The sequence below is a fragment of the Salinibacter pepae genome, from assembly GCF_947077775.1.
GTDB classification, from domain to species: Bacteria; Bacteroidota; Rhodothermia; order Rhodothermales; family Salinibacteraceae; genus Salinibacter; species Salinibacter pepae.
Window position 1 is genome coordinate 517687 of sequence record NZ_CAMTTE010000001.1, and the last position, 230686, is coordinate 748372.

Consider the following 230686-nt stretch of genomic DNA (forward strand, 5'->3'; position numbering starts at 1 on the left):
ACGAGGCCATCGCGCTGCCCAGCGAGTTCGCCGCCCGCATCGCCCGCAACACGCAGCTGTACCTGCAAGACGAGACCGACATCACGGAGGCGGTCGACCCGTGGGCCGGCTCCTACTACGTCGAGCACCTTACCGGCGCGCTGGCCCGGCGCGCGTGGACACTGATCCAGGAAGTGGAGGAAAAGGGCGGCATGACGCGCGCCATCGAGCAGGGCCTCCCCAAACGCAAGATCGAGGAGGCCGCCGCCCGCAAGCAGGCCCGCATCGATACCGGCGCCGAGACGATCGTAGGCGTCAACGCCCATCAGACGGAAGCCGACGAGCCCATCGAACGGCTGGAGGTGGACAACGAGGCGGTCCGGCGCGCACAGCTCGAGCGCCTCGATCGCATCAAGGACGAGCGGGACGACGCTGCGGTCCGACACGCGCTGAACGCCCTGACCGAAAGCGCCGAGACGGGCGACGGCAACCTGCTGGCTCGTGCCGTGGACGCGGCGCGCAAGCGGGCCACCCTGGGCGAAATCTCGTCGGCCCTCGAAGACGTGTTCGGGCGGCACGCGGCGCGGACGGAGACCATCTCGGGGGTGTACGCCTCGGAAGCCGACCACAACGACCACTTCCACGCGGCCCGCGACCGGGCCGACCGCTTCGCACGGGCCGCCGGCCGACGCCCCCGCATCATGGTGGCCAAGATGGGCCAGGACGGGCACGACCGCGGGGCGAAGGTCATCGCGACCTCGTTTGCCGACGTGGGCTTCGACGTGGACGTCGGCCCGCTCTTCCAAACCCCGGACGAGGTGGCCCGCCAGGCCGTCGAGAACGACGTCCACATCCTCGGGATCTCCAGCCTCGCCGGCGGCCACAAGACGCTCGTGCCGGAGGTCATCGACGCCCTGCAGCAGTACGGCCGGGACGATATTCTCGTGGTCGTGGGGGGCGTCATTCCGCACGACGACTACGAGACGCTCTACGACCAGGGCGTGGCCGCCATCTTCGGCCCCGGCACCAACATCGCGGAGGCCGCCACCCAGATCCTCGACGTGCTCCTCGACCGGTACGACGAGGAGGCACCGATCGGGGCGTAACCGACCGCACTTCTCCGCCGCAGGCACCTGCAGTTCCCTAAGTTGTGGCCCCCCTCAATCCCAACCTCGACCACCAGTCCCGGCCGTCCCGCTCAGACGCACGGTCGGCCGCCGACTACGTGACCGGCATCCTCGACGGAAACCGGGTCACCTTGAGCCAGGCCATTACCCTGCTGGAGAGCACCCGCCCGGACCACCGCGACACCGCCCGGACGGTCGTGGAGGACTGCCTGCCCCACAGCGGCGACTCGATTCGGGTGGCCGTCACCGGCGTCCCCGGCGTCGGCAAGAGCACGTTCATCGAAGCCCTCGGGCAGCGGCTCGTGGCGGCGGGCCGCCGGCTCGCCGTCCTGACGGTCGACCCCAGCAGCGAGCGGTCGAAGGGCAGCATTCTCGGGGACAAGACCCGGATGGGAACCCTGGCCTCCGAGGAGGACGCGTTTATTCGCCCGTCCCCCACCGCGGGCACCCTCGGGGGGGTGGCCCCCCGAACCCGCGAGGCCATTCTGTTGTGCGAGGCGGCCGGGTACGACACCGTGTTCGTCGAGACGGTGGGGGTCGGCCAGTCGGAGATCAGCGTGCGCTCGATGGTCGACTTTTTCCTGCTCCTCGCCCTGGCCGGCGCCGGCGACGAGCTGCAAGGCATCAAGCGAGGCATCGTGGAGGTCGCCGACGCCATCGCCATCACGAAGGCGGACGGGGACAACCGGGCCCCCGCCAAGGCGGCGCGCGCCGAGTACGAAAAGGCCCTGCGCCTCCTGTCGGCCCCCGACTCCGGGTGGACGCCCCCCGTGCTCACGTGTTCGTCGCAGACCGGCGCGGGCGTCGACGAGGTGTGGGGCGCCGTGGAGCGCTACTGCGCCTACACGCAGGAGACCGGCTTCTTTGAGGAGCAGCGCCGCCGACAGGCGCAGCACTGGATGGAGCAGGCCATTGAGCAGCGACTGCACGAGGAGTTCTTTTCCGATCCCGACGTTCAGGCGGCACGGGGGAACGTGGAGGAGGCACTCCAGGACGGACGCCTCAGCTCGTTGGCCGCCGCCGAACGGCTCCTGTCCATCTACCGCGATTCAGCGAGCTAGGCTGCGTCTGATAATTATCGCTTCAGGTATTCCTCGACGAACGCCCAGAGCACCATGGCTTTGTAGTGGCTTGCTTTCTTCTCATATCGGACGACGAGGCGCCGCCGCTCCTTCAGGTGACCAACGCAGCGCTCAACCGTATTTCGGTCGCGGTACCTCTGGTCATCGCAGGTTGGTGGGCGCCCAGGGCCTTCTCGAACACCCTTGCGAGCCGGGATGGCCGACTCGATGCCTCGTTCGGCGAGCCAGCGGCGGATCCAGGCAGCGTCGTAGCCACGGTCTCCAGCGACTGCCTCGGGGCGTTTGCGGGGCCGTCCTCTTTGGCGGGGGACCGATACTTCGTTCATTAGGTCGGTGAAGAAGGCCGACTCGTGGCGCTGCCCGGCCGACAGGACGGCTCCCAGAGGGAGGCCTCGTCGGTCTGTAAGCAAGTGTATCTTTGTAGAGAACCCACCTCGGCTGTAGCCGAGCGCCGGGCCTACGCCTTCGTCCCGCCTGCTTCGGGCCCCTTTTTATCATCGTTTGGTCCGCCAGCGGCGGCTCGGGCGGCCTGTACGATGGTGCTATCCACATTGAACTGGCTCCAATCGATACGGCCCTCTGCGTCGAGTTCCCCTTGAAGATGCCGTACGATCGACTCAAGAGTACCATCTTCGGCCCAGCGTCGGAATCGGTCGTACACCGTTTTCCAGTTTCCATACCGCTTGGGCATATCCCGCCAAGGTGCTCCCGATCGGAGGATCCAGAAGATTCCGTTGATGACCTGCCGGTGATCGTTGTACGGACAACCACGTCCCTCAACTTCCGGCAGGAGGTGTTCGATGCGTTCATACTGCTCGTCAGTGAGTTCATAGCGGCGTCTCGGCATGACAGAAAGGCCCAACCAGTCTAATAGACAGTGCGGGCCGTTCATACAGCCTTTTTATCAGACAGTGCCTAGCGCCTCGCGTCCCGGAACGCTCGACTCACTAAATTTTAACAATACTGCTTGATTTCCCAGACCGCCCGAACACGCTGTTTCCGTTTGCCATGCTCCCTCCCCATTGCATTCGGCTCCTCCTTCTGCTCGTTCTGGGGGCGGGGCTCGTGGGAGGATGCGCCTCCTCCCGATCGGCGCAGGACGAAGCCGCGGCCCGGGCCGCGGCGGTGGGCACGTGGTCGTACGAGGTCGAGGACGTCGCCCCCCTCGATCAGGGCCGCTTCCGTATCACCGTCCAGGACGGAGACCTGCGGGGCATCGTCCAGGATCGGCGACTCGGTCGGTTGCGCGCCAGTGTGAGGGTGCGCGACTCTCGTTTGGAGATTGACCTCCGCGACCTCCGCATCGCCGGGTACATCGAAGACGACCAGTTTACGGGGTTGCTCCGTCGGTCCCAATGGGAGGTCACGACCCGGCGCCAGTCCCGTGCCCGGTCGCGGTTCCGCTCGGCCTCGCTGTTCGCCCGTCGCATTCGGAGTGCCACCGCGGTGGACAAACCAGGGATTCTGGAGTGCCGCTCTCTTCTGCGGGAGGCTGGCGACTGCGAGTGACCTGCGAGGATGGGCGGATCTTTCGGGAAGCCGCGGACTTTCAATGGTCTGACTGTCTTCAAAAAACGCCTCCACTCAAGCCTTTCCCCTTTGTGAGCACGTCGGACCCTTCGGCCGAGCGCCCGCGCGACAACTTTATTTATGACATCATCGACGAGGACCTGGAGCACGGAACGCACGACGGCCGGGTCGTCACCCGGTTCCCGCCCGAGCCAAACGGCTACCTCCACATCGGGCACGCGAAGTCCATCGTCCTCAACTTTGGCATCAAGCACGACTACGCCGACCGGGCCGACACCCGCTGTCACCTCCGTTTCGACGACACAAACCCGGACACCGAGAGCACCGAGTACGTCGAGTCGATCAAGGAGGCGGTGCAGTGGTTGGGGTACGACTGGGAGGAGCACGAGTACCACGCCTCCGACTACTTCGAGCAGTTCTACCAGTACGCGGTGACGCTCATCGAACAGGGCGACGCGTACGTCGACAGCCTCAGCGAGGAGGAGATTCGGGAGTACCGCGGGACGGTGGACGAGCCCGGCACCCCGTCGCCGTACCGCGACCGGTCCGTCGAGGAAAACCTGGAGCTGTTCCGCAAGATGAAGGCGGGCGAGTTCGACGACGGGGAGCACGTGCTGCGGGCGAAGATCGACATGAGCTCCCCGCACATGATCATGCGGGACCCCCTTCTCTTCCGCATCAAGCACGCCCCCCACTACCGACGGGGGGACGAGTGGTGCATCTACCCGATGTACGACTACGCCCACCCCCTGGAGGACGCCATCGAGGACGTCACCCACTCGCTCTGTACGCTGGAGTTCGACAACAACCGCCGCGTGTACGACTGGGTGATGGAGCACTGCCTGGACGAGGACGAACTCCCATCCCGCCCCCGGCAGTACGAGTTCAACCGGCTCAACCTCGGCTACACGGTGATGAGCAAGACGAAGCTCCGTCACCTGATCGAGGACGACCTCGTAGGGGGGTGGGACGACCCGCGCCTCCCCACGATCTCGGGCCTCCGCCGCCGGGGCGTGCCCCCGAGCGCCATCCGCTCGTTTTGCCGAACGGTGGGCGTCACCCGCTCGCAGAGCCGGGTCCAAATCGGCCACTTCGAGCACGCGCTCCGCGACGACCTGAACGCGAAGGCCCCCCGGGTCATGGCCGTACTCGACCCGCTGAAGGTGGTGGCCACGAACGTAGACGCGGACACGGTGGACTGGATCGACGCGAACCACTGGCCGCGCGACATCGAGAAGGACGCGACGCGGCCGGTGCCCTTCACCCGCGAGTTCTACATTGAGCGGGACGACTTCCGGGAGGACCCGCCCGAGGACTTCATCCGGCTCGCCCCGGGGCGGGAGGTGCGCCTGCGCCACGCCTACTTCTTTACCTGTGAAGAGGTCGTGCGGGACGAGGACGGCGTCGTGACGGAGCTTCGCGGCACCATCGACCCTGAGACGCGCGACAGCACCGCCCCGGACGGGCGCTCCCCGGCGGGCACGCTGCATTGGGTCTCCGCCGCCCGCGGCCTTCCGTTCGAGGCGCGGCTCTACGACCGCCTCTTCGAGGTGCCCGCCCCCGACGCCCGGGAGGCGCACTTCACCGAGTTCCTGAACGCCGATTCGCTGAACGTGCGCACAGGCGTGCTGGAGCCGGCCGTGCGCGACCTGGCGGCTGACCAGCGGGTGCAGTTCGAACGGCAGGGCTACTTCTGGCCCGACCCCGAGGACTCGACGCCGGACGCGCTCGTGTACAACCAAATCGTGCCGCTCCGCGACACGTGGGGCGAGGACGAAGACCGACTTACACAGGCGGAACTGGAGCGCCGGCGGCGCGAGAAGGAGGCCCGGAAGCAAAAGCAGCGCGAGCGCTCGCTCAAAGGAAAGACCGATCCCGCCGAGTACCTCGACGACGATCAGCGGGACCGGTTTGAGCAGTATAACGAGGCCCTCGGGCTCTCCCGCAACGACGCCGCCATCATTGCCGGGGACGACGCCCTCGCCAACTTCTTCGATGTGGCGCGGGAGCACTACGATGCCCCGTCGGCACTTGCCAACTGGACCGTCAACGAACTCCTCGGGGCGTTGAAGGACGACCGGACGGTCGAGGACCTCCCGTTCGCGCCCGACGCCTTCGCGACCCTGGTGCGACTCGTCGACACGGACGAGATCACCACCCGCGGGGCCGACGCGGTGTTCAACGCGCTTCTCGAAGGCGGTGGCGACCCCGAAGCCATCGTCGACGCGCACGACCTCCGCCAGGTCGACGACACCGACGCCCTCCGCCCCACCGTTCAGTCCGTTCTCGACGCCCACCCCGACGAGGTGGCCCGCTACCGCGACGGCAAGAAAGGACTGATCGGCTTCTTCATGGGGCAGGTGATGGACGCCACCGACGGCGCCGCCAGTCCCGAGCTTGCCCGCGAGCTTCTGCAGGAGGAACTTGACCCCTCCGCTTGAGGCTGATTGGGGCCACGCGCCTCCCGACCGCTCCCTACCCGAGCGTCTCCACCGCCCGGTGCATCCGGCGAATGCAGGCCTCCTTCCCCACCGCGGCGAGCAGGCCGAACACGCCCGGCCCGTAGGATCGCCCACTCACGGCAAGGCGGGACGGGTGGATGATGGCGCCGGCCCCCACATCCTTCTCGTCGGCCAGGGCCCGAAGCTCCGTTTCCACCGTGTCCGTGTCGAAGGCATCGACCCCCTCCAGCCGATCGGCGTAGGCCAATAGCAGGTCGGCGGACTCCTCGTTCCAGCGCTTCTCCACGCCCGCCTTCTCGTACTCGTCCGGATCCTCGAAGAAGTAGCGGTTGTCGGTCACGACCTCCGGCACCACCTGGATGCGATCCTGGACCAGCCCGCAGATGGTCTGGAGGCGATCGTCACTGACGTCGTAGCCGGCCGCCTCCACGTGGGAACGGGCCTTGTCCGCGAGCGCGTCAACCGAGAGGGCGCGGACGTAGTGCTCGTTGACCCAGCGCAGCTTGTCGAGATCGAACTGCACGCCACTGGCCCCCACGCGATCGAGACTGAATGCCTCGACCATCTCGTCGAGGGCGAAGAGCTCCTCCTCCGTCCCGGGGCTCCAGCCCAGGAGCGCGAGGAAGTTGAGGAGCGCCTCGGGCTCGTAGCCGGCCTCCCGGTAGTCCGTGACGTAGACCGGAATGCCCAACTCGTTGGCGTCCCGCTTCGAGAGCTTCCCGCCGTTCGGGCTCAGAATCAGCGGCAGGTGCGCAAAGGCGGGCGGCTCCCAGCCGAGGGCATTGTACATGAGCACGTGCTTCGGGGTCGACGAGAGCCACTCCTCGCCCCGAATCACGTGGGAGATGTTCATGAGGTGGTCGTCGACGATGTTGGCCAGGTGGTAGGTGGGCATGCCGTCGGACTTTACCAACACCTGGTCGTCGATCTCCGAGGTGTCGAAGGACACGGTGCCGCGAATTTCGTCCTCGACCTGCACCGACTCCTGGCGCGGCACCTTGAGCCGAATGACGTAGTCGTCGCCCTCATCGATGCGCTGTTCGACCTTCTCGTCGGACAGGGTCAGCGAATTGCGCATCTGGCGACGCGTCGAGCCGTCGTATGCCCCATGCTCTTCCCGTAGCTCTTCGAGCTCCTCTTCCGTGTCGAAGGCGTAGTACGCCCGGCCGGCCGCGACGAGCGTCTGGGCGTACTCGTGGTAGTGCTCCGAGCGCTCGGACTGCCGGTACGGGGCGTAGTCCCCGCCCTGCTCGGGGCCCTCGTCGTGCTCCAGCCCCGTCCAGGCGAGGGCGTCCCGAATGTCGTCTTCGGCCCCGGGTTCGTAGCGGGCCTGGTCGGTGTCCTCGATTCGCAGCACGAAGTCGCCGTCGTGCTTGCGGGCGAAGAGATAGTTATACAGGGCCGTTCGCAGCCCGCCGATGTGGAGGCGGCCGGTCGGGCTTGGTGCGAAGCGAACACGAACAGGGGCGTCGGAAGCCATCGTGGACGAGGTCGGTGCGTCAGAGAAAGAAGTCGAGATAGGGCACGGGCCCATCCGCCCTGGCGTGTTTGATCGACCAGCTCTGATCAAACAGCACACGGTGCGGAATTGTCAGACGGCATTTTGTAAAAGGGGGGTCGCCCCCCGGTTCCCCCACACACTGGAATTGGCGGGGGATTTGCGAAGCACAATTCCCACTGTCGCCGAGACCCGTCGAGCATGGCGGCACGGCTTCGTATCAATCCCTGGTGCAGACGAGGGCTTTCGGTTGGAATCTGCGAGTCCGGATCGGTAGCATGTAAATGTTTCTCCAAGCCTCTCGTCAAACCGGTGCCCCATTCGTGCGGCCTCTCCCCATGATCCGTCTCGGACGTACGGTCGGCGTGTTCTTCCTCGCCGTCCTCGGCATGGCCTGCAGTGGCGGCCCCGAGGCCACCAAAATCGCCTCCAGCGCTCCGCCCCCCGACGACACGGTCGTCGCCCGCTACGCCGATACGACCCTCACGCTGGCTGAGTTGGACTCGGCCTTCGTCGACGCCGCGGGTGGCCCCCAGGCTGCGGCCGACAGCTCCCTCCGGGCCTACCGGGCCTTCCTCGATCGGTACCTCCACTTCCGCCTGAAGGTGCGCGCCGCCCGTGACGCCGGGCTGGACACCCTTCCACGCATCCGCCGGGAGGTCCACGACTACCGGCAGGAGCGGGCCCGGCCCCAACTTCTGCGGACGGAAGTGTACGCGCCCCTCGCGCGCACCCTGTACGAGCGCCGGACCCAGGCCGTGGACGTGAGCCACATCTTAATCCGCCCCGCCTCGTCCTCGGACACCCTCGCGGCCTACCGCGAAGCCCGGGCCATTGCCGACTCGGTCGGGCGGGGCGTCCCGTTCGGGGACCTGGCGCTACGAAACTCCGACGCCCCCGCGGCCCGCACGGAGGGGCGCCGCGGATACCGAGGGCGGCTCGGCTATCTCCAGGCCGGAGACATCGTGGAGCCGTTCGAGGATCGCATGTACGCGGTTCCACCCGGCGGGACGAGCGACATCTTTCGGACCAAGTTTGGCTACCACATTCTCAAGGTCCACGACCGACGGCCCGTGGCGCAACCCGTCGAGCTGGCCCACATCCTGCGCCGCCCGCAGGGCGATAGCGCCGCCTCCCGCCGCCGGCTCGACTCCCTCCGGACGGAAATTCGGGAGGGCCCTCTGTCGTTCGCCGCGGCGGCCCGAGAGTACTCCCAGGACCGGCAGTCGGCCTCGAAGGGCGGGGCCCTCGGGGAGGTCACGCCCCGGGCGCTCCCACCGCCCCTCCGCAAAACCGTAGCGACACTCGACTCGGCCGGTGCGGTGTCGGGAATCGTTCAGACCCGCTTTGGATATCACCTTCTGAAGCTCATCGACCGGTCGGAGCGGCCCTCCTTCGACGAGGCGTACAGCGACCTGAAGAACCGCCTCGTCGGCCGGCCGCGGGCCGAGCAGCGCACGGCCGCCTTCGCCCGCACGGTGCGTGCGGAGGTGGGGGCCACCGCGGACACCGCACGGCTTCTCACAATCGCACGGGCCGGCTCGGTGGATTCGCTCGCTCGCCCCCTTCTCACGCATGCCGATACCTTGTCGGGCGCTGCGCGCCCGGCGGCCACCCTGGGCGACTCGGTCTACACCGTCGACCAGATGGCCCGCCACCTCATGCAGACCGACGGGGGCGCCCAAACGACCGTCGCGGGGCTGATTGAGTCGTTTTTAAATGAGAAGGCCCTCCAGTACGCCGCGACCCGCCGCGCCCAGACCGACCCGGCCCTCCGTCGTGAGGTGCAAGAGTACCGCAACGGCACGCTTCTTTTCCACTACATGCAGGACTCGGTCTGGACGGCCGCGGCCCGGGACACGGCCGGCCTCCGCAAAACCTACCGGCAAAACCGCACACAGTATCAGTTTCCAGAGCGGGTCCGGACCCTCGTGCTCCGCACCCCCGCAGACTCGGTGCTCCGCCCCTACGCCACGCGTTACGAACGCGATTCGTCGATCACGGCCGTCCTCGATGCGGCCGCGACCGATTCCCTGGTCTCGACCGACACCGTATACGTCACCAACCGCTCCGCGGACGTCTACCGGTCGGTCCGTGCTGCTGTCGACGGGGAGGCCATAGGCCCGCTGCCCCACGGCGAGGAGTGGCTGTTCTTGATCCGGGACGCCCGCCTTCCGCCCCGTCCCATGCGGTTCGAGGAGGCCCGACGCCGCGTCGTCCAGGATCACCAGGACCGCCTTGAACGGCGGGTGCTGCGTCGGCTGCGAGCGCGCTACGCCGCGGAGGCATTCCCGGAACGCCTCCGCCCGCCAGTCAGTGACGCCCCCACCGCCCCTTGATCGCACGGCTTTCTCTGCGCCCATGACCGTCACCGCCCTCCATGCCACGCGCCTCCGTGTCCTCCTTGTGCTTCTTCTCAGCGCAGGGCTGGCCGGCTGCCAGACCGAGGCCCCGCCCGACTCGTACGTGGCCCGCGTGGGGACCCACTACTTGACCGGGGCCGACCTGGACCGGATGCTCGCCGGCATGGGCCCTGTTCGCGACTCCACCGAAGCCCGGAAACAGGCAGTCGACCAGTGGGTGACCCGCACGCTCCTGTACCGGGAGGCCGAGCGGCTGAACCTGAGTTCCAACGACGAGGTCCAGCAGCGGTTGCGGCGCCAGCGGCGCGCCGTTCTCGTGTCGGCCCTGCGCAGCCGGTTCGAAGAGGAGGCCGACGTGCGCCCCACCCCGGAGGAAGTGCGCACCTACTTTGAGCGCCACAAGGAGCAACTGCGTCTCCGGGAGCCGTACGTGCGGGTCCAGTACCTGGCCGCCCCGGACCGCCCCACGGCCCAGGCCGCCCGGCAGGCCCTGCGCACGCCCCCCGCGCCGCCCGATACCACCTGGGCCCGCCTTGTTACCGAGTACGCCACGGACACGACCCGGGCCCGCCGGCTGTCCCGCCGCTTCGTTCCGCAGAGTCGACTTGGGCAGCAGGTGCCCGCCCTCGCGGACCGGCTCGCGGATCTTCAGGAGGGGGAGACCACCCCGATCGTCCAGGCCAACCGGCGCTACCACGTGCTCCGTCTCGACCGACGGCTCCCGGAGGGCACGCCCCCGGAGCTCGACTGGGTTGAGCCCAAAATCCGCCGGCGCCTCCGCATTCGCGCCCGGAAACAGATCCACGCAACCGAGGTTCAACGCCTGCGCAACAGAGCCCAGGCCGACGGGACCCTCGACCTGCCGTAGCATTTCCCCACTGCGCCCCGTCGTTCACCCCCTTCGAATACGAGCTGTACTTGCATGCGTCACGTGTGCCGCGTTTTCTCATCTTCTTTCCGATACGGTGGAGGCATGCTGCTCGGGGCCGCCCTGCTCCTCGCCAGCCTGTCGCCCGCTCCCGCCCACGGCCAGAACGCTCAGGTGGTGGACCGCATCGCCGCCGTCGTGGGGAATGAGATCGTCCTGAAATCCGAGGTCGACCAGCTCGTCCGCCGCCAAACCCGACAACAAAACGTCTCGTACTCCAACTCCCTCTGGATGGAGGCCCTTCGGCAACTGGTCGACCAGAAGCTTCTGGCGGAACAGGCGCGGCGCGACACGACCGTCACGGTCTCGGACCAGCAACTGAGCGATCAGCTCGACCGCCGGATTAGTCAGTACGTCGAGCGCGCGGGAGGCGAGGAGCGCCTGGAGCAGGCGTACGGCAAGAGCATCCTCGAAATCAAAGAACAGTTCCGGGAGGACCTCCGGGGTCAGATTTTGTCCCAGCAGCTGCGGCGGCGGCGCATGCAGAGCATCGACATCACCCCCAGTGAGGTGCGCCAGTGGTTCGAGCAGATCCCACAGGACTCACTGCCGCGGCTGCCCAAGACCGTCCGCCTCTCGCACATCGTCCGGTACCCGAAGCCGACGGAGGCGTCTCGCCAGCAGGCGAAGTCGCTGATCACGTCCGTTCGGGACTCCATCGTCAACGGCGGCGCGTCCCTGGAGGCCATGGCCCGCCAGTTTTCCGCGCCGGACGCCGCCGGCACCGCGTCCGGGGCCCTCACGGACGTCAACCTCAACGACCTTGTGCCCGAATTTGCCGCGGTCGCGTCCCGAACCCCTGTCGGCCAGATCTCGCAGCCCTTCTACAACGAGAGTCAGAACGGCTTTCACATTCTCCGGATCGACGCCAAGGACGGAAGCACCGTGGACCTTCACCACGTGCTCATCAAGCCCAACGCCCCCACCGGCAAGCGTGCGAAGGAGTACCTGAGCGCCGTGCGCGACACCCTCGTCAACAACGCGGATGTCTCCTTCGAGCGCATGGCGCGGCGGCACTCCGAGGAGGACCGTACGGCCCAAAATGGCGGCCGCGTGACCGACCCGGAGTCTGGGGCGCGCGACCTGGTTCTGGATGCCCTCGGGCCCTCCTGGACCCGGACGATTCGGCCCCTGGAGGCCGGCGACATTAGCGAGCCCTCGCGCGTGCAGCTCCTAAACGACGACGAGGCCTACCACATCGTCCGCCTTGACCGCCGCGTGCCCGCCCACCGGGCCAGCCTCGAAACCGACTACGCGCAAATTCGCCAGCGGGCCCTTCAGGACAAGCGCAGTCGAAAGATGCGGGAATGGACCGATCAGCTCCGAGAGAAAATCTACGTAGACGTTCGCATTACGGAGTCGGAGCTGACGGCCATGCGCCGCCGCTAAACGGCCCCCGTCTGTCGCCGCTGTTCGTCCGGTCCGGTTGATGGGCCTTGCTCTGCTTCCGAGTCGATTTTCCTATGCCTCCTTCCTCGTCCTCTCCTCCGCAGGACCCCGAGACGCTCGACGACCTCAGCACGGCCTACGACCGCCTTCGGCAGGAGATCGGAAAGGTGATCGTGGGGCAGGAAGACATCATCGAGATGGTGGTGGTCTGCCTCATGGCCCGCGGGCACACCCTCCTGATCGGGGTGCCCGGCCTCGCCAAGACCCTCCTCGTGCGCACCCTCGCCGGGGCACTCGACCTGGACTTCAGCCGAATCCAGTTCACGCCCGACCTCATGCCCAGTGACATCACGGGCACGGAGATCATTCAGGACACCCAGGACGGGCGCCACTTCGAGTTTGCGGCCGGGCCCGTCTTTGCAAACGTGATCCTCGCGGACGAGATCAACCGCACCCCGCCCAAGACCCAGGCGGCCCTCCTGGAGGCCATGCAGGAGCAGCACGTCACCGCCGCGGGCGAGACACACACGCTGGACGATCCGTTCTTCGTTCTCGCCACGCAAAACCCCATCGAGCAGGAGGGCACCTATCCCCTGCCCGAGGCTCAGCTGGACCGGTTCATGCTCAACCTCTGGCTCGACTATCCCTCGTTCGACGAAGAGACCGAGGTGGTTCGGAGCACCACCGCCGGCCCCCAATCGGAGGTGTCCCCCGTCATGAGTGCCGACGAGCTGCAGTCCTACCAGGAGTTTGTCCGGCAGATTCCGGTCGCCGACAACGTCATCGAGTACGCCGTACAGCTCGTGACCCGCACCCGGCCCGACTCCGGAGAGGCCCCCGAGTTCATTCAGGACTACCTGAGCTACGGCGCCGGGCCCCGGGCCTCCCAGTACCTCGTCCTGGGGGCGAAGACCCTCTCCGCCCTGGACGGGCGAATGACCCCGGTGGAGGACGATGTTCGCCGGATGGCCGTGCCCGTTCTGCGGCACCGCATCGTTCCGAGCTTCAACGCGGAGGCGGACGACGTATCGTCGGTCGACCTGATCGACCAGCTCCTCGACGAGATGTAACGGCATTTTGAGGACGCGGGTCGGGGGAGCGAAAACTCGACCCTCAACCGGCAGTAGCACTTCTATGGCGGAAGGGGAGGTGCTCTCTTGCGAACGAGCGGGCCCGTCCCTGCCTGCCCCCGATGGTTTCTTCACGACGCTGCCGAACGCAGAATGGATGCCTCCCGGTACAGCCGGTTGACCTTTGTGGAACGGGTCGACTTTTCCGAAGAGCTTGCGGTGTTTCGTCTCCGTGCAGACACGCCCGTTGACTTCACGCCGGGACAGTACGCCACCCTCGGGCTGATGAACGACGACCGCGACCGCCCGCTGCTTCGCCCCTACTCGGTCGCCTCGGCCCCCGGAGAGACGGAGCTCGAGTTCTTCATTGAGCGGGTGGACGACGGGGCGCTTACGCCGAAGCTCTGGGACCTCAACCGGGGGGCAGACGTGTGGATGCGGAACAAAATCGTCGGCCGGTTCACCCTGGATCCGGACCGCACCCACCACCTCATGGCGGCGACGGTGACCGGCGTGGGGCCCTACGTCAGCATCATCCGGGATCAGCTCCAGAAACTTCGGGCCGGGGCCCTGGACACGCCGGCCCCGATGCTCGTCCTGCACGGGGCGAGTCGATCCTGGGAATTGGGCACGTACCTCGACGAACTTCAGGCGCTCTCCAATCAGGTGGGGTGGTTCGAGTACGTTCCCACCGTCAGTCGTCCCTGGGAGGATCCGGAGTGGGACGGCGAGTACGGGCGGGTCGAGGATGTCCTGCGGAAGCACCTGGACGCCACCTCGTTCGTCCCGTCCGACAGCGCCGCCTACACCTGTGGGCACCCAAAAATGATTGACAAGGCCCAGGGCATTCTCCAGCGGGCCGGCTTTGAGGAAGACGCAATCCACGAAGAGAAATACTTCGTGGAGCGCGACGGGGACGGATAGTCCCCGCAACCGCGAGCAGAGGGCCCCGGCAGGGAACCGTACACCAGACGGTAGATTTGCCTGTGGTCCACCGAGGACGGAGGAAGAGTCCCTGCCTGCCCCTCACCAGCCCCCTCACGGGATTGCCCCATGCTTGGTCGCCTGATTCTGCTCTTCTTGCTCACGCCCGCAGTGGAGTTGGCCCTCCTCATCCAGGTAGACCAGCTGATCGGGTTCTGGGCCACAATCGCGCTGATCATCGTAACCGGCGTCGTGGGGAGTCACCTCGCCCGCCGAGAGGGACTGTCGACCTGGGGCCGCCTCAACCGCCGACTGCAGGCCGGAGACCTACCCGGGGAAGAACTCGCCGACGGCGTCATCATCCTGGTAGCGGGCGCCCTGCTCATCACGCCCGGCATCCTGACCGATGTGATTGGGTTCTCGGGCCTGATTCCCATCACCCGCACCCGCTTCCGCAACGTGCTGATGCGCTGGTTCCAGGGCAAGGTGGACCAAGGGACCATGCAGGTGCAGTTTGGCATGTTCGGGGGCCCCACCGCCTCCGATTCCAAGGGGGCGAATGTTCCCCCTCATTCTCCCGGCGGCCCCCGCCGGTCCGCCCCGGACGACACGTGGGAGGGGCGGCCTCAGGACCGACCCAACCACGCGGACGAACCGCAGGGAGACGGGAACGGAACGGCCTCGTCCTCCCCCTAGTCCTGAGGCACTCAGACCGCCCAACGACGCTCACCCGCCGTGCCCGTTCATTCGCACGTTCACGTCCCAGGCCTGTGCCAGGGACGAGATGAGATCACGCTCGGTCCGGGTGAGGGGGCCGTCGGCCCGAGCCACGGTGTAGAGGTCGTCGAGGGCCGTCAGGCGGTGCGTGCTTGACAGCGCCTCTTTCAGCGCCTCCACCGAGTCGTAAATAAGGTCTTCTCGGGGCTGCTCCGCGTACACCTGCAGCGCCCGCCGCACCACGTCGCGCAACGCCTCCGGCGACCGCTCGGGTTGCCACTCCTGCAGCCGCTCCACCATCACATCTACCGTGCTCCCCGACAGATTCTCGTCGGCAGCGTGCCCCACGAGGATGTAGAGAAAGGCCAGCTCGTGAATGAGCCCCCAGTCCTCCCCCCTTCGCTGCACGACGGCCGACGTATTTTCCAGAAGGTCCTCGCTGAGTGCCTTGAGCGACCACGCGTCCGCCAGTGTGTGGATGAGCCCCTGTTCCCGCTCCAGGAGCACCCCGTCGGCCTCCGCAATGCGTATCAAGTGCCGAATTGTGTCGCGCCGCTCTTCGGGAGAAAGGGCCGACCTGAGGTCCTGAACGGCCCGTCGGAACTCCGCCTCGGCCTCCCGCTCGGTGAACACCGTAGCGGCCTCCACGATCAGATCCTGGACGGCAGGCTCGTCCATCGACTCCCACGCCTGAAGGGCATTTTTGAGGACCCGGAGCTCCTCGTCGCTGAGCTCGTGGTCGGTGCCGTAGGCCAGGGCAATGTATACGACCGCCAGGTCGTGGGTCGTCGTCCAGTCGTCGGAAGCGTTCATAGGAGCAGGGGCTGAATTCACAGGACGCCACGTCGCAAGTATACAGAACGACGGCCCCGAAACGCAACGGGGCCGGGACGGCCGTCCTGAAGTGGGAGGGCCGGCGCCGTCAAAGACAGCCAGGCCTCCGACGGTTTCCCTGTGAAACTGGTCGTGATCTATTCCCATCGGGGTTGCATTCGTCCAGATGTACCACCGATGTTGAATATGCTGATGCGCTCAGTTCCTGATGTGCTCTTCATCCGTCCCTTCTGCGATGCCCGCCATTGACCCTGACGCCCTGGAGTCTCAGGTTGCCCAGCGGCTTGATCCTCACGGCAGCGACGGCGTCCAGTCGGCCCTCTCCGGGGTTGTGGACCTGGAGGCCCTGGAGGAACGCCGCTACGGCGAGGTGCTTGGCGCCATCGACCAGCGCCTGACTCAAAGTCGGTACTCACTGCTGTCGATGGTCGTTGCCGGGATTTATTTTGGGCTCCTCGTGGGGTTGTGGCTGGTCGATGGGTCCACCTGGAGCCGCATCGCCCTCTGGCTCGCCCCCACACTCCTCGTGGCGGTGTATGGGCTGTACGCCACCCACCAGACCGTGCGCCAGATCCGCCACCTATCGGAAACGCGGGCCCTTCTCCAGATTCTGATGCACGGCCCGTCCGCAGACGGATGACTGGCTTTCCCACCACGCGTTAGCTGGGGGAGAAAGGAGCCTGAGCGCCTCTCCTACTCCACTCAGTGCCCCCGCCCAACGCCTTTCTCCTGAATTTCTCCTGGTTGATGTTCGCCCCCGCCACCTATCGTTCGCGGCGTCGCACACTCGTTGAACACGAGCGCCCGGACTCCGGCCTCGTCCTGCTGCTCGGAAATCGGCGGTCGCCGCGCAACTACGTCGACAACCCCCACCCTTTCCGCCAGGACGGCACCTTTCTCTATTACTTTGGGCTCGACCGCCCCGACCTGTACGGCCTCATTGATCTCGACGCGGGCGCCTCAACCCTGTACGGCGAAGAGGCAACCCTCGACGACGTCGTGTGGGAAGGCGAGCAGACCGCCCTCCGGGAAGACGCCGCCGCGGTCGGCATCGACACGGTCGATCCGCCTTCTGCACTCGATGCTCGAATCGCGCAGGCCCGCCAGCAGGGCCGCCCCGTTCACGTCCTTCCCCCGTACCGCGACGGGCACCGGCTCCGCCTGGAGGCGCTGTTGGGCCGTCCCCACACCCAACTCGACGACGCCGTTTCGGAGCCCCTGATTCGGGCTGTGGTCCGGCAGCGGTCGGTCAAGTCCTCGGAGGAGGTGGCCGAGATCGAAACGGCCCTCGAACGCACCGCCCAGGCCCACGCCTGTGCCCAGAAGCACGCGGTTCCCGGCGCGTCCGAGCAGGAAATCGTGGGCGCCATGACCGGCCTCCTGACGGCCGAGGGGAGCACCTTCTCGTTCACGCCGACCTGTTCGGTGCGGGGCGAGGTGCTACACAACCATTCGTATCCGAACACCCTTAAGGAGGGCGACCTTCTTCTGGTGGACGCCGGGGCCACCTCCCCACGCCACTACGCCGGCGACATCACCCGCGTAACGCCGGTCGGAGGGGGCTTCACGCCGCAACAGCGAGCCATCTACGACGCCGTGCTGTCGGCTCAGACCGCCGCCATCAACGCCGTTGCCCCCGGCGTCCCCTTCATCGAGATCCACAAGCACGCCGCCCGCACCCTCACGGAGCACCTCATCGAACTGGGGCTCATGCAGGGCGCCGCCGACGAGGCGGTCGCGGCGGGCGCCCACGCCCTCTTCTTCCCGCACGGCCTGGGGCACATGATGGGCCTCGACGTCCACGACATGGAAAGCCTGGGGGAGACGTATGTGGGATACGATGAGGACCAGCCGCGGCCGGACCAGTTCGGCCTCCACACCTTGCGCCTGGGGCGTCCCCTCCAGCCCGGATTTGTGATCACCGTGGAGCCGGGGTGTTACTTCATCCCCCCGCTCATCAAGCAGTGGCGGGAAGAGCAACGGTACGAGCGGTTCATCAACTACGAGCGGGTGGAGGACTTCCTCGGATTCGGTGGGATCCGCATTGAGGACGACATGCTGGTGACCGACGATGGAGCCCGGATCCTGGGGCCCGACATTCCGAAGGCGCCGGGCGAGGTGGCCGATCGGGCCGGTTCGTCCCGTGCCGCCTAGCGTCGAGGGGAGGACGTGCCCGCGAGCACGGCCGATCAGTCCGCAGCGCGACGGCCCAGGGACAGGGATTGCTCCTCCCCCGTGGGGTCTCCGACCAGGTGCGTCCCGGCGTCCGCAAGCCAGAGCCCCACCTCCGCGACGGGCTCGTTGACCACGGCGGCCCAGGCCCGCGCGTACGCCTGAAGCTGTCGGACATAGGTATGGTCGGGGGGCAGCGTCTCCGGCGGGCGTCCCTGGACACGATCGGTCTTGTGGTCGACGAGCATCCAGCGGCCGTCCGCCCGCCAGGCCAGGTCGATCACCCCCCGACGCACCACGGGGGGCTCGCGCTGAACGGTTTGGGCGATCGGGTACTCGGCGTACACACGATCGGCGCCCTGCACCCGCCCCCACACACGGCTGTCCAGGAACCGCTGGACCATCGTCGTAGCCCGCCCGACGGCGTCGGGCGTGGTCGCAGCCCCCGTCCGTTCGAGAACGGACGCCGCCACCGACTCGTCGGTCCACGGGGTGGGGCGGCCCGTGCGGACACACTGCTCCAGGAGCTGGTGGATTGCTGAGCCAAACGCCTCCCCGTAGCCCTCCGACGCCGGAGACGAGCGCACGGGGGAGGCGCGGTCGCCGTCGGTGACGGACTCCGTCCGGTACGAGGGACGGGACTGCACCTCAAGCTGAGCGTCCCGTTCAGTCCGTTTTGTTGTTAGGGCAGGGGCGGGCGCCTCCGGCCGGTCGCTGGAGGGCTCCGCGCCCGGGCGCCCCAGCTCGGGAACGTCCGCCGCGTCCAGGTGCGGGTAGAGGGGCGCCCAGGGGCCGTCGTCCGGCTTTTCCGGGTAGGTCGACACGACCAATAGATTCTGCGCCCGGGTGGCCGCCACGTACAGGAGGCGCCGCTCCTCGGCCGCCTCGTGGCGCTCTTCGCTCTCGCGGAAGCTCTCGTCCCGCCCGTCTACGGGCCTCTCCCACCCCAGCGGCGGGTGCGTCACCCGTTCGCGGTAGCCGCTTCCCTGCACGATTGGGGCGACGAGCTCGCCGGCCTCCCGGCGAAGGTGACGCCGCACCGACGGCCCGCTGCTCCGGCTGTACGGATCGGCCAGGAAGACGACCGGCGCCTCCAGCCCCTTGGCCTGGTGCACGTTCATCACGCGCACCGCATCGTCGCCGCCCGTCTCCAGGGTCATGCCGTCCACCTCTTCCTCCCCGTCGACCACCCGCTGCAGCTCGTCCAGCACCTCGGCCCACCCGAGTCCCTGGGCGGCAAGATCCTGCACGTAGGTCATCGTGCGGAGCACGCGCCCGGCCCGGAGCGACCCCTCGGCCGCGTCCGGCGGGTGGGCCGCCCCCGCGAGCAGTCCCAGGTCGTCGATGAGTTGTTCGATTGCGACGCCCGGACGCTGCGCGTGGAGCCGGCGCCGCGCCGCACGCAGGTGCCCGAAGGCCTCCTCGAACCGTTGCGCGGTCTCGGCCGGAAGGGCCCCCAGCACAGACGCCGGCACCGGCTCGTGCATGCGACCAAACGCGCCACCAGCCCGCGAAAACCGGTACAGGTCGTCGTCGCTCGCCCCCACGAGGGGCCCTTTCAGGTACGCCACACACGCCACCTCGTCGTCCGGTCGGAGGGCGCAGGTAAGCAGGTCCACGAGGGCTTTCAGCTCGGCCGCCTCGCCCAGGTCTTCACTCCCGGTCACGGTGTACGGGATGCCGCGCTCGGCCAGGGCCTCGGCGTAGACGGAAAGGCGCGACTTGGTCCGCGTCAGAATGAGGAAGTCGGAATAGTCCGCCCCGCCGGCGAAGATCGCGCCGTGCCGGTCGTCCCCCCCTCCGCTGCGCTCTTCGTCCCGAGCGCCTTGAATGAAGCGGGCAATGCGCCCGGCGTCCTGCGCGGCGATATCGGTTCCCCAGTTCCCCCGCACCTTGTCGAGGTTGATCCGCCGCACCCCGTCCACGTCCCGCTCTGTCGTGCGCTGGGGATCGAACGGGGTGTACGTGGCCTGACGGTCCATCAGGTCCGCGTCGTCGAAGAGGGCCCCGAATGCCGCGTCGCACCAGTCACAGATGACGTCAAGCGAGCGGAAGTTCTTGGTCAGTGTCACGGCCTCGCCCCCCGTGTCCTCGATGCGCTCGCCAACGGCCTCGAACACCTCCATGTCCGCCCGCCGGAATCGGTAGATGGACTGCTTGTCGTCCCCGACGATGAACAGGCTGCCGGGAAGCGGGCGGCAGTCGGTCCAGGTCGTCTCGGTCGGATTGCGGCTGGTGAGGTAGAAGAGCAGCTCCGCCTGCAGCGGATCGGTGTCCTGAAACTCGTCGACCAGCAGGCGGGGGTGGCGCTCCTGAATGGTCGTTCGGAGGCCGGGGTGGTCGCGCAGCAGGTCTCGGGTGCAGGCGAGCAGGTCGTGAAAGGTAAGCCGCCCCTCCGCCTGACGGAGAGACGCGAACCGCTCCACGGCCGGGCGGACGAACGCCACCACCTCCTGGTGGACGTAGGCCCGCCACCGGCGCAGGGCCGGCTGCACCACGTCGCGCACCAGCGCGGGCAGGTGCTCGTCTCGCAGGGTCCGCGCCCAGTCGTAGGCGTCCGTGTGGGGGCCGCGCCAGCACTTTAGCGTCACGTCCGCCGACTCCTCGTCGGCCACGCCGGCGAACAGCTCAAGGAGCTCCGCGCGCTGTGCCGGGGTCTCCATCCCGGTCTGCGCAATCAGCTTCTCCGCCCTGTCGAACGCCTGCATTGCGTCGTCGCGGCCTTCGGGCAGTGCATCCGGACGGCGGGCCTGCCACGCGTCGAGCTCGGCCCGCACCGCCGCGGCGGCCTGCTTCAGGGCGGGGGCGGTGTCCGGGGCGTTGACGTACGGGTCCAGCTCGGGGTGGTCGCACAGCCGTTCAAAGTAGGCGTCCAGGTCCTCCGGCTCCAGCCCCAGGCTCGTGAGCGCCTCCATGCGGGCCGGCCGGTCGGCCCGTACGGTCTGGAGGTAGTTCTGCCAGGCGCGGTCACGGAGCTCCCGTTCCTCGCGGTCCTCTAGGCCCGCGACGAAGCCGGGGGGCAGGTCTGCGGCGATCGGGCGCTCCCGCAGGAGGCGCGCGCAGAAGGCATGGATGGTGCCAATGAAGGCCTGCTGCGCATCCCGGAGGGCGGCCGTGACCCGTCGTCGCTGCGGGCCTTCCGCTGGCAGTGCAGTCTGGGCGCGCCGGAGCTCCTCGTAGAACCGTTTGCTCATCTCCCCGGCGGCCTTCCGGGTGAAGGTGATGGCCGTAAGGTCTTCCACCGGCACCCCCGAGCGCACGAGGGCCACCATGCGGGCCACGAGGGCCGTCGTTTTGCCGGAGCCAGCCGCCGCCCGGACGAAGAAGTTCGTATCCGGCTCGAAGGCCGAGAGGCTCGGCACGCCGTCTTCCTGCCACGGACCAATCCGCCGGCGGACGGCGGCGTCGTCGTACGTTGAGGAGGCCGAGTGGGGGGCGGACATGGGCGCGGTTCAGTGTGGGGGGAAACGACAGGTAAAACGGCCGGCGACTACCCGAAGGACGGTGGGGTGGGGCGCTCGTCGGGATACGCCTTCGCCTGAAGGGCCGTGCTCCGGGCCGCTAGATCGCGGAAGAGGCGGTCGTAGCCCCGGTACCGCCACGCGTTGAGGTACCGGGCACGAGGGTGCATCGGGAAGCTCCCCGAGGCGGCGAGGGAGCTCAGCCGGTCGAGAAGCCGCTCCACCTCAGTCCGGTACCGGCCCGGGTCGAAGGCGAGCCGCGTGCCCCGTTCTCGGGTCGTTGGGAAGTAGTAGCCGGACGTCCCCACTGTCTCGTCCGTGAGTGTGGAGAGTGCGTAGGCGTAGAGCGCCCACTGCAGTTGGGCGCCGTCGGCGACGGGGTCGCCCTCCTCGAATGAAGACGCACGCCCCGTCTTGTAGTCCCAGACCGCCAGGGTCCCATCCGGCCGGCGGTCCACCCGGTCGATCCGTCCTCGGAGCGCCATCTCGCGCCCCTCAACCGGGATTGTAACGGCCCCGAAGTCTTCCTCCTGGCGTCGATACGGGCCGTAGCCGAACCCGACCTCGTGGTACAACGGCGCGTGGGTGCGACAGTGCGCCGTCTCGGCCCGCAAAAACACGAGCGCATCCGCCCAGAGCCGACGAAACGCCGCCTCTTCGACGACATCGCTCGGGGGCGCGATCTTTTCGGTTTCCGCTTCGAACGCGGCCTGGAGCGTGTCTTCGAGAAGCGGTTCGTGCTCGGCCGCGGGCCGCTCGTCCCGCCCCCGGAGGGTCGTCATAAACGCCTCAAAGGTGGCGTGGAGAATGCTGCCGCGGCGACGGGCGTTGAGCCAGGGCTCGTCGTCCAGCGCGGGCTCGTCCAGGGGCTCAACGCCCAGGACGTATTTCAGAAAGTACAGATACGGGGTCTCGGCAAAAGTCTCCAGTCGACCCGCCGACATCGGCCCGCCGTTTTCGCGGTCCCGAAGAAAATCGAGCTCCGGATACGTGCCCGCCTCCAGCAGTCCGTCGTGTGCCGTGTACGCGTCGCTCTGGCGGGCCTGTCGCGCGTCCTCCCCACGCCGGAGCCAGGGATAGCAGTCGGAGAGCGCGTCGCGGGCAGTGCCCGTCCCTGCGCCCTCGCCGCCCCGATTCCGAGCGACCGTCAGCCACGCCTCCATGTCGTTGAGGCAGGTGCGCTCGCCGGTCGGCACGATGCCTTCGGTGCGCTCCGACTCGACCGTGGGGGCCTCCGCCAGCCGGAGAAAGAGCGGAGAGGGATACCGCTCCTCCCCACTGTCGAGGTCGAAGATGCGGGTGTACAGGGACAGGACCCCGGTGTGTCGCGCAAGGGCCTGTTCGTGGTGCCACTGCGCCTCGTCCGAGGCCGAGCGCCGCTCGGGGAGCTCGCCGTCCATCGAGTCGCTGAGCGCACGGCGGTCCGGGTCGCGGAGCATGGCCCCCGCCACCGCTGTCGTGGAGAGCGTGTCGCTATCCATCCCGACGACGTACAGGTGCGAGCGGGCGCCGTACCCCGCACTTTCGAGCGGCACGACGTGCGCGGTGCCGGGCCGCGGATGCTCAGCCCGCACGTACTGTCCCTCGAGCCAGCGCCGGAGGAGCGCGGCGAGTTGCGGGCCGGACGCCTCGTAGTCTACCGGAACGCGTGCGAGGCGGTCGAGGCGTTGCCAAAGCACGGTACGGCCCGCCTCGTCGAGCGTCCGCTCCGCCTCCGGTTTGTCCTCGGGGGGCGGGTCGACGGGCCCGAACCGCTCGACGAACCGCTGTGCCCGCGCCGCCATCTCCTGCACGGAGGCCTCTCGCGGGACGAGGGCCAACAGGGCCTCCACGAGTCGGGCGACGAACCGGAGTGCCCGTCGCCGCTCCCGATCCCGCTCCGGCTCGAGCCCCTGCCCCTCCAGCTCCACGATGCGGTCCTCGAGTTCTCCAATTGCGGCCCCGAGGGCCTTGGCGTATCCGTCCCGCCCGGGCTCGTATCGGCGTGCGGCCAGCAGGGTGGCAACCTCGTGGGCTTCGAGGGAACCCGCCCCCATCTCATTCTCCATCTCGGAACGCATCCGGTCGATGCGGAGATGCCCACTCCGCAGCATCCGGATCAGGACCGCCGGGTCGAAGTCTTCGGTCACCCACTCCAAGAACGCGAGGAGGGCCGTGCCCGTGCGGGTCTGTCCCGCAAACACCCCGGTCGCGATGGACACCGGCAGGCCCACGCGCGCGGCCCGGTCGGCGACCAGGGAGACGTAGGGCTGCTCCCCCGCCACGGCAATCTCCACCTCGTCGAACGGCACGTCGGCGTCGAGGAGGTCGCGGACGAGCGCATCCACCTCCCTGGCACTCCCGACCGCCCGCCGCACATGGACCTCCTGCACCGTCCCATTTGCCGTTTCACCGGGCGGCGGCGGGGCGTCCACAAAGCGCGCAGCGGCCGTCTGCGGAGGCGGGGCCTCCGGCTGCGGGCGGCCGATCCGGTAGAATGCCTCGGCCCCGGCCCGGACGGCCCGCACAAACTGATGGGCCTCTTCCGGCAGGTCCACGGCGTCGCACACCGCCACCACGGAGGCCGCCACGGCCGGGGGCGGGGCCTCTCGCACAGATTCGGCGGCCCACCGGAGGACCTGCGCGTCGTCGTAGAGGCCGTGTGCGTCCAGCGCGTCCAGGTACCCCTCGTAGCAGTCCGCCACCACCCGAAACGTCGCCGACGCATCTTCCGTCCTGGCGCGCGCCTGCACGTCTGCTAGCGGGGCGCCATTCCGCCGGAGGGTCTCGATGGCCTCGGCCACCGTGTCGGCCAGTTGACGGGGGCCCGGCAACCCGTCGAGCCGCCCTCGACGCTGCAGCTGCTTCAACAGGCGCGCCGCCAGGAACGACCGCCCGCCGACCGGCAGCTCGCGCCGCCCCGACGCCAGGATTCGGGGCTGGGCCACCTGTTCGGCGTGGTGACGCACGATGCGGGTCGAGACCCCGGCCCATCCGTCTGCGTCCCGCGCGAGGGCATCCTCGAGGGCGCGCCCGATTTGCGTCCGGGGCACGAGAACGACCTTCGGCGCGTGGGGGTGGGCGCGGCAGAGGGCCCGGAGCTGGGCGCCCGGCGAGGCAGAAGAAGCAGACACAGCTGGCATGGACGAGGGAGACGAACGCAGAAAATGGAGGGGGCGTCCGGCGAATGCGATGCCACGTACAACCTGCCGGTTGCACGGCACAAAGCAAAGCGGACGGACGGGCAATTCGTGAAACGTGTGGACTCGCATCCAGCACTACCGGAAATCCCGTCCCCGCCACGTCCACGGCGGCACCGGGTCGGGCTGCGCCCAGAGCCCCCGCTCGTTCGCCCGGGCCCGTTGCTCCAGGCGGCGATACCGATCGGCGTGAGGGGCCTGCCGACGGTCCCACCACGCGAGTCCGCGTCGAAGCAGGTGCTCGTTCAGCACGCGATCGTCCACGCGCACGACGAAAAGGGAACGGCCGTCGGGGCCGTCCGTCTCCGCCCGGGCCCGCACGTCCGTCCGGAAAACGATCCGTCGCACGGCCCGGGCCGCCGCGTCGGCGAAGGGCTGCCCCCGCTCCGGCGCATCAATGCCGTACAGCTCAACCCGCACGATCTGTCCCGTCTCGCGGAGGAGGTAAATGGTGTCTCCGTCCAGCACCCTGTGCCCTGTGCCCACGTACGACTGCCCCCGAGCGAGGAGGGGGCCCCACAGAAGCAATGCGAGGCCCGCGAGCACGCCCCACCACGCCCACGCGGTCACGGGCCGGCGGCCTCCAGAACCCACAGCAACAGGAATACGGGTGTGCACGGCCATCGAGCGGCGGGCATTATCAGACCAACAGTCCCACGAGTCCGCCCAGGGCCGCCGCGAGCCACACCGCAAGGCTCAGTCGACGCAGCGTCTTCTCTCCCGGCCGGCTCCGGCGCGCCAGCCATCCCCCCACGGCCCGACACGCCATGCCCAATCCCACCCCTACGAGGACCCAGGTCTCGAACGCGCGGAATGGATCGGTCCAGTGGGGCGAAAGCGCAATCTCCAACGCAAGCGCCCCGAGCAGCAAGGCGATGATCACACTGAACACCCGCCACGACGCCAGGTCCGGGGGCCTCCAGCGGTTGGGCGTGTCCATTCGAGGGTGGGTTGTCAGGAAAATCGTCGGGACCGGAGGAGCACGGGAGGGACCCTCTCGCCTCCCCATCCCGGCGACGTTATGATCGCATCGGGCAGGTGTCTGACACACAAAGACGCCAAACGATCCCTGTCCCCGTTCAGCCTGCATCATGCCGACGCTCGATGCTCCCCATCCCGGCTCTGGAACGCTGCACGAACCCGCCCCGGAGGCCGCTACGGTGCCGGAGGCACTCGTGCAGGACCTCTGGGCCCAGCAGCGCTTCGACACCGAGGGCCTCGAAACGACCGACGGGGAGCCCATCGCCATTCGCGATCCGGGGCGCCTCAACACCGATGCCGGGCCGGATTTTCAAAACGCCCACGTTCGCATTGGAGGGATGGACTGGCGCGGACAGGTCGAGGTCCACACGACCTCCGGCGGGTGGTTTCGTCACGACCACCACACCGACCCACGCTTCAACAGCGTGGTGCTCCACGTAACCCTCCACGCAGACATGTGGACCGGGGGCCTTCTGCGGGCCGACGAGTCTGCGCTCCCCGAACTCGCGCTCTATCCGCACCTCGACACGCCCCTCCGCGAATTGCTCTACTCCTTTCGGACGCGGGCCGACGACGACACGCTGCCCTGTGCGTCGCGCTGGGACGAGGTGCCCTCCCCCCTTCGCACATCGTGGATCCGCCGGCTCGCCCAGGATCGACTCACCGAAAAACGCGACCAACTGCCGGATCCACCGGATTCGTCTCCCGCTGAGGTTCTCCACGAGCGCCTGTTCGCCGGGCTCGGCTACGCGAAGAACGACGCCCCGATGACGACGCTCGCCCGACGGACGCCGCCGGCCGTGCTCCGCCCCCTCGACACGCCTCAGGAACGCGAGGCGCTCCTCCTCGGAACGGCGGGCCTCCTTCCCGAGCCCGGTGACTTGCTGGAGGCCGACCGCCCCACGGCCGACTACACCATGGCCCTCCGGGACCACTTCCGGCGGCTCCAGGTCCGCCTCGACATCCGGCCGATGGCCTCGACGGCCTGGACCTTCTTCCGGCTCCGGCCCAACAACTTTCCGCCCCTTCGTATTGCACAGGCGGCGGCGTGGTACGCCGAGGGAGGGCTGCTGCACGAGGCTCCGGTCTCGACGCTCCGCACGGCCCTGGGGCAGGGCACCCCCGTCGCGACGCTCCGGGAGGCGCTTGCGGCCTCTCCCCCTGCCTTCTGGCGCACGCACTATCACCTCACGAAGCGGGCCGCCGAGCACAGCCCCAGTCTTGGTACGTCTCGCCGCGACACGCTCCTCGTCAACGCCGTGGTGCCGGTGCTCCTGCAGGACGCCGATCGGCGCGGGAACGCGGCACAGGCCGACGCGGCACTGGACGTGCTCCGCGCCCTTCCGGCCTCTCAAGACCGCGTGGTCCGTCGCTTTCAGGACCTCGGCACCGACCCCGGGTCGGCGTACGACGCCCAGGGCCTCCACGAACTCTACAAAAATTACTGTTCGGCGGGAGGGTGTCTCGACTGCCAGATTGGCCAGCATCTCCTCGGTGACTGAGACGCCTCCAACCTACTCTCCCCCGATCCATAGAAGGCGACGCGCAAATCCTTCCAAGACGTCCAGTCGCCCGTGCTCGTTCGCATCGTTCGGATGACGTTCGCGCCCGACAAGGTCGATCGGTTCCTGGCCCACTTCGACGAGGCCGCCCCACATATTCGATCGGTTTCGGGCTGTCGGCACCTTGAGCTCTGGCAGGGCGCGGAGGCCCCCACCGTATGCACCACCCATAGCCGGTGGGAGCGTGCGGAGGCGCTCGACGCGTACAGGGACAGCGACCTGTTCCGGCGTACCTGGTCGACGGTAAAGCCCCTGTTCGCCGAGCGCCCTCGTGCCCGAAGCTACACCGTCGCCCGCCCGTCGGACGCGATTGATGCGGCCGCTCGGGACGCCACGAATCCGGGAAAGCCCTGAGCGCTTACCTCGGATGGAGGCGCCGAGTCCACCAAATCGACCCAGGCGCGCGGTCAATTCAGTGTAGCAGGTCCCTCAACGGTCGCCGAGGGCCTGCTCCATGCTCAACCGCTCCTCGTCTTGGAGCGACGGGAAGTTGACGGGACGGATGGTATATCGCCGCTCCGCGTCCGGGGCTGTGGGCCCCACCTGCGCCCCCTGAACGGTCGCGTGCACGGACCGCACCAGGTGTCGGTACTTCTTCATCATGATGTTCTTTTCCTTGACGGTGGCCCCATACCCGCGCTGAAGCGATCTGTAGGCGCTGCTGGCCGATAGGCGCTCAACGCGGCTTCGTTGGGTCTCCAGTAGGGCCTCATGTTCGTCCAACAGGGCCTGGTAGTCCTCCGCCAATGCCTGGAGGGTATCGGACGCCTCCGCGGCGTCCGCGAGGGTGCGTAAATCGGCCTCGGCCCGGTCGAGCTCGTCGGCGAAGGCCTCCACCGACCGCTGCATCGCCTGATAGGTCTTCGGCTTGGTGTCGTACCCGCCGTACGTGCGGCACCCACTGGCCAACAGCCCCACGAGGGCGAGCAGGAGTACGAAACGATTTGCGCGTAGCATAACGGAGACGAAGAAAATGTAACAGCACGCAAAGGGATCTACTGTAGGACTGCACGAAGGTGTCCGGCAAAGACGCTCCTTTCGTCGCGCGAACGCCAATTTGCGGCCATTTTCACGTTGCTTTTCCCCAGGCGGGTGCAAACCTGGTGGACCGCCGGGGGACACTCAGGATGAACACTCCGAGAAACACCAAACGTCACGGGGAGGTACGCTGACACGGAACGATAGAACGAACGTCTCTTGCCACTTGACCGTCTCGCCCACATGGGGCTGCCCTTATCGTCCTGCCTCAGCGGCAGCGCCCGCAGGACAACCTTCTTTGTCCCACCGGACATGCGCTTTCCGATCAGCTTTTCCCGCCCATGAGCGAACAGACGGCCCGACTCGTCGAGCGCCTTCGCACCCGTCTTCGCCGGGCGACGCGACGCATGTCGTGGGCGCAACTCGCCTTTGGGGGCGCCCTTGCCGGGGGCGCGGCGGCCGCCCTCTGGCTTCTGGCCGCCACGCTGGAGGCGGCGCTGTGGCTCCAGCCCAGCCTCCGGACCGGCCTGCTTCTTCTTGCCGGCGCCGTTCTGCTGGGCATCGGCGCGGCGTTCATCGCCCGCCCGGTGGGCCGCCTGCTTGGACTGCTCGACGGCCCGTCTGAGAAGGACGTCGCCCGGACGGTCGGCAGGCATCACCCAGTGGTGGCCGATCGGCTGGTAAACCTGCTCCAGCTGGCAGAGGGCCAGCGGTCGCACGCCCCCGCCCCGTACGTGGACCAGGCCGTCCGGCACCTCGCCGACCACGTCGACGAGGTCCGGTTCGACGAGGTGGCCGACTTCCAGCCGGCCCGGCGGGCCGCCCGGTGGGCGTTGTTTCCGGGCCTGGCCGTCCTGACGTTCGTCCTCGCCGCCCCCTCCACGTTTCTCGACGCCTCGGAGCGCCTCCTCGCTCCCCGGACCGAATTCGAGCGGCCGGCCCCGTTTCAGTTTAACGTGCGCCCGGGGGACGCCCAGCTCGTCCGGGGCGACTCGCTCCGCGTCACCGTCCGGGCCACCGGCACCGTCCCCGAGACGGCCACCCTCCTCCTCCGCCCCGCCGAGAACGAGTCGCCCCGGCGCGTCGCCATTGAGGCCGACTCGATGGGCACCTACCGCCACACCGTCCCGAACGTCCGCCGTGCCCTGCGGTACCGCGTGGCCGCCTCGCCGGTCCGCACGGAGTGGTACACGGTGGAGGTGGCCCGGCGTCCCGTCGTCCGACGGCTGCAGCTCCGCGTGAGCCCCCCCGCCTACACCGACCGCCCGGCCCGGGAGCTCGCCCCCAACGTGGGCGCCGTGACGGCCCTTCCCGGCACGGAGGTTACGGTGTCGGCGGCCCTCGGCGGGGCCCCGGTCACGGACGCGACACTCGACTTCGAAAACGGCCCGGCGCAGTCGCTCACGGTCACCGACGACTCGGCCACCGGTCGCTTCCGCCTTCGCCGCGAGGACGCCTACGCCCTGCGCCTGGAGAGCACAGGCGGCATTCCGAACCGCGATCCGATCCGCTACGAGGTCGACCTTCAGACCGACGCCCGGCCGTCGGTGTCCTTCCTCACCCCCGGCGATCCCGCCGAGCTGACGCCGGACCTCACGCAGCCGCTCCGGGTCCAGCTCAGCGACGACTACGGATTTCAGCGGGCGGCCCTGTTCTACCGCCGCACCGACGGAGGGGGTGCAGATTCGTCGTTTGCTTCCATCGACCTCCCTCTCCCCGACGGCCAGGCCGCGGACCAGGTCCTCTCGCACACCTGGCTTCTCGCCCAGGAGAGTGGGCTCGACCTGGAGCGCGGGGACGAGGTGGCCTACTACGTCCAGGCCTGGGACAACGACACCGTGAACGGGCCTAAGGGCGGCCGCACCGCCACCCAGCGACTCCGCTTTCCCTCCCTCTCCGAACAGTACGAGGAGCTCGACACCCTGCAGCAGGAAACCGGCGAGCAGATGCAGGCGCTCAACCGGCGGTCCAGGGACGTACAGCAGCAGTTTCAAGACCTTCGCCGGGAGGTTCGCCGCACGCGAGAGGCGGACTGGGAGGACCAACGCCAGCTCGAACGGTTGCGGCAGAAGCAGAAGTCGCTCTCGCGGAGCAAGTCGAGCCTCTCGCGTCAGGTGGACTCCCTGAACCGCGAGATGCAGCGCAAGGACTTGTCGAGCCCAGAAACCAGCAAGAAATTTCAGGAGCTGAAGCAGACCATCGACGAGATGGAGTCGAAGGACCTGCAGAAGGCGCTCGAAAACATGCGCCGGTCGATGCAGGACCAGAGCTTCCGCCAGATGCAGTCGGCCATGGAGCAGGCCCAGTCGCGCCTCAAGCAGCAGGAACAGCAGCTGGAGCGCACGCTCAACCTGTTCAAGCGGCTGAAGGCGCGGCAGAAGATGGAGGAGCTGAGCCGACGGGCGGAGGACATCCGGAAGCGGGAGGACCAGGTCGCCCAGGAGACGTCCGAGCGCATGGACGCGTCTTCCGAGGCCGACTCAACCGGCCAGTCTCAGGGGGAGTCTCCTTCGTCGGAGTCGCCGTCCTCGGACTCTTCTGCGGCCCCCGCCTCGCCCTCCGACTCCTCCCGGGCCGATGCCTCCCCACCGGGCGCCTCGGACTCCACGGGCACGCCGCCATCCGACTCGCTCGGCTCACAGCGCTCCCCGCGCGCCGACTCGTCGGCCAACCCGGACCTCGCCCGCGAACAGAAAGAGCTGGCGAAGGAGATGGAGAAGCTCATGGAGGAAATGCAGGACGCCCAGCAGGACATGAAGGACGTCCCGTCGGCCCCGAAGAAGGACCTTCAGCGGATGCGGAAGCAGATGCGGAGACAGGACCTGCCGGAGCAGATGCGACAGAACAGCCAACAGCTCCGGAAAGACCAGCTCCGGAAGGCCCGTCAGCAGCAGCGACGGCTGCAGAAACGCCTCCAGAGCATGCAGTCTCGGATGTCCCAGATGCAGCAACAGATGAAGGGACAGCAGCGCCGGATGAACATGACGGGGCTCCGCAGCGTCCTGGCAAACACCCTGCGCCTGTCCAACGATCAGGAAGACCTGCGCACGACCCTTGAAGGACTGGAGGGGGAGGGCTCCGCCGTTCGTCGCTTTGCCCCTCAGCAGAAGGAACTGCAGGACGGCCTCAACCACGTCGCCGACTCCCTGCAGTCCATCGCGAACCGGCTTCCGCGAATGTCGAAGGCCGTTCAGGAGAAGACGGGCAACGCGCTGCGGGCCATGGAGGACGCCACCACCGCCCTGGACGCCCGTGAGGGAGACGAGGCCACCGGCTACCAGAAAACCTCCATGATGCACCTGAATGAGTTGGCCCGGCTGCTCTCCGATCTGTTGGACCAGATGAAGCAGCAGCAAAGCAGTGGCGGAAGCGGCAAGATGTCGATGCAGCAGGCCATGCAGCAGCTGCAGCAGACCTCCGGCCAGCAGCAGAAGCTCAACCAGCAGATCCAGAAGTTCCTGAACAAGGCTCAGGGCGAGCGCCTCTCGAAAGACATGCAGGCCCGGCGGAAGCAGCTCGCCAAGCAGCAGCGCCAGATCAAGCAGCAGCTTGACGAAATGAACATGGAGGAGGAGGCGAAGCAGAAGTTGATGGGCGACCTGCAAAAGATTGCCGACCAGATGGAGCAGTCCGCCGACGATCTGCGGGGCGGCCGCCACAGCCGAGACCTCATCAACCGCCAGCAGCAAATTCTCAGCCGTCTTCTCAACGCCCAGCAGTCGCTTCGTACGCAGGGCAAGAAACAGCAGCGACGGGGGCGCCAGGCGGACGACGACTTTGATCGGCAGCGTCCCGGCGACCGCCCCGACTCGGAAGCCCCCGACACGCTCCGGCGCGGCCTCATTCGCGCCCTGGAGATGGGATACGACTCGGAGTACGAGGCGCTCATCAAGAAGTACTTTGAGCTCCTTGAGCAGCGCGAAGGGGCGGCGAAATAGACGGCGGCCGTTCACCTCGGTCCCTTCCGGCAACTGAGACCTTCAGTTCGCCGACCTCCATCATGCTCGTCGCACCGGTGCCCCTGGTGGCTCAGCACCTAGCACCCGCCCCACGGGAGACAAAAACGACGTAGGAGAGGCGACCGAAAATCCACATCGGGGGGCCGCGGGGCTACAGCCCAACTCCCTTCGGTCGTTGGGCGCCAAATAGCTCCCCCGACCTCACGTCAGCGACGACGCCCATCCCCGTCGAACTACAAAAACGGCTCCGTCGACTGACGGAGCCGTTCAGAACAAGTGCTAAAATCAGTAGCGGGGGCGGGATTCGAACCCGCGACCTTCAGGATATGAGCCTGATGAGCTACCACTGCTCCACCCCGCGGTGTAAAGCACGGTCTGGTATTTGCCCGGCCCCCTTCAGGTTCCGCCGCTTTTCGGTTTCACGGCGATCTAAAATCAATTCCACCTCGTCTCGAAATCCGGCCGGCACCAGATGCTCAGAGCCGCCTCCCGGACTCGAACCGGGGACTTCATCCTTACCATGGATGTGCTCTACCACTGAGCTAAGGCGGCAACTACAACCTGTGGGAAGAGCGGGAGACGGGATTCGAACCCGCGACGTTCACCTTGGAAGGGTGATGCTCTACCCCTGAGCTACTCCCGCAGGGCATTCTCAAGCGGGTGCACCCAAGCGTGCCTCGCTCGGGGCGTTCCGCTCGCGGTCAAGGTGGGCCGGGGAGGATTCGAACCTCCGAAGGCATAAGCCGGCAGATTTACAGTCTGCTGCGTTTGGCCACTTCGCTACCGACCCGGGCAGGGCGTCCGGCGTTCATCCAGCCAGTTGGTCAGCCCGGCGTTGCGATTTCTCTTCTAGGTTTTGACGGCGGAAAAGTTGCCCGGGAGGGGGGCGAATTTCAAATGAAGAGGGGAGCCGGTTCATCGTACGGATCGTCAGGGCCAGTGCTCGCGATTCCTCTGCCGGTGAACTCCGACTCCAATGAGTGGTTGGAGGAGCCAACTTAGTACGTTGATGTTCTCGATCCGTCTCCCCCTCCACGCATGAGCGTCATCGCGACGATTCTGGCCTACGCGGGCCTCGCGATCGTATCCACCGTCGTCGTTTGGAAAGGCAGCGAGCTTCTCGAATCGTCGACCGAGAAGCTGTCGGCGTACTATCAGCTTCCCCCTCTCGTGCAGGGGTCCATCGTACTGGCGGTCGGGTCGAGCTTCCCTGAACTCTCGACCGCCGTATTGTCCGCCGCCCTGCATGGCGATTTTGAGCTCGGGGTGGCGGCCGTCGTGGGCTCTGCCCTCTTCAACATCCTGATGATTCCGGCCCTTGCCGGCCTGTGGGCGGAGGAGCAGCTGGAGTCGACCCGCGACCTGATCTACAAGGAGACCCAGTTCTACCTCATCTCGATCGTGGTGCTCCTGTTGATGTTCTCCTTCGCCGTCATCTACAACCCCCTCGCGGGTGGAACGGACGCCCAGGTTGGCGGCGTAACTCGGGGACTGGCCCTGCTCCCCCTCGCGCTCTATGCCGTCTACGTATACCTGCAGTACCAGGACACGCGAGACCATCGGCCCGAGGCCCCGCCCGAGGACATCCACCTTCCGAAGCAGGGGACACGCCTCGTGGGATCGCTACTGATCATCCTCATCGGGGTGGAGGGGCTCATCCGGTCGGCCGTGGCGTTCGGCGACATCTTCGGCACGCCGAGCTTCCTGTGGGGCATCACGGTGGTCGCGGCCGGCACCTCGGTCCCGGATGCCTTCGTGAGCATCCGTGCCTCCCGGGCCGGCAATCCCGTGACAAGCGTGGCGAACGTGTTGGGCAGCAACATCTTCGACCTTCTCGTCTGCATCCCTGCCGGGGCCCTCGTCGCCGGCACAGTCGCCATCAACTACTCTGTAGGAATGCCCATGATGGGAGTGCTTTCGCTCGCCACCCTGATTGTCCTCCTTACGATGCGATCGGAGATGGTTCTAACCACCCCTGAGGCCTGGGGGCTCATTGCCCTGTACCTGGCGTTCGTGGTGTGGATGGGGGCCGAGACGGTGGGGACGGTGGATCTCATTCCCCACCTTCCCCCGCCGGCCCACGCCCCGTGACGTCCCAGGCGAGCGATTGTGCCGGCGGGAACCGGCGCCTGCTACTCGTCCCCGTCAAAGGCGAGGGCCGCAGAGTTGATGCAGTACCGCTGTCCGGTGGGCTCCGGGCCGTCGTCGAAGAGGTGCCCCAGATGGGCCCCGCACTCGTCACACACCACTTCGGTCCGGCGCATTCCAAGGCTGTGGTCGGACGTCAGATGGACGTTTCCGTCCTCCACCACGTCGTAGAAGCTGGGCCAGCCGCTGCCGGATTCGAACTTGGTGTCGGAATCGAAGAGGGGCGTCTCGCAGACCACACAGCGATACAGCCCATCGCCCTTGTGGTCCCAGTACTGTCCACTAAAGGGCTTCTCCGTGCCCGCCTCCTGGGTCACGTGGTACTGCTCCTCGGTCAGCTCATCGCGGAGCGTGTCGTTCGACGGGCGGGATGAGTCAATTTCGGCCATATCGGCAATGCGGGTTTGAAGCGTGATCCATTCGATGCGGGACGGGCGGGGGCTACGATCCGGAGGCGTCGGCCGACCCGGATGCCCGGCCCTCCCCTGACTCTCCGTCCTCTTCGATCACCGTAGCCTCGTCCGGCTCGTGGTCGTCGGCAGATCCATTCTCCTCAGACGCGGCTGCGCCGTTGGTCGTGGGCATGTGGCCAATCTCGTCGGTGTCGCCGTTGACCAGGTTGAGCACGTCTTTGCCGGGGACCTCTTCCCGCTCAATGAGCATCTCGGCCAGCTGGTCGAAGGCCTCGCGGTGTTCGGTCAGGGTATCCACGGCCCGCTGGAAGGCATCCTCCGAGATGCGGCGGATTTCCTCATCCACCTCTCGGGCCGTGTCGTCACTGTACTCGCGTCCCTTCGCAATCTCGTCCCCGAGGAACACGTTTCCTTGATCCTCCCCTAGGGAGATGTGCTTGAACTGATCGCCCATTCCCCAGTCGAGGACCATCTTTCGTGCCATCTTGCGGACCTGCTTGAGGTCGTTCTCGGCGCCGCTGGTCGCGGTGTCGAAGATGAGTTCCTCCGCCGCCCGCCCGCCCATGATGACGGCCAGGCGGTCCAGGATGTAGTCGAGCCGGTAGAGGTACTTGTCCTTCTCGGGCAGTTGCTGGGTCACCCCCATGGCCTTCCCCCGGGGCACGATGGTCACCTTGTGCACCGGGTCGGCGTTGGGAAGCACCGCCCCGACGATGGCGTGGCCGGCCTCGTGGTAGGCCAGCAGCCGCTTCTCCTCGTCGTCCAGCACCATGCCGTCGCGCTTGAGGCCCATCATGACCTTGTCCCGTGCCTCCTCGATGTCGCTGTACTGAATGGCCTCGTGCTCGTAGCGGCCGGCCAGGAGGGCCGCCTCGTTGAGGAGGTTTTCGAGGTCCGCCCCACTGAACCCGGGGGTGCTCCGTGCAATCTCGTCCAGGTCCACGTCGTCGCTCAGCGGCTTATTCCGTGCGTGGATCTTCAGGATCTCGTGGCGGGACTGCTTCGTGGGCAGGTCCACCGTGATCTGACGGTCGAAGCGGCCGGGCCGCGTGAGGGCCGAGTCGAGGATGTCGGGCCGGTTGGTCGCCGCCATTACGATCACGCCTTCGTTCTCCTCGAAGCCGTCGAGCTCCGACAGCAGCTGGTTCAGGGTCTGTTCCCGCTCGTCGTTGCCGCCGCCGAGGCCGGCCCCCCGCTTGCGGCCGATGGAGTCGAGCTCGTCGATGAAAATGATGGCCGGAGACGTCTCCTTGGCCTCGCTGAACATGTCCCGGACCCGAGAGGCCCCTACGCCCACGAACATCTCCATGAAGTCGGATCCCGATACGCTAAAGAACGGGGCATTCGCCTCCCCCGCCACGGCGCGGGCGAGCAGGGTCTTGCCGGTGCCCGGCGGGCCCACCAGAAGGACCCCCTTCGGCACCTTGCCGCCCAGCCCCTCAAACCGCTTCGGGTTCTTCAGGAACTTGATGATCTCGCGCAGCTCCTCCTTCGCGCTGTCGGCCCCGGCCACGTCGTCGAACGTGGTGTCCTCCTCGTCCTTGTCGTAGAGCTCCGCCTTGCTCTGGCGGACGGAGAAAAGCCCCTGGCCCTGCGACTGCATGCGACGGAGGAAGATGTATCCCACCCCGAACAGAAGCAGGACGGGCAACAGCCCCATGATGACCAGTCCCCAAGGGAAGCTGCTCTCGGGCTTCGTCACCACGTTCACGCCCTGCGATTCGAGCAGGTCCATCAGCTGCTCGTCCCCGAACGAAGGGAGATAGGTCACAAAGTTTTGATACTCGACCGTATTGCCCTGCTCGGACCGGGTGGCTTGCGACTTGAGCGTGCCGTTAATGGCGTTGCCCTTCACCTCCACACGCTCCACGTTCTCCTGCTGCAGCTGCGTGCGGAACTCGCTGTAGCTAATGCGCTCGCCCCCCGACGCCCCCATGCCCCAGTAGCTGTACGCCCACAGGGCAAGCAACGTCCCGGCGATGACCCAGATGATGAGACGGCCCCGTCCGGTTCCCGAGGACCCTCCCCCGGGCAGCCCGGATCCGTTCTGATTGTCATTCTGAGAAGTTTGGTCAGCCACGTCGACTCAGTCAGTTAGGAATGATCATCGAGGGCTCTCCGGCACGAGGACGGTGTCCGAAGCGCGGAGGTAGACCCAGAACACTAAGCACACCCTCATACACCCGTGGACACGGATTGTGTCCCGCCACGAGCCTGTGGGGAATGTTCTTTCATACAAAGAATGTACGTTACACAGACGTTTCGGCGATGGGTCCGGAGATGTCGGTTGCTTCTATTCCTCGGTATGGATTATTGTGTAAGCCCTTCCACACCGCCTCTTTTCTGTTCACTGGTTGTCCCCCCCTGATGTCCACCGACATGTCGCCCGCCCCTGACTCTTTCCCATTCGGCCAAGACGTGGTATGGACCCCCGATCCGGAGGTCGTCGCCGACTCGAACCTGCGACGGTTCATGGACCGGCACGACCTGGCGGACCTCTCGGCCCTCCGCACACGGGCCGCCTCGGACGTGGCCTGGTTCTGGGAGGCGGTGCTCGACGACCTGGACATCGAGTTTTACGACCCGTACGACCAGATCGTCGATCTCTCGAAGGGCATCGAGCGACCCGCCTGGTGCGTGAACGGAAGCATGAACATCGTCCACAACCTGCTCGACAAGTGGCAGGGCACGCCCGCGGAGGACCGCGCGGCACTGCGCTGGGAGGGAGAGGACGGGGCCACGCGAACCCTGACGTACGGCGCGCTCCACCGGCGCGTTTGTCGCTGTGCAAACGCGCTGCGGGACCTGGGGCTCGGACGGGGCGACCGGGTTGGGCTCTTCATGCCCATGACCCCGGAGATCGTCATCGCGTTCCTGGCGATCGCAAAAATCGGAGGGGTGTTGCTGCCCCTCTTCAGTGGGTACGGGGTCGGCGCGCTGGTCACCCGGCTCCAGGGGGCCGAGGCGGACGCCCTCTTCACCGCCGACGGCTTTGCGCGCCGGGGGCGCCCCATCGACATGAAAGAGACCGCGGACGAGGCGGTCGCCCAGTGCCCGACGGTCGAACACGTCATTGTTCACCGGCATCTCGGGCGCGACGACACGCCCATGACGACCGGGCGCGATCGCTTCTGGGCGGATTTCGTAGCGGGGCACGACCCGGAGGCCCGCACGGCCCGCACCGGGGCCGACGACCCGGTCATGGTCATCTACACCAGTGGGACCACCGGGCCGCCGAAGGGGACCGTCCACACCCACTGCGGCTTCCCCATCAAGGGCGCACAGGACATGTACCACCCGATGGACCTGAAGCCCGGGGAGACGATGTACTGGATGAGCGACATGGGCTGGATGATGGGGCCGTGGCTCGTCTTCGGGACGCTCACCGTCGGCGCAACGATGGTGCTGTACGACGGGGCGCCGGACCACCCGGACCCCGGCCGCCTCTGGCGACTGGTGGACGACCACGAGGTGACGCACCTCGGCGTGTCCCCCACTCTCATCCGCGCCCTCAAGACGCACGGCGACGCCCCTGTGGAGGCCTCCGATCGGTCCAGCCTGCGCGCCATCGGGTCGACCGGCAGTCCCTGGGACCCCGAATCCTGGTCGTGGTGCTTCGAAACGGTCCTCGGCGGCGAGAAGCCGATTCTCAACTACTCCGGCGGCACCGAGATCGCCGGCGGCATCCTCTGTGGCAACGTCCTGGAGCCCCTCAAGCCCGCCGCGTTCTCCGGCCCGGTCCCCGGCATGGACGCCGACGTGGTGGACGAGGACGGCACGCCGGTTCGGGAGGAGGTCGGCGAGCTCGTCCTGCGGGCGCCCTGGATCGGCATGACGCGCGGCTTCTGGGGCGACGACGACCGTTACCACGACGCCTACTGGGACCGACTCGACGACGTGTGGGTGCACGGCGACTTCGCGGCCGTGGACGAGGACGGGCTCTGGTACATCCTGGGCCGCTCGGACGACACGATTAACGTGGCCGGCAAGCGCCTGGGCCCGGCGGAGATTGAGGCGCTCCTCAACGCCCACGAGGCAGTCGCCGAGAGCGCGGCCATTGGCGTGCCGCACGACGTGAAGGGCTCCGAGATCGTCGCGTTCGTGGTGCTGGAGCCGAACCACGACGAAACCGCGGCCCTCCGCGAGGCGCTGATGCAGGGGGTCGTGGACGAGATGGGCAAGCCCCTGAAACCGCGCGAGATTCTTTTCGCCGACGCCCTGCCCAAGACGCGCAACGCCAAGGTCATGCGGCGCGTCATCCGGGCGGCGTACCTCGGCGACGAGCTCGGCGATACGTCGAGCCTGGAAGACCCGAGCACCGTCGACGCCATCCAGGAGGCGCGGTAGAACGCCTCCCCCCGTTCAGTGCCTCACCGGGTCCAGAGGTGCCTCGCCGGGTCCAGAGACGAACATCCCCCCTTTCTCTCCCATATACTTGCGCAAACGTATTAAGCGTCGATGAACCAAACACGCCATGTGGGTGCGTTTCGTTGCGGTTCTGTTCGTCGTGGCGGGTGTGCCTGACCCCGCGACCGGGCAGTCCACCGGCGTCATTGAGGGGCGCGTGCTCGACGCCGACTCGAACGCGCCGCTGCCCCGCACCCACGTCTTTGTGGTGGAGTCGATGCACGGGACCGTGACCGATTCGAGCGGGTGGTTTCGGCTGGAGGGGGTCCGCCCGGGCTCGAAGCGGCTCTACGTATCGCGGGTCGGACATAAGCGGCGTGCGCTTGCCCTTCGCCCCGCCCCCAACCGTCTCCTGACGGTGACCGTGCGCCTCGATCCCAAGGTGCTCGACTCGCCGCCGGTTACGGTCTCCGCGGAACGCGACGAGGAGTGGTACGAGCGCCTGGACCACTTCAAGAGCCTGTTCATCGGGCGCTCGGACCTGGCCGAGGACTGCACGCTCGTGAACCCCGACGTCCTCCGCTTCGACGACAAGTGGTGGGGGCGGTTCGAGGCGTGGGCCGAAAAGCCGGTCGTCATCGAAAACCGGGCCCTGGGCTACCGCCTCACCTACTTCCTGAAGGAATTCGAGGAGCGCGGATCCGTGGTGCGGTGGGACGGGGAGCCGCTCTTCGCCCCCCTCACGCCGACGGACTCTGCGGAGGCCGCCCGGTGGCGACGGAACCGGCTGGAGGCCTACCGGGGGTCCCTCCGTCACTTCCTCCGTGCCCTCCTGGACGACCGGCTCGACGAGGCGCAATTCGACCTCTACCGCCTGCCTCGGGCCTCCGCCTTCCGCCACGCCGCACGCGCCGACCGCTTCCCCGCAGAGCGCGATAATATTCTGGAGGCCGGCCCCGACTCCACCTATCTCCTCACCGCTCACGACCGGCTCGAAGTGGTCTACCACGGCATGCCGGAACGGCAAGCGTACCTCGAGTGGGCCGACCTTCGTCGACGCACCCCCCGGGACCACCAGACCTCCCAGATCGAGCTCAACGAGCGGCCCCTCCACATCGACCCGTCCGGCGAAATTGTAGAGCCCTACGGGGCCACCCTCTACCAGTACTTTGCCTTTGCCGCCCGGATGGCCGAGCGCCTGCCCCGCGAGTATGAACCGCCGCGGTAGTCGGGCCCCTCAGCCGGCCCAGAAGGCATTTTCGTAGTGTTGCACCTCCGGGGCCCCGCCGGTGAGCATGACCGCCACGACGTCGAAACGGGCCGGAGCCCCCTCGGCCCCATGCTCGTGAAGGTAGCCTCGGGCCACATGTTGTAGGGCCGCTCGTTTCTTGGCGGTGATCGACGCTTCCGGCGCCCCAAATCCCGTCCCGCTGCGGGTCTTCACCTCCACAAAAACATACTCCTCCGCATCGGTCCCTCGACACACCAGGTCCACCTCATTGCGACCGTGGCGGTAGTTGCGGGCCAAAATCTCATAGCCCGCCTCGTCGAGATGAGCGGCGGCGATCTCTTCCCCACGGTCCCCGATGTCGTTGGTCGTTGCCATGGCGGCAGGGAGACGTTCCCTCAGGATGGGTCGGAAGAGGAGGGCGTACTCTCGGACTCGCCCCGCCGGAGCGCCACGGCGAGGAGCTGCTCGATCTGGTCGACGTCTCTGTTGCGGACAAGCGGAAGCAGGGCCTCGGAGACGCCTTCGAGCACCTTCAGAAGGTCGATGAGGCTGGTAAGGCGCTGGTGGAGGGTCCGTTCGGGCCCCGGATGGTCCGCCCCCGACGCGCCATCCTGGACCAGCAGATTGGCACACTCTTCGAGGCGGGACCGGACGGGATGGACCTCCCGGCGCTGACGTTCTTCGATGATGCGGGCGGTGATCTGCCACACATCGGTCTCTGCCCGGTAGTAGTCTTTGCGCGAACCGGAACGATGCGTTTTGTCTACAAGGGTCCAGTCGACGAGCGACCGGAGGTTCATGTTGGCGTTGCCCCGGCTCACGTCCAGGCACGCCATGACCTCGTCGGTGCTGAGGGGCCGCTCTGCGCAGTAGAGCAGCGCGTGAATTCTCGCCATGGTACGGTTGATCCCCCACGTCGATGCCATCTCCCCCCACAGGGAGACAAACCGGTCAACCGCGACCCGGGCCTGCGAGCCGCGGTCAAGGTTCAAGGGATCCAGTCCGGAAGGCTCAGGGGATGGCATGGGGGACTCGCGCTGTAGGCGGCCGGTCTCTTGGGAGGGAGCCCGCCGGGGCGGTAGGCCCAACTCCTAAATCCCTCCGAATTGTTTCTCTCAGGCGGAACGGGGCTACACATCGCGGTCCGCGGTTCGTATGCTCATATTCAATCGTATTCAATCGCTAGGGCAAACTGTCTCTGCCGTCGCCTTCCCGGAGCCCTCTTTTCACATCCTTCGAGGTCCATGCCCACTTCCGCCCCTTCTTCGCCCCCCATCGTCACCCTCACGACGGACTTCGGCACGGAGGATGCGTACGTGCCGGCGATGAAGGGAACGATGCTCTCCATCTGTTCGGACGCACGACTCGTGGACGTAACCCACGAGATCAGCCCCCAGGACGTGATGGAGGCGGCCTTCGTGTTGCAGTCGGCCCGCCCCTACTTTCCGGACGGCGCCGTGCACCTGGTGGTGGTGGATCCAGGGGTGGGCACCGAGCGGCGCGCCGTCGCCCTCCGCGCCGAGGGGCAGTGGTTTGTGGGGCCCGACAACGGCGTCTTTCCGCTCGTGCTGGACCAGGCGTCGCCGGACGCCATCGTGGAGCTCGACGACCCGACGTTCTGGCGGGACGACTCGCCAAGCACGACGTTTCACGGCCGCGACATTTTTGCCCCCGCCGCGGCCCACCTCGCCGACGGCCGGTCCGTGGAGGCCCTCGGCACGTCAATCGACACGCTCGAACCGCTCCGGTGGGCCCAGCCGTCGACCGGGGCCCAGACGGTGCAGGGCTGGGTGGTGCACGTGGATCACTTCGGCAACTGCATCACGAACATCCGGCGCCCGGCAATGGCCGAGGCCGCCGGCCTAGAGAGTCCGACCCCGCCCCTTGACGCCTTTCCGCCCCTCAAAACCTACGCGGGCAACACCACCCTGCAGGCCCTCCACCCGACGTATGGGGCCGTGCCCGAGGGCGACCCGCTCCTGCTGTTCGGAAGCACGGGCTACCTGGAGATCGCCGCCAACGGGGGGAACGGCGCCGAACTGCTGGACATACGAAAGGGCGATTCCGTAAAAATCGTCTTCGAGGAGCCGCCCGAATAGTCCTGGTCCTCGGCCGCGTCCTCAACGCTCCAGGTGCTCTTTCCCATGGCCCTCGCGTCCACGTCGCCCGACCCCCCCTCCCCCCTGAAGAACCTGGATGCCCTCTACCCGCTCGCCTGCACACTGGTGGGCGACGAGGCCGCCCCCTCCCTCCTCGTCCAGGTGTACGAACGGGTGGCCGATGCCCCCCCAAACGAACGCCCCGAGGCCCCGGAAGACTGGCTCGCCCTGCTCCTCCGGGAGGCCCCGGAGCAGGGACAAGCGCCAAGCGACCCGGGAGCCCCCGACGCCTCTTCCACGCCTGATGCGGGCTCCCTTCGACGCGATACCGCGGAGCGCCTCGCCCGCAACACCCTGCCCGTTGCTTTCGCAACCTGCTCGACCGCGGAGCGATTTGTTCTCGCCCTCAGCGCGTCCCGACTGTCTGAGCCCCCCCAACCTGCCCGGCTTGCCGACCTCTTCGAAGCCCCCCTTCCATCCTCCCCCTCCGCACTGTTGCGGGAGAAACTTCGGGCGGTGCTGTCGGCCCCCGAGGCCGACCTGATCGACGAGACCCTCTCCGACACGGAGCTCCACGGGGTGCTGCGCGACGTGCTCCGGGATCGATTTGCCCCGGTGCCCAGCTCGCTCCGCGCCCGCCTCCGGGCCGTCCGGCCGTCGTCGCCCCCCACGGCGGGCACGGACGCGGAGGACGAGAAGGATCCCGAGGGATCTGCGTCGGGCGACACGTCGGGCGGCCTGCTCGACCGGCTTCCATCACGACCGAAGCCCCGCACTCTGCTGTTCGTCCTGCTGCTGGGGGGCCTCGTCTTGGGGGGCGGGCTCGGGGTGTCGTACCTGACCGGGTCCTCGTCGTCGACCTCCGCCCCAAGCCCCCCACCCTTACGGCCTTCTCCGCCGAGCAGGCCGGGGCCGTAACGACCGAACGCGCGACCGCACAGCCGGCCGAGGCGGAGGCCTATCTGGACTCGACGTGGGGCCGCCGGGTGCGGCTGCCGTCCATCGAGGGCGCACAGCTGCGGGGCGTCGGGCGGCTCCAGGCGGCCGGCAATACCGAGATCCCCGTCGTGCTATACACCGGCGACGAGGGGGCCCGCATCGCGGCGTTTGTGTACAGCTACGCCCTCATCGACCGACTCGACGACACCGCCACCCTGAACACGCAGGTTCGATCTCAACTGGCCCAGCGCAACCAGCTCGTCGCCAACGGGCAGGCCGCCGGGCCCGGCCTCTTGTGGCGCAACCGGGCCAACATCTTTGTTGTCGTCTCCCCCTCTCTTTCCCCCGGCACACTCCGGGCGCGCGTGCAGCCGTAGGGCCTATTCCGCCCTCGCCGCCGGAATCTCGATGCGGAAGGTCGCCCCCTCCCCGACCGTCGACGACACGAGCTCGAGGCGTCCGCCGTGGTAGCTCTCGATCACGCGACGGGCAAGGCTCAGGCCGAGTCCCCAGCCGCGCTTCTTGGTGCTGTAGCCCGGCCGGAAAATGTTATTCCACTGCTGCCCCTCGATCCCGCGCCCGGTGTCCTCGACCTCGATGAAGACCTGCCCCTCTTCCTTCCAGGCCGTCACCGTGATGCGCCCCTCCTCGTCCTCGATCGCGTCAAGGGCGTTTTTGAGAAGGTTCTCGAGCACCCACGCGAACAGCTCCTCGTTGGCCTCGGCGTGGAGCCGCTCGGGCAGGTCCGCGGCCAGGGCAATGGACTGGCCCTGCTGCGGGATGCGCCGGCGGAGGTAGCGGGCCGTCTGCTCAATGATTGGCACCAAGTTACAGCGCTCCAGCTTCGGCTGTGAACCGATGTCCGAGAACCGATCCGCCACGCGCTGCAGCCGCTCCACGTCGTTCTCGATCTCCGTCAGGGCCCGCTCGCGCTTGTCCTCCGCCAGGTCGGGCGTGCGCAGCATCTGAATCCAGCCCATGAGGCTCGACAGGGGCGTCCCGAGCTGGTGGGCCGCCTCCCGGGCCATTCCCATCCAGAGGCTGCTCTGCTCGCTGCGGCGGATGTAGGAGAACCCGAAGTAGCCCACCATCACGAACAGCCCGACGAACACCAGCTGCACCCACGGAAACACGCGGAGCTCCGTAATGAGGGCCGACTCGTCGTAAAACACGTACTGGGTGAGCCGGTCCGACGACGCGCCGGGTTCCTGCCCCGGCGTCTCGGACACATCGATCCGCACCGGGATCGGCTCAAAGGCCGACCGCATGTTGTCCAGCTCGTCTCGGAGCCGTTCCCGAACCCCCGCGGCGTCCCCCATGGCGGGCACCGCAGCGGTGTCCGGCACCCCCACGTTCTGCCAGCTCAGCGGCCGGCGGCGCGTCGAGTCGGTGATGATGGCCGGCACCTCGAACTGATCCGGCTGCAGGATTTCGTTTAGGATGAAGTTAAACTCCCGTGTGGGCGGCATGGCCTGGGCCCAGTCGACCGCCTCCTGCAGGGCGGCCACCCGTTCGGCGGAGAGGGTGTCGCCGGCGGGGCGGGCCTCCAGGGCCTGCAGAAGCGAGTCGAGCCGGCGGAACTCCTCCCGATGCGGGTTCGACGCCTGCTGGGTCTGCACGACCTGCTCTAGCGCGTCGGCCCAGAGCTGGATGACCGCCTGCTCACGCTCCTGCAACCGATCGACGAGCCGCTGGGTGTACCAGAGCGACGCCAGGGCTATGCCGACGGCAAAGACGATGAGGCCGAGCTTGAGCTGGACCGACCACCGATAGGCGTCCATGGCACCGCGGGGTTGTACACATGTGGGGCCACCACGAGGAACAGGCGTACGAACCGAGCCTCCTACGACACGTGCGCCCCGCCCTCCGGCTCAGGCCGCGGCCATCGGCTGCACGTCCGTGATGATCTGGCTGCGGCGCGGCCCGTTCGAGACCAGTCCGATCTCTACGTCGAGGTAGTTCTCGATGAAGGCGAGGTAGTCTTGGGCCGCCCGGGGCAGGTCGTCGACGTGGCGGACCTCCGAAATGTCGGCCTCCCACCCGGGCAGGGTTTCGTACTGCGGCTCCACGCGGGTGAGATTCTGCGGCTCACTCGGGAAGCGCCGGGTCGTCTTGCCGTCGTACCGGTACTCCGTGCACACCTTCAGCTCGTCGATCCCGGAGAGGATGTCGAGCTTGGTCAGGGCCAGCTCATTGAAGCCGTTCACCATGCAGGTGTAGCGCAGGGCCACCAGGTCAAGCCAGCCGCACCGACGGGGGCGGCCCGTCGTGGCCCCAAATTCACCGCCCTTCTCCCGCAGCGCCTGCCCAACCTCGCCGTCGAGCTCCGTGGGGAAGGGCCCGTTGCCGACGCGCGTGCAGTACGCCTTCGCGATGCCCAGGACGCGATCGATCTCGGTGGGCGAGACGCCGAGCCCGGTGCAGCATCCGCCGGCCGTGGGGTGACTGGAGGTCACGTACGGATAGCTGCCAAAGTCGACGTCAAGGAGCGACCCCTGCGCGCCCTCGGCCAGCACGCGGGCCCCGTCGTCGAGGGCACGCGAGAGGTACGCCGAGGTGTCGGTGACGTAGTCGTCAATTTTCTGATCGAACTCGACGTACTCCTCCACGATGCGGTCGACGTCCAGCGCCTCCGCGTCGTAGACATCCCGGAGAATGGCGTTCTTCTCCTCGATGGAGCGGCGGAGCTTCCGGCGCAGCACGTCCTCGTCAAGCAGGTCCACCACCCGGATGCCGGTGCGGGCGAACTTGTCGGTGTACGCGGGCCCGATGCCGCGTCCCGTGGTCCCGATTTCGTCGTCGTCGGACGCGGAGGCCCGATCCTCCTCCTGTGCCGCCTCGATCGCCTTGTGGTACGGCATGATGAGGTGGGCGTTGTGGGAGATCTTCAGCCGCCCCTCCACGTCGATGCCCAGGGACTCGATCTTCTCGATCTCTTCCAGAATGGCCTTCGGGTCCAGCACCACCCCGTTCCCGATGACGCAGGTGACCCCTTCGTGAAAGATCCCGCTCGGCACGAGGTGGAGAACGAACTCTTCGGTCTCCCCCTCCTCGTCCCACACGATGGTGTGCCCGGCGTTGGCGCCGCCCTGGTAACGGGCCACGATGTCGACGTCCGGGCTGAGGAGGTCTACAATTTTCCCCTTCCCCTCATCGCCCCACTGGCTTCCAATTACGATAGAGACTGGCATGGCACACGGTATTGATTCAACAAGCAGGTCGGTGTCGTCGTCCGCGCCGCCCCTTAGGCCGCACTCTTTTCGAGACGACGGTTCAGTTCCACAATCGTGGGGGAGGCGACAAAGATCGACGAGTACGTTCCGATCACGACCCCGACGATGAGCGCAAACGAGAAGCCCCGCAGCACCTCGCCCCCGAAGACAAACAGAATCGTGACCACGATGAGGGTCGTCACCGAGGTCACGACGGTTCGGCTCAGCGTCGCGTTGATCGACCGGTTGACGATCTCGTCGAAGGCCTCGGTCTTGAACAGATTGACGTACTCCCGCACGCGGTCGAAGACCACGACCGTGTCGTTCAGCGAGTATCCCACGATCGTGAGGAACGCGGCGATGAGGGACTGGTCGATCTGGACGGAAAACGGCGCGATGCCGGCCAGGACCGAGAAGATGCCGAGCGTAATCGTCACGTCGTGCACCAGGGCCGCCACGGCCCCAAGGCTGTAGCGCCACTCAAAGCGCACCATGATGTAGAGGAACACGACGAGCAGGGCCCCCAGCACGGCGTAGATGGCCCCCCGCTTCAAGTCCTCCGCGAAGCGCGGCCCCACCACGTTGGTGCTCTCGATCGCAATGTTGCGCCCCGAGAACTGCGCATTGAGCGCCGACACCACCTGATTCTCCATCGTCGTGATGTCTCCCTTCTTCGAGATGCGGACCAGGTGGCCGACGTCCCCAAACCGCTTCACCTCCGGCTCCTCCTCAAACGATTCGGTGAGGGCGGACCGGACGTCGACGGTGTTCAGGTCCGTCGTGTTGCCCACGACGAACTCCATCCCCCCGCGGAAGTCGATGCCCAGGGCGAGCCCCTTCGTGAGCAACGAAAGGATGCTGATCGCAAGCAGCGTCCCCGAGATGATGTAGCCGATACGGCGGTTCGGGATGAGACTGTAGTCGGCGTTTTCGAAAAGACGCATGGTAATCCGTCGTTGAAGAAAAATCCCGTCGTGATGACAGCCTGGGGGGAGGGCGGCGCCCTACCCGTAGCTCACCTGCATTCGGCGGTCCTCGACCATGTAGTCGAAGAGGAGGCGGGTGACGATGATGGCCGTGAAGAGCGAGGCGAGAATGCCCGCCATGAGCGTGACGGCAAAGCCCTTAATTGGGCCGACGCCGAAGGAGTACAGAATGACGCCGACGAAGAAGGTCGTGATGTTGGCGTCGAGGATGGCGCTCAGGGACTGCTCGTAGCCGGCATTGATCGCGGCACGGAGGGTTTTGCCAGTGGCCTGCTCCTCGCGCACCCGGTCGTAGACCAGCACGTTGGCGTCCACGGCCATACCAATCGTGAGGACGATCCCGGCGATGCCGGGCAGGGTCAGGGTGGCGCCGAACCCGGCGAGGATGCCCATGATGAGAATCAGGTTCAGCAGCAGCGCAATGTCGGCCACGACCCCGGCCGTGCGGTAGTACATGATCATAAAGAGCACGACCAGCAGAAATCCAGCCACGACGGAGATGAAGCCGGCCCGCGTCGACTCCTCCCCGAGGCTCGGCCCCACCGTCCGCTCCGAAATGATGTTCAGGTCCGTCTGGAGCCGCCCGGACTGCAGGACCGTGACGATGTCCTGGGCCTCCTGCCGCGACTCAAGCCCCGTAATCTCGGTCCGCCCCCCAGAAATTCGGCTCTGGATGTTCGGGCTCGAGTAGACGATGTCGTCGAGAACGATCGACACCCGGTTTCCGATGTTCGCCGCGGTAATTCGGTCCCAGCGCCGCGCGCCGTCCGAGTTCATCGTGATGGAGACCTTCGGCTCGTTTGTCTGCCGGTCGAACTGGACCGACGCCTCCGTCACCACCTCGCCGGTGAGCTCCGGCTCCGCCCGGACGGCCAGCAGGTGAAATGCCTCCCGCCCGTCCTCGGTGGTCAACACGGGACTGGCCGTCCACATCGGCTCGATCCCCGGGGGCAGCATGTTCTGAACCGACGGGTCCTGAAGAAGCTCGTTCACCCGCGACGTGTCGGTCGCGAAGGCCCGCCCGATGATCGGCTGCTCCTGGCCCGGCATCGGCTGCATCGCGGCCAGAAGCGAATTCTGGGGCCCGGCCTGCATGCCCTCCCCAGGCTCCGTGAGGGCCGTTCCCTGCTGCTGGCCGCCGGACGCCTCCTGTCCCGACGACGCCGCGAGCTCGGTGCCCTCCGTCACTTCGGACGTGTCGGTCGAGGCCTCCATCGCGGCCGTGTCGGCGGCCTGGGCCTCCGCAATGCGGGCGGAGTCCTCCGCGGTCGGCTCGTAGTACTCAATCATGCGCTGTACGGACTCCCCCAGCTGTTGGGGGTTCGCCATCAGGTGAAAAGTGAGCTGCGACGCGCTCTCCAGCAGGTCGCGGACGCGCTCCCGGTCACTCACCCCTGGTAGCTCCACCACAATCCGCTCGTCGCCCTGCCGCTGGATGGACGGCTCCGTCACCCCGTACTGGTTGACGCGGTTGCGGACGACCTGAATGCCATTCTGAACGGCCGTGTCCGCCTGGCCCTGGAGGTACTCCTGCACCTCGTCGTTCGAGGAGCGTCGCGTGATGTCCTCGCCCTGGTTGCGGAAGTACCGGGAGAGGCGACCGTCCGGGTTTTCGGCCTCAAACTCTTCGACGAACGCCTCCACGACCGACACATTCTCTTGCTCCGCGCGCTGCTCCGCCGCCTGGAGGGTCTGTTGGAAGGCCTCGTCCTTGTTGACCGCCAGCTGGTCGAGGAGATTTCCGATTTCCACCTCCAGCGTCACGTGCATGCCGCCCTGCAGGTCAAGCCCCAGGTTGAGGGAGCTTGCGTCGACCTGCTCAAGCCACTGGCGGTTGTCCTCCCGGTATTCCACCCGCTCCTCCTCGGGCATGTTGTTCATTTTGTAGCTGACGTACAGGTTCTGCACCGAGGGAAAGAGGTAGAACCCGCACAGCCCGACGAAGAAGATCGTAAGTCCAACTTTAAAGCCGTTCCCCTGCATAGAAGACACTCGTTCAATTCAAGGTAGAACCAAATTCAGAGACGGGCCCGTTCGCCAAGCCGTTGCAACGGTCCACGGGAAGGGCCGACACGGGCCTCTCCCACGACGTCCCGTCGCGGCGGGCCCACGGGACGAGAGACGGAGGAACGACCCTACGGGCCCAGTGGGCGGGACGCAACCAGCACGCGGGCCAATCGCCGTGCCTGAAGGGGAAGGAGAACGGCCCGTTCCGCCGGTGGGTCTTTGAGGATCCGAGACTGGGGACGGAGCGTGTCCCAGATGGGCCGCTGCTCTCGTCGCACACTGCGGCCCTTGGACACCGCCCACTGTGAGAACTGCTGGACGAGGCGGACGAGCCTCCGGAACGGCAGCGCAACGAGCGCCGGGCAGGTCCAGAACAAAAGGAGGAGACGCATGAAGAGGGCTCGCCGTCCAGTTTAGAGTCGACGGTTACCAGAAATAACAGGGTCGACGTAATTGTTTCCCCGGCGGCGGCCCCGCCTTCTTCTCAACTCCAAATTGTTGGGGGTTTCACCCGCCGGAATCCCGCTTTTTTGTTGCTTCTCCGCCGGGCCTGTCCCTTTATGGAGCATCCCCATCCGGCTCTCTTTTCCGCCCCCTCGCCCCCCCATGCCTCCTTCCGTCGAAACGGGCACGTTCCGCACCCACGACGGCCTCTCGCTCGCGACGCGACGATGGACGCCGAGTGCGGCCCCCGACGCACACGTCCTTCTGGTGCACGGCTACGCCGAGCACTGTGGGCGGTACGCCCACGTCGCGACCGCCCTCGCGGAGCAGGGGGCCGCCGTCCACGCCTACGACCAGCGGGGCCACGGGCGCTCGGACGGACGGCGGGCCTACGTGGATCACTTCGAGCAGTACCTCGCAGACCTCGATGCGTTTCGGCTCCACGTCGCCCCCCCAAAGGACAAGCCGGTGTTTCTCTTCGGCCACAGCATGGGCGGGCTCGTCACGGTGCTCTATGTCCTGAACCGCCGTCCCGAGGTCCGCGGCCTCCTGCTCAGCGCCCCGGCCCTCGAGGTCAACCCCGACCTTGCCCCTCTTCTCCGTCGCATATCCCAAGTCCTGGGCCGCTTTGCCCCTACCCTGCCGACCGTGCGTTCTCCGCAGGGATCCATCTCTCGGGATCCGGCGGTCATAGAGGACGCCATGAACGACCCGCTCAACTACCACGGGCGCACCCTCGCCCGCACCGGCGCCGAGCTCCTGCGGGCCGGCACCGAGGCCCAGAAACGCCTCCACGAGCTGACGATCCCGTTTCTGGTGTTCCACGGCACGGCGGATCCCCTGGTCTCCCCCGCCGGAAGCCGGCACCTCCACGAGCGGGCCGCCGCCGCCGACAAGACGCTCAAGCTCTACGACGGCCTCTACCACGAGACCTTCAACGAACCGGAGCGGGAACGCGTCCTTGGTGACGTGAGCACCTGGCTCGCGGAGCGCTTGCCTACCGATCCGGCCCGGTGAGGAGATCAAACGTCACCTGCACCTGGGCCGACACCTCGATTTCTCCGGCGGCGTAGGCGTCCGGCTCCGCCTGTGCGGCGTCGCCGGCCTTGGCCATCTCCGTGCGCGCCAGCCGCGGCTGGGGGCGCACGAAGTCGAAGCTCTGTTCGTTGATGGTCCGTACGGAGCCGAGCTGCGCGTCGAGCGTCGCGGCCAGGAGACGGGCCTTCTCACTGGCTGCCTGCGCGGCCTTCCTCAAGGCGTCGTTGCGCAGCTGCGATCGATCGCTGAGCCGATAGTCGATGCCGTCGAGCTCGTTCGCCCCGCCCTCCACGACATCGGCCACGAGCTGCGGCACCACCTCCAGCCGGCCCAGCTCGACGATCACCTGGCGGGTGGCCTCGTATCCCACGAGCTCGCGCCGGTTTTCCTCGTCGTTGTATTCGTACCGGGGCTGGAGGCGCAGGCGCTCCATCCGCATTTTTTCCTCGGGGACGTCCAGACCGCGCACCGCATTCATTGCGGTCTTGGCCGCCCTCGCGTTCTGGGTCCGCGCCTCCCCGGCGGTCTCGGCGCGCGTGGCCACCCCGAACCGGACGACGGCCTGGTCGGGCGGGGCCGTGACGGTCCCCTCCCCGCTCACGGACACCGTCGACCGATTGTCATCTTGCGCGGCGGCGGGCACGACGGCGACGACTGCAAGCAGAAGCGAGAGGGCGGCGAGCGACAGGCCTTGGGAGCGTCGGGACATGGGCGCCGGGGAAAGTTGAGAAATGATCCGAGGGATCCGTGGCTCGACGAACGGTGGCCCTGCGTCGATTCGTATGCGTTGCTGCGAGGTCACCGGTCATTTCCGAGCAGCGCCGGCCAGAAGTTGCGGGAGCTGTCGGAGAGGGGAATGCGGACGGTGAGGCGGCCGTAGGAGAACTGCTGGAAGGGGTCCTCGTCTCCGAGCGTCCACGATGCATCGAGCGAGACGTAGTACGCGTCGAGCCCAAGCCCGAGGGCCGTGTACTGCCGGCTCCCGTTGTCCTCATTCTCATGAAAGCGGCCGAGTCGGATGGACAGAAGGTCCAGAGCGCTCATCTCCAGTCCGGCGTGCTTCGTGATTCGCCCCCACGGACTCACCTCCGCCCGCTCTCCCCGAGACTGCGAAACACCAGCCGTAGAGCCCCACCCCGTAAACAGCGCTTTGAAAGGCCCATCGGCCTCGAAATGTCCAGTGCTGTCTCTGAACGCTCCATTCACCAGCTGATTTGAAAGCGCCCCATAGAGTCCGATCCGCCACTCGGGACGCCCAAACTGCTTGGATCGGGAGACAATCTGAAGGGCACCCCCACCCCGGATCATCGTGGGAGCCGCCAGGTCGCCGGACCGATTCTCGTAGGAGACATTTCCCCCAAAATCCGTCAGGGATAGTCCAAGCGCCGGGCGAAGTGTTGCGAGGTCTTTCTCAACCTGAGTCTGGTACTGCACACCCAAGTCGAAGGTGAAATGATGTTGGATATCGCGTCCGAAGCGAAACGGGAGACGGCTACGGATGAGGTTTATGCCCGCACCGACAGTCACCTTCGGGTTCACCTCATACGCGGTCGCCCCCTTGATCGACTGCTGGTGGGCAGTGGTTCCTATGGTCTCTCCCTGAGAATTTTGGAATTCTCGATCCTTCCAGTCGAAGTGTTTGAGTTGGAGCCCAGCGGCCCAGCGGCCTACTTTCACCGTCGCTGAGGGGGCAGCAATCGAGTTGATAAGCGGGGACACGTTCCAGGGCGAGCTATACAGCGGGCCTCTACTCAGATTGAGGGTGCTGCCGATCCGTACGGCCCCGTCCGTCCCGATGGCCGCCGGGTTGATGCCTATCGCACCAGGGTAGCCGCGGGCAGCCACTGTAGCATTGCCCAGCGCGTGTATCTGGGGGTGAGGCTGAATCGTCTGGAAGCGGTAAGCGGTCTGTGCCACCTGGGCCGACGCCGGGCGCAGACTGCCGACCCCGAGAAAAACGAGCGCGAGCCCCGCGGCAGCGAGGGCAGCGTGGTGTGCGGAGCGCATTGTACGGAACGGAGGTGTTGCGGAGTCAATGCGCTTCCTTGGCCGCTCCGTTTTGCTCCTAAGTAACACACCACATCGCCGTTCCTCTATGGGTGCAGCCGCGCGATCGTGCGCGGGAAGGGAATCGTTTCGCGGACGTGGTCGCGGCCGGTGATCCAGGAGACGGTCCGCTCCAGTCCCAGGCCGAAGCCGCTGTGGGGGACCGAGCCGAAGGTGCGCAGGTCCAGGTACCAGTCGAAGACCTCCTCCGGCAGGTCGTGCGCCTCGATCTGTTCCTTTAGAAAGTCGAGATCGGTCGCCCGCTCGCCGCCGCCGATGATCTCGCCGTAGCCCTCCGGCGCGAGCACGTCGATCCCCATCGCCAGGCGGTCATCGTCCGGGTCCCGCTTCATGTAAAACGCCTTGATCTCGGCAGGGAAGCGGTGGACGATCACCGGGCGGTCGAAGTGCCAGGTGAGCACCGTCTCGTCGTCGCCGCCGAAGTCGGAGCCCCACTCGAACGTCTGGGCCGACTCCTTCCAGTCCGGCAGGTTGCGGAGCGCCTCCTCGATTTCGTCGACGCGCTTGTTGATCTCGATCTCGCGGGCGTCGATCTTGCGCTTCACGTGCTTCTTCGCCTGCCCGCGGCGTGTCTGGTTCTCCTCTTTTTCCTCCAGGAGTTCGGCCTTCTCTTCGTTCAGGGCCTCGATGCGCTCGTCAATCATGTCGGCCGTCTCGTCGCTGCGGAGCAGCTCCACCGCCTCGTCGTAGCTGATGCGGGGGAACGGCGTCTCCACCTGTTCGAGAACACTCGTGTCGCGCTCCAGCGCCTCCAGCTCCTCCTCGCAGTCCTCCAGGACGGCCTGGACGATGTGGGCCACGAAGTCCTCCGCGAGCTGGGCGTTCATCTTTAGGTCGTAGAACGCCATCTCCGGCTCGATCATCCAGAACTCGGTAAGGTGGCGCCGGGTGGCCGACTTTTCGGCGCGGAACGTGGGGCCGAACGTGTAGACCTTGCCGTAGGCCATCGCCATCGCCTCCCCGTGCAGCTGCCCACTCTGGGTGAGGTAGGCACTCTCGTCGTCGAAGTAGTCCAGGTCAAACAGCGTAGACGTCCCCTCCACGGCGTTCCCCGTCAGGATGGGCGCGTCGGTCTGGAGAAAGCCCCGCTCCTGGAAGAACTCGTGGATGGCCGTCTCGATGCGGTTGCGGATGCGCATGACCGCCCACTGGCTCTCGCTCCGGAGCCAGAGGTGGCGGTGCTCCATCAGAAAGTCGATGCCGTGCTCCTTCGGCGTGACGGGATAGTCGCCCGACTCCCCGATCCGCTCGATGGCGTCGACCTGTAGCTCATACCCCCCTGGTGCCCGCTCGTCCGCACTCACCGAGCCGGTAATCTCGAGCGCGGCCTCCTGCCGCACGTCATCGGCCACGGCCCAGCTGTCCGCGTCCACCGCGTCCTGCGGCACCACGCACTGCACGAAGCCGGAGCCGTCGCGCAGGATCAAAAACTTGATGCCCCCGGAGCCGCGCTGGTTGTGGAGCCAGCCCTTCAGGGTGACCGTCTCATCGACGTGATCGGCGAGGTCCTCGATGCGGGTAAAGTCCTCGATGGTCCCGTCCTCGCGGTTGGGACTGAGCATCGGGGCGGAGGAGTCGGCGTCGGACATGCGTCGAAGGGGACTGGGTGAGAACGAGTGACGGACGAAACAGGGTGCCGTGCGGACGTGCGCACCGTCCACGTGATACACCGGCGCGGGCTGAGGTTCCTCCCCGCGACGGCCTTCGTCAGACGATCATCCATGCCGCGAGCCCAGGGACCACGGGCCACGCCACGACCAGGTCGGCGAGGAAGGCGTCGCGGGGCCGCGTCGGGTCCATCCCCCAGACCGTTCCTCCCATGAGCAGGAGGCCCACGGCGTCGATCCCCACGAGTACCGGGGCCCTCGCAACAACGGCCCACCCCAGGGCCCCAAGGGCCGCAGCGGCGAGCCCCCCCGTTGCCGTCCAACGCACCCGTCGCAGCGTCCACCGCGGCGCCCAGGGCGCCAGGCCGGCCTTGATGTCGCCCCGGCGGTCCCCCCAGTCTGCAAGCAGCAGGTTGGGCAGGATGAACAGCGTACGGGCCCCGAAGAACAAGAGCGCCCCAATCCCGACCGGGGCCCCCGCCTCCACGAAGGGAAGCAGTGCCCCCCCGGCAGCCCAGGTCGTGGCGATGGCCCCCGGCTTCGCAAGCCCCACCAGAACGGGTCGCTCCCCTGCCCCCCACCGCACATGGAGGACCGCAACGCTCCCCAGCACCGCCGTCCACAGAAGGGTGGGCCACGCCAGGTACGGCAGCAGGGCCCCGCCCACCGCGAACAGGCCCATCGTCTCGACCGCCAGCCATCCCTGATGCGCCCGAACCCACGCCACCCGATCCGGGCGGTTGACCCGATCTTCGGGGGCGGGGCCCCACACCCGATCCGCCGCGTAGATCAGCGTGACGCCGCAAAAGCCCACGACCAGCAGCGGAAGGTCCACGGGCAGGCCGAAGAGCCCGTACGTGCCCGTCAACAACGCCACGGCGACGCCGCCCACCGGCGCCGGATCGTGGTATAGCGCATCGACCGGTCGGAATTTCGACGAACCGACGGGACGTGGTGATGACATACAGCGGGGAGCGCGTCGTGGATGCCGCCCTGTGCCCGGTGCGGGGTTTTTAACGAAAGCGTAAAGTCGTACTCCAATTTCCCCACACCCTTCCGCCCGGTCGGGGCCCCAACGAATTGTTCATGGCAATTCTCCGTCGAAACGATTAGGATAAATGCTGGCCAATACGGAAGCGCTTCCAAAAGCCGTCTCGTCTCCTGCCGACCCCTCCGGGGGGAGGCGCTTCTCGCATGGACTTCACGGACCAACCCGATGCCACGATGCCCCTCCCCAACCACGTGACGTCTCACCTCCGTTCCCTCCAGCTCGCCCCCGCCGCGGTGCACTACAACCTGAAGCGGCCCCGCCTCTACGAAGAGGCCCTCGATCGCAACGAGGGGCAGCTCGCCGCGGGCGGCCCGCTCGTGACCCGCACGGCCCCGTACACGGGCCGGAGCCCGAAAGACCGGTTCATCGTCCGGGACGCGTCGGTGGCCGACCGGATCAACTGGGGCGAGGTGAACCAGCCCACGGACCGGGCCACGTTCGATCATCTGCACGAGCGGATGGCCGAGCACGCCGAGGGGCGCGATCTTTTCGTGCAGGACCTCTACGCCGGCTGGGACGAATCGTACCGCCTTCCCGTCCGCATCATCACCGAAAAGGCGTGGCACAGCCTGTTCGCGCGCAACATGTTCGTGCGGCCCGACGGCCCTGTGCCCGACTCGTTCGAGCCCGGCTTTACCGTGGTGGACCTCTGCGAGTTCGAGGCCGACCCGGAGCGGGACGGGACCCACTCCGAGGCCGCCGTCTTCGTCGACATCGCCCAGAGCCTGATCCTGATCGGCGGCACCCACTACGGCGGCGAGATCAAGAAGTCCATCTTCTCGGTCCTCAACTACATGCTCCCCGAGGAGGGCGTACTGCCCATGCACTGCTCGGCGAACGAGGGCGAGGACGGGGACACCGCGGTCTTCTTTGGCCTGAGCGGCACCGGCAAGACGACCCTCTCGGCCGACGCGAGCCGCACGCTCATCGGGGACGACGAGCACGGCTGGAGCGACCGGGGCGTCTATAACTTTGAGGGCGGCTGCTACGCGAAGATGATCGACATCACCCCCGAGCGGGAGCCCGAGATCCACGGCACGACGGAGGAGTTCGGGACCATTCTGGAAAACGTCATCGTGGACCCCGATACCCGCGAGCCGGACTTTTCGGACGACACGATTACCCAAAACACGCGCGGCTCCTATCCCCTCCACTACATTCCCAACACCTCCTCGGACGGCCGGGGCGGGCATCCGGACCACGTTCTCTTCCTGACCTACGACGCGTTCGGCGTGCTGCCCCCGGTCTCGGAGCTCTCGCCGGCGCAGGCAATGTACCACTTTCTGAGCGGCTACACGGCCAAGGTCGCCGGCACCGAGGCAGGGGTGAACGAGCCGAAGGCCACCTTCAGCACCTGCTTTGGCGAGCCGTTCATGGTGCGCGACCCGTCGGTGTACGCTGAGCTTCTCGGCCAAAAGATCCGCCGCCACGACACCGACTGCTGGCTCGTGAACACGGGCATGACCGGTGGGCCCTACGGCGTGGGGCACCGAATCGAACTCGACCACACCCGGGCGATGGTCGACGCCATTCTGGACGGCACCCTAGGAAACGGTGCCCGCACCCGTGATCCGGTGTTCGGCCTCTCCATCCCGGACCGGGTGCCCGGCGTGCCCGATTCCGTTCTCACGCCGCGCCAGACGTGGGACGACCCGCAGGCCTACGACCAGCACGCCCGCGACCTGGTGAACGCCTTCGCCGACAACTTCGAGACCTACGTGGAACAGGTTGGGACCGAGGTCCGCACCGCCGGCCCGTCATTGGAAACCATCCGTGGCTGACGGCGCAGGGAGCATCCGCGGGGAAGGGGCGTATGCCTCAGGTCTACCAAAACCCAAAGACTCTTGGGACTTCTGTCACGCAATGAGTGGGTGCCCCATACATTCCAACGACGAGTCGCCCTCTTCCAACCGGCCCGTCTCCAACCGGCCCTCCTCTGTTCGGTGGGACCTCATCTTCCTGGGGCTGGCCGCGGGAATGTTGACGCTGGTTCTGGCCGTGGCCCTACAACTGCCCTAGCGGCGGACGCCCCTTGCCGGCCGACGGCCCACACCGGGGTGACTCTCTGTTCTCGGTGGATACAGGGACCGGCCTAGAGGCCGCAGCAAAAATAGAAAACGCCCCGCTCTCGATGAGAGGGCGGGGCGTTGCGACTTGTCTGTATGTGGAGCGGGCGATGGGATTCGAACCCACGACCTTCTGCATGGCAAGCAGATGCTCTAGCCGCTGAGCTACGCCCGCATGGTAATGCAATCCTTGAGACGAGGCTGTCTGGGGAGCGTTCCGCTAAAAGCCAATCTTTTTGGATCCTTCGTCGTCCGTCGCGTCCTCGGCGCCCTCGTGCTCAACCGCCAGCGTCACGGTGAGCGGACGCGCCTCCTGCGCGGCCCAGAAGGCGCGGGCCTCTTCATTCGCGGCAAGGACATTGAGGCGGAGGCGCTGCGCCCCAATTCGGCCCGTCCAGTCGCGCACCGCCTGCACGAGTTGGCTCCCCAGGCCCTGCCGCCGGTCGTCCGGCCGAACATACAGCTCGTCGATGAAAACCTCTGAGCTCTCCGCGTAGATGGGCGGCGGGCCCCACCGATGGGCCGTGGCGAAGCCCACGACCTCGCCGTCCACCTCCGCCACGTATATACGGTACGTCTCGTTGTCGAGCCACTGCGGGAAATCATTCTCCCACCGGTCCCGGGCGTCCTCCGCGACGCCGAAGCGCTCCTCCATCGCCTCCTGCTCGTCGAGAAGCTGTGCCCACAGGTCCCCCACCGCGGTTTGGTGGTCGGGCTGGGCGCGTCGCACGTCGGGGTAAGCCATGGGGATAGGGGGTGAGAGTGGAGGGTGCAAGAATGGGATGTGTAGGCGGAACGGCCACGGGCAACCCGACAGGCCCCGCTACCCTGCGGCGGGCTCTGTGGCGGCGTCGGCACGGGCGCGATCCAGGTAGCCCTCCGACGCCAGCAGCTCGGCGTTGAGCAGGGCCCCGCCGGCCGCCCCGCGCACGGTGTTGTGCGAGAGAAGAACGAACTTGACGTCGTTGACGGGACAGTCCTGCACCCGCCCCACGGACACGGTCATGCCGCCCCCGGCCTCCACGTGCCGCTGCGGCTGGGGCGCATCGGGCGCGTCCAGCACCTGCACGAATGGGTCGGGGCGGCTCGGGAGCGACTCGGTCACGGCGGGCGCCCGGAAGGTGCGGAGCACGTCGGCGACGGTCTCGGCCTCAATGTCATCGCGGAACCGCACGGAGGCACAGGCCAGGTGCCCGTTTCGGACCGGCACGCGCGTGCACTGCGCACTCAGGGTCAGGGCCGCCGGCTCGATGCGGTCGCCGTCGAGCGTACCCAGGATCTTGCGGGGCTCCGTCGCCAGCTTCTCCTCCTCCCCGCCGATGTGGGGGATGACGTTGCCCACCGCGTCGAGCGACGGCACGCCCGGATAGCCGGCCCCGGACAAGGCCTGCAGCATCGTCACCTGCACCGCCTCCAGGTCGAACGCGTCCATCAGGGGGTGGAGCCCGCAGATGAGCCCGGTGGTGGAGCAGTTCGGGTTGGTGACGATGAAGCCTTCGGAGTCCCACGACTGCTCATCGATCAGGGCAAGGTGGCCGGGGTTCACCTCCGGGATGAGAAGGGGCACCCGGTCGTGCTGCCGGTAGTTTTTGGCGTTGGAGACGACCGGGACGCCCGCCCTCGCAAAGGCTTCCTCAATCTCGCCCGCCACGGAGGAGTCGAGCGCAGAAAACACGAAGTCGCAGTCCATGGCCTCCGGCTCCGTCGACTGCACCTCGAGGGACGCGACGGACGGCGGAATCGGCTGTCCGCTCAGCCAGTTCGCCGCGTCGCGGTACGGACGCCCCGCCGAGCGCTCGGACGCCGCCACGGACGTGACCGTAAACCACGGGTGGTCGTCGAGCAGGCGGATGAACGTCTGCCCCACGGCGCCCGTCGCCCCCAAAATGCCAACCCGATAGTCGTGCTCGTGCATGATCATGCAGCCGGCTCGAAAGAGAGTACGAAGAATCGTCCCGCCCGGTGGGCCACTTGCAAGCCTCCGTTGCGAAATCAGTTGGCTGCAACCCCGCGGTTTTCGGGCATGTTCCTCTCCCCGAGACCGGCCCCGCAATCGTCCCCAATTCTTCGTGTGCGGCGGTTTGCGCGTGCCCGGTCGTTTTGTAGATTGAAAGTGCCATTCTGCCCTGTTCTCACGACCCGCCTCCCCGTTCTTCCATGCCCGACGCTTCCGACGCCGACCTGCTCGACGGACAAGCCCTCTCTCAGGCCGTTCGCGACGAGGTCAAGGCCGACATCCAGGCCTGGACCGACGACCACCGCCCCCCGTTTCTCTCCGCCGTCCTCGTTGGGGACAACCCGGCGTCGAAGGCCTACGTGCGCGGCAAGGAAAAAGACGCCGCGGAGGTGGGCATCGAGACCGACACGCATCACCTCGACGCCGACACGTCGCAGAGTGAGCTCCTCGACCTGGTGCACGACCTAAACGCCGACGCCTCGGTCGACGGCGTCCTCGTACAGCTTCCCCTCCCCGACCACGTCGACGAGCGAACCGTGATCGACGCCGTGGACCCGTCGAAGGACGTGGACGGCTTCCATCCCGAAAACCTGGGCCGCTTGATGCGCGGCACCCCGCGGTACGTCCCCGCCACGCCGTACGGCATCATGGAGATGCTGTCCCGCTCCGACATCGATCCGGAAAGCATGGACGCGGTGATCGTAGGGCGGTCCAACATCGTGGGCAAACCCCTCGCCAATTTGCTTCTGCGCCGCACGGCCAACGCCACGGTGACCGTTTGCCACAGCCGAACGAAGGACCTCGCCGCCCACACCCGCCGGGCCGACCTGCTGGTCGCCGCCGCCGGCCAGGCCGCCTTTATCGACGCCGACATGGTCAAGGAGTATGCCGTCGTGATCGACGTGGGCATCAACCGGGTCGACGACCCGTCCACCGACCGCGGCTACCGACTCGTCGGCGACGTTGACTTCAAAGGGGTCCGGCCGAAGGCCCGCCGGATCACGCCGGTGCCGGGGGGCGTCGGGCTCATGACCCGGGCGATGCTTCTGAAGAACACCCTCAAGGCGGCGCGACTGCGGGCCACGTCGGCGTAGCGCCCGCTGTTCTCTTCCATCCTGCCCTCCGGCGCCATGGTGGCTCCCCAGTCTATTCCCCAGCGGCTCCAAACACGGACGGACACCACGGCCCAGTCGGGGCCCGTCGGTGAGGCCGCCAACAGGTTCAACAACGCCTTTAGCGACGGCCTCCGGCTCTTTCTGGATGGCAACTGGGAGGGACTCTACGACCACCTCACGTCGGGGGCCTTGTACCTCCTGGGGCTGCTCACCGAGCGGGGCCTTCAGTCCCTCGCGGCGTTTCTGCTGTTGTACATCATCTACCGGGCGCTGTACCTCGCGTCCGAGCGCGCCCTGGATCGCAGCGACAGCATCGAGCCGGGCCTCCAGAGCCTCCTGCTGAAGACCTTCCGGGTGGCGTCGTTCTTCTTCATCGGCACGGTGGTCCTCGACCAGCTCGGCGTCAACGTCGCGGTGCTGGTCGGCGGTCTGGGCATTGCGGGAATCGTCGCCGGATTCGCGGCGCGGGACTCGCTGGAGAATTTCATCGCGGGCGTCACGGTCCTCGTCGACAAGCCGTTCCAGGTGGGCGACTACATCGAGATTGGCGACCAGTACGGGCAGGTCGACGAGATTACGCTCCGCTCCACGCGCCTCCGCACGGTCCGGAACCGGACCATGGTGCTGCCCAACACGCACATGATCACGCAGGAGCTGATGAACCACACCAAGCGGAATGTGCTGCGGATCGACGTCTCCTTCGGCATTGCCTACAAGGAGGTGCCCCACGAGGCCCGGGCGGCGCTCCTCTCTCTGTTCGAAGGCGACGACCGCGTCCTAACCGAGCCGGCCCCCAGCGTGGTCGTGACGGAGATGGCGGACTCCAGCGTCAACATGGCCCTCCGCTTCTACACCCGCAACCCGGATCAGGAGGTGCCGTTGCGCTGGGAGTACACGGAGAAGGTCCGCGAAAAACTGCGCGAGGCAGACATCGAGATCCCCTTTCCCCACCGTCAACTCTTTCTCGACGAGGCGAAGGCGCTCCAGGGGTCGGATCTTCTCGCCCCCGTGGACGACCCCGCAAACGGAGAGGACTCATCGGCAGAGTGAGGGGCGACTCAATCTCCCCGCACCGTTGCCACGACGGTCCGCTCGCGGGGCGTGACGTCGCATTCGAGGTGGAAGATCTGCTGCCACGTGCCGAGGATCGGCGCGCCGTCCCCGACCGGCACGGTGATCGACGGACTCAGCGTGGTGGCTTAGAGATGGGAGTGGCCGTTGCCGTCGTGCCGGCGCTGCTCGTGGGCGTAGGTCGCCTCCGGCGGAAACAGCGCGTCGAGTTTTTCGGGCAGGTCCTGCTGAAGGCCCGGCTCGAACTCGATGGTGCCGACGGCCCCGGTGCTGCCGACGTTGTGCACGTGCACGAGTCCTGCGTCAATGCCGGACGCGCGAACGATCTCCGTCACCGGGTCCGTCAGGTCGTGCATATCCCGGTGCCCGTCGGTCGACAGCTCGATGCGGTCCTGGTGGGTGGCCATGAACGGGCTGACGACTGTCTGCAGGAAACAGCACTACTCAGAGCCATCGGGGCCGGCCGACTCGTCCCAGTTCCACGTCCCGAAGGCCTCGAAGGCGTCGTGGGCCGTCATGTCGTGCTGGATCGGGGTGACGGACACATAGCCCTCTTCGATGGCCGAGAGGTCCGTTTCCTCTCCGTCGTCGAGGTTCACGAAGGTCCCGGCGAGCCAGTAGTAGGGCCGGTCCGCCGGGTCGGTCCGCTCCTCGAATCCCTCCTCCCATCGTGCCCGCGCCTGACGGGTGAGCGCAACCCCCTCGATCTCCTCCGCCGACAGTGCCGGCACGTTCACGTTCAGGAGCACGCCCTGCGGCAGCCCCCGATCGAGCGCCCACTCCACGATGCGGCGGGCCCACTGCCCCGCCACCTCGAACTGCGGCTTCGACCATTCGCACAACGAGATGGCCAGGGCATCCAGCCCCAGAATCGAGGCCTCGGTGGCGGCGCTCACGGTGCCCGAGTAGAGCACATTTACGGCCGTATTCGGGCCCTGGTTGATGCCACTTACCACCAGGTCGGGCGGCGCGTCGAGCAGTTCGTGGCAGGCAAGCTTAACGCTGTCGGCGGGCGTTCCGGTGACGCCCCAGGCGGGAATCGGGCCGGACGGCACCTCAAACTCCTCCCGGTGCGCACGAACCGGATCGCGGACCGTGATGGCGTGCCCCACGGCGCTCTGCTCGGTGGTGGGGGCCACGACGAACAGCTCGCCCAGCCCGTCGAGGGCCGACGCGAGCGACTGGATGCCGGGGGCGTGGATGCCGTCGTCGTTGCACAGAAGGATGCGGGGCTCGTCGCCCGACGCAGGACTGCTCATGGGGGGTGGGAAACTTCGACGTGAAGAAGAACAGACGCCCCGCCGTGAACGCAGTTCAGCGGCACGCACAGGGATCAGTAGCTTTCGCCCTCGTCGGGGAACGACCGGTCCCGCACGTCCGACACGTACGCGCCGATCGCGTCGATGATCGTCTCGTCGAGGCGGGCGTAGCGGCGCACGAACCGGGGCTCAAAGTCCGTCGACAGCCCGAGGGCGTCGTGGGACACCAGGACCTGCCCGTCCGTCTGGTCGCCGGCCCCGATTCCAATCGTCGGGATGGAAAGGGACGCGGTCACCTCCGCCGCCAGTTCGGCGGGGATCTTTTCCAGCACGACGGCGAAGCACCCGGCCTCTTCGAGCCGTTTGGCGTCGGCGCGAAGCGCATCGGCCTCTTCCTCCTCGCGGGCCCGCACCTGGTAGGTGCCATAGTCGTAGATGCTCTGCGGCGTCAGGCCCAGGTGGCCCATCACCGGGATGCCTGCCGTCACCATCCGCTCCACGGCCTCGACCACCGGCGCGCCCCCCTCCAGCTTCACCGCGTGGGCCCCGGCCTCCTTCATCACCCGGATGGCCGAGTCGAGGGCCTCCGTCGGGTCCCCCTGGTACGCGCCGAACGGAAGGTCGACGACCACGAGCGACCGGTCGATGCCCCGCACCACGCACTGCGCGTGGTAGATCATCTGATCGAGGGTCATCGGGAGGGTGGTCTCGTGCCCCGCCATCACGTTCGCCGCGGAGTCGCCGACCAGCAGCACGTCCGCGCCGGCCCGGTCCAGGAGCCGGGCCGAGGTGTAGTCGTACGCCGTCAGTGCGGCGATCGGCACCCCTTCCTCTTTCATCTCCTGAACGGTCTTGGTGGTCACGCGCGGCACGTCCGCAACGTCCGGGGGGGAAGAGTCGGCACCCATAAGGTCGTGGTGTCAAGTAGACGAGACGGTCCGCCCCGACGGCACAACGCGTCGGGGGGCCTCCGCCCGGGGCCAGACCGGTTCGCTTCACCGATCCGGCCCGCTCGGAGGGAGGGGCGCTTCGTTGAAGACCCGGGCCCTAGGGCTACTGGCCGCCCCCGCTCCCCCCAGCCGGCGGCGCGTTCTGATCCAGGGTCGGGGACGGCTCGCCGGGCGACTGCGTGAGCGAAATGCCAAGCTCCCCGGCGACATCGCGCGTGATGTCGGCCACACGCTCGCTGGTTTCGTCCTCGTAGAGAAGGACCTGTCGACGTAGAACCATGTCGAGCTCCTGCTGGGCCGCCACCTTGTCAATCGCTCCCTGGAGCTTCTCCAGAAGGGGCTGCATCATTTTGCGACGCTTCTTCTGCATCTGCTGCTGGCGCTGCTGGGCCGCTCGCCGGAGCTCCTGCGAACGCTTCTGCAGCTCGCGCTCGCGCTCGGCGCGCGCCGAATCGTCGAGCAGCGACTGCTGCTGCTGAAACTGCTTGACCCGCTTCTGAAACTGCTGCCGCTGCTGCTGGAGTTCGCGCTGCTGCTGCTTCATTTCCTGCTGCACCTGCTGCTGTACCTCCTGCATCTCCGGCATGCTCACCAGGACGGCCTGCTGGTCGACGTACCCGATCTTCTGGGCCTGTACCGGCATCGCGGCCATCGCCGCGAGGAGAAGAAGAAGGGAGAGGGACTTTGTAACTCGATTTGACATGGCCATAGGATCTGTTCCGAAAGCTGGTTTTCTGATGAATGCAACGTGTTCGTGCGAATGGGGGCTCGGTCATTGCCCCTCCGTCTGTTGCTCGGGGGTGATCCCGAGTGCCCGGAGCACCCGGCGGTTCAAGTTGTGGTCCTGCCGGGCGTACATGAAGAGCACCTTCTCGCTCTTGTCAAAGACGTAGTCGTACCCTTCCTCCGTGGCAACCTCCTCCGTAGCGTCGAGAATGCGCTCCTGAATGGGGCGCATGAGCTCCTGCTGCCGGGTGTAGAGCCGGCCGTCCGGCCCAAAGTATCGCTGGCGTAGCCGGTCGACCTTTTCCCGGGCCTTCCGAATGGCCGCCTGCTTCTGCCGACGCTCCTCGTCGGTGTAGAGCAGCTCCCACGCCCGGTACTCGTCCCGCAGGACTTGTACTTTTTCCTCCTGGGCCTCGATCTCGGCGCGCCACTCCTCCTCCAACTGGTCGAGCTTCTGCTCCACGCTCGCATATTCCGGAAGCTTCTCCAGAATGGCCTGCGAGTCGATGTACCCAATCTTCTGCTGGGCGCGTGCCTCGCCCCCCCACAGCACGCACAGCGCGGCGGCCATCACGATAACGCGGGCCAGATGTCGCGTAGGGGGACCGAAAACGTCCCGGACCGTGCCCCCTCCACCGCATCGCTGATCCTGCATGGCACTCGGGTCGGCAACCGGCTTTGTGTACGCGAGCGATCGTCCCTCCTCCCTCCACTAGCGTCCGCCCCCGCCGAAGCCCTGCCCCAGCGAGAACTGGAAGGACCAGCCCGGGGACTCGATGTTGCCCGTTTCGAGCGAGCGGTAGGATTCAAAGTTGTATCCGTAGTTAAACTCGATCATGCCCACGATGGGAAGGAACAGCTTCACGCCCACTCCGGCCGACCGGTACAGGTCGTTGGGGGTGTACGCGTTCAGGCTGTTCCACGCATTGGCCGCGTCGAGGAACAGGTACGGACGCGCCTGCAGCTGCTGCGACTCGACCGCCTTCCACCGAAACTCGGAGGTGTACTTGTTCATCACCTGGCCGCCCTGGGGCTGCAGGTTGCCCCCCCGGGTGCGGTTGAGCGGACCGATCACGCCGCGCGGGTATCCGCGCATGAAGACCGGGTCCGTCCCGAACGTGCCGCCCTGGTAGTCGAACGGCGTCCCGCCCACCTCGAAGGTCTCGAACCGGACCGGATCGCCGGTGATGGAGCCGATGTAGCCAAAGTTGGTCCCGACGCCGAACGAGAAGTTCTCCCCAATCGGGACGTTCCAGCTCGAATTGAGCCGCCACTTGTGGTACTGAACCAGGTCGCCGATCGGCGGGGCCACCTCCACCGAGAGCGACACCTTCGATCCGGTGCGGGGGAAGGTGGGGTTGTCGACAGAATTGCGGCTCAGCGACTGCCGGAACGTGATGGACTGGTTGGTGCCGTACGGGACGCTGCCGAAGAGGGGACGCCGATTTCCGGTACTCGCATCGCGGCCCCGGTTGTCGTAAAGCTGAAATCCCACGCGCGACCCGACCATAAACTTGTCGTCGGGCCAGTTTAGCCGCTGGCGGACGAACAGGTTGGCCGAGATGTTCTGAAACCGGCCGTCGCGGATGCCACGAGAGGCGCTGCGTCCCCCGAAGACCGAGCGGGTGTACTTCGAGTACGACACCGAGCCCCCGACCGGCGTCGGGCTGCCCCCGAACCAGGGCTCCGTGAAGGAGAGCGAATAGTTCTGGTAGTAGGTGCCGTTGGTCCGCACGTTCACGCTCAGCTTCTGGCCGTCGCCGGACGGAAGCGGGCGCCAGGCGTCGCCCTCGAACAGGTTCTGGGCCGAGAAATTGTTGAACTGAAATCCGAGCTGGAGGACGAGCCCGAACTGCCCGAACGTTCCGGAGAGCTGGAGCTGGTCGCTCCCCACCTCCTCAACGCTGTAGCTGACGTCCGCCTCTTTTTCCTCCTGATCGACACTGATGTCGGGCCCGCCGGACAGGGACTCCTGGCTGAAGTAGTCCAGCTGGTTGAGGCGGCGAATCGACTCCTGAATCGCGCTCCGGCTGAACCGATCGCCGGGCACCGTGTACAGCTCCCGGCGAATGACGTAGTCTTTGGTCTTCGTGTTGCCGGTGATGTTGATGTCGCCGAAGTTGTAGATCTCTCCCTCCCGCACGTCCATTGTGATGTCGAGCGAGTCCCCCGCTGCGACCCGCACCGTTGGCTGCACGTCCGCCCGCATGTAGCCGCGGTCCATGTAGAGGCCCAGCACCCCGCTCTGCCGCCCGCTGCCGTATAGGTTCTCGTCGAGGGCCTTGCCGTTGTACACCTCGCCCTCCGTGAGCCCCAACTGCTCGGACAAGACCCGGTCCGGGTAGACGCTGTTGCCCTCCCAGTCGACCTCGCGCACGTAGTACTGGTCGCCCTCCCGCACCTTCACGTCGATCCCGAGCCCGCCGTCTCCCATGTAGTATACCGAGTCCCGGACGATCTGGGCGTCGTAGTAGCCGTGCTCGCGGTACAGATCGATGACGAGATCAAGGTCGTCCTCGTAGGCGTCCCGCTTGAACTGCTCCCCCTTCCAGATGCGCCACCAGCGGTTTTCGCGCGTCTCCTCCATCGCCCCCCGCAGGTCCCCATCGTCAAATCGTTCGTTGCCGAGGAAGCGGATGCGCTCGACCTCGATCTCCTCCTTCCGGTCTACGTTGAAGACCAGTCGGACGCGGTTGTCCTGGGTGCTCGTGCGCTGCACGCTGACGTCCGTCCGCAGATAGCCCTCGTCCTTGTAAAAGTTTTTGATGATCTGCTTGGCCCGCTCCACGTCGGAGGGACGAGCGGGGCTTCCCTTCAGGAGGGGGATCTGCTTCTTCAGGTCCTCACGATCCCCATCGTCGATGCCCTGTAGCTTGTAGGCGGTAAGGGTGGGCTCGGGCGTCACGTCGATGACGAGCGTCACGTTGCCCCCCGATTGGTCGGTCCGGTGAATGGACACGTCCGAGAACGTTCGGAGGTCGTAGATGGCGCGGATGGCCTGGCTGATGGCCTGGCCGGACGGGAGCGTCACTTCCTGGCCCGCCGCCAGGCCGCTCGACTGGATAACGAACTGGCGCGTCTGCGCATCTTCCACCCCACGCACCTGGATGTCTTCAACCACGAACGTGGGGCGTGGCCCGGCCGCGCTGCCCGATCCGGACGCGGGACTCGTCGTCTGTGCAGTCCCGGCAAGGGGCGCACCGACAAAGAGCACAGCGAGAACAAAAGCGGGCAGCCGTAGGCGCATGCTGATTGGGCGCTCGTTGAAGAACGTCGTTGTATGGCAATCAGCCCGGTAAAACAGGAGTCCACGCGGGCAGTTTCGGGGGACCGGACGTGCGCACTTCCTTTAACGCACCTTCCCCGGGAATTATTCTCTCCCCCGACCAAAGACCGTCCAGGCCGATCGCCTCCCGCTACGTCCCATGGCCGGGATCGTCGGCGGAGGCGCGCTCGATGCGGCCGAACCGTCGGTCTCGGTCCTGGTAGCTGCGAATGGACGCGTACAGCTGGGGCCGCCGAAACGCCGGCCAGAACTCGTCGGTGATGTAGAACTCCGTGTAGGCGCTCTGCCAGAGCAGGAAATTGGAGAGACGAAACTCGCCCCCCGTCCGGACCAGAAGGTCCGGGTCCGGCATGCCCGACGTGTCGAGCTGCTCCTCGAACAGGGCCGCGTCGATGTCGTCCGGCGAACACTCTCCCTCTTCGACCTTGGTGGCAAGGTCCCGGGCGGCCCGCACGATCTCCCAGCGCCCGCTGTAGGAGAGCGCGAGGGTCAGCGTCATGCGGTCGTTCTCCGCCGTGTCCCGTCTGGTCTGACGGAGGGCGTCCTGGCACGACCCGGGAAGCTCGGACAGGTCGCCAATGGTCTGCAGCCGCACCCCATTCTCCATCAGCGTGTCCCGCTCCTCCTTCACGGTCTGTACCAGAAGTTCCATCAACGCATTGATCTCCGCGTCGGGCCGCTCCCAGTTTTCGGTGCTAAACGTGTAGAGGGTAAGGTAGTCGATGCCGAGCTCCGCGCAGGCCTCCGTCACGTCGCGGACGGACGTCACGCCCTCGTGGTGCCCCACGACCCGGGCCTCGCCCCGCTCCTGGGCCCAGCGGCCGTTCCCGTCCATGATACAGGCCACGTGGGCCGGGAGCTCTCCCCGGTCCCGGAGGGCACGCTGCCGCTGATCGTCACTGAGCTCGGCCGCTTCACACTGGGCGGATCCGTTCGCTGAGGGATGCCGAGACGATGCCATGGGACTACGTCGCTCCGTCCGAATGTACGCACGATGGGGGACGCACTCTCCCCGGTGTTGCGAAGTGCAACAGGATGGTAACCTACGAGGCGCCACCTCGAAGGTCAACGGCCCTGCCTACGCATTTTGTGTCAACCGCCCTTTGTGTCAACCGCCCTCCCGGAGAGCCCCCCGGCCCCTGGACTACAGCCGCAGAATGTCGTTAAAGATGAGGAACGCCATGAACCCAATCAGCAAAATCATCCCCACCTGCTGGGCCACGAGCCGCACCCGCACGGAGGGGCGGCGGCGCGTGACCGCCTCGTAGAGCAGAAACAACAGCTGCCCGCCGTCCAGCGCCGGGATGGGGAGGATGTTCATGATGGCCAGCGTGATCGAGAGCGCCGCGATGAGCCGCCAGTACGCAGTGGCCCCCGCCGCCGCTGCCTCGCTGGTGACGTCCGCGATCATCACCGGCCCGCCGAGGCTGTCGGTCAGGCTGTCGCGCCCCTCCGCAATCCGCTTCAGGGTAACGACGATGTTGCGGCCGTAGGTCCAGGTGTCCACGGCCCCTGCCTTCAGCGCGGCCAGGGGGCCGTACGTCACGGTCCGGATCCCAAACTCGTCGAACAGGGCCTGCCGCGTCACCGAGCTCGCCCTGGGACTTCGAACCCCGAGGAGGTACCGCTCCCGCTCCGAATCGTAGCGGGCGGCGACCGAGTCCGCAAGCACGACGCCTTGACCGGTGCGCCGAACGACTCGTGGCGACCGCGACCGGTCCGACTCCCCGACGAGAGAGTCTGGACGAACCCACCGCATCGCCACCCGCGCCCCCTCTGCCTGCTGCAGACGTGCACTCATTTCCCGCCAGAACCGCACCGTATCGCCCTGGAGGGCGTAAATCCGGTCTCCCGTCTGCAGCCCCACCGAGTCGGCCGGGCTGCCGGCCTCCACGGCCCCAATGAGCGCAGGCTGAAACCCGAGCCCAAAGCCCTGCTCGTTGCTCCGGGCGCGGCTCAGCCGCGAGATGAAGTTGGGGGGGCCGGTAATGGTCTGTCGCTCTCCGTCCCGGACGACGGTGATGGTCAGCGTGTCCGCCGCAATGAGCGACGACGGCTCCACCTGCCGGAAGCGCTCAAAATCGCTGCCGTTCACCTGGACGATGCGGTCCCCCGTTCGCAGCCCCAAATCGTGGGCGACCGATCCCGCTTCCACGTACACCTGCTCTACGTTCTCCGCGGGGATGTACGTCTCGCCCTCGCTCCAGCTTAGCCCGCCGAAGATCACGATCGCCAGGACGGCGTTGAATATCACCCCGGCACTGATCACGATGATGCGCTGCCAGACGGGCTTTCCCCGAAACTCCCACGGCTCGGGGTCGGCCTCCACGTGGTCGGTGTCGAGGCTCTCGTCGATCATGCCGCTAATTTTCACGTAGCCGCCCAGCGGCGTGGCCCCCACTGCGTACTCGGTGTCCCCGTACGTCCGCCCGAACAGCGTCGGCGGAAACCCGATCGAGAAGCGCTCGACCCGCATGTCGAAGTACTTGGCCGTCAGGAAGTGGCCCAGCTCGTGGACGAACACCAGGATGGTGAGTGCGAGGAGCACCCAGAGGGTGGACGTGAGAACGCTGACTACAAGCTCCATACAGCAGCAGTGAGGACCGGGAGGCCAGTACGCCTCAGTAGAAAGGCAGCGACAGATTCATCCTGTCGTTCAATTTGATGTCGGTAGGGGGAGTTCCTCGACCCGCCGGCGGGCCTCCGTGTCCGCCGCCACCAGATCGTCCAGGGTGGGACTGGGCTGCACGGGGAGCTGCTCAAGCACCCGTTCAACGGCACGGGGAATGTCCAGGAAGCCCAGTTGGCCCTCCAGAAAGCGCCCGACGGCCGCCTCGTTGGCGGCGTTCAGGAGGGCCGGGGCCGTGCCCCCTGCCTCCAGGGCGTCGTAGGCGAGCCGCAGGCACGGAAACTTCTCCAGGTCCGGCCGCTCGAAGTCGAGGCGCGAGAGTTCGTCCCAGTCCAGCCGCTCGTGGGCGGCGGGCCAGCGGGACGGGTAGCTCAGCGCGTACTGAATGGGCACCTTCATGTCCGGGACGCCGAGCTGCGCCTTCACGGCCCCGTCGGCAAACGACACCATCGAGTGCACAATGGACTGCGGGTGGACGAGCACCTGAATGCGCTCGACCGGCACGTCGAACAGCCACTTCGCCTCAATCACCTCCAGCCCCTTGTTCATCATGGTGGCGGAGTCGACCGTGATTTTCGCCCCCATCGACCAGTTCGGATGGTCGAGGGCCTCCTCCACCGTGATGTCGCCAAACGTCTCGGCCGGGCGGTCCCAAAACGGCCCGCCGGACGCGGTCAGCACGAGCTCCTCGACCGCCCGCTCGGACTCGCCCGCCAGGCACTGAAAAATCGCCGAGTGCTCGCTGTCGACGGGCAGTAGCTGCCCGCCTCCGTCCGCCGCGGCCTGCGTGACCAGCGCGCCCCCCACGACCAGCGTTTCCTTGTTGGCGAGGGCGACCTGCTTCCCCGCCCGCACCGCCCTCAGGATGGGCCGGAGCCCCGCAAAGCCGACCACCGCCCCCAGCACCACGTCCACGTCCGACCGCGTGGCCGCCTCGCTCAGCCCCTCCGTCCCCACGAGGACCCGCACGTCCGGCGCGTCCGCCGGCAGCGTTTTCTTGAACGCCTCGGCGCTCTCGGCGGACCCGACGGCCACGCACTCGGGACGAAACTCCTGCACCTGCTTGGCAAGGCGCTCCACATTCTGTCGGCAGGTGAGCACCCGCACGTCGAACCGGTCCGGAAAGAGCCGGACCACCTCGAGCGTTTGGGTGCCGATCGACCCGGTCGCCCCGAGGAGGGCGAGCCGGCGCGGCTCCGGGTCCGTCGTTCCGTTCTGAGAGAATGCGTCCATGAAGATGTGCCACACTAAACGAGGAAAAGTTGAACCTGCCGCGCCGCCGGTCGCCGCGTCGCGAGGTTGGCCCGGGCACGGAAACGTCCGTCTCGGGCGTGCCGTAGGGTACCACTGTCCACCACCGGGATGCCCCCGTCGCTGGACGTACCGGATTTCCCCGCACGCCTTCTCCCCCTGCCGTGCCCCGCCCCCGACTGCCACGGGTCCTTTCCGCCGAAGGCATGCGCTGCCTGCTGATCGTGCTCGCCCTCGGGCTCCTGCTCGGGCCCGTGGCCGGCCCCGCCCATGCCCAGCGGTCCGACAGCACGCAACTGAGGAAATTCCAGCGGGCCAACGAGTTCCTCCGTGCCGACCGGCCCGAACGCGCCCTTCCCCTGCTGGAGTCGCTTTACGCCAACGCCCCGGAGAATGCGGCGTTCTACCGAAAGCTGAAGCAGGCCTACGAGAGCCTCAAGCGCTACCGCGACGCCCTCCGGCTGGTGGAGGAGCGCATCGGCTCCCCCCCGACCGTTTCCCGCCTCGCCGAAAAAGCCCGTCTCCAGTACCAGAAGGGCGAGGGGGACGCCGCCGATGCCACGTGGGATCGGGCGCTCGCACTCGCCCCTAACGAGCCCCAGACGTACCGAACCGTCTACAACACCCTGGCCGAGCTGCGCCAGTTCCGCAAGGCCATCGCGGTCCTCCAGAAGGGGCGCGCCGCCCTCGACCAGCCCGACGCGTTCCGGACCGAGCTCGCCCACCTGTACGGCCTGGACGGCCAGTTTGAGGCCGCCATGCAGGAGTACGTCGCGTTTCTCGCCGAGGCCCCCAACCGCCTCAACTACGTTCGGAGCCGCCTTCGGACGTTTGTCGAACAGGGGCAGGGCATTGCGGCCAGCATCCAGGTGCTCCAGCAGACGGTTCGGGAGAACCCCCTGAACGAGGCCTACCGGACGCTCCTGGCGTGGCTGCACACGGAGCAAGACAACTACGCGGCGGCGTTCGACGAGTACCGGGCCCTGGACCGTCTCGGGGACCGCCAGGGGCAGATCCTCTTCGGGTTCGCCCGCCGGGCCGCCGACGCGCAGCGCTACGGCGTGGCCACTCGGGCCTGCGAGGCCATCCAGGAGCAGTATCCGCGGTCGGGCGTCGCCCCGGAGGCGCAGAAGCTCCGTGGCGACCTCTACCGCCGCTGGGCCAGTGAGGGGGCCGACTCCACCACGGCCGCCCAAGACTCTGTCCGGTACGCCCGAGCCCGGACGGCCTACAAAACGTTCCTTCGCCAGAACCCGGGGCACGCGGACTATCCGGCAGCCCTTCTCCGGCTCGGGACGCTCCAGATCGACGCCTACCGCAACCTGGACGGCGCCCAGGAGACCCTCAGCCAGCTCGTGTCGAATCACCCAGAAACCACGGCCGCCGAGAAGGGCCAGTATCAACGGGGCCGCATTGCGGTCCTTCGGGACTCGCTCGACCGCGCCCGCCTTCTTTTTTCCCGCCTGGCCGCCAACGCGCAGTCGAGCGACCTCGCCGACCAGGCCCAGTACGAACTGGCGCTCCTGCACTTTTACCAGGGGGAGTTCGACGCCACGGCGGCCCGGGCCTCCTCCATCAGCGAAAACCCATCGGCGGACGTGGCCAACGACGCCATCGCGCTGAAAACCCTCTTGCAGGAGGCCCGCGGCCCCGACTCGCTCGACACGCCCCTTCGCACCTTCGCTCGCGTTCGGCTCTACGATCGGCAGCAGGCCCACGGCCGTGCGCTCGACTCGCTCGATGCCCTCCTGCGGCGGCACCCGCGGCACCCGCTCGCCGACGACGCTCGGTTCCGGCGGGCCCACATCCACCTCGCCCGCCACGACACCTCGGCGGCCCTCGCGGCGTTTCGGGCCGTGCCGGAGCGGCATCCGCGCAGCCCCTACGCCGACCGCAGTCTGTTCCAGAGTGCGTCACTCCTGGAGGCAAATGGCCGCCCCGCGGCGGCCGTCGAGGCCTACGACCGCCTCTTGTCGGAATACCCCACGTCCCTCCTCGCAGGGGATGCCCGGAGCCGCCTTCGTGTCCTCCGCCGGTCTCAGGGCTGACGCCCGGTGCTCCCGAAACGCCTTTTCCCAACCCGCTGCCTCTACGATGCGCCTCCGGTCCGTTTGTGCTCTTGCCGCTGCGTTCGTGGTCTGCGTCGTCACCACGCCCCTGGCCGCGGCGCAGGACCTGCTCATCCCGATGGACGACCAGCAGGAGAACCACCTGAAGGCCTACGGGGCCGTCTACGCGGCGCTCCAGGACGGCCGGACGGTCGACTGGCTCCTCAATCACCGCGGCGGGGCGTTCCTCGCCGAGGCCAGCGATGCTGTTCGTCAGGAGCTGCAGGTCCGCGGCGTCACCTTCACGCCCGTGAGCGCCGGGCGGGCGTCGAAGATTATCGCGGAGGTGGAGGCCGACGGCAGCAACAAGTCCGTCGTGCCCCTCGAGAAGGCCCCTGAGATTGCCGTGTACGCGCCGGAAGGGGCCGTGCCGTGGGACGACGCCGTGCGCCTGGCCCTGGAGTACGCCGAGGTGCCCCACGACGTGATCTACGACGCGGAGGTGCTCAACGGCGACCTCGCGTCCTACGACTGGTTGCACCTGCACCACGAGGACTTCACCGGCCAGTTCGGCAAGTTCATCCGCTACCGCAACGAGCCCTGGTACATCCAAAAACAGAACAGGGCCGAAGCGGCGGCCGAAGAGTTTGGGTTCCGCAAGGTGAGCCAGCTGAAGCTGGCCGTGGCCGAGCGCCTCAAGCAGTACGTCGCGCAGGGCGGCTTCCTGTTCTCGATGTGCTCCGGCACCGAGACCTTCGACATCGCCCTCGCCGCCCACCAGACCGACATTGTGCCCGAGGAGTACGATGGGGACGCGGTGGACCCGAACGCGCTGGACCAGCTCGACTTCAGCAACACACTCGCCTTCCGCGATTTCACCCCCAACCTCAACGCCCGCGAGTACGAGCACTCCAACATTGACGTGGGCCCGCCGCCCCCGGAGATGCGGGACCCCTCGCTGGACTACTTTACCCTCTTTGAGTTCAGCGCCAAGTGGGACCCGGTCCCCAGCATGCTCACGCAGAATCACGTGGCGACCGTCAAGGGGTTCGTGGGGCAGGCCACGGCCTTCAACGAGGACGTGTTGAAGGAGGACGTGGTGGTGCTCGGGGAGGCCCCCGACCGTCCACAGGTGCGGTACATTCACGGCACGCACGGGCAGGGCACGTTCACCTTCTACAGCGGCCACGACCCGGAAGACTACCAGCACTTCGTGGGGGACCCGCCCACCGATCTGTCGCTGCACCCCAAGTCGCCCGGCTACCGGCTTATTCTGAACAACATCCTCTTCCCCGCCGCCAAGAAAAAGAAACAGAAGACCTGACGCCCGCGGCGCGCTGCCTCTGTTCGCTTCCCTTTCTTCATTCCCACTTCCATGAGCTCGTCCCGTCCCCCCAAACCGGTCTCGGCCTCCAAGTGCAAGATGACCGAGATCGTCCTCCCCAACGACACGAATGGCCTCGGCAACATGATGGGCGGCCGGCTGCTGCACCTCATGGACAAGTGTGCGGCCATCTCCGCCCAGCGGCACGCCAATCGCGTCTGCGTGACCGCCGCCGTGGATAGCGTCGAGTTTCAGTCGGCCATCCGGGAGGGGGAGGTGGTCGTGATTGAGAGCCATGTCAACCGCGCCTTCCGCACGTCGATGGAGGTGGAGCTCAACGTGTGGGCCGAAAACCCACTCGAAGAGACGCACCGGGCGTGCAACCGCGCCTTCTACACGTACGTGGCCCTGGACGAGGACGGCGGCACGGTGCCCGTCCCGGACGTGGCCCCCAGCACGGACCAGGAGCAGAACCGCTACGAGGCCGCCGCCAAGCGGCGCGACATTCGCCTCGTGCTCGCCGGGCGCAAGGAGCTCGAGGACGCGGCGAGCCTGAAAGAAGACATGCTGACGGCACTACAGCACTCGACGGATGCCCCTGCGTGAACCGACCGGCGCTGCGCCAGGGCATCGCCGAGCCCGGGTACCGGCCCCCATGCTGCTTGTTCTGGCCCTGTTGATTGCCGCCGCTTCTCCGGCCGTGGCCCAGCGACAGCCCGGGGCCCTGGGCGCCGGGTTCCAGGTCGGCCGCCCCGGCGGGCTGGCCCTCAAGTGGTACCGCTCGTCCCCCGTCGTGTACGACGGGATCGTCAGCACCGACGGCGACGACTTTGTCGTTGGTCACGTGCACCGGCTCTGGGAGCGCCCCCTTCCCGATTCCCCCCTTCACCTCTTCGCGGGCCCCGGCGTGGTCGTTGGCCCGTCCCGGCTCGCACAATCCCCCCGTCTGCGCCTCGGCCTGAGTGGGGAGGTTGGACTCAATTTTTACGCCGAACGCTTCGAGGTCTTCTTGCATGTGACGCCCGTCCTCCGGTTCTTGCCCAGTACTCAGGTGTCGGTTGACGCCAATGCCGGCCTCCGCTACTACCTCCGCTTCCCCTGACCCTTGCGCCCCTACTCCTGACGGGCGTCCCGCAACGGCCCCCTATGCTGTTCAACCGCGTTCTCCTTACCGGCGCCAACGGACTGCTCGGGCAGGCCCTGGTCCATCGCCTCAGCCAAAACCGCGAGTACGACGTGCTCGCGACCGCTCGGGACGACGCCCCCCGGTTCGAAAACGGGTCGTGCGGCTACGCCCCGCTCGACGTGACGCAGCCGGACGACGTGGCCCAAATCTTCGAGGACTTTACCCCCAACGTGGTCGTGAACTGCGCCGCGATGACCGACGTGGGCCGGTGCGACGAGCGCCGAAGCGAGGCGTGGGCCGTCAATGCCCGTGCCGTCAAAACACTGGCGAAGCACTGCCGCACCAGCGGGGCCCGCCTCGTGCAGGTCTCGACCGACTTCGTCTTCAACGGCAAACGCGGGCCCTACGACGAACAGGCCCGCCCCGACCCCGTCAACTACTACGGGCGCACCAAGCTGGCGGGCGAAAACGCCGTGCGGGAGGCCGGGCGCGCCAACTGGGCCATTGTGCGCACCGTCCTGCTCTACGGCACGGGCCGGGACCTCCGCCGCTCGAACATTGTCCTCTGGGTTGCCGACCAGCTGTCCCAGGGAGAGTCCCTCCACATCGTCGACGACCAGCATCGCACCCCTACGCACGTCGACGACCTGGCCGACGGCATCGAGCGCCTGCTTCACCACGAGGCGACCGGCATCTATCACGTGTCCGGGGCCGAGATGGTCTCGGTCTACGAGCTGGCCTGTGCGGTGGCGCAGGAATTTGGGCTCGACGCCTCCCTGGTCGAGCCCGTGCCGAGCAGCTTCTTCGAGGACGCCGTGGAGCGCCCCCCGCGCACCGGCTTCGTCATCGACAAGGCCCGGGAGGAACTCGACTACGCCCCACGCCCGCTCGACGCCGGCCTCCGCGACGTGCAGGAGTCCCTGCAGGGCTTCTCCGGCTCGTAACCTGTATCGTTTCCCTCGTCCGTTCCACTCTGGACCCCGCACTCTCATGCTCGACCTCGACACCGTCCGCAACGATCCCCGCCGCGTCAAGGAGGCCCTCCGGGCCAAAGGCATCGGCTCGCCCGACCTCGTCGACACGCTCCTCGAGGTCGACGAGACGCGCCGGTCTGCCATCACGGAGCTGCAGGACGTGCAGTCCCGTCAGAACGAGCTCTCGCAGCAAATCGGGGCCTTGAAGCGAGAGGGCAAGGACGAGGAGGCCGAGGCGATTATCGAAAAGACCGGCCGGATGAAGGAGAAGATCAATCGCCTGAAGGAGGAGGTTCAGGAGGCAGAGGCCCGGCAGGAGGAGCTCGTGCTGGAGCTCCCCAACATTCCGCACCCGAGCGTTCCGGTCGGGGCGGACGAGGACGACAACGAGGTCGAGGCGACGGTCGGCGAGATGCCCGCGTTCGACTTCGACCCGGCGCCGCACTGGGAGCTGGCCGACCGGCACAATCTCGTGGACCTGGAGCGGGGGGCAAAGGTGGCGGGAAGCGGGTTCCCGTTTTACCTCGGCAAGGGGGCTCGGCTCCAGCGGGCCCTCCTGAACTTCTTCTTGGACCGCGCCCGGGAGCGCGGATACACCGAAATGCAGGCCCCGCTCTTCGTCAATCCGGAGAGCGCAAGGGGCACCGGTCAGCTTCCGGACAAGGATGCCCTGATGTACGAGATTCCGCGCGACGACTTCTACCCCATCCCCACCGCCGAGGTGCCCGTCACCAACTTTCACCGGGACGAGATTCTCGCGGCCGACGACCTGCCCCGTCGGTACTGCACCTACTCGCCCTGCTGGCGGCGCGAGGCCGGAAGCTACGGCTCGGACGTGCGCGGCCTCAACCGCCTGCACCAGTTCGACAAGGTCGAGCTCGTGCGGATCGTGCCCCCCGACCAGAGCTACCGCGCGCTCGACGCGCTTCTGCAGGACGCCGAAAGCGCCCTCGACGCCCTCGACCTTCCCTACCGCCGCCTCCTCATGTGCACCGGCGACATGGGCTTCACACAGGCCAAAGTGTACGACCTAGAGGTGTGGAGCGCGGCACAGGAACGCTGGCTGGAAGTGTCCTCCGTCTCCAACTTCGAGGCCTTTCAGGCCCGCCGCGCACAGATCCGCTACCGGCCCGAGCCGGAGGCCAAGCCCGAACTCGTCCACACCCTCAACGGAAGCGGCCTCGCCTTTCCCCGCATCGTGGCGGCCCTCCTCGAAAACAATCAGCAGCCCGACGGCTCCATCGAACTGCCGGCGGCGCTCCACCCGTACACCGGGTTTGCCCGAATCGGGGCCGAAGCGTGATGCGGAACGCGTGTCTCGTGGCGTGATGCGTGACGGAATGCGTGACGGAGGCCCCGAGGATCCCCCACTCTCCGTTCACGCCCTCACCGTTTACGCTTTTCACGCATCATGCCGACAGCGCTCGCTCCGGCTCGCCCTGCAGGAACGCCTCGGCCCGACGAACCATCTCTTCGCTGCCGATGAAGAGCGGCGTGCGCTGGTGAAGCTTGTCCGGCTCCTTTTCCAGGATGCGCCGGTGCCCGTCCGACGCCGCCCCGCCGGCCTGCTCGGCAATGAAGCCCATCGGGTTGGCCTCGTACATCAGGCGAAGCTTCCCCGCCGGACTGCTCTCGGTGGCCGGGTACATGTAGATCCCTCCCTTCAAAAGATTCCGGTGGAAGTCCGACACGAACGAGCCGATGTACCGCGTCTTCGCGGGGCGGTTGGTCTCGGGGTCCTTCTGCTGGAGCCAGTCGAGATAGTCCCGCAGCCCCTCCTCGAAGGAGTGGTAGTAGCCGCTGTTGATCGAGGAGAGCCGCCCTCGGGACGGCGTCTGGATGTCGGGGTGCGACAGCAAAAACTCCCCGATCGACGGATCGAGCGTGAAGCCGTTCACGCCATTCCCGGTCGTGTAGACCAGCATCGTTGAGGAGCCGTAGACGACGTAGCCCGCGGCCACCTGCTCGGTCCCCGGCTGGAGGGCCGCCTCCGGATCCGGCTCCTCCTTTTCGTAGCCGTCCGGCAGCCGGTAGATGCTGAAGATGGTGCCCACCGACACGTTCACGTCAATGTTGGAGGAGCCGTCAAGGGGATCCAGAAGGACGATGTACTTTCCGTCGCCCTCCTTCGAAACGGTGCTCAGGGGGATCGCCTCCGCGTGCTCCTCGGAGCCGATGAGGCAGCACTCCCCGCCCCGCCGCAGCGCCTGCACGAACTCGCGGTGGGCAAGGGCGTCCATCTTCTGCTGGACCTCCCCCTGCACGTTGCGCTCGCCGGTGCTGCCGTACACGTCGAGAAGCCCGGCGCGGCGCATGTCGCGGTTCACGATCTTGGCCGCCAGGCTGATGTCGCGCAGCAGCCGCGAGAACGCCCCGGTGGAGTGTGGAAACGAGTCTTGTCGATCAAGAATGAATTGCTCCAGGGTCTGAAACGTGCCCAGGTCGTCCTCGGGCGCGCCGTCGCCGGCGTGGGATGTGCGATGGGATCCGGTCATGACGTGCGTCGATGGGATGTGAGAGGAAACGTTCGGGAAGCAGGGCTTCCGTGTCCGGAAGATACAAGATTTCGGAAGCGGTTCCAAATGGAAGCGGCCCCCCACTTCTCTTCCGCTAGGCGAGCGCCTCAAGCCCGAGCCGATCCGCGACGCGCCGGGTGTTCGGGGCGTCCGCGGGCCGGTCGTCCAGGTCCGTCAGCAGGCGGTCCAGATCGCGGGGCCGATCCACGTCGTACCACTGCGGGAGCACCGTCACGTCCGCCCCGGTGCCCTCTGCCCGCGACAGGGTCTCCGCAAACACCTGACCGTGACTGTAGCTCATCTCGTCAAACAGCTGCGGGAAGAAGGCGCTCATGCCTAGCAGGTAGAACCCGCCGTCCTCGGTGGGGCCGATGCAGAGCGATCCCGAACCCTGAAGGGCCTGGTCCGCCCGTTGCAGGAACGAACGAGGGAGGGTCGGATGGTCGCTCCCCATCACGAGGACCTGCCCGTAGCCGTCTCCCAGCGTCTCCCGGAAGGCCTGCTCCATGCGGGCCCCGAGCCCGTCCCCCGTCTGCACGTGCACGCCCACCCCGGACGGCACCGCGTCGGGCGCCTCGTCGGGCACCGGCGGGGCCAGGTAGAGCCGCACGTCGGCGTCCAGCCGCAGGACCTGCCGCAGCGTGTCCCGCAGGAAGGCCGTGTAGAGGCGGGCCGCCTCGGCGGCGCTGAGAGCCGGCGTAAGGCGTGTTTTGACCTCTCCCGGACGCGGGACCTTGGCAAAGACGAGAAGGGCAGTGTCCATGGAACGGGAAAATAAAGCGGGGCAACGGATCGTGGGACGCGACGGGAGGCCACACAGCGCCCGCCGTCAGCGCATGCGTTGCAGCGTAGAGTGGAGGGCGTCGAGGGCCTCATCGATGTCCTCCTCGGTCGTCTTCGCCCCCAGCGAGAACCGAACGGCGGCGGCGGCCGTCGGGCGGTCGAGGCCAAGGGCCGTCAGGACGTGACTCGGTTCCAGCGCGCCGCTGGTGCAGGCCGACCCGGCCGAGACGAGTATGCCCTGCATGTCCAGATTCAGAATCAACATCTCCCCGTCGAGGGGCTCGTCCCCGACCGGCGGAAAGGCCACGTTCACGACGTGAGGCGCAATGGGGGCCTCGTCCAGCGGCGTGTTACAGACGTACGGCCCGGGCACCGCGTCGTCGAGCCCCTCCACGAGCCGCCGCTGGAGCCGCGACAGCCGTGCCGCCCGTTCTTCCGCCTCCGCCGTGGCCCGCTCCAGCGCCTCCGCCAGCCCGATGGCCCCGGCCACGTTCTGGGTGCCGCCCCGGCGGTCGCGCTCCTGGGAGCCCCCCTCGACGAGCGGGCCGAGATCGACGCCGTTCCGGACGTACAACACGCCGATCCCCTTCGGCCCGTAGAACTTGTGACCGGAGAGGGAAAGCAGGTCCACGCCGAGCGCCCCCACGTCGAGCGGCTGCAGGCCTGCCGCCTGCACGGCATCGCAGTGCAGCAGCACGTCGTGCGCGTTGCAGACCGACGCCACGGCCGGAATGTCGGTCTGCACCCCAATTTCGTTGTTCGTGTGCATGAGGGACACGAGGGCGGTGTCCTCGTCGAGCGCCGCCTCCACCTGCTCGGGGGTGACGGCGCCGTGGGCGTCCGGCGACAGCAGGGTCACGGGCCGCCCCTGCTCCATCATGCGCCGGGCCGGCTCCAGGACGGCCTTGTGCTCGGCGGCGGAGGTGACCAGGCCGGCGTCCTCCCCATTGGTCGACGCTGCACTCAGCGCGCCCTTGAGGGCCAGGTTGTCGGCCTCGGTGCCGCCGCTGGTGAAGACAATCTCGCTCGACTCGGCCCCCAAACAGCCTGCGACGCGCTCTCGGGCCCCCTCCATCGCGACGCGGGCCTGCCGCCCCAGCTGATGCACCGACGACGCGTTCCCGTATTCCTCCAGCAGGTACGGTTTCATCACCTCGAAGACCTCGGGGTCGAGGGGCGTGGTGGCGGCGTGATCGAGGTAGACGCGCTCCATCAAACGGAGTAGATCGGTGCATCGAGGGACGATAGGGCCTGCGAAAGCACTCAGGAACCTGTTCAACGAGGCAGTGGGTCGGCTGATTCGGACGCGACAGGGACACGCTTTACGTAGTTCGTCGCCCCTGCCGACGAACAATTTCACGCATCGGCGTTTTCATCCGGCACCATTTTGACTTCACACTCGGTCCAGCCCCCTTCCTCCCACCAGCATTGCTGCCCCATGGACAAACTCGTCGTCCGCGGAGAGTCGTCTCTTCAAGGCCCCCTCACCGTGAGCGGATCGAAAAACACAGCCCTTCCGCTCATGGCCGCTACCCTTCTGGCAAAGGGCCCTTCGACCATCACCAACGTACCGGACCTGCGGGACGTGCGCACCTTTTCGAAGGTCATTCGGCACGGGGGCCCGGCGGTCGCCTTCGATGCCGACGCCCACACCCTCTCGGTGGACGCGACCACCATCGAGACGCCGGTGGCGCCCTACGAGCTGGTCAAGAAGATGCGGGCCTCCTTCTACATGCTCGGCGCGCTCCTGGGGCGCTGCGGGACGGCCAAGGTGTCCCTCCCCGGAGGCTGCGCGTGGGGGCCCCGACCGGTCGACCTGCACATTGAGGGCATGAAGCAGTTCGGGGCCGATATTGAGCTGGACGAGGGCTACGTGCACGCCTCCACCCCAAACGGCGGGCTCGCGGGCGGCACCGTCCGGCTGGAGCCCGTGAGCGTGGGGGCCACCATCAACCTTCTGCTCGCCGCCGTGACGGCCCAGGGCGGCTCCAAGATTGAGAACGCGGCCAAGGAGCCAGACGTGGTGGCCTTCGGGCGCGCCCTGCAGGAGATGGGGGCTCAGATCGACGGCCTCGGCACCCGGACGATCGAGGTGCAGGGCGTCGACGCGCTCAACGCGGGCGCCTTCCGCAACACGCCCGACCGCATCGAGCTGGGCACCTTCATCCTCATGGCCGCGACCGCCGCCGAGCCCGGCCGCCCCGTCGACATCCACGAGGGCACCCACGAGCACCTGGGCCCGGTCTTCAAGGAAAAGCTGGCCGAAACGGGGGTCGACGTGTCCTACGGCGACGAGACCGTCACCGTCACGCGCCCCGAGACGCTCCGTCCGGTTTCCGTCGAGACGTCCCCCTTCCCCGGCTTCGCGACCGACCTGCAGGCACAGTGGACCGTCTTGCTCAGCCGCACCGACGGCACGGCCACAGTGACGGACACGATCTACGACGACCGGTTCAAGCACGTGCCGGAACTGCAGCGCCTCGGCATGGAGATCGAGGTGGACGGAAACGCGGCGACAATCCATGGGGGCGCGCCGCTGAAGGGGGCCAAGGTCATGAGCACGGACCTGCGGGCCGGCGTTTCCCTCGTGATGGCCGGCATGCTCGCCGAGGGCCGCACGGACGTTCTCCGCGTCTACCACCTCGACCGCGGGTACGAAGACCTCGAAGACAAGCTCCGCGGCGCCGGAGTCTCCATCCACCGCGAGGCGTACGACGAGTTTGCGGAGCCGGACCGGGCCCCCGCTCAGGACGGGTAACTCGCGTTCGCGGCTTTTCCTTGGGGCCGCGAGGTGCGCCTACACAGGAGCGGGCGTCAAAACGAGGCGTTGACCTGCACGCGCACCGTATGGATCGGATCGGTCGTGGCCGGGGCGCGTCCGTCGTAGTTCAGCGTGGCACGGAGGCGGTCCGTAAACGCGTACTGCCCCTGCAGCCCCCAGAGCAGCGAGGTGCCGGGCCCGCGTCCATCGGTCAGTTCGAACTGCGCCCGCCCGACAGCCGTCCCGTTGAGGTCGACCCGCGCCACCTCGGCGTTCGCCGCAAGCCGCAGGCGCCCCGCGCGGCGCCACGTCAGCTCGAGCGGCACCGTGTACAGGTCGACGCGACGCCCCTTCGCCCGGTCCCGCTTTCGGGCATAGACCCCCGCCAGCGTCACGTCGAGCGCAGGACGGGGCTGGTACGAGACGCTGGGCCGCATTCGGAGCGTGCGGATGTCGAAACTACGGGCCTCGTCGAAGGCCTCGCTCTGCACCCGGTCGCGTTCCGCCGTGCCCGTCGCCCGGAGCTGCCAGGACGACGCCGGGCGGAGCCGTCCCTCCACCTTCCACCGGTTCAGGAACCGCCGCTCGCCCCCCGCGGCGCGCTCCGTAAGGCCCCGCACCTGCCGCCAGGAGGCATCCAGGCCGTATCCCCGCTGCGTCCGAAACACCTCCAGGCGCTGCTCAAGCCGCAGTGCGCCGTCGGTCGTGCGCCCCGGGCGCCGAAATTCATCCGGATCCAGCCGGTAGAGGGCCGTGGGAGTGTCGGTCCGGCTCTGCTCACGGACCTGGACGCGCGTCTCCGCGGTGACCCGGCGCAGTCCCTCCTTCCACCACGCGTCCCCGTCCGGCCACAAGCGCCGGGGGCGCAGCGCGAGGCGGGTGCGCAGTTGGAGATCAACGACGGACTCGAGCGTGTCGGACGGCACGAAGCGCTGCACGTACGTGCCCTCGTTGGGGGTTGTCTCCGGAACGAACTCGTCGACCTGCTGCACGCCATCGTCGTTGGCGTCGCGCCACACGTACTGCCCCCGCTCGGGCGAGGTCTGGACGTACACCTCGCGCTGAATGGGGGTGCGCTCGGTCGCCGCGTCGTAGAACAGCCGCGCGTCGACCGCCCGGTCCAGCGGCCGGGCGCGGCCGTCGATCCGCATGAGAACCGACTCGGTCTCGCGCCGCTGCTCGGTGCGGCGGAAGACATCGGTGACGTCGCGGCGTCGCAGCCCGCCCTCCACCGACACCCGGTAGGGCGCCTGCGGGTCGAGGGCGAGCTCTGTCTGGGCCGTCCACGTCCGCGACGCGTCGCGAAACGAACCGTCCACCACGCCCTGCTCGGTGCGGCGCTCCAGGCTGGCGGACGCCTCGACGGGCCCGTTGGCGTACGACAGCCCGGGCCGAACCTCCAGAAACCGAACCGACCCGGCCGTCAGGCTGTCCGTGCCTCGCGCTCGCTGGCGGCGGCGCTCCCGCCGTACGTCGAGCCGCGGCTCCAGGCGCCCGTCCCAGAGCGGCTGGCGCACCGTGGCCGCCTGCCGCCGCCAGGCCCCCTCGACCTCCGCGGAGCGATCGGTGCTGGTGATGGAGACGGCCTGGAGTGACAGGCGGGGCCATCCGGGCTCCTGGACGGAGAGCCTCCCCCGCCGCCGCCACGCCTCGAAGGCCGATCCGACCGTCAGCCGGCCGCCACCGGCCTCCAGGGACGAATCCCGTCCCCAATCGACGCTCACCTGCCCTTCGTCCACCGTTTCGTCGCCGCGATCTAGAAGGCGGTCCGGGAGCCCCGACCCGCCGCGCGAAAGATTCCACCGCCGCCCGTATTCGATGGGACGCGTCTGGTCGAACGTGACAAAGTTCTGGCCCCGCTCGCGGCGCCGCACCCGGCCCGATACCGTTCCGAGCGTCGTGCCTGCGACCTCCATCCTCATCGGGGCGACCCGCACCCCGGCCGTGTACGCCCGGCCCCGATCGTCGCCCGCATCGCGCCCCGAGAACCGATTTTGATCGTTTAGCGACCCGGCCCACTCCCCAAACACCTCGACACCAGCCACCGGCTCGACCGAGCCGGTCAGGTCGACGAGGCGCTGTCGGGTCGGGGCCGGAAGCGGTTGAACGGGGGCGTAGGCCCCGCCCCCCGGCCCTGCATACGCGTAGACAACCCCGTTCGTCTCGGCCCCGGCGCGCTGGTAGTCTCCCTCTCCGGCCCCCACTCGCGTGAAGCGGACCCGGAAGACCGGGGCCTCCGGGGGCGGCGCGTCCTCCACGGCCACGAAGATCGTGTCCTGCGTCCCGTCGGGCGACGCGATCGGCTCGCGGCGGTAATGGACGTAGGGCGCATCCGAATCGAACTCCACGCGGCGCGCCCCGCTCCGAACCGCCGACGCGTCCCCGGCCCGCGCGAGGCGGAGCGAGTCCTGGCGGGACAGGTCGAAGGCCGTCTGAAAGTCGCGGCCGTCGGCCTGCCGGACGACCGTGGCCCCCACGTTGACCCGGGCGTCGCCGTCGCGTCCCCGCCACGCCCCCGCCGTTGCCCGCCCGCCGACCAGCGTCCGCGTGAACTGCGTGGTCGAGTACTGAAACTCGACGGCAATGCGCCGGTCGTCCGTGATGAGGCGGTCGGCGGTAAATGTGATCTCGGCCTGCGTGTAGTCGATCACGTAGTCCTCGGTTCGGCCGCGCGTAAGGCGCTCGCCGTCCAGAAAGACGCGCTCCGACCCCGCGACGACGATGATGGCCTCCTCCCCATTCGCTCCCCGAAGGCGATACGGCCCCTGAACCCCGTCGGTCGGCGCGATGTCCTGCGTGCGGAACTGCCCCCGGCTCACCGCCCCGAAGGCGGTGACCTCCCCCTCCGCCAGCCCGGCGGCCGCGCCCAGCCCGTCGCTCTCGACAGAAACGCCCTGCACCTTCTGCGAAAACGGGCCGAACGTCCCACCGTCGAGATCCACGTCCACGTCCCCGAGGCGAGCCCTGCCCTGGGGGGCCTCCACCGATAGAAAGACACGGTCGAAGTCTTGAAGGCGCTGGGTCGTGCCCTCGGGCTGGATGGGCGTGTTCTCGTCGGTGAGCAGGGCCTGGACGAACACGCTGTCGGCCACCTCGCCCTGCAGTTGCATGCGGAGCCCCGACTCCACGCTCACGTCGCGCTGCGTGCCGCCCACCACGCCCCGCGAGATGGAGCCGCTCCGCTGAATGTCAATGCCGTCGAAGGGATCGAACCCAGTGGTGTCGGGCCGATTCTCCTCCACGACCACCGTCGCCGAGTCCGCCGCGGCACTCGTGTCCGGGGCCCGGCGGCGATACACCTCCTCGAAGGCGAACGGATACGTCCGGTAGCGGGCGAACAGGGTGTCGCGGGCCCCGAGGAGGTCGTCCCGACGCACCCACAACCGCCCGGTTCGCGCCTCGATCCGGTACTCGGACGTATCGAGGCGGGTCGGGCCGACCCGAATTGTCTCGCTGCCCGGCAGCACAAACCGGCGTAGCTGATACGGCTGCGGCTGAAAGGTGTCAATCGTGTCTCGGTGACGCCCAAGGTCCCTCAGCACCTGCGTCGTGTCCTGCGCCGCCGCCTCGCCCAGGAGCAGCCCCCCTACGCCACACAGCAGCAGCACCCGAACAATCGACGGAGCGTACGACACGAGCGGTACCGCGCCAGCGGAACGAAACGAGCATTAGTGATTCCCCGAGCGACGCTGCTTCCCGACGACGTTCGTCTTTCTGCCGCTACCAGGCCGGGCGCCGAAGCAGCCGCGTTTCGGTAAGCAGGTACGCGCGGTCCTGGTACACGGCCACGTCAACGAGCGGCTCGCCGAGGTCGACCGTGTGCTCCGCGACGACACCCACCGCCCGGTTCCACACGAGGACGCGGCGCGGGCAGACGATCCACAGCCGGCCGCGATGGACGGCGAGGGCCTGCACGGCGGCCGGGGCGAGTCCGGGCACGCGACGGCGAAACGTGCCGACGGCATCGTAGATGAGCACCGCTTCGCGACCGGCGTCGGCCACGTACAGGCGGCGGTCCGGCCCCAGGGCCAACGCAACCGGATCCTGCAGCCGCCCTCCTCGCCCAGACACGACGGCCTGCACCTGCCCTACGTCACTCCACTTCCAAACTTGGCGGTTGCGCGAATCGAGCACGAACACGGCCCCCTCGTCGTCCCGCGCCACCCCGATTGGCCGCCCATCGCCCTGGACCGAGGCCCCTCCTTGTCCGTCCCGAACGGTCCACTCCCCGGCCGTCCGCCGCCCGGCCTGCCCGACGGGCAGCGACTCGAGATACTGCCCCTCCGTCGACAACCGCTGGACGCGACCGTTGTAGGTGTCGGCCACGAGGAGAGTTTGTCCGTTCGTCGGATCGATGGCCGAGGGCGTGTCGAACGTGCCCGGTCGCGTGCCCGTCCCGCCCAGCACATCCCGGCGGGTGCCATCGGCCTCAAAAATGCCTACCACGTCACGCCCCGCGTCCGCAACGTAGAGACGCCCTCGCGGATCAACGGCGAGCGCCCGTGCTTCCTCAAACTGCGCGAGGACCGTTCCCGCTGCGCGGTCCGTCCCCTGCGCATGCGCCAGCCCTACGGTCCATACGCCTCCGCCCCCCCACAGAAGCAGGACCCCGAGCCCAGCACACAGCAGATGGCGGCAACGCATACACACAGGGGGACCTACGATGCATTTAGGTGAGCCAGCCCCTTCTCGCCAATATCGCGGCGGTAGGTCTTGCCCGCAAACTCGACGCGGTCGACACCGTCGTACGCCCGATCGAGGGCCGCCGGCAGGTCTCGTCCGGTGGCGGTGACGCCGAGCACGCGGCCCCCGCCGGTCACGAGCGTCCCCTCCGGCGTGAGCCGGGTGCCGGCGTGGATGACCGACACGTCCTCGAGGGCCTCCGCGTCCCCAACCCCGGCAATCTCAAAGCCCGTCTCGTAGTCGGTCGGGTATCCGTCCGAGGCGAGCACGACGCAGGCCGCCGCTCCGGGCGTGGTCCGGAGGTTGCCGCCCTGCAGGTCGCCCTCCGCGAGGTTCCGGAAGAGCGCGGCCAGGTCCGACTCCACGAGCGGAAGCACGACCTGGGCCTCGGGATCGCCGAGGCGGCAGTTGTACTCGACCACCTTCGGCCCCTCCTCCGTGATCATGAGGCCGCAGTAGAGCACCCCGCGGTACGGCGTGCCCTCCTCCTGCATGCCCTGAAGGGTCGGCTCGATGATCTCGCGGCAGATGCGGGAGAGCAGCGCTCCGTCCACGATCGGGGCCGGGGCAAACGCGCCCATGCCCCCTGTATTCGGGCCGGTGCCGCCCTCCCCGATGGGCTTGTGGTCCTGGGACGGCGGGAGAAGAACGTAGTGCGCCCCGTCGGTGAGGGCCAGGACGCTCACCTCCTCCCCGTCCATCTTTTCCTCGATCACGACCTGATCGCCCGCCGCCCCGAAGGCCCGCTGGTTTGCGATCTGGCCCAGCGCGTCGTGGGCCTCGTCCAGGGTGGAGCACACGAAGGCGCCCTTCCCGCCCGCCAGGCCGTCCGCCTTCACCACGACCGGGGCCCCCACCGCATCGAGGTGGGCCGCCGCGTCGTCGGCCTCTTCCGCGTCAAACACCCGGAACGATGCCGTTGGCACGTCGTGGCGCGCCATGAATTGATCGGCGAAGGCCTTGCTGCCCTCCAGCTGCGCGGCCGTCTTCGTGGGCCCCACGATGGGCAGCCCGGCCGCCTCAAACCGGTCGACGATGCCCGTCACGAGCGGCCGCTCGGGCCCCACCAGGGTCAGATCGATGGCCTCCGTCTCCGCAAAGTCGACCAGCCCGTCCAGGTCGGTCGCCTCCAGGCCCACGTTTGTGGCCTTCTGGGCCGTGCCGGGGTTGCCGGGCGCGGCGAACAGGGCGGACACCTGATCGCTCTGGGCCAGGGCCTTCACGAGCGCGTGCTCTCGTCCTCCACTTCCGACTATGAGGATTCGCATACGGTTTTTGATGACTGACCGGGAAGAACCAGTTACACTGAAACCTCCCCCCTCGCCGCGCCGTGCGGCAGGATCCATTTCAACATAGGTGACGGCTCCCACTGATGCACACGCTCCTGTCTCATTTTGCCTCCTGGGGATCCCAGACGCGTTTTCGCCAACGCGGTCTGCGGGCCGCCTTCGCCCTTCTCCTCGGCGGGATAGTGGGGCTGACGGCGGCGCCGGCGGCCGGGCAGGCGTTTCCAGGGGCCCTGGACGAGCCCGCCATCAACCTCCGGCTGTATCCCCTCGCCACGTGGAGCCCACGGGTCGGTGGGGGCGCCGGGGCCGGACTCGTCGTGCATCACCTGGGGCGTCGGCACGCACAGGCCCTCCTCACCGCAGCGCCCGCCCGGCACGAACAGGTGGCCACCGCGGCCTGGGCCAGTGCCAATCCCGAGCGGGCCCGCCAGTATGTGCTGGTGAATGCCCGGGGCCTCCACACGAACCGGGACTGGTTTTATGGACTCGGGCCTAGGTCGTCGTCCGACGCCCGGCAGCCCATCGAACGCTCCGCCGCCCGGGTCCGCATTCGGGCCGGACAGCACTTTCTCGACCGGCGACTGCTCCTCCAGCCCCACGTCGGCCTCTCGGCCCACCGGGTCGATCGCGTTCCATCCCCCGCGGATCCGAGCCTGGACGCGGCGTCCCGGCGGCACCTCCGGCAACTGGCGAGCAGTCGGATCGGCCCGTTGGCCCCGAGCCATACCGCCCTGCGCGTGGGGGTCGATGTGCAGTACGACACCCGTTCCCCTCGTCCTCGGCCCACGCGCGGCCTGCTCCTAGACGGCGGCTGGGAGCGATACGGGGCGGTCTCCTCCTTCGTGCAGTACGATCGCCTGGACCTCAGCGCCGAAGGATTGGTGCCCCTCGGCGGCGCGCATCACCTGGTGGGACGGCTGTCCCTAGCCCGCACTGTCACGCGCGGCGAGGCGTCGGTCCCCTACTACCTGCGCCCGATGCTCGACGGCACCCAGGTCCCCGGGTTGGCTCGGCACCGCTTCGTCGACTCCGACCGCCTGATCGGCAGCATGCTATACCGCTTTCCGCTCGCCCAGCCCCTACGTGTGCTTCGCCTTGGCGGCCACGTGGGCCTTCACGCCGCGAGCGTGTACGACGACGTGTTTGCCGACGCGGCGCTTGACCTCACGTTTGACGACGCCGCAGACGTGGGGGAGGCGTCCGTGCCCCTGCGGCCGGCCGCGTCCGTCGGGCTTCGGATGGGGCTCTCGTTTCGCGCGGTGCCTGCACTCGACCTGGCGCTCGGCGTCGGCCCGGAAGGGGTGACGGGCGTCCGGTTTGCCCTGCACCAGGACCTGCAGGCCCTGCGTCCGCCCCACCATCAGTTGCGCCAGCCGTAAGCCGGCGCTCCTCGTCCACTCGGCCGCCCCGTCGATCCTCCCGTTTTTCATGCCGCCCGTCCTCGTTGCTATTCTCTCCGGCCTCGTCGCAGCGTATGCGCTTCTGGCAGGGGCCGCGGCCCTGGGCTTTCTCGCCGCCCGGCGCGGGTCGCCGCCGAGCGCGCCTGCCGAGTGGCCGTCCGTCGCAATCGTCCCCGCCCGCGACGAGGATGCGGGACGCCTCCGGGACGCCGTGCAGTCCTGCGCGTACCCCACCGACCGCATTGCGGTCGCGCGGCCCGGTGGGCCGGTCCCGGGCGACGTCACCCTGACCCTTCCCGCCGGGGCCGACGCCCCGCCCACCTGGCCGCGGTCGATGGTGCGGCACAGCCGGGCCGACGCGCCCGTCGTGATGGGCCCCACGCTGGTGGAGCACGACGACCTGTTCCTGCCCCGCCTGGAGGCCCTCCAGCACCTGGGCCGCCTGACGCTCCTCGGCGGGGCCGCGCATCTGGGCCTTCCCCTGGGCCCCGGCACGGCCAACCGGGCCCTCGACGCCAAATCGCGGCCCCCCGGCTCGACGTCCCCCAAGGCCTCTGTGCCGCCCGCCCCTCTCGCCCCCGCTACGGCCGCCTTCAATCCCGAGCCGGAGGCCGCCGTGACGCGTCCCCCTGCGGATTCGTTCGTCGATCTTCTCCGGAACCAGGCCGAGTGGTTCCGCGAGGCGATCCGCGCGCCGTCCCGGGTCGTGCAGGCCCAGGCCGTGGGGCTCTGGCTGGTCCACGCCGCACTGCTTGCCTGTTGTGCCGCCGCCCTCGCGCTGCCCGCATGGCGCCAGCCCACCCTCCTCGCCCTCCTCGGCAAGATGGGCGCGGACGTGGTGCTCGCCCTTCCGGCCGCGTCCCACTTCGGGCAGCGCCAACTGCTCCGGTCCACCGTCGCGACCGTCCTGATGCTGGTGCTCTCTCTCCCCCTCGCAGGCGGATGGGCCCTGGTGGCGCCGTCACGAGGGCGGCAGGCCGGACGGAACGCCCATGATGAAATACGAGCGTCCTGACCCACCTGCTCGACTCGCGCACCAAATCCCGTCGCACGCCCCCCGCAATGCGCTTCCTCATTCCCTACCTGGCCACCCACGGCCCACGCCCGTTCCACCGCTTCGTTCCGGACCTCCTCTGGCGGGTCGAGGCGGGGGCTAAGACCGCGTACCTCACCTTCGACGACGGCCCGACCGAGGAGCTCACGGACGACCTGCTCGACCTGCTCGCGCAGTACGACGCGCAGGCCACCCACTTCCTCGTCGGCCAGAACGCGGACCGGCACCCAGGCCGTGCCCGCGCCATTGCTCGGGCCGGGCACCTCGTCGGCAACCACACCTATACCCACGTCGACCCCTGGTCCGTGCCCCACGAGCAGCTGCAGAGTGAGGTCGCCCGCACCACGCGGCGGCTGCAGTCCCTCACGCAAACCCGGCTCCGGGCGCTCCGCCCGCCCTACGGCCACCCCACGCAGGGGCTCCGCCGGTGGTGTGCGGCCCAGAACCAACGGATGGTGATGTGGGACGTGATGCCGGGCGACTACCTGAAGACCGCCCGGGCCCAGCGGGTGGCCCACTTCGTGGTGCGCCACGTGCGCCCCGGCTCCGTCATTGTCCTCCACGACAATCCCGTCTGCGAGGACGTCACCCTCCCGGCCCTGGCGACCATTCTCCGCACGCTTTCCGCCGAGGGCTGGACGTTTGACGCGCTCTGACGGCGTTCTCCCACACAGACGTAGGGACATGCCTGGCGGGACGACACGGGGTCGTCCCACGGATTCGGCGGAGCCTCAGCGGGCCCTTCGGAATTGAAGGGGGCCCGCGCAGCCTCCTCGCCTTCCCGTCCCTTTCGGCTTATGTCTGCCCCCGCTGATCTCGCCCCCGATCCCTTCGACGCCCTCGACACATTTGAGACCGGCACGGGGCCGGCGTACCTGTACCGCCTCTCCGCGCTGGACGGCGTCGATCTCGATCGGCTTCCCGTCTCCATCCGCATCCTCTTGGAGGGCTTGCTCCGGCAGTGGGACGGCGACCTGGTCACTGAGGAGCACGTCCGCCGGCTGGCGCAGTACGACCCCGCCGCCCCGACCGAGGCGGCCATTCCGTTCACGCCCTCCCGCGTGCTGCTGCAGGACTTCACCGGGGTCCCGTCCGTGGTGGACCTCGCGGCCCTGCGGTCGGCGATGGATCGGTTCGGCGCCGCCCCGGACGGCATCAGTCCGGAGGTGCCGGTCCACCTCATCATCGACCACTCCGTACAGGTGGACCACTTCGGCCTGCCGAACGCGGTCCAGCTCAACAGCGAGCTGGAGTTTCGCCGCAATCAGGAGCGGTACACGTTCCTGAAGTGGGGCCAGCAGGCCTTCGACGACTTCAGCGTGGTGCCGCCGGCCAGCGGCATCTGCCACCAGGTGAACCTGGAGTACGTGGGCCGCGGGGTGTGGACGCGCGACACGGCGAACGGGACGCCCCTCGCGTACCCGGATACGCTCGTGGGCACCGACAGCCACACCACCATGATCAACGGCCTGGGCGTGCTCGGCTGGGGCGTGGGCGGCATCGACGCGGAGGCCGCCCTGCTGGGGCAGCCCCTCTACATGCTGATGCCGGAGGTGGTCGGCGTCGAGCTAACCGGCGAGCTGTCGGAGGGGGCCACGGCGACCGACCTCGTGCTCACCATCACCCAGATGCTCCGCGAATACGGCGTCGTAGGGCGCTTCGTCGAGTTTTTCGGCGCGGGCCTGCACACCCTCACGGTGCCGGACCGCGCCACGATCGCCAACATGTCGCCCGAGTACGGGGCCACAATGGGCTTCTTCCCCATCGACGGCGAGACGCTCGACTACATGCGCCGCACAAACCGCTCCGACGAGCAGGTGGAGCTCGTGGAGCGCTACACGAAGGCGCAGGGCCTCTTTCACACCCCGGACACCCCGGCCCCCGACTACCTGGACGTGCTGGAGCTGGACCTCGGCACGGTGACCCCGAGCGTGGCCGGCCCCAAGCGCCCGCAGGACCGCATCCGCGTGCCGGAGCTGCCGGACGCCTTCGCGGACTCGCTGACCGCCCCGTCCGGCCCCACCGGCTTTGGGCTCGACGCGGACGACCTCGGCGCCACCGGCACGTACGACGACGGCACCCACACGCTCGACCTCACACACGGCGACGTGGTCATCGCGGCCATCACCAGCTGCACAAACACGTCGAACCCCTCCGTGATGTTGGGCGCGGGCCTGCTCGCCAAGAACGCCGTCGAGGCCGGGCTCACCGTCCCGCCCTACATCAAGACGAGCCTCGCGCCCGGGTCGAAGGTCGTGACCGACTACCTCCAGGAGAGCGACCTGCTGCCCTTCCTCGAAGAGCTCGGCTTCGCCACCGTCGGCTACGGCTGCACCACCTGCATTGGCAACAGCGGCCCCCTGCCCGACCCGGTGGCGGACGCCATCGAGGAGGGCACCCTGATCGTCTCCGGCGTGCTCAGCGGCAACCGCAACTTCGAGGGCCGCATCCACCCGCTCGTGCAGGCCAACTACCTCGGCTCGCCGCCGCTGGTGGTGGCCTACGCCCTCGCCGGCACCGTCGACATCGACCTCACCACGGACCCGATCGGCGAGACGGCCGGCGGCGAGGCGGTGTACCTGCGGGACCTCTGGCCGTCGAGCGAGGCGGTGAAGCGCCTGGTCGACGCGGCCGTGAAGCCCGACTTCTTCGCCGCGGAGTACGAGGGCATCGAGACCTCCAACGAGACGTGGAACGAGATCGAGATCCCGGAAGGGGCGGTCTACGACTGGGAGGAGAACTCCACCTACATCAAGGAGCCGCCCTTCTTCGTCGACCTGACGCCCGAGGTGCCGCCGGTGGACGCCATCGAGGACGCCCGCGTGCTGGTGAAGGTGGGCGACTCGACGACCACCGACCACATCTCGCCCGCCGGCGCCATCCCGCCGGACAGCCCCGCCGGGACGTACCTGATCGAGCGGGGCGTGGAGCCGCGCCAGTTCAACTCCTACGGCGCCCGCCGCGGCAACCACGAGGTGATGATGCGGGGCACGTTCGCCAACATCCGCATCAAGAACGAACTGGTGCCCGGCACGGAGGGCGGCGTTACGAAGAACTTTCTGCGGGACGGCGAGGTGACCAGCGTCTACGAGGCGGCGATGGACTATCAGGCACACGACGTGCCGCTGGTCGTGCTCGCGGGCGCAGACTACGGCATGGGCTCCAGCCGCGACTGGGCCGCGAAGGGCACCGACCTGCTCGGCGTGGAGGCCGTGATCGCCGCCAGCTACGAGCGCATCCACCGCTCCAATCTGATCGGGATGGGCGTGCTGCCGCTCCAGTTCGCCGACGGCGCGGACGCCGACAGCCTGGGGCTCGACGGCACAGAAACGTTCGACATTCCGCTCGACGAAGACCTGGCGCCCGGACAGGAGATTGCGGTGACGGCCACGGCCGCGGACGGCACGGCGACCACCTTTCCCACCATCGCCCGGTGCGACACGCCCGTCGAGGTGCGCTACTACCGCCACGGCGGCATTCTCCACTACGTCCTCCGCGAGACGCTGCGGGGGGCGCCGGTGACGGCGTAGCGGGAGGCCGTCCGAACGGCCCGGCGCACCGCTGGGGGCGGGCTACTCATCGAGCTGGTCGCGGAGTTCAACGAGGAACGCCCGGAGCGCTTTCAGGTCGTCCGCGATGTCATCGCCTGCCTCCGCCCCGGCGTCCTGGCGGGCAATGGCCTGCCGCGCCCCCTCGATCGTGTACTTTTCGTCCTTCAGGAGATGACGAATGCGTTCGACCGTTTCCACGTCGTCCTGGGTGTAGACCCGCCGCCCGGCCCGGTTCTTTCGGGGACTCAAGACCTCGAATTCCTGCTCCCAGTACCGGAGGACGTGGGGCTCCTGGTCGACGATCTCACCGACCTCCCCGATCGAGTAGTAGAGCGTCTCGATTTCGTCCTCGGGCATGGGGGTAGCTGACCGGCAGAAAGGGCGTGTGCGAAAGACGTGTGCATCCGTACGACGCTGGGCCGTCACCGTTCGGGAGACGCCCCGTCGGACTGGGTCTCGGCGGCGGGCTACGCCCCGACGAGCTCGAAGGTGGAGCCGACGGAGGGATCCTTCTCGACCTCGATGCGCACCGGAAAGGCCCGCTTGAGCCGTTCGAGGTGCGTGATGACGAGGATCTTAGCGAAGTCCTCGCGGATCGCCTGAATGGCCTCCACGAGCCGCTCGATGCCGGCTTCGTCCTGCGTGCCGAACCCCTCGTCAATCACGAGGGTGCGCACCCGTACACCGCTGCGCTCGGCCAGCAGCTGCGCCAGCGCGACACGGAGGGCAAAGTTGACCCGGAAGCTCTCGCCACCCGAGTACGTCTCGTAGGGGCGGGGTGCGCCGTGCTCGTCGGTGATGATGATTTCGAGCGTTTCTTTGGTCCCTCCGCTTTTCTTCTCTTTGAGGGTGTCGAGCCGCACGTGCATCCGGCCGTCGGTGAGCCGGTCCAGGATGCGATTTGCGCGCTCTTCGATGTCGGGAAGCGTCTCTTCGATGATGAGCGACGGGATGCCGTTCTTGCCGAAGGCGGCCCGGAGGTGCTTGTACCGCTGGCGGGCGGCGGCGGCATCTTGGCGCTCTTTTCGGGCCGCCTCCAGGGCCTCCCGGTCCGCCGCGGCCTGCTCCAGCTGCGCGTCCAGCTTGCCGAGGCGCTGCTGCAGGTCGGTGAGCGCCTCTTCTTCGGCCTCCACCTGCTCCGATACGCTCTCCTGCTCGGCGACCACCTCCGGCTTGTCCTCTAGCGCCGACTCGCACTCCGCAAGGCGCTCATCCAACCCCTGCTTCTCCTCCTGGGCCCCCTCCATCCGGTCTCGAATCCGGGTGCGCTGTTCCGCCCACTCGGTGCGGTTTTCCTGAGCGTTGACGAGGGCGTTGTGGCGGTCCGGCACGTCGCTCAACGCCTGCAGGCGCTCTCGGATTTCCTGAAAGCGGTCCGGGTCGAACTCCAGGGCGTCGATCTCCGCCCGCAGATCCTCCATGTCTTCTTGTAGGTCCTCGGCCACACGGTTCTCGTCCAAAGCCGTCCGGAGCTGCTCGATCTTCTCGTCCCGCTCGTCCCGTTTTTGCGCCAGCTCCTCCCGTCGTGCGGCTGCACGCTCAATCTCGGCCAGCCGATCCGCGTACCGGTCGAATTGGGCCGCCCGGTTCTGCAGCGCCTCGAAGGCGTCCGTGTCGACCTCCGTCTCCGCGAGGCGCTGCTTGCAGGCCTGCCACTGCCGCCGCGCGGACTCGGCGTAGCGCCCCTCTGTGAGGCGTTGGCCAAGGCGTTCGGCCTTTTCGCGGTGGGCCGCGAGCGCCTCCGCCGTCGCCTCCAGTGCCCGCTTCTGCTCCTGGGCCGTCGCGAGGGCCTCCCCGACGTCGTCCAGGGCCTCTCGTTTGTCCTGAAGCTGGCGGTACGTCCGCCGCAGTTCGGCCCGTCGCTCTTTTTCTTCATCGAGTTGTGCCCGGGCCGACTCGATGGCCGTGTCGAGCTCATCGATGTGGGACCGGAGCGTGGCCTCCGCCTCCTCCCGGTGGGCGTCGGTCAGCTCGGTGCCACAGGTCGGGCACACGTCCCCATCGGCTTCTCGAAACCGCCGCAGCTCCTCGGCCTCCCGCTCGCGTTCGTCTCGCAGCGCCTCCAGCTGCCCCGCCTGCTCCTGGACGGCCTGGGACCGGGCCGTCCCGTCGTCTTCGATCTCGGCCATGCGCTCGTCCAGGGCCGCCCGCGTCTCCTGCTTCGAGCGAAGCGCGTCGATCCGCGCCTCGATCTGCTCCCTCCGTTCCAGCGCCTCCGCCTCCTCTTCGATTTGGGCCCGGAGGGTCTCAATCTCGCCCCGAAGCTGCTGCCGCGCCCCCACGATCGCCTCCCGCGCCTCGGCCTTCCGCTGCTCCAGCCGATCCCGACGCCGGCGCACCCGCTTCCGCTCCGGCACCTGCTGCCGGGCCGCCTGGGCGCGCCGCAGGCGCGTCTCCACCTCCGCCCGCTGCGCGAGGGTCTCCCGGCAGTCGTCCAGCGACTCTTCGATCCCGGCCCGCTCGGCCCTCAGTCGCTCCAGGCGACGCTCGACGTCGTTGCGCCGCTCCTGGAGGGACGACGACAGGTCGTCCATCTTCTGTTTAAGGGTCCGGTGGCGTTCGCGCGTGTCTTCGAGGGCGTCCCGCTCCGCGACGAGGGACTGATGGTCGTCGTACGCCTCCTCGATGGCGGTGCGGTCCTCCAGGAGCGCCTCGGCCTCCTCGATGCGTGCCGTGAGGGCCTCGATCTCGTCGCGGTGCTCCTCGATCCGGTCGTCCAGGCTGGCCATCGACTCGCGAATCGACTCGGCCTCCCGGGCCGTTGCCTCCAGGGTGGCCCGCTTCTGGGTCAGCGCCTTCTCTCGGTCGCGAAGGCCGGAGAGGGCCTCCGTCTGCGCCTCAATGTCCGCCTGCACCGCCTCCCGCTCCTCCTCCCAGTCCGGTACGTCCTCCAGGGCCGTCTCCAGCCGCTCCACCTCCGCCGCGGCGCGCTGCTGCCGCTCCTTCGCCTCGCGCCAGTGGTCGCGCGCCTCGTCTTCGAGCGCCTCGTACCGGCCGAGGTTGAGGATGCGGGTGAGAATCTCCTTGCGCTGGCTGGGCCGTTTCTGGGTAAACTCGTCGGAGCGGCCCTGCAGCAAAAAGGCCGAGTTGATGAACGTGTCGTAGTCCAGCCCCAGCGTGTCCTCAATCCGGGCCTGCGTCTCGCGCTGGGTCGCCCCCGTGAGGGGACGGTAGTCCGTGCCGGCGGCGTCGTGGAGCTGAAACTCAAGGTCGGACGATGTGGTCTTGCCCGTCTCCGACCGGGAGAAGGAGCGGACCACCCGGTAGCGCGTGTCCTCAAGGTCGAAGGTGAACGCCACCCGCATGTGCCGGGTCCCGATCCGGATGAGCTCCTCGTCGGGCTTGCGGCGGCCGCTCGACTTGCGCGCCGCTCCCCAGACGGCCCACGTCATCGCGTCGAGGAGGGCGGACTTGCCCTCTCCATTGCCGCCGGACAGGCAGGCCACGTCAAAGTGATCGAACTCGAGGGGTGGGGCCTCCGTGCCGTAGCTCAGGAAGTTTTTCAGTTCCAAGCGGACCGGGACCATGCGGGGGACAAGCGCGGGGGAGAGGACGAAACGCCAGTGGGACTACGGGAAATTCCCGATGCGCCCGCGCTGTTTCCAGAACGCGCCGTCTCACCGAAATTCTACGGGCGTTACGATCACGGTCGCGTCCACCACGTCGGTCAGTTCCCGGTCTCGGAGGCGGTCGTTGAGCTGCGCCTCCGCGGCGGCGGCAATCCGCGCCCGCTCCGGGGCGTCCAGGGCATCGTCCGCCGCCGCCAGGGCGGAGCGGTCGGCCTCCACGTTCAGGTCGGCCTCCACCCGCTGGCGCGGCGCCCCCGGCACCCGCTCCCGAACAAGATTCAGGTCGACGCTGAGCGCGCAGTCTTCCGCGCCCGCCCCATCCAAAATCTCGCGGGCCGTGTCTTCGATCGCACGCTGCAGGTCCCCGGCAAGCTCCGGGCGCAGGCGCCCGTTCTCCTGCACGAGGCCGCGGATGGTGTCAAGCTCAACGTCCCCGACAATGTGAAGGTCGATTGAGATGTCGCTGCCAAGAACGGGCATAGGAACGAGCAAAGGTAGTGAGCCCACGCGGGTGAACGAACTGGTGCCGCCAAAAACACAACCCTCATTTCCTTCCTTCTCCAGGGCCCCCACGCGCCCCAGCGCACATCACTGAATTCCGGATTGGAGGCCCGAGCGGGGGGTCCCCGAATCGGACGACTCCGGAACCGCGTCCATGCGGGACCGCACCTGTCGGCCCAGCTGATCGGCCGCCCGTTTGGCCGCGGGAAACCAGGATTCGGTCGCCTCGATCGTCCTGGGCAGAAGCTGCGCAACCGGGCGGTAGAGGGCCGAGTCGGTTCGCGTCTCCTTCTCCGGGAGCTCCAGGCCGGCGAGGACCAGAAACAGCAGGCTCAGGAGCAACGCCGCCTTGGCCCCCCCAACCGCCCCCCCGGCCGCCCGGTTTAGAAACGAGAGGGATAGGGTGTCAAACAGCTGCTCCAGGAGCCGGGCCAGGACCAGAAACAGGAGGTAGACCCCCAAGAACAGCACCGTGAAACCAGCGAGCGGGGCGACCGACTCGGCGAGGCCCAGGCTCTTGACGATGAGTGCCCCCACCGCCCCCATAAACTCCACGGAAAAGAGAAGCGCGGCCACGAGCCCAAGGAGGCTCGCCGCCTGACGCACGGCCCCCACCAGGTACCCGCGGATGAGCCCCGCGAGGAGCATGACGAGGATAAACCAGTCGAGCACAGTCAGCATGGCAACACCGCCGGCGATCCGGAAACAGGGTCCTACCCGAAAAGATGAAGAAGAGATGCAATGATGTAAAGCGCCCCCCCGGAACAAGGTTCACGGCGGAGAGACGGCCTCGCGACGCAAAAAGAGGCCCCGACTGATTCCTCCGGAAGCCGTTTCAGTCCGAGAGGCGATCCTGTACCATCTCCCGCACCCGGTTGCCGTCCACCCGGCCGCGCAGCTCGTCCATGGCACGCCCCATGACCGGCCCCATGTCGGCCATCGAGGTGGCGCCCACGTCGTCGATGAGTGCGTCAAGCCGCTCGGCCAGCTCCTCGTCGCTCAGTCGGTCCGGCAGGTAGTCTTCGAGCACCTCAATCTCCTCCCGCTCCTTCTGTGCCAGGTCGTCGCGGTCCGCCTCCTCGTACTGTTCGATCGAGTCGCGGCGCTGCTTCACCTGTTTCTGGACGACAGCCAGCTCCTCCTGCTCTTCGAGGCTGGCGTCGGTCCCCGCCCGTCGCTTCGCAATCTCCTTGTTGGCGAGGGCCGCCCGGAGGGATCGGAGGGCGCGCCGGCGCACGTCGTCCTGCGCCTTCATGGCGTCGGTGAGGTCCTGCTTTACGCGGTCGAGAATGGAGTCGGACATGGTGTGCGGTAGGAAATGACGGGAAGGTGGTGAGAGTGAGGGGCGGTGACGCGCCGGGAACACACTCAACGCCGCCGCGGGTCATTGGTCCGGCGCGTCCGGCGTCGAACCAGCAGTGTCGGGGGACGGGAGATGCGTATCGACCCACGCCCGGGCCCGACGGCGCACCGCCGGCGCGTCGTCTGCCTGCAACACGTCACGGGCGAGGTCTTTGGCCGCCTCGTACCCAGTTGCCCGGACGATTCGGCGCACGGCGGGCAGCGACGGGGGCGCGACGCTCAGGGTATCGACGCCGAGGCCCAACAACACCGGCACCGCCTGCACGTCGCCCGCAATTTCCCCACAGACCTCCACCGGGCAGCCGGACATTCGGCCCGCCTCGACGACGCGCAGGATCAACCCGAGGACGGCGGGGTGCAGCGCGTCGTGCCGCGCCGCCACCTGTTCGTCGGCCCGGTCCACCGCCAGGACGTACTGGGTCAGGTCGTTCGTGCCGATGGAGAAAAAGTCCACCAACTCGGTGAAAGCGGGCGCCTGCAGGGCCATGGCGGGCACCTCCACCATGGCGCCGAGGGGGACGGTCGCATCGTGGGGCACGCCGTTCTCTGTGAGGCGGGTGCTCTCCTCGTCCAGAATCCGCCGCACGCGCCGCACCTCCGCCCCGTCCGTCACCATCGGCAGCAGGATCCGGAGGGGGCCCTCCCGGTTCGCCCGCAGGAGGGCCCGCAGTTGGGGGCGCAAGAGCTCGTCGGGCCGATCCAGGAGCACCCGGAGTCCCCGCCGGCCGAGGGCAGGGAGGCCGTCGTGCGCTCCGGCAGCCCCCTGGGAACGCCCGTCGTCGCCCCCCACGTCCAGGAGACGAATCGTGGCCCCTCCCTCACCGGCGGCCTCGATGGCCTGCCGGTACGCCTCCACCTGCCGCTCCTCATCGACCGAGCGCGGGTCGCCGTCGGGCCGCAGAAACAGTTCGGTGCGCAGAAGCCCAATGCCGTCCGGCGGGGCGGGCCGGAGCGGGTCGAGTTCGGCCTCCAGCCCCACGTTGGCCCGCAGGGTGACGGCATGGCCGTCGGTCGTCCGGAGGGGGCGCCCGGGCGCCTGCTCCCGTTCCGCCGTCGGGGACGGCGCGTCGGCCGCTCGCTTTCGATATTCCTCCTCGGTGGCCGGGGCAGGGCCGGCAATCAGACGCCCCTCGTCCCCGTCGACGACGACACGGTCTCCCGACGAGACGGCGCCCAGCGCCTCCCCGGCCCCGACGAGGAGAGGCACCCCGAGCGCCTGGGCGACGATGGCGGTGTGCGAGGTGGGCCCGCCGCGGGCCGTGACGCCCCCCAGAAGGTTGTGGCGTCGGAGGCGAAGCAGGTCGCTGGCGGTCAGGTCCTGGGCCACCACCACCGAGTGCCCGTCGATGGGGGCCGCGGCGGCCCCGCGCCGGAGCGCCCGCAGGAGGCGGCGCTCAAACGCCAGGAGGTCGTCGGCCCCAGTGCGCAGGTGCGCGTCCCCGTTGTCTTCGAGTCGTTCGCGGTGGGCCGAGAGCACCGCCTGCACCGCCGCCCCCGCCGGCTCGTTCGCGTCTCGAATGCGCTGCCGAATGGCCTGCAGGACGTCCTCGTCGCCCAGCATGAGGGCCTGCGCCTCAAAGATGGCGTCGGCATCCGGCACGAGGGCGTCCGGCGCCCACACGCGGTCGGCCTCCAGCTCCTGCTCGGCCCGCTGCACGGCGTTGGCCAGGCGCTCCAGTTCCGCGTCCACCGCGTCCGGCGCGATGGCGTCGCGCCGGGCGGTCGGGGCGGCGGCCGCGTACCGGTACGCGGTGCCCAGGACCACGCCGGGCGCCGCACCGGTGCCCTCAATGACCAGTTCGTCGTCGGATGTGGATTGCGGGGGCGGTTCTTCCATGGCGTAAATGGCTGGCAATGGCGGCCTACACTGCGTCCGGCCTGGCGTCTCGACCAGGCCGGGCTAAAGCTCTTCTCCAAATCCGTCCGCAAAAAGCGCCTCGATCGCGTCGGCGGCCTCGGCCTCGTCCGCCCCCTCCACCACGAGCGTGAGCGTCGCCCCCTGCTCGGCGGCCAGGGTCATGACCCCAATGACGCTCTTTCCGTTGATTTCGTAGTTGTCGCGCCGCAGGTAGACCTCCGCCTCAAACTGGGACGCGGTCTTGACGAGCATCGACGCCGGCCGCGTGTGCAGGCCGGCCCGGTTGCGGATGGTGACCTCGCGTTCAATCATGGGGGCGTGAGGGGCGGGACGACGGCGGACGATCCGCTTGTCGGGGTGCATTCCGGCCCCGCGGCACGACTTCGGGGCCCGGGGCGGCAGCAGGGGTCAATGCCCGCGCGCCTGCAGGCGGTCGAGGAGCCAGTGGAGCGTCTCCGCCGCGGCCGTCTCCGGCAGGAGGTGCAAGTAGTCGTGGGCCTTCTCCGTGTACGTGTGGACCGCCTCGCGGGCCTCTTCGAAGATGCCCAGGTCCGCCATTCGCTCACGGGCCTCCGGCACGTCGTCCCCCGGGAGCCCCCCGTCGGTCACGAGGCGGGCGAACCAGTCGTGCTCGGCCCCTTCGGCCCGCTCCAGGGCCCGCAGGGTGAGGAACGTCTTTTTGCCCTGCACGAGGTCCCCCCCCACGCCGCGTCCCCAGGCCTCATCGTCGGCGGTGAGGTCGAGCAGGTCGTCCTGGATCTGGAAGGCCCGCCCCACCAGCCGGCCGGCCGTGCCGAGGCGATTGCGCTCGGGCGCCGGGGCGCCTCCGATGACGCTTCCCAGCTCGAACGCGGCCGAGAGAAGCGCCCCGGTCTTGCGGTCGATCATGTCCAGGTACGCCTCCACCGTGACCGCATCGTCGGTCTCGAACGACGCGTCGAGGGCCTGGCCGGCACAGAGCCGCTCCACCATCGGGTGGTATACCGCGTAGAGGGCCTCCGCGTCCGTTCCCTCCACCTGGCCCAGCAGGTCGTAAGAAAGGCCCATCATGAGGTCCCCTGCCAGGATTGCCGTGCCGGGGTTCCACTTCGCATGCACGGTTGCGCCCCCGCGTCGCTCGTCGTCCTCGTCCATCAGGTCGTCGTGGACGAGCGTGAAGTTGTGAAACACCTCCACGGCGAGGGCGGCCGGCAGTGCCCGGTCGACGGGCGTGCCGTACGACTGGGCCACCAGAAGGAGCAGGACGGGACGCACGCGCTTCCCGCCGGCCCGCAGCACGTGCTCCACGGCGTCGTAGAGCGAGGCGGGCGACCGCCCGTCCACGACCGCCGGGAGGGCCTCATCGATGCGCGTCCGCAGCGCCGCTACACGCTCGTCGGACGACACGCTTTGGGTGGAGGAAGCCATCGGGAAGTTGGGATCGGCCAACGGACTCAACAATTGTGCTCGGTGCGGCCCCTAGCGTTCGAGGGCGTCCAGCGCCTCCTCGATGCGGCCGAAGACCTCGTCGATGCCTCCGGTCCCATCGACCGGGACGAGCAGGTCTCGCTCCTCATAGTATGTGGCCAGCGGCGCAGTTTCCTCGCGGTACACGTCGAGCCGGTTCTGAATGGTCTCGGGCTCGTCGTCGGAGCGTTGAACAATGAGGTCCGGGTCCACGTCCTCGGGGGGTGGGTCGTGGTCGAGGTGATACGTTTCCCCCGTTTCCGCGTGCACCCGGCGCCGGCTCAGCCGACGCACGAGCACGTCGTCGGGCACCTTCATGCTGAGGACGGCGTCGAGGGGCGTCTCGTTCGACGCCAAAAATTCGGTCAGCCACTCCGCCTGCTGGTCGGTGCGCGGGTAGCCGTCGAGCATGAAGTCGTCGTGGCCCTCGTCGGCAATGGCCTGCTCGGCGAGATCCCGGACCAGCGCGTCCGGCACCAGCTCCCCCGCGTCGATGTAGGACTTTGCCTTCTGGCCGAGCTCGGTCTCCTGCGCCATGGCCTCCCGGAGGATGTCTCCGGTCGAGATTTGGACAATTCCGTGGCGCTCTTCGAGCAGCCCGGCCTGCGTGCCTTTTCCGGCACCCGGCGGGCCAAAAATGATCAGTCGCATGTGTGTCGGTCGGTCGTACAAAAAAGAGTGGTCGGATGGGAGCTGCTGGCGCGGCCCCTATTCGAAGAGGTCGTCCCCCAGGCCCTCTACGTCGGTATCGTCGAGCCAGGAGAGGATTTGGTCGCGGATCACCTCGCGGGCCACGAGGCGCACCACGAACCCGAGGGTGTCGCCCCACACACTTCCGCCGGAGCGACTCGCCTCGGACGCGTCCGCCCCGTTGCCCCGGTACACCACGAGGGGGGCGCGCCCTCGCAGGGCCTTCTCCACCGCCTCCCCCGGCGTATCGCCCGTCGCCATCGCCTCCTCCACCTCCGTGCGGAGCGCGTCGATGTACTGATCAAGCAGCTCCGCGTGCTCGGGCCGCCGCGACCGGCCGCCGCCGACGAGGGCCCCCACCGCCACGCCGGCCGCCAGCATGCCGCCGACGCTTTTCAGCGGGTTCTGGACGACCCAGTCGCGCAGCGACGACCCGGTGGTCGACACCTCATCTTGAAGCGAGTCGAAGCGATCGGCCATGGCGTCCGCCGTCTCGCGGAGGCGTTCCTCCACGTCCGCTCTGGTTGAATCCGAGTCCATAGGGCAGAAGGGGTCGTAAAACAGAGTAACCGAAAGGGCCTGGGGGCCGGATCCCCGCTACGCCTTCACGTCGGGCGCGGACGCTTGCGCCTCGGCGCCGTCCGCCTCGTCGACCGCGGCCGAGGCGGGGCGGGACGACGGGCCCTCGTCCGGCACGGCCCGCTCTCCCCGGAGGGACGCGAACAGGTTGGAGGGCGGCACCAGGGCCGGCTTCGTCACGCGGAGGGTCACGATGATTAGGATGAGCGCCACCGAGACCGCGAGGAACCCCCAGAACGGGTGCCCGAGCAGCCACCCCACCCCCAGCGCTACGGTCGTCAACGAGAAGAACGCGGCGAAGAAGGCAAAAACGGCGACCGTGAGCCCGAGGGCCAGGTCGTTCTTGAACGCGTCGAGCCGCTCCTCCATCTCCAAGATCGCGAGGTCGACCCGCAGGTCAATCCACTCCCGGAGGTCCGCGAAGAGCCCCTGCGTGTGGGACGCGATGCGACTCACCTTGCCGCCGTCGGGGGACTCCTCCACGGGGCGTTCGGCGTTCGGGGCCGACGGGCGGTCGTCGAGGGACTCCATGGCCGGATGCGGAACGTGACGTTGGAAGGATGAAGAGTGGTAAGATACTATATTCTGCGGAGGACGCAAGTGAATTCACCGTACAACCCCGGCACTCGTTCCCCCGTGAACTCGTCCGTACGGTTCGCGTTTTGCGACGCCCGACGCGGCTCGCTCTCTCTTCCACCCCCCCGATCCCGAAGCGCCCATGGCCACCACGCAGGCGGAGTCGACCCCCAATCCGAACAGCCTCAAATTCACGACGGACGACGGCCCCTTTCTCAGCGGGGGCGTGGCCGCGTACGCCTCGGCGGACGAGGCCGCAGAGGATCCCCTGGCCCGTCGCCTCTTCGGCGTGTCGGGGGTGGACGACGTGTTCATCACCCCCCAGTTCGTTACCGTCTCGAAGGCCCCCGCCGTCGACTGGGGCAGCGTGAAGCCGGACGTGGAGGCGATCCTGGCCGAGCACCTGGAGGCGGCGTAGCGTCAGCGCAGGGCCCGCAAAAAGGTGGCGACGGCCTCCCCCTCTTCGTCCGCGAGGGGCGGCAGGTGAAGGTCGCCCGGCGTGCGGAGCGGCCAGGACTCGGGCAGCTGGTCGTGCAGCGGCTCACGGGCCACGACCGCGCCGAGCTCCGTCCGGTGGGCGTCGATCCAGTCGCCAACCGCGTTGAGGCCCCCGTACTCCGTCCACCGGAGGTGGCCCTCAGGGCTCGGCTCCGTCGGCTCGCCCCGGCTCACAAGAAACTCAAGGCCCTCGGCGAAGGCCCGCGGCTCGTCCCGGGCCTCGAGGAACGCCTTCTGCATCTGGAGGGCGCCCGGTGTATCCTCGTGGGCCGGAAAGACGCCGCGGAAGCGCGCCATCGCTTCGAGGTACGCGTCCGGCGACAGGTCGGTGGGGGCCCACAGGAGCGCGAGCCGCCGGTGCCCACCGCCCTCGTAGAGCAGCGCGTCCTCCGCCAGCCCGCCCTGGGCGTCGTCGCCCTCGTGCCCGTCGAGGACCGCCACGGCCCGCTGGGAGGGGCGCACGAGCCGACGATCCGCCGGAATGCGGTGGTCGGCGCACGCCTCGCGGATCGCGCCGGCGTCGGCTCGGGCCGGCTGCGCCGCGACCGCGGAGGCGTGGTCGAGGAGCGCCGCCGCCTCCACGAACGTCGCGTCGATGCCGTCGGCCCGGTCCGTCACGGCCCGCGCAAATGCGGGAAGCAGGGCGGGCGAGGCGTCGGGCACGTGCCCGAGGTACGTGTGCCCCTCGGCCCACACCGCCACGGCGTCCCGGAGCCCCACGAGGGGGCCGGACGGGCCGTGCAGAACGCCCACCGTCGCCTGCGCCGCCGGCCCCCCGTCGCCGAGCCAGTCGACAAGGGCCTCGGGCGTGAGGCGCTGCATCCACCGGTTGAGGGCGTAGTCGAGCGCCTCTTCGGTCCAGCGGTTGGGCGCCTCCAGGGTGTCGGCGACGGCCGTTTCGCGCGGCGGATGGTCCGGCTCCCGCCAGTCCGCGGCGGCGTCGGCAATGGCGTCGATGCGGGCTTGTTTTGAGCTCACGTACAGACAGGGGGGTCGGGAAGACATGAGGCGCGGTTTCCTGCGCCCTGCACGGGCACCCCGGCACGGGTTGTTCCTCCTTCACGGCCTCCACACGTCGCCCCCCATGCCCCGCCCCGAATCACCGGCGGCCCCCTTCCGTAGGACCGGACGGAGTGTCACTGTTCTCCCGCGACTTCCGACTGCCCATGCGCCAGTTCGACGTTCCCACATTCTACAAAAGCCCCATCATCTCGACGGTCACGGACGCGCGGCAGGCCACCGACCCGCGCAAGAAAGACCTGTCCCCGTCGGTGATCGACTTCGGGCCGGTGCGCTTTAAAATCGCGCGGCACTTTGGCTTCTGCTTCGGCGTGGAGCAGGCGATCGAGATCGCGTACGAGGCGCTGGAGGAGAACCCCGACAAACGGATCTTCCTTCTTTCGGAGATGATCCACAACCCGCACGTGAACGAGGACCTGCGGGACCGGGGGATCCAGTTCCTGCGCACCACGCAGGGGGAGCAGCTCATCCCGTTCGACGAGCTCACGCCCGACGACGTGGTCATCATTCCCGCCTTCGGCACCACGCTGGAGGTGGAGCAGAAACTCGAAGAGATTGGGGTGGACACGGAGGCCTACGACACCACCTGCCCGTTCGTCGAGAAGGTGTGGCGCAAGAGCTCCCAGATCGGGGACGACGACCACTCGATCGTGGTCCACGGCAAGCGGTACCACGAGGAGACGCGCGCCACGTTCTCCCACGCCAAGGAGGAAGGCCCCGTGGTCGTCGTGCGGGACATGGAGGAGGCCGAAGAACTGGCGAAGGTGATCCGGGGCGAGAAGGACGCCGACTTCTTCTACGACTACTTTGAGGACAAGTACTCGGCGGACTTTGACCCGGAGCGGGACCTGCAGAAGCTGGGCGTGGTCAACCAGACAACCATGCTGGCGGAGGAGACCGCCGCCATCGCCGACCTGATGCGCGACGCCATGCGGGAGCGCTACGGCGAGGCCCACGTCGAGGAGCGCTTCGCCGACACGAGCGACACGCTCTGCTACGCCACCAACGAAAACCAGAACGCCACGCAGGCGCTCATCGAGGACGGGGCCGACCTGGGCATCGTCGTCGGCGGCTACAACTCCTCGAACACGAGCCACCTCGTGGAGCTCTGCGAGGAGCACATGCCCACCTACTTTATCCGGGACGCGAGTGAGTTTGACGCCCCGTCGGAGATTCATCACTTCGACGTCCACGCGAAGGAGGAGGTCGCGACGGACGACTGGTTCCCCGCCGAGGACACGCCGGTCGACGTGCTGCTCACCTCCGGGGCCTCCTGCCCCGACGCCCTGCTCGACGAGGTCGTCCGCAAAATCATCAGCTGGTTCCCGGACGCCCGTCCCGTGGAGGAGGCCATCGCCCCCTTTAAGGAAGAACTGGAGGACGAGTAGTGCGTCCCCGTAACCGCCGCGCCGGATGACCGATGTCCCCGGGGGAGACCGCGGTCGCCCCTCCCCCCCTGCCCCTCCTTCCCTCTACACATGTCCTGGTACGAAGAATGGTTCTGGAGCGACGCGTACACCCGCGTCTACGATCACCGAGACGACGCGGAGGCTGAGCAGCTGGTCGACCTGATTGAGCACGAGATCGCCCCGGCCCCGGGGGCCCACATCCTGGACATCGGCTGCGGCCGGGGCCGACACGCCCGGGCCCTCGCCCGGCGCGGCTGGCAGGTCACCGGCCTCGACCTCTCGGAGGACGCCGTCGCCGCGGCGCGCTCGCGGGTGGCCGACGACGACCTGGACGTACGGGCGTCCTTCCGGGTGGGCGACATGCGCACCCCGGTGTGCGACGGGTGCGCGGACGGCGTCGTCAACCTGTTCACGTCCTTCGGCTACTTCGACGCGGACGCCGAGAACGAGCGTGCCCTCGCGGCCATGGCGACGGCCCTGCGGCCCGGCGGGTGGTTTCTTCAGGACTTCCTGAACGCCCCTCAGGTCGCCGAGTCGCTGGGAGCCTCCGTGTACGAGACCGAAGACGGACGCACCATCCACCAGGATCGCTGGATCGAGGACGGCCGGGTCAACAAGAAGATCACCGTCCGCCAGAACGGCCACACGGAGACCTTCCAGGAGAGCGTGCGCCTGTACACCCGGTCCGACCTGACGGCAATGTACGAACGGGTGGGCCTGGAGGTCGTGGCCCTGTTTGGGGACTACGACGGAGGAAGCTACGTGCCCGACGCGAGCCCGCGCCTTCTGCTCCACGCCGTGCGCCCGACGTGACCGGCCGAGTGGGGGCCGGGTCGGGGGACGCGGTGCCCGTTTCGTGAAACGTCCGGCCGGCGCCCCTGGACACGCGGTCTCTTTTCTTGTATTCTCTGATCCCCCGGCGCCGAAAATCATACGGAACACCCGCCTCGTTTTCTTTCAACCGTCGCCCATCGCAAGTTCACACCGCCCATGGACACTGCGCTCACCTACGCCGACAGCCACGCCGACCGGTTCGTCAGTGAGCTCGAGGAGCTTCTGCGCATCCCGTCGGTCAGCACCGACTCCGCCTACGACGACGAGGTGGAACGGGCCGCCGCGTGGCTCGCCGACCACTTCGACGGCATCGGGATGGAGCACACCGAGATCATCGAGACCGACGGCCATCCCCTCGTCTACGCCGAGCACATCACCGACCCGGCGAAGCCGACCGTCGTCGTGTACGGCCACTACGACGTGCAGCCGCCCGACCCGCTGGAGGAGTGGTCCACCGACCCGTTCGACCCAACCCGGCACGACGGCGCCCTGTACGCCCGCGGCGCGTGTGACGACAAGGGCCAGATGTTCATGCACGCCAAGGCCGCCGAGGCGTACCTGTCGGCCGAAGGCGACCTTCCGGTCAACCTCAAGTACATCATCGAGGGCGAAGAGGAAACCGGCTCGATGGCAATCGAGACGTACGTCCGCGAGCAGGGGGAGCGGCTCGACGGCGACGTCGTCCTCGTCTCGGACACGGCCATGTTCTCGCCGGAGACGCCGTCGATCACGTACGGCCTGCGCGGGCTGGCCTACGCCGAGATCACCCTGGAGGGCCCGAACCGCGACCTCCACTCCGGCAACTACGGCGGCGCCGTGGACAACCCGGCCAACGCGCTCAGTCGCCTCGTCGCCGGCCTGCACGACGACGACCATCGCATCGCCATCCCTGGGTTTTACGAGGACGTGCGCGACCTGACGGCGGCCGAGCGCGAGACCTACGCCGCCCTTCCGTTTGACGAGGCGGCCTGGCGGGATGCCATCGGCATCGACGACGTGCGGACCGAGGGCGACTACACGACGCTGGAATGCCTCTCGGCCCGCCCCACGCTCGACGTGAACGGCATCTGGGGCGGCTACACCGGCGAGGGCGCCAAGACGGTGCTTCCGGCGAAGGCCCACGCCAAGATTTCGATGCGCCTCGTGCCCGACCAGCAGCTGGGGGACATCTACGACAAGCTGGAGGCCCACCTGGCAGCGGAGGTGCCCGATACGATGACCCTCTCGGTGCGGCGGCTGCACGGGGGCGAGCCGGTGCTCGTCGACCCGTCCGCCCCGCCGATGCAGGCCGCCAAGGACGCCATGGGCGAGGTGCGCGGCACCGATCCGGTGTTCGTGCGCAACGGCGGCACGATCCCGGTGGTGGCGGACTTCCAAAACCACCTGGGCCTTGACAGTGTGCTCATGGGCTTTGGGCTCGACTCCGACGCCATCCACTCGCCCGACGAACACTTCGGCCTCGACCGCTTTCACCAGGGGATCCAGGCCCTTATCCGGTTTCACGACCACTACGCCGCGATGGCTTGAGTGCCCGTCCGGATGGCGCCGGTTGAGCCGGGGGCGCACTCGCGCGCCGCTCCGTCAACGGCACCGTGGGGACGGTGTGGGCCCCGCCTGCCGTCCGGGTGGCTTGTGCGCTCCGGAACCTGACGGCTGGGCTACGAATTGGGGCCTTTCGAAATTGACCGCTTCCCCACCGCTTTTCTTCGAACAGGCCCCGGCGGGGTCGGCCCCCCTCCTGCCCGAGTGGCGGAATTGGCAGACGCGACGGATTCAAAATCCGTTGTCCGCAAGGACGTGAGGGTTCAAGTCCCTCCTCGGGCACTGACATTTTTAGCCTCAAGATGCCCCTGAACGCCGTCAAACGGCGATGTCAGGGGCTTTCTAATTTCGAAGCCTCTCCCTCGAAAATGCAACTCCTTGCAAAGCGATGAAATAGAATGTGTAAGATGTGCGTAAGCTGAGTTTCTGGAAGGAGACTCATCTCAGTGCCATCCCGGAACCAGTTGCTCAGCTCTCCTCGAAGGCATCCTCCATGGCATCTGCTACCTCATCTACTCGGATATGACTGTACCGCTCTGTCGTCGTAATCGAGGAGTGGCCCATGATTTCTTGAATGATGCGAGTAGAAACACCCTTACGCGATAGCAGAGAGACACATGAATGCCGGAGGGTGTGGAAACTGATACGCTTATCTAGGCCAGCTTTGAGTGCAAAATCTTTGAACCGTCTTGTCATCCGGTCTGGCTTTATCGGTTCGCCTCGCTGATCGATAATGACGGCTTCGTCCTGTTCGACCCCCTCTCTCCTCTTCTTAATCTTATTCAGCCGGTCAAGGGCTCTCCCGCGAAGCGGCACGGATCGCTCGTCTCCAGTTTTCGTCCGAAAGTCCTCCCGGTTTCGAACCGATAGGACTCCAGATTCGAGATCCACGTCTGCCCAAATCATACTTGCGAGCTCTCCCCTCCGCAGGCCCGTGTACATGGCAATAACAATCGTATCTTTGAGCCACTGAACATCCGGCTGACGTCCAGCTACATCAGTTGTGGTTCCGCGATGCTTATCAATCGCGCTGAGTAGATCCTTGATGTCGCCAGGATCTAAGATCGGCGTCTCCCGATCTTCTTTGCGCGGTTTCTGAATTTGCTTTATTGGATTTTCCTCTAGATACCACTCGTCTTCACACCAACCGAGAAAGACGCTCAGGTGCCGGTATCGCTTCCGCTGAGTCGCGTTGGCAATTTCCGGATCATAGATGTAGCCTTTGACGTCCTGAGGCCTTAGGTCGAGAACGTGGTACGTAGCTGGCAGCTCCCCAGCCCATGCCTCAAGCTGCTGCCGATACGTGTCAATCGTGGACGGCTGAACTGTTTTTTCTTTGTCGCGCAAGAACTGCCTAATGGCATTTTGAATAACCACGGGTTCAACTCTTTCTTCTCCAATCCATGGATCTCTCTTCCACGGATCATACTGACCCTCAGCCTGAGCTTCCTCTAACTTCTTCAGCTTCTTCTTAGCGGTATCTTTCAGACGTACCCGCAGCGGCACGCTCTTTCGTTTCGGAGACCGGTTTGGGTCATAGAAGTATGCGTAGTAGTTGCCATTTATTTTTCTCAAATTGGCCATCGGGTAGACTTATCTGTTCAAGAATCACGGCCCCGTGAGAAACGCGCACGCATCTCTGCTCCCCCCAACAACGGGCTCTCTCAGTCTGGCTACGTTGTATTGCCCCCTTTTATGATCGAAAGCGTCACCTGCTGATAATCTCTTCGCCCGATAGCTACCAGGCGCTGTCGGGTGATTCATAGTAGCAGACGTTCTGCCTGGTTAGCTCCAGTCTTTTCAGACCATGGAGCCATCTTCAAAAACCTCCTCCCAGAAGGCAGAGATTCTCGAACGCTTCCACCAATCGGATAATCTAACCGAAGAAGATGCTAGACTAATCGAGGATTTAGTAGATTGGGCCATCGATGAAAAACAGGACACTCCAGATCCCCTCTGGACGATTGAAGACGTATTCACTCGTCTAGACGTCGGTAAGCGAACCGTCGAGAAAATTATTGACGCTGGGGAGATTACCCCTATCTGGGTTCGTGGACAGCGCCGGTTTGAGCCAGAAGCAATTGAGGCTTACTTGCGCAGAAACGTTGGCAAGAAATAGCCCTCCCTGCCCTGATTTAGGCCTTCTGGCGCAGAGTATGGACTATCCGAGACGGTGAGTCCACCATCCGCCCACGGCCGCAGCCAAGAGGTCTCGCGTCACGGGGTTTTCGAGCTCCGGCCTCCGCCCCGGCGGAAGCCCCCATAACCACCCGATTGCAGCACCACCCCTGGCCGCAGAGTTTTCATACTGGGAGTCTGCAAGTTCGAGGACGTCTCCCACCACCGTCAGTGCCTCCTGGTCGAGACGATCTCCCTCCGCTGCCCGATGGGCGTACAGCGCGGCCTCGTTCGGCGCGTCTATGATTTCGCGGAAAACCGTTTGCATTGGGTCCGTCGGCTGGGTCAGCTCGTAGAGCACCCCGATCTTGTTGGCCTCAAGCAGCAACGCTTCACTGGGCACACCTAACGCCCTTGCGATTGCCTCCACAACGCCTAGTCGAAGGCCTTTTCCTTTCTCGATTTTTAGCAGGGTCTGGCGCGTGATCGCGCCTGTCTTTTCAGCTAAGGCCGTCTTCGAGAGTCCGAAAAGCTTCCGGACCACCTGGACGTTCCGTCCCACGACGTAGTCGATCTTGCTTCCCGCATTGCGCCGCTGGCTAAGGGCATCTAGGGTCTCCTCGCGGCGCGCAACCTCCTGTTTTACAGCCTTGAGGCGACGTTTGGCCTCCACCGTGCCCATTTTCACCTTCGCTCGCAGGAGGTCGTGAAGCACGTTTCTCGCTTTCTCATCGTCGCCGTCCTGGTAAGCACTACTCAGGCGCCGGATCTGATCGTCACTGGCAACCTCGCGGAGGTCGCCTTCGATTTCAGTCCCGCGGTGTCGCATGTCCTGTTTGAGCTTCTCGAAGTACTCGACGGCGTCCTTAGGTATTTCCATGCCAGCTTGTGTTAATATAAATGTCGGTGCGTCGAATAGGTTAACGTCGTGCTCGGTGGTAGTCGTCCTCGGCCGTGGTGTTTCGGCAGGTAGAGCGCAGGGTCCTTCCATGCCCACCTATTCTCACCGGGTCTAGGTGGGCGTTGGAGATGTCTTGAGTTGTCCATCGGCCCTCAGCGCCGCTGGGAAGGGACAACAAAGCCCTTCGCTTTTCTCCGTTGGTTGTTATTAGAGAGGATCAAACCTCAAGGCGAGCAGGAAGCTCGTGCCTCTCTCGCTTGCCGCCTTTGTGCGGTTACTAAACGTCAAAGCCAATGAGAGTAGCTTTCACCAGTACACCGAGCACCCTGAAGACACTTTTCAAAGACGCACTTTCTGAGCGCACAGTCCTCTGGAAAATCGAGGACATCGACTTCGACGACGACCGCCGGGAGGAAGTGATCAATTACATCGGGGAGCGCTACGGAGAGGACCGGGTCACGGAGGTGATCACCTTCGACCGGTATAAGCTCAAGTCGTCCGTGAGGAATCTAGGCCGCGTCTTTGGCCTCAAGCCCACCGAGCAAGACGCGGTGGCTGATAAGATCGAGCAGGTCGAGGAGGAAGAAGGCATCGATACCGTGGAGGAGGCCCTAGACGCGAGCCCGGATCTGCGCAATCGCAGAGAGGAGGACGAACGCTTCGACCGCATCTGCAAGCGGGCCGACGACCTCCAGGGGCTTGCCCGCCACCCGGGCCGCCATCCGGCCGCCGTCATCGTGACGCCCGGGGAGATGACCGACTACGTCCCGACCCGCACGATGAAAAGCGGCGGGGAGGAGCACACCGTCACCCATTTCGATGGGGACCAGCTCGAGGACATTGGCCTGCTGAAGATTGACGTGCTCGGCCTGGCGGCCCTAAACGAGATCGACACGGCTCTAGAGATGGCCCAAGACTTGGGCCACGACATCACCGAGGAGGACCTGGATGGCCGGGACGATCCGGCGGTGTACGAGAACATCTTCGCGGAGGGGGATACTCGCGGCATCTTTCAGTTCGAGAGCGGCGGGATGCGCCAGTTTCTCGCGGAGATGGAGCCGACCGAATTCGTCCACATTGCGGCCATGAATGCCCTGTATAGGCCGGGCCCGATGGAGCAGATCCCGAGCTTCATCGACCGGATGCACGGAGAAGAAGAGGTCGTCTACATCGATCCCTCGATCCACGACGCGATCAAAGACGACGTGGCCGACATCCTGGACGACACCTACGGGATCATGGTCTTTCAGGAGCAGGTGATGCAGGTGTGCCGACGGCTGGCCGGGTTTGACCTCGGGGAGGCGGACATTATGCGGAGATGCGTGCCTGGGGATACGGAGGTTGTCGATGCTGAAACTGGGGAGCGGAAACGCATCGACTCGATCGAACCGGGCACGTCAGTTCTCACGATGAACGACGAATATGAGCTGGCAGAGACGACCGTCGCGAAGCGATTCGAGAACGGCACCAAGCCGACGTTTCGGGTCACCACGCGCAGCGGCCGTACCATCGAGATGACGAAAGACCACCCCCTTCGCACAATTGGGGGTTGGGAGCATCTGTCCGACTTGTCAGAGGGAGATCCCATTGCCGTTCCATCATCCCTACCGGCAAGCGGCACCGAAAGCCCGCCCGACGAGCGAATGCGCGTTGTTGCAAGTTTGATCGGAGACGGTCAGACGCTAAGAGGCAATGGAAGAGCTACGGCGCGGTTTTACAGCAGCGACCCTGACCTGCTTGACAGTTACTGCGATGCTGTGTCTAAACTGGGAGGGAATACGACTTCTTATGATCATCCCACCACTGACGTGAAGACCGTTACGGCTCGTGGTCCAACAGAGGGGCAAAACCCCATCATAAACCTCGTTCGGGAGACGGGAATTGACGAGAAAGCGGCGGACAAGCGCCTGCCCGAAGAGGTCTTCCGATACGACGCAGAGTCGCTCGCCCGATTTCTCGCGTATCTGTTCGACACAGACGGGGGGTTTGAAGAAACCCGCGTCTCGTACAGCTCGGCAAGCGAAGGCCTCATCGAGGATGTTGCTCACGCCCTCCTCCGCCTCGGTATCGTAACCATGCGGTTCCACCGCGAGATGTCAGACCATCAAGACAACTTTGAGCTCATAATCGGGGATCAGGAGGACATCGTACGGTTCGCGGATGTCGTTGGACCGCACCTCTGTCCCCGGAGGAAGAAGGCGCTTAAGCCCCTCAAGGCCGACGCTCTGGCCAAGTCTCGCAGCCACTCTATGTACAACCTTCCGGCCGAGATTACGCACAAAGTTCAGGAGGCAAAGTATGCGAGCGGACGGACGTGGAAGGAGGGCGGTGAGATTGTCGGAAGGGAAGGGCGCAATTTATCCTCCGGGCTCAACTTCACCAACCCAAACCAGAAGCTCAGTCGGCACCGGACGGAGGAATTGGGCCGTGCTTTCAATAGCGATGAGCTCGTCAACATCGCAGACGGAGAGGTGCTCTGGGACCCGATCGTCGACATTACGCCCGTCGGCGAGAAGAAGGTCTACGACTTAGCCGTGCCTCCACATCGTAATTTCGTAGCGTCGGATATCGTCATCCACAACTCGATCGGCAAGAAGAAAAAGAAGCTCCTGATGGAGCAGCGAAAGAAGTTCGTGCAGGGCTGCATCGATCAGGGCTACGGCCGGGAGCTGGGGGAAACCATCTTCCAAAAGATCGAGGAGTTTGCAGACTATGCGTTCAACCGCGCACATAGCTCGTCCTACGCCGCGCTGGCCTACAAGCAGGCCTACCTCAAATTCTACTGCCCGGCGGCCTTCTACGCCGCGGCGGTGCAGGCGGAGGGGAACGACGAGAAGCGAGCGGCGCTCATCCGGGACCTAAGCGAGCGGGGCGTCAAGGTGAAGCGCCCCTCGATCAACGAATCGAAAGCCGGCTTTGCGGCCACCAGCGACAACGTGGTTCGATTTGGCCTCTCCACCATCAAGAACGTCGGCAAGCAGGCGCAGGTGTTTCTTGAGGAGCGGGAGAGAGGCGGCCCGTTCGAGTCGTTCATGGAGTGCTTGTGTAGGTGCACGCCCAACGCCCGGGCGGTCAAAAGCCTGATCAAAGCGGGGGCCTTCGACGATTTCGACCTGTCGAGGGCGACGATGATGGAAAACCACGACAAGGTGCTTACCTACGCCCGGAAGCGCCGGGACTACAGGCAGGGCAGCCGGAAGTCGATGCCCGACGCCCCGAGCATCCATGAAGTGTCGGAGTTTCCCCGCAAGAGCCGCTTCCGGCAAGAGCGGGAGGTGGCGGTGACGTACACGTCCGGCGCCCCGACCGACGAGGTCGAGTGGCTCGCCCGGCACCTGAGCGGCCACGAGCACGTCCACAAGGGCACGAAGTACCGGCTGGAGCTGGCCACGATTTTGGAGGTGCGAGATGCCACCACGAGCACCGGGAACCGGATGTGGTGGGTGACCTACCGCACCGCCGATGGCGAGGTCCCCGACTCCGCCGCGATGTGGGACAGCACCTACGAGGCGATCAGCGAGCACCTGGAGCCGGACACGCCCGTGGTGCTTGTTCTTGAAACTGACGTGGCCGGGGACTACGCCGGGAGCTACACCGTCGAGAACGCGGTCCCTGCGCGGCAGATTCCGGCCCGCCTGGGGCAAGTCGCGTGCGTGGAGACCGATTCCCCGGAGGCGGCCCGAAGGGCTTTAGAGCGGCTCTCTCAGCTTCCGGAGGGGGAGATGCGGGCGTAGGTGAGGGGGCGGTTCTACTCGGATACGGGTCAGCGGAAGATCCTGACGCTCGGGCGCACTGTCAGCGCCGACGCAGAAGCGCTTGAGGAGCTCTCCCGGATCGGAAACTTGCATCTCGTCTAGTTTCGCCGGACCTGCGAGAACCTTTCCTGCGAGAGCCCTCCAGCCATCGCCCCAGTAGCAGCAAGCCGGGCAACAACGGGCTCAGAAGGACTGGCTACCTTGGCAGGTGTAACGGAAAAAAGCAGAGGATGAGCGGTGTTCAGCCGACGAGTCACGGCCGGCCCTTCTTTTTAGATGAAAAAAAAACTGAACATTTGAAATAATCCCAGCTGGGACAAACCTCACCACATTCGTTCTTCCTGGAATTAGCATCAACCTGATCTATGATCGAACGCACAGAGAACCGTATCAACAATGACGAGCTGGCGATCCCGTTTGTCGGGACTCGGAATCCGGAGAAAGCCCCGCACCAGTCATCACCCCGGAAATACGCCTACGGACACGGGAGCGGGGCTGGCTGGTCAAGCAGGCGTGGAGGAACAGAGTCCAGCGAGAGCGGCCGTCCCTTGAGCGAGGAGCCACAGATAAGCGAGCGGCTCGAGGACTTGGCCCGTCCGCTCGTGCGGATCTACGAGCGACAGCCCCCCGGGACAATACAGGCAAAGCCCCCCCTGCCCTCGCTGGACTGCCCGACTGGCCGGGCGTACCTGGAGACCGGGCTCGTCGTAAGCGAGCTCATCGGCCGCGACCAGAAGCAAGGCCAGATCCGTGCCGGGGCCATCTACGACCGCCTCTCCCGGCGCGCCTGCCGGGAGCTGCGCTCGTCCCATGGGCCGAATTTGATCAGTGCGGGAGGAGATGCGGAGGTCCTTCGTGTCGCCTGGACGCCGAGCCCTATCGACGCCACGACGTACCTCCACTTCTCACGGGGCCCTTTGCTAGCGCGGGCACACGCTACGTGCCGACAACTCCAGGCAGGGGCCGCCGAGATTGCCGAGGCGACCGCTACCCTCTTCGAAGACGGTGATCCCAAGTCCCTAGAGATACTGCTTTCCACTTTCTGGGAAACGAAGGCTTATGGGAACCCCCGCCGTCCCGTTAACTCCCCGCCGCCCACTTATCCTTCCGCCCCATCCCCTTCCACCTCCTCCTATGTCCTTGAAGCCCTTTCGGATCTATCCCCATCTCTCCATCCTCCCTCGGCTAATACACCCCACGTACGGGAAGTACTGAAGGAGGTCCAGAATAAGAAAAGCCTGCTTCTGACGCCGATTGAGCGGGAATGGGCGGCAGCTACAGAGGACGTATCGGATGTAAAGCTTGTACGGGCATGGAAGCACGAGTCCCTTCCCAGCGGCAGAAGCCCCAGTGGCGCGCAGGGCGTGTCCATCCCCCCGAACGTCTCCGAGGGGCTCTACTGGAAAATCGAGGACCATCTTCCCCGGGTTGCAGCGGATGCGGAGCTCCGGCGTGCTCTGGTGTACCTCAAGATGGTCGCCCGGCCGGACCCGCGATCCGGGTACCTGCCGTTCCACGAAACTGCCGTTGCCCACATCCGGGGCGCGCCCAGCCTCGCAGACCGGCACGAGGCGCGGGTATACGACCTGGCCGAGCGGCTCCAGGAGGCCGTCGCCAAGGACATGAAAATAGGGAACGCAGGTCCTCCTCCCTTTCGCGTCGTCGGGCACGCAAAGGGCCAAAACTGCGTGCAAATTACCCCATTCGCTCTCCCCGATCCTCTCGAAGAGGCATTTTCCGAGGAGGCCAGCCGGGCCCTCCTGGCGATCACCACCGGCGATCTCCGGGCAACGGTCAACCTCGAGTCCGGCAACAGGGGCCGCCCAGAGCGGCGGCAGAAGCGCAGGGAGCGGCGGCGAAGGAAAGCAGAACGGACCGGCAAGCGGCACGACGTACCCGACCGTGCCCAGTGCTTGCAGCAGGAACTCCACGACCTCCCTCAGAGTCGCTTTCGGAGCAACCTCAAAAGCGCGAAAGACAAGCTTCTCGCCTTAGCCGAGGAGCGAGCCGAAGAGCAGCCTGAAGCGGGGGCCGCCCCGAAAGTGCTCCCCTACCTCGGACAGCTGCGGGCCATCGCCGACGTGAGCGTTCCCCTGTATAAGTTTACGGGGAGCACCCTCCGGCTCACTCCGGCGGGCCCCTCGCTCGCGGCGCTCCCGAAGAAGATGCGGCGGGCGGTTTTCAGCGACTACCTCGAAGTAGACATGTCTTCCGCCCAGCTTGCGCTGGCGGGGTCCCTGTGGGACTTTCCCGCCCTGCGGGAATTCCTGAGAGAGTGCACAGGAAGTGACAGGAGCTGGTGGTCGGAGCTGGCTGGGCATCTGGCCGAGGAGCTCCCTGCCCCCCACTACGACCCGGGCAAGCACTTCGAGGCGGTCAAGGGCACGCTCAAAGCCTTCACATACGGCCTTTTTTTCGGGATGCAGCGGAAAAACCTGCGGCGACTCGGGAACCCCAAGGCCGCCTCCACCGACGAGGCCCAGTACCACGAGTCGGCCCGTAAGATGAACCTTCTCTTTCTCGGGAAAGCCCGTTTCCCGCACGAGAAGAGAGCCATCCAGGCGAGGGCCGGAAAGGTTGGGAGCGCGCTCCTCAGTCACCCCCTGATCGAAGGGCTCCTGCGGCGGCGCGAACAGCTGCTCTCCAAAATTCGGAAAGATGGGAGCATTACCGACTGCTTCGGCCGCTCTCTCGACACAGGCGGGGGCCGAGACGCGAAGAGCATCCTCGCCGAGTATATGCAGAACGCCGAGCTGAGGGTGATGCTGCCGGTCGGGGAGACGGTCTTGGGCGACCCGGAGCTGAGGTTCGGCCTCTGGCAGCACGACGGGGTGACGATCGCCCCACGGCGGCGGAAGCCCTGGGCATACCGCGGGGCTGTTGAGACGACGCGTGAGGCGCTTCAACGAGGCCGAGAGGGGCTGGCCGAAGAGATGGACGTGCCACCGATTGAAACCGAGCTAACCGTCGACTACGGGAAAGAGTACCTGGCGTCTTGAGAGCTGAAGGAAGAGGGCAGTGTCGTTGCCGAGTCATTACCGACCTGTGGAAATTTTGGGGCTCGCACAGGTCTGCTGATCCGAATCAGTTTGGTGAAGTGCAAGAATTTGGACCACCTTCCCACCATATCTATGAACCGGAGGAGTTATTCCAAAAAACGATGGCACCTAATCCGAAGCTGAACGTTTTTCGGCATTTACTGTCGTCCCTGAAGCTATCGAACTGTTCGGTCTTGGTACTCAAATCACGCATGAGGGCCGAACACTCCAGCGAGGAGGCCCTCCGAGTACTTCACAAGTGTCATGATGAAATGGAATTCCAGACAGACAACGAGATTAAGGAGCTTGAAGACGGGTCGGTTGGCGTGCTTGCTGTGCCCCGCAGCCATTACGAGAAAGTGCTTGAACGACCCACGTTCGGTAAGCTGGCGTAGTTTTTTCCTAAGTCAGTTCTGTTTGGAAAAGGATTCTACGGCATTTGGAAAACTCTTGCTATTCCACAAGGGTATCAGAATCGTTCTGAACCCCAAAGACGGTAAGAACAGCTGCTTCGCTCGGCTCAAAAAATGCTCATCGGCGGTTTTCTAGGGTGCAACATCATGAATGACTCACGTCCCGAGGGAAAAAGCTCAACAATATACGATGTCGCGGAACGTGCCGGAGTGGCAATCTCGACAGTTTCTCGCGTGTTAAATGATGACGAGGACGTTGCTGAGTCTACTCGGGAACGGGTTCTCGAGGCAGTAGAGAAGATTGGTTATACTCGGAACCGTGCAGCAAGATCGCTAGCAATACAGACATCAAAAACTATTGCTGCTGCACTACCGACATTCACGACTCCTTTTCACAATGAGCTTTTAAAGGGTGTACGGGACCGATTAGAGGACGAAGATATTGACCTAATGATATGTGACCTAGAGTGGGAATCTATAAGGTCGTCTCTCGAAAGCTTTCTTTCTAGGGGAGCTATAGAGGGTCTAATTTTTGCGGGACATATCAGCGACGCAAATGTTATCAATCGCCTTAAAAGCCTAAGTATACCAGTCGTAGTTATAGGCACAAAGGTAGATGGACTAGAATCCTTTCATTGGGATAACAGGTCAGGAGCTCACATGGCCGTTGATCATCTAGTTTCCATCGGACACGATAGGATATTTATGATTTCTTCTCCGACCGAAAATATACCATCAAAAAGGAGAGAAGAAGGGTTTTTCTCAGCACTGGATTCCAAAGGAATAGAATACGAAAAAGACTCAGTATTCTACGGTGAGACACTTAAACATGATGGTTTTAGCGAAGAATCAGGCTATGAGGCAATGAGCAAAATACTTGACTATGACAGTAGTGTATCCGCGATATTCGCTAGTAGTGACGTACATGCACTTGGCGCCTGGCAAAAAATAAATGAAGAGGGCATTAGTGTTCCATCAGACATTGCCATTATTGGTTATGACAATATAAAAGTCAGCAGGTACGCGGGACTAAGTAGTATATCCCAAAACATACTCCAAGTTGGATTTGAGTCCACAAATAGTCTACTCGAAATAATGAAAAGAAGTAAAACGGAAACTAGATCAAACAAAGTAGAAATATGTCTTATAAAAAGGAAATCGACGGCTGGTAGGGACTAATGAGAAATTTCTACAAGTAGACTTTCTTTCGTAAAAAACCTTGCGTGAAATGCCGGAAACAGATTCCGAATACCAATACCCGTTGGTCTCTCTCTTTACAGGTGCAGGGGGGCTAGATATAGGGCTTGAGAAGGCTGGCTTTAATACAGTTTTTGCGAATGATAATAAAGATTGGGCATGTGAAACAATAAAGAGAAATAGAAGGCTATCTGGACTAACAAAACAAGAATTTGGAAATTGGTTTAATAAGCAGATACAGCAAAGGTGTCACAAGTATGCCTCTGACGAAGAAATAGAAAACTTAAGGAGACGTGTAGAGCCTTCCAGAAAAAATAAGAGTTTCTTAAACGATGCTAATGTTGTCCAGGGTGATATCTCCGATATCTCCTCGCAGCAAATAATGGACGCCGCGGGTATAGAAGTAGGTGAGGCCTCGGTAGTGGCGGGTGGCCCCCCGTGTCAGTCTTTCAGCCGCTCTGGTGACAGAGAATCTGTAGAGGTTGATAAAGGACAGTTGTTCGTTGAGTTCGTGCGTGTGGTGGATGACTTAGAGCCATCCTGGTTCATATTTGAGAATGTCAAAGGGCTGGAGACCGCTAAAACAGATGTTCTTTACGAGGTCTGCTTAAATTGCGGAAACCAAGAAATACCCCTCTTCGCCAAAAGACAAGAATGGACCCCGGAAGCCTCTCCTCCATCTTCTACTTGCAGTACTTGTGGTAGTAATAAATTAGAGTGGGAGCTTGAGGAAGAAAAAGGCGGATCGCTAAAAATTATAATCAACGAGTTCGAAAAGAGAGCCGGATATGATTGCCAGTACAAGGTTTTGAATGCAGCAAACTTTGGCGCTCCGCAAAAACGCAAGAGACTGTTCATAGTAGGGTCTGAGGACGGGTCAGATTTTTCTTGGCCTTCTCCCACACACATGGATCCCAATAAAAACGGATTTCAGGTTGACGCCTTTGCAAGCAGCAACGGTGCTCGTCGACCCTGGGTCACGATGTGGGATGCTATTTGGAAGGATGGACATTTCAAGTATGGTGAGTTGGATCCTGATGTGGCTCGGTTATGGGTACGTAACGTCGTTCGTCCCAAGGACGAGCCTGTTACGTGGAGATTGGACAAACGCCCTTCCCCGACTGTTGGAGCTCATCAAGCTGCCAAGTTGTCGATTGCGCCTAACGGCGTTCCTGAAAAACAGATCGAACGCCAACAGTGGCACACGAAAGGAAATCGGCAAGGGGATACTCCACCCGTAGAGGTCGAATATGAGTTTCTAAGCGATGGTGAGTTACTGATGCTCCAGACTTTCTCTCAGAACCGGTACCTATACGGAACCCGAATGCAGCGTGCTAAGCAGATTGGTAATGCAGTACCGCCCCTCTTAGGGGAGGTTGTCGGGGAGGCAGTAGCAGAAGCTATGGAAACGCGGAAAGCTTCTTCTTACTGTTGAGAATTCAGGTGGCAGGTCGAGTCTTTGAATTAGCTCTCAGGATCATGCATCGCTCGGGAAAACGGCTGACGGCAGACCACAAGTTTTCTTTAGTACTCATCAGCGGTCTGCTGTCGGCCGATCCCGTTCCGTGTATACTGAAATAGTACTCCCGCAGTCCACACGCACTGCTGAGGTACGACCAGAATTGAAACCAAGGAATCAGCCGCTATTATGTAGGGGGCATAAAACTGTCATTTGGTACGCACCCTCTGATGGCTGGACCAACTGTTGCTGCATTCACCGATACTGAACACCAACGGGCTTACAAGCTTCTGGCCTCCAAAGTCGCTACGATGGGTGGTCGTAAGCTGGAAGAGGATGATTGGAACTCAGTTTATTTGCAGACAAAGCGTTTTCCAGAAAGCGGATGGAGCAACACCGATCTCGATATCAACCATGAGGGTCTTGGAGTTGAGTCGAAACTTCTGAAGTCGACTCGTAAAGGTGGGGTCTCATCATACTTCGGGGATACAGTCATGCACCCTGCTGGTACTCGGGCCGTAGACACACCCGAGTATGGTTTTGGGAACGGTGATGCCGACGAGGCTGCTCATTTCATGGTTCAAGAGTACGCGGACTACATCCGTAGACGACAGAATGAGGTCAGAGAGAACTCTTCCGACGGTGAGGCTGATCTTAGGCTGTCTCTGTTGATCTGGGAAGAGGATCTTTCAGAGTTCATCTATTTTGAGCGCCGATGGACTCCTCCTGATCCTGATGACTTCTATGGTGAGTGGTCCCATAACCCCCGAAGTAGCAGTAAGAGACAGTCTAGTACCAGCCTACATGTTTACAGAGAAGCTAACGACGAGAAACGTTACTCAGTGACAGATCCAAGTAAGGGGGTAAAGGTCCAACCGTATATCGACGTACCAGAAGAGGACAGCGACCATCTATACCACTTCGTGGCCCAGGGGGAGACGCCTGGAGCCTCAATGAAAAGACGGGTGTGGGCTCCACCCACTCTTGATACGTATTTGAAGACGAAGCTTGGCGATGACGTAGACGGAGAGATGCTTAGCAATAAAATCTATGAGTTCGCTGACAGAGTCTCTTCGGGAGAAATCGACCTCAGTTCTGACGATGGTGTAGAGTCCATCTCCGTTGCTGAGCCTTTCGATATCACTCAGGAAGCTTACTCGATACTCCAAGAATTGTCGGAAGCAAGCGACACCGACGCTCTCAGGCTGGTTGCGAGAAAGCTGGAGCGCAACCAAACTGGGACTTGAACGCGGATTAATGATGAGAGTAGCCGCGCTCAGAGCAGATCGGGTACACACATACCGTGAAGTGTGGTACTCAGCCACAACAGTTCCATCATCTATCCTTTTCGCGAACCTGTTACGGAACTGCACCTCTTCGGCGTGTTTTTGAGACAGGTACACATGCGTCGCGCAAGCTCGGAAAGCGTAACAATCGGTCTTTTCTCCCCAAACCTGCTCCCCTGTGATACGCCCCGATAAGCTTCCGAAAGTGCTGACCGAGGCCGAGACGGAGTGTCTCATTCAACAACCGAATCAGCGATACTATGGCCTCCACCGCGACTACTTACTTCATGCGGCTAATGCTGGATGCGGGACTTCGAGCATCGGAGGCGGTCTCCTCTCGGCCTGAACACGTGGACCTGATGAGCGGGAAATCAATGGTCCGAGAGGGCAGAGGTGCAAAGGACCGCACACTCTGGGTTGGAGGAGATTTGCTCGACGAATTCCAGGAATGGATGAAACGTCACCCAGAACCAGACCAGTTACTCCCAACGCGAAGCGGGAAGAATGTGGCGACCTCGCGCCTCCGTCGGTCGGTGAAGCGGTACACTCGTGATGCGGAGATTGAAGAAATAGAGCGGGTTTCTCCGTACCTTCCGACACGCCTCTTGCTATACGACTACACCGGGACACTGTAAGCAGGCGACACTAGCACCCTACGTCTTCCGAAACTAAAATGGCAAGGGTGAATCTCGGAAGATGTGTAAGATATGCGTAAGAGTGATTAGGGTGTCTCCCGCAGATCGGTGCTCAGCGCCTGTAAGGTATAGTTTGCGGTGCCATCCAGGTTGTATTCAAAATCCGTTGGTGCTTACGCACCGTGAGGGTTCAAGTCCCTCCTCGGGCACCCCCATTCCCCTCGAACATCGCCCCTGAGCGCCGTTTGCCGGCGCACCCAGGGGCTGTTCTACCGTTGAGGGCCCCTGCCGGGCGGACAGCTCTTCGAAAAGGCCCGTCGTGACGGAGGCGTCCGCGGGAGGCCCACTCCGGTCCCCGCGGGGATCGCCACTACGGGCGTCGGTGAGGCGGACGCCAAGGGGCCCGCGCCCCGGCTTCCTTCCATTCTCGGGCCCGTTGGCCGGCGGCCCACGGCAACGAAAGGCCCAGACGACCGGGCAACGAGCTCGCTGAACTCAAGACTTCTTCCCGCATCGGCTGTCCGCCCTTTCGCCCCTCTGTTGAAGAGCATTCCTCTGCACCGACGAAGACGAGGGGGAGGTCCCATTGCCCGGTCGGCGCCCGCCAACCCAACACAGATGGGCTTAATTTTGGCTTTACGAGTCGCCCAAACCTTTCCGTATAACACAGGTAGGACGTGACGACATTGGGGCGGCGTTCCCTCCCAACGCGTCGCCTCCTGCGATGGGGCCCCCTCTGGTGTTCTCCTTTCGATGTCTTCTCCTTCGTCCGTCACGTCCCCTCCTCCATCAAGTGACGAATCCCCCCAGGACTCGTCTCGGCCCCGCACCGCCGGCTCCGCCCGCAACATTGTGGTGTCCCTCCTGCTGAGCGGGCTGGTGCTGGCCGGGGTCGGGTACGCCACCTTCGACGCCGGCGCCTTCCGCCGCCTGATCCAACACCTGCGCCCGGGACTGCTGGCCGCGGCCCTCGCCGTCGCCATCGCCCGCATCGGCCTCGGGGGGTGGCGCCTCCGCCAGGTCTCGGAGGGCCGCCTCTCCCTCCGGAGCGGCACCCGCGGGCAGCTGGCCTGGGACTTCTTCTCCAGCGTCACCCCCTCGGTCGTCGGCGGCGGCCCGGTGGCCGCCTTCTACGTGGCCCGCGACGAGGACCTCGCGGTTGGGGAGTCGGCCGCCCTCCTGTTCTTCTGCGTCCTGCTGGACCAGCTCTGGTTCCTGGTCGCCATCCCGCTGCTGGTCCTGGCCACCTTTACCATCGACCTGCTGCCCCGCGCGGCCGGCGCGGTCGGGGGGTGGACCCTGCTTGCCTACTTCGGCGGGCTGGGGGGCTGGGCGGCCCTCTACGCCTACGCCACCCTGGTCCGCCCCCGCCTGCTGGTGGCGGGGGCCGACTGGTGCGTCCGGTGGCCCTACCTGCGCCGCTTCCGCAAGACGGTCATGCCGGAGATGCGGGCCTACTTCCGGCGGGCGCGCCACCTCGGGAGCCGCCCCCCTGCCTTCTACGCCTCCGGCTTCGCCCTGACGGCCCTCACCTGGATCGCCCGCTACGCCCTCGTGGTTCTCGTCGTCCGCAGCGTCTACGCGGCCGACGCCCTGCTTCTCTTTGCCCGCTCGGCGGCAATGATGCTGGTGGGCCTGATCATGCCCACCCCCGGGGGCTCCGGCGGCCTGGAGGGCCTCTACGCCCTCTTCATCGGCCCGCTGATGCCGGAGGCGCTCCTGGCCCCCACCCTCCTGACCTGGCGCCTGCTGGGCTACTACCTCTTCATCGCGCTCGGGGCCTCCCTCTTCCTCCACCAACTGCACCAAAGACGGGCCGGCGGGGCAACCCGGTGAACACACCGCAGACGCATCGGCGGCGGATGGGCCCTAGAGGAGCGCCCAGGCCCCCACGACGAGCATGCTTCCGGCGAGGGTGCTCCACACGGCGTGATGGCAGACGTTCCCGAGCCGTCGGGCGGTGGGGCCCGATTGGGAGTCCGGCCGCACGTCGGCCGCGCGGTACAGTTCACTGCCCCACCCGCACCGCGGGAGAAAGTCGATGGCCACATGCAGAAACAGCCCCGTGGCGGCGCCAAACACGACGGCGTGGAACGCATCGCTCGTGGGCGGGTCGATCAGCCCAACGGGGACCGCAGCGAGGCAGACCGCCGCGGCGGGCCAGAGCAGAAGCAGTACAGAGGCCCCTCGTCGCCGGAGCCGCCGGGCCGCGGCGTACCCGGCGGGGCCTTTGTGGGACACGATGGCGAGACCGAGGACGGCCCCGAGGGCCGGCATCGTCGCGTAAACCGCCCCGATGACGAGACCGGCCCCCAGCGCATGCATCGACAGCACCCAGACGACCGGAATCGACGCGGCCCCCCTCTCGGGCTCTTGGGGGGAAAGGCCGGTATGAATCGCGAACCCACCGACGATTCCGAGCGCGATGCCAAGCCCCCCGAACGACACGTCGTGCGACACGGCATTTGGCACCAGGAAGAGGGCGGCACTCGTGATCATGGCCCCGCTCGACAGCCCGTACGCCCAGGCCAGACGACGAAGCCGCCGCGCCACCGTCCCAACGACGTACGTCTCGGCCCGACGGCCCATCTCTGCCCCCGCCATCATGACAAGGAAGGCCGTCCAGCCGATCGCCAGCAGCTTCATCAGGCCCGCGACGAGGCCAAAGACCGTCACCAGCCCCATGCCACACGCAACGAGGCCCGTCGTCCATTGGACCGCACGGTGAGAGGGCGTCCGGGTCGAAGTTAGAGAACTCATGGCAGCCGTTGTATTCTGTGTACCGTGGAGAACCCAAGGTCCGCCTACGCCTGTGACAGGTGAGTGCCCCACGTCGGAAACGGGTCGGCAATGGCGCCCTCCCCGTCGAGACAGGCCTGTTCTTCGTCAACCGTCATGCGGCACGCATCCAGACGATCCCGCAGCTCGGCCTCGTCCATGTCGACGCCGATAAAGACGAGTTCCTGCCGCCGGTCGCCGTACTCCTCGTCCCAGCGGTCAGTGATAAGCGCTCGGGTCTGCGGATCGTCCGGCCACTCCTCGTCTGGAAGGGCCGCCCACCAGTAGCCGGTGGGGCGCTGGTCTCGCATCCGTCCCGCCTGCGACAGCTCGCCCACCATGGCGTCGCGCGTGCCGAGCCAGAAGAATCCCTTCGCGCGGATGACGCCGGGCCACGGCCCCTGGAAAAAGTCCCAGAAGCGCCGGGGATGAAAGGGCGCCCGTGCCTGGTACGTAAAGCTTGTGATGCCGTATTCCTCCGTCTCCGGCACGTGCTCGCCGTCCAGTTCCTTGACCCACCCCGGCATGCTCTGAGCGGCCTCAAAATCGAACGCCCCCGTGCCCATGATCGCGCCCAGATCGACCTCCGAGTGCTGGGTCGGGACGAGCGTCGCCTCCGGATTGAGCGTCCGCAGCACCTTCGTCAGAAAGTCGACCTCTTCCGCGGAGACGAGGTCCGTCTTGTTGACCAGGATGACGTTCGCAAATTCGACTTGATCGACGAGCAGATCGACCAGGGTCCGCTCGTCGTCCGGCCCGGTCTCCTGTCCCCGATCCGCGAGCAGATCGGTCGAGTTGAAGTCCTCGGTAAACCGGTGCGCATCCACGACCGTCACCATCGTGTCGATGTTCGCAACCTCGGAGAGGGTGTGCCCAAACTCGTCGGACAGGTCGAACGTCACGGCCACCGGCATCGGCTCCGAGATGCCGCTCGACTCAATCACCAGATGGTCGAACCGGCCGTCGTCGGCCAGCGCCTTAACCTCGGTGAGCAGGTCCTCCCGCATCGTACAGCAGATGCAGCCGTTCGACATCTCCACCAGGCGCTCGTTAGTCTGGACGAGGTCCGACTGTTCCTCGACGAGCGAGGCATCGATGTTGACCTCGGCCATGTCGTTCACGATCACGGCGATGCGGCGGTCCTCGGCGTTGTGAAGAATGTGCTGGAGGAGCGTCGTCTTGCCGGCGCCGAGGTAGCCGGACAACACGGTTACAGGAAGTTTGTCATTCATGTACAGAAGGGGCAGGAGGGACAGTCAGACGTGCATGAGATTCCACGAGTGAGCGGGCGGTGGAACCAGTTCGCTCCCGGTCCCACCGCGCAACGAAACTCACTCGCATGTGCCGGCCCCCGCGACTAGAACGTCGTGGAGAGGCTAAACTGCACGTCGCGGCCCGGCGAGAGGGCGTACCCCTTGTACGTGTCCAGGAAATCGCGGTACGTCTCGTCGAGCAGGTTGTCCACGCCGACCGAGACGGTGAGGGGCGCGCCCAGGCCCAGCGCCAGCGTGGTGCGGGCCTCCACGTTGACGACGCTGTAGGCGCGCGTCGAGGCGGTCCCGAACGGCGGATTTGGCCCCTGTGTATCCAGCGCATCGAACTGCGCGAAGGGCTCAAACCGGCCGGCGGCGTCCTTCTCAAGCGACCGCTTCAGCGAGAGCTCCACCTGCGAGTTGCTGAGGGGGCCCGTGTCGGCGGGAACCCAGCGCACAAAGCCACTGACGGTGTTGGACGGCAGCAGCGGGAGCTCCCCGTCGCCCCCCTGCGCCCCCAGGCCGTCGCCGGTGCCGTCGAGCACGGCGGCGGAGCCGCCCACCTGCAGCCACGGCAGCGGGCTCGTCTCGACCGTCGCCTCGATGCCCGGAATCAGGGCGTCGGTCTGGTCGGCGGCAAATTTCGGAAGGTTCCCATTGGGGCCCCTCTCACCCGTATTCTCCAGGTAGATGTAGTCCTGGATGGCGTTGACGTAGCCGGTCACCTCGGCGGTAAGGCGGTCGCGCCGCACGCGCAGCGACAGATCGGCGCTGTAGGAGCGCTCCGGCTCCAGGTCCGGGTTGCCGACCTGGAAGGCCGCCACGCCGCCGTGCACGCCGCTCGCGTAGAGCTCAAAGATGGAGGGCGCGCGGAAGCCGGAGCTCAGGTTCGTCGCGATCGCGATCCCGTCGCCGAACGCGTAGCTGGCCCCCACGGCTCCCGAAAGGGTGGTGTACGTGTTGTCCAGCTGGTCGGAATCAGTGGTGCGGTCGTTGGGCACCGCCTCCACGGTGCGCACGTCCAGGCGGCTCCCGAACGAGACCGTGATGGGGTCGAGGTCGAGGTCCTCGAAGAAGAAGACGCCGGTATTCCACGTGCGGGCCGACGGCTGCAGCTCGGCCGGGCCGCGCGTGTCGGCGTCCTGGTGCTGCACCTCCGCCCCGATCGTGCCGCTGAGGTTTCCGATCGAGGGGTGCGCCACCTCGAGCCGCCCGGTGTAAATGTCGGTCTTGAGGTCGAGCGGGTAGTCAAACCGCGCCAGCCCGCCGCCGTCGCGAATATCGCCCAGGTTGGTGCCCGGCGCCCCCGACTGCCGGATGGAGCGCTGCCAGCTGAGGCGCGGCTTGAACACGAAACCGTCGGCGACGATGTTGCCCTTCAGCACGACGTTGCTGTGCGCCAGGTTCTGGCCGAGGCCGTTGGGCGGCGGCGAGGTTGGATTGTCGTCGTCCGGGCCGCCGGTGGGCAGCAGAAAGTTTTGGGCGTTCGACCAGTAGTCGCCGTACAGCTGCAGCGTCCCGAACGCGCCCTGTAGGCCCACCTGGCCGTACGTGCTCCACTGCTCGAAATTGGTGAACGGCACCTCGCCGGTGTACTTCGGGTCGCCGAACGTGCCAGTGTCCGGATTCTCCTCAAAGAATGTGGAGGCGTCGGGCGTGTGGTAGTTGTCGGCGATGCGGCGCTCCGCGCCCACGCGCCAGCCCACGTTTCCCTGCGCCGCGCTCAGGTCGAGGGAAACCGCCCGCTCGTTGTTGTTCGTGTAGTACTGGGTGGAGGCGGACCCGCCCACCTCAAACGCGTCGACGCCCGTGGTGGGGGCCGGCTTGCTGATGACGTTGATGGCCCCACCCAGGGCGTCGGAGCCGTAGAGGATGCTGCTGGCCCCGCGCACCACCTCCACGCGCTCGGCCTCGCTCGCGTTGGTGGTGGGGAAGTGCCGCACGCCGAACTGGTAGTACTCCTGGGCGATGCCGTCTTTCAGAAGCACCACCCGCTTGCCGCTCAGGCCGCGGAGGACCGGCTTGCCGGCCTGCGCGCCCGTCTGGATGGACGAGACCCCGTCTACGTTTTCCTGCAACAGTTCGCCGAGGGCGGCACTGCGGCCGCTCTGCAAGTCTTCGGTCCCCATCACGTCCACGTCCTGCGGCGCGCGGAGCGTACTGCGGGCGCGGGCCGTGCCGGTGACCGTCACCCCGTCCGTCTCCAGCACGCGCTCTTCGAGCGACACGTTCATTTCGCGGGTCTCGCCGGCCTGAAGGGTAACCTCCCGGACGGCCGTCTGGTAGCCGACGAACCGAATTTCGAGGGTGTGGGGGCCGGGCGGAAGGCCATCGAGCGTGTACCGGCCGTCGGGGCCGGCGGTGGTGCCCCGCTGAAACGCCACGTCGGCAATCTGGGCGCCGGGCAGGGGCGCCCCGTCGGCGTCCGTGACGGTGCCGGTCACGGTGCTGCGGGTGGACTGGCCCTCGGCGGTGGGGACCAAAAAAGTGAGAAGAGAAAGAACAACAAGAATACGGGTCGACATAAAAGCAGGACAAACAGGTGCGGCGGAGCAAACAGATCGGGGCCGCCCATCGGGGACGGGCGGGAACGACGGAAAGGAGGCCTGTTCGTCGCAGTCGCGACGCCCTGGGGCACAGACGCACACCCATTCCACGGGGCCGGGGGGGCGGCCCGGGCGGACGCCGGATCGATGGCGGTGGCCTGCAGACACGCAGGGCACCCAGTGCGTCCGGGGGGCGGGCGCTGGCGAGGGGGAACCGGGACTACGCCGGACGGGCCTCAGAGAACGATGGAGGCCCGCGGATGAACTGATCCGCCGCCACAGGGGCGACGGCTGCGTGCGACCGGACCTCGACGGCCAGGCCCTCAACCACACGTGGGGCCGTGGGGGGAATGGGCGTGGGCGGCACGACCAGGAGCCGGGTGGCGCAGAGGTCGCACTCCAGCAGCGCACGGCCATCGGTCGCGCCCGTCCAGAGGGGCCCCTCCGCGGCGTGCACATCCGCCGGGTGACAGGACGCCTCCGTCTGCGTGCTCCGTTGCGCCGCCCCGTGCTGAACGAGGTGTACAGTCGGCCCGATGACCCCGCCCGTGGCGAACGCCACGAGCAGCAGCCCGACCAGAATGGGACGGCGTCCCTGCATGGGAAGACGAGGGGTTGTTGGGAATCACCCTCCCTATTGCCACGCCTCCCCCCTGGTTCCTCACTTGAAAACGACCACACATGCACATCCGTTCAGACGACCCGTCCCGCGGCGCCCCCGAATCGATACTCTCGGTGCCGATGGCTACATTGGCCTGCGAACCGTCGGTCGTCCAACCGCCCTCCGCCATGCCCGGATCTGTCGTCCGCGTCGTCGACGTGTATCCGTACCGCGAGTCGGCCGTCAACCCGGAGTTTCTGCTCCTCCGCCGCGCCCCGGGCACAGAGTACGCCGGGCAGTGGCGCATGGTGGGGGGCAAGATCGAATCGGGGGAGGCCGCCTGGGAAACCGCCCGCCGCGAGGTCACCGAGGAAACCGGCCACGCCCCCGACCGGCTCTGGACGCTCCCGTCCGTCAATGCCTTCTACGAGTGGCAGGACGACCGCATCAATCTGATTCCGGCCTTCGCCGCGGCCCTTCCCGGCGCCCCGGTGCTCGACGACGAGCACGACGCGTTCGCCTGGCTCCCGGCCGAGGAGGCCGCCGGCCGACTGGCGTGGCCCGAGCAGCAGCGCCTCCTTCGCCTGGCCGACCAGACGCTCCGCGCCGGCATCCCGCCGCAACTGGTCGTACGGACGCCCCCCGAATGATCGGTCCGCTTCAGCCCGTTGTTCACACCATGTAGTCGTCCGTGGGCACGTCGAGGAAGTCCATAAGCCAGTCGAGCGCCCACGTCTGGTTGTCCTCGCCGCTCCACTCGTAGCCGGCCTGCACGTCGTCGGCCACCGCGGGCCAGTCGACGGTCCAGTCCTTGTAGACGTGAAAGGAGAACTGGCTCACGTCGGTCTCGAAGTAGACGCAGCCCTCGTCGGGGTCGTAGATGGAGGTGGCGGTGTCGTCCGCGCGGGCCTGCTCGGCGGCCCACACCACGAGTGGGACCTTGAAGCGGTAGTCCATCTCGTGGACCCGCTTGGCCTCGCTGTTGAGGTAGTTCGCCAGGACGACGCTCCCGTCGCCGTGCTCGATGGCCGCCTCCGCGGCGTCGCGGGTCGAAGGGTCGGCGTCGATCTTGTCGAGGGCGGCCTCGATGAGGGGCCACACCTCCACGGACTCGGGGTCGTCGGCGGCGTCTTCTTCGCGGGGAATCGTAACGGTACAGCGGTCGAGGTCCACGGGCAGTCCGGAATTGGTGAAGGAAATCGGGCGCGTCGGTCCGACAGTCGGAATCCGACAGGGCCCCATCATATGCACGCCCGGCCCAAAAGATCGCGCCGGGGGACCCGCCCCTTCTACTCGATCGGGCGGACCTCTCCGCTTCCAAACGAACTCGTGGAGACGGAGGGCTGCCCGCGGTAGTGCACGTCGCCGGAGCCGAAGATGGAAGCGTCCAGCTCGTCGGTCACGTGCACCTCCACGTCTCCGGACCCGGCGATGCTCACCTCCACCGTCCGCGCCTCCAAGTCCGCGGCCTGCAGATCGCCCGACCCGGCGATGTTGGTGGTGAGGGCGTCCGTCTGCCCTTCCAGCATCGTGGTGCCCGAGCCGGCCACCTGCACGTCCAGCGCCTCCGCGTTCACGTCCAGGCGCGTGCGGCCCGATCCCGCAACGCTGAGCTCGAACGTCTCCCCCTCGATCTGATTCTCGCCCACAATCTCGCCCGACCCGGCCAGCGATACGGATTCGATTGTCGGCGCGGTCACGTAGACGTCCACCTTCTCGTCGACGGACGCGTCGTCGCCGAAGAGGCCGCCGAACAGGGGGTCGTCCGAGTCGACCGGGAGTTCAAGCGTCCCATCGTCGACCCCGGTCTCGAACTGGTCGAGGACGGCCGGCGGGGCCTCAATCTCGACGGACCGTTCGCTTCCCTGCCGCAGGTGCAGGGTGCCGGGCACCCGAAACTCGACGGCGGCAAACGCCTCCACCGAGCGCGTCTCTCGGGCGCTCTCCTGGGCGGCGGCGACGTGGAGGGGCAGGGCGAAGAGGCCCACGAACAGCGCGGTACGCAACACAGATGGGGGGCGGAGCATGGCGCAGCGGACGGATGGGTGGCAGAATGCGTGGATGCCTGCAAGGCATGTCCACCACGGTCGGCCGCGCGCCGATGTTACACCGTCCTCGCTACCGCGATTTTTGCACCTCGGGAGGCACGTCGCAGGCCTGCCGCCGGGTGTCCGTCAGCTGGAGGATCCGCCAGCCGTCGGGCCCCCGCACCAACTGCACCGCGTTCACGCCGCAGTGCGACCGTTCGTCGCCGCGATAGAAGACGTACGGCACCCAGGCGCTCGCAAGCGGCCCGTCCACGCGGACCTCCACGTTCCAGGTGCGCTCGTCCCACACGCGCTCACGGGGCTGGCCCACCGACTCCACGAACGCGTCGACCGGGGTTTGGCTCACGCCGGCCGTGTCGCTCGGGCCCACCGCCGTGTACAGGCGGGCGCCGTCGTGAAAGACGTCCCGCACCGCGGTGCTGTCCCCGGCCCGCATTCCGTCGAAGAGGGCGTTGAGGGCGGCCCGCACCGCCGCTTCCGCCGCGGGGGCGCGTCCCCCGTCGGGCTGGGCGGACGCGACCGGGGCCAACAGCCCCGCCACCAAAAGAAGCAGGAGGAGACGGCGCGTCATGGGCGTCGGGCGGCTATTGGGCGCGGCGCATCGACAGCTCCGCGAGGAGATCGGTGTTGGGGTCGAGCGTCACGGACGACGGCGCCTGCGGGCAGTCGACGCGCGACTGCGCCTCCCGGCCCCGCATGAAGAGCGTCGTGGTGCGGGACGGGGACTCGCCAAGGGCCACCGGCACCGGCACCACGAACGGCGGCTCGTCCTGGGTCTGGCGCAGCGTCACGACACACTCCCCCGCGGCGGCGTCGTGGCGCCAGGTGCCCTCGATGACCGGATGGCCCGGGCGACGCGTCCACTGGTCAAAAAATGCCTCGAGGTCCTGCCCCGAGACATCCTCCATGACCGCCCGGAAGTCTCGGGTGCTCGCGTTGCCGTCCCGGTAGCGCTCGTAGTAGGCCCGCAGGCCCCGCCAGAAGGTGTCGGTGCCCACCTCGCGACGGAGCATGTGCAGCACCCAGCCGCCCTTCTGGTAGGGATTCGTGTTGAGGAGCTCGTTCGGGTCGCTGTAGGTCGTGTCCACGAGGGGCGTGTCCGGATTTGCGTCGTGGAACTGCACGACCTGCCGCCGCGCCGCGGCCATGTACCGCGTCAGGGCCGCCGCGCCCCGGGCGTGCTCCAGATACAGGCCCGTCAGGTACGTGGCAACCCCTTCACTAAGCCAGAGGTGCGGCCAGTCCGCCTCGGTGACGGTATTCCCGTACCACTGGTGCGCAATCTCGTGGGCCAGCAGCGAGGTGTCGTCCTCGCCGTCGGCGACCGCCGTCTCGCTGTAGAAGATGGCGGCCGCGTTCTCCATCCCGCCGTAGCGCGTGGTGGACTGCACGTTGGCGAGCTTCGCGTAGGGGTACGGCCCGAGGTTTTTCTCGAAGAACCGGAGGATGGGCGGCGCCTGGCCCAGGTCCTTGAGGCCCGGCCCTCGGTCCTCCGGGTAGACCCAGCTCTGCACCGGCACGCCGTCGACGGTCCCGGCCGAGTCGACCGCAAAGTCGGCCACGCCAATCACCATCACCTTTGGCGGCAGCGGCACGTCGGTCCGCCAGTGCGTGTGGCGCGTGCCCCCGCTCGTCGAGTCGTGCACCCGGGCCCCGTTGCTGACGACGTCGTACCGGGCGGGTGCCGTCACCCGAAACTCGACGGTCGCCTTGTCGGCGAGGTGGTCCACCACCGGCAGCCAGTGGCGGGCCCGGTTCGGCCAGTTGTCGCCGAAGAAGGTGCGGTCGCCGTGGCGGTTGGTGCCGATGATGAGGCCGTCCTCGGGCACGCCCGCGTACTCGATGCGGAACGTGCGGGTCTGGCCCGCCGCGAGATCGGGCGGCCGGATGCGGAGGAGGTCGTCGGCGTGGCGGTACGACACGGCCCGCCCCGCCTCGGACACCGACTGCACGCGCATGCCCGTCTCGCCCTCCGGCGCCCGGCCAATGAGGTCGAGCCGCACGGCCGTGAGCGTATCGGTGTCGATGCGGACGTGCACCGTGGCCGTGCCCTCAATCCGATCCGTGGTGTCGGAGAGGGTGAGGGCAAAGTCGTAATCCTGCACGTCGATGCCGGGCTGGGGCTGGGCGGCGGGGCCCGGGGCCGGTTGCGCGCAGGCCCCGCGGCCCCCGATCAGAACGCTCCCCCCCACCATCAGCAGGAGGGCCCAGCGCCACAGGGACAACTCAAGAGTCATCATGCAGACCTCCAAGAGGGCTTAGCGTTCAGAACGAACCTCAATCTCGCGGGTCGTGTCGTTGAACGGCCCCGGCACGACACTGCCGTCGCTCCCGATGAGCTGGAGGGTCACCTCGTAGGTCCCGTCCGCCAGTCCCGTCACGAACGCCGGGGCCCATTCGGTCAGTGTCGTCGACGCGACCTCGCTCCCTTCCGCGTCCCGGATGGTGTAGCGGGCCTTGTAGCCGTCCGCGCCCAGCTCCACGTTGTGGAGATAGAAGTCGAGCATAATCCGGTCGGCGCCGTCGCCGCTGTACGTGCCCTTCGGTCGGCTGTAGATGAGGGCCGGCTCCCTCGGGCCCAGCATGAACGCGCCGGATTCCTCGCCCACGTAGAAGTTGACCAGGTCATATGCCTCCTGTCCCTTCACGCTTTCGTGGTACGACCGGCTCGGAAAGGCGACGAGGGTGTGCGCGCCCGGTTCCAGGTCGCCGAGGTCGAAGGGCGTTCCGGCCTCGTAGTTGGCCATGTAGGGCTGGTTGTCCACGATGATGTGGAAGTGCTGCCCGTTTCCGGAGTTGGCAATCTCGCTGGCCCGCTCCGTGTCGGTCTGGATGCCCGCCTCAAAGTTCTCGGCCTCCACCGTCACGTCCACGCCCGCACTGTCCACAACCGCACTGTCGGCCGGGGCCGTCACGCGGGCCATCGCGCCGTCAATCGACGGCGAGCGGTCGCCCGCCTGAATTTGCACGCCGTTGCCGCCGCCCCCGCCGCCGCAGCCGGCCAGGAGCAGAAGGGCGCCGCACACGAAGGCGAGGGGAGGAGCGAGGAAGCGAGACTGGAGCATGGGGCCTCGGGGGATTGATGGAAGCAGCACAGGAGAGAGACGGATGCGCAGGTTTTTGGGATGCACGGTAAGAATAGGCAGTAGGGCCTCGCCTGTCAACGCGCCCCGGACGACGCCGGCGTCCGCCCTCCGAGAAGGCCCTCGTGGGACTCGTCAGGCGTGCAGGCCCCACCACGCGACAAAGACGACCAGCCCCCCCACGAGGGCGCTCGCCACGGCGTGGAGGCGGAGGCGGTCGAGCAGGTGATGCTGCGCGTCGAACTCATCCTCGCCCGCCTCCCCCTCCGTCAGCCCGGCGGCCTCCGACACCTCCCCCCCAATTTCACACCGGGGGAGGAAGTCGAGCGCGACGTGCAGGAAGACGCCCGTGGCGATTCCGAAGACGAGGGCATGCACGACGTCGCTGCCGGGCGGGGACACGAACCCGACCGGGACCGCCGCGGCGGCCACGGCGGCCGCCGGCACCAGGAGCACCGACACGGGCCGGCCGGCGCGGCACAGCCGCCGTGCCGCCGCGTAGCCCGCCGGTGCCTTGTGCGACACGATCGCGAGGCCGAGCGCAGGGCCCAGGGCCGGCATCGTCGCGTAGACGGCCCCGATGACAAGCCCGGCGGCGAGCGAGTGGGCGGTCAGCTCCAGCGTCGTGGCGTCGACCGGAAGGTGCAGATGAGCCAGCTGGTGCTGGGCCGCATGCAGCAGGAACCCCACAAACACCCCGGCCGCAATCCCAAACCCGCCCACGACCGGATCGTGCCCGATGGCACTCGGGATGAGAAAGGCCCCCGTGCTCGTAATCATGGCCCCGCTCGCCCCCCCATACCCCCAGGCGAGCCGGCGGGCCTGCCGCTCGCCCCCCGACCGGCCGGCGGCCTCGGACTGGACGCCCAACCAGGCGCCCCCCGCCATCGCGACGAACGCCGTGGCCCCGATGGCGAATAGTTTCCAGAGCGACGCCGCCCCCGCAAGCCCCAGCGCAACGACGAGCACCCCGGCCCCGCCCCATCCGACCGGCGACATGGAGCGCGCAGGCGACGGCAGAGAGAAAGAGGACATTGCGCACCGGAGCAAGGCGAAGACAGCGATGGGGGCGGTCGCGACCACGCCGACGACCGACCTGCGAGGCCGTAGGGGGATCCGAAAGGCCCGGGCCGGCGTCGGGCCCCCTGTAGCACCCAAACGACAAAACCCTCGATTCCGGACGAGCGGAACCGAGGGCTGGGCGGTCCGGACGGGACTCGAACCCGCGACCTCTGCCGTGACAGGGCAGCATTCTAAACCAACTGAACTACCGGACCGTCGATTTCAAAATTACACCTATGTCTAAAACTGAGACCCGATCGGGTTCCGGACGCGAGGAATGTTCACACAGGTTCAACCCACGCCTCAATCCTGAGCGCTCCGATACGAGGCATCCGGGGCTCCTTGAATTTCTCTCAGGACTGCCCACGGCCCCGGAAACAATTGAAATTCAAAAAGTACCAGGGGCTGGTCCTCTCACGCAAGGGCGGGCCCACGTGTCGTTCTTGAACGCGCCGATTCTCTCAGACCGCCGACAAACCCGACAATGCCGACCTACACGTACCGCCGCGAAGACGGAAGCACCTTCGAGGTTGATCAGCCCATCACCGAAGACCCCCTCGACACGTGCCCGGAAACGGGGCAGGACGTGGAACGGATTATCACCGACAACCCCGGCGTCATCTTCAAGGGCGAAGGCTTCCACGTGAACGACTACGACGACCACGGCCCCAAGGAGGAGGCCCCGGGCGCCGATGACGAAGACGCCGGGGCGGAGGCGTCGTAGGCACCGGTGGCGCCGTGTCCCTGTGTCCTTCCCGGAACGCGGGGGGCTCACTGCTGCTTGAGCCTCTCGATCGAAAACCACTCCGCGTCCGGCTCCACCATGAGGGCCGGCTCCGGGCCCGCATCGTCCCACCCCTGGTCCTCTACCGTCATGAGGGGGGTCAGCGTCATGTCCCGATCCACCACGATCTGACAGGCGAGGCGCATCTCCCCAAGTTGGCCGATGTCGGTAAGCTTGTCGTACTCGGCCTCGGTCATGACGGGAGGCTCCCCTGCTGCGAACTCCACGCGGCACGTGGTGCATTGGGACTGCCCCCCGCAGCGGTGCCCCACCGCCGCCCCGCAATCCTCAATGGCCCGGACCAGCCGCGTGCCTTCTTCCACTTCACAGGGACCGAGGCCTTCGATCGTAAGCTCGTGCATAGGAGGCGTCGTTATCTGCGAGGGTGTGGGCGGGGGCGGCCGAAGATTCGTCTAGCCTCAAGAGACAAATCCGAGGCGAGCACGTCAAGTGGAGGCCGGCGGGCCTGTCTCGTGGCGAGGGCGTCCCCCCGCGGGCCGGACTGAACGCCCCACTGGCCCTTGGACGCTGGAGGGCTGGCCTCCCCCGGTCGGGAAACGTTCTGGGATAAACCCGTAACGTGTGGCGCCTTCGGGCAACGAGGGCCGGCCCCACCATTCACATTGTGGATGGTTCCCCACCGCTTTCCCCCGCCTTTGTCCCATGTCGCACCCTGTCGTACTGGTCAACGAAGACGACCAATCACTCGGCACCGCCGATAAACTTCGGGCACACGTTGAGGGGTGGCTGCACCGTGCCTTTTCGGTGTTTGTCTTCGACCCCACCGGTCGGCTCCTCCTCCAACGGCGCACCGACGACAAGTATCACTCCGGCGGCCTCTGGTCGAACACCTGTTGCAGCCACCCCCGGCCGGAGGAGCCCGCGATCGACGGGGCCCATCGCCGGCTGCCCGAAGAGCTCGGCTTTACGGCCCCCCTCACGCCGGCCTTCCAGGACCGCTACGAGCTTCCCGTCGGGGACGCCCTCATGGAGCACGAGCACAACCACGTGTTCGTCGGCACGGCCGATACGCCCCGTATTCGCCCCAGTGCCGACGAAGTGGACGACTGGGCGTGGGTCGCCCCGTCCGCTCTGCGCGACGACGTGGCGGCCCGTCCGCACCGGTACACGGCGTGGTTTCGGCACCTTCTTCCCGCTGCCCTCGCCGCTGCCCCGTCCGGCGACCCGTCGGCGTCCGCCCCCACGGCGTAGCCCGGGCCGACGGGCGGAGCGGCCCGGAACTCTTGGCGACGAAACCCCTCCGATACGCCCTCGGTGTTCTCTTCTCTTCACCCCCCCCTTCTCGTGCCCAACGGTCGCCCCCCGTATCGACAGTACGCCGGCCTCGCCTTCGTCATCCTGACCTACGTCGGGGGCATCATCGGTTGGTCGTGCGCCGTACAGCAGGTCGAATCCACTTCCCCTCCCAACGGCTCTGCTCAGGTTCAGGCCGTCTCCGTTGGGGCCGCTCCCTCGGCCGCCGTCTCCGTCCCAACCGTCTTCGGTAATGGGCCGTCTCCGAAACGCCCCGTCCCGGGCTGGCGGGCGCGGGGCGGCCTCCATCTTCTGTCGCCTCTCGTGTCCTCCCACCAGACCCTGACGATCACCAATGACCGGGCGGATGTGGATGCTCGCAGTGCTTCTGTGCGTCGGTAGCGGCGCCCCCCTTGCCGCAGCCCCCACGGGCGCCGCCCCTCCCGGGTCGGATTCGACCCGGCACGCCGCCCTGGACCGCCTGCTGCAGCGGTTCGTGGACTCGCAGGGCGACGTGGACTACGCGGCCCTGCAGGCACAGGCCGACACTGTACTCGCCCCCTACCTCCAAACGCTCGCGGAGGCTCGCCCCTCTGCCCTGGATCGGGAGGCCCGCCTTGCCTTCTGGATCAACGCGTACAACGCCTACACGCTGAAGCTGATCGTCGACCACCGTCCGGTGGCGAGCATCCGGGACATCGACGGCCCGCCCGACGGCGGCACCCCGTTTGAACGCCCCGTCGGCCCCGTCGCCGACACCGTCCGGACCCTCGACGAGATCGAGCACGAAATCATCCGCGCCCGGTTCGATGAGCCGCGCATCCACTTCGCGCTCGTCTGTGCCGCCAAGAGCTGCCCGCGCCTCCGCCGGGAGGCCTACACGGGCCCGCAACTCGACGCACAACTCGACGCACAGGCCCGCCGGTTTCTGCACGCGTCGTCCAAAAACCGCATTCCCGACGGCAACGGCACCATTGCTCTGTCTCGCATCCTCAAGTGGTACGGGGCGGATTTTGGGCCCACCCCCACCGCCGTCCAGCGGGCCCTTGCCCCCTACTTCGACGGGGCGGTGCGCGACTCCCTGGCGGAGGGCGCGTATGACGTCCGCTACCGGCCGTACGACTGGACCCTGAACGCCCCCGCCCTCGATCGGGGCGACGGGGACCCCGACATCGCCGCCGACTCGTGATCCGCGGGCCGGGACCGAACATTTTCCCGCCCCCCGGGTTTTCACGCCTACGCACCCATCGGGGCATCGCCGCCCCCGTCCACGCATTTCGTTCTGACCCTGTCCAACACGTATGGCCTACGAGAGGTACGAGCCGGTCATCGGCCTGGAGGTCCACGTCCAGCTCCAGACCAACGCCAAGATTTTTAGTCCCGACGCCGCAGCGTTTGGGGCCGCCCCCAACACGCAGGTCGACCCCATCAGCCTCGGCCACCCGGGCACGCTGCCGGTGCTCAACGAAACGGTGGTCAAGCACGCCCTCCGGCTCGGCGTGGCGACTCACTGCTCCATCGCGGCCCGCTCGGCCTTCGCCCGCAAGCACTACTTCTATCCGGACCTGCCGAAGGGGTACCAGATTTCCCAGTACGACACGCCGATCTGCTATGACGGCTACCTGGAGGTCTTCCCGGGGGAGGAGGAGGACGCGTCCCCGTCGGCCCCCAACTCCCGGCGCGTCGGCCTGACGCGCATCCACATGGAGGAGGACGCGGGCAAGTCCGTGCACGCTTCGGCCGGGGGGAGCACCCGACTCGACTACAACCGGTGCGGGGTGCCGCTGCTGGAGATGGTGACCGAGCCGGACCTCCGCTCCCCGCGGGAGGCGGCCCTCTTCTTGCAGCGACTGCGGCAGCTGGTGCGCTACCTCGGCATCAGCGACGGCAACATGGAGGAGGGCTCCCTGCGCTGTGACGCCAACGTGAGCGTGCGCCCCCAGGGCCGCGAGGCGTTCGGGACACGCACCGAGCTGAAGAACATGAACTCGATGCGCCATGTGGAGCAGGCGCTCGACTACGAGATTGCCCGCCAGATCGCCGCCGCGGAGCGGGGCGAGTCCATCACGCAGCAGACCCTGCTCTGGGACGCCGACGCGGGCACGACCCGGCCCATGCGCTCGAAGGAGGAGGCGCACGACTACCGCTACCTGCCGGATCCGGACCTGGTGGAGGTGCGGATCGAGGACGCCACGATCGACGAGGTGCGCGCGAACCTTTCCGAACTGCCACGGGCCCGCCGGCGTCGGTTCGTCGAGGAGGTGGGCCTGCCGGCGTACGACGCTGGCGTCCTCACCGAGGAGCGCGCCGTGGCCGACTACTTCGAGGAGGCCCTGCGGCACCTCTACAAGCGCACGAAGGGCGGCGACACCGACGCGCAGGCCAAGGCGGTGTCGAACTTCATCATGACCGAGGTGATGCGCGTGCTCAACGAGCGGGGCCTGTCCATTGGCGCGCTGGGGGTCGGGCCGGAGCGGCTGGCCCAGCTCGTGTTTTTGCGCCTGCAGGACAAGGTCAGCTCCAACGGCGCCCAGGAGGTCTTCGAGGCCATGCTCGATGCCCCCGACAAGAGCGCGGGCCGCATTGCCGACGAGCGGGACCTCATTCAGGTCACCGATCGGGGCGCGATTGCCCCCGTGGTCGAAGACGTCCTAAGCGACAATCCGGACAAGGTAAACACCTATCTCGGCGGCAAAGACGGCCTCCTCGGGTTCTTTATCGGGCAGGTGATGCAGCGCTTCGACGGCTCCCCCAATCCGGAGCTGGTCCGGTCGCTGCTTCGGGAAAAGCTCGATGCGCGGCGGGACGCGGCGAATGTCGACGAGTAGCCGGTCCGATGCTCTCCTTCCCTCTCGCCCCCTCCCGTGCCGCCCTGTCGGGGCGGTGCGTCCTGGGGGCCTTCGTCCTCGTCGTGCTGTGCGGGGCCTGCCAGCCGCCCTCCTCGTCGGTCCGGAGCCACCTGACGGGCCGTGTCGTCGTCGACTCCTCGGCCGGGGCCCTCGATGCGGACCGCGACGTGCGGCTCCTCGTGGTTCGGCCGGACGGGCGCCGCCTCGACACGCTGGGCCACGCCCGCCCCGGCCCCGACGGCCGCTTCCAGATGCCGATTTCCGCACCGGAGCGGGGCCTCTACGCCTTGTCCCTCTGGGGCCGAGGCGGCCGGGAGCAACTCGCGAGCACGGAGTACGTGGTGGCCCCCGGCGACACCGCCACGCTTCGCGTCTCCCTTCCGCTCCGGGGCGCGGGGCTCCGTCCGGTGTCGCCGGAGAACCGGGCCCTGCAGGCGTACCGCAACGCCATGACCATGCACCAACGCCTGCTCACGCGCCGGCTCCGGACGGCGCCGCCCAACGCGACCATGCAGGTCCAGAACATCCGCCTCACCAGTAGCGTCCTGTGGGGCCTCCGGGACCGCTATCCCGGCACCTACGCCGCGGGATTTGCCGCCGTCGAGTCCCTCTCTCTGCTCGAAGGCTGGAACGACTCGCTGGTCGTGGCCCGCGCCCAGCAGATCGACGCCGCCAGCCCACGCTACGCCGACGCCGCCCACATTGCCCGACGGGCCGAGGCCCGCCTCGACGGCCACCGGGCGGCACTCGCCCTTCTCGATACCCTCGAGGCCCGGGCCGCCACTGCGCGGCAGCGGGCTGGGGTGCAGGCCGCGCGCATCCAGGCCTTCCTGGACAGCGCACAGGTGGAGGCGGCCCTCTCGGCGTCTCAACGGCTCCGGGCGCGCTTCCCGCACACGCCCTGGGCCGAATGGGCCCGCCGCACCGAGTACGAGGCGGCCCGGCTCCGACCGGGCATGACGGCGCCGAACCTGACGATCCGGACGCTTCGCGGCGACACCCTCTCCCTCCACGGCCTTCGGGGCCGGCCCGTCGTCCTCGAATACTACCGCCCCGGGCTCGACCTGTACGCCCTCCAGCGCCCCCTCCGGAACGCCCTGTACGACGCCACCCGGGCCGACTCCGTCGCGTTCGTCTCCGTCTCCACCGAGCCCGACACGCTCGTCAACCGGGCCTTTCTGCACAACCGACGACTGCCGGGCCATCGGGCCATCGCCGCCGACGGGCCGCAAGACCCGCTCGTCCGCCGGTACAACGCCACTCGCCTCCCCCGGTGGGTTCTCATCGACGACACCGGGGCCATCGTGGACTCCTACTGGGCCGGCGATTTTCCGGCCCTCCGGCAGGGCCTCACGCAGCTCCTCCACGCGAGGCCCACGGCGGCCGCCCCCCTCTCCCTCCCCTAACCTTTTCCGCGGTCCTTCATGGAGTCGGAACGTGACGGCCTTGAAACATGCCCCGCTGTCCGCGTACTTGGCTCGTGCTGGTTCATCGTTGGTCTTCTGCGATAGCTCCACCCGTGCCGTGCCGTCTGCTCTCTCCGGGACCTTCTCCTACATCAAGAACTTTCTTCAGGATCAGGATGTCGCGGCGATCGTGCCTTCCTCCTCCTTTCTGGTCCGACGCGTCTGCAAGTGGATCGACTTCGGGGAGGACCAGGTCGTCGTCGAGTACGGCCCCGGAAACGGGGTCTTCAGCGAGTTCATCCTCGACCGCATGACGGCGGACTCGACGCTCCTTCTCGTCGAGAGCAACCCCGACTTCGTGGGGATGCTCGAGGAATGGACGAGCGACGACCCCCGGGCGCTCGTCGTGCAGGACCGGGCCGAGCGTATCGTCGACATTCTCGACGCGCACGACGTGGACACGGTCGACTACATCGTGTCCGGGATTCCCTTCTCCTTCCTCGACGAGGGGGCGCGGGAGGAACTGCTCGCCCGAACCCGAGACGTCCTCGCGGAGGACGGGAAGTTCCTGGTCTATCAGAACTACAACCACCTGGAGGCCCCGCTCCGCAAGCACTTCTCGGCGGTCACGAAGGAGTACGAGCCCCGCAACATCCCCCCGACGATGTTTGTCTACGAGGCGCAGAAGTAGGGCTGCGCCCTGGCTGATTCGATTTTCCGCACAACCCGTTCCCGTCTATGCTGGTCGCTGGCAACTGGAAAATGAACACCGACGTCCCGGAAGGCCGGGCGCTCGCCGACGCCATCGCGGAGGGCCTGTCGTCCACGGCCGCCGACCGCGGCGACGTCGACTTCCTCGTCTGCCCCCCATACGTCCACCTGCCGGCCGTCCGCGAGGCGCTGGCGGACGTCCCCGTCGCGGTGGGGGCCCAGGACATGCACGCGAAGGACGAAGGGGCCTACACGGGCGACGTGTCCGCCCCCATGCTGTCGTCCATCGGGTGCGACGCCGTTATTCTCGGCCACTCCGAGCGGCGCACGTACTACGACGAGACCGACGCCGAGGTCAACGCCAAGGCCCAGCAGGCCCGGGCCCACGACCTTGTGCCCATCGTGTGCGTCGGCGAGACCCTCGAGCAGCGGAAGGCGGGGGAGGCCGACACGGTCGTCCGGAGCCAGGTGGACGGGGCGCTGTCGGATGTCTCGATCGATGGCGCGGACGAGCTGATCGTGGCCTACGAGCCGATCTGGGCCATCGGCACGGGGGAATCCGCCGCCGCCGAGCAGGCACAGGCGATGCACGCGGTGATCCGGGAGGACCTGCGGGAGCGCTACGGGGGCGAGGTGGCGGACGAGGTGCCGCTCCTCTACGGCGGCAGCATGAAGCCGCACAACGCCTACGGCCTTCTCTCCCAGCCGGACATCGACGGGGGCCTTATCGGCAGCGCCAGCCTTGAGGCGGAGAGCTTCCTCGGCATCGCCGAGAAGGCGGCCGAGGTGCTCGAGACGTCCGGGCACTGACCCTTCCCGTCCGTCAAGCCGTCGCCGTGGCCCGGAACGGCGACGGGGCCGCAACGGGCCCCACATGGTCCTGGCGGGCCGATGTGCACGCCGCCGCCCTACGTTCCTGTGCGTCCTGGCCTGTGCGTCCTGGCAGGGCGATGACTTTCCTGCGTCGCCGACATGGACGAAAACCTTTTCTCTTCTTACCATGTGAGGTAGGCCCTCGCCGTCCACATCCGACCGAGGCCTTCCCCTTGTCGTTTTGTCCTACAACCCTCCCCAACCGACCCATGGCCCAAGCAACCCGCACCCCCATTGCCAAACACCTCGGCGACGAAGCTGAGGACCTCCTCGACCACGAGTGCGAAACCATTCCGAAGGACCAGATTCACCTTCCCGGCCCGGACTTCGTGGACCGCGTCTGGAAGGGCTCGGACCGCAGTCCCCAGGTCCTCCGGTCGATGCAGCAGATCTTCAACCACGGTCGCCTCGGCGGGTCCGGCTACATCTCCATCCTGCCCGTCGACCAGGGCATCGAGCACTCCGCCGGCGTCTCGTTTGCGCCGAACCCAATGTACTTCGACCCCGAGAACATCGTCACGCTGGCCATCGAGGGCGGCTGCAACGCCGTGGCCACCACCTACGGCGTGCTCGGCTCCGTGGCGCGGGACTACGCCCACAAGATCCCCTTCGTCCTCAAGATTAACCACAGCGAGCTGCTCTCGTACCCGAACCGGTACGACCAGGTGCCCTATGCCCGCGTGGAGGACGCCTACGAGCAAGGCTGCGTCGGCGTCGGCGCCACGATCTACTGGGGCTCCGAGGAGTCGAACCGCCAGCTGCAGGAGATCTCAAAGATCTTCTCCCGGGCGCACGAGCTGGGCATGACCACCATCCTCTGGTGCTACGTGCGCAACAAGGAGTTCGTCCTGAACGGCTCCAACTACGAGGGCTCGGCCGACCTGACGGGGCAGGCCAACCACCTCGGGGCCACCATCGAGGCGGACATCATCAAGCAGAAGCAGCCGACCCTGACGGGCGGGTACCAGGCCGTGCGGGCCCACAAGGACGAGGGCTACGCGAAGGACCCGTCGCTCGTCGACGAGAAGCTGCTGACGGACCACCCGATCGACATGACCCGCTACCAGGTGGCCAACAACTACATGGGCCGCTGCGGCCTCATCAACTCCGGCGGGGCGAGCGGCGAGAACGACCTGCAGCAGGTCGTCCGGACGGCCGTCATCAACAAGCGCGCCGGCGGGATGGGCCTCATCACCGGCCGCAAGTCGTTCCAGAAGCCGATGGAGGAGGGCATCGAGATCCTGAACGCCATCCAGGACGTGTACCTCGACGACGACATCACGATTGCCTAGCCGCGTGATGCCGAGGGCAGATCAATTTGTACCAGGCCCCGCAGCGTGCCTCCACCGCCCGGTGGGGGCACGCTTTTTCGTGTCTCAGAACCCGGCATGTTGATTTTTCCTCGCAAGAGGGCCCTCTCCCCAATCCTGTCGGGGACGACGACGTGCAGGCCATCGCTGCCGCCCGCAGCCTCGGGACACGCACAAAAAACGGGCTCTCAGGGCCCGGTGGCTTCGTCGGCCGTCCACCTCACGTGCCACGCCCGCTGCGGCTTTGCGTCGCGGCTTCCGCAGCTGTGCGGAAACGGCGTTCCCTCCTGCTCCGGCCACACGTGCGCCGTTCGCGTCTCGCCTTCGGCCCGCACCCGCACCGTCCAGCCCTCACCGGTCTCCTCCAGGCCCGCGCCCCGCACGGCCTCGAGGGCGGTCGCGCCCCGTCGTTGCCGAAGGGACAGACACGCCGCCTGGACCGGACGCGGCTGGTGGACCGCCCCGCGCACCCGGCCCAGATCATACAGGTGCCCGTCCCGGTGCGCCCCCACCAGGTCGGCCATGTCGGCGGGGCGGAGCCAGCCGTAGTGCGTGCCGTCGGGCAGCACCAGGGCGGTGGGGGCGAAGCGGTGTCCCCCGAGGTGCGACGTCTGCCACGCGGCGGCGGGGGCGGCGTCGGCCACGGCCTGGGCGACGGGGCGCCCCCACTTGGCACAGCAGGCATCCCGGCGGCCATTCACGCAGGTGAGCACGAGCGGCCCCGCCTCAGGGGCAGGCCCAGCGGCCCGGAGCGCCTCGGGCACCCGCAGGGCAGGGAGGTCCCCATAGGCCCCGAGCGACCACTCGCGCACGACCGGCTGCGGCCCGGCCCGCACGGCGATGCAGCGAATGCGGCCCGGGTCGTCCCACCGCTGAAGCCCCCGACGGATGAGCTGCACGCGCAGGTCGGGCATCGCGTCCGTCCACTCCGCGATGGCCTCGTGCACGCTCGGCCCCCACCCCGCATCCTCGACGGCATCCGTGCTCCACGGCGAGGGGTCTTCGATCAGGAGCCAGTGGGGGGCCTCGGTGGCGGTGCCCCTCGGCGAGACGCCGTGGGAGCGGGCCAGCCGTGAACAAAAAGCGGACGCCATACAATCCTCCTCGACGAAACAGGTACGGAATTCGCGCCCCGTCCGGACGATCGGGGACGACGCCGGAGTCCTACGATCGGCCTCCGGGCTCGGGTGCTTCGTTGAACCCCGCGCCGCCCCCTCTCGTTCGCCCCACCACGTCGGTTTTCCCCCAAGTTCTTCGTGTCCATGCCCGAGCCCGAATCGCCCGAGCCCGACGCGGCCCCGCCCGCAGACGAGCCCCCCGAGGCCGCCCCCGACACGCCGCCCCTAGACCCGTACACGGCCCACTACCCGCCGTGGGCCCGGGAACTGGCACGGAAGTACTTCACGAAGACGGTCTCCACCTTCATCCTCCACGGCGACATTCGCGACGTGGTGCCGACCGAGGACCGCGACGGCGCCCGCATCTACCCGCCGCTTCGGCGCTTCCTGACCGACGACCTGTTCGCCGCCCGCGACGTGGTGGTCTTCTACGACCGCAGCGCCGGGATCCACTTCGCGGACGCGGCCTCCCGACGCGACTTCAGTCGCGCCCTGGCCGGGGAGGAGCGCCTCGCCGGCACCGAATACGAGAACAACCTGCCGAAGGCCCCCAACAAGGTCTTCGAGCTGCTCGAGGACTACTTTCGCCTCCGCCTCTCGAACGGCACCCGGGTGGCCTGCGTCATCGACTACGCGGAGACGGTGGCCCCCATGGCCGAGGCGTCGATGTACTCGGCGCAGGACCGGCAGTCGCTCGTGTACCTGCAAAAGTGGTCCCGCGACTCGCTCTTTCTGGAGAGCGACTTTACGCTCACCCTCCTCACCGAAAACCTGACGGACCTGAACCAGCAGCTCGTCCAGAGCCCCCACACCGCCGAGATTTACGTCCCGATTCCCGAGGGCGACGACCGGCAGGCGTACATCGACTGGGCCCTGGACGAGCGGGGCGACCGGTTCCGGGCACACTCGGACGTGCCCCCGGAGGCCCTGGCCCAGAACACGGCGGGCCTCAACTACACGCAGCTCCGGACGATCCTGGCCGACGTGCTGGAGAACCAGAACCGACTGACCGCCGCCACGCTCTCCGACCTGAAGAAGGAGTTCATCGAGGCGGAGGCGTACGGGATGCTGGAGTTTATCGAGACGGACAACTCGCTGGATCTCATCGCGGGCCACAACGAAGCGAAAGACCACCTCCGCCAGGCCGCCCACGCCGTGCAGACGGGGCGGCACGACGTGCTCCCGATGGGGTACCTCGTGAGCGGGCCCGTGGGCTGTGGCAAGACGTTCCTGATCAACTGCTTCGCCGGGGAGATTGGGATTCCGATGGTGAAGCTCAAGAACTTCCGCTCGCAGTGGCAGGGGGTGACGGAGGGCAACCTGGAGAAAATCTTGAACCTGCTGGAGGCGATGACGCCGGTGGCGGTCCTGATCGACGAGGCCGACGCGGCGCTCGGGGACCGCGACGCGCAGGGCGACTCGGGCGTGAGCCAGCGCGTCTTCTCGCAGATCGTCTCGTTCATGAGCGACCCGGCCCACCGGGGGCGTGTGATCTTTTTCCTCGTCACCGCCCGCCCCGACCTGATGCCGGTGGATCTCAAGCGGCAGGGGCGCGCCGAGGAGCACCTCTCGCTCTTCTACCCCCACACCCGCGCAGACCGGGAGGAGCTCCTCCGGGTGATGATGCGCCGAACGGGCGTGGACCTGCCGATTGAGGCGGCTCCCCCTGAACTGCTGGAGGGCGAGCGCACCTACAGCGGGGCCGACATGGAGGCCGTCCTCACCCGCGCCGCCTTCCGGGCCGCCGGGTCGAACGACGGCACCGTGACGCCGGCCCTCCTGCAGGAAACGGTGAACGACTTCATCCCCCCCACCTACCCGACGGAGGTGGAGCTGCAGCAGCTGGCCGCCGTGCTGGAGTGCACGAGCCGCGACCTGCTCCCGGAGCGCTTCCGATCGATGAAGCGGAGTGAGGTCGTCGAGCGGCTCGAACAGCTTAAGCGAATGGTGGACTAGCATCGCCCCCCGGTTCGACGAAACGCATCCGGAGACGATGGATGACCGGATGGGCGCCACGACGTGGATGACACTGTCCGTCGGCGCCCTTATGTTTCGGATGATTTGGTTTCCCGCTCCCCATTGGACGCACGCCGCCCGCATGACTGCTTCGACATTTCGCCGCTACGGATTCGGCCTTCTCAGCCTCGTCCTGTTGGTCCTGCCGTCCCGCCTCGCTGCCCAGGACTACGAGGTGCCGATAGTGACCGACACGTACGCCCTCCAGAACGCCCGGGTCGTACAGGCCCCCGGTCAGGTGCTCGAATCGGCCACTGTCGTCGTGCGGGATGGCGTGATCGACGCCGTGGGGTCGGACGCCGAGGTGCCCTACGACGCCCGCACCATCGAGGCCGACTCGCTCGTGGTCTACGCTGGGTTTATCGACGGGCTCTCGCACGCGGGGGTCGAGATGCCGGAGGACGAGGACACGGACGTCGAGGACCCCGGCACCCCACCCCCCGACGCGGCGGGCATTCAGCCGGACCGGGCCGTCCGCCCGTTTCTGTCCCCCGACGAATCGGCCCTGCAGTCGCTGCGGAAGGCCGGGTTCACCCTCGGCCACGTCGCTCCGGAGGGACAGATGCTTCCCGGCACCAGCGCGCACGTCTTCTACGGCGGGGAGACGGCCAACGACATGGTCCTGGAGGCCGGCCCCACCCTCTTCGCCCAGCTCCAGACGGCCGACGGCTACGTGTACCCGGCCACGGGCATGGCCGTGATTGCGCAGATGCGGCAGCTGTACCGCGAGGCGGAGCGCCGCCAACAGCTTGAGGCGGCCTACGAACGGGACCCCACGGGCCGCCCGCAGCCGCCTCAGGACCCGCAGCACAGCGCCCTCTTTCCCGTGCTGGACGGCGAGCAGCCCCTCGCTTTCTACGCCGACGAGGCCCTCTCCCTCCACCGCATCCTCGCGCTCCGTCAGGAGCTCGACTTCCCCCTTGTGCTCGCCGGCCTTGGGGAGGGTCACGAGCTGGTGGGCGCCCTTCAGGCGGTCGACGCGCCCCTCTTCCTGACGCTCGACCTGCCCGAGGAGCCGACCCGAACGAGCGGCTCGGACACCACGGTGGCCGACACGACGAGCGCCCCCTCTCGATACTACAGCCCTGACCTGCAGACCCCGTCGTACGAGACCGTCGCCGAAGAGGAGAAAAACCTGGAGCTCCGCCACGCCATGGAGCGGCAGGACTACCTGGAGACGGCCGCCACCCTGCACGACGCCGGGCTTGAATTCGGCTTCACCACCCGCGAGGCCGCCCCGGGCGACGTCCGCAGCAACCTCCGCACCATGATCGATCAGGGCCTGCCCGAGCAAACGGCCCTGGCCGCCCTGACCACCCGCCCCGCCGCCCAGCTGGGCCTGGACGACCGCCTCGGGACCGTGGAGGCGGGCAAGATTGCCAACCTGGTCGTCACCGACGGGTCGTACTTCGCGGAGGACACGAAGGTCACGCATGTTTTCGTGGACGGCCGGCTGTACGACTACAGCGCCGACGGCTCCGACGAGGGGGAAGTCAGCGGCGACGTGTCCGCGGTCCTCGGGACGTGGTCGTACACGCTCGACACCCCGCAGGGCGAGCTTTCCGGCGAGGTCACGATTGAGGGCGACCCGTCGGGCCTGGACGGCACCTTCGTCGGTCCCCAGGGCGACGAACAGTCGCTCCAGTCGGTGTCGTTCGACGGCACCACCCTCTCGTTCACGGTGGCCTCCCCGCAGGGCGGCTCCGTCTCCGTCTCGGTGACGGTCGAGGGCGACACCTTCGAGGGCTCCGCCTCCACGTCCGGCGGCTCGTTCCCCATCGCTGGGGAGCGCACCAGCGCCCCGGACGCGACCCGGAAGTAGCGTTCGCCCCCCGGTGCCCCACGGCGGCGTAGGCTCTCCCCCAGCCGATTCCGCACCCCGGCCTTTTCCTTTCGACGATGTTTTGCGTTCTGGCTTTCTGCTCCCCCATGCTCTCCCCCGTTCCCTTCCGCCTCTCCTCCGCCCTCGGCGCCCTCGCCGCCGCCTTGCTGGTCGCCACGCCCCTGCGGGCCCAGGACCAGCTGCGGGGCGACGCCCCCGATGACTGGTTCATCCAGGACGCCACGGTGCTGACCGTCACGAACGGCACCATTGAGAACGGCGACATCCTGATCCGCGACGGCGACATCGCCGAGGTGGGCCCGGACCTCTCCGCCCCGAGCGGCGTCGAGACGTACGACGCCAGCGGCGAGTACGTGATGCCGGGCATCATTGAGGCCCACCAGCACATGGCCATCAGTGACGTCAACGAGGCCACCAACCCCGTCACCGCCGAAGTGGGCGTGGGCGACGTGCTCAACCCCTACGACATCGGCATCTATCGCGCGCTGGCGGGGGGCGTGACGACCGCCCACGTGATGCACGGCTCCGCCAACCCCATCGGCGGCCGCAACGAGACCATCAAGCTGCGCTACGGCGTCACGAACCCGGACCGCCTGCAGATGGACGACGCCCCTCGGACGATCAAGTTTGCCCTCGGGGAGAACCCGACGGGGCTGTACGGCCAGGGGCGCGACCAAGTGCCCCGCACCCGCATGGGCGTGGAGCAGGTCATCCGGACGGCCCTCACCAAGGCCGAGCGCTACATGGAGGCGAAGCAGGCCTACCAGGACGGGGAGCGGGCCCGGCCGCCGGCCCACAGCGAGCGGATGGAGGTGCTCGCGGGGGTCCTCCGGGGCGACATTCTGGTGCAGACCCACGGGTACCGCGCCGACGAGATGCTCATGCTCATGGACGTCTTCGAGGACTTCGGCATCCAGGACCTCGTCTTCCACCACGCGAACGAGGGCTTCAAGATTGCCCCCGAACTGGCGGCCTTCGGGGACAACGGCGCCGGCGCGACGGTCTTCTCGGACTGGTGGTCGTACAAGTTTGAGGTCTACTACTCCACCGCCTACAACGCCGCCGTCCTCGCGGAGAACGGCGTCAACGCGTCCATCAACTCCGACATTCCGGGGGAGCAGCGCGACCTGTACCTTCAGGCCGCCAAGACGCAACGGTACGGCGACCTCTCGGACACCCAGGCCCTCCGCCTCATCACCATCAATCCGGCCCGGCAGCTCGGCATCGCCGACCGCGTGGGGTCGATTGAGGAGGGCAAGGCCGCCGACTTGGCCCTCTTCAGCGAGCACCCGCTGTCCGTCTACACCGAACCGCAGCGGACCTACGTCGACGGGGTCGTGCGCTTCGACCACGAGGCGGACCCCGACGACATGCGGCTCCGCGTGGACCCGGAAGGGACCGTCAACCTGGCCCGCGACGGCTGGAGCCGCCACGCCGCCCACAGCTGCCTGAAGGGCGTGGCCCAGCTGCGCGCCACCCGCAACGGCGTGTCCCTCGAAAACACGGGCCGGTAAGCCCCGCCTCCCTGCCTCTCTGATCGCCTGCTGACCAACACGTTTGCTCATGCTTTCTCCCTCCTGCCCGCAGCCGATGAGGATCTCCGCGGTGCTCCCCCTGCTCGCCGCTCTTTTTCTGGCCCTGCCCGCCCACGCCCAGAAGCAGCCCGGCTTTCAGGGGCCGTTTGCCCTGACGAACGCGCAGGTGCTCGTCGCCCCCGGCGACACCCTCGCCGACGGCACGGTCGTCATCCGTGACGACTCCATTGCCGCCGTGGGCCCGAACGTGTCGGTGCCGTCCGACGCCCAGGCGTTCGACCTTTCGGGCCAGATGGTGTACCCCGGGTTCATTGACAGCGGCACGCACCTCGGCCTCGCGGAGATCGGCTCCCTTCCGGAGACCCGGGACTTCAACGAGATTGGCGACCTCACGGCCCACATGAACGCCCTCACGGCCGTCAACCCCAGCACCGTGCACGTGCCCACGACGCGGGTTCACGGGATCACCTCCGTCATCACGGAGCCGGAGAACGGGATTCTGCCGGGCACGGCCGCCCTCATCGGCCTGCACGGCTACACGCCCGAGCAGATGCACCTGGGCGGCGTGACGCTCACGAAGCTGAACTTCCCGTCCGTCGGCCGGCAGGGGCCGTCGGACGACCGGTCGCCCGAGACGATCCAGAACGAGGCGGAGAAGGCCCTCACCCAGCTCAACGACCTCTGGGCACAGGCCGAGCGGTACGCCCGGATCGACTCGGCGGTGGCGGAGCAGCCCGAGGCGCGCCGCCAGCCCGAGTTCGTGCCCGCCATGGAGGGCCTGCTTCCGGTGATCCGCGGCGAGCAGCCCCTCATGATCTCCGCCAACGCGGCGGCCGACATCTCCAAGGCCCTCGACTGGGCGGAGGGACGCGGCGTGCTCGACCAGGTCATCCTGAGTGGGGCCCTGGAAGGGTGGCGCGTCGCCGACGAGATCGCGGCGGCCGACGTGCCGGTCCTGGTCGGCTCCATCATGCAGCCGCCGAGCCGCGAGAGCGACCGCTACGACAAGGCCTACCGCACGCCTGCCCTGCTCCACGACGCCGGCGTGACGGTGGCGCTCCGCTCCGGCAAGACCGAAAATGTCCGAAACCTCGTCTTTCACGCTGGCTTCGCCGCGTCCCACGGCCTCGGCAAGACCGAAGCCCTCCGTGCCATCACCACCACGCCGGCGCGCATCTTTGGGGTCGAGGATGAGGTGGGCACCATCGAGGCCGGCAAGCGGGCCAACCTCTTCGTCGCCGACGGCGACCCGCTTCAGCCCGCCACCGACGTGCAGCACCTCTTCATCGACGGGTACAAGCTGCCGCTCGAAAACCGGGCCACGAAGCTGTACGACGAGTTCCTGAACCGGAACCCGGGACTGACGAAGTAGCGGCCGCCGTTCGGGGCGGAGGGTCAACTCGTTCAGCACGTCGAGCTAGGTACGGCCGGGGGGTCGGACGGCCCCCAGGATGTACATCGAGGCCCCCGGGGCGCACGGGCCGAGTCGCTCGTCAGTGCGTTATCCAATTTCGAGCATCCGCTCCACCGCCTCTAGGGCCCCGAGGCGCACCTCCTCCTCGATCTCGATCTGGTACTGGTTGTTCGCCAGATTGCGGTAGGTGTCCGCCAGGGTGATCTGGTTCATGTGCGGGCACCGCTGCCAGCACATCCGCAGCAGGTTCTTGTCCGGGTTGGCGCCCATGATGTTGTCGCCCATCGAGCACTCCGTGAGCAGGAGGTAGCTCTCCGCGTCCGTGTTCTCGACATAGTCGATCATGGACGAGGTGCTGCCGGAGTGGTCGGCCTCCTCCACGACCTCCGGGCTGCACTCGGGGTGGGCCAGCACCACGGTGTCGGGGTGCTCCTCGCGGGCCTGCTGCACGTCCTCCACCTGAAACATCTCGTGGACCACGCAGCGCCCCTCCCACCCGATCAGGTCGGCGTCGGCGGCCTCGGCCGGGGCCCCGTCGCCGCCCGTGGGCGCGCCGTCGCCCCCCACGTCCTTCCGCTCGCGCTTCTGGGGGAAGAGCACGTCCGTTCCGGTCTCCTGGGCCACGTTCTGGGCCAGGAACTCGTCCGGGATAAAGATGACGGTGTCCGAGTCGAGCGATTCCACGACCTGCGCCGCGTTGCTGGAGGTGCAGCAGATGTCGCTCTCGGCCTTCACGTCGGCGTAGGTGTTGACGTACGTCACGACCGGAAGCCCGGGGTAGCGCTCGCGCAGGCGCCGCACGTCCTCCGCCGTGATGCTCTCGGCCAGCGAACAGCCCGCCTCCTCCGCGGGCAGAAGCACCGTTTTGTTCGGGTTCACAATCTTGGCCGTCTCGGCCATGAAGCGCACGCCGCAGAACACGATCGTGTCCGCCTCCGCCTCGGCGGCGCGCCGGCTCAGCTCCAGCGACGAGCCGGTGTAGTCCGGGATCGTGTGGAAGAGGGCCGGCTCCATGTAGTTGTGGCCCAGGATCACCGCGTTCTGCTCCTGTTTGAGCGCGTTGATCTCGGCGGCCATCTCGGCCTTGTGGCGGAGCTCCTGGTCGCTGGGCCGATCTTCAAGGCGCTCCTCGAGAATGTCGTAGAGCGCGTCGGGGTCGGTCAGGGTGGCAGCGTCGTTCATCATGGCAGTAGGCTACGTGTGTCGGGGAGGGATCGGGATGCGGCGGCAGGACCGTCTCAGTGGATCCGCATGCTAAGGTCAAGCGTCTCGGGCGAATGTGTGAGCGCCCCCACGGAGATGGCGTCGACGCCCGTTTCGGCGATGGTCGAGACCGTATCGAGCGTCACCCCGCCGGAGGCCTCCAGGGGCACGCGCCCGTCGGTGCGGGCCACCGCCTGGCGGAGCGTTTCGGGCGGCATGTTGTCGAGCAGGATGGAGTCGGGCCCGAGGGCAAGGGCCTCCTCCAGCTCGTCGAGGGTCTTCACCTCCACCTCGATCGGATAGTCGTCGCCATGCGTGTCGCGGGCGCGGCGTACCGCGTTGGCAATTCCGCCGGCCCCGTCGATGTGGTTGTCCTTGATGAGGACCCTGTCGTAGAGCCCCATGCGGTGGTTGCGGCCGCCCCCGTGCCGCACCGCGTACTTGTCGGGGCGACGGTGCCCCGGAAGGGTCTTTCGGGTGTCGAGGATGTCCGCCTCGGTGTGCGAGACGGCGTCGACGAAGCGACGGGTGAGGGTCGCGATGCCGGACAGGCGGCCGGCGAAGTTGATCGCCGGGCGCTCGGCGGTGAGGAGCGCCCGCCCGGGCCCCTCCACGGTGGCGAGGAGCTGTCCGGCCTCGACCCGGTCCCCCTCGTCTACCGCCGGCGTGAACTGCAGAGCGGGGTCCACGAGCCGACACAGCGCGTCGGCCAGCGGCAGCCCCGCAACCACGCCCGCCTCCTTCGCCACGAGCCGGCCGTCCAGTTGGGCGTCAGCCCCCAGGGTGGCCGTGCTCGTGACGTCCCGGCGCGACGGGGCCTCTCCCCCGAACGCCCACTCGCCATCGGGGCCTACGTCCTCCGCGATGCTCAGCCGCAGGAGCGACAGCACGGAGGGGGAACGAAGGGCGTCCGGCAGCGCGCGCCGGGCCCGCTCTCGGGGCGACGCGACGGTCGTAGGGTCGGTGCTCACAGTGTTGCGGGATCGAACAATCGTACAGCGTGCGAGGGGGCCTACGGGGCCGGCGGGGCGTCCGGGCGTTCCATGTAATGGCACCCCACGGAGGTCTCGTTCGCCTTGGCCGCCTCGGCAACCAGGCGGGCCCCCGTGCAGGCCGATCGGAGTTCGTGGACGCCGCGCCGGGCACTGGGGTCCGTCCAGGCCTCCACGTCCGCCTCCAGGGCGTGCAGGGCGTCGAGGGCCCGTTGGAGGCCGTCGGGCGTACGGCGAAGGCCCACGTGCTCGTCCATGACCCGCTGGAGGCGCTCAACGGACGCGTCGAGGGCCGCGTCGGACGGCGGCGATCCGGCCGTCGTCGACAGGGAGACCTCCTGATCGGTTGGTGTCGACCCCGCGGCATCGGTCCCCGCCCGCAGCCCCCACACCAGGCCTTCCAGGAGCGACGTGGAGGCCAGTCGGTTCGCCCCGTGGACGCCCGTCCGGGCACACTCGCCCACGGCGTAGAGCCGACCGAGCGACGCCCGCCCATGGGTGTCTACATCGACGCCGCCACAGAGGAAGTGTTCGGCGGGCACCACGGGAATGCCGGTCGACGGGTCCACCCCGTGCTCCGCGCACATCGCCGCGAGGTCGGGAAAGGTCCCGGCAAAGTCGAACGACGACACGTCAAGCACGACGCGCCCGGTGCGTTCGTGCGCCTGCTCCACGGCGCGGGCCACCACGTCTCGGGGGGCCAGCTCGGCATCTTCGTGGACCGCGGGCATGAAGCGCTCCCCGTTCGCGTCGCGGAGGACCGCGCCCTCGCCCCGCACCGCCTCGCTCACCAGGAACGGATCGCCGTCCGCCACGCAGACGGTCGGGTGGAACTGCACGAACTCCATGTCGGCCGTCGCGGCCCCGGCGCGGTGCGCCATCGCGATGCCGTCCCCCGTCGCCCCCCCGGGGTTCGTAGAGCGGCTGTAGAGGGCCCCGATGCCGCCGGTGGCCAGGACGGTCGTCCCCGCGTGGAGGCGCTGCACCGCGTCCCCCGATTTGAGCAGGGCGCCGTGGACGTCGCCGTCCTGCTCCAGCAGGTCGATCGCGGCGGTGTCCCCCCGAATCTCCACGCGGTCGTGGGCGGCGAGGTAGCTGAGGAACGGCTCGTGGATGTGCCGCCCCGTCGACGCGTCGACGTGCAGGATGCGGTCTTCGGAGTGGGCGGCCTCGCGTCCATAGTGAAACGACGCGCCGTCGCCCCCGGTGTCGAAGTCCACCCCGAGCGTGTCGATGAGCACGTCCCGGACGGCGGCGTCGGCGTTCTGCACGAGCACGTCGAGGGCCTCGGGGTCGCTCGTGCCGCTGGAGGCCGTGTGGATGTCCTCCTTGAACTGGCGCGGCGCTGTGCGGGCCACCGCGATGCCCCCCTGGGCCCACCACGTGGAGGCGCCTTCGGGCTGTGTGGCCTTCGTGGCCAGGGTGACGGCGGCGCCCTCCCGGGCGGCCCCGAGCGCGGCGGACAGGCCCGCAATGCCGGAGCCCAGCACGAGAATGTCGGTCGTGGAATGCGTCATCGGGGAAGGGGCACTTGTGCTACCGGACAGGGACGCGCCGCAGCCCGCCGTTGCCAACCAGACAGCAACGGCCTGGGCACTGCTTCGGCTCGGTGGATTCATTTCTAAGTCCCAAAAGAGCGCCTGATCCGCACACGCAGGGACGGGACGCCGATGTTACCCACTCCCTACACGATCCACAGGGTCTTCTCCAAACCATCCAGTGCGGGTCACCGCGGAACTTCAGGATCTGATCAAGGCCGAGGAGGCAGACTTGGAGGGATACAAGCAGGCACTTCCGCGGAGGTTTCGCTCTCTCCGCCCTCCCGCACCGCGGTTGCCCGGTAGTAGTAGCGCGTCGCGGCGCCAACCGGGTCGTCCGTCAGTGTGGGCTGCCCAGTCGGGGTGTCCCCGTTTACCGGGGTCCCAAGAGCTATTGGCCACGGACGGGGATTACGGCAAAACACCCGTTCCGGCGTTTCTGCCGTGGACTGGGTCGAGATTTCCACATGCCGGACTGGCTGCGACGCGTGGGCCCACGCCGACGTTTTCAAGAGCAACGTTCCTTCATACCAGCCACACGGCTACTGACAAGAACCCCGCCCTCATGTCCAATCAGGAGTGGGATTCGCATCTACGAGGGCTCTTCGGGGGAGAGCGAAATGACGAACACATCCCGCTGCTCGTTGGCAATGCGGAGCGTGTGGGGATCGTCCCAGGTCACCGCCTCGGCCTGCTGTGTGCGCTCGGTGGACAGGCGGATCCGGCGTGGTTCCGACGAGAGCCACTGGTCATTCTCTTCCGGACGGGGGTAGAGCCACACCCCACCGGAGCAGAGGACCGCCAGGCGGTCGCCACTCGGGCTGAGGGCGGCGGCGGTAGGCGGGGGGATGGCATCGTGCCGGTCCACGAGCGTCAGCGTATTCACCCGGTGGGTCTGCTTCGTGTCCAGCCGGTACAGCTTGGTCCCGGGCTCGAGACCGCCGATCTGCTGCCCCTCTCGGTGCTTGGTGAGGACGTAGGGCGTGCCGTCGTCCACGAACAGGCCTTCCGCGTCGAAGTGCCACTGCTGCGCCGGGAAGGTCTCCTGGTCCGGATACCGGAGGGGCAGGTGCCTGACGGGTCGGGTCCGTCGGTCGTACTGGAAGGGCTCGCGGATGACGTAGATGCCCAGGTCGCGCCGGGCGTTGCCGTTGTTGCCGATGTCGCCGAGGTAGAGGGTGCGGTCCTCCACCGCGATGTCCTCGTAGTCGATGTGGGCGGCCGCCCCGATCTGGACGCCCGGCCACGGTGGATTGGCGCTGCTGTCGGCATCGCCCCCCGCCGCGTAGTCGCCGGCGTGCCAGGGGGCCACGTGCACCGCGCCGGTGCTGTCGATGGCGAAGAGGCGGGGGCGATCCCCGCTGTCGTTATGCACCCACCACACGTTCTCCTGCCACCGACTCCGCACGATGCCGCTGATCTCATCGATCGGAGAATGGGCCGCGCGGCCAGCGTGTGTCAGGGCGACACTGTCAGGGGCCTGGGCGTATCCCTTAAGAGGAAGTTCTCCGCCTAACAGAAAGAGCACGCAGATGAGAAGAGAAGCTCGACGAGATGTGGTCATTGCGATGGCCATTGACGAGAAGTGCTGTGATGCCATTCAAGCAGACGCTCCAAAAACACGAAACGGGCGGCCGCCTCGCGACGACCGCCCGATCCGTAGAGGATTCAATTTCTCACAGGACTTAGAAGTTGTAGCGGACGCCAAACTTCATCTGCCACTGCGAGCTGTAGGTCGAACCGGTCCGGATCTCGTCGAAGATCTCGTCCTGGTTGAGCGTGCGGATTTGATCGGCCACGCCGTCGCCGTTGGTGTCCACCGCATTGTCGATCACGCCCTGGGCCGTGTAGACCGGCGTCAGGTTCATGCCCGCGGGGTTCCCCTCCTCGGGGTTTTCGCCCGGGGGATTCTCAAACCCGTTGAAGGAGGTCAGATTCACCTGGTTGAGCCCGGCGTAGCGCTCGCCCCAGTCCGTGCCGAACACATCGCCCAGCAGACTGGAGAAGTTGAACACGTTCGCCGTCAGCTCCACGCTCTGCCGGCGTCCCAGCAGCTCCTGGAAGATTTCGAGGCGGAGGTTGAGGTCCACGACTCCTTCCCACGGCGACCGGTCGGCGTTGCGCGAGGTGTACTCGCCACGCTTCCGGCTCAGGTAGTCGTTCTGGCGGATAAACTGATCAAGCGCCGCGGCCTGTTGCTCGGCCGTGATGGTCGGTCCGGTCTCTTGATCAATGTCCGAGAACTCCAGACTGCTGGCCGTCCGCGGCACGTAGAACAGCGAATTCGCCTCGCCTCGCTCCTGGACCATGTTCTCGCTGCCGCCGATCACGTAGGAGAACGGCCGTCCGGACTGGCCATCGTAGATCAGCGTCGTCGTAAGGGCAAACCGGTCTCCCAGCTGCTGGCGGTAGGAGAACCGCCCCAGGACACGGTGACCGGGCGAGAAGTCCGACCGGGCCAGGTCGAGGCTGTTGGCGCCGTCGACGTGCTCCACACCGTCCCAGAGCGAGTTCACCTGGGAGGAGAGCCCGTCGTTTACGGAATAGGACTCCCCGTAGGTGTAGGACACGTCGGTCCGCAGGCCGCTGTTTTCCGTCACGATGCCCTCAAACGTTTTTCGGAGCCGGGCCGTGAGGTTGTAGGAGTATCCGCGGCTCGTATTCCCCACGCGGTGGATGTTTGAGTAGCGCGTGTCGATGCGCTGGTCGCCGGCCTGTGTGTACTCGCTGTTTCCCGGGCCGTACTCCTCCGGCACCCAGATGGGCCGGTTGTCGGGCCCGTTCAGCGTTTCGTTGGCCGGGCGCAGGTTCACGTTCGTGACCAGGACGTTTTTGAGGGTGTTGGAGTACTGCGCCTCAAACGTTCCCACGATGCCGCCCGGCAGTTCCTGATCCACTCCGATCGAGGTGCGCCAGAAGCGAGGGTTGAAGTAGTTCTCCTCAAACATTTCCAGGCGCCCGCTCGGGATGAGGTCCGTGGGGCTACGGTCCGAGACGTCGGCCACCGTCAGCCCGTTCTCGGGATTCGGCCGGAACGGCACGTCGTCCACGATGAAGTCCACGCTTCCGGTATTCGTGCCATTGTTGAGGTACATGCCGCCGGGCCAGACGAACGGCTGCCGGCTGGTAAAGACCCCGGTTCCGCCTCGAAGTTGCGTCTGGTCGTCCCCGAACACGTCGAAGTTGAAGCCGAAGCGCGGCGCCCAGTGGAGCACCGGATCCGGCGTGTCTCCCGGCCGGGCCCCGTTCATCGAGTAGTAATCCTTGATGGCGGGAATCGTCGTGTTGCGCGGGTTCAGCTGTGGGGAGGCGTCGTCCGGAACGGCCGGGTTGTCCTGGTTGGCGTACGCCGGATCGTCCAGGTACACCGGGATGTCGACCCGAAGGCCCCCCGTGATCGTCAGGCGCTCACTCGCCGTCCATTCGTCCTGCACGTACAGGCTGGTGTTGAGCGCGCGGAAGGCGCCCTCTGCGCTCGTGTTGTCGCCGACCACCTCTTCGAACTGGCCGGATCCCGGGGTATTATCTTGAAGCGAGAAGGCGCGGGCGAAGAGGCTCGTCGCGGGCTCGTTCGGGTACTGCCCGCAGTCGAAGAACGGATGTCCTTCGACCCCCTGCGCCCCACTTGAGGCACACAAGGTTTGGGCGAACTCGTCCATCGAGGTGCCGTTGTCCCCGGCCAGAAAGTCCGAGAACTGGTACCAGCCGTAGTTAAAGGGGACGAACCGGTTGGCCAGGTCGTAGAGCTCGTTGTGCGTCCCAACGGTGACGGTGTGATCCCCCAGGAAGAAGTTGAAGTCATTCGTGAGGGTGAAGACCTCCTGCTTGAGGAAGTTGACCGTCGAGAACGGCTCGCCGCCGAGCGAGATGTCTGCCCCGCCGTCGAAGATATCGATGGTCGGGAAGGGCTGACTGAGGTTCGTGTCCCGGTCGTCCTCTACGTTTTTGTAGCTGAGAATCAGCTTGTTGGCGTAGTCATTTCCGAACGTGCTGTTCAGCTCCAGCGCGCCGATGTGCGTCGTGTTCGGGAAGACCTCATTCCGGCTGGAGAAGGACAGTGCACTGTTGCCGCCCCCGAAGGCGTCCACGTTCTCGGAACTCGAGTAGCTGTAGCGCGCACTCAGGCGGTGATTCTGGCTGATGTTCCAGTCAATCTTCCCCAGGAACTTGTCGCTGTCGAGCGTGGTGGTCTGCCCCCGGAAACTGCCGGGGTCGTACCGGTTGCCGACCGTTCGTTCAAGAAAGGTCAAGAGGTCCTGCACGTCCTGCTCCGTCTGAATGGCCGTTCCCTGGAAGTCGCCGTCCGGTCCCAGCGTGCTCTGGAACGGCTGCGGGGAGGACTCTCGATTGATGTCGAAGTTGACGAAGAAGAAGAGCTCGTCCTCGACGATAGGGCCGCCGAAGCGTCCCACGTAGCGCTCATTGGTAAAGTCCGGAAACCCGCCGTCGGGGAGGTCCTCCGTGACGTTCTGGTCCCGATACTCGAAGGCCACCGACCCCTTGTACTGGTTCGTCCCGCTTCGCGTGATGGCGTTGATGGCCCCGCCGCCAAAATAGCTCTGCGTGACGTCGTAGGGGGAAATCTCAATGTTGAAGCTCTTGATCGCATCGGTGCTGATCGGCGAGGCGCCCGTCTGCCCGCCATCGGTGCCCTGCGCCGAAAGGCCGAAGACATCGTTGCTCACCGCCCCGTCAATGAAGATGGAATTGTACCGGTTGTTCTGGCCGGCAATCGAGATTGAGGAGCCGTCGTCGTCGCTGTTGCCGACGATGGCCTGGGGCACGAAGCGCGCGAAGTCCGCAATCTCACGGTCCATGGTCGGCGCGGTCTCCACCTCCTCCTCCGAGATGTTGGTGGAGAGGCCTTTGCGGCTCTCGTCGAACACGGCGCCCTGTTCTCCCACGACCGTCACTTCGTCCATCTGCTCGGTCTGCGGCTGGAGTTGGAAGCGAAACTCTCGCGTCTCCCCAAGGTCAAGCTGCACCTGGGTCTCGCGCCTGGACTGGTAGCCGACGAACGAGGCCGTGATGGTGTAGGGCCCCCCCACGCGCACATTGGCGAGGGTGAACTGCCCGTCCGCACCGGTCGATGTGCCGTAGCGCGATCCGCTCGGCTCGTGCACGGCCACGACATTGGCGCCCGGGAGTGGGGCCTCGTTCTCATCGAGGATCGTGCCACTGATTGTTGCCGAGGTGACGCCTTGACCGTGGGCGGCCGGCGGCCAGGCGAGAAGGCCCGCGAGCAAAAGCAGGGGTATGATTGTAGCCCAACGTTTCATGATGGACAAAGGAGTTGTTAAAGCGAAAGCGAATAGAAGGAGTGCCAGCGACAAAGTCCATGGCGGCCCGCTCCCCGCGCCGCCCGGTGTGCCTCATGGGCTGAGGCTTGAACATGAACCACTCAGACGATACGAACCATGCCCCGCTTTTGCCACCCATCTTTTTTAAGATATTGTGCCTCGCACGTCCTTAATGTCGGGATAATGGTTTCGTAATGGTCGATTACGTCTCGGATACAAGCTTTTCAAACTCCACGCCGGGCCGGAGGGGACGTGCCACGACATTGCAGCGTTCTCCAGCGTGTCGCCCTGACGCACTGGTGGAGGACCTACCAGTCGTGTCCCGAGGTGCGACCGGCTTCCACACTCAGGGCGACGGACGGCCTACGGTGCGCGATGCGCTCCAACGGTGCGCTACAGCGCCCCCGGCACCAGCAGCGTCGCCACGAGGCCCGAGAGGACCACGCCGTCAAACGTACCCGCCCCGCCGATGCTGGCCATCCCGGTGCCGATGTCGGCGATGTCGCCGAGGTGCAGCAGGTCGGCCCCGATGAGGGGCCCGAGCACGCCCGTCGCGAAGGCGACGGGCGGGGCCCACGCCGGGGCCAGCACCAGCCCCGAGAGCGCCGCCGCCCCCGCGGGGATGAGGGGCTGCATGGCGATGCCCTGCTGGGGCACCGGCGTGGCGAAGGAGTAGCAGAGCCCCACGTTGAGGACGAGCGCCGGCCCGAGGGCAAAAAGCGTGGAGGGCGCCTGCAGGGCGATGCGCGCAACCTGGTACCCAGCGAGGGCGGTGGGGACGGCGTTGGCCAGGAGGAACGGGAGCGCCAGCACCAGGCCGAACATCAGAAGCGAAAGGCACCCCGTCGGAGCCGTGCGCATGCGGATCGGGCAGTTTCATTCAACAATTCGACCAACAATTCGACCGGGCCGTGGGCGCTTCCTGGTCAGAGCGGGCGCACCTGCACGCTGTCGACCTCCACCTCCGACACTCGCTCCAGGGCGCCTTCTTCTAAAAGATCCGGGTACTGGGCCATCTGGTCCGCGGTCAGCGTGTCGGCGGTGTAGTTCTCGTAGTCTGCGACGCGGACGCCGGTGCGGCGGCGCATGTTGTACGCCGCCCGGAAGCGGGTGCCCGCCTCCTCGTCGGGGCCCTGCCCGTAGGCGTAGGCCAGGTAGTCCATCGCGTAGGTGTCGGTGCGAAACCAGTACACGAACACGTCCTCCCAGTCCGCCCCGCCGCCCTCTTGGCGGAAGGTCACCCGCACGCGGTGGTACGGCACGCCGCCGATCGTGTCGCGGCCGCTGTAGGACGGCTGCACGGCCGGGTCGTCGAGGGGCGCGGGCAGCAGGGTGAAATACGCCACCGAGTTGACGGTCGTCTCCACCGCACCCTGCCCGGACGACGAGAGCGTGACCGTGTCCCCCTCCACCACGCGGTAGGGCCCGTCGTTCGTGAGGCCCTCTACGACGGGGCGCCCCAGCGAGTCGGTGTGGGCGCGCCGGTAGTGAAACGTCCCGCCGTCCTGCCGGAGGCGGTACGCGTCGCCCCGGAAAGCGAACGTCACCAAGGCCCGGTCGAGCACCGGGGCCCCGTGGGCGGCCCGGGCGCTGTCGATCACGGCCTCGGCGGACGGCGACGGGGCCGGGGCCCCGCAGGCCCCGAGGAGAAGCACGAGGGCCGCGGCGGGCAAAAGAGCAAGATGGCGCATGCGAGACAGAGGGAGTGTGCGGTCGGAGGACAGTGCGCAGCATGTCTAATCGCCCATGGGGAGTGGAGTTGCGTCGGGAGGGTCGGGGGACGTACGGCCGTCTCCGTTCCGTCTCACGACGAACCGCGCACCGGGGCGGTGCGTAGGGAAGACCTTGCCGAGTTGAGTGCGGCCCCGAGACGCCTCCTGCATCACGTTCCTCCCCATGGCCCTACCGAACGCGCTGCCAGTCCGGGTGCTGAGCATCCTGGCCGGGGTGTGCATAAGCGGAATGGTTCTGGGCGCCTGCTCGGGTCCGGGGTCCACCGGCCGGTCGTCTGAGGGGGAGCCGGGCACCCGCATCTACCACGTGCAGCTTCGGCTTACGGAGGACAAGGGCCGGGCGACCGAGGCCCTCGGGCGGGCCGAACGGTGGTGGCGCGAGCGCCCCCCGGCGGACCGGCCCCCGCTCGTTCAGGGGACATCGTCCTCCGGGAGGCCCGTCACCATCACGTGGAAGGCGCCCCTCTACCGCGTGCGGCTCGGCCCGTTCGCCACCGAGACGCAGGCCGAGGCCGTGCTCGACGCCGCCCGCCCGGCGTTTCCGGACGCCTTCGTCGCCCCCGACCGGTCCGAGGCCGCCCCCCGGGAGCGCTGACAGGCCGCTCACACGCGCTCTTCCCGCTATCTTCCACCGCCGACCATGAACATCGCCCTCGTGCAGCACGCCCACTCATCGTCGCCCGCGGCCGCCGTCGATCGCGGCGCACGGGCGGTGCGGGCGGCCGCCGACGCCGGGGCCGACCTCGTCGTCTTCCCCGAGCTCTCGTTCACGCCCTTCTACCCGCGGGTGCCGGTGGCGGACCGGGACCGAAGCGCCCTCGACCTGGCCGAGCCGGTGCCGGGCCCCACGACGGAGGCCCTCGCCGAGGCCGCCGCCGAGCAAGGCGTGGTCGTGGTCTTCAACCTGATGGAGCGGGCCGGGGACCGCACGTTCGACACCTCGCCCGTACTCGACGCCGACGGCACGCTGCTCGGGCGGACGCGCATGATGCACATCACCGCGTACGAGCACTTCCACGAGCAGGGCTACTACGCCCCGGGCGACACCGGCGCGCCGGTCTACGACACGGCCGCCGGACGGATCGGCGTGGCCGTCTGCTACGATCGCCACTACCCCGAGTACCTGCGGGCGCTGGCCCTGCAGGAGGCCGACCTCGTGGTGGTGCCGCAGGCGGGCACCGTCGGGGAGTGGCCCGACGGGATGTACGAGGCCGAGCTTCGGACGGCTGCGCTCCAGCACGGGTTTTTTACGGCCCTCGCCAACCGAACGGGACCCGAGGGCGACATGCCGTTTGCGGGCCGCTCCTTTGTTACGGATCCTTTCGGTGAGGTGGTGGCGCAGGCGCCGGGGGCCGAAGAGACCATCCTGCACGCGTCACTCGATCTTTCCCGGACCGCCGACGCCCCCGCCCGCCGGCTGTTTCTGCGCCACCGCCGCCCGGACCAGTACGAACGGGGCGCCGTGGCCCTCGCGTCGGACCGGACGGACTGAATGCGTCGGCCGCGCCCGCACCGCCCTCCTGCTAAGCGAAGTACACGCCCAGGTACCGATTCCAGAGCATGAGGACGAGCATGACGACCCAGAGCAGGTGCCCCACCCCGGTCCCGATGGCCACCTTCTTCCGCGCCGCATCGGCCGCGTCGGCCCCGAGCGACGCGCCCCCGCCCCCCGTCACGAAGGCCTGGAGCGTATTCCAGCCCGGCCGGATGACGAAGAGCTGATCGGCCGCAAACAGCACGATCAGGGTGACGGACGTGTGGTAGAGCGGCCCGTAGGCGACGAAGTGCCCGCCCGCCACGAACGCGCCGAGCGAGAACACGAGGGTCAGCACCGCGAAGATGTTCATCTGCCACACGGTGGACGCCCCGTCGTTCGCGAGCGCGATTCCGGCCTTCCCGCCCTGGTCGAGCACCGTGCGGGCCCGCCCGGCAAGGCGGAGGCCCAGCCCGAACCACGCGGCGGCCGTGATAATGTGGAGCGTGACGAGAATGGAGAAGATCATGGAAGCGACGAAGGGTCAGTTTGAGTCGTGCTCGGTGCCCTCTCACGCGCGGTCCAAGGGAGAGTTTTGTCCCCCCTCTTCGTCGTCTCGAACCGGGCCCGAACGAGAAGGCCTAACTCAGGTTAGAACGGACCGCTGCGAGCATACACCAAAGCCTCCTCTCGCATGGACGCCAGCACCCTCGGCCGCGGACTGATGTACCTGGGCGGCGGGCTCGTCGTACTGGGCGGGCTCGTCGTGCTTCTCGGACAGGTTCTCGACCTGGGCAACCTTCCGGGCGACCTGGTTTATCGGGGCGACGGCGTCCGGGTCTACGTGCCGATTGCCACCATGGTGGTGCTGAGCGTCGTGCTCACGCTTCTCGTGAACCTGGCCCTCCGTCTCTTTCGGTAGGCCCCCAACGGATCTTCTCGGCACGACGGTGATTGCAGATTCACCCGTTGGGGCCAGGAGCCTTGTTCTCGACGAATCCCTCTCGGTCTTCCCTCCTCGGCTCGACCTGCGTCGTGCGGTTCCGGCCCCCCGAGCGCCCGCCGTTCTCGTTCTGGCCCGTCGCCCCTCCCGGCCTCGTGGGCTTCGGGTCGAGCCCGGCCCCCCACGGAGCCGATCTACGTGGGCACACTTCCCTCCCGTACGACGGCGAGCGCCCCAGAACGCTCGAGGAGACCGCCCACCACGACGGGGCGAATCGGTACGCGCCTCGCGCAAAATTGCCGTCGTGCGGTAGCGCCGCCGGTGCGCCCGGCACGTCCGTCCCAGACCTCCTTGCACCCTCCCTGGCGGCTTCCTTTCTTTCGAACGCCCCCACGCCCCGCCCAGGCCGCTGCCCCGACCGGCCTGCGGCGGCTCCTTCCTCGCATTCGCCTTCGATCTTATGTCTACGTCGCTCGACAACTCCATCCTGACCGTCATCCTCGGTGGCGGCAAGGGCACCCGCCTCTATCCCCTCACCAAGCTGCGCGCCAAGCCGGCCGTGCCCCTCGCCGGGCGCTACCGACTGATCGACGTGCCCGTCTCCACGAGCATCAACTCGGGCATCACCCGCATCTTTGTCCTGACCCAGTACAACTCGGCCAGCCTCAACCGCCACCTAGCCCGGGCTTACCAGTTCGACCGCTTCAGCAACGGCTTCGTGTCCATCCTGGCGGCCGAGCAGACCCCCTCGTCGAAGGACTGGTTCCAGGGCACCGCCGACGCGGTGCGCCGCAGCCTGCCCCACATCGAGGGCCACCGGCACCGCCACGTGCTCATCCTGTCGGGGGACCAGCTCTACTCGATGGACTACCGCAAGATGCTGGCCCACCACCGGGAGACCGACGCGGACGTCACGCTCGGCACCATTCCGGTGACGGCCGACGACGCCACCTCCTTCGGCATCCTGAAGACCGACGACGAGCACATCATCACCGAATTCCACGAAAAGCCCGACCGCGACGAGCTCAACGGCCTGGACAGCCCGGTCGGCCCCGCCCTCGACGACGAAGGCCGCGTCTACCACGCCTCGATGGGCATGTACATCTTCGACCGCGAGCCCCTGCACGAGCTGCTCGACGCCAACCCGAACGACCACGACTTCGGCAACCAGATCATCCCGAAGGCGATCGACAAGATGCGGGTGGCGAGCTACCCGTTCTCCGACTACTGGAGCGACATCGGCACCATCCGCTCCTTCTACGAGGCGAACTTGATGCTGGCGGAGCCGGAGCCGCCCTTCAGCCTCTACGACCCGAATCGCCCCCTCTACACCCGCGCCCGGATGCTGCCCCCGGCGAAGGTCCAAAACTCGACCGTCCAGGACTCGCTCATCACGGAGGGCAGCCTCGTCGAAAACAGCCAAATTTCCAAGTCCGTCGTCGGCATCCGCTCGTACGTCGGCCCCGACACCACCCTCAAGAACACGGTCATGATGGGGGCCGACCACTTTCGGTGGCACGACATGGAGGAGCGCGGCTTCGTGGAGGGCCCGGCCAACCCCGGCATCGGGGAGAACTCCTATGTCGAGGGCGCCATCATCGACAAGAACGTCTCCGTCGGCAAGCGGTGCATCATCAAAAACCGGGACAACGTGCAGGAGGCCGAGGAGGACCTCTACCACATCCGCGACGGGATCGTCGTCATTCCGAAGAATACGCGCATCCCGGACGACACCATTATCTGAGCACGGGTGCGTGGGGGGAGCGTGTGGCTGGGGGACGCCTTTCCTCCCCACGCTCCCATGCCCCCGCGCTCTCCCCCCCGCGTTCTTTCAAGCCTCCAGTGGCAATGAGCGCTCCCCTTCCCTCTCTGCGGACCGACCCCCCGACCCTATGAAAGTTGCGATCCTCACCAACGAGTACCCGCCTAACGTCTACGGCGGGGCCGGCGTGCACGTGGAGTACCTGACCCGCGAGCTGGCCACCCTGGACGGCGGCCAACACGAGATCGAGGTGCTCTGCTTCGGCACCCAGGACGAGACCCACGACAACCTGCGGGTGCGGGGCGTGGCGCCCGACTTCGAGCTGCCCCGCCAGGACGAGCGCCACGCCAAGTTTATGGACGCGATGGCGCGCGACCTGGTCATGGCCGGCTCCGTGGCCGACGCCGACATCATCCACGGCCACACCTGGTACTCGCACCTCGCCGGCTGCCTCGCCAAGCAACTGACCGGCGGCCGGCTGGTGCTCACCACCCACTCCCTGGAGCCGCACCGCCCCTGGAAGCGCGAGCAGCTCGGCCGCGGCTACGACGGCTCCTCGTGGGTGGAGCAGACCGCCTACGAGACCGCGGACGGCGTCGTGGCCGTCTCCGGCGCGATGAAGGAGGACGTGCAAGACCTCTACGACGTGGGCGACGCCGACACGCAGGTCATCCACAACGGCATCGACGTCGACCAGTACCGCCCGCGCCCCGACCGGTCGACGCTGGAAGAGTACGGGGTGGACCCCGACCGGCCGTTCGTGCTCTTCGTGGGCCGCATCACGCGGCAGAAGGGCATCCTGCACCTCGTGGAGGCGATCCACCACTTCGACGACGACGTCCAGGTCGTCCTCTGCGCGGGCGCCCCGGACACCGACAAGATCGGGGCGGAGATGGAACGACGGGTCGAGACGGCCCGGGCGGAGACAGACAACCGCATCGTGTGGCTCGCCGAGATGCTGCCGCGCGAGGACGTGATCACGATGTACACCCACGCCTCGGTCTTCGTCTGTCCCAGCGTGTACGAGCCGTTCGGCATCATCAACCTGGAGGCGATGGCCTGCGAGACGCCGGTCGTGGCCTCGCGCGTCGGCGGCATCCCCGAGATCGTGGTGCCCGACGAGACGGGCCTCCTCGTGGACGTGGACCCGACGGGCGGGGACGACGTGGAGCCCGCCGACCCCGACGCCTTCGCCCACGGCCTGGCCGACGGCGTGAACGCCCTCATGCGCGACCCGGAGCGGCGCGAACAGATGGGCACCGCGGCCCGGCGCCGCGTGGAGGCGCAATTCAGCTGGACCGCCATCGCGGAGCAGACGCTCGCCTTCTACAAGTCGTTGGTGGGCGACGGGCGCTCCTGACGGCCGCACGCCCCCGGCCCGTGTCGCGCCCCGGTCGGGGGGTGGCGGAGCGCCGTCCCCAGGTCCCGCCCCATGGTCGCCCCGTCGGTTCTATACGGCACCCCCTGTACAGGATTGCTTCCTTTTGCAACGCTCTGTACGCGAGTGGCTTGGGACGGATCGAGGTCTGTACAACCCGTCGACCGACGTATAATCGCAGTCCATGCGGACGCCTCCACTGCGCCCCGGTGCCCGCACAGCGGCGGCGACCAGCTCGCCGCCGTTATGCCTTGCGAGTAGAGTGACTTGAGTGAGGAGGGCAATCTCGTAGTTTTCACGTATGCTCATCTACCTGGATACCTGCTCCATTCAGCGTCCGTTCGACGACCAGTCGCAGCTCCGCATCGCAATGGAGTCGGAAGCGGTGCTGCGAGCGATTCAACTTGTCGAGCAAGGAGACCTGGATCTACTCGCTTCCGAGACGCTCCGGATTGAAACGGAGCAGAACCCTCATTCGAGGCGTCGCCGTTTCGCCTTCGGCGTCCTTGCGCACGCTACCCGCTTCGTGGAAACGGATTCACAGATCGAATCGCGAGCCCGTCAGTATGGAACTGCTGGCCTGCATCCCTTCGATGCGTTGCATCTGTCGTCTGCAGTCGAAGCGGAGGCCGACATGTTTTGCACGACGGACGATCAATTGCTCCGGCGTGGGAGCGAGGCCGAAACCGAACCCACGCGAGTGCTCACACCTATTGCTAGAAGAGATCGAGTCATGAATGCTGAGACTGAACCGCTCGACGATCTCAACGACGAAGCCCTCGAGCTCCTCATGACAGAGTTGGGAGTGGCAAGGACGGCGCGATTCCTCCAGCAGTTTACCACCGGATCGGGAAACTACACTGAGGAACGAAAGGAGCTGTTCAAGGACTGGACGCTTGAGGACGTGCTTGAAGAAACGAGGCGCCGTCGCGAGAACCGCAATGCATAGCGCTACGGCTGAAAGTAGGCCGGTGCCGTTTTCAGGCGAGGGCAGTCGGTGGGTTCTGCTTCGCCGGCCCGGAGCGATGAGGCCGGCGGATAGGAACGTCCAGGACCGATGCTGGCGTACCGGTGGGTATTTCATTAACCCTTTTCCCGAAGGGCTGGTCGGCCGGGCGGCCCTGGTCGGCGCAGCGAGGAGACCATTTGTTGCGCATTGGTGCGCGTGCGGACCTGCCCCCACTGCACGCCCCACACGCCCTTCCGTCCAGGGGTCAACATTGAATTGATCAGGCGGGCGCGGGCGGCACGGGATCGTCCCCCGCGTCCGCCCCCCCGGGCGGCGGGGCGCCATTCTCGGTCTCGGATCGAACCTCAGCCCAGGTGTCGTTGCCCGCGAGGAGCCGCTTCGCCTCGGCGAGGGACACGTCGAGCGTGTCCAGGATCCGGCGGAGGGCCTCCAGGCGCGAGTGGCCGTCCCGGCGCAGCCGGCGGAAGGTCGTCTCGATTTCTTCGTCGCCCGGCGGGGCCGGGCGGTCCGAATCCGTTGGCATGTGGGGGAGCAGGGGCTATTCGTTCGCGTCGAGGCGGCCGGCGTCCCGGAGGAGCGAGCGGAGGCGATCCAGCGGCAGGGCCGCCTGCGTGTGGCCGTCGCGCCCGGTCACGGTGGTGGCGGCCGTGAGCGCGTTGTAGACGGCCTCCTCCGTCGCCTCCACGGTGGCGAGGAAGAGCGGGCTCATCTGGTCGTTCGGGAGCAGCGAGTCGGGACGGGGGACGTCCTCGCCGGCGCGGCGGTTCTGCGTCGAGAAGGCCACGACGAAGTCGCCGGAGCCGTTGCTCGCGTAGCTGCCGGTGCGGGCCAGCCCCAGCATCGCACGCTTGGCCATCCGCTCCAGGGTGCGGGGCGAGACGGGGGCGTCGGTCGCCAGCACGATCATGCAGGACCCCGCGTCGTCGGGCCCTTGCGTCTCGCTGTCCCCCTCCCCCTCGACGACGGAGCGGAAGTCGTAGCGGCCCAGCCGCTCGCCCACCGGCACCCCGTCGATGCGGAGCACGCCGCCGTAGTTGGCCTGCACGAGGGCCCCGACGGTGTAGCCCCCGTACTCGTCGGGCAGCAGGCGCGAGCTGGTGCCGATGCCCCCTTCCACCCCAGGGCGCTGGTGCCCGTGCCCGCCCCCACGCTGCCCTCCGCCACCGGCCCGCCCGACGCCGACTCGATGGCCCCAATGACGTCTTCTCCCGTGACGTGCTGCCCGCGGATGTCGTTCAGGTAGCCGTCGTTCGTCTCCCCCACCACGGCGTTCACCGACCCCACGTCCTCGTGGCCGGGCCGGTCGAGGGTCCAGGCCACGGTGGCGTCCACGGCGGTGCCCACGTCGAGCGTGTTCGTGAGCACGATGGGCGTCTCGATCGTGCCCAGCTCCCGCACCTGCAGGAAGCCCGCGGCCTTCCCGAAGCCGTTGCCCACGTGCACCGCCGCCGGCACCTTCTCGCGGAAGAGGTCGCCCCCGTGCGGCCGGATCGCCGTCACGCCGGTGCGCACCGCGTCGCCCTCCCGAAGCGTGCGGTGGCCCACCTGCACGCCCGCCACGTCGGTGATGGCATTGAGGGGGCCCGGCTCGAAGAGGCCGGGCTCCACCCCGAGGGCACGGAGGCGCGTGGACTCAGACTGGGCCGCAGCGGTCATGGGGACGATGCAGAGCAGGAGCGAGAGAACGACGCAACGAATCGACATGGGGGGCCACCGTGCGGACTGGGGCAGAACAGACCGATGTGTCGTCGAAATCTTATCCCCGTGTTAGACTTCTGTGATAACTCCACGCCGGGGCCAAGGTAGACTTAAGGGACGACGGAGACAAGGACTCGCGCCTTTTCCACCCACCCCAGTCCGTTTCCATGGAACTGCCCCAGCCCTGCACCGCCGACGACCCGACGATTGAGGCCCTCAAGGCCGGCAACGAGCACGCGTTCCGGTGCCTGTTCGAGGAGGAGCGCGAACGGCTCCGCCGCTTCGTGGTCAAGCTGATCGAGGACGCCGACGAAGCGGAAAACATCGTCCAGGAGACCTTTGCCGAGGCCTACCGCCAGATCGAGGACTTTCGGGGTGAGGCGTCGGTATCGACCTGGCTGTTTTCCATCGCGAAGCACCTGGCGTACGGCCACCTCCGCACGAGCGACCGGCACAACTACCTCGAGCACGACACCATCGAGTTTCTGCAGGTCGACCGGGACGACTCCGTCAGCGGGACGCAGCAGGAGGTGGAGCGGTCCGAGCGCAAGCAGATCGTGCACGATGCCCTCCAGGAGCTGCCGGACCACTACCGGCGCGTGGTGCAGCTGCGGGACCTGGAGGAGAAGTCGACCGCGGAGGCGGCCGAGCAGCTCGACCTCACGGAGGTCAACGTGCGGGTTCGGCTCCACCGGGCCCGGAAGGCCCTCCGCGAACACCTCTGTGAACGGATGGGGTGTTAAATCGGGGGCGGAACGAATCCATGGGGGGCCTCCCGGGACCGCCTCTCCTCGCGCAGGACTACTCCGCCCCCGTCAGCTCGGAGAGCAGCTCCCTGGGCTCTACGACCATTTCCGGCACGCCACAGATGCAGAGGTGAGATGGGCCCGTGCCGTCAACGCCCCCCGGACGGGGGTTCTGTACGTGCCCGGTGCGGCCGTGTACGGACTGATCCGCTGATGTGCGGATGGGGGCGCCGGAAACAGCCCTGAGGCCTCGTCTCGTTGGGAGGGCGGCCCGGGGCCCTGCTCGCATCCACAATGGAGTCGGCCACTCTAGGCATTCGTCCCCGAGCGCTCGTGGGCCTCGGCAAACGCGTCGGCCTCGTCGGCGTCTCGGAAGAGGGTGATCCGCGGGTACCGCGGCTTGCCAATCCATGCGTGATGGGCGGACACCGCGTCCTCCACGAGCACGCGATCGGCCTCTGCGTCCTCGAACACCGCGGCGGACCCGTCCATCTCCGTGTCGGCGAGGGCGTCGCGGAGCGCCTCGACAGAGCGGTACCGCCCCACCTCGTCGCCGTCGTCGGGCTCCGCCACCTCGGTTCGGGCAGAGTGGGCCTGGATCGAAAGCCACTCCCCCGACGAGGCCCGGACCACCACGAACAGGCCCGGGGCGGGCTGGGCCTCGGTTGCGTCCGGGTCCGGTCCCGTAGGGGACCGGACGGTCTGCCCCGTCTCCGTTTCTGGGTCGTTGCCGCGGTGGGTACCAACGTCACTCAGGTCGTCGGGAAGGTCGGCCATGGGCACAGTAGAGGGGGCTTCATTTGTATTTCACGAAAGACAACATTATGATTACACCGTGGCCGCCCTGAAGGCAGAGCCCCACGGACCGTTTGGGAGTCCATCCGGTGGGACCATCGGGAGTTGGGGGAACGCCCACAACACAACGCATGGTCATGGCCCGCGTCGTCTGTCTTGTTTTCCTGATCGGGACGATCGGGGCCGGGATCGGGCCCCGGCTCGTGGACGCACAGGCGAAGCGTACGCTCTCGCCGGGGGCGCCGGGCGAGACGGTGATCAATCTATTCGAGACCCTCGATCCGAGTTCCTCGATCGACGGCGTTCGGCTGGACCTCCCAAAACGCTGGACGGTCCGGGATGCTCACCTTCTCCGATACGGGACGTCGCCCGTTCCGGTTCGCCTCCAGTCCGGCCCCGAACCGGGCGTCGTATTTCTGGCGCTCAATTCGTCCGTTCAGGGCCCGCACGAGTTGGTGGTGCAAGTGAAGCCGGGCGACCACACGGGCACATACCAGTGGCACCTCACCCCGTTTACGACGCCCTCCTCTGCCCACGTCCCGGCCCGGGACTCCTCGAACCGACGGATGCGCCGCACGGACCGTCTCACGCGGACCGTGGAGGTCAATCCGCCGTCTCGCCCCCGCGGCCCGAATCAGGCCCTCGCCCTGACCGACGCAGCGGCGCCGCCCCGCCTCCAGGTGCCGCCCGACCGGGCCCCGAGCCGGCGCCGCTCGTTTACCGTCGAGTTCTGGGTACGAACCCACAGCCTCGACCGGGTCATCCTCTCCTCGTGGACGGGCAACGAGGCGGCGCCCTACCCGCTTGAGGTTGTGACCGACTCGGGCGGGCGTCTCCGGTTCTATTGCGGGCGGGGCGGGCGCCACCAGGCCCTCCGCAGCACGAGCCCCGTCGCCGACGGCCAGTGGCACCACGCCGCCGTCGTCCACGACGCGACCGCGTCTGTGCTCCGCCTCCTGCTGGACGGGATGGTGGTCGACTCGGCCCGGGCCCGGGCCCTGCCCGCACAGTCGGGCGCCCTGCCCCTTGCCCTCGGGGGGCGCCGGCGGGCCGGCCCCGAACGGGCCCCCTCATCTTCCGACCAGCGCTTCGTCGGGCGGCTCGACGAGCTCCGGATCTGGCCGAGCGCCCGCTCCGCCTCCGCAATCCGCCGAACGCAAAGCCGTCCCTTTCCCCCCGCCGGCGACGCGGGGCCCTTTCGCCTTGGCTTCGAGGAGGACGCGCCGCAATCCGGCCTCGATGCGGCGGAGGGGGCCCGGCGGGTTCCCGCCCGCCTGTCGTTCCGGCCGCCCCTCCGGCGGCTGCGGGCGCGCACCGACGGGCAGTCCGTCACACTTCGGTGGAACGCGCAGGGGGTTGCCGACGGAACAAAAAGCGGGGCAACAAACGCCGGGGAGTTTGTCGTCGAGCGCTCCCCCGACGGCACGTCTTTTACGCCCGTCGACCGCGTCTCCCCGGCCGAGGCCGCGTCCCCCTCTTCCGGGGCGGCACAGGCGTTCACGTACACGGACGATGGGGTCTCGGGGCAGGTCGTCTTCTACCGGGTCCGATACGTGCCGTCCGCCCCGGGCGTGGAACGCAGCACGAGCACGATCAAGATCGGGCTGGGGGGCGAGCCGGCCCCTGAGCGCGCGGTGGACCTCGTCGGCAACTTCCCAAACCCCTTCGAAACGTCCACCACGGTTGCGTACCAGGTCGAGTCGCCTCGGCCCGTCACCCTCACGATCTGGAACCTATCCGGGAAGCGCATCGCCACCCTCGCAGACGGCGTGCACGAGCCCGGCTACTACGAGCAGACACTGACCGCGGACGGGCTGCCCAGCGGAACGTACTTCGCCCGCCTCGAAACGCCCGAGGGCATCCAGTCGGCCCGGATGGTGCTTCTGAAGTAGCGGGGCGGGCCGGCGCATGCTCCGCCCCGTCCGTGAAACAGGTCGGGTGGCGTCCCCCGTTCCACCGCGCAGCTTCGCTCCGACATCCTGATCACACGAGACGATACCGACCGTCATGGACCTCACGTACTTCGGGCACTCCACCTTCCAGATCGAGACGGAGGACGTCACGCTGCTCTTCGATCCGTTCTTCGAGGAAAACCCGCACACTGAGACCGATCCGGGGACGCTCGCCCCCGACGTGCTCCTGATTACGCACGCCCACTTCGACCACTTCTCCGACGTTGAGGCGGTGCTAGAGGCCAGCGCCCCCCTCGTCATCAGCAACTTCGAGATTACGCAGTACGTCCAGGAGGAGTACGGCCACGACGCGATTCAGCCGCTGAATGAGGGCGGCAGTGTGGAGTTCGACTGGGGCTACGTCGAGTCCACCCACGCGCGGCACAGCTCGTCCTTCCCGGACGGCTCCTACGGCGGGGTGCCCAACGGCTTCGTCCTGGAGCTGGGGGACGACGTGGTCTACAACACCGGCGACACCGCCCCCTTCGCCGAGATGAAGTGGGTGGGCGACCTGTGGGACGTGGACGTGATGCTGGCCCCGGTCGGCAACGTCTTCACGATGGGCATCTACGGCGCGCTCCACTCCACGGAAATGGTGGGGCCGGAGCTGGTCATTCCCCTCCACTACGACACCTTCCCGCCCCTCGAAACGGACCTCGACGCGTTTGCGGACGCCTTCGACGAGGCCGGATACGACACGCGCGTGTTCGGGGCCGGCGAGACGGCTGCGCTGTAGCGACCGCCTCGTGCATGCCTCCGCCCTCGGCCGTACGATGGACTGCGGGCCGCTTCCCTGCGGTCCGCGGTCGGCCGTCCGGTCGACGACGCCCCCTCTCATTCTGTTCTATACCGTCGCGTGACCACACTCGGCATTGTCTCGGACACCCACGGCTACTTCCATCCCAACCTGGCGGACGACCTGTCGGGCGTGGACCGCATTCTGCACGCCGGGGACGTGGGCGACCCCGCCATTCTGGATGGGCTGGAGGCGGTGGCCCCGGTCACGGCCGTCTGGGGCAACATCGACGACGCCTCCCTCCGCCGCCGGCTCGCCGAGCACGAACGGTTCACGGTGGCCGGGCTCGACGTGTGGATGACCCACATCGCCGGCCGGCCCGGGCGCTGGCAGGACGGAATGGGCACGAAGCTGGAGGCCACCCCACCCGACGTGCTGGTGTGCGGGCACAGCCACATCCTGCAGGTGGAGCGGGTGGCGGCCCTCGGCGACATGCTCTACGTCAATCCCGGTGCCGCGGGCAAACAAGGCTTCCACCAGACGAAGACGTGCCTCCGGCTGGCCGTGGCGGACGGCCGGGCCACGGAGGCGGCGGTGGTGCACCTCGACCCCGACGCGTCGCCGGCCCAGGCCCCAGACCCATGACGACGCGCGACCCGCGCCATCGAGGCCGTCGCTACGACGGGGCCGTCGGGCGACGCGCGTTCACCCGGTGGATCATCCGGGGCATTCGCGTGCTCGCCGTGCCCACCGCGGCGCTGAGCCTGCTGTTGGCCGTGGACATCGTCCTGCCCGGGACGGCGGAGACCGGCATTACGTACCGCCGGGCTCTCACCTCTCACTGGGTCGCTCCGGACGGAATGGAGCTCTCGGTGGGCTGGCCCGACCGCCCCAACTGCCTCGACGAGCGCCCCGAGACGGGCCGCCGCCTCCTCTTCACCACCCGCCCCGGCTGCGCGGGATCCGTGGCGGTGAGCCTCGACTTTGGGCGCCGGATTGCGGGCCACGACACCCTGCGGGTCGTCCGAACCCCGATGTTCGGCCGGGTCCGCGCGGTCCAGCGGCCGGCCGACGGACGGCAGGACCGGCGTCCGCTCTGGGGCCTCGGCGCGTACGTGGTGGTCGGCCTCGTGCCCCTCCTGAGCTTCGGCCGCGGGTTCGGGGTGCTCGGGGGGCCCCGCGAGGCCCCTCGCTACCACTTCGCCTACCTCCTCCCGGCCCTCGCCGCCGAGGCACTCTACGCGTGGCTTCTTGTGCAGGCGGTTGGCGGCTCGGCCCTGCCCTGACGCCCTCAGCCGTGGCGGTCGGCCCGCTCGGCCCGCGTCCGATCGAAGAGCCCGGCCAGAAGCGAGCGGTCGGCCGCCGTGAAGGGCGTGTCGCGGCGCCCCATCACGTGCTCGGCCACCTCGCAGGCCTTGTCGAGCCGGTACGTCGTGAGGCCGGAGGCGCCCCCCCACGAGAACGGCGGCACGTAGCGCGGCGGAAAGTCGCCCCCGAACAGGTTGCTGTTCGTCCCCACGACCGTGCCGGTGTTGAACATGGTGTTGATGCCGCACTTGGAGTGGTCGCCCATGAAGAGCCCGGCGAACTGGCGACCGGTGTCGACGAAGCGCCCCGCGTCCGGCGCGTAGGCGGACACCGTTCCGTAGTCGTTCTTGAGGTTCGAGGTGTTGGTGTCCGCCCCCAGGTTGCACCACTGCCCGAGGACCGAGTGGCCCAGGAAGCCGGGGTGCCCCTTGTTCGAAAAGCCCTGCAGGAGGGCGTCGTGCACCTCTCCCCCGATCTTGCACCAGGTTCCGGTGGCGGTGCCTTCCACGTTTGCCCCGGTTTTGACGTGCGTCTTCGGCCCGATGTAGCACGGCCCGCGCAGCACGGCCCGCTCGTGGACGGTCGCGCCCGGGCCGAGGACGATGGCCCCATCCTCCGCGTTGAGTAGGGCCCCGGGCTTGACCGTGGTGTCCTTCCCCAGATGAATCTGTTCGTCGCGGACGGCGACGACGCTCTCGTGCACCGTGGCGTGGGGCCGCTCCGCGAGCGGCGCCCCGGAGGACGCGTCGACGAGCCCCTCCGCGTCGCGGGCGAGGGCGGGCCGCAGGGTGTCGAGCAGGTCCCAGGGCCGCCGCAGGAGCGTCGCGTCGTCGAGGGTCGTGACCGGCAGCCCGTCGAACGAGCCCGCCGTCAGGGCGGGGCGGGCAAGCAGGTCGTCGGGCAGGCGGGCCGCCGCGGCGGGCACCCACGCCGCCACCAACGTATCGTCCTGTACAAACGCGCGGGGGCCGTCCTGGGCCGGCGCCGCCTCCAGTTGGCGGCGCGCCGCGCCGCCCTCCGCCACGTATCGCCCGTTGAGGAAGAGCACGTCGCCCCCGTCCGGCAGCGCGTTGACGACCGCCCCCGGGTGGGCGCGGCGCGTCCCCTCGGCGACCAGCGGGCGGGCATGGAGCACCAGCGCGGCGGGCTCGAACGCGTCCGCGGCGGTCGCCAGCACGGTGCGCCCCGCCAGCCGCAGGTCGTACGCGGCCCGCGTTTCCACGAGCGGACGGAGGCCGGCAACGTGATCGTCCTCGAAGAGACAGAGGTGCATGGCAGTAGGGGCCTGTGTGGAACGTGTGACGGGCAAGCATCCGTGCGCCGCCTGCAATCTAGAAAACAAACGCGGCGATGTCACGACGAAGGACGCCCCCCGCTCGCGTCCCGTGGGCGCGGCCCCTAAACTCCGCCGCCGATCGCTCGTTAGGGGCTTCTCCCTTAAAGCGGGGAATCTCCTCCGTGCTGTTACGCCCACTGATCAACGCCGCCTCCACCATGCAATTTTTCGTCGACACGGCCGAGCTGGACGAGATCCGTGAGGCAAGCGACATGGGCATTCTCGACGGCGTGACCACGAACCCCTCGCTCGTCAAGGAGCAGGGCAACGTCGACTTCCACGAGCACGTCTTCACTATCTGCAAGATTGTGGACGGGGATGTCTCCGCCGAAGTGACGGCGACAGACTTCGACGGCATGATGGAGGAGGGCCGTCGGCTGCATCAGATCCACGAGAACGTGGTCGTAAAAATTCCCCTGATTAAGGACGGCATCAAGGCCCTCCGGGCCCTCGACGAGGAGGGCATTGAGACAAACTGCACCCTCTGCTTCTCCCCCACCCAGGCTACCCTCGCCGCCAAGGCCGGGGCCGATTACATCAGCCCCTTCATCGGGCGCATCGACGACATCTCGTCCGACGGCATCGGCCTGGTCGAGGACATTGTGCAGATCTACGACACCCACGACTTCGACACGGAGGTGCTGGCAGCCTCCATCCGCCATCCCACCCACGTGAAGCGCGCGGCCCTGGCCGGGGCCGACGTGGCGACGATGCCGTTCGACACGCTCCTCAATCTGCTGGAGCACCCCCTCACCGATCGGGGGCTGGAGCGCTTTCTGGCGGACTGGGAGGAGTACAAGGACGCCCGCAAGGCCGAGGCCGGACTCGCGTAGGCCCCACGGCGGCCCCGTCTCCCGTCTCGCCTTCATCCCAGCCCCCCGTTCACGCCCTCGTTGTCCCCGCCACGGCTGCGCTTCCGTGTCCCGGCCGGCCCCGCCCTTTCCCGCTCACGACCTGCGACCCGTACATCCTACATGAACTTTCTCGCTCTCGGAGACACCGACGGCATCGGCGCAAGCTGCCACTTTCTCGACCTCAACGGCAGCGGCATCGCCCTCGACGCGGGCACCGACCCGCAACGCGACGGCCCCGACTCGCTCCCTCGGTTCGACTGGGTGGGGGACCGGGCCGACAGCTACGTCGACCACACGCTCGTCACGCATGCCCACCACGACCACATGGGCAGCCTGCCGGTCCTGGTGCGCCGCTTTCCCCACGCCATGGCGCACATGACCGACGCGACGAAGAAGCTGCTCGACATTCTGCTGCCGGCCTCGGCCCGCCTCCAGGAGAAGCGACGGGACCGCGGCGAGACCACGCACGAGCCGCTCTTCACCGAGGATGAACTGGAGGCCCTGCACCACCTCTACCTCACCCACGACCTCGGGCAGGGGTTCGACCTGACGGGGCCGAAGGGACAATCGTCCGTCACGGGGCGCTTCTTCTCGGCCGGGCACATCCTCGGCTCGGCGGGCGTCGAGCTCCAGTTTGAAGAGGGAGGCCGCGACCGGCGGGTCTTCTACACGAGCGACACGAACATGCAGGCCCAGACCATTATTCCCGGGGGCGAGTACCCGGACAGCACGGACGTGCTGATCCTGGAATCCACCCAGGGGGCCGAGCCCGAGGCCGCGGCCACCAGCCGTCCGGAGGAGCGCGATCGGTTTCGGAAGACGCTCTCGCAGGTGCTCGCCCGGGGGGGCACGGCGCTAATTCCCGTGTTCGTGATGGGGCGGGCGCAGGAGATTTTGGTGTTGCTCGGCCAGCTCAAGCGGGAGGGGGCCATCCCGGCCGACGTGCCCATCTACACGGCCGGCTCCATGCGGGCCATTGCGGGGGTGTACGACGACACCCGCACGACCACCCCCCGCGTCGACGCGAGCGACGAGGTCTACGCCGTCGACCAGGAGCGGGTGCCCTACGAGTCGGAGGCGAAGCGTGAGATTCTGGACGGCCCCGGCATCATGGTCGTCAGCAGCGGCATGATGATCGAGCCGACCCTGTCGAACGTCCTGGCCCGGCGCATGGTCGAGAACGAGGACGACGCCGTGCTGCTGGTGGGCCACCCGGCAGAGGGGACGCCCGCGCGCCGCCTGCAGGACGCCGCCGCCGAGGGGGACGGGGCCCCGGTGATGCTGGCGGACGGGCACGGCCCACAGCCCGTGTACTGCACGGTCGAGCGCTTTCGCTTTTCCGGCCACAGCGACCGGCGCGAGCTTCTTTCCCTGGTCGAACGGATGACTCCCGAGACGGTGCTCCTCATCCACGGCGATCCCGACGCCAAGGATTGGATGGCCGCGCACATCAAGGAGGCCCACCCGGAGACGGAGGTGCACCGCCCCGAGTGGGGCAGCGTGCTCGACGTGTAGCCGGCCTCGGGGCCGGCGCCCCTGCACCGGCCGGCCGCGTTCCGGAACGACACGATTTTGAGACACCGGGGACCGTGTGGCGGGCCGCGCGTGGACGTAACCTCTTGGAAACACCGCGGCGAGCGCCGAGCACTGTCGTCGGTTGCCCATTGGTACGTATGACGAAGATTCGGCGAAAGAGGCCGGCGGGCGACGGTCCGGTCCGTCCTGCGCCGCCGCTCGCGGAGGCCCTCCGGCCGCGCATCTCGGGCACGATCCACACCGACGAGATGACGCGGGCCCTCTACGCGACAGACGCGAGCATGTACGCGATGTCGCCCGTCGCCGTCCTCGTCCCCGAGACGAAAGCGGACGTGCAGACGGCCCTGACGGTCGCCCACGAGCAGGGCGTGCCCGTTCTGCCCCGCGGGGGCGGGTCCTCCCTCGCCGGGCAGGGCGTCAACGAGGCCCTGGTGATCGACTTTACAAACCACCTCAACCGCATCCGCGAGATTGATCCAGAGGCCCAGACGGCCCGCGTGGAGCCCGGCGTGACGCTCGCCGAGCTCAACCGCGCCGCCGCCGAGCACGGCCTCATGGTGGGCCCCGACCCCGCGAGCGCCAACCGCGCCACCCTGGGCGGCATGCTGGCGAACAACTCGACCGGCACCCACTCCATCGCGTACGGCAATTTCATCCACCACGTCCGCGAGGCCGAGGTCCTGCTGGCCGACGGCACCGCCACCACCGTCGGCCCCACCGACCCGGCCACCTGGCAGGACAAGATGCGGGGCGATGGGCTGGAGGGCGCCATCTACCGCGGCCTGAAGGCGCTCCTGGCCGACGGCGGACGCGAGACGATCCGAGAGGACACCCCGAGCCACTGGCGTCGCAACAACGGCTACCGCCTGGAGGCGCTGCTGGACGAGGCGCCCAACCTTGCCAAGCTGCTCTGCGGCAGCGAGGGCACCCTGGCCGTCACCACCGAGCTGACCTGCGGCCTCGTGGAGAAACCCGCCGCCACCGGCCTCGGCGTGGTCCACTTCGAGTCGCGTGACGACGCGCTGCGGGCCGTCACGACCGTCCTCGACACCGACCCGTCGGCCGTGGAGCTGTTCGACGGCGTCGCCATTGAGCGCACCCTGCAGACGCCCGGCTACGCCGAGCGCCTCACGTTTCTGGAGGGGACGCCCGGCTCCGTCCTCATTACCGAGTACGCCGGCGACACGGACGCCGAGGTCGACGCGGCCCTCGACGCCCTCGAACAGACGATGGCGGAGGCGAGCCGCGGCTACGCCACCGTGCGCGTGACCGAGCCGGACGCCGTCGACAACGTCTGGTCCATCCGCAAGGAGGGCCTCGGCCTGCTCATGGGCGTAGAGGGCGACTACAAGCCGTGGGCCTTCATCGAGGACGCCTCCGTGCCCGTCGAGAACCTGGCCGACTACATCGACGAGCTCTCCACGTTCGTCGACGCCACCGACACGCGGGCCGCCTATTACGCCCACGCCTCCGCCGGCTGCCTCCACGTGCGCCCCTTCGTCAACACCAAGGACGAGACGGAGGTCGAGAAGATGACGGACATCGCGAAGGAGTCGCTCGACCTCGTCACGAAATATGGCGGCGTCGTCTCCTCCGAGCACGGCGACGGCATTGCGCGGGGCTGGGCCAACCCCCACATCCTCGGCGAGGACCTGTACGAGCTTTGCCGGGAGACGAAGGCGCTCTTCGACCCGGACGGCATTCTCAATCCCGGCAAGGTCGTCGACGCGCCGCCGATGGACGAGAATCTGCGGATGGGCCCGACGTACGAGACCGATCCGTTCCGCACGGAGCTCGACTTTTCGGAGGACGGCGGCTTTACCGGTGCCATCGAGAAGTGCAACGGCAACGGCGCGTGCCGCAAGCTGCGGGCCGGCACCATGTGCCCCAGCTTCATGGCCACGCGGGAGGAGCCGGACTCCACCCGGGGGCGGGCCAACGCGCTCCGGAGCGCCCTGGCCGGCGACCTCTCGGAGGACGCCATGACGGGCGACGACATGCACGAGGTGATGGACCTCTGCGTCCAGTGCAAGGCCTGCAAGACGGAGTGCCCGTCGAACGTCGACATGGCCAAGATCAAGACCGAGTGGCTCCACCACTACTGGGACGACAACGGGGTGCCGCTCCGCACTCGCCTGTTCGCCCGCCAGCCCGACGCGGCCCGGTGGATTAGCGGCACGCCCCTGGCGTCGCTCGTCAACTGGGCGAGCGGCCAGTCCGCCCTCCGCCAGGTGGGGGAGGCGCTCCTGGGCGTCAGTGCGGAGCGGCCCCTCCCGCCGTTCGCCCGCGAAACGTTCCGCCAGTGGTTCCAGCATCAGCCCCCTCCTGTCGGCGGGGACGGGGCGAGGGGGCCGCGCGTCGTCCTCTTCCCGGACGCGTTCAACGCCTACCACACGCCGGCGCCCCTCCAGGCAGCCACCCGTGTCCTGCGGGCCACCGGGCACCGCGTCGAGCTGCCTCCGGCGTCCGTCGGAAGCGCGCGCACGCTCCTGTCGAAGGGGTTCGTTCCACAGGCCAGGCGCCGTGCGCGCCAGACGGTCGATGCGCTGCACGCGTACGCCGAAGCGGGGGTGCCCGTGGTGGGGCTGGAGCCCAGTTCCATCCTCACCCTCCGGGATGAGTTTCTGGACCTGCTCCCCAGCGACGCACGCGCCGAGGCCGTTGCGGACGCCGCCTACACCTTTGCGGAGTACCTGGCCGCACGGGCCGAGGACGGGGCCCTCGATAGGGCATCGTGGCGGGGCAGCGGCGACGTGCTGCTGCACGGACACTGCCACCAGAAGGCCCTGATCGGCACGACGGCGACCGAACAGGTCCTGTCCCGGGCCGGGTACGACGTGACCGCCGTCGATGCCGGATGCTGCGGCATGGCGGGGGCCTTCGGCTACGAGGCCGAGCACGTGGGCGCCTCGAAGCAGATGGCTGAGCTCCGCCTCGCCCCGGCCGTCCGCCAAACCGACGCGGGAACCCGGGTGGCCGCCCCCGGCTTCTCGTGCCGCTCCCAGATCAAGGATGTGACGACCCGCACGGCCCAGCATCCCGCCGAGCTGCTCTGGGACGCGATCGAACACGACCGCTCCCCAGCGGCCGCCCGTTCGTCCCGGCCCGCCCGCTAGCGCATCACAAGCAGGCGGGCCGGGCGTCCAGTCTCGGCACCGCTAGTTCTGCTGCATCGTCGGCGCGGCCGTCTTGTGGTAGGCCGCCAGGTCCTGCGAGGACGGCCATAGCGACATGGCCTCCTGGAAGATCGGATCGGCCCGGTTCAGGATGGGCCGCGCCACCCCGCGCCCGTAGATCAGGCGCGCCAGGTAGCCCTTCACCCGGGTGGCCACGAACGCCTGCTCCTCCTCCGCCGTCTGTGCCGCGTAGACACGCTCCGCGGTGTCGACCGAGTCCGGATTTTCCGTGATCTGCACGCCGTTCTTCTCCGCGAACGACCAGAAGGCGTCCATCATGTTCTCCGACGGCTCGAAGGAGGACTGGAACGCCTCGGGCCGGTCCTGCCACGTCTCGCGGAGGTCGGTCTCGTTCTCCGTAAACCACTTCCGCGCGAAGGCGTAGTCGAGCCCGCTCTGCACGAGGTGGGTCAGCGCCGCGGTGTCCGGCTGTACCACGTAGTCCGGAAGGATGCCCCCGCCGCCGAATACCGTCCGGCCGTGGTCGGTCTGGTAGGCCAGCGAGTCGGGGATGCTCTCACGGTACTCGTTGAGGTGGTAGGTCGCCTGGTTGATCGTGGAGAATTTCTCCTCGTAGTAATCCTCCCGTTCGCCCCGCTCGTAGGGCGACTGGATGAGGCGGCCTGCCGGCGTGTAGTAGCGGCCCACGGTCATCTGCAGCACGCTCTTGTCGCCGAGGTCGAACTGCTTCTGGATCAGCCCCTTGCCGAACGTGCGCCGGCCCACAAGGAAGGCCCGGTCGTGGTCCTGTAGCGCCCCGCTTAGGATCTCACTCGCCGACGCCGACCCGCGGTTCACGAGAACGATGATGGGCTGGTCCGCGAGCATGCCCCCGGGCCGCGCCGAGATGGTCCGGTTCATCTGCTCGCTCCGGCCCTTCGTCTCCACGATCGTCATCTCCTCCCCGAGCATCTCGTTCGCGATCTGCCAGGAGGAGCGCATCACGCCGCCCGGGTTGCCCCGAAGGTCGAGGACGAGCCGCTCCATGCCCTGGTTGAGCAGCGTCGACGCCGCCTCCCGAAACTCGTCGTGCGTCTTCATGGTGAACCGGGTGATGTTGATGTACCCGGTCGTCTCGTCGACCATGTACGGCGACCGCACGGACTGCGTCTCGATCTCTTCCCGTGTGAGGGTGAAGTCGAGGCGATCGTCCATCGTGGGACGATAGACCGTGATCTGCACCTCCGTCCCGATCTCGCCCTTCAGGCTGTTCTGAATCTCGTTGGACGAGAGCCCGACGGCGGACGAGTCTTCAATCCCGACGATGCGATCGCCGGCCATCACGCCCATTTCTTCACTGGGCCCTCCTGCTACCGGCGAGATGACACGGGCCGTGTCGCTCGGCACCTCGAAGACAATCCCAATGCCGCCAAAGGAGCCCTGATACTGGTCCTTCACGTCCTCGGCCCGATCGGCGGGGATGTAGGTGGAGTGCGGATCGAGGCTGCTGATCATCCCCTCAATGCCCTCCTCCGCCACGTCGGCCGCGTCCAGCGGGTCCACGTACTCCTTGTTCATGACGACGAGGGCCTGCCGCATCTTGTCGAGCTGCGTGCCCAGATCGTCATCGGTCAGGTACGTGTCAATCTGCACGCCGAGCACCGCCCCGAAGGCGATGAGAAGAACGGCCGGGAGAATGTGGTACTTGCTGAGACGCTTCATAAAATCGGCGGAGAGATCCGTGTCAAACGACAGCGCGCGAACGGTGTGGGGTGCCGAAAGGATCCTTCGACCTCATCCCCCACAAGCGGCCTTTGGGGAGGCCTCTGGGGATGACATCAACCTTTTTCTCATATTTAGGGCAGACGGCTTTGTTGCGGACTTGGCCGTGGTGGGACCGACCAGAGAACGTTTTCCGGGAATCCGCTTATCAAATGATGCCTGTTCGTGCAAAAAGTACAACCCATCTTTCCCAAGACCAGGAGCGGGGCCATGTCCCCCACAACCAGAATGACGGACGCAAAGGCGGACCAGTACTACTATATTTTCGACAGTCGCACGCATCGTCCGCTCGTGCTGGACCGGGCGACGGGGGAGCACTACGCCTCCGGATCCGACCCGCGAGGGCCGCTCATCGAGCACGTTTCGGCCCGGCGGGGCCCCGAGGTCCCGCGCCGGTTCGCACGCTGGTGTGCCCGGCAGGTGAACCCCAGTGCGGCGTCCGCCCACACCGCCGCCGGTCGGCTTTGGGCCGCCGCCCAGCGCGACGCCCCGGAGGCGTGGCGGCGCGTGCGGCACGAGACCGCCGACGCGGCCCTGCTGGCCATGTCACTCGGCCTGCCTCAGCGCGAGCCCCGGGCCGCGCGGCTTCTTACCCTGCAGGCCTGCACGCACCCGGAGGCGCAGCAGGCGGCCCGCGATGCCGCACACATGAGCGAACGGTGGGCCGAGTTCAGCGCTTCTTCCGCCTCGGCGGAGGAGGCAGAAGCGATGCGGGCGCGCCACGTCGATTGGCTTCTCGACCGGGTGTCCACTCCGTAGATTGAGGAACCGCGTCGGTTTCCCCAGCCGGCCCGTCCAGATCGGTCGTATGCGTTTTTTTACCATTGGCGCCGGGATGCGACTCGGCGCATGTGCCCGGCGGGTGGGACCGCCCCCGTCTCATTCTCTCCCCTCGTCCTCGTCGACCAGGGGCACGAAGCGGAACGAGTGCAATTCCTCCTGCTCGTAATCGTGGGGGCCCGAACCGGTCCGGCGGACGCGCGTCATGGTCTGCCCCTCAGGCCCCCCAATTGGAATGACGAGCCGCCCCCCTGGGCCGTCGTCCGCCCCGGACGGCTCACGGAGCTGGTGGAGAAGCGGAGCGGGAATCTCGGGCGCCCCCGCGGTCACCACGATCCCGTCGTAGGGCGCAAAGGCGGGCCACCCCCTCGTTCCATCCCCGTGCCGCGTTCGCACGTCGTAGCCGAGCCCGTCGAGCACGGATCGGGCCCGCCGGAGCAGGTCTTCGTGGCGCTCGACCGAATAGACTCGCGCCCCCATCTCGCACAGCACGGCGGCCTGAAACCCACTGCCCGTGCCCACCTCCAGGATGCGATCGTCCGGCTGCACGTCCAGCAACGCGGTCTGATACGCTACCGTGAAGGGCTGGGAGATGGTCTGGTTGAGCCCAATCGGGAGGGCCTCGTCGGCGTAGGCCCGATCGCGGAGGGCCGGGTCCACGAAGGCATGCCGGGCCACCGCCCCGACCGCCGACAGGACCCGGTCGTCGTGGATGCCCCGCTCGCGAAGGGTCTCAACGAGCCGTTCGCGTTGGTGGCGGTATTTCCGGTCGTCCGATGGGGTGGCAGTCATGGCGGCAACAAGGAAACACGTTGCAGGAGGGCGGCGCCTTTTTCTCAGGCCGAGGCGGGTTCTTTCAGGCCGAGGCGGGGACCGCGGCACTCGCCTGGGAGGCGGACTGCCCCGTGAGGGCGCTCGTGAGGTACGTCCGCAGTTCCTCCGGGGTGATGTTGGAGATGAGGGCCCCGTCGCGCGAGACGCTGATGTCGCCGGTCTCTTCCGATACGACCACCACGAACGCGTCGGTCTGCTCGGTGAGGCCCACGGCGGCCCGGTGGCGAAGGCCGAGCTGGGGGCTCAGCTTCATGCTCGTGGAGACGGGCAGAATGCAGCGGGCGGCCTCCACGCGGCGGTTGTTGATGATGACGGCCCCGTCGTGCAGGGGGTTCTGGCCGTAGAAAATCGTGAGCAGCAGGTCGCGCGAGACCTCCGCCTCCAGCAGCTCGCCCGTCTCGACGTAGCTCCGAAGGCCCGTGCTCCGCTGGAAGGCCATGAGGGCCCCGATCTGCCGTTGGCTCATCTCCTCCACCGCCCCCACCGTTTCGTCGATGACCTGACGCTGGTCGGTCGTGCTGACGAAGCGCCGCACGATCGGGTTTTTCCCCAGCAGCAGAAGCAGACGGCGGATCTCGGGCTGGAAAATAATGATGACCGCCAGCACGAAGACCTGGTTGAAGTAGCTGAAGACGGTCGTCAGCACCGTCATGTCGGCCAGCTCCACCACGAACTGAATCAGGAAGAGCGCCCCGAGGCCAAGGGCAATCTGCACGGCAATCGTCCCGCGCATGAGCCGGTAGAGCTGGTACAGGACGTAAGCGACGACGACAATCTCGATGGCGTCGCCAATCCCGAAGCCGATAATCTCGAAGACCTTCACGGAGGAATTCGGCCGGATGCGAGGAGAGGAACGGAACCGGAAATGCCGGCGGCACGCGCGCTACCGTTGGCGGAGGGTCACCCCGAGCACCGTGAGCATCTCGACGGTGGGGGCGATGTCGTGGGTGCGCACGATGGTGGCCCCCCGCGCCACGGCCGCCGCCGTCGCCCCGAGCGACCCGAAGAGCCGCTCGTCCACGGGCGCGGGGTCGTCGGGCGTGCCCAGCGTGGCCCCGATCGTGCTCTTGCGGGAGACGCCCACGAGCACGGGGCAGTTGAGGGTGAGAAGCTCGTCGATCTCGTTGAGCAGGCGGAAGTTTTCAGCATCGGATTTCCCGAAGCCGAAGCCCGGGTCGATAATGATCTGCTCCACGCCGGCCTGCTCGGCGGTCTCCACCGTCCGGGCCAGCGCGTCGCGCACCTGGGCCGTCACGTCGTCGTGCTCGCGGGGCCGCGTGAGGTCGCCGGGCTCGCCCATCGAGTGCATGACCATGAGGGGGGCCTTCCAGTCGGCCGCGGCCGCGGCCATCTCCGGATCGTGCCGCAGGCCGGTGACGTCGTTCACGATGTCCGCCCCCGCGGCGAGGGACGCCCGGGCCACGTCGGGCTTGTAGGTGTCGACCGACACCACCGCCTCGGGGAACCGATCCGTGAGGGCGTCGATGACGGGCACCACCCGGTCGCGCTCGTCTTCTTTCGAGACGGGATCCGCCCCGGGCCGGGTCGACTCGCCCCCTACGTCAATGATGGAGGCCCCCTCGCTCAACATCTCGGCGGCCCGCGACACGGCCTTCTCGACGGTCACGTACTGGCCGCCGTCGGAAAAGGAGTCGGGGGTCACGTTCAGGACCCCCATCACGTGAGCCCCTGCGGCCTCCGGACTCCCGGGCCGGCAGTCGAGCGTGTAGTCGTCCCCACCAAGCACGAACCGGTCGGCGGGAAAATCGTCAGGGTTCAGCGACGGGGTTGAGTGTGACATGCGGGGCATCGGAGGAGCGGGAGGAGGCGTTTCAAGAAGCGGAGAGCCACGAACACTTGTTGGGGCAAGGTATACACAGAGCGCTGTCGGAACGAGATCCATCGCCTGTTTTTGTGGAAACTTTCCGGCCGGCCCGTGTATCCTGCGGGGAGTCTCACGAAGCGGCTTTCACGACCTGCTTTTTCGTTGATGGACGACATCGTACGCTCGGCCCTGCAATGGATGGGTCCCCTCCGGCGGGTCAAGGAGTTCAAGGCTCGCCCCGTCGCCACGCAGCGCTCGTTGCTTCGCCGCCTGCTTCGCCGCGCCGCCGACACCGAGTGGGGGCGCCGGTTCGGGTTTTCCGAAATCGACGAGGCGTCCGATGTGGTGCAGGCCTACCAGGAGCGCGTGCCGCTGCACACCTACGCGGACATCGCCGACGATGCGGAGCGGATGCGGAACGGCGCTGCCGACGTGATGTGGCCCGGTACCGTCACCAACTTCGCCGTCTCCAGCGGCACGGTCTCCGACGGCAAGGTGATCCCCATCAGCGACGAGACGATCGACCACAACCGGTCGTTCAGCGTGGGGGCCGGCGTGAATTACCTCAAAGAGAGCCTCGACCCGAGCTTCTTCGGCGGCAGCCACCTGACCCTGCCGGGGCGCGTGGAGGAGGATCCCAACTACCCGGGCACGAAGGCGGGGGAGATCAGCGGCATCCTCGCAGAAAATGCCCCTGGGTTCTTCCGGGCCCTCTTTCAGGCCGTCCCTAACGAGGTCACCTTCCTCCCCAGTTGGGAGGAGAAGCTTCAGGCCGTCGCCGAGCGGACGGTCGACAAGGACATCCGCCTCCTCGTGATGGTGCCCACCTGGGCCCTCAACCTGTTCGACCTGCTGATCGACCTGCACAACGAGCGACACGGCGGCACGGCCACGACCGTGGGCGAGGTGTGGCCCAACCTGCAGGTGTTTATCTCGGGCGGGGTCGCCCTTCGGTCGTACCGCGACCTGATCGAGGAGAAGATCGGGCACGACATTGACTTCGTGGAGACCTACGGCGCCTCCGAGGGCTTTTTCTCCTTCCAGGACGAGCTCGACGACCCCTCGATGCTGCTCCATCTCGACAACGGGGTCTTCTACGAGTTCGTGCCCCTCAAGGAGCGCGGCGACGAGGCCCCCACCCGCCACACGATCGCCGACGTGGAGCCCGGCGTGCGCTACTCCCTACACGTGACCTCGTGCAGTGGGCTCTGGGCCTACGAGGTGGGCGATGTCCTCCGGTTTACACAGACCTTCCCGCACAAGATTACCGTGGCGGGCCGCACGAGCGACATGATCGACGAGTACGGCGAGGCCATCTACGGGGACGAGGTCCGCGCCGCCCTGAAGGCCGCCTGCGAAGCCACCGGGGCGCACGTCTCCGACTACCACGTGGCCCCGCGCCCCGCGACCAACGGCACGCAGCCGGGCCACGAGTGGCTCGTCGAGTTTGAGCGCCCCCCAGACGCCCCGGCGGCCTTCGAACGCGCCCTCGACGAGCACCTGCAGGAGGTCAACCGGCACTACTACATTCGCCGGGAGGGCGACGCCCTCGACGGCCCGGACGTGTCGGCCCTTCCGGAAGGGACGTTTTATCGCTGGCTCCAAGCGACCAACGACGACATCAGCGGCCAGACGAAGGTCCCGCGCATGAGCGACACCCGCGAGGTCGCCGACGGCGTGCTTGCGGCCGCTGAGCGGGATCGGTGAGGGCATTCCTGCAAGGATTCCCCACAAGTGGTCTCGCCGCTGCCCCTGGAACAACCGGTCACGTCGCTCGTGATGGCTCTTCGGAATGCAGATCGGATCCTCCGCAGACTCGGTACCGGTTGAGTTTCGGCGTACTTTAATCCCGGTTGGAAGCGCACGCCGCCCCGACTGCCCCCCGATCGTTCCCGGGGACGTGCCGTTCTCACCATCACTGCCACCGCTCATCACCCACAACCCGACAGGACCATATGCAAGTTTCTCGCGAACAACGGATGCTGGACCAGTACCTCCAGGAGATCGGGAAAATCGATCTGCTTGAGCCGGAGGAGGAGGTCGAGCTGGCACGACGCATCGAAGATGGTGACGAAGAGGCCCTTCACAAGCTCTGTCGCGCCAACCTGCGATTCGTCGTCTCGGTCGCGAAGAAGTATCAGGGACAGGGCCTGTCGCTGGCCGACCTCATCAACGAGGGCAACTACGGCCTCATCAAGGCCGCCAAGCGGTTCGACGAGACCCGCGGCTTCAAGTTTATCTCCTACGCCGTCTGGTGGATTCGGCAGGCCATCCTGCAGGCCCTCGCCGAGCAGAGCCGCGTGGTGCGTCTGCCGCTCAACCGCATCGGCACCATCTCGAAGATCCGGAAGGCCAGTGCCCGCCTGCAGCAGGACCTCGACCGCAAGCCCAACATCGAGGAGCTGGCCGAGGAGCTCGAGATCGACGTCCAGAAGGTGCGGGAGGCGATGAAGCACACCAGCCGCCACCTGTCGATGGACGCGCCCTTCAACGAGGAGGACGACAACAGCCTCCTCGACGTGCTGCCGGACGAGGACAACGACTCCCCGGACGAGGAAATGCTCTCCGAGTCGGTCAAGATTGACATCGAGCGTGCCCTCAGCGCCCTGCACGACCGGGAGGCGGAGATCACGCGCCTGTACTTCGGCATCGGGCGCGAGCACCCGCTCACCCTCGAGGAGATCGGCAAGCGCTTCGACCTCACGCGAGAGCGTGTCCGTCAGATTAAGGAGAAGGCCCTCCGGAAGCTTCGCCAGCGACACAGCAAACAAGACCTCCAGCCCCACACTGATTAACGCTAACACGGCCCCTCCTCCCGATTCATCCTTGCGATGAACGGTCCGGGCGCGTCCCGACTCCTGTCGGGGTGCGCCCGTTTTCGTTGGGGGCCGTTGTCATGACCTGTTGGCGCCGATCGAGTTGGCCTCCGTACACTCATGTCGATTCCGTTTTTCTCAGCCCGTCGCGTCCTCCGGGCGACGGCCCGGAACCGGGTGGTTGTGGGCTACGCGGTGGACCCGGCCCGCGTGGCGCCCCTTCTCCCGGACGGCCTCTCTCCCGTTCGGGACGACGGGACGACGCCCATCAGCCTCGTGGGGGTCGAGCTGACGAACCTGCGGGTCCTTGGCGTCGGGGGGGCCGGGGCCCGGCGGGTGCCGGTGGTAGAGCTTCGGGTGCACGTTCGGCCGGACGGGGCCCCGTCCGGCCCGGCGGGCACCTGGACGGCGCAGGCCTACGTGCCGCGGCGCCTCGTGACCTGGGGCGCTCGGGTGCTCTATGGGGAGCGGGTGGCGACAACGTCCATGCAGCCCATCCAGCGGGAGCCGGTCGACCAGGTGGAGGTGACGTACCGCTTCGACTGGAAGGGACGCGAGCAACGGGTGCGGGCACGGGGCGAGCAGCCTCCTGTGATGCCGGCCCCCGGCGCCCGGGCCCATGCCCTCCTCCGTCCCCACTGGCGATACAGCACCGCACGGGACGGCACGCTACTGCAGACCCGCATCGAGCGCCCGGCCGTCCCCATCTGCCGCGTGCAGGAGCACCACGTGACCGTGCAGTGGTCGGCCGCCTGCGGCGACATCGGGGCCCTCCTCCAGGACCAGTCTCCCTCTCATGTCCTTCTTGCCCCCCGGACGCCCGTGGCCGTGCACGGGCCGGCCCGGACGTAGCGACCGGCCTCCGTGGTTGCATTTTGCCCCCTCTGTTAATACACTCTTTATCCGAAGGAGGAAAAGTCCATCCACGCGCGTTCATCCTTCCGGACCACTTTCGAGGAACTGCTCGTCTCCGATCACAGCTGAATGCGTTGGAAGCCCTTTTCGTAGCCCCCGTCCTTCCTGCCGGGTGGGTGACTGCCCTTTCGTTCGCCGCTCGCCTCGTCTCTCCCCGCCTCCATTCATGCTTCTCCGTCCTCGCCTCCGTGCCCTCTGCCTGACCCTCGCCATATTTATGGGTGCCGGACTGTGGGCCCCGTCGCTCGTGCAGGCGCAGGGGTTCGGGGTCTACGAGCAGGGCTCGTGCGCGATGGCCCGGGCGGGCGCCGCCGTCGCGGACGGCTGCGGCGACGGGTCCTCAATCTACTTCAACCCGGCCCATCTCGCCGGCGCGGACCGACTGACCGTCTCGCTGGGTGCCACCCTGATCGACGCAAACGGGGAGTTCACCTACGACTACGCGGCCCGCCCCCCATACACCGGCGCGGAGGTGTCGCTCGAAAACGACCCGATCCCCGTCCCCCACGGGTACGTCACGTACGGGGTCACAGAGCGCCTCGGGGTGGGACTGGGCACCTACGTTCCGTTCGGCCTGGAGACCAACTGGCCCACCCGGCTCTCGGACGGGAGCTACTTCGACGGCGCGTTCGAAGGGTTCGAAAACCGCATCCAGAGCATCTACGTGCAGCCCACGGTCGCCTACCAGGTCACCCCGACGTTGCAGGTGGGCGGCGGCCCCGTCCTCGCCATCTCGTCGGTGGAGCTGAACCAGGCGCTGGACCTCTCGCAGCAGCCGACCCCAGGAGGAGGCCCTACGTTTGGAGAGCTCGGGGTGCCCTTCCACACCGCGTTTGCCGAGTCCACGCTCGAAGCGACCAACGAGGTGGGCTACGGCGCCAACATTGGGGCCTCGTACCAGGCCACCGACCGAATCTCCGTGGGGGCCCGATTTACCACCCCGATCACCGTGTCGTACGAGGGCGACGCTGCGTTCGAGCAGGTTCAGACCGGACTCGTCTTTCCCGCCACCAGTCCCCTCGCACAGGACCTCCCCGCCGATGGGAACCAGGACGGGAATCCAGACCCCACCCCCGCCGACTTGTTGCTCGCGGGTCAGTTCGATGAGGGCGGCGTTCTCGACCGGTACCAGCAGCAGGCCAGTGCGGACGGCACCCTCAGCACGCAGACGATCGAAACCGAAATCACCTTCCCGTTCCAGCTCGTCGCCGGCGTCAGCGTGCAGGCCAGCGAGAAGCTCCTCCTGCTCGCCGACTACCAGCTCACGGGCTGGTCCGCCTTCGACGAGATTCCGCTCCAGTTTGACCGGCTTGGTGACCGGGCGCGGGAGGAGAACTACGACAACACCCACGCCGTCCGCCTCGGCGCGGAGTACGACGTGCTCGACCAGCTCACGGCCCGCGTGGGGTACCTCCACAACACGGCCGCCGCCCCGGACGAGGTGGTCACCCCGCTGCTTCCGGAGTCGAATCGCAACCAGCTGACTGTCGGCTTCGGCTGGCGCCCGATCGAGCGGGCCGAGCTCACCGTTTCGTACCAGCTGCTCCAGCAGAACGACCGCCGGGGCCGTGTTCGCAGTCCCCGGGCGGGCGAAGCGCTCTCCACCGACCTCAATCAAGGGGTGTACAGCTTCGGCGCCAACCTCTTCGGCACGACCCTCACTCTCTACCTCTAAATCATGATGACTGCCTCTCGCATCCGCCCGCGCCTGTCGGCCGGCGTTCTTCTGCTTCTGGCCCTCACCCTGCCATTGGTGTCGGGGTGCGACGACGAGTCCCTCACGGCGCCGGAGGTGCAGAACGACCGGTTCAACAGCTACGTGGCCCTCGGGAACAGCATCACCGCAGGCTTTCAGGCCGACGGCATCAACCAGACGCTGCAACAGCAGTCTTATGCCGTGCGACTGGCGGACCAGATGAACACTCCCTTCGGAATCCCTGCGCTTCAGGATCCGGGCTGTCCTCCTCCCCTTACCAACATCTTTCCGCCCGAGCGAACCGTCCCGCTTGAAGAGATCACCCCCCCGGGCTGTGCTCTGCGCTCTTCCCCGACGCCCACACAACTCAACAACGTGGCGGTGCCAGGGGCGTGGATACAGGATGCCCTTACGAACAGTGCGGCAGCCGGTGCACACCCAAACGAGCTTACCTCCTTCATTCTGGGTGGAAAAACACAGGTGGAGGCGGCTATGGAGGCCAACCCCTCGTTTGCAACTGTCTGGCTCGGAAACAACGACGTCCTCCGAGCGGCCCTTGCTGGGGACCCAAGTCTCTCAACCTCCGCCTCGAACTTCTCGTCCCGCTACACGCGTGTTCTCGACAGCTTAGAGGCTGCAGGTGCGGAGAACGGGGCACTTGGTAGCGTCGCGAACGTGACGCTCATTCCGAACCTGTCCCCCGGCCAGGCCTACGCCGCCGCCGAGTCACGGATTAATCAACTCGGCCAGCAACGCGCTGCCAACGACGGCGACCCTAACACGAGCTGGGGAAGCTACAGCGTGGCTGCGAGCTGTGCCTCAGGTCCTTCAGCTACCCAATCACGAATCTCATTCCGCTATGGCTTCGAGGGGCTCTTCACACTTGCCCTCTCGGGACAAGACGTAGAGTTGGACTGCACCGACAACCGCATCCTCGCCGAGATCTATGGTCAAGGCACGCTCGACCAAGTTGGCATTGGCAGCCTCGGGGCGCTGTCAGTGCTTACGGCCCCGGAGACTCAGCAACTCGTGGAACGGCTCCAAACGTACAACACGTTTCTTCAATCGGAAGCCGATGATCGGGGCTGGGCATACGTCGACGTAAACGCGGCCCTCGGCGCCCTCTACAACGCCGGCACCGAAACTCCGAACGATCCTTCCGACGACCTGGTGCCTAAATTCCCCAATCTCGCCCCCGACCAGCCAACATTCGGTCAGTTCTTCAGCGAGGACGGCGTGCACCCGAGTTCGTCGACCCACCAAGTGGTGACCAACCTCTTCGTCGAAGCCATCAACGACGAGTACGACACCTCCCTGCAGACCATCGACGCGCCGGACGTGCCGGGATCGCAGCGTTCCAACCGCGAATTATGAGGTCGTGTCCGCGGCGGTCGTGTCGGTCTGAATGGTATCGGGCGCCATCGTCTCGGCGGTGTCCGCGCTCGGGGGCGGGGCCACGGTCGTGTCGGACGACGGCACGGTGGCCGGCGTCGACGTGGTGTCCATCGCGCTCGTATCGGCGGCCTCGATCAGAACATTCCCGTTTTGGGTCCGGAGCTCGAGGGTCGGCCCGCCGTCCCCCGTCTGGGCGTCGTAGCGCGCCCCGGCATTGATGGGGGCAAACTGCTCGTTGGTGAACGTGAGCCCGCGGGTCCGAATTGTGCCCGCGTCCGTCTCGGCGTCGACCTGAACCGTCTCGTCCGGCGGGAGGCGGAGCCGCAGGTCTCCGTTCGCCGTCTCGATGCGGTGCGTGCCCCCGGTCGGAAGAGACTGAAAGCCCACCGCCACGTCCCCGTTCTTGATCCGCACCTCCGCGGCCCCCGCGGCCCCCTCCACGGTCACGTCGCCGTGCGCGTGAGAAACGGTCAGCGCCCCCTCCACGCCCGCCACATGGACCGGTCCGCTGAGCCGATCAACGCGGAGGGCCGTCCGGCGCGGCACCCGGCCCCGCACGTCGACGGCGGCGTAGTCCTCCTGGTCGGCCGCCAGGGTGTAGGCGTACTCGGCGTCGGTGCCACGCTCCGTAATCGAGATGCCCTCCACGACCGACTGCCCGGCCTCGCGTGTGTCTCCACGGCCGCGGCGCACGAACGAGAGGTCCGCGGTCGTTTGCCCCGCTCCCGTCAGCCGGACCGAGCCGCGCAGTCCCTCCACCACCAGGGGCCGGTCGCTAGGGGCCACGGCCCGGGCCACCGTGTCGACCACCTCCACAGGGCCAAGCCGCAGCACCCCGTCGTCCGACCGTGTGATCTCCGACTCTTGGGCGCGCTGGCATCCTCCTCCGAGCGCCGCGAGTCCGAGCATCCCGAATAGGGCGAGTGCCGTCGAGAACCACCGCATGGTACGCATCTATCATTTGAAAGACCGAGCGCGAAGAGGACCCGTGGACTCAATGGAGCTCAATGTTTTGGATGAACCGACGGGCGGCGAAGTAGGACCCGAGCCACCCGAGCAGAACGCCGCTCCCCACGAGGCCGCCGAAGAACAGGAGCTCCGTGTAGAGCGACAGGGGGGTCTGATCGATTTGCTGAAAAAACAGCCGGTAGAGCCCCCACACCACGCCCCCCGCAATGGCTCCTCCAGCGAACCCCTGCACGATCCCCTCGACGAGGAAGGGACGCCGCACGAAGCGGTCCGTGGCGCCCACCAGCTTCATGGTTCGGATGAGCAGCCGCCGGGCGTAAATGGTGAGCCGGATCGTGTTGGCCACGAGAAAAATGGCCGCAAGCACGACAATGACGCCCAGCGACAGCCCGATGGCATTGATGAGCTGCCGGTTCTGTGCCACCCGCGTGAGCAGGTCCCGGTTGAGGACGACCTCCTCCGCCCCTCGCCACCCGTTGATGACGTCCGCGGCACGGGCCATGCTGTCCGGATGGGCGTGGCTCGGGGCCATCTCGATCTTGATCGAGGCGGGCAGAAACGTCGGGTCTTCGAAGGCGGAGGCCCCCTCCCCAAACTCCTCCCGAAAAATCTTGGCGGCCTCCTCGTGAGAGATGAGCTCGGCCTGCGCGACCCCCGGCATCGTCTGCACGCGAGCGTGGAGGGCCTCCTGGACGTCATCGGTCGCGTCCTGCTCGATAAAGACCTCCATCTGGCTGGCCTGCTCGCGCAGCATCTCCGACACGACCGAGGCCTCGTACCCCACGATGCCGAACACGCCCACCAGCACCAGGGCGACCGCGATGGCGCTCGTGGACGCCACGGCCGAGAACGTGGCGCGTCGGAGGTTGGCAAAGCCTTCCCGAATGAAATACGGCAGCACGGCAGGAGGGGTCGAGTCTGAAGGAATACGGCCGCAGTGACAACCTACGAAGACCGGGTCGGAAAGGACAAGCGGAGGCGCACAGAACAATCGCGTGCACGAAATCCGCCGTGCCCCGCTTAACCTGGAGCTCTTCTGACGATTGTGGGCGCCTCCTCACCCGGTCGGATGAGTCCGGGCGATGCGAAGACCGACGGTCATGCCCTTTCGAAGCTGACTGGCGCAGCCAATCGGGGTGGAGGCGACAAACGAGGGCGCTGTTTTGCACCCTCCGCCTCGGGAGGCAGCAATACGAGAATCCGTCGGGACGAACGGGCAGTTGATGCGGTGGGCCTGCGGGGGCCAGAAACGCGTCGGGGGCCCGGGCCGCGCTCCAGAGCGCCCTGCTCTGGCCGCTTCCGTTTGCCGCCGGGCGGGCACCTACCGCTCGGCCCCGTCGGGATACGTCGCCCCACGGGGGTAGGAGCCGAGCACCTGAAGCTCCATCGTGATTTCCCGGAGGTGGTCCAGCGCCCGGGCCACCGCCTCGGCCTCCACGTCCCCGTGCACGTCGAGGTAAAACCGGTAGCGGCCCGGCTGCCCCACCAGGGGCCGGCTTTCGATCTTGGCCAGGTCCAGTTCGCGGAGCGCGAAGACAGCGAGGCTCTTGAAGAGGGCCCCCGGCACATTTTCCTGTAGGACGAACGTGATGGACGTCTTCGGCTCGCCGGCCCCCACCGGGGGCGCGCCCGCGTCCGCCGGGGCCAGCACGAGGAAGCGGGTAAAGTTCTGGTCGTTGTCCTGGAGCCCTTCGGCGAGGACCTCAAGGCCGTAGCGCTCGGCGGCTCGTCGGGAGGCCACCGCCGCCGTTGTCGGGGCACCGGTCTCCGCCACCCCCCGGGCCGCCCCGGCCGTGTCCGGCGTGGCCTCCGGCGTCGCGCCCGGAACCTGGGCCCGGAGCCAGTCCCGGCACTGCCCGAGCGCCTGCTGATGGGACCGCACGACCTCCAGCCCGTTGATCGTCGCCCCCGCCGGCGCCATCAGACAGTGGTGAATGCGCAGCTGGAGCTCCCCGATGATCGTGACGGCGTGCGTGCGGAGGTGGTCGTAGTTGACGCGCACGCTGCCGAACACCGCGTTTTCGATGGGCACCACCGCACGGCCCACCGCGCCTCCCTCAACGGCCTCGAAAACATCCTCGAACGTAGCGGACGGATGCACCTCGGCGGCATCGAAGACGCACCGGACGGCTTCTTCGCTGAAGGCACCGGGCTCTCCCTGAAAGGCAACGCGATGGGCCATCGTCGTGTGTAGACCGCTGCGGGCAAAGACGTGAGACCGGGACGAAATGAATCGGCAGTCCCACGCCCGCAATGGCCCTGCGTTCCGTTCCGCACCAGAAAAAGGAAACGCCTGACCGGACCGGTGGCCCGACCAGGCGTCACGATGCGCTTACAGGTCTCGTCCGGCGGCGCGGGCGGTCTCGTCACGCCCCCACCCCGGACGCTCCCTGGCAGGGGAGAACAGAAAGCGCCGGAGACGTGCCGCTACTGGATCTCAATCTGACGGCGCGTGCTCGTCTCCGTCTTCGGGACATTGATTGCCAGCACGCCCTCGTCGTAGGTGGCCTCCACGCGGTCCGGATCCACCGCGTCCGGAAGGGTAAACGTCCGGTGGAAGTTGCCAAAGGCGCGCTCCACGCGCACGTACTCTTCGCCGTCCTCCTGCCGCTCACTGGACCGCTCGCCGCTCACAGTCAGCGTGTTGTTCTGGAGGTTGATGGCGATGTCGTCCTTCGTCATGCCGGGCACGTCGAGGCGAATGTGGAACGCGTCGTCCGTCTCCGACAGGTCCGTCCGGGGGGCCCAGACGGCCGACGTGTCGTCGTCGCTTCCTCGACCGAAAAACTGGTCGAAGATGCTGTCCACCTCACGCTGGAGGTCGCGAATCGTGCGGTTCGGGGTGCGGCGTGTGAGCTGCGTCATGGGTGATCACCTCTGTACAGGTTGTTCGAGAGTCTCACGAACGTGTCAACCAGGGCGTCGCACAACGCCCCGTCGTTTGTCGGTGCACCCACATTTAGCATCAAGACGTGTACCAGCCGGTGTCCTCCCTGTCGCCGACCGAAATTTCGGCAAGCCGCCCCCTGCCGTCGTGACAGCGGCCTGTAGATGTGACGGTCCCGCAACGCGTGTGCCCTCCTACCGCGGCGTCACGTCAATCACGACGGGGAGGTGATCGGACGCCGTCGGCGTATCGTCCGCCCGGAGCCCGTGGGCCGAGCGCACGTCGGCCGGCAGCGCCGGGGTGTGCAGCACAAACGCGTGGACGACCTCCAGTACGCTGTCGGTAACGAACGCGTAGTCGAGCCGCCCCGGCGGAAACGAACTGCCGGGCGCGATCCAGGTGGTGTGCAGGGGCGACGCCACCTGGCGCGGCCTGGTGTCCAGCAGGGGCGATCCGTCCCAGTCCGGCGCCGCCGGCGATCCGTACCGGTCGGTGTGTACGATCTCCCCCGTCCGCAGCGTCCGCGGCTGCTGGGCGTCCCCGACAAAGTTCATGTCCCCGAGCACCACGATCGGGGTCTTCGGCGGAACGTCGAACGGCCCGTCCCCCTGTTTTACCTCTCGCAGGAAGGCCACCACGCCGTCCACCACCCGCTGCCGCTGTGCGTTGCGGGAGGGCTCGCCGTCATCGGGGCCGTAGTTGCAGCAGGGCGGGTGCATGTTCACCACCAGGAGGTCCGTCCCCAGCGCACCGTCCGCGTCGAGCAGGAAGGCGCCGCTCACGTTGTTCTCGTACCCTGGAATGGTGTGGGTGTCGAGAATGGGGTATCGGCTGCCGAGGACGAGATCCTGGCCCTCCTTGGCCCAGTCCCACCCGCCCGGCAGTCCGAGCGCCTCGTCGGCGACCGTCGCCACCTGGTCGGCGGTCTGGTCGTAGACCTCCTGAAACGCAATGACGCCCGGATCGGTGGCGTCGAAGATGCGCCGGAAGCTCGGCTGGCGGGTTTCGAAAAAGATTGCACTCCGTTCGCGGTCAAAATCGTTGACCGAGTTGTACGAGAGCATCCGCAGGGCCGAGGCGGTCGGCGCGTCGAGAGACGGCGCGTCGAGGGGCGTGTCGGCATCCGAGAGGACGTACCCGAGCCCCCCGTCGGCGTCCGGCAGCCGGTCCCCGTCGGTCGACAGGCCCACCCGGAGGCTGTCTCTCTCAAACAGGGGCCCGTCGTTGGTGGGCGTCGCCGACCGGTCGAAGGCCACCTCGAACGTCTCGGACGTCACCGTGGGCAGGGACGTGAACCCGAGGGCCGCGTGCGTCACCTCTTCCGCGTCGCCGTCGCGAACCACTCGGCCGGACCGCTCGCCAAACGTCCAGGCCAGCTCCGCCCCCAGTCCCAGTGCCTGCTGCCCCGTCCCGGGATTGTTGTCCGTATCGAGATAGAGCGTCAGGTCGTTGCCTTCCTGGAGGTTGACGGCCTCGCCGAGCTCGAGGCGGAGGAAGAGGTAGTCGTCATCGTGGGCGACCCACACGCGCTTGAGGTCGACGCCCGCCCCGTCGTCGGGCGCGTCGGTGTGACGGACCGGGAGCTCCGCCCAATCGCCCCGTTCGCCATCCACGTAGATGCGGGCCGGGTGCGAGGTGTACCCGTCCACCGGCGCGGCCGTCGGGGGCGCGTCCTCCGACGGCGACTCGGCCTCGCCCTCGTCGGCGGTTTCATTCAGTCCCCCGCACCCCCCGGCGACAAAAAGAAACAACAGCGCAACAGAGAGCAGGAGACGCCGAGACATGGACAACGAGGGCGTTTGGGATGAACCACGCGGGAGACAGAGGCGCTATATTGCGTGTCCTGAGGGATGTTCGGGAAACGGGGCGCACGCAGAACCGCGGCCGCCCCAATCGTCGTGCTTTTCATATCCGTCGTCACGAAACGAATGCAGACCCTCTGGCTCGCCCGCCACGCCAACCGTCAGGATTTCGCGGATCCGGACTGGGCGGCGACGGCCGACTGGCCCGACGACCCCGGCCTCTCTCCCGACGGCGTCGAGCAGGCCCGGCAACTGGGCCGCCGCGTCGATGCCCTCGACGTCGACCGGATCGTCGCGTCTCCGTACCTCCGCACCGTCCAGACCGCCCACCACGTCGCCACGACGACCGGCCACGGCGTCCTCCTGGAGCCGGGATTGGGGGAGTGGCTCAACGACGACTGGTTCGACGACGTCCCGAACACACGCGCCCCCACGGCGCTTGCCGATCGGTTCGGGTCGGTGCTGCCGTCGTCGGCACCGCCCTGCCGGACCCCCGCCTACCCAGAGTCGAGGCACCGGGCCCTCGCCCGCCTCGGGGCCGCCGGCACGTGCCTCGCCGACCGGTACGCCGGCGAGACACTGCTCCTCGTGGGCCACGGCATCACGGTGCAGGGCGTTCTGCACGGCCTCGTGGGCAGCGACGTGCCCGACCCCGGGTGCCCGCTCGCCAGCCTCACGAAAGTTGCGCGGCGGAACGGAGACTGGACCGTTTCCCTCCGGAACGACACGAGCCACCTCGAAAACGGCACCCGCGCCCCCGACCGACTCGCCTGACTCGGGGAGGGGGCAGCCTCCGTCCCCACATGCCCCCAAGGCACGAGGCACCCAGCTTTTCAGGAGCCACCGGCCCCGGCGATGCGCGTCCAGAGATCCAGCGTCGGCCGGTCGGGGGTCGGGGCCGAAGGCTGCTGCCTCTGCTGACGCCGGCGTCCTGGTCGCCGCCCCCGCGGGGACCGGCCCCGCCCTCCGCGCCCCGTCACCGACGGGATGCCCCGCGAGGACGGGGTCACAAGATCGGTATCGTCCGGATCGGGGGTCTGGAGCCCGACCGCGACGGTACTGCCCAGTTCTCCACGCAGGCCGTGCTCCCAGCGGTCGCCGGTCGTTGACGACCGGGACGGGGACACGGGCACGGCCATCTCGTAAATGAGCGATCCGGTGTCGAGCGTGGCCTGTGCCCTGAGGGCCGAGGATAGCCCCGCAGGCATCCGGTAGCGGACCGTGTCGTTCCGGATGACCGCAAGGTCCGACGGAAACAGATCGTCGAGGGGCGCCCCCCCTCGCGGCACGTCGCCCCCGGATGCCCCACCCCTCTGATTCGCCCCGGCCTGCTGGGCCCGACGCCCGAGCGGGTACCGGACCCCGTAGGTGTGCCGCTCTTCGCCGGCCGGGTCGATCCACACGATGAGCCCGTTCTCGGCCACAGACCGGATGAGGTCGCGGTCCGGAATCACGACGGCCAGATACAGCAGGCTATCGGTCGGCGCGGCGCTCATGGACACGGAGCGGCCGTCCACCCGGGCAAGCGCCCCGCCCCACTCCGAAAGCGCCCCGTCAATGGCCGGGGCCTGCGACAGCGAGTGCGACTGCAGCGTGGGCGGGCTGCTGCAGCCTCCCCCGAAGACACCGGCGAGGACCATCAGGAGGAGGCCAAACCAGACTCTAGACATAGGCGAGTTCATTCGATGAGAGAGAGGCGGGATGCGTGCCGGCGCCGAGTGCCCTGCCGCCCGGGCGCAAAAGGTATCTACACCGGTCGCGAATTGCCAACCGGAATGGGCGCTCGAAACCAGCCGATGGATCTTTCTTGCGAAGGGCTCTTCCGAACAGACGCCTGCGGGGGAAGTGCCTCGATCCGTCGCCGTACGGGAAGAGTGCACCGGGACGAACGGCCCCACTCCACCTACGAAAAACAGCCCATCACACAACTGGAAGGGACGGCGGGCAGACGTTGCATTCTCTGCCCCCCGACACCCCCAACTAAAACAACATTTCATCGGCATCATACGTACCAATCAGGTACGACTTGTAACAGACAGAGGCGCGGTATCGTCCTTCCGATGGTATGACCTGAACAAGGAAATTCCCCTCATTTCCCCGATACAGAGCTCCCATGTCGCTATGCTCTATTCTCGGACCTTGAGTTGGGCGGTCATTCTCCTCCTGGCTGCTCCGTGTGCTTCCGCCCAACCCACGACGGATTCTTCGCCGTCCAGCCCGGCTCCGCACACGGCCCTTGATAGCACCGACTCCGGTGTGCCGGCTTCCGAGGAAACCCCGTGGGGCCGCACCGAATCGTACGCGGGCGATCACGCGGGCGACTATGTCGGCACGACGGGGGGCTGGACAAGCCCGTTTGGACAGGCGTCTGCCGTGTACCGCGCGCCGCCGCCGCTCCGCTACAATCGCGTCGAGGGGCTGGTGCTCGGCCTCCGGCGCAGTCCGCTCTCGCTCCGCGACCCGGACGACACCGCGCGCATCTACGGCCAACTCGGCTACGCCTTTGCGCTGGGGGACCTGCGGTACACGATCGGGGTCGAATCGAAACTGATTCGCGACGCAGAGACAGGATTAAAGCTCGGGGCGTCCTACCAAAAGCAGACCCGGACCCCCGACCGCTGGAAGACGTCGTACGCGGAGAATTCGCTCGGCGGCATCGGGCTCGGGTACGACTTCTTCGACTACTACGAGGGCGAGGGGCTCTCCCTCTACGCAGTCCAGGCCCTCCCGGCCACGTTCCGCCTAACCGCGGGCGTTCGCTTCGAAGAGCACCGCCCGCTTTCCCGGAATACCGGCTGGTCTCTCTTCGAGGCCACCTCGTTTCGCACGAATCCCAGGGCTGAGGCGGGCCGCCTGCACGCCGGAACAGTGAGTCTCGAGGGGGGACACGTCGAGGACCGCGACGACCTTCCCACCGGTGCTGCCTTCCGGACGACAGCCACGATTGGGACCGACTTCGGCGGCGACCTCCGCGCCAACCGCTACGAGGTGGACGGGCGCGCCTTCCTCCCCCTCTCGAGCAACACACGTCTCGGGCTTCGGCTTCGCGGCGGATACGCCACGAGCGACGCCCCGCCCCAGCAGCAGTTCACGCTTGGCGGCATCGGGTCCGTTCGGAGCTACGACCAGAACGCGCTCCGCGGCACGCGCATGCTGCTGGGCAACGTCGAGTACATCGTCGACGGCGCCACGCTGGACGACGACTTCCTCGACGACCTCTTCCTCGTGGGGCTGTTCGATGCCGGGTGGGTGGGGCAGCCAGGCACACGGCTCCGCACGGAGGACGTGCTGCCGTCCGCCGGGGTCGGAATCGGGCTGGACGAACGGGACGTGCGCCTGGACGTGTCCTGGCCGCTCCGGTCCGTGCCCGCAACGGGCTCTCGTCCGTCGATTTGGCTCCGCATCACCCCGAACTTTTAGGGCGAGCCGCACGTCGACCTGGCCCCGCGTCCTACGCGGTCCCCGTCGAGCCGAAGCCGCCGGGCCCCCGCACGGTCTCTTCGAGGGCCTCGCGGTGCACCCATTCCACGCGGGCGTGCCGCGCCACCACGAGCTGGGCGATGCGCATGCCGCGCTCAATCGTGAACGGCTCGGCGCCGTGGTTCACGAGCAGAACCTTGACCTCCCCGCGGTAGTCGGCGTCGATGGTGCCCGGACTGTTGAGGACGGTCACCCCGTGATCGTGGGCCAGTCCACTCCGCGGCCGGACCTGGCCCTCGTGCCCCTCCGGCAGCGCAAGTTTCAGGCCCGTGTCCACGAGGGCGCGGGCGCCCGGATCCAGCACGACCGGGGCGTCCGTCGGCACCGCCGCCCGCAGGTCCATGCCCGCACTCGCGGACGTCTCGTAGCTCGGCAGGGCGAGCCCCTCGGCGTGGGGCAGGCGCGTGATGGAAACGTCGATCATCGAAGCGTTCGGGATCGGAGTGAGAGATTGAGAAGGAACGTGCGGCCCCCCCGCCGGTCCGTTATTCGATGTCGCCCATGAGCCGCTTCACGGGCGGCGCGGCAAGCATCGCGACCAGGCCGCCCCCGCCAATAATGAGGGCCACCGTCGTAAACAGCCCGGACGGGTCGAGCGTCTCCAGCTGCCCGGCAATGAGTCCGGCGAACAGGTTGCCGAGGGCCGTAGAGACGAACCAGACGCCCATCATCTGGCCCACGCGGTTCTCCGGCGCGAGCTTCGTCATTGACGACAGGCCCACCGGGGAGAGGGCCAGCTCGCCGCAGGTGTGCAGGAAGTAGGTGACCACCAGCCAGTGGGCGCCCACCGGGTTCTCGGCGGTCGCCTGCGACGCGCCCCAGGCGATCACGAAGAAGCCCGCGGCCAGGCCCAGGAGGCCGAGCCCAAACTTGACGGGAATGGAGGGGTTGGCGTTGCGGTTGGCAAGCCACGTCCAGAACGACCCGAAGACCGGCGCGAGGAGGACGATGAACGTCGGGTTGATGTTTTGCAGCATGCTGGCCGGCATGGTCCAGCCGCCCGCGATCTGGTAGGCCAGATAGCCGAGGAAGCCGACCACGAGGGCGCCGAGCAGGCTCACGCCCGCCCGTCCCACCCACCAGAGGTTCTCGCGCCGAAACATGCGGTAGCCGATGTACGCCGCCGGCAGGCCGATTAGGACGAGGGCCCCCATCAGGGCCGAGGTCTGCGAAAGCGCAAACGGCCCAAAGTCGCGGGCCGTGAGGTCTCGGGCGAACAGGTTGAGCGAAGAGCCCGCCTGCTCAAAGCCGGACCAGAAGAGGGCCGACAGGAGAAACAGCCAGTAGATGACGAGGTACCGCCGCCGCTTCAGCGACACGTCGTATTGCGGGGCTGCAAGGCGGGCAATGCTCACCAGCACGAAAAACAGGACCGTCGCGCCGACCCCAATCTGGGACGCCAGCGCCGCCCCGTCCACGAACTGATTTGTGACGAGGCTGGCCACGACGAAGAAGGCGGCCATTGTCCCCACGCCCGCCCACTCGAGCGTGAGGTAGGCAAAGAAGAGGAGCGTGACGAGAATGATGCCGATTCCCACCGCCTCGGCCACCTGGGTGAGCGTGATGCTGATGACCCCGGACGTGGCCAGGAACCCAAACGCCACGATCAGGGCCGTCACCAGTGCCGTAAGGCGGTAGAAGGTGCGGCTCTTCTGTTGGACGGCCTCCTCGTCGTCGGCGTCGAGCAGCCCGGCCTCCCCCAGGTTGGGCGCGCCCAGCTTGTAGGAAATGAGCCCCACCAGCATGCCGAAGCCCGCCAGCGAGAAGCCCCAGTGCCAGCTGTAATTCTCGGCCAGCCACCCGCAGAGCGTCGGGCCCAGGATGGCCCCGAAGTTGATCCCCATGTAGAAGACCGAGAAGCCCGCGTCACGTCGGGCCCCGCCCTCCGGGTAGAGGTCCCCGACCATCGTGCTGATGTTGGGCTTCAGGAGGCCCGTGCCGACGACGATCAGAAACAGTCCGAGGTAGAAGAAGGACACGTCCGGGAGGCCAAAGGCCGGCATCGCCAGGCTGAAGTGCCCCGCGGCAATGATGCAGCCGCCGACGAAGACCGACCGCCGCTGGCCCCAGATGTTGTCCGCCACCCAGCCACCGGGCAGGGCCAGCAGATAGACAAACGCCGTGTACAGGCCGTAGACCGCCGTCGCCTTTTCGGTGCCGAAGCCGAGCCCCGGGTTCGTCGCTGCCGCGCCGGCCGGGGCCGTCATGAACAGGACGAGGAGCGCCCGTAGTCCGTAGTAGCTGAACCGCTCCCACAGCTCTGTAAAGAAGAGTGTGGCGAGGCCGCGCGGGTGCCCGAAAAAGTCCCGCCGACCGGCCACGGCCGTGGCCTCCCCCCCCGACGGCGCCCGGGCCCCTCCATTCTGCATCGACTCGTCGGACGAGGGACCGCTGGCTGCCATTTGGGACCTAGAAATCAATCGGAAAAACGCGTCGGGGGACGAAAGGGCGTGTTCAACTGGACCGTTACAGGATCCGTATGAACGCTGGGAATATAGGAGACACTCGCTGCTCTGTCTAATTCTATGTCTAAATTCACGGTGAGGACGAACTGGGAATTGACTCTGCCGTTCGGGGTGGTGGTTTTATTGCACTCGCCTTTCCCTCCGTCTTTCGCACCCGAACACCCGCGTCCACCATGGAACGCTCCTCCCGCGCCGATCTCATTTCGGAGGATTCCCATCCCGCCCGCACCCACACCTGCGGCGACCTCCACGCCGACGACAACGGCGAGGCGGTCGTCCTGAAAGGGTGGGTCGACACCCGGCGCGACCACGGCGGGCTCGTGTTCGTGGACCTGCGCGACCGCTACGGCCTCACCCAGGTCGTCTTTTCGCCGCAGGACAACCAGACGGCCTACGAGGTGGCCGGACAGCTGCGCCGGGAGGACGTGATCAGCGTACAGGGAACCGTCCGCCCGCGGGGCGAGGAGGCCGTGAACCCGGACCTGCCGACCGGGGCCATCGAGGTCAGTGCCGATGACCTGGCGGTGCTCAACACGTCCGAGACGCCGCCCTTCGTCGTGAGCGCCCACGAGGAGCGGCAGATGAACACGAACGAGGACCTGCGCTTGGCGCACCGCTACCTGGACCTCCGGCGGCCGGCCCTGCAGGAGAACATCGAGCTGCGCCACCGGCTCTACCAGACGACCCACCGCTACTTCGACGCCCACGACTTCTTGGAGGTGGAGACCCCGGTGCTCATGAAATCCACCCCGGAGGGCGCGCGCGACTTCCTCGTCCCCAGCCGCCTCCACCCGGGCCGCTTCTACGCGCTGCCGCAGTCGCCGCAGACCTACAAGCAACTGCTCATGGTGGGCGGGCTCGACCGCTACGTCCAGATCGTAAAGTGCTTCCGCGACGAGGACCTGCGGGCCGACCGCCAGCCGGAGTTTACGCAGATCGACGTGGAGATGACGTTCGCCACCGAGGAGCAGGTCTACGAGCTTACCGAGGGGCTCATGGCCGACCTCTGGGACACCCTGGAGGACACGACGCTGGAGACGCCCTTTCCGCGCATGACCTACGACGAGGCGCTGCGGACCTACGGCACCGACAAGCCGGACCTGCGCTTCGACTTGGAATTGCACGACGTGAGCGACTGCTTCGCCGGCAGCGGCTTCCGCGTCTTCGACTCGATCGTGGACGACGGCGGACACATCGTGGCCCTCCGGGTGCCCGGCGAGGGCGACCGGGGGCGCGCCGCCATGGACCGGCTGGAGGACCACGTGACCGACGAGATCGGCGCCGCCGGGCTCATCTACTTCCAGCTGCCGTCCGACGGCTCCGGGATCGAGCAGAACCTGAGCAGCGACGCCCTGCCCCACGAGTACGGGCGGGCCGCCGCCGAACAGGTGGGCGCCGAGGCGGGCGACTTGGTTCTCACGCTGGCCGGCCACGCGCCCACCGTGTTCGAGCAGGCCGGCGCCCTGCGCCTCCACATGGGCGAGGAGCTCGGCCTGCGCCCGCCCGCCGACGAGGGCGAGGACGCGTTCCTCTGGGTCACCGACTTTCCGCTGATGGAGTACGACGAGGAGGCCGGGCGCCCCGTCTCGATGCACCACCCCTTCACGGCGCCCCACCCGGACGACCTCGACCACCTCGACGAGGACCCGACGCAGGTGCAGGCGCGGGCCTACGACCTCGTGCTCAACGGCACCGAGATCGGCGGCGGCTCCATCCGCATCCACAACCACGAGACGCAAATGCAGGTCTTCGATGTCCTCGGGATCGACGCGGAGGAGGCGCAGGACCGATTCGGGTTTTTGCTCGACGCCCTCCGCTACGGCGCGCCGCCGCACGGGGGCATCGCACTCGGGCTCGACCGCCTCGTCATGCTGCTGGCCGGGGCCGATTCGCTCCGCGACGTCATCGCCTTCCCCAAGACCCAGAGCGGCAAGGAGCCAATGGTGAAGTCGCCCGACTGGGTGGACCCCGAGCAGCTGGAGACCCTCGCCCTCCGCCTCGACCTGCCCCCCGACGTGGAACCGCCGGCCCGGATCGCCCAGCGCAAGCGCCTGGCGTCGTAGGCCCTGCCCCATGTCCGACTCGCTTTATCCCCCCTTGGACCTGCAGGCCCTCCGCTCGGCCGCCCACGAGCACCTTCACTGGGGGACGTGGGCGCGGTGCATCGAGGACAACGGGATTACGATCGAGCGGCCCCGCACGACGGCCCACCCCGACCATCCGTCCATTGTCTACCCGGTCGACTACGGATACGTGAACGGCACGCGGGGCGGCGACGGCGACGCACTCGACGTGTTCGTGGGCCGCGGCACGACCGGCCTCGTGGGGGCGCTCCTGACGACCGATCACCAGCAGCGGGACCGGGAGGCCAAGCTCCTCTACGACTGTACGCCCGCCGAGGTCTACACGGCCCACGGCTTTATCAACTACGACCGGACGCTGCTGGAGGGCGTGCTGGTGCTCCGCCAAGAGATGCGGGCCCTCTGGGACGAGGGCAACGGACCGGCCCCACCCTCGGCGCAACGACCGTAGGCGGGACTCACGTCTCTTTACGCTCGTCGTATCGTCACCGTGGCCCCGACCCGATCGGCAAGCGCCCGGAGCTGGGACGGTGTGACGCCGATGTAGACCGTGTCGACGCCGGTGCGTCCCGGGTGCGCGTCGGAGCGGATCCGGTTCGTCGAGCGGCCGGCGTGGTCCGTCCCGCGGTGCCCATTGACCATCACGAGCGTCTCGACCGCGTCGTCGCCGTCCACCGCCCGAATGACCTCGGCGCGAGACGCCTTCAGGGCCCGCGAGTAGACGTAGGCGGAGCCACAGATGATGCCCCCGTATCGCTTGAGGCGGCCCGGCGGGCCCGACGACGAACTCTCGGAGCCGTTCGCAGAGTCGTGGTGCATCCCGTCGTGCCTTCGCTGTGCCGATTCCAAACCCATCGAAAGCGGACGGAGCAAGCCCGGCGGTCGTTCCATTAGTCTCGGTCTTGGCTGAGACGCCCAATGCACGCCGCCCCCCGCCCCCTAAAACGCCAGCAGGTCCTCCACCTTCGGCCGCAGCCGGGCCTCCGCAGAAAAGATCTCATCTTCCAGCGGCTTGGCGTTGGGCACCGGGAGGTCCTCGGCGGCCACTCGTGTGATGGGGGCATCGAGGAGCTCAAAGCCGATCTCGCCAAGCTCCGCCGCCACCTCGGCCCCAAAGCCGGCGGTGCGCGACGCCTCGTGCAGCACGAGCAGGCAGTTTGTTTTGTCGAGCGACTGACGGACCGTCTCCCGATCCCAGGGCACGAGCGTGCGCAGGTCCACCACCTCCAGCTCCACTCCGTTTGCTTCGGCCTGGTGTTCCGCCTCCGCCAGCGCCCAGTGCACCCCCACCCCATAGGTGACGATGGTCGCGTCGGCGCCCTCCCGCGCCACCCGTGCCTCCCCGAACGGCAGCGTGTACGCCTCCGTCGGCACCGCGCCGCGGACCGAGCGGTAGAGCTTCTTGTGCTCGAAGAAGAGGACCGGGTTGGGGTCGGCCACGGCGGTGCGGAGGAGCCCCTTCGCGTCGCGGGGCGTGGCGGGCACCACGACCTTCAGGCCCGGCGTGTGGGCGAACCAGGCCTCCCGCGACTGCGAGTGGAACGGCCCGGCCCCGATGCCGCCGCCGAAGGGCGCGCGAATCGTCACGTTGACCGGCTGTCCCCACCGGTAGTGGGTGGTCGCCAGGTTGTTGACGGTCTGGTTGAAGCCACACGAGATGAAGTCGGCGTACTGCATCTCCACGACCGCCGGGAGGCCCTCAATGGACAGCCCCATCCCGGCCCCGAGGGCGCCGTCTTCGATGATCGGCGTGTTGCGGACGCGCTCCCTGCCAAACTCGTCGACGAAGCCGTCGGTCACCTTGAACGCCCCGCCGTACTCGGCAATGTCCTGCCCCATCACAATCACCTCGTCGTCGTCCCGCATCGCCGCCCGCAGGCCGTCCTGAAGGGCGTCGATGAAGCGCGTCTCCTCCGGGTCCGCATCGGGCGACGGCAGGTCCGGATCGGGCGACGGGGCAAAGACGGCGTCGCGCTCGGCCTCGGGGGTGCTGGTCACCGCCGGCCGGTCGAGGGCCCACTCCGCCAGCTCGTCGACCGCGGACTCGAGCTCGGCCCGGATGCTCTCCATCCGGTCGGCCCCGAGCAGCCCCTCCTCCCGCACCCGAGCGGCAAAGCGGTCGAGCGGGTCTTTTTCTTTCCACTCCTCGATGAGCTCGTCCGGGACGTACGCGGTGCCGGAGGCTTCCTCGTGGCCCCGCACGCGAAACGTTTTCATCTCCAGCAGCACCGGCCCCTCGGTCCGGGCGTGCGCCCGCGCCTCCCGAACCGCCTCGATGACAGCAAACACGTCGTTGCCGTCCACGATCATCCCCGGCATGTCGTAGCCGGCGGCCGCGTCGGCGATGTCGTCGGGGGCCACCGCCTCGTCGGTGGGCGTCGAGAGGCCGTAGCCGTTGTTCTCCACCAGGAAGAGGACCGGCAGGTCCCACACCGACGCCAGGTTGAGCGCCTCGTGGAAGTCGCCCTCGCGGGTGCCCCCGTCGCCACAGAACGCGCAGGCGACCCGGTCCGCCTCCCGGAACCGAACGGCCTGCCCCAGCCCGCACGCCACCGGCAGCATGGCGGCCATGTGCGAGATCATGCCCACCAGGTTTTTCTCCGGCAGCCCGAAGTGAAAAGTCCGGTCCCGGCCGTTCGTAAAGCCCCCCTTCTTCCCCATCAACTGGCAAAAGAGGCGCTCCCGGTCGACGTCGCGCGTGGTCCACACGCCGAGGTTGCGGTGCATCGGCAGGATGTAGTCCCGGTCGTCCAGCGCCCAGGCGGTGCCCGCGGCGACGGCCTCCTGCCCGTACCCGCTAAACCATTTCGCGATGCGCCCCTGCCGGATGAGCGTCAGCATCTTTTCCTCGATGACGCGGGGCTCGAGGAGCGCCCGGAAGAGCGCCTCGGCGTCGAGGGCAGGGCCCGTATTGACAGATGACTCTGGGGAGGACATGTATCTCGTAGTTCGGAACGAAGACTGACGATGAGCGCTGCGAACAGAGGGCGGGCGAGACAAGGGCCGCTCGAAGCATGCCCCCTCGGCTTGCTTCTATTCCAGTCGGAAGGTGAAGGTGATCGTGCCGGTCTGGGTTTCCTGGGGCGCCCCCGGCGGCAGTGCGTTGAAGCGCCACTGTTGCAGGGCGTCCATGACGGCGGCCTCCAGTTCGGGATTGCCCTTGAGGAGGGGCACGCGCCGCACGATGCGCCCGTCCGGGTTGACGGTAATCCGAACCCGGATGCGGGCGTTCACCTTCTCGGCGTACTGCGGAAGGGGCGCCCGCTCGGGATCCCGGTCCAGCCCCTCAATGTCGTAGGGCGCAGCGGCCTCTTCCTGGGAGCCCGACCCCGGATCGCCCGATTCGTCACCGGGCTCCTCACTCGGCTCCTGCTGGTCGGCCTGCTGTTCCGTCTCGGGCTGGGCCTCGGCCTCCGGCACGGTCGTCTCCTCCTCGGTCGGCGGCACGGACTCCTCGCTCTGCTCCTCCTCCGGAAGGTTGACCGGCTCCGACGCGGGCTCCTCCGCCGTCTCGTCGGGCTCGGCCTCCGGCTCGGGCGCCTCCTCCCGCGGCTCCGGCGTCGTCGTGTTCTCCACCGGCTCGGTGGCCTCCACCGGCTGCCCGGGCGAGAACTCGCCGAATTCCACCTCCACGTAGCCGAGCTGGGCCGGGCGGGGGCGCGACGCCGTCAGGGAGGCGAAGAGAAGGGCGAGCCCCCCGTGGAGGATAACGGTGGTGGCGACCCCGATCCAATCGCTACGGGACATGGGACGCGCGCAGTTGTGGAAGCAGGCGGGCGATCAGTGTTGCCGGTCGTAGAGACGTTGGACGGCCTCGGCCCCACAAAAGTTCGTCGCGTCGGCCCTTTGCTGCGACCTCAGATCTCGTCAGCCGGCGTGGTCGAAGCGCGTCACGCCGTCGCGGACGAAGCGGCCCTCGTCGGGCACGTACCGCCGTTCCTCCACGGAGAAGGCCTCCGGCCCCACGGAGACGACGTTGTAGAAGTTGATCGGGCCCGTCGGTTCGCGCCAGCGATTGCTCGTTGCCGTGCCCGCGCTGGCAACGACGATGCGCGGGGTGCCCGGGATGATTTCGAGGGGCTGGATTGCGGAGATGTGGAGGTGCCCGCAGAGAATGAGGTCGATGCCCACCTCGCCCGCCACCGCGAGGGTCTGCTCGGCCTGCCGGGCCACGGGGTGTGGGCTGATGGGCCCGATGGCCGTGGGGTGGAGCTGGTGGTGCACCACGAGCACCTTGAAGCGGTCGTCCCCTGTCCCCGAGAAGAACGTGCGCATGGCACTCCGGTCGGCCGGGCCGATGCGCCCCCCTTTGATCGACGGCCCGTACGCGGACGTGAGGCCGAGGACCGATACGTCCTGGGCCTCGAAGGTCGGGGCGAGGTCGTCCGTAATGAACTGCTTGTAGCGCTCCAGGGGCGTCCGGAGTCGCTTTAGGGGGCGCCACCACGGGTAGACGTCGTGGTTGCCCGCCACGACGAGGGTGGGCGGGGCCAGCGCGTCGAGCAGGTCTCGGGCCGCCCTGTACTCCGCCGGACGGGCCCGCTGTGTGAGGTCGCCGCTCACCGCGACGAGGTCGATGCCCGCCGCGTTGATCTCGTCCAGAAGCGCCTCCACCACTCCGGCGTCCGCAATGCGCCCGAAGTGGAGGTCGGAGATGTGAGCAATGGTCATAGCGCCGAACGCGGGCCTCGTAACCGTTCCACGCTACAGCAACAGGTTCATCGGCTCCTCCAGGTACGACTTCACGGTGTCGAGGAAGTGAGCCCCCTTGGCCCCATCCACGACGCGGTGGTCGCAGGAGAGGGTCACCTTCATGCGCGTGCCCGGCACCACCTCGCCGTCCTCCACGACGGGGGTGTCGCGGATTTCGCCGATCGCCAGGATGGCCGAGTTGGGCGGGTTGATGATGGCCGTAAACTCCTCGATGCCGAACATGCCGAGGTTGCTCGTGGTGAAGGTCGCCCCTTCAAACTCCTCCGGCTCCAGGTCGCGGTCCCGCGCCCGCTCGGCCAGGGCCCGCGTCTCGCGGGCGAGCTCCGAGAGCCCCTTCCGGTCCGCGTCACGAATGACAGGGGTGATCAGCCCCTCGTCGATGGCGACGGCAATGCCGATGTGCACGCGGTTGTGCTTGTGGATTTCGCCCTCGTCGGGACGGTAGGCGGCGTTGACGTACGGGTGGTCGTGCAGCGAGAGGGCACACGCCTTGGTGATGAAGTCGTTGAAGGAGATTTTCGCGCGGCCCTGCTCCTCCGCCAGCTCGTTGAGGTCCTCGCGCACCTCGATCGCGCGCTCCACGTCGATGTCGACCGTCAGGTAATAGTGCGGGGCCGAGTACTTGCTCTCCGCAAGGCGCCGGGCGATGGTCTCCCGCATCTGCGTAATGCCTTCGGACTCGTACGCGGCCTCCTCGTCCGGCATCGCGTAGGACGGCGCCTCGGGGACGGACGGCTCGGGCTGGGGCGCCGGCTCCGGTTCGGGCGTCGGCTCCGGTTCGGTTGTCGGCTCCGGTTTGGGCGTCGATTCGGGCGCGGCCTCCTGCTTCTCGACATGGGTTTCCACGTCCCGACGCACGATGCGCTCCTCGGGCCCCGATCCCTCAACCTGCGCCAGTTCCACGCCGTGCTCCTGCGCAATGCGGCGGGCCAGGGGAGACGCCTTGATGCGGCGCCCCTCCGCGTCGGTCCCGGCGGGCACCGGCTCCGGCGTCCGTTCGGACAACTGCCCGTCCCCACTCGGCTCCGGCGCGGGCTCGGGCTCCACCTCCGGCTCGGCCGATGCGTCCTCGGCGTCGGCGTCCGGCTCGGCGTCGGCGTCCGGGTCGGCCTCGGGCTCCGCGGTTGCGGCCCCGTCCCCGCCGGCGTCATCCACGAGGTCGGAGATGTCCTCTCCGGCCTCCCCAATCACGGCGATCAGCTCCCCGATGGGCACGGCGTCGCCCTCCCCAATCACTTGTTTGAGCAGCACCCCCTCGTCAAAGGCCTCCAGGTCCATCGTGGCCTTGTCGGTCTCCACCTGCGCGAGCACGTCGCCCGCCGACACCTCCTCGCCCTCGTCCACGAGCCAGGCGGAAAGCACCCCCTCCTCCATGGTGTCGCTCAGCTTGGGCATTTCGATTGGAATCGCCATAAATCAGTGTCGATTTTCGGGTTGCGAATGTCGAATGTGGGTTGACCGGAGTGTCGAACGTCCAATTCGAAATTCGACACTCGCAATTCGTCATTGAGCGTACAGGACCCGGAGGCACTTGTCGACCGTCTCGTCGGCGCCCGGCATGTACGCGTCCATGAGGTTCGGCGCGTACGGGGCCGGGGTGTCCGGGGCGGTCACCCGCAGGATGGGCGCGTCGAGGTAGTCGAACGCACGGTCCTGCACCTGATGGGTGATCTCCGAGGCCACGCTGGTGAAGGGGGTGCTCTCGTCGATGACGACCAGCCGATTGGTCTTCACGACCGACTCCACGATCGTCTCGATGTCGAGCGGCTTGATGGTGCGCGGGTCAATCACTTCCGCCTCGTAGCCCTGCTCTTCGAGGGCCTCCGCGGCGTCCATCGCGATGTGGTAGCTCTTGCTGTGCGCCACGATCGTCACGTCGTCGCCCTCCCGCGCCACGCGGGCCGAGCCGATCGGGATCGTGTAGTCGCTTTCCTCGCTCACCTCCCGCTTCATGCCGTACATGAGCTCACTCTCGAGGAAGACCACCGGGTCGTCGTCCCGGATGGCCGTCTTGAGCAGCCCCTTGCCGTCGTCGGGCACGGAGGGCGACACGACCTTCAGGCCGGGAATGTTTGAGTAGAGCGCCTCCGTGGAGTTGGAGTGGGTGGCCCCGAGCTGCCCGGCCGCCCCGTTGGGGCCGCGGAAGACAATCGGGATGTCGAACTGGCCGCCCGACATGTAGCGCATGTTGGGCGCGTTGTTGATGACCTGGTCGAAGGCCACGAACGAGAAGTTAAACGTCATGAACTCGACGATGGGCCGGAGTCCGTTCATCGCCGCCCCGATGCCGAGCCCCGCAAATCCGAGCTCGCTAATCGGCGAGTCGATGACCCGGTCGGACCCGAAGTGATCGAGCATGCCCTTGCTTACCTTGTAGGCGCCATCGTACTCGGCCACCTCTTCCCCAATGAGGAAGATGTCGTCGTCGCGCTCCATTTCCTCGGTCATTGCTTCCCGGAGCGCCGTGCGGAATTCCAGCGTAGCCATATTCAAGTGCGTGTTTCGAAGTGCAAATGTCGAATGGGGAGAGCGGGGAGGGGCGGGCCGTCGGTCCGGCCCCAACACTCAGACGTTCACGGGACCTAGGCGATGAAGGGGTAGTCCTCCTGCGTGTAAATGTCGTCGTAGATGGCCTCTTCGTCCGGGAAGGACGCCTCGTTTGCCGCGTCGATGGCGTCTTTGACCCGCTCCTTCACCTCCTCGTCGATCGCCTCCATATCGGCCTCGGTGGCCAGGCCCCGGTCGAGGATGTAGTCCTGGAGGCGGTTGATGGCATCTTGGCTCTGGCGCTGATCGAGCTCGCCCTCCCCCCGGTACTCGGCCGGGTCGGTGATGGAGTGGCCCTGGTAGCGGTACGTGCGCACCTCCAGGAGCGACGGCTGCCCCTGCCGGGCGTAGTTCTCCACGTGGTCCCTCACCGCCTTGTTGACGCTGAACACGTCCATGCCACTGGCCAGGGACGCGGGGAAGTCGAAGTTGTAGCCGTGCTTGAAGAGGTCGGGCTTGCTGAAGGCGCGGTCCACGGCCGTGCCCATCGCGTACTGGTTGTTCTCGCAGACAAAGACGATGGGCAGTTCGTAGATGCCGGCCAGGTTGCACGCCTCGCGGAACGCCCCCTGGTGCATCGCCCCGTCCCCGAAGAAGCAGAGGCACACGTTGTCCTCCCCCCGATACTTGTGCGCGAAGGCGAGGCCCGCGCCGAGCGGCAGGTGGGCGCCGACGATCGCGTGCCCCCCCATCATTTTCTTCTCGGCGTCGAAGAAGTGCATCGAGCCGCCCTTCCCCTTGGAGCAGCCCGTCTCTTTGCCAAACAGCTCCGCCATGCCCTCCTCGGGCGTGATGCCCATCGCCAGCCCCATGCCGTGGTCGCGGTAGGCGGTAATGACCGAGTCGTCTCCCAGCTCAATGGCGTTGACGCTGCCGGTCGAGACCGCCTCCTGCCCAATGTAGAGGTGCAGGAAGCCCGAGATTTTCTGGCGCTGATACATCTGGCGACACCGGTTCTCGAAGCGCCGCTGCAGCAGCATGTTGCGGAGCAGGTCGAGCACCTCATCGTCCGCAATGCCCAGCTCGTCGTGCCCGTACGTGTCGGCGGGATAGGTCTCGTAGGTGACCGTTTCTTCGAGCGGCCCCTCGGGAATGTCGATGGTCTGCCGGGTGGCCGCCCCGCCCGCGGGCGACTCGGACTCCTCTTCCGAGAGCGGGCTCGGGCGCTTCTCGGTGGTTGCGGCGCCGGTGGAGGTGCCGTTGGCACTTCCGGTGGCCGGGGCCCCCGTGCCCGCTCCCTCAAGGGCATTCTGGATGTCTTGGGCGTAGGCCGGGCCGATGCCGGACAGGTCTTCCAGCGACTCTACGTCTCGCAGGTCGGCGAGGCTCGTGACGCCGGCCTGCTTGAGTCGGGACGCGTGCGGGAACCCCTCCGGAAAGTCGGCTCCCCCGTTGAGGCTTCCATTCGAACCGGAACTGGAGTTTGGGGCCGAGGTGTCATCAGCCATGACAAGCGGCGAGGTTGGGTGAGTAGAATCATGCGTCGGCGAGTGCCGGCCCCGTGAGTCAGGAGCAACACCGGACAGTCGCCGCGTGAAGCTGGACGGATGTACAATGCCAGCTGAAGAAGCAATTTTGTCAAACCCTTGTATCTTACTATTCCCCCCTCGGTTTCAACACATCCACGCCCGCTGAAACCCGTTTTCCATTAAAACCTGCCGGCGGACTCGGAAATGCCCCGGTGCATCATTTATGTAGACTTCCCCTGTCGGCATACGGTCCGTCAACGGCCGCGCCGCGGCCGGTTCCGCACCCTCGTCCGTTCTCACGCTTTTCCCTCTCCTCCGGTGCCCGACCCGCCTCCGTCCTCCTCCGACGCGTCCCCGCCCGACGCCCTGGTCATCATCCCCACCTACAACGAGGCCGATAACATTAGCCCGGTAATCGACCAGGTGCTGGAGCAGTCGCCCCCTCTTTCTGTCCTCGTCGTGGACGACAACTCGACCGACGGGACCGCCGACCTCGTGCGGTCAAAGAAGACGGATGCGCCCGACCGGGTTCACCTGATCGAGCGAAGCGGCAAGCTGGGCCTGGGCACCGCCTACCTCCGCGGCTTCCGGTACGCCCTGGCGCAGGACTACACCTACATCTGCGAGATGGACGCCGACCGCTCCCACGACCCCAACGACCTGCCGCGCCTCATCGAGCCCGTGCAGAACGGGGAGGTGGCCCTCGCCATCGGGTCGCGGTACGTGGAGGGGGTGCGCGTGATCAACTGGCCGCTCTCTCGCCTCGTCCTCTCCTACGGGGCCGGCGTCTACACCCGCGCCATTACCCGCCTGCCGCTCCTGGACGTCACCGCCGGCTTTAAGTGCTTCCACCGGCGCGTGCTGGAGACCCTGCCGCTCGACCGCGTCAACTCCGACGGCTACGCCTTTCAGGTCGAGATGCACTACCGCACCTGGCGGGCGGGCTTTCAGTTCACGGAGGTGCCGGTCGTCTTCACGGAGCGGACCGAGGGGGAGTCGAAGATGCGACGCGAAATTGTGGTGGAGGCGGCCCTGAAGGTGTGGGAGCTTCGGCTCCAAGACCTCCTCGGGCGGCTGTAGTCCGCAGCCGCGGGGCCCACGCTTCTCGCCGTCTTTTCGGTTTTCTAATGAAGGGAGTCGCCGCCGCGTGTTACCTTGGCGGGTGCCATTGCGTCTGCCGCTCCTGCCTCTTCATTCTTCCTCTCCCAACAACTCCTCCCAACCATGAGCCCCTCCGGCGAACGCATCACAGTCGACGACGGCACCCTCCACGTCCCCGACACCCCCATCATCCCCTACATCGAGGGCGACGGCGTGGGGGCCGACATCTGGGCCGCGGCCCGTCCGGTGTTCGATGCCGCCGTGGAGACGGCCTACGACGGCGAGCGCGCCATCGAATGGACCGAAGTGCTGGCCGGCGAGAAGGCCAAGGAGCACACCGGCGACCTCCTCCCCGAGAACACGGTGGACACCATCCGCGAGCACCGCGTCGCCATCAAGGGCCCCCTCACGACCCCCGTCGGCGCCGGCTTCCGGTCGCTGAACGTCGCCCTGCGCCAGAAGCTGGACCTCTACGCCAACGTCCGCCCCACCTACTACATCGACGGCGTGCCCTCGCCGATGAAAAATCCGGAGCAGATGGACATGGTCACGTTTCGGGAAAACACCGAGGACGTGTACGCCGGCATCGAGTGGGAGGCCGGGACCGAGGGCGCGGAGCAGGTCCGGGCGTTCGTTGAGGAGCAGATGGGCTTCGACGACACCATCCACGACGGCCCGGTGGGCATCGGGATCAAGCCGATCACCGAGTTTGGGACCAAGCGGCTCGTCCGCGAGGCCATCGATTACGCCCTGGAGTCCGACGGCCACCAGTTTGTCACCCTCGTCCACAAGGGCAACATCATGAAGTTCACCGAGGGCGCCTTCCGCGATTGGGGCTACGAGGTCGCCCGCGAGGAGTACGGCGACGCGGTGATCACCGAGGACACCCTCTGGGAGGAGCGCGACGGCGACCCGCCCGCGGACGCAGTGGTCGTCAACGACCGGATCGCCGACAACATGCTGCAGCAGGTGCAGACACGGACCGACCAGTACGACGTGCTGGCGATGCCGAACCTGAACGGCGACTACCTATCGGACGCCTGCGGGGCTCAGATTGGCGGCCTCGGCGTGGCGCCGGGCGCCAACTTCGGCGACGCCGCCTGCCTGGCCGAGCCCGTTCACGGCTCCGCCAACAAGTACGCCGGCCAGGACAAGGTCAACCCGTCGGCGCTCATTCTGTCGGGCCGCCTCATGTTCGAGTACATGGGCTGGGACGAGGCCTCCGCGGTGATCCTCGAGAGCCTGGCGGAGACGATCCAGCAGAAGCGCGTGACGTACGACTTCGAGCGCAACCTGGAGGGCGCCGAGCTGCTCAAGTGCAGCGAGTTCGGGCGGGCCGTGGTGGAAAACATGGGATAATGGTCCCGGACGACCGGCTTCCCCCCTCAGTGAAAGAGCGGCATCGTGGCGGCCCCACGATGCCGTTTTTCTGTTTCCCCCCTGCTCTTTTGATACACTGCATTCGCTCATGGCCTTCTCGCTCTCCCGCCTCGTGCCCCGCCTTGCCGAGCGCCTGGGCGGCCCGCTGCCGGGCCACGAGGCGCACCTCCGCATGGCCCCCCGAAATCCGAGCCGGCGGGCCGACCTCTCGGTGGAGGCGCGGGACTGTCGGGACGCCGGGGTGCTCCTGCTCCTGCACCCGGACGACGCGGATCCGTCTGTGGTGTTGACCGTCCGGCGCGACCACCTTCCCGACCATGCCGGCCAGGTTTCGTTTCCGGGAGGGCGACGGGAACGCGGCGAGTCGCTCTCGGCCACGGCCCTGCGGGAGGCGGAGGAAGAGATCAACCTGCCCCCGGCGTCCGTGGGCGTGCTCGGCGCCCTGACGCCGCTCTTCATCCCACCCTCCAATTTTTGCGTGCACCCCTTCGTGGGCCACACGCCGTCCCCCGCGTCCCTCCACCCCACCGACGCGGAGGTCGGACGGATTCTGCAGGTTCCCCTCGCGCGTCTCTTGGATCCGGACGCCCGCACGACCGAGACGCGCCCCCTCAACGGAAGGGACGTGGACGTGCCGTACTACGACGTGGCCGGTCATACCGTGTGGGGGGCCACCGCCATGATGCTGGCCGAGTTCCTGGCCGTGGTGCGGGACGCGACGGCGTCGGCCGAATAGCCGGCCGCCCCTATTCGGGGCCGTCGGGATCCGATGCCGCTTCCGCCCCCACGAGGGAGCGCCAGCCCACCCGCCCCCACCGCTCCGGCGCGTAGCGCTGGATCCACCGCCGGTCGACCCAGTGCTTGAGCCGGAGGGACCACGTGCGGGCCGTCCACAGGGGGCCCGCCGTCCAGATGGCGCGGCGCGCTCCGGTGGAGAGCAGCAGCGGCGCGACCGGGTACGGGCGAAAGACGGCCAGGTCCGACGCGACCGGGGCCGAGCCGTCCCCCGCGAGTCGACGTAGGGTGGTGTCGAGGTTTGCCCGGAGGTCCGGCCCCTGCTTCACGGCGTGCACGCCCACCTTGTCCAGGTTCAACCCCGGAATGGTCCCGCAATCGCCGGCGGCAAAGATGCGGGGATGGGTGGGGGTGCGCAGGCGCCGGGTTACATGCAAAAAGCCCCGCTCGTCCGTCGACAGCCCGCTTTCACGGAGCAGCGGCGGAGCGACGGCCCCGGTGCTCCAGAGCACCGCGTCGGGGTGGATCGTGTCGTGTTCGCCCGTGTCCGCTCGCATGTCTACCTGAGCGCGACCTTCGTCGGGTCCGTGCACCTCGTCGACGGTCGTCGCCGTCCGGAGGGTCGCGCCCCGTTCCCGGAGCAGCCGGGCCGCGTAGGCGCGCATGCCCTCCGGAAACCCCGGCAGGATCTTCCCCGACTGCTCCACAATCGTCAGCGAGAGGTCCGCCGCCCGTCCGGCCCCGGCGAACCGTCCCGTGATGTTGAGGGCCACCTCCACCCCGGCTGCCCCGCCCCCTACGATCGTCAGGCCGAGCGTCTCCGTCGGGGCGTCGAGCACCTGGTTCAGCTGAGGACGGAGGGCACGGACGCGGTAGATCGGCTTGGTGCCCACCGCGGCGTCGGGCAGGGCCGGATTCACCCCCCCGACGTCGATCGCCAACACGTCGTAGGGGATGGTGTCCCCCTCAGCCGTCGTGACCGTGCGGGCCTCCGGATCGAGGGCCGTGGCGCGGGCCGCCACGTGCGTGGCCCCCGCCTCCCGGGCCATCTTCTTCAGGTCCACGCGGATGTCGTCGACCGCATACACCCCGCCCAGGTGCTCCGGCACCATGCCCGAGTAGTAGAGCCAGCGTTGGGGATCAACGAGGGTTACCTCGACCCCCGCGTCGGTCCATTCCCGGGCATGGGCGAGGCTGGGCAGCATGGCGTGTCCCCCTCCGACGAGGACGAGATGCAACGGCTCAGACATCGGACTGCGATCCGTCAAGAACGAAAGGCGGCAAATGCGCACACGAGATTGGGAGCAGTTGTGGCGTACAAAACCTCCATCAGCTGCGCTGCCCGTGTCGCGTCGAGAGCCCCACGGGGAGGTACACAGGGCACGTTCCGACGAAACTCGTTAGGAGAAACGCCACGGCCCCGACGCCCAGGACGAGCGCCGTGGTGCCGCTGAGGGTGCCCGTGGCGTACAGCACGCCAACCACGAGGGCGGCGACGGTGCGAAGGATTCGGTCGAGAGAGCCCATGTTCTGGGTCATGACGGGGGGGGGGATGGGTTCGGAATAGACGCAGCGAGCGCCGTACCGCACTGGCGGCGGCGTTGTGAGTGATTGATCACTCACGACGGACACCGGTACCAATGTGAGAGGTTCCGGTAGGGATGCGCGATTCGCCCGACACGACGGAATCGCCCCCCTTATTTGAACTCCTCACGAACCGCTGAACCTGCACGAGTAGGCAGCATAGAGTGGTTGTGAGTGATCACTCACTCATTCCTCCCTCTATTTGGGGCTTTCTCTCCCACTCGCCTACGCCCATGACCAAGCGAGATGACATTTGCGAGGCCGCCCTCACCCTCTTTGCCGAGAACGGCATTGAGGCCACGACGACCCGTGAGATTGCGGAGCAGGCCGGGGCCGCCGAGGGAACGCTCTACCGCCACTTCGACGGCAAGGCCGACCTCGCCCAGTGGCTCTACCGGCGCTGCCTGAATCAACTCCGCGACACCCTTACGGACGCCGACGAGGCGACATCGACCCCGACCGATCGGCTGGAGGCCCTCGTGCGCGGTATGTTTGACTTTTACGCCTCGAGGCCCGCCTCGTGCACCTACCTGCTCTCGGCCCGGGAATCGGGCGCCGTGGGCACGAGTGAGAGCGACGCGCCGCCCTCTCCAGTCCACCTGTTTGCGAGCGTGCTCGACGAAGGCACGCGGCAGGGCGTCTTTCGGGAAACCTCATCCTCCCTCGTCGCCGGATGGATTCTCGCGATGGTTCAGCGTACCGTTCTCTTTTTGAAGACCGAGGCCCTTTCGTTGAGCACGCAGGCCGCAATCGACCAGACGGTCAACGCGGCCCGCCGGCTGGCGATGCCCTCTCCGGGCTGAGGCGCGGGGGCGCCACGACCGTTTCTCCACTACGAACCCGACCCCTCACATGTATTTTCCAGTTGTGAGCGAACGATCACTCACGCTCAGTCCGCGAATCGGAGGTGCGCTGTGGATGCTGACGTTCGGCATCATTGCACTGCTTCCCGTTCGGGGGGCGGCGCAGCCGGCCGCGGTCGTCGATGACGACACGTCCGCCACGTTGTCTCTGTCGCTGGACGAGACGCTGGCCCGGGCTCAGGAGGCGAGCTTCCCGGCCCGGTCGGCGGACGCGACCCAGCGCGCCGCGACGGCCCGCAAGCGGCAGTCGCTCGGCGTCTTCCTCCCCCGGATCACCGCCCGTGAGCAGGGGCTCTTTACGACCGACCCCGTCAATGCCTTCGGCAGCAAGCTGCGGCAGGAGGGCTTTGCGCAGCAGGACCTTCGGTTGGGGGCCCTCAACACGCCGGATCGGGTGGACCAGTACGGCACGCAGTTGGCGATCGAGCAACCGATTTTGAACCTGGACGGTCTCTTTGAGCGGCGCGCAGCGTCCGACGCGGCCCGCGCCGCCGGCCACAAGGCCGAGCGCACGGAGGCCGTCGTCGCGTTCCGGGTCAAGAAGGGCTACTACGGACTGCTGCTGGCCGAGCGGCGGGTGGGCGTGATCGACTCGGCCCTCGCCGCCGCCCGTGCCACGCGCGACCAGGCGCAGGCCCTCTTCGACGAGGGCATCATCAACCGGGCCGACCGGCTGGCGGCCGCGGTGCGCGTCTCAGAATTGGAAAGCCGGCGCAGCGAGGCGGTCGCTCGACGCGACAACGCCGCCGATCAGCTGCGGGTGCTCATCGGACTGGAGGATGACGTGCGCATTGAGCCCACCGACTCGCTGACGCGCGAATCCGCCCTGGTGGGCGCCGTCTCCCTCGACGCCGTCAACCAGCGACGCTCCGACATGCAGGCCCTGCGCGCCCGGGCCGAGGCGGCCCGGGAGACGACCCGGTCCCGGTGGCTCGCGTTCGTGCCCACCCTCAACGCCCGCGGCACCACGGGCTGGTACGACGACACGCCCTTCGGCACCAACGGGCAGAGCTGGACGGCCGGCGTCTCGCTGTCGTGGAGCCTGTTCGAGGGCTACCAGCAGATCGGACGGGCCCAGGAGGCCGAGGCGCGGCAGCAGCGCGCCGAGATTGCCTTGGAGCAGCAGGCCCTCGAGAACGAGGTCGAGATCACGTCCGCGCGACGCGACCTGCGGGCCGCGCAGGAACGCATCGACCAGGCCCGGACGGCCGTGGCCCAGGCCGAGGAGAGCCTGCGCATCCGGTCCGACCGCTACGCCGAAGGCATGGCCCGCACCACGGATCTGCTTCAGGCCGAGGCCACCCTCGCCGAACGGCGCCTCGCCTACCTTCGGGCCCTCTACCAGCACAACGTGACCGTCTACCGCCTCGAGCTGCTCACGGAGCAGTCGATGACCCGATAATCCATCTTGCCTCTCGTTCCCATGGCTTTTTGCACCGCCTCCTTCCCGCCCATGACCGCACGTGGCTCCCTTGTCCTTCCGCTCGTTCTCGGTCTGCTCCTCTCCGCCTGTGGTGGGGACGCCCCCCCGCCCCCCGCGGATGAGAGGGATCCGGTTGCCGTGGAGACCGCCACCGCGGCGACGACGACCACTCCCCAGGCCGGGCGCTACACCGGCACCATTCAGGGCACACGCCGGGTCCCCCTCTCCACCAAAATGATGGGCACCATCACGCGCCTTTCGGTCGAGGAGGGCGACCGTGTACAGAAGGGGGAGACGCTCGTCCGCATCCGCAGCCAGAACGTGGAGGCCCAGCGCGAGCAGGTGCAGGCCCGCCTGCGGGAGGCCCGCGCCGCCCGCGACAACGCCGAGACCCAGTTCGAGCGGATCCGGGCGCTCCGCGAGAAAGACAGCGCCACGGAGCAGGAATTCGACAACGCGCAGACCGCCTACGAGCGGGCCCAGGCGCAGGTGGAGGCCCTCCAAAGCCGCCTGGCGGAGACCGAGGACATGCTCACCTACGCCACGTTGGAGGCGCCCATCGACGGCTACGTGGTCGAGAAGCAGGCCGAACAGGGCGCCCTGGCCGCCCCGGGCCGCCCGCTGCTCACCGTCGAGACGCTCGACGCCCTGAAGGCCGTGGTGCAGGTGCCGGCGGAGGACGTGAATCAGTTCGCGGTGGGCGACAGCGCGACCGTCACGATCGGGGCGGCCGCCAACGTGCACAAGCAGGGCGTGGTCACGCAGGTGAACCCGTCCGGCAACGCCGTGAGCCGGCAGTTCACCGTGCAGGTGCGCCTGCCCCGCACGGCCCCGGACGACCGGGCGGCCGCCACCGCCCTCAAGTCCGGGATGTACGCTGAGGTCCGCCACCAGACGGGGACCCATTCGACACTGACGGTCCCGCAGGCCGCCCTCGTCGAGCACGGCCAGCTGACGGGCCTCTACGCCGTACGCGATGGCCATGCGCTGCTGCGCTGGGT

Annotated in this window: 187 protein-coding genes, 7 tRNA genes and 2 pseudogenes (2 of these 196 running past the window's edge); 93 read left to right on the top strand and 103 right to left on the bottom strand. The window is 67.3% G+C overall.

Going from position 1 to position 230686, the window contains the following annotated elements; genetic code table 11:
• Nucleotides 1–1085, top strand: the 3' portion of a protein-coding gene (scpA, locus tag OJA40_RS02275; protein WP_263809871.1) for a methylmalonyl-CoA mutase. It extends 1069 nt beyond the left edge of the window; only the last 1085 of its 2154 coding nucleotides appear in the window; the start codon falls outside the window, past its left edge; it ends in the stop codon at nt 1083–1085.
• A 44-nt stretch (nt 1086–1129) separates the two neighbouring features.
• Complete coding sequence (meaB, locus tag OJA40_RS02280; protein ID WP_208425285.1) at nt 1130–2167, top strand: methylmalonyl Co-A mutase-associated GTPase MeaB; 1038 nt, start codon at nt 1130–1132, stop codon at nt 2165–2167.
• Nucleotides 2168–2181: 14 nt separating this feature from the next.
• Here meaB and OJA40_RS02285 read toward each other — a convergent pair.
• Nucleotides 2182–3035 (bottom strand): IS5 family transposase gene (locus tag OJA40_RS02285; RefSeq protein WP_272506845.1). Its coding sequence is split into 2 segments (ribosomal slippage): nt 2182–2658 and nt 2661–3035, totalling 852 coding nucleotides; the frame shifts between segments, so codons are not numbered across the junction.
• 161 nt (nt 3036–3196) lie between these two features.
• On the opposite strand from OJA40_RS02285, the gene OJA40_RS02290 reads away from it, so the two are divergent.
• A complete protein-coding gene (locus OJA40_RS02290; RefSeq protein WP_208425284.1) occupies nt 3197–3697 on the top strand; it encodes a hypothetical protein in 501 nt (166 codons plus the stop codon).
• Between the two features lie 92 nt (nt 3698–3789).
• Complete coding sequence (locus OJA40_RS02295) at nt 3790–6159, top strand: glutamine--tRNA ligase/YqeY domain fusion protein (protein WP_263809872.1); 2370 nt, start codon at nt 3790–3792, stop codon at nt 6157–6159.
• Nucleotides 6160–6193: 34 nt separating this feature from the next.
• Here OJA40_RS02295 and gltX read toward each other — a convergent pair whose 3' ends face one another.
• A complete protein-coding gene (gltX, locus tag OJA40_RS02300) occupies nt 6194–7660 on the bottom strand; it encodes a glutamate--tRNA ligase (protein WP_263809873.1) in 1467 nt (488 codons plus the stop codon).
• Nucleotides 7661–8016: 356 nt separating this feature from the next.
• On the opposite strand from gltX, the gene OJA40_RS02305 reads away from it, so the two are divergent.
• The 6 genes from OJA40_RS02305 to OJA40_RS02330 all read left to right on the top strand — a co-directional run bounded on the left by OJA40_RS02305 (nt 8017) and on the right by OJA40_RS02330 (nt 15048).
• Nucleotides 8017–10017, top strand: a complete 2001-nt coding sequence (locus tag OJA40_RS02305) for a peptidylprolyl isomerase (RefSeq protein ID WP_263809874.1) — start codon at nt 8017–8019, stop codon at nt 10015–10017.
• A gap of 22 nt (nt 10018–10039) precedes the next feature.
• The gene (locus OJA40_RS02310) at nt 10040–10909 is read left to right on the top strand and encodes a peptidylprolyl isomerase (RefSeq protein ID WP_263808996.1); all 870 of its coding nucleotides are present in this window, start codon (nt 10040–10042) and stop codon (nt 10907–10909) included.
• 105 nt (nt 10910–11014) lie between these two features.
• The gene (locus OJA40_RS02315) at nt 11015–12358 is read left to right on the top strand and encodes a peptidylprolyl isomerase (protein WP_263809875.1); all 1344 of its coding nucleotides are present in this window, start codon (nt 11015–11017) and stop codon (nt 12356–12358) included.
• Nucleotides 12359–12432: 74 nt separating this feature from the next.
• Nucleotides 12433–13428 carry an AAA family ATPase gene (locus tag OJA40_RS02320; RefSeq protein WP_103016430.1) on the top strand — a complete coding sequence of 332 codons (996 nt, stop codon included), beginning with the start codon at nt 12433–12435 and terminating at the stop codon, nt 13426–13428.
• A gap of 153 nt (nt 13429–13581) precedes the next feature.
• A complete protein-coding gene (locus OJA40_RS02325; protein ID WP_263809876.1) occupies nt 13582–14352 on the top strand; it encodes a ferredoxin--NADP reductase in 771 nt (256 codons plus the stop codon).
• A gap of 129 nt (nt 14353–14481) precedes the next feature.
• The gene (locus tag OJA40_RS02330) at nt 14482–15048 is read left to right on the top strand and encodes an FxsA family protein (protein WP_208425279.1); all 567 of its coding nucleotides are present in this window, start codon (nt 14482–14484) and stop codon (nt 15046–15048) included.
• A gap of 30 nt (nt 15049–15078) precedes the next feature.
• On the opposite strand, the gene OJA40_RS02335 is transcribed toward OJA40_RS02330, so the two are convergent.
• Complete coding sequence (locus OJA40_RS02335) at nt 15079–15882, bottom strand: TerB family tellurite resistance protein (protein WP_263808994.1); 804 nt, start codon at nt 15880–15882, stop codon at nt 15079–15081.
• 256 nt (nt 15883–16138) lie between these two features.
• On the opposite strand from OJA40_RS02335, the gene OJA40_RS02340 reads away from it, so the two are divergent.
• Both OJA40_RS02340 and OJA40_RS02345 read left to right on the top strand, forming a co-directional pair.
• On the top strand, nt 16139–16543 hold the full coding sequence (locus OJA40_RS02340; protein ID WP_263791169.1) for a hypothetical protein: 405 nt from the start codon (nt 16139–16141) through the stop codon (nt 16541–16543).
• Nucleotides 16544–16650: 107 nt separating this feature from the next.
• Nucleotides 16651–18057, top strand: coding sequence for an aminopeptidase P family protein (locus tag OJA40_RS02345; protein ID WP_208425276.1), 1407 nt, complete (start codon nt 16651–16653; stop codon nt 18055–18057).
• 35 nt (nt 18058–18092) lie between these two features.
• Here the strand turns inward: OJA40_RS02345 and OJA40_RS02350 are convergent, their stop codons facing one another.
• From OJA40_RS02350 to OJA40_RS02365, 4 genes are all read right to left on the bottom strand, one after another.
• Complete coding sequence (locus OJA40_RS02350) at nt 18093–21518, bottom strand: UvrD-helicase domain-containing protein (protein WP_263808993.1); 3426 nt, start codon at nt 21516–21518, stop codon at nt 18093–18095.
• 47 nt (nt 21519–21565) lie between these two features.
• Complete coding sequence (locus OJA40_RS02355) at nt 21566–24658, bottom strand: PD-(D/E)XK nuclease family protein (protein WP_263808992.1); 3093 nt, start codon at nt 24656–24658, stop codon at nt 21566–21568.
• A 135-nt stretch (nt 24659–24793) separates the two neighbouring features.
• Nucleotides 24794–25309: a thermonuclease family protein gene (locus OJA40_RS02360; protein WP_263809877.1), complete on the bottom strand. Its 516-nt coding sequence runs from the start codon at nt 25307–25309 to the stop codon at nt 24794–24796.
• Between the two features lie 46 nt (nt 25310–25355).
• Nucleotides 25356–25655, bottom strand: coding sequence for a hypothetical protein (locus tag OJA40_RS02365; RefSeq protein WP_208425273.1), 300 nt, complete (start codon nt 25653–25655; stop codon nt 25356–25358).
• Between the two features lie 151 nt (nt 25656–25806).
• Here OJA40_RS02365 and OJA40_RS02370 point away from each other — a divergent pair, with 151 nt between their 5' ends.
• Complete coding sequence (locus tag OJA40_RS02370) at nt 25807–27198, top strand: DUF2851 family protein (RefSeq protein WP_208425272.1); 1392 nt, start codon at nt 25807–25809, stop codon at nt 27196–27198.
• A gap of 72 nt (nt 27199–27270) precedes the next feature.
• Nucleotides 27271–27612, top strand: a complete 342-nt coding sequence (locus tag OJA40_RS02375; protein WP_263808990.1) for a putative quinol monooxygenase — start codon at nt 27271–27273, stop codon at nt 27610–27612.
• Nucleotides 27613–27687: 75 nt separating this feature from the next.
• Here the strand turns inward: OJA40_RS02375 and OJA40_RS02380 are convergent, their stop codons facing one another.
• Nucleotides 27688–28215: a hypothetical protein gene (locus tag OJA40_RS02380; protein ID WP_208425271.1), complete on the bottom strand. Its 528-nt coding sequence runs from the start codon at nt 28213–28215 to the stop codon at nt 27688–27690.
• Nucleotides 28216–28577: 362 nt separating this feature from the next.
• Here OJA40_RS02380 and OJA40_RS02385 point away from each other — a divergent pair, with 362 nt between their 5' ends.
• The gene (locus OJA40_RS02385) at nt 28578–32174 is read left to right on the top strand and encodes a DUF4175 domain-containing protein (protein WP_263809878.1); all 3597 of its coding nucleotides are present in this window, start codon (nt 28578–28580) and stop codon (nt 32172–32174) included.
• A 310-nt stretch (nt 32175–32484) separates the two neighbouring features.
• Here the strand turns inward: OJA40_RS02385 and OJA40_RS02390 are convergent.
• The 4 genes from OJA40_RS02390 to OJA40_RS02405 all read right to left on the bottom strand — a co-directional run bounded on the left by OJA40_RS02390 (nt 32485) and on the right by OJA40_RS02405 (nt 32985).
• Nucleotides 32485–32556: transfer RNA gene (locus OJA40_RS02390), tRNA-Met, on the bottom strand.
• 119 nt (nt 32557–32675) lie between these two features.
• Nucleotides 32676–32747 (bottom strand) — tRNA-Thr (locus OJA40_RS02395).
• A gap of 19 nt (nt 32748–32766) precedes the next feature.
• Nucleotides 32767–32838 (bottom strand) — tRNA-Gly (locus OJA40_RS02400).
• Nucleotides 32839–32902: 64 nt separating this feature from the next.
• Nucleotides 32903–32985, bottom strand: a tRNA-Tyr gene (locus OJA40_RS02405).
• Between the two features lie 248 nt (nt 32986–33233).
• Here OJA40_RS02405 and OJA40_RS02410 point away from each other — a divergent pair.
• Nucleotides 33234–34286, top strand: a complete 1053-nt coding sequence (locus OJA40_RS02410; RefSeq protein ID WP_208425269.1) for a sodium:calcium antiporter — start codon at nt 33234–33236, stop codon at nt 34284–34286.
• A 41-nt stretch (nt 34287–34327) separates the two neighbouring features.
• Here the strand turns inward: OJA40_RS02410 and msrB are convergent, their stop codons facing one another.
• Nucleotides 34328–34732, bottom strand: coding sequence for a peptide-methionine (R)-S-oxide reductase MsrB (gene msrB, locus OJA40_RS02415; RefSeq protein WP_011404556.1), 405 nt, complete (start codon nt 34730–34732; stop codon nt 34328–34330).
• 52 nt (nt 34733–34784) lie between these two features.
• Nucleotides 34785–36836: an ATP-dependent zinc metalloprotease FtsH gene (gene ftsH, locus OJA40_RS02420; protein ID WP_208425268.1), complete on the bottom strand. Its 2052-nt coding sequence runs from the start codon at nt 36834–36836 to the stop codon at nt 34785–34787.
• 287 nt (nt 36837–37123) lie between these two features.
• On the opposite strand from ftsH, the gene OJA40_RS02425 reads away from it, so the two are divergent.
• Nucleotides 37124–39103: an AMP-binding protein gene (locus OJA40_RS02425; protein WP_263791185.1), complete on the top strand. Its 1980-nt coding sequence runs from the start codon at nt 37124–37126 to the stop codon at nt 39101–39103.
• A 169-nt stretch (nt 39104–39272) separates the two neighbouring features.
• The gene (locus OJA40_RS02430; RefSeq protein WP_263809879.1) at nt 39273–40331 is read left to right on the top strand and encodes a carboxypeptidase-like regulatory domain-containing protein; all 1059 of its coding nucleotides are present in this window, start codon (nt 39273–39275) and stop codon (nt 40329–40331) included.
• Between the two features lie 9 nt (nt 40332–40340).
• On the opposite strand, the gene OJA40_RS02435 is transcribed toward OJA40_RS02430, so the two are convergent.
• Nucleotides 40341–40709 (bottom strand): YraN family protein, encoded by a 369-nt coding sequence (locus OJA40_RS02435; RefSeq protein WP_208425265.1) that lies wholly within the window; start codon nt 40707–40709, stop codon nt 40341–40343.
• 20 nt (nt 40710–40729) lie between these two features.
• Nucleotides 40730–41230 carry a GbsR/MarR family transcriptional regulator gene (locus OJA40_RS02440; RefSeq protein ID WP_263809880.1) on the bottom strand — a complete coding sequence of 167 codons (501 nt, stop codon included), beginning with the start codon at nt 41228–41230 and terminating at the stop codon, nt 40730–40732.
• A gap of 348 nt (nt 41231–41578) precedes the next feature.
• Here OJA40_RS02440 and OJA40_RS02445 point away from each other — a divergent pair, with 348 nt between their 5' ends.
• From OJA40_RS02445 to OJA40_RS02455, 3 genes are all read left to right on the top strand, one after another.
• Nucleotides 41579–42433, top strand: a complete 855-nt coding sequence (locus tag OJA40_RS02445; protein ID WP_263809881.1) for an SAM hydrolase/SAM-dependent halogenase family protein — start codon at nt 41579–41581, stop codon at nt 42431–42433.
• Nucleotides 42434–42478: 45 nt separating this feature from the next.
• Nucleotides 42479–43351, top strand: a complete 873-nt coding sequence (locus OJA40_RS02450) for a hypothetical protein (RefSeq protein WP_263809882.1) — start codon at nt 42479–42481, stop codon at nt 43349–43351.
• A 68-nt stretch (nt 43352–43419) separates the two neighbouring features.
• Nucleotides 43420–43749, top strand: a complete 330-nt coding sequence (locus OJA40_RS02455) for a hypothetical protein (RefSeq protein WP_263809883.1) — start codon at nt 43420–43422, stop codon at nt 43747–43749.
• Between the two features lie 3 nt (nt 43750–43752).
• On the opposite strand, the gene OJA40_RS02460 is transcribed toward OJA40_RS02455, so the two are convergent.
• The 5 genes from OJA40_RS02460 to OJA40_RS02480 form a co-directional block, all read right to left on the bottom strand.
• Nucleotides 43753–45153, bottom strand: a complete 1401-nt coding sequence (locus OJA40_RS02460; RefSeq protein ID WP_208427146.1) for a sensor histidine kinase — start codon at nt 45151–45153, stop codon at nt 43753–43755.
• Between the two features lie 90 nt (nt 45154–45243).
• Nucleotides 45244–46563, bottom strand: a complete 1320-nt coding sequence (locus tag OJA40_RS02465; RefSeq protein ID WP_013062255.1) for an adenylosuccinate synthase — start codon at nt 46561–46563, stop codon at nt 45244–45246.
• 53 nt (nt 46564–46616) lie between these two features.
• The gene (gene secF / locus OJA40_RS02470) at nt 46617–47528 is read right to left on the bottom strand and encodes a protein translocase subunit SecF (RefSeq protein ID WP_208427145.1); all 912 of its coding nucleotides are present in this window, start codon (nt 47526–47528) and stop codon (nt 46617–46619) included.
• A 60-nt stretch (nt 47529–47588) separates the two neighbouring features.
• The gene (gene secD / locus OJA40_RS02475; protein WP_208427144.1) at nt 47589–49553 is read right to left on the bottom strand and encodes a protein translocase subunit SecD; all 1965 of its coding nucleotides are present in this window, start codon (nt 49551–49553) and stop codon (nt 47589–47591) included.
• 152 nt (nt 49554–49705) lie between these two features.
• On the bottom strand, nt 49706–49969 hold the full coding sequence (locus OJA40_RS02480) for a hypothetical protein (protein ID WP_208427143.1): 264 nt from the start codon (nt 49967–49969) through the stop codon (nt 49706–49708).
• Between the two features lie 214 nt (nt 49970–50183).
• Here OJA40_RS02480 and OJA40_RS02485 point away from each other — a divergent pair, with 214 nt between their 5' ends.
• Nucleotides 50184–51038 (top strand): alpha/beta hydrolase, encoded by an 855-nt coding sequence (locus tag OJA40_RS02485; RefSeq protein WP_208427142.1) that lies wholly within the window; start codon nt 50184–50186, stop codon nt 51036–51038.
• On the opposite strand, the gene OJA40_RS02490 is transcribed toward OJA40_RS02485, so the two are convergent.
• From OJA40_RS02490 to OJA40_RS02505, 4 genes are all read right to left on the bottom strand, one after another.
• The gene (locus OJA40_RS02490; protein ID WP_208427141.1) at nt 51019–51768 is read right to left on the bottom strand and encodes an SIMPL domain-containing protein; all 750 of its coding nucleotides are present in this window, start codon (nt 51766–51768) and stop codon (nt 51019–51021) included. The two genes, OJA40_RS02485 and OJA40_RS02490, sit on opposite strands and share 20 nt — an antisense overlap.
• Nucleotides 51769–51857: 89 nt before the next feature.
• Nucleotides 51858–52103: a hypothetical protein gene (locus tag OJA40_RS02495; RefSeq protein ID WP_208427140.1), complete on the bottom strand. Its 246-nt coding sequence runs from the start codon at nt 52101–52103 to the stop codon at nt 51858–51860.
• A gap of 1049 nt (nt 52104–53152) precedes the next feature.
• Nucleotides 53153–54715, bottom strand: coding sequence for an asparagine--tRNA ligase (locus OJA40_RS02500; RefSeq protein WP_263809884.1), 1563 nt, complete (start codon nt 54713–54715; stop codon nt 53153–53155).
• Nucleotides 54716–54833: 118 nt separating this feature from the next.
• Complete coding sequence (locus OJA40_RS02505) at nt 54834–55697, bottom strand: UbiA prenyltransferase family protein (RefSeq protein WP_263809885.1); 864 nt, start codon at nt 55695–55697, stop codon at nt 54834–54836.
• Between the two features lie 260 nt (nt 55698–55957).
• Here OJA40_RS02505 and pckA point away from each other — a divergent pair, with 260 nt between their 5' ends.
• Nucleotides 55958–57565, top strand: a complete 1608-nt coding sequence (pckA, locus tag OJA40_RS02510) for a phosphoenolpyruvate carboxykinase (ATP) (RefSeq protein WP_208426884.1) — start codon at nt 55958–55960, stop codon at nt 57563–57565.
• Between the two features lie 384 nt (nt 57566–57949).
• Here the strand turns inward: pckA and OJA40_RS02515 are convergent.
• The 3 genes from OJA40_RS02515 to asd form a co-directional block, all read right to left on the bottom strand.
• Nucleotides 57950–58025 (bottom strand) — tRNA-Gly (locus OJA40_RS02515).
• A 45-nt stretch (nt 58026–58070) separates the two neighbouring features.
• Entirely contained in the window at nt 58071–58595 is a 525-nt protein-coding gene (locus tag OJA40_RS02520) for a GNAT family N-acetyltransferase (protein ID WP_208426885.1), read from the bottom strand.
• A gap of 78 nt (nt 58596–58673) precedes the next feature.
• Complete coding sequence (gene asd, locus OJA40_RS02525; protein WP_208426886.1) at nt 58674–59765, bottom strand: aspartate-semialdehyde dehydrogenase; 1092 nt, start codon at nt 59763–59765, stop codon at nt 58674–58676.
• A 242-nt stretch (nt 59766–60007) separates the two neighbouring features.
• Here asd and folD point away from each other — a divergent pair, with 242 nt between their 5' ends.
• Nucleotides 60008–60901 carry a bifunctional methylenetetrahydrofolate dehydrogenase/methenyltetrahydrofolate cyclohydrolase FolD gene (folD, locus tag OJA40_RS02530; protein ID WP_263809886.1) on the top strand — a complete coding sequence of 298 codons (894 nt, stop codon included), beginning with the start codon at nt 60008–60010 and terminating at the stop codon, nt 60899–60901.
• A 36-nt stretch (nt 60902–60937) separates the two neighbouring features.
• The gene (locus OJA40_RS02535) at nt 60938–61972 is read left to right on the top strand and encodes a mechanosensitive ion channel family protein (RefSeq protein ID WP_263809887.1); all 1035 of its coding nucleotides are present in this window, start codon (nt 60938–60940) and stop codon (nt 61970–61972) included.
• A gap of 8 nt (nt 61973–61980) precedes the next feature.
• On the opposite strand, the pseudogene OJA40_RS02540 reads toward OJA40_RS02535, so the two are convergent.
• The 9 genes and pseudogenes from OJA40_RS02540 to OJA40_RS02580 form a co-directional block, all read right to left on the bottom strand.
• Nucleotides 61981–62400 (bottom strand): annotated as a pseudogene (locus OJA40_RS02540) (secondary thiamine-phosphate synthase enzyme YjbQ).
• A 33-nt stretch (nt 62401–62433) separates the two neighbouring features.
• Complete coding sequence (gene surE / locus OJA40_RS02545) at nt 62434–63252, bottom strand: 5'/3'-nucleotidase SurE (RefSeq protein WP_208426889.1); 819 nt, start codon at nt 63250–63252, stop codon at nt 62434–62436.
• A 74-nt stretch (nt 63253–63326) separates the two neighbouring features.
• Nucleotides 63327–64160, bottom strand: coding sequence for a 3-methyl-2-oxobutanoate hydroxymethyltransferase (gene panB, locus OJA40_RS02550; protein WP_208426890.1), 834 nt, complete (start codon nt 64158–64160; stop codon nt 63327–63329).
• A 145-nt stretch (nt 64161–64305) separates the two neighbouring features.
• Nucleotides 64306–64905 (bottom strand): OmpH/Skp family outer membrane protein, encoded by a 600-nt coding sequence (locus OJA40_RS02555; protein ID WP_208426891.1) that lies wholly within the window; start codon nt 64903–64905, stop codon nt 64306–64308.
• Nucleotides 64906–64974: 69 nt separating this feature from the next.
• Nucleotides 64975–65499 (bottom strand): OmpH/Skp family outer membrane protein, encoded by a 525-nt coding sequence (locus OJA40_RS02560; protein WP_263791230.1) that lies wholly within the window; start codon nt 65497–65499, stop codon nt 64975–64977.
• Between the two features lie 141 nt (nt 65500–65640).
• Nucleotides 65641–68049 carry an outer membrane protein assembly factor BamA gene (gene bamA / locus OJA40_RS02565; protein WP_263809888.1) on the bottom strand — a complete coding sequence of 803 codons (2409 nt, stop codon included), beginning with the start codon at nt 68047–68049 and terminating at the stop codon, nt 65641–65643.
• Between the two features lie 295 nt (nt 68050–68344).
• The gene (locus OJA40_RS02570) at nt 68345–69271 is read right to left on the bottom strand and encodes an isoprenyl transferase (protein WP_272506853.1); all 927 of its coding nucleotides are present in this window, start codon (nt 69269–69271) and stop codon (nt 68345–68347) included.
• A gap of 87 nt (nt 69272–69358) precedes the next feature.
• Nucleotides 69359–70801, bottom strand: coding sequence for an RIP metalloprotease RseP (gene rseP / locus OJA40_RS02575; RefSeq protein WP_263809072.1), 1443 nt, complete (start codon nt 70799–70801; stop codon nt 69359–69361).
• Nucleotides 70802–70870: 69 nt separating this feature from the next.
• A complete protein-coding gene (locus tag OJA40_RS02580; RefSeq protein WP_263809071.1) occupies nt 70871–72076 on the bottom strand; it encodes a 1-deoxy-D-xylulose-5-phosphate reductoisomerase in 1206 nt (401 codons plus the stop codon).
• 224 nt (nt 72077–72300) lie between these two features.
• Between OJA40_RS02580 and OJA40_RS02585 the strand changes: the two genes are divergently transcribed.
• The 6 genes from OJA40_RS02585 to serS are packed head-to-tail and all read left to right on the top strand — an operon-like array spanning nt 72301 to nt 78869.
• A complete protein-coding gene (locus OJA40_RS02585) occupies nt 72301–74142 on the top strand; it encodes a tetratricopeptide repeat protein (protein WP_263809890.1) in 1842 nt (613 codons plus the stop codon).
• A 46-nt stretch (nt 74143–74188) separates the two neighbouring features.
• Nucleotides 74189–75466: an asparagine synthetase B gene (locus OJA40_RS02590; protein WP_208427027.1), complete on the top strand. Its 1278-nt coding sequence runs from the start codon at nt 74189–74191 to the stop codon at nt 75464–75466.
• Between the two features lie 51 nt (nt 75467–75517).
• Nucleotides 75518–76072 (top strand): acyl-CoA thioesterase, encoded by a 555-nt coding sequence (locus tag OJA40_RS02595; protein ID WP_208427026.1) that lies wholly within the window; start codon nt 75518–75520, stop codon nt 76070–76072.
• 49 nt (nt 76073–76121) lie between these two features.
• Nucleotides 76122–76568: an RNA polymerase subunit sigma-54 gene (locus OJA40_RS02600; protein ID WP_263791239.1), complete on the top strand. Its 447-nt coding sequence runs from the start codon at nt 76122–76124 to the stop codon at nt 76566–76568.
• 44 nt (nt 76569–76612) lie between these two features.
• Nucleotides 76613–77536 (top strand): dTDP-4-dehydrorhamnose reductase, encoded by a 924-nt coding sequence (gene rfbD, locus OJA40_RS02605; protein WP_208427025.1) that lies wholly within the window; start codon nt 76613–76615, stop codon nt 77534–77536.
• A gap of 46 nt (nt 77537–77582) precedes the next feature.
• Nucleotides 77583–78869, top strand: a complete 1287-nt coding sequence (serS, locus tag OJA40_RS02610) for a serine--tRNA ligase (protein ID WP_208427024.1) — start codon at nt 77583–77585, stop codon at nt 78867–78869.
• A gap of 106 nt (nt 78870–78975) precedes the next feature.
• On the opposite strand, the gene fbp is transcribed toward serS, so the two are convergent.
• From fbp to OJA40_RS02625, 3 genes are all read right to left on the bottom strand, one after another.
• Nucleotides 78976–80061 (bottom strand): class 1 fructose-bisphosphatase, encoded by a 1086-nt coding sequence (gene fbp, locus OJA40_RS02615; RefSeq protein WP_208427023.1) that lies wholly within the window; start codon nt 80059–80061, stop codon nt 78976–78978.
• Between the two features lie 115 nt (nt 80062–80176).
• Entirely contained in the window at nt 80177–80845 is a 669-nt protein-coding gene (locus OJA40_RS02620) for a TIGR04282 family arsenosugar biosynthesis glycosyltransferase (protein WP_208427022.1), read from the bottom strand.
• A gap of 66 nt (nt 80846–80911) precedes the next feature.
• Nucleotides 80912–82078, bottom strand: a complete 1167-nt coding sequence (locus OJA40_RS02625; protein ID WP_208427021.1) for a cysteine desulfurase family protein — start codon at nt 82076–82078, stop codon at nt 80912–80914.
• A 225-nt stretch (nt 82079–82303) separates the two neighbouring features.
• Here OJA40_RS02625 and murA point away from each other — a divergent pair, with 225 nt between their 5' ends.
• The gene (murA, locus tag OJA40_RS02630; protein ID WP_263809066.1) at nt 82304–83623 is read left to right on the top strand and encodes a UDP-N-acetylglucosamine 1-carboxyvinyltransferase; all 1320 of its coding nucleotides are present in this window, start codon (nt 82304–82306) and stop codon (nt 83621–83623) included.
• A 56-nt stretch (nt 83624–83679) separates the two neighbouring features.
• Here murA and OJA40_RS02635 read toward each other — a convergent pair whose 3' ends face one another.
• The 3 genes from OJA40_RS02635 to purD form a co-directional block, all read right to left on the bottom strand.
• A complete protein-coding gene (locus OJA40_RS02635; protein ID WP_263809891.1) occupies nt 83680–87261 on the bottom strand; it encodes a hypothetical protein in 3582 nt (1193 codons plus the stop codon).
• Between the two features lie 85 nt (nt 87262–87346).
• Nucleotides 87347–88270 carry an NHL repeat-containing protein gene (locus tag OJA40_RS02640; RefSeq protein ID WP_208427569.1) on the bottom strand — a complete coding sequence of 308 codons (924 nt, stop codon included), beginning with the start codon at nt 88268–88270 and terminating at the stop codon, nt 87347–87349.
• Between the two features lie 14 nt (nt 88271–88284).
• Nucleotides 88285–89577: a phosphoribosylamine--glycine ligase gene (purD, locus tag OJA40_RS02645; protein ID WP_208427568.1), complete on the bottom strand. Its 1293-nt coding sequence runs from the start codon at nt 89575–89577 to the stop codon at nt 88285–88287.
• Nucleotides 89578–89681: 104 nt separating this feature from the next.
• On the opposite strand from purD, the gene OJA40_RS02650 reads away from it, so the two are divergent.
• The 4 genes from OJA40_RS02650 (at nt 89682) to acnA (ending at nt 95582) form a co-directional block, all read left to right on the top strand.
• On the top strand, nt 89682–90977 hold the full coding sequence (locus OJA40_RS02650) for a BamA/TamA family outer membrane protein (RefSeq protein ID WP_208427567.1): 1296 nt from the start codon (nt 89682–89684) through the stop codon (nt 90975–90977).
• Between the two features lie 49 nt (nt 90978–91026).
• Nucleotides 91027–92013: a hypothetical protein gene (locus OJA40_RS02655; protein ID WP_263809892.1), complete on the top strand. Its 987-nt coding sequence runs from the start codon at nt 91027–91029 to the stop codon at nt 92011–92013.
• Nucleotides 92014–92060: 47 nt separating this feature from the next.
• Entirely contained in the window at nt 92061–92708 is a 648-nt protein-coding gene (locus tag OJA40_RS02660; protein ID WP_208427360.1) for a polysaccharide deacetylase family protein, read from the top strand.
• A 141-nt stretch (nt 92709–92849) separates the two neighbouring features.
• Complete coding sequence (gene acnA, locus OJA40_RS02665) at nt 92850–95582, top strand: aconitate hydratase AcnA (RefSeq protein WP_208427359.1); 2733 nt, start codon at nt 92850–92852, stop codon at nt 95580–95582.
• Between the two features lie 42 nt (nt 95583–95624).
• Here the strand turns inward: acnA and OJA40_RS02670 are convergent, their stop codons facing one another.
• The 11 genes from OJA40_RS02670 to OJA40_RS02720 all read right to left on the bottom strand — a co-directional run bounded on the left by OJA40_RS02670 (nt 95625) and on the right by OJA40_RS02720 (nt 106139).
• Nucleotides 95625–95960: a MerR family transcriptional regulator gene (locus tag OJA40_RS02670; protein ID WP_208427358.1), complete on the bottom strand. Its 336-nt coding sequence runs from the start codon at nt 95958–95960 to the stop codon at nt 95625–95627.
• Between the two features lie 110 nt (nt 95961–96070).
• The gene (locus OJA40_RS02675; protein ID WP_208427357.1) at nt 96071–99130 is read right to left on the bottom strand and encodes an SbcC/MukB-like Walker B domain-containing protein; all 3060 of its coding nucleotides are present in this window, start codon (nt 99128–99130) and stop codon (nt 96071–96073) included.
• Nucleotides 99131–99220: 90 nt separating this feature from the next.
• A complete protein-coding gene (locus OJA40_RS02680) occupies nt 99221–99652 on the bottom strand; it encodes a hypothetical protein (protein ID WP_208427356.1) in 432 nt (143 codons plus the stop codon).
• A 108-nt stretch (nt 99653–99760) separates the two neighbouring features.
• Nucleotides 99761–100354 (bottom strand): CvpA family protein, encoded by a 594-nt coding sequence (locus OJA40_RS02685; protein WP_263809893.1) that lies wholly within the window; start codon nt 100352–100354, stop codon nt 99761–99763.
• A 154-nt stretch (nt 100355–100508) separates the two neighbouring features.
• Nucleotides 100509–100976, bottom strand: a complete 468-nt coding sequence (locus tag OJA40_RS02690) for a GatB/YqeY domain-containing protein (protein WP_208427406.1) — start codon at nt 100974–100976, stop codon at nt 100509–100511.
• Between the two features lie 81 nt (nt 100977–101057).
• Nucleotides 101058–102872, bottom strand: coding sequence for a phosphoenolpyruvate--protein phosphotransferase (gene ptsP, locus OJA40_RS02695; protein ID WP_263809894.1), 1815 nt, complete (start codon nt 102870–102872; stop codon nt 101058–101060).
• A 63-nt stretch (nt 102873–102935) separates the two neighbouring features.
• Complete coding sequence (locus OJA40_RS02700; RefSeq protein ID WP_103015959.1) at nt 102936–103205, bottom strand: HPr family phosphocarrier protein; 270 nt, start codon at nt 103203–103205, stop codon at nt 102936–102938.
• A 96-nt stretch (nt 103206–103301) separates the two neighbouring features.
• On the bottom strand, nt 103302–104300 hold the full coding sequence (locus OJA40_RS02705; RefSeq protein WP_208427409.1) for a polyprenyl synthetase family protein: 999 nt from the start codon (nt 104298–104300) through the stop codon (nt 103302–103304).
• A gap of 51 nt (nt 104301–104351) precedes the next feature.
• Nucleotides 104352–104990 (bottom strand): adenylate kinase, encoded by a 639-nt coding sequence (locus OJA40_RS02710; RefSeq protein ID WP_208427410.1) that lies wholly within the window; start codon nt 104988–104990, stop codon nt 104352–104354.
• A 57-nt stretch (nt 104991–105047) separates the two neighbouring features.
• The gene (locus OJA40_RS02715; RefSeq protein WP_208427411.1) at nt 105048–105569 is read right to left on the bottom strand and encodes a hypothetical protein; all 522 of its coding nucleotides are present in this window, start codon (nt 105567–105569) and stop codon (nt 105048–105050) included.
• A 57-nt stretch (nt 105570–105626) separates the two neighbouring features.
• Nucleotides 105627–106139 (bottom strand): phage holin family protein, encoded by a 513-nt coding sequence (locus OJA40_RS02720; RefSeq protein ID WP_208427412.1) that lies wholly within the window; start codon nt 106137–106139, stop codon nt 105627–105629.
• Nucleotides 106140–106326: 187 nt separating this feature from the next.
• On the opposite strand from OJA40_RS02720, the gene OJA40_RS02725 reads away from it, so the two are divergent.
• Entirely contained in the window at nt 106327–106602 is a 276-nt protein-coding gene (locus tag OJA40_RS02725) for a NifU N-terminal domain-containing protein (protein ID WP_263809056.1), read from the top strand.
• A gap of 2 nt (nt 106603–106604) precedes the next feature.
• Here OJA40_RS02725 and OJA40_RS02730 read toward each other — a convergent pair whose 3' ends face one another.
• Nucleotides 106605–107660 carry a hypothetical protein gene (locus tag OJA40_RS02730; protein ID WP_263809895.1) on the bottom strand — a complete coding sequence of 352 codons (1056 nt, stop codon included), beginning with the start codon at nt 107658–107660 and terminating at the stop codon, nt 106605–106607.
• Nucleotides 107661–107848: 188 nt separating this feature from the next.
• On the opposite strand from OJA40_RS02730, the gene OJA40_RS02735 reads away from it, so the two are divergent.
• From OJA40_RS02735 to OJA40_RS02750, 4 genes are all read left to right on the top strand, one after another.
• A complete protein-coding gene (locus tag OJA40_RS02735) occupies nt 107849–109090 on the top strand; it encodes a 4-hydroxy-3-methylbut-2-enyl diphosphate reductase (RefSeq protein WP_208427735.1) in 1242 nt (413 codons plus the stop codon).
• Nucleotides 109091–109180: 90 nt separating this feature from the next.
• Nucleotides 109181–109924, top strand: coding sequence for an SAM-dependent methyltransferase (locus OJA40_RS02740; protein WP_208427669.1), 744 nt, complete (start codon nt 109181–109183; stop codon nt 109922–109924).
• Nucleotides 109925–110101: 177 nt separating this feature from the next.
• The gene (locus OJA40_RS02745; RefSeq protein ID WP_208427670.1) at nt 110102–111472 is read left to right on the top strand and encodes a dipeptidase; all 1371 of its coding nucleotides are present in this window, start codon (nt 110102–110104) and stop codon (nt 111470–111472) included.
• 213 nt (nt 111473–111685) lie between these two features.
• Nucleotides 111686–111769 (top strand) — tRNA-Leu (locus OJA40_RS02750).
• 186 nt (nt 111770–111955) lie between these two features.
• Here OJA40_RS02750 and OJA40_RS02755 read toward each other — a convergent pair.
• Nucleotides 111956–113071 carry a tyrosine-type recombinase/integrase gene (locus OJA40_RS02755; protein WP_263809896.1) on the bottom strand — a complete coding sequence of 372 codons (1116 nt, stop codon included), beginning with the start codon at nt 113069–113071 and terminating at the stop codon, nt 111956–111958.
• Nucleotides 113072–113294: 223 nt separating this feature from the next.
• Here OJA40_RS02755 and OJA40_RS02760 point away from each other — a divergent pair, with 223 nt between their 5' ends.
• The gene (locus OJA40_RS02760) at nt 113295–113606 is read left to right on the top strand and encodes a helix-turn-helix domain-containing protein (protein WP_263809897.1); all 312 of its coding nucleotides are present in this window, start codon (nt 113295–113297) and stop codon (nt 113604–113606) included.
• A gap of 42 nt (nt 113607–113648) precedes the next feature.
• On the opposite strand, the gene OJA40_RS02765 is transcribed toward OJA40_RS02760, so the two are convergent.
• Nucleotides 113649–114485 (bottom strand): helix-turn-helix transcriptional regulator, encoded by an 837-nt coding sequence (locus OJA40_RS02765; RefSeq protein WP_263809898.1) that lies wholly within the window; start codon nt 114483–114485, stop codon nt 113649–113651.
• Between the two features lie 314 nt (nt 114486–114799).
• Here OJA40_RS02765 and OJA40_RS02770 point away from each other — a divergent pair, with 314 nt between their 5' ends.
• From OJA40_RS02770 to OJA40_RS02805, 8 genes are all read left to right on the top strand, one after another.
• Entirely contained in the window at nt 114800–118240 is a 3441-nt protein-coding gene (locus OJA40_RS02770; RefSeq protein WP_263809899.1) for a helix-hairpin-helix domain-containing protein, read from the top strand.
• A gap of 386 nt (nt 118241–118626) precedes the next feature.
• Nucleotides 118627–121260: a hypothetical protein gene (locus OJA40_RS02775; protein ID WP_263809900.1), complete on the top strand. Its 2634-nt coding sequence runs from the start codon at nt 118627–118629 to the stop codon at nt 121258–121260.
• 251 nt (nt 121261–121511) lie between these two features.
• Nucleotides 121512–121694, top strand: coding sequence for a hypothetical protein (locus tag OJA40_RS02780; protein ID WP_263809901.1), 183 nt, complete (start codon nt 121512–121514; stop codon nt 121692–121694).
• A 165-nt stretch (nt 121695–121859) separates the two neighbouring features.
• Nucleotides 121860–122891: a LacI family DNA-binding transcriptional regulator gene (locus OJA40_RS02785; RefSeq protein ID WP_263809902.1), complete on the top strand. Its 1032-nt coding sequence runs from the start codon at nt 121860–121862 to the stop codon at nt 122889–122891.
• Nucleotides 122892–122940: 49 nt separating this feature from the next.
• A complete protein-coding gene (locus tag OJA40_RS02790) occupies nt 122941–124344 on the top strand; it encodes a DNA cytosine methyltransferase (protein WP_263809903.1) in 1404 nt (467 codons plus the stop codon).
• 254 nt (nt 124345–124598) lie between these two features.
• Nucleotides 124599–125615, top strand: coding sequence for a hypothetical protein (locus tag OJA40_RS02795; RefSeq protein WP_263809904.1), 1017 nt, complete (start codon nt 124599–124601; stop codon nt 125613–125615).
• 335 nt (nt 125616–125950) lie between these two features.
• A complete protein-coding gene (locus OJA40_RS15455; RefSeq protein WP_263811009.1) occupies nt 125951–126289 on the top strand; it encodes a site-specific integrase in 339 nt (112 codons plus the stop codon).
• Between the two features lie 753 nt (nt 126290–127042).
• Nucleotides 127043–128125, top strand: a complete 1083-nt coding sequence (locus OJA40_RS02805) for a lysylphosphatidylglycerol synthase transmembrane domain-containing protein (protein ID WP_263809905.1) — start codon at nt 127043–127045, stop codon at nt 128123–128125.
• 33 nt (nt 128126–128158) lie between these two features.
• Here OJA40_RS02805 and OJA40_RS02810 read toward each other — a convergent pair whose 3' ends face one another.
• The 4 genes from OJA40_RS02810 to OJA40_RS02825 form a co-directional block, all read right to left on the bottom strand.
• A complete protein-coding gene (locus OJA40_RS02810; protein ID WP_263809906.1) occupies nt 128159–129049 on the bottom strand; it encodes a ZIP family metal transporter in 891 nt (296 codons plus the stop codon).
• A gap of 44 nt (nt 129050–129093) precedes the next feature.
• Nucleotides 129094–130299: a GTP-binding protein gene (locus OJA40_RS02815; RefSeq protein ID WP_263809907.1), complete on the bottom strand. Its 1206-nt coding sequence runs from the start codon at nt 130297–130299 to the stop codon at nt 129094–129096.
• 125 nt (nt 130300–130424) lie between these two features.
• The gene (locus OJA40_RS02820; RefSeq protein ID WP_208427594.1) at nt 130425–132845 is read right to left on the bottom strand and encodes a TonB-dependent receptor; all 2421 of its coding nucleotides are present in this window, start codon (nt 132843–132845) and stop codon (nt 130425–130427) included.
• Nucleotides 132846–133086: 241 nt separating this feature from the next.
• Nucleotides 133087–133467, bottom strand: a complete 381-nt coding sequence (locus OJA40_RS02825) for a hypothetical protein (RefSeq protein ID WP_208427500.1) — start codon at nt 133465–133467, stop codon at nt 133087–133089.
• Between the two features lie 188 nt (nt 133468–133655).
• Between OJA40_RS02825 and OJA40_RS02830 the strand changes: the two genes are divergently transcribed.
• On the top strand, nt 133656–134117 hold the full coding sequence (locus tag OJA40_RS02830; RefSeq protein WP_263809908.1) for an NUDIX hydrolase: 462 nt from the start codon (nt 133656–133658) through the stop codon (nt 134115–134117).
• 22 nt (nt 134118–134139) lie between these two features.
• On the opposite strand, the gene OJA40_RS02835 is transcribed toward OJA40_RS02830, so the two are convergent.
• From OJA40_RS02835 to OJA40_RS02865, 7 genes are all read right to left on the bottom strand, one after another.
• Nucleotides 134140–134640 carry a hypothetical protein gene (locus tag OJA40_RS02835; protein ID WP_208427499.1) on the bottom strand — a complete coding sequence of 167 codons (501 nt, stop codon included), beginning with the start codon at nt 134638–134640 and terminating at the stop codon, nt 134140–134142.
• 116 nt (nt 134641–134756) lie between these two features.
• Nucleotides 134757–135494, bottom strand: a complete 738-nt coding sequence (locus OJA40_RS02840; RefSeq protein ID WP_208427498.1) for a head GIN domain-containing protein — start codon at nt 135492–135494, stop codon at nt 134757–134759.
• Between the two features lie 91 nt (nt 135495–135585).
• A complete protein-coding gene (locus OJA40_RS02845) occupies nt 135586–136086 on the bottom strand; it encodes a nuclear transport factor 2 family protein (RefSeq protein WP_208427497.1) in 501 nt (166 codons plus the stop codon).
• 13 nt (nt 136087–136099) lie between these two features.
• Complete coding sequence (locus tag OJA40_RS02850; RefSeq protein WP_208427496.1) at nt 136100–137755, bottom strand: M1 family metallopeptidase; 1656 nt, start codon at nt 137753–137755, stop codon at nt 136100–136102.
• 18 nt (nt 137756–137773) lie between these two features.
• Nucleotides 137774–138580 carry a hypothetical protein gene (locus OJA40_RS02855; protein ID WP_263809727.1) on the bottom strand — a complete coding sequence of 269 codons (807 nt, stop codon included), beginning with the start codon at nt 138578–138580 and terminating at the stop codon, nt 137774–137776.
• A gap of 153 nt (nt 138581–138733) precedes the next feature.
• Nucleotides 138734–139633: a ZIP family metal transporter gene (locus tag OJA40_RS02860; protein WP_263809909.1), complete on the bottom strand. Its 900-nt coding sequence runs from the start codon at nt 139631–139633 to the stop codon at nt 138734–138736.
• A gap of 167 nt (nt 139634–139800) precedes the next feature.
• Nucleotides 139801–139875, bottom strand: a tRNA-Asp gene (locus OJA40_RS02865).
• Between the two features lie 269 nt (nt 139876–140144).
• On the opposite strand from OJA40_RS02865, the gene OJA40_RS02870 reads away from it, so the two are divergent.
• Nucleotides 140145–140384: an FmdB family zinc ribbon protein gene (locus OJA40_RS02870; protein ID WP_208427250.1), complete on the top strand. Its 240-nt coding sequence runs from the start codon at nt 140145–140147 to the stop codon at nt 140382–140384.
• Nucleotides 140385–140431: 47 nt separating this feature from the next.
• Here OJA40_RS02870 and OJA40_RS02875 read toward each other — a convergent pair whose 3' ends face one another.
• On the bottom strand, nt 140432–140806 hold the full coding sequence (locus tag OJA40_RS02875; RefSeq protein WP_263792973.1) for a (2Fe-2S)-binding protein: 375 nt from the start codon (nt 140804–140806) through the stop codon (nt 140432–140434).
• A 301-nt stretch (nt 140807–141107) separates the two neighbouring features.
• Between OJA40_RS02875 and idi the strand changes: the two genes are divergently transcribed.
• The 7 genes from idi to OJA40_RS02910 all read left to right on the top strand — a co-directional run bounded on the left by idi (nt 141108) and on the right by OJA40_RS02910 (nt 148829).
• Entirely contained in the window at nt 141108–141656 is a 549-nt protein-coding gene (gene idi / locus OJA40_RS02880) for an isopentenyl-diphosphate Delta-isomerase (RefSeq protein WP_208427252.1), read from the top strand.
• A gap of 415 nt (nt 141657–142071) precedes the next feature.
• A complete protein-coding gene (locus tag OJA40_RS02885) occupies nt 142072–142887 on the top strand; it encodes a DUF547 domain-containing protein (RefSeq protein WP_263792976.1) in 816 nt (271 codons plus the stop codon).
• A 112-nt stretch (nt 142888–142999) separates the two neighbouring features.
• Entirely contained in the window at nt 143000–144526 is a 1527-nt protein-coding gene (gene gatB, locus OJA40_RS02890) for an Asp-tRNA(Asn)/Glu-tRNA(Gln) amidotransferase subunit GatB (protein ID WP_208427253.1), read from the top strand.
• An 8-nt stretch (nt 144527–144534) separates the two neighbouring features.
• The gene (locus OJA40_RS02895) at nt 144535–145953 is read left to right on the top strand and encodes a TlpA family protein disulfide reductase (RefSeq protein WP_208427254.1); all 1419 of its coding nucleotides are present in this window, start codon (nt 144535–144537) and stop codon (nt 145951–145953) included.
• A 118-nt stretch (nt 145954–146071) separates the two neighbouring features.
• Nucleotides 146072–146644, top strand: a complete 573-nt coding sequence (locus OJA40_RS02900; RefSeq protein WP_263809737.1) for a class I SAM-dependent methyltransferase — start codon at nt 146072–146074, stop codon at nt 146642–146644.
• Between the two features lie 47 nt (nt 146645–146691).
• Nucleotides 146692–147474 (top strand): triose-phosphate isomerase, encoded by a 783-nt coding sequence (gene tpiA, locus OJA40_RS02905; RefSeq protein WP_208427256.1) that lies wholly within the window; start codon nt 146692–146694, stop codon nt 147472–147474.
• A gap of 272 nt (nt 147475–147746) precedes the next feature.
• A complete protein-coding gene (locus OJA40_RS02910) occupies nt 147747–148829 on the top strand; it encodes a class I fructose-bisphosphate aldolase (protein WP_208427257.1) in 1083 nt (360 codons plus the stop codon).
• A gap of 206 nt (nt 148830–149035) precedes the next feature.
• On the opposite strand, the gene OJA40_RS02915 is transcribed toward OJA40_RS02910, so the two are convergent.
• Entirely contained in the window at nt 149036–149941 is a 906-nt protein-coding gene (locus OJA40_RS02915) for a sucrase ferredoxin (protein WP_208427258.1), read from the bottom strand.
• Nucleotides 149942–150109: 168 nt separating this feature from the next.
• On the opposite strand from OJA40_RS02915, the gene OJA40_RS02920 reads away from it, so the two are divergent.
• From OJA40_RS02920 to OJA40_RS02935, 4 genes are all read left to right on the top strand, one after another.
• Nucleotides 150110–151921: an AAA family ATPase gene (locus tag OJA40_RS02920; protein WP_263809910.1), complete on the top strand. Its 1812-nt coding sequence runs from the start codon at nt 150110–150112 to the stop codon at nt 151919–151921.
• Between the two features lie 142 nt (nt 151922–152063).
• Entirely contained in the window at nt 152064–153803 is a 1740-nt protein-coding gene (locus OJA40_RS02925; protein WP_263809911.1) for an amidohydrolase family protein, read from the top strand.
• A 107-nt stretch (nt 153804–153910) separates the two neighbouring features.
• On the top strand, nt 153911–155338 hold the full coding sequence (locus tag OJA40_RS02930) for an amidohydrolase family protein (RefSeq protein ID WP_208426599.1): 1428 nt from the start codon (nt 153911–153913) through the stop codon (nt 155336–155338).
• A 49-nt stretch (nt 155339–155387) separates the two neighbouring features.
• Nucleotides 155388–156731 carry an amidohydrolase family protein gene (locus tag OJA40_RS02935; protein ID WP_208426598.1) on the top strand — a complete coding sequence of 448 codons (1344 nt, stop codon included), beginning with the start codon at nt 155388–155390 and terminating at the stop codon, nt 156729–156731.
• A gap of 129 nt (nt 156732–156860) precedes the next feature.
• Here the strand turns inward: OJA40_RS02935 and nadA are convergent, their stop codons facing one another.
• The 7 genes from nadA to OJA40_RS02970 all read right to left on the bottom strand — a co-directional run bounded on the left by nadA (nt 156861) and on the right by OJA40_RS02970 (nt 167497).
• Nucleotides 156861–157958, bottom strand: a complete 1098-nt coding sequence (nadA, locus tag OJA40_RS02940; RefSeq protein WP_208426597.1) for a quinolinate synthase NadA — start codon at nt 157956–157958, stop codon at nt 156861–156863.
• Between the two features lie 53 nt (nt 157959–158011).
• A complete protein-coding gene (gene nadC, locus OJA40_RS02945) occupies nt 158012–158947 on the bottom strand; it encodes a carboxylating nicotinate-nucleotide diphosphorylase (protein ID WP_263809540.1) in 936 nt (311 codons plus the stop codon).
• A gap of 41 nt (nt 158948–158988) precedes the next feature.
• Nucleotides 158989–160485: an L-aspartate oxidase gene (locus OJA40_RS02950; RefSeq protein WP_208426596.1), complete on the bottom strand. Its 1497-nt coding sequence runs from the start codon at nt 160483–160485 to the stop codon at nt 158989–158991.
• Between the two features lie 613 nt (nt 160486–161098).
• Nucleotides 161099–161881 carry a hypothetical protein gene (locus OJA40_RS02955; RefSeq protein WP_263809912.1) on the bottom strand — a complete coding sequence of 261 codons (783 nt, stop codon included), beginning with the start codon at nt 161879–161881 and terminating at the stop codon, nt 161099–161101.
• Nucleotides 161882–162191: 310 nt separating this feature from the next.
• A complete protein-coding gene (locus OJA40_RS02960) occupies nt 162192–165752 on the bottom strand; it encodes a TonB-dependent receptor (RefSeq protein WP_263809913.1) in 3561 nt (1186 codons plus the stop codon).
• Nucleotides 165753–166199: 447 nt separating this feature from the next.
• A complete protein-coding gene (locus OJA40_RS02965) occupies nt 166200–166667 on the bottom strand; it encodes a DUF1614 domain-containing protein (protein WP_263809914.1) in 468 nt (155 codons plus the stop codon).
• 65 nt (nt 166668–166732) lie between these two features.
• Nucleotides 166733–167497, bottom strand: a complete 765-nt coding sequence (locus OJA40_RS02970) for a DUF6503 family protein (protein ID WP_263809915.1) — start codon at nt 167495–167497, stop codon at nt 166733–166735.
• 205 nt (nt 167498–167702) lie between these two features.
• Here OJA40_RS02970 and OJA40_RS02975 point away from each other — a divergent pair, with 205 nt between their 5' ends.
• Both OJA40_RS02975 and OJA40_RS02980 read left to right on the top strand, forming a co-directional pair.
• A complete protein-coding gene (locus tag OJA40_RS02975) occupies nt 167703–168134 on the top strand; it encodes an SPOR domain-containing protein (RefSeq protein ID WP_263809916.1) in 432 nt (143 codons plus the stop codon).
• A 45-nt stretch (nt 168135–168179) separates the two neighbouring features.
• Nucleotides 168180–169031 (top strand): carbon-nitrogen hydrolase family protein, encoded by an 852-nt coding sequence (locus tag OJA40_RS02980; protein ID WP_263809917.1) that lies wholly within the window; start codon nt 168180–168182, stop codon nt 169029–169031.
• 31 nt (nt 169032–169062) lie between these two features.
• On the opposite strand, the gene OJA40_RS02985 is transcribed toward OJA40_RS02980, so the two are convergent.
• Nucleotides 169063–169542, bottom strand: a complete 480-nt coding sequence (locus OJA40_RS02985) for a hypothetical protein (RefSeq protein ID WP_263809918.1) — start codon at nt 169540–169542, stop codon at nt 169063–169065.
• A 165-nt stretch (nt 169543–169707) separates the two neighbouring features.
• On the opposite strand from OJA40_RS02985, the gene OJA40_RS02990 reads away from it, so the two are divergent.
• The 4 genes from OJA40_RS02990 to OJA40_RS03005 all read left to right on the top strand — a co-directional run bounded on the left by OJA40_RS02990 (nt 169708) and on the right by OJA40_RS03005 (nt 174045).
• Nucleotides 169708–169935 carry a DUF2905 family protein gene (locus OJA40_RS02990; RefSeq protein WP_208426589.1) on the top strand — a complete coding sequence of 76 codons (228 nt, stop codon included), beginning with the start codon at nt 169708–169710 and terminating at the stop codon, nt 169933–169935.
• 481 nt (nt 169936–170416) lie between these two features.
• Nucleotides 170417–171700, top strand: a complete 1284-nt coding sequence (locus tag OJA40_RS02995; protein WP_208426588.1) for a glucose-1-phosphate adenylyltransferase — start codon at nt 170417–170419, stop codon at nt 171698–171700.
• Between the two features lie 148 nt (nt 171701–171848).
• Nucleotides 171849–173078 carry a glycogen synthase gene (gene glgA, locus OJA40_RS03000; protein ID WP_263809520.1) on the top strand — a complete coding sequence of 410 codons (1230 nt, stop codon included), beginning with the start codon at nt 171849–171851 and terminating at the stop codon, nt 173076–173078.
• Nucleotides 173079–173397: 319 nt separating this feature from the next.
• Nucleotides 173398–174045, top strand: a complete 648-nt coding sequence (locus OJA40_RS03005; protein WP_208427666.1) for a PIN domain-containing protein — start codon at nt 173398–173400, stop codon at nt 174043–174045.
• 280 nt (nt 174046–174325) lie between these two features.
• Here the strand turns inward: OJA40_RS03005 and OJA40_RS03010 are convergent, their stop codons facing one another.
• On the bottom strand, nt 174326–174589 hold the full coding sequence (locus OJA40_RS03010; RefSeq protein ID WP_208427667.1) for a hypothetical protein: 264 nt from the start codon (nt 174587–174589) through the stop codon (nt 174326–174328).
• Between the two features lie 15 nt (nt 174590–174604).
• A pseudogene (locus OJA40_RS15555) lies at nt 174605–175770 on the bottom strand (DmpA family aminopeptidase).
• Between the two features lie 161 nt (nt 175771–175931).
• Here OJA40_RS15555 and OJA40_RS03025 point away from each other — a divergent pair.
• Entirely contained in the window at nt 175932–176507 is a 576-nt protein-coding gene (locus tag OJA40_RS03025) for an RNA polymerase sigma factor (RefSeq protein ID WP_208427283.1), read from the top strand.
• A gap of 312 nt (nt 176508–176819) precedes the next feature.
• On the opposite strand, the gene OJA40_RS03030 is transcribed toward OJA40_RS03025, so the two are convergent.
• Nucleotides 176820–177287, bottom strand: coding sequence for a hypothetical protein (locus OJA40_RS03030; protein WP_263793004.1), 468 nt, complete (start codon nt 177285–177287; stop codon nt 176820–176822).
• A 155-nt stretch (nt 177288–177442) separates the two neighbouring features.
• On the opposite strand from OJA40_RS03030, the gene OJA40_RS03035 reads away from it, so the two are divergent.
• From OJA40_RS03035 to OJA40_RS03050, 4 genes are all read left to right on the top strand, one after another.
• A complete protein-coding gene (locus tag OJA40_RS03035; RefSeq protein ID WP_208427285.1) occupies nt 177443–179197 on the top strand; it encodes a LamG-like jellyroll fold domain-containing protein in 1755 nt (584 codons plus the stop codon).
• Nucleotides 179198–179312: 115 nt separating this feature from the next.
• The gene (locus OJA40_RS03040; protein ID WP_208427286.1) at nt 179313–179993 is read left to right on the top strand and encodes a metal-dependent hydrolase; all 681 of its coding nucleotides are present in this window, start codon (nt 179313–179315) and stop codon (nt 179991–179993) included.
• Between the two features lie 120 nt (nt 179994–180113).
• Complete coding sequence (locus OJA40_RS03045) at nt 180114–180638, top strand: YfcE family phosphodiesterase (protein ID WP_208427287.1); 525 nt, start codon at nt 180114–180116, stop codon at nt 180636–180638.
• Entirely contained in the window at nt 180635–181279 is a 645-nt protein-coding gene (locus tag OJA40_RS03050; protein ID WP_208427288.1) for a hypothetical protein, read from the top strand. Before OJA40_RS03045 ends, OJA40_RS03050 begins: the two co-directional genes overlap by 4 nt.
• 5 nt (nt 181280–181284) lie before the next feature.
• Here the strand turns inward: OJA40_RS03050 and OJA40_RS03055 are convergent, their stop codons facing one another.
• The gene (locus OJA40_RS03055) at nt 181285–182574 is read right to left on the bottom strand and encodes a GlmU family protein (protein WP_263809920.1); all 1290 of its coding nucleotides are present in this window, start codon (nt 182572–182574) and stop codon (nt 181285–181287) included.
• A gap of 221 nt (nt 182575–182795) precedes the next feature.
• On the opposite strand from OJA40_RS03055, the gene fsa reads away from it, so the two are divergent.
• From fsa to OJA40_RS03070, 3 genes are all read left to right on the top strand, one after another.
• The gene (gene fsa, locus OJA40_RS03060; RefSeq protein WP_208427290.1) at nt 182796–183470 is read left to right on the top strand and encodes a fructose-6-phosphate aldolase; all 675 of its coding nucleotides are present in this window, start codon (nt 182796–182798) and stop codon (nt 183468–183470) included.
• A gap of 141 nt (nt 183471–183611) precedes the next feature.
• A complete protein-coding gene (locus OJA40_RS03065) occupies nt 183612–185006 on the top strand; it encodes an MBL fold metallo-hydrolase (protein WP_208427291.1) in 1395 nt (464 codons plus the stop codon).
• Between the two features lie 158 nt (nt 185007–185164).
• Nucleotides 185165–188143 (top strand): FAD-binding and (Fe-S)-binding domain-containing protein, encoded by a 2979-nt coding sequence (locus OJA40_RS03070; protein WP_263809921.1) that lies wholly within the window; start codon nt 185165–185167, stop codon nt 188141–188143.
• A 42-nt stretch (nt 188144–188185) separates the two neighbouring features.
• Here OJA40_RS03070 and OJA40_RS03075 read toward each other — a convergent pair whose 3' ends face one another.
• Entirely contained in the window at nt 188186–189865 is a 1680-nt protein-coding gene (locus OJA40_RS03075) for a S41 family peptidase (protein ID WP_208426584.1), read from the bottom strand.
• 288 nt (nt 189866–190153) lie between these two features.
• On the opposite strand from OJA40_RS03075, the gene OJA40_RS03080 reads away from it, so the two are divergent.
• A complete protein-coding gene (locus tag OJA40_RS03080) occupies nt 190154–190684 on the top strand; it encodes a hypothetical protein (protein ID WP_208426583.1) in 531 nt (176 codons plus the stop codon).
• 120 nt (nt 190685–190804) lie between these two features.
• Here the strand turns inward: OJA40_RS03080 and OJA40_RS03085 are convergent, their stop codons facing one another.
• The 3 genes from OJA40_RS03085 to folP form a co-directional block, all read right to left on the bottom strand.
• A complete protein-coding gene (locus OJA40_RS03085; protein ID WP_208426582.1) occupies nt 190805–191497 on the bottom strand; it encodes a protein-L-isoaspartate(D-aspartate) O-methyltransferase in 693 nt (230 codons plus the stop codon).
• 64 nt (nt 191498–191561) lie between these two features.
• Nucleotides 191562–192362: a diadenylate cyclase CdaA gene (gene cdaA / locus OJA40_RS03090; RefSeq protein WP_208426581.1), complete on the bottom strand. Its 801-nt coding sequence runs from the start codon at nt 192360–192362 to the stop codon at nt 191562–191564.
• A gap of 60 nt (nt 192363–192422) precedes the next feature.
• The gene (gene folP / locus OJA40_RS03095) at nt 192423–193340 is read right to left on the bottom strand and encodes a dihydropteroate synthase (protein ID WP_263809922.1); all 918 of its coding nucleotides are present in this window, start codon (nt 193338–193340) and stop codon (nt 192423–192425) included.
• 189 nt (nt 193341–193529) lie between these two features.
• Here folP and OJA40_RS03100 point away from each other — a divergent pair, with 189 nt between their 5' ends.
• From OJA40_RS03100 to OJA40_RS03120, 5 genes are all read left to right on the top strand, one after another.
• On the top strand, nt 193530–195071 hold the full coding sequence (locus OJA40_RS03100; protein ID WP_208426580.1) for a GH3 auxin-responsive promoter family protein: 1542 nt from the start codon (nt 193530–193532) through the stop codon (nt 195069–195071).
• A gap of 248 nt (nt 195072–195319) precedes the next feature.
• The gene (locus OJA40_RS03105) at nt 195320–196159 is read left to right on the top strand and encodes a sigma-70 family RNA polymerase sigma factor (RefSeq protein WP_013062346.1); all 840 of its coding nucleotides are present in this window, start codon (nt 195320–195322) and stop codon (nt 196157–196159) included.
• A 141-nt stretch (nt 196160–196300) separates the two neighbouring features.
• A complete protein-coding gene (locus OJA40_RS03110) occupies nt 196301–197032 on the top strand; it encodes a DUF2071 domain-containing protein (RefSeq protein WP_263809923.1) in 732 nt (243 codons plus the stop codon).
• 229 nt (nt 197033–197261) lie between these two features.
• A complete protein-coding gene (locus OJA40_RS03115; protein WP_208426579.1) occupies nt 197262–198770 on the top strand; it encodes an OmpP1/FadL family transporter in 1509 nt (502 codons plus the stop codon).
• A gap of 3 nt (nt 198771–198773) precedes the next feature.
• Nucleotides 198774–200165 (top strand): SGNH/GDSL hydrolase family protein, encoded by a 1392-nt coding sequence (locus OJA40_RS03120; RefSeq protein WP_208426578.1) that lies wholly within the window; start codon nt 198774–198776, stop codon nt 200163–200165.
• On the opposite strand, the gene OJA40_RS03125 is transcribed toward OJA40_RS03120, so the two are convergent.
• From OJA40_RS03125 to OJA40_RS03145, 5 genes are all read right to left on the bottom strand, one after another.
• Complete coding sequence (locus tag OJA40_RS03125; RefSeq protein WP_208426577.1) at nt 200160–201131, bottom strand: DUF4097 family beta strand repeat-containing protein; 972 nt, start codon at nt 201129–201131, stop codon at nt 200160–200162. The genes OJA40_RS03120 and OJA40_RS03125 overlap by 6 nt on opposite strands.
• A 49-nt stretch (nt 201132–201180) precedes the next feature.
• Nucleotides 201181–202056: a cell division protein FtsX gene (locus OJA40_RS03130; RefSeq protein WP_208426576.1), complete on the bottom strand. Its 876-nt coding sequence runs from the start codon at nt 202054–202056 to the stop codon at nt 201181–201183.
• Between the two features lie 420 nt (nt 202057–202476).
• Complete coding sequence (gene pheA / locus OJA40_RS03135) at nt 202477–203337, bottom strand: prephenate dehydratase (protein ID WP_208426575.1); 861 nt, start codon at nt 203335–203337, stop codon at nt 202477–202479.
• 245 nt (nt 203338–203582) lie between these two features.
• The gene (locus OJA40_RS03140; protein WP_208426574.1) at nt 203583–204020 is read right to left on the bottom strand and encodes an Hsp20/alpha crystallin family protein; all 438 of its coding nucleotides are present in this window, start codon (nt 204018–204020) and stop codon (nt 203583–203585) included.
• A 216-nt stretch (nt 204021–204236) separates the two neighbouring features.
• The gene (locus tag OJA40_RS03145; protein WP_263809647.1) at nt 204237–205826 is read right to left on the bottom strand and encodes an endonuclease/exonuclease/phosphatase family protein; all 1590 of its coding nucleotides are present in this window, start codon (nt 205824–205826) and stop codon (nt 204237–204239) included.
• 144 nt (nt 205827–205970) lie between these two features.
• Between OJA40_RS03145 and OJA40_RS03150 the strand changes: the two genes are divergently transcribed.
• Nucleotides 205971–206618, top strand: coding sequence for a histidine phosphatase family protein (locus OJA40_RS03150; RefSeq protein ID WP_263809924.1), 648 nt, complete (start codon nt 205971–205973; stop codon nt 206616–206618).
• Between the two features lie 59 nt (nt 206619–206677).
• Here OJA40_RS03150 and OJA40_RS03155 read toward each other — a convergent pair whose 3' ends face one another.
• Nucleotides 206678–207514: a hypothetical protein gene (locus OJA40_RS03155; RefSeq protein ID WP_263809925.1), complete on the bottom strand. Its 837-nt coding sequence runs from the start codon at nt 207512–207514 to the stop codon at nt 206678–206680.
• Between the two features lie 586 nt (nt 207515–208100).
• Here OJA40_RS03155 and OJA40_RS03160 point away from each other — a divergent pair.
• Nucleotides 208101–209264 (top strand): BamA/TamA family outer membrane protein, encoded by a 1164-nt coding sequence (locus OJA40_RS03160; protein ID WP_263792952.1) that lies wholly within the window; start codon nt 208101–208103, stop codon nt 209262–209264.
• Between the two features lie 31 nt (nt 209265–209295).
• Here OJA40_RS03160 and dut read toward each other — a convergent pair whose 3' ends face one another.
• Both dut and OJA40_RS03170 read right to left on the bottom strand, forming a co-directional pair.
• The gene (gene dut / locus OJA40_RS03165) at nt 209296–209748 is read right to left on the bottom strand and encodes a dUTP diphosphatase (RefSeq protein ID WP_208426767.1); all 453 of its coding nucleotides are present in this window, start codon (nt 209746–209748) and stop codon (nt 209296–209298) included.
• 61 nt (nt 209749–209809) lie between these two features.
• Nucleotides 209810–211726, bottom strand: a complete 1917-nt coding sequence (locus OJA40_RS03170; RefSeq protein WP_263809926.1) for a peptide MFS transporter — start codon at nt 211724–211726, stop codon at nt 209810–209812.
• 236 nt (nt 211727–211962) lie between these two features.
• Here OJA40_RS03170 and aspS point away from each other — a divergent pair, with 236 nt between their 5' ends.
• Together aspS and OJA40_RS03180 are read left to right on the top strand one after the other, a co-directional pair.
• Nucleotides 211963–213852 (top strand): aspartate--tRNA ligase, encoded by a 1890-nt coding sequence (gene aspS / locus OJA40_RS03175; RefSeq protein ID WP_208426768.1) that lies wholly within the window; start codon nt 211963–211965, stop codon nt 213850–213852.
• 10 nt (nt 213853–213862) lie between these two features.
• Nucleotides 213863–214321 carry an inorganic diphosphatase gene (locus OJA40_RS03180; RefSeq protein ID WP_208426769.1) on the top strand — a complete coding sequence of 153 codons (459 nt, stop codon included), beginning with the start codon at nt 213863–213865 and terminating at the stop codon, nt 214319–214321.
• Nucleotides 214322–214338: 17 nt separating this feature from the next.
• On the opposite strand, the gene OJA40_RS03185 is transcribed toward OJA40_RS03180, so the two are convergent.
• The 7 genes from OJA40_RS03185 to pdhA form a co-directional block, all read right to left on the bottom strand.
• The gene (locus tag OJA40_RS03185) at nt 214339–214689 is read right to left on the bottom strand and encodes a hypothetical protein (protein ID WP_208426770.1); all 351 of its coding nucleotides are present in this window, start codon (nt 214687–214689) and stop codon (nt 214339–214341) included.
• Nucleotides 214690–214809: 120 nt separating this feature from the next.
• On the bottom strand, nt 214810–216807 hold the full coding sequence (locus tag OJA40_RS03190) for an alpha-ketoacid dehydrogenase subunit alpha/beta (RefSeq protein WP_263809927.1): 1998 nt from the start codon (nt 216805–216807) through the stop codon (nt 214810–214812).
• 96 nt (nt 216808–216903) lie between these two features.
• Nucleotides 216904–217617: a TonB family protein gene (locus OJA40_RS03195; RefSeq protein WP_263809676.1), complete on the bottom strand. Its 714-nt coding sequence runs from the start codon at nt 217615–217617 to the stop codon at nt 216904–216906.
• A gap of 120 nt (nt 217618–217737) precedes the next feature.
• Nucleotides 217738–218541, bottom strand: coding sequence for a metallophosphoesterase family protein (locus OJA40_RS03200; RefSeq protein WP_263809928.1), 804 nt, complete (start codon nt 218539–218541; stop codon nt 217738–217740).
• A 33-nt stretch (nt 218542–218574) separates the two neighbouring features.
• On the bottom strand, nt 218575–219996 hold the full coding sequence (locus tag OJA40_RS03205) for a pyruvate dehydrogenase complex dihydrolipoamide acetyltransferase (RefSeq protein ID WP_263809672.1): 1422 nt from the start codon (nt 219994–219996) through the stop codon (nt 218575–218577).
• A gap of 90 nt (nt 219997–220086) precedes the next feature.
• Entirely contained in the window at nt 220087–221070 is a 984-nt protein-coding gene (locus tag OJA40_RS03210) for a pyruvate dehydrogenase complex E1 component subunit beta (protein ID WP_263809670.1), read from the bottom strand.
• A gap of 95 nt (nt 221071–221165) precedes the next feature.
• Nucleotides 221166–222578, bottom strand: a complete 1413-nt coding sequence (pdhA, locus tag OJA40_RS03215; protein ID WP_263809669.1) for a pyruvate dehydrogenase (acetyl-transferring) E1 component subunit alpha — start codon at nt 222576–222578, stop codon at nt 221166–221168.
• A gap of 225 nt (nt 222579–222803) precedes the next feature.
• On the opposite strand from pdhA, the gene OJA40_RS03220 reads away from it, so the two are divergent.
• The 3 genes from OJA40_RS03220 to OJA40_RS03230 all read left to right on the top strand — a co-directional run bounded on the left by OJA40_RS03220 (nt 222804) and on the right by OJA40_RS03230 (nt 225816).
• Nucleotides 222804–223679: a polyprenol monophosphomannose synthase gene (locus OJA40_RS03220; protein WP_208426774.1), complete on the top strand. Its 876-nt coding sequence runs from the start codon at nt 222804–222806 to the stop codon at nt 223677–223679.
• Nucleotides 223680–223823: 144 nt separating this feature from the next.
• Nucleotides 223824–225059, top strand: coding sequence for an isocitrate dehydrogenase (NADP(+)) (icd, locus tag OJA40_RS03225; RefSeq protein WP_208426775.1), 1236 nt, complete (start codon nt 223824–223826; stop codon nt 225057–225059).
• A 109-nt stretch (nt 225060–225168) separates the two neighbouring features.
• Nucleotides 225169–225816 carry an NUDIX hydrolase gene (locus OJA40_RS03230; RefSeq protein WP_208426776.1) on the top strand — a complete coding sequence of 216 codons (648 nt, stop codon included), beginning with the start codon at nt 225169–225171 and terminating at the stop codon, nt 225814–225816.
• Between the two features lie 10 nt (nt 225817–225826).
• On the opposite strand, the gene OJA40_RS03235 is transcribed toward OJA40_RS03230, so the two are convergent.
• Both OJA40_RS03235 and OJA40_RS03240 read right to left on the bottom strand, forming a co-directional pair.
• A complete protein-coding gene (locus OJA40_RS03235) occupies nt 225827–227065 on the bottom strand; it encodes an NAD(P)/FAD-dependent oxidoreductase (RefSeq protein WP_263809929.1) in 1239 nt (412 codons plus the stop codon).
• Between the two features lie 79 nt (nt 227066–227144).
• Entirely contained in the window at nt 227145–227354 is a 210-nt protein-coding gene (locus tag OJA40_RS03240) for a YgaP family membrane protein (protein ID WP_263792936.1), read from the bottom strand.
• A 278-nt stretch (nt 227355–227632) separates the two neighbouring features.
• On the opposite strand from OJA40_RS03240, the gene OJA40_RS03245 reads away from it, so the two are divergent.
• The 3 genes in view from OJA40_RS03245 to OJA40_RS03255 are tightly spaced (at most 51 nt apart) and all read left to right on the top strand, a layout consistent with a single transcriptional unit that may run on beyond the window.
• Complete coding sequence (locus OJA40_RS03245; RefSeq protein WP_263808832.1) at nt 227633–228202, top strand: TetR/AcrR family transcriptional regulator; 570 nt, start codon at nt 227633–227635, stop codon at nt 228200–228202.
• Between the two features lie 49 nt (nt 228203–228251).
• Nucleotides 228252–229664: a TolC family protein gene (locus OJA40_RS03250; RefSeq protein ID WP_263809930.1), complete on the top strand. Its 1413-nt coding sequence runs from the start codon at nt 228252–228254 to the stop codon at nt 229662–229664.
• 51 nt (nt 229665–229715) lie between these two features.
• A protein-coding gene (locus tag OJA40_RS03255; protein ID WP_263808834.1) for an efflux RND transporter periplasmic adaptor subunit crosses the window boundary here: on the top strand, nt 229716–230686 show its 5' portion. Its footprint extends 121 nt past the window's final position; the window shows 971 of its 1092 coding nt (coding positions 1–971); it begins with the start codon at nt 229716–229718; its stop codon lies off the right edge, out of view.

What these genes read in the sequence shown, in the direction of transcription:
- aspS (WP_208426768.1), top strand. Translation starts at nt 211,963, where the DNA reads ATGGAACGCTCCTCCCGCGCCGATCTCATTTCGGAGGATTCCCATCCC.
- msrB (WP_011404556.1), bottom strand. Translation starts at nt 34,732, where the DNA reads ATGGCCGAAATTGACTCATCCCGCCCGTCGAACGACACGCTCCGCGAT.
- OJA40_RS03030 (WP_263793004.1), bottom strand. Translation starts at nt 177,287, where the DNA reads ATGGCCGACCTTCCCGACGACCTGAGTGACGTTGGTACCCACCGCGGC.
- OJA40_RS02830 (WP_263809908.1), top strand. Translation starts at nt 133,656, where the DNA reads ATGCCCGGATCTGTCGTCCGCGTCGTCGACGTGTATCCGTACCGCGAG.
- OJA40_RS02790 (WP_263809903.1), top strand. Translation starts at nt 122,941, where the DNA reads ATGCCGGAAACAGATTCCGAATACCAATACCCGTTGGTCTCTCTCTTT.
- OJA40_RS02305 (WP_263809874.1), top strand. Translation starts at nt 8,017, where the DNA reads ATGATCCGTCTCGGACGTACGGTCGGCGTGTTCTTCCTCGCCGTCCTC.
- OJA40_RS02990 (WP_208426589.1), top strand. Translation starts at nt 169,708, where the DNA reads ATGGACGCCAGCACCCTCGGCCGCGGACTGATGTACCTGGGCGGCGGG.
- OJA40_RS02425 (WP_263791185.1), top strand. Translation starts at nt 37,124, where the DNA reads ATGTCCACCGACATGTCGCCCGCCCCTGACTCTTTCCCATTCGGCCAA.
- OJA40_RS02950 (WP_208426596.1), bottom strand. Translation starts at nt 160,485, where the DNA reads ATGACGCATTCCACGACCGACATTCTCGTGCTGGGCTCCGGCATTGCG.
- OJA40_RS02970 (WP_263809915.1), bottom strand. Translation starts at nt 167,497, where the DNA reads ATGCGCCATCTTGCTCTTTTGCCCGCCGCGGCCCTCGTGCTTCTCCTC.
- OJA40_RS02925 (WP_263809911.1), top strand. Translation starts at nt 152,064, where the DNA reads ATGACTGCTTCGACATTTCGCCGCTACGGATTCGGCCTTCTCAGCCTC.
- gltX (WP_263809873.1), bottom strand. Translation starts at nt 7,660, where the DNA reads ATGGCTTCCGACGCCCCTGTTCGTGTTCGCTTCGCACCAAGCCCGACC.
- folP (WP_263809922.1), bottom strand. Translation starts at nt 193,340, where the DNA reads ATGTCACACTCAACCCCGTCGCTGAACCCTGACGATTTTCCCGCCGAC.
- OJA40_RS03240 (WP_263792936.1), bottom strand. Translation starts at nt 227,354, where the DNA reads ATGACCCAGAACATGGGCTCTCTCGACCGAATCCTTCGCACCGTCGCC.
- OJA40_RS02980 (WP_263809917.1), top strand. Translation starts at nt 168,180, where the DNA reads ATGAACATCGCCCTCGTGCAGCACGCCCACTCATCGTCGCCCGCGGCC.
- OJA40_RS02870 (WP_208427250.1), top strand. Translation starts at nt 140,145, where the DNA reads ATGCCGACCTACACGTACCGCCGCGAAGACGGAAGCACCTTCGAGGTT.
- OJA40_RS02465 (WP_013062255.1), bottom strand. Translation starts at nt 46,563, where the DNA reads ATGCCAGTCTCTATCGTAATTGGAAGCCAGTGGGGCGATGAGGGGAAG.
- OJA40_RS02795 (WP_263809904.1), top strand. Translation starts at nt 124,599, where the DNA reads ATGGCTGGACCAACTGTTGCTGCATTCACCGATACTGAACACCAACGG.
- OJA40_RS02760 (WP_263809897.1), top strand. Translation starts at nt 113,295, where the DNA reads ATGGAGCCATCTTCAAAAACCTCCTCCCAGAAGGCAGAGATTCTCGAA.
- OJA40_RS02385 (WP_263809878.1), top strand. Translation starts at nt 28,578, where the DNA reads ATGAGCGAACAGACGGCCCGACTCGTCGAGCGCCTTCGCACCCGTCTT.
- OJA40_RS02660 (WP_208427360.1), top strand. Translation starts at nt 92,061, where the DNA reads ATGCGCTTCCTCATTCCCTACCTGGCCACCCACGGCCCACGCCCGTTC.
- OJA40_RS02580 (WP_263809071.1), bottom strand. Translation starts at nt 72,076, where the DNA reads ATGGACGCATTCTCTCAGAACGGAACGACGGACCCGGAGCCGCGCCGG.
- OJA40_RS03145 (WP_263809647.1), bottom strand. Translation starts at nt 205,826, where the DNA reads ATGTCTCGGCGTCTCCTGCTCTCTGTTGCGCTGTTGTTTCTTTTTGTC.
- rseP (WP_263809072.1), bottom strand. Translation starts at nt 70,801, where the DNA reads ATGGAGCTTGTAGTCAGCGTTCTCACGTCCACCCTCTGGGTGCTCCTC.
- OJA40_RS03250 (WP_263809930.1), top strand. Translation starts at nt 228,252, where the DNA reads ATGTATTTTCCAGTTGTGAGCGAACGATCACTCACGCTCAGTCCGCGA.
- OJA40_RS02765 (WP_263809898.1), bottom strand. Translation starts at nt 114,485, where the DNA reads ATGGAAATACCTAAGGACGCCGTCGAGTACTTCGAGAAGCTCAAACAG.
- OJA40_RS02670 (WP_208427358.1), bottom strand. Translation starts at nt 95,960, where the DNA reads ATGCCCGAGGACGAAATCGAGACGCTCTACTACTCGATCGGGGAGGTC.
- OJA40_RS02805 (WP_263809905.1), top strand. Translation starts at nt 127,043, where the DNA reads ATGTCTTCTCCTTCGTCCGTCACGTCCCCTCCTCCATCAAGTGACGAA.
- OJA40_RS03170 (WP_263809926.1), bottom strand. Translation starts at nt 211,726, where the DNA reads ATGGCAGCCAGCGGTCCCTCGTCCGACGAGTCGATGCAGAATGGAGGG.
- OJA40_RS02755 (WP_263809896.1), bottom strand. Translation starts at nt 113,071, where the DNA reads ATGGCCAATTTGAGAAAAATAAATGGCAACTACTACGCATACTTCTAT.
- surE (WP_208426889.1), bottom strand. Translation starts at nt 63,252, where the DNA reads ATGAGCAGTCCTGCGTCGGGCGACGAGCCCCGCATCCTTCTGTGCAAC.
- nadA (WP_208426597.1), bottom strand. Translation starts at nt 157,958, where the DNA reads ATGATGAACGACGCTGCCACCCTGACCGACCCCGACGCGCTCTACGAC.
- asd (WP_208426886.1), bottom strand. Translation starts at nt 59,765, where the DNA reads ATGCACGAGCACGACTATCGGGTTGGCATTTTGGGGGCGACGGGCGCC.
- OJA40_RS02840 (WP_208427498.1), bottom strand. Translation starts at nt 135,494, where the DNA reads ATGCTCCGCCCCCCATCTGTGTTGCGTACCGCGCTGTTCGTGGGCCTC.
- OJA40_RS02310 (WP_263808996.1), top strand. Translation starts at nt 10,040, where the DNA reads ATGACCGTCACCGCCCTCCATGCCACGCGCCTCCGTGTCCTCCTTGTG.
- OJA40_RS02485 (WP_208427142.1), top strand. Translation starts at nt 50,184, where the DNA reads ATGCCTCCTTCCGTCGAAACGGGCACGTTCCGCACCCACGACGGCCTC.
- OJA40_RS02640 (WP_208427569.1), bottom strand. Translation starts at nt 88,270, where the DNA reads ATGCGTTGCCGCCATCTGCTGTGTGCTGGGCTCGGGGTCCTGCTTCTG.
- pheA (WP_208426575.1), bottom strand. Translation starts at nt 203,337, where the DNA reads ATGGCCCATCGCGTTGCCTTTCAGGGAGAGCCCGGTGCCTTCAGCGAA.
- OJA40_RS02770 (WP_263809899.1), top strand. Translation starts at nt 114,800, where the DNA reads ATGAGAGTAGCTTTCACCAGTACACCGAGCACCCTGAAGACACTTTTC.
- OJA40_RS02910 (WP_208427257.1), top strand. Translation starts at nt 147,747, where the DNA reads ATGGCCCAAGCAACCCGCACCCCCATTGCCAAACACCTCGGCGACGAA.
- OJA40_RS02495 (WP_208427140.1), bottom strand. Translation starts at nt 52,103, where the DNA reads ATGAGCGCTCTGGACCTTCTGTCCATCCGACTCGGCCGCTTTCATGAG.
- OJA40_RS02715 (WP_208427411.1), bottom strand. Translation starts at nt 105,569, where the DNA reads ATGGACTCGGATTCAACCAGAGCGGACGTGGAGGAACGCCTCCGCGAG.
- OJA40_RS03105 (WP_013062346.1), top strand. Translation starts at nt 195,320, where the DNA reads ATGCAAGTTTCTCGCGAACAACGGATGCTGGACCAGTACCTCCAGGAG.
- OJA40_RS03245 (WP_263808832.1), top strand. Translation starts at nt 227,633, where the DNA reads ATGACCAAGCGAGATGACATTTGCGAGGCCGCCCTCACCCTCTTTGCC.
- OJA40_RS03180 (WP_208426769.1), top strand. Translation starts at nt 213,863, where the DNA reads ATGTCCGACTCGCTTTATCCCCCCTTGGACCTGCAGGCCCTCCGCTCG.
- OJA40_RS02855 (WP_263809727.1), bottom strand. Translation starts at nt 138,580, where the DNA reads ATGCTCCAGTCTCGCTTCCTCGCTCCTCCCCTCGCCTTCGTGTGCGGC.
- OJA40_RS03155 (WP_263809925.1), bottom strand. Translation starts at nt 207,514, where the DNA reads ATGTCTAGAGTCTGGTTTGGCCTCCTCCTGATGGTCCTCGCCGGTGTC.
- OJA40_RS03190 (WP_263809927.1), bottom strand. Translation starts at nt 216,807, where the DNA reads ATGTCCTCCCCAGAGTCATCTGTCAATACGGGCCCTGCCCTCGACGCC.
- OJA40_RS02290 (WP_208425284.1), top strand. Translation starts at nt 3,197, where the DNA reads ATGCTCCCTCCCCATTGCATTCGGCTCCTCCTTCTGCTCGTTCTGGGG.
- OJA40_RS02975 (WP_263809916.1), top strand. Translation starts at nt 167,703, where the DNA reads ATGGCCCTACCGAACGCGCTGCCAGTCCGGGTGCTGAGCATCCTGGCC.
- OJA40_RS02675 (WP_208427357.1), bottom strand. Translation starts at nt 99,130, where the DNA reads ATGGTCCCGGTCCGCTTGGAACTGAAAAACTTCCTGAGCTACGGCACG.
- OJA40_RS02995 (WP_208426588.1), top strand. Translation starts at nt 170,417, where the DNA reads ATGTCTACGTCGCTCGACAACTCCATCCTGACCGTCATCCTCGGTGGC.
- OJA40_RS02725 (WP_263809056.1), top strand. Translation starts at nt 106,327, where the DNA reads ATGGCCACCACGCAGGCGGAGTCGACCCCCAATCCGAACAGCCTCAAA.
- OJA40_RS02785 (WP_263809902.1), top strand. Translation starts at nt 121,860, where the DNA reads ATGAATGACTCACGTCCCGAGGGAAAAAGCTCAACAATATACGATGTC.
- OJA40_RS03185 (WP_208426770.1), bottom strand. Translation starts at nt 214,689, where the DNA reads ATGCACCACGACTCTGCGAACGGCTCCGAGAGTTCGTCGTCGGGCCCG.
- OJA40_RS02700 (WP_103015959.1), bottom strand. Translation starts at nt 103,205, where the DNA reads ATGATTGAACGCGAGGTCACCATCCGCAACCGGGCCGGCCTGCACACG.
- OJA40_RS02885 (WP_263792976.1), top strand. Translation starts at nt 142,072, where the DNA reads ATGCTCGCAGTGCTTCTGTGCGTCGGTAGCGGCGCCCCCCTTGCCGCA.
- OJA40_RS02445 (WP_263809881.1), top strand. Translation starts at nt 41,579, where the DNA reads ATGCCCACTTCCGCCCCTTCTTCGCCCCCCATCGTCACCCTCACGACG.
- OJA40_RS02690 (WP_208427406.1), bottom strand. Translation starts at nt 100,976, where the DNA reads ATGTCCGACTCCATTCTCGACCGCGTAAAGCAGGACCTCACCGACGCC.
- OJA40_RS03110 (WP_263809923.1), top strand. Translation starts at nt 196,301, where the DNA reads ATGTCGATTCCGTTTTTCTCAGCCCGTCGCGTCCTCCGGGCGACGGCC.
- fsa (WP_208427290.1), top strand. Translation starts at nt 182,796, where the DNA reads ATGCAATTTTTCGTCGACACGGCCGAGCTGGACGAGATCCGTGAGGCA.
- OJA40_RS03035 (WP_208427285.1), top strand. Translation starts at nt 177,443, where the DNA reads ATGGCCCGCGTCGTCTGTCTTGTTTTCCTGATCGGGACGATCGGGGCC.
- dut (WP_208426767.1), bottom strand. Translation starts at nt 209,748, where the DNA reads ATGATCGACGTTTCCATCACGCGCCTGCCCCACGCCGAGGGGCTCGCC.
- OJA40_RS03205 (WP_263809672.1), bottom strand. Translation starts at nt 219,996, where the DNA reads ATGGCGATTCCAATCGAAATGCCCAAGCTGAGCGACACCATGGAGGAG.
- fbp (WP_208427023.1), bottom strand. Translation starts at nt 80,061, where the DNA reads ATGACCGGATCCCATCGCACATCCCACGCCGGCGACGGCGCGCCCGAG.
- OJA40_RS03120 (WP_208426578.1), top strand. Translation starts at nt 198,774, where the DNA reads ATGATGACTGCCTCTCGCATCCGCCCGCGCCTGTCGGCCGGCGTTCTT.
- OJA40_RS02740 (WP_208427669.1), top strand. Translation starts at nt 109,181, where the DNA reads ATGTCCTGGTACGAAGAATGGTTCTGGAGCGACGCGTACACCCGCGTC.
- OJA40_RS02625 (WP_208427021.1), bottom strand. Translation starts at nt 82,078, where the DNA reads ATGGAGCGCGTCTACCTCGATCACGCCGCCACCACGCCCCTCGACCCC.
- OJA40_RS02440 (WP_263809880.1), bottom strand. Translation starts at nt 41,230, where the DNA reads ATGGCGAGAATTCACGCGCTGCTCTACTGCGCAGAGCGGCCCCTCAGC.
- OJA40_RS02365 (WP_208425273.1), bottom strand. Translation starts at nt 25,655, where the DNA reads ATGGACACGCCCAACCGCTGGAGGCCCCCGGACCTGGCGTCGTGGCGG.
- OJA40_RS02845 (WP_208427497.1), bottom strand. Translation starts at nt 136,086, where the DNA reads ATGACGCGCCGTCTCCTCCTGCTTCTTTTGGTGGCGGGGCTGTTGGCC.
- OJA40_RS02985 (WP_263809918.1), bottom strand. Translation starts at nt 169,542, where the DNA reads ATGATCTTCTCCATTCTCGTCACGCTCCACATTATCACGGCCGCCGCG.
- OJA40_RS02505 (WP_263809885.1), bottom strand. Translation starts at nt 55,697, where the DNA reads ATGTCATCACCACGTCCCGTCGGTTCGTCGAAATTCCGACCGGTCGAT.
- OJA40_RS02435 (WP_208425265.1), bottom strand. Translation starts at nt 40,709, where the DNA reads ATGGCAACGACCAACGACATCGGGGACCGTGGGGAAGAGATCGCCGCC.
- OJA40_RS02600 (WP_263791239.1), top strand. Translation starts at nt 76,122, where the DNA reads ATGCTGCTTGTTCTGGCCCTGTTGATTGCCGCCGCTTCTCCGGCCGTG.
- OJA40_RS15455 (WP_263811009.1), top strand. Translation starts at nt 125,951, where the DNA reads ATGCTGGATGCGGGACTTCGAGCATCGGAGGCGGTCTCCTCTCGGCCT.
- OJA40_RS02585 (WP_263809890.1), top strand. Translation starts at nt 72,301, where the DNA reads ATGCGCTGCCTGCTGATCGTGCTCGCCCTCGGGCTCCTGCTCGGGCCC.
- OJA40_RS03140 (WP_208426574.1), bottom strand. Translation starts at nt 204,020, where the DNA reads ATGACGCAGCTCACACGCCGCACCCCGAACCGCACGATTCGCGACCTC.
- OJA40_RS02620 (WP_208427022.1), bottom strand. Translation starts at nt 80,845, where the DNA reads ATGGACACTGCCCTTCTCGTCTTTGCCAAGGTCCCGCGTCCGGGAGAG.
- OJA40_RS03065 (WP_208427291.1), top strand. Translation starts at nt 183,612, where the DNA reads ATGAACTTTCTCGCTCTCGGAGACACCGACGGCATCGGCGCAAGCTGC.
- secD (WP_208427144.1), bottom strand. Translation starts at nt 49,553, where the DNA reads ATGCAGGGGAACGGCTTTAAAGTTGGACTTACGATCTTCTTCGTCGGG.
- OJA40_RS02920 (WP_263809910.1), top strand. Translation starts at nt 150,110, where the DNA reads ATGCCCGAGCCCGAATCGCCCGAGCCCGACGCGGCCCCGCCCGCAGAC.
- OJA40_RS02460 (WP_208427146.1), bottom strand. Translation starts at nt 45,153, where the DNA reads ATGGACGCCTATCGGTGGTCGGTCCAGCTCAAGCTCGGCCTCATCGTC.
- OJA40_RS03010 (WP_208427667.1), bottom strand. Translation starts at nt 174,589, where the DNA reads ATGCCAACGGATTCGGACCGCCCGGCCCCGCCGGGCGACGAAGAAATC.
- pckA (WP_208426884.1), top strand. Translation starts at nt 55,958, where the DNA reads ATGCCCCTCCCCAACCACGTGACGTCTCACCTCCGTTCCCTCCAGCTC.
- glgA (WP_263809520.1), top strand. Translation starts at nt 171,849, where the DNA reads ATGAAAGTTGCGATCCTCACCAACGAGTACCCGCCTAACGTCTACGGC.
- OJA40_RS02340 (WP_263791169.1), top strand. Translation starts at nt 16,139, where the DNA reads ATGCCCGCCATTGACCCTGACGCCCTGGAGTCTCAGGTTGCCCAGCGG.
- OJA40_RS02735 (WP_208427735.1), top strand. Translation starts at nt 107,849, where the DNA reads ATGCGCCAGTTCGACGTTCCCACATTCTACAAAAGCCCCATCATCTCG.
- OJA40_RS02875 (WP_263792973.1), bottom strand. Translation starts at nt 140,806, where the DNA reads ATGCACGAGCTTACGATCGAAGGCCTCGGTCCCTGTGAAGTGGAAGAA.
- OJA40_RS02450 (WP_263809882.1), top strand. Translation starts at nt 42,479, where the DNA reads ATGGCCCTCGCGTCCACGTCGCCCGACCCCCCCTCCCCCCTGAAGAAC.
- gatB (WP_208427253.1), top strand. Translation starts at nt 143,000, where the DNA reads ATGGCCTACGAGAGGTACGAGCCGGTCATCGGCCTGGAGGTCCACGTC.
- OJA40_RS02685 (WP_263809893.1), bottom strand. Translation starts at nt 100,354, where the DNA reads ATGCTGACTGTGCTCGACTGGTTTATCCTCGTCATGCTCCTCGCGGGG.
- OJA40_RS03050 (WP_208427288.1), top strand. Translation starts at nt 180,635, where the DNA reads ATGACGACGCGCGACCCGCGCCATCGAGGCCGTCGCTACGACGGGGCC.
- OJA40_RS02520 (WP_208426885.1), bottom strand. Translation starts at nt 58,595, where the DNA reads ATGGCTTACCCCGACGTGCGACGCGCCCAGCCCGACCACCAAACCGCG.
- OJA40_RS03235 (WP_263809929.1), bottom strand. Translation starts at nt 227,065, where the DNA reads ATGTCTGAGCCGTTGCATCTCGTCCTCGTCGGAGGGGGACACGCCATG.
- OJA40_RS02555 (WP_208426891.1), bottom strand. Translation starts at nt 64,905, where the DNA reads ATGTCAAATCGAGTTACAAAGTCCCTCTCCCTTCTTCTTCTCCTCGCG.
- OJA40_RS03230 (WP_208426776.1), top strand. Translation starts at nt 225,169, where the DNA reads ATGGCCTTCTCGCTCTCCCGCCTCGTGCCCCGCCTTGCCGAGCGCCTG.
- OJA40_RS03220 (WP_208426774.1), top strand. Translation starts at nt 222,804, where the DNA reads ATGCCCCGGTGCATCATTTATGTAGACTTCCCCTGTCGGCATACGGTC.
- OJA40_RS02935 (WP_208426598.1), top strand. Translation starts at nt 155,388, where the DNA reads ATGCTTTCTCCCTCCTGCCCGCAGCCGATGAGGATCTCCGCGGTGCTC.
- secF (WP_208427145.1), bottom strand. Translation starts at nt 47,528, where the DNA reads ATGCGTCTTTTCGAAAACGCCGACTACAGTCTCATCCCGAACCGCCGT.
- murA (WP_263809066.1), top strand. Translation starts at nt 82,304, where the DNA reads ATGGACAAACTCGTCGTCCGCGGAGAGTCGTCTCTTCAAGGCCCCCTC.
- icd (WP_208426775.1), top strand. Translation starts at nt 223,824, where the DNA reads ATGAGCCCCTCCGGCGAACGCATCACAGTCGACGACGGCACCCTCCAC.
- OJA40_RS02480 (WP_208427143.1), bottom strand. Translation starts at nt 49,969, where the DNA reads ATGCGTCTCCTCCTTTTGTTCTGGACCTGCCCGGCGCTCGTTGCGCTG.
- OJA40_RS03075 (WP_208426584.1), bottom strand. Translation starts at nt 189,865, where the DNA reads ATGAAGCGTCTCAGCAAGTACCACATTCTCCCGGCCGTTCTTCTCATC.
- OJA40_RS02720 (WP_208427412.1), bottom strand. Translation starts at nt 106,139, where the DNA reads ATGGAGTCCCTCGACGACCGCCCGTCGGCCCCGAACGCCGAACGCCCC.
- OJA40_RS02915 (WP_208427258.1), bottom strand. Translation starts at nt 149,941, where the DNA reads ATGGCGTCCGCTTTTTGTTCACGGCTGGCCCGCTCCCACGGCGTCTCG.
- OJA40_RS02965 (WP_263809914.1), bottom strand. Translation starts at nt 166,667, where the DNA reads ATGCGCACGGCTCCGACGGGGTGCCTTTCGCTTCTGATGTTCGGCCTG.
- idi (WP_208427252.1), top strand. Translation starts at nt 141,108, where the DNA reads ATGTCGCACCCTGTCGTACTGGTCAACGAAGACGACCAATCACTCGGC.
- OJA40_RS02345 (WP_208425276.1), top strand. Translation starts at nt 16,651, where the DNA reads ATGTTCGCCCCCGCCACCTATCGTTCGCGGCGTCGCACACTCGTTGAA.
- OJA40_RS02655 (WP_263809892.1), top strand. Translation starts at nt 91,027, where the DNA reads ATGCCGCCCGTCCTCGTTGCTATTCTCTCCGGCCTCGTCGCAGCGTAT.
- OJA40_RS02335 (WP_263808994.1), bottom strand. Translation starts at nt 15,882, where the DNA reads ATGAACGCTTCCGACGACTGGACGACGACCCACGACCTGGCGGTCGTA.
- purD (WP_208427568.1), bottom strand. Translation starts at nt 89,577, where the DNA reads ATGCGAATCCTCATAGTCGGAAGTGGAGGACGAGAGCACGCGCTCGTG.
- OJA40_RS02820 (WP_208427594.1), bottom strand. Translation starts at nt 132,845, where the DNA reads ATGTCGACCCGTATTCTTGTTGTTCTTTCTCTTCTCACTTTTTTGGTC.
- OJA40_RS02745 (WP_208427670.1), top strand. Translation starts at nt 110,102, where the DNA reads ATGGACACTGCGCTCACCTACGCCGACAGCCACGCCGACCGGTTCGTC.
- OJA40_RS02705 (WP_208427409.1), bottom strand. Translation starts at nt 104,300, where the DNA reads ATGGCTTCCTCCACCCAAAGCGTGTCGTCCGACGAGCGTGTAGCGGCG.
- OJA40_RS02780 (WP_263809901.1), top strand. Translation starts at nt 121,512, where the DNA reads ATGAGGGCCGAACACTCCAGCGAGGAGGCCCTCCGAGTACTTCACAAG.
- OJA40_RS02500 (WP_263809884.1), bottom strand. Translation starts at nt 54,715, where the DNA reads ATGTCCGACGCCGACTCCTCCGCCCCGATGCTCAGTCCCAACCGCGAG.
- OJA40_RS03200 (WP_263809928.1), bottom strand. Translation starts at nt 218,541, where the DNA reads ATGACCATTGCTCACATCTCCGACCTCCACTTCGGGCGCATTGCGGAC.
- OJA40_RS03080 (WP_208426583.1), top strand. Translation starts at nt 190,154, where the DNA reads ATGACGGACGCAAAGGCGGACCAGTACTACTATATTTTCGACAGTCGC.
- serS (WP_208427024.1), top strand. Translation starts at nt 77,583, where the DNA reads ATGCTCGACCTCGACACCGTCCGCAACGATCCCCGCCGCGTCAAGGAG.
- folD (WP_263809886.1), top strand. Translation starts at nt 60,008, where the DNA reads ATGCCCGACGCTTCCGACGCCGACCTGCTCGACGGACAAGCCCTCTCT.
- OJA40_RS02370 (WP_208425272.1), top strand. Translation starts at nt 25,807, where the DNA reads ATGCCGACGCTCGATGCTCCCCATCCCGGCTCTGGAACGCTGCACGAA.
- OJA40_RS02595 (WP_208427026.1), top strand. Translation starts at nt 75,518, where the DNA reads ATGAGCTCGTCCCGTCCCCCCAAACCGGTCTCGGCCTCCAAGTGCAAG.
- OJA40_RS02560 (WP_263791230.1), bottom strand. Translation starts at nt 65,499, where the DNA reads ATGGCCGCCGCGCTGTGCGTGCTGTGGGGGGGCGAGGCACGCGCCCAG.
- OJA40_RS03115 (WP_208426579.1), top strand. Translation starts at nt 197,262, where the DNA reads ATGCTTCTCCGTCCTCGCCTCCGTGCCCTCTGCCTGACCCTCGCCATA.
- OJA40_RS02355 (WP_263808992.1), bottom strand. Translation starts at nt 24,658, where the DNA reads ATGCCAGCTGTGTCTGCTTCTTCTGCCTCGCCGGGCGCCCAGCTCCGG.
- OJA40_RS03085 (WP_208426582.1), bottom strand. Translation starts at nt 191,497, where the DNA reads ATGACTGCCACCCCATCGGACGACCGGAAATACCGCCACCAACGCGAA.
- OJA40_RS03025 (WP_208427283.1), top strand. Translation starts at nt 175,932, where the DNA reads ATGGAACTGCCCCAGCCCTGCACCGCCGACGACCCGACGATTGAGGCC.
- ptsP (WP_263809894.1), bottom strand. Translation starts at nt 102,872, where the DNA reads ATGGAAGAACCGCCCCCGCAATCCACATCCGACGACGAACTGGTCATT.
- OJA40_RS02810 (WP_263809906.1), bottom strand. Translation starts at nt 129,049, where the DNA reads ATGAGTTCTCTAACTTCGACCCGGACGCCCTCTCACCGTGCGGTCCAA.
- OJA40_RS02320 (WP_103016430.1), top strand. Translation starts at nt 12,433, where the DNA reads ATGCCTCCTTCCTCGTCCTCTCCTCCGCAGGACCCCGAGACGCTCGAC.
- OJA40_RS02350 (WP_263808993.1), bottom strand. Translation starts at nt 21,518, where the DNA reads ATGTCCGCCCCCCACTCGGCCTCCTCAACGTACGACGACGCCGCCGTC.
- OJA40_RS02410 (WP_208425269.1), top strand. Translation starts at nt 33,234, where the DNA reads ATGAGCGTCATCGCGACGATTCTGGCCTACGCGGGCCTCGCGATCGTA.
- rfbD (WP_208427025.1), top strand. Translation starts at nt 76,613, where the DNA reads ATGCTGTTCAACCGCGTTCTCCTTACCGGCGCCAACGGACTGCTCGGG.
- OJA40_RS02850 (WP_208427496.1), bottom strand. Translation starts at nt 137,755, where the DNA reads ATGATGACTCTTGAGTTGTCCCTGTGGCGCTGGGCCCTCCTGCTGATG.
- OJA40_RS03055 (WP_263809920.1), bottom strand. Translation starts at nt 182,574, where the DNA reads ATGCACCTCTGTCTCTTCGAGGACGATCACGTTGCCGGCCTCCGTCCG.
- OJA40_RS02315 (WP_263809875.1), top strand. Translation starts at nt 11,015, where the DNA reads ATGCTGCTCGGGGCCGCCCTGCTCCTCGCCAGCCTGTCGCCCGCTCCC.
- OJA40_RS03040 (WP_208427286.1), top strand. Translation starts at nt 179,313, where the DNA reads ATGGACCTCACGTACTTCGGGCACTCCACCTTCCAGATCGAGACGGAG.
- OJA40_RS02490 (WP_208427141.1), bottom strand. Translation starts at nt 51,768, where the DNA reads ATGTCCCGACGCTCCCAAGGCCTGTCGCTCGCCGCCCTCTCGCTTCTG.
- OJA40_RS02650 (WP_208427567.1), top strand. Translation starts at nt 89,682, where the DNA reads ATGCACACGCTCCTGTCTCATTTTGCCTCCTGGGGATCCCAGACGCGT.
- OJA40_RS03210 (WP_263809670.1), bottom strand. Translation starts at nt 221,070, where the DNA reads ATGGCTACGCTGGAATTCCGCACGGCGCTCCGGGAAGCAATGACCGAG.
- OJA40_RS03005 (WP_208427666.1), top strand. Translation starts at nt 173,398, where the DNA reads ATGCTCATCTACCTGGATACCTGCTCCATTCAGCGTCCGTTCGACGAC.
- OJA40_RS03195 (WP_263809676.1), bottom strand. Translation starts at nt 217,617, where the DNA reads ATGTCCCGTAGCGATTGGATCGGGGTCGCCACCACCGTTATCCTCCAC.
- OJA40_RS02775 (WP_263809900.1), top strand. Translation starts at nt 118,627, where the DNA reads ATGATCGAACGCACAGAGAACCGTATCAACAATGACGAGCTGGCGATC.
- OJA40_RS02895 (WP_208427254.1), top strand. Translation starts at nt 144,535, where the DNA reads ATGCTCTCCTTCCCTCTCGCCCCCTCCCGTGCCGCCCTGTCGGGGCGG.
- OJA40_RS02710 (WP_208427410.1), bottom strand. Translation starts at nt 104,990, where the DNA reads ATGCGACTGATCATTTTTGGCCCGCCGGGTGCCGGAAAAGGCACGCAG.
- OJA40_RS02930 (WP_208426599.1), top strand. Translation starts at nt 153,911, where the DNA reads ATGCTCTCCCCCGTTCCCTTCCGCCTCTCCTCCGCCCTCGGCGCCCTC.
- OJA40_RS02815 (WP_263809907.1), bottom strand. Translation starts at nt 130,299, where the DNA reads ATGAATGACAAACTTCCTGTAACCGTGTTGTCCGGCTACCTCGGCGCC.
- acnA (WP_208427359.1), top strand. Translation starts at nt 92,850, where the DNA reads ATGTCTGCCCCCGCTGATCTCGCCCCCGATCCCTTCGACGCCCTCGAC.
- OJA40_RS02590 (WP_208427027.1), top strand. Translation starts at nt 74,189, where the DNA reads ATGCGCCTCCGGTCCGTTTGTGCTCTTGCCGCTGCGTTCGTGGTCTGC.
- pdhA (WP_263809669.1), bottom strand. Translation starts at nt 222,578, where the DNA reads ATGGCTGATGACACCTCGGCCCCAAACTCCAGTTCCGGTTCGAATGGA.
- OJA40_RS03100 (WP_208426580.1), top strand. Translation starts at nt 193,530, where the DNA reads ATGGACGACATCGTACGCTCGGCCCTGCAATGGATGGGTCCCCTCCGG.
- OJA40_RS02330 (WP_208425279.1), top strand. Translation starts at nt 14,482, where the DNA reads ATGCTTGGTCGCCTGATTCTGCTCTTCTTGCTCACGCCCGCAGTGGAG.
- OJA40_RS02825 (WP_208427500.1), bottom strand. Translation starts at nt 133,467, where the DNA reads ATGCAGGGACGCCGTCCCATTCTGGTCGGGCTGCTGCTCGTGGCGTTC.
- OJA40_RS02325 (WP_263809876.1), top strand. Translation starts at nt 13,582, where the DNA reads ATGGATGCCTCCCGGTACAGCCGGTTGACCTTTGTGGAACGGGTCGAC.
- OJA40_RS02860 (WP_263809909.1), bottom strand. Translation starts at nt 139,633, where the DNA reads ATGTCCTCTTTCTCTCTGCCGTCGCCTGCGCGCTCCATGTCGCCGGTC.
- tpiA (WP_208427256.1), top strand. Translation starts at nt 146,692, where the DNA reads ATGCTGGTCGCTGGCAACTGGAAAATGAACACCGACGTCCCGGAAGGC.
- OJA40_RS03070 (WP_263809921.1), top strand. Translation starts at nt 185,165, where the DNA reads ATGACGAAGATTCGGCGAAAGAGGCCGGCGGGCGACGGTCCGGTCCGT.
- OJA40_RS02380 (WP_208425271.1), bottom strand. Translation starts at nt 28,215, where the DNA reads ATGCTACGCGCAAATCGTTTCGTACTCCTGCTCGCCCTCGTGGGGCTG.
- panB (WP_208426890.1), bottom strand. Translation starts at nt 64,160, where the DNA reads ATGGGTGCCGACTCTTCCCCCCCGGACGTTGCGGACGTGCCGCGCGTG.
- OJA40_RS03150 (WP_263809924.1), top strand. Translation starts at nt 205,971, where the DNA reads ATGCAGACCCTCTGGCTCGCCCGCCACGCCAACCGTCAGGATTTCGCG.
- OJA40_RS02535 (WP_263809887.1), top strand. Translation starts at nt 60,938, where the DNA reads ATGGTGGCTCCCCAGTCTATTCCCCAGCGGCTCCAAACACGGACGGAC.
- OJA40_RS02680 (WP_208427356.1), bottom strand. Translation starts at nt 99,652, where the DNA reads ATGCCCGTTCTTGGCAGCGACATCTCAATCGACCTTCACATTGTCGGG.
- OJA40_RS03125 (WP_208426577.1), bottom strand. Translation starts at nt 201,131, where the DNA reads ATGCGGTGGTTCTCGACGGCACTCGCCCTATTCGGGATGCTCGGACTC.